220 protein-coding genes, 2 tRNA genes, 4 pseudogenes and 2 riboswitches (2 of these 228 cut by a window edge) are annotated in these 223,646 nt (G+C 70.8%); of the genes and pseudogenes, 114 read left to right on the top strand and 112 right to left on the bottom strand.

The features are described from left to right. The 5 genes from AB8O64_RS21655 to tgmA all read right to left on the bottom strand — a co-directional run. On the bottom strand, positions 1-162 hold the beginning of the coding sequence (locus AB8O64_RS21655; protein WP_370420767.1) for a GNAT family N-acetyltransferase. The gene continues 606 nt to the left of window position 1, outside the view; 162 of the gene's 768 nt are visible here — the first part of the coding sequence; its start codon is at positions 160-162; its stop codon lies off the left edge, out of view. Continuing rightward, positions 131-376: a hypothetical protein gene (locus AB8O64_RS21650; RefSeq protein WP_370420765.1), complete on the bottom strand. Its 246-nt coding sequence runs from the start codon at positions 374-376 to the stop codon at positions 131-133. The genes AB8O64_RS21655 and AB8O64_RS21650 overlap by 32 nt, the downstream gene beginning before the upstream one ends. A gap of 103 nt (positions 377-479) precedes the next feature. Further along, complete coding sequence (gene tgmC, locus AB8O64_RS21645; RefSeq protein WP_370420763.1) at positions 480-1,649, bottom strand: ATP-grasp peptide maturase system methyltransferase; 1,170 nt, start codon at positions 1,647-1,649, stop codon at positions 480-482. After that, entirely contained in the window at positions 1,646-2,611 is a 966-nt protein-coding gene (tgmB, locus tag AB8O64_RS21640; protein ID WP_370420762.1) for an ATP-grasp ribosomal peptide maturase, read from the bottom strand. The genes tgmC and tgmB overlap by 4 nt, the downstream gene beginning before the upstream one ends. After that, positions 2,611-2,871, bottom strand: coding sequence for a putative ATP-grasp-modified RiPP (gene tgmA, locus AB8O64_RS21635; protein ID WP_370423921.1), 261 nt, complete (start codon positions 2,869-2,871; stop codon positions 2,611-2,613). The genes tgmB and tgmA overlap by 1 nt, the downstream gene beginning before the upstream one ends. Positions 2,872-3,208: 337 nt before the next feature. Here tgmA and AB8O64_RS21630 point away from each other — a divergent pair, with 337 nt between their 5' ends. The 3 genes from AB8O64_RS21630 to AB8O64_RS21620 all read left to right on the top strand — a co-directional run bounded on the left by AB8O64_RS21630 (position 3,209) and on the right by AB8O64_RS21620 (position 5,820). After that, positions 3,209-3,988: an aminotransferase class IV family protein gene (locus tag AB8O64_RS21630; protein WP_370420760.1), complete on the top strand. Its 780-nt coding sequence runs from the start codon at positions 3,209-3,211 to the stop codon at positions 3,986-3,988. 10 nt (positions 3,989-3,998) lie between these two features. Further along, positions 3,999-4,937: an SUMF1/EgtB/PvdO family nonheme iron enzyme gene (locus tag AB8O64_RS21625; RefSeq protein WP_370420758.1), complete on the top strand. Its 939-nt coding sequence runs from the start codon at positions 3,999-4,001 to the stop codon at positions 4,935-4,937. Between the two features lie 91 nt (positions 4,938-5,028). Further along, a complete protein-coding gene (locus tag AB8O64_RS21620) occupies positions 5,029-5,820 on the top strand; it encodes a GntR family transcriptional regulator (protein WP_370420757.1) in 792 nt (263 codons plus the stop codon). 30 nt (positions 5,821-5,850) lie between these two features. On the opposite strand, the gene AB8O64_RS21615 is transcribed toward AB8O64_RS21620, so the two are convergent. After that, positions 5,851-6,093 (bottom strand): GntR family transcriptional regulator, encoded by a 243-nt coding sequence (locus AB8O64_RS21615; RefSeq protein ID WP_370423920.1) that lies wholly within the window; start codon positions 6,091-6,093, stop codon positions 5,851-5,853. A gap of 168 nt (positions 6,094-6,261) precedes the next feature. Here AB8O64_RS21615 and AB8O64_RS21610 point away from each other — a divergent pair, with 168 nt between their 5' ends. From AB8O64_RS21610 to AB8O64_RS21575, 8 genes and pseudogenes are all read left to right on the top strand, one after another. Then, positions 6,262-6,717: a hypothetical protein gene (locus AB8O64_RS21610; protein WP_370420755.1), complete on the top strand. Its 456-nt coding sequence runs from the start codon at positions 6,262-6,264 to the stop codon at positions 6,715-6,717. 127 nt (positions 6,718-6,844) lie between these two features. Then, positions 6,845-7,055 (top strand): annotated as a pseudogene (locus tag AB8O64_RS21605) (hypothetical protein). Next, positions 7,039-7,554, top strand: a complete 516-nt coding sequence (locus AB8O64_RS21600; RefSeq protein ID WP_370420754.1) for a DUF6879 family protein — start codon at positions 7,039-7,041, stop codon at positions 7,552-7,554. The pseudogene AB8O64_RS21605 and the gene AB8O64_RS21600 overlap by 17 nt, the downstream one beginning before the upstream one ends. After that, positions 7,551-8,384 (top strand): helix-turn-helix domain-containing protein, encoded by an 834-nt coding sequence (locus AB8O64_RS21595; protein WP_370420752.1) that lies wholly within the window; start codon positions 7,551-7,553, stop codon positions 8,382-8,384. Before AB8O64_RS21600 ends, AB8O64_RS21595 begins: the two co-directional genes overlap by 4 nt. Before the next feature lie 61 nt (positions 8,385-8,445). After that, a complete protein-coding gene (locus AB8O64_RS21590; protein WP_370420751.1) occupies positions 8,446-8,688 on the top strand; it encodes a hypothetical protein in 243 nt (80 codons plus the stop codon). Next, complete coding sequence (locus AB8O64_RS21585; RefSeq protein WP_370420750.1) at positions 8,685-8,969, top strand: hypothetical protein; 285 nt, start codon at positions 8,685-8,687, stop codon at positions 8,967-8,969. Before AB8O64_RS21590 ends, AB8O64_RS21585 begins: the two co-directional genes overlap by 4 nt. 151 nt (positions 8,970-9,120) lie before the next feature. Further along, entirely contained in the window at positions 9,121-9,492 is a 372-nt protein-coding gene (locus tag AB8O64_RS21580; protein ID WP_370420749.1) for a VOC family protein, read from the top strand. A gap of 71 nt (positions 9,493-9,563) precedes the next feature. Continuing rightward, the gene (locus AB8O64_RS21575) at positions 9,564-10,544 is read left to right on the top strand and encodes an aldo/keto reductase (protein ID WP_370420748.1); all 981 of its coding nucleotides are present in this window, start codon (positions 9,564-9,566) and stop codon (positions 10,542-10,544) included. A gap of 157 nt (positions 10,545-10,701) precedes the next feature. Here AB8O64_RS21575 and thpR read toward each other — a convergent pair whose 3' ends face one another. Continuing rightward, positions 10,702-11,265, bottom strand: a complete 564-nt coding sequence (gene thpR / locus AB8O64_RS21570) for an RNA 2',3'-cyclic phosphodiesterase (RefSeq protein WP_370420747.1) — start codon at positions 11,263-11,265, stop codon at positions 10,702-10,704. Positions 11,266-11,283: 18 nt separating this feature from the next. On the opposite strand from thpR, the gene AB8O64_RS21565 reads away from it, so the two are divergent. Further along, complete coding sequence (locus AB8O64_RS21565; RefSeq protein WP_370420746.1) at positions 11,284-11,808, top strand: N-acetyltransferase family protein; 525 nt, start codon at positions 11,284-11,286, stop codon at positions 11,806-11,808. Between the two features lie 256 nt (positions 11,809-12,064). Here the strand turns inward: AB8O64_RS21565 and AB8O64_RS21560 are convergent, their stop codons facing one another. Further along, the gene (locus AB8O64_RS21560; protein WP_370420745.1) at positions 12,065-13,435 is read right to left on the bottom strand and encodes an MFS transporter; all 1,371 of its coding nucleotides are present in this window, start codon (positions 13,433-13,435) and stop codon (positions 12,065-12,067) included. 76 nt (positions 13,436-13,511) lie between these two features. After that, on the bottom strand, positions 13,512-13,943 hold the full coding sequence (locus AB8O64_RS21555) for a MarR family transcriptional regulator (protein ID WP_356459244.1): 432 nt from the start codon (positions 13,941-13,943) through the stop codon (positions 13,512-13,514). 185 nt (positions 13,944-14,128) lie between these two features. On the opposite strand from AB8O64_RS21555, the gene AB8O64_RS21550 reads away from it, so the two are divergent. Then, positions 14,129-14,863, top strand: coding sequence for a VC0807 family protein (locus tag AB8O64_RS21550; protein WP_370420744.1), 735 nt, complete (start codon positions 14,129-14,131; stop codon positions 14,861-14,863). A 32-nt stretch (positions 14,864-14,895) separates the two neighbouring features. Here the strand turns inward: AB8O64_RS21550 and AB8O64_RS21545 are convergent, their stop codons facing one another. Further along, on the bottom strand, positions 14,896-16,365 hold the full coding sequence (locus AB8O64_RS21545; RefSeq protein ID WP_370420743.1) for an NCS2 family permease: 1,470 nt from the start codon (positions 16,363-16,365) through the stop codon (positions 14,896-14,898). 328 nt (positions 16,366-16,693) lie between these two features. Between AB8O64_RS21545 and AB8O64_RS21540 the strand changes: the two genes are divergently transcribed. Together AB8O64_RS21540 and AB8O64_RS21535 are read left to right on the top strand one after the other, a co-directional pair. Next, complete coding sequence (locus tag AB8O64_RS21540) at positions 16,694-16,954, top strand: DUF2530 domain-containing protein (RefSeq protein WP_370420742.1); 261 nt, start codon at positions 16,694-16,696, stop codon at positions 16,952-16,954. A 50-nt stretch (positions 16,955-17,004) separates the two neighbouring features. Continuing rightward, the gene (locus AB8O64_RS21535) at positions 17,005-19,392 is read left to right on the top strand and encodes a cation-translocating P-type ATPase (protein WP_370420741.1); all 2,388 of its coding nucleotides are present in this window, start codon (positions 17,005-17,007) and stop codon (positions 19,390-19,392) included. Between the two features lie 17 nt (positions 19,393-19,409). Here the strand turns inward: AB8O64_RS21535 and AB8O64_RS21530 are convergent, their stop codons facing one another. The 3 genes from AB8O64_RS21530 to AB8O64_RS21520 all read right to left on the bottom strand — a co-directional run bounded on the left by AB8O64_RS21530 (position 19,410) and on the right by AB8O64_RS21520 (position 24,228). Next, complete coding sequence (locus AB8O64_RS21530) at positions 19,410-19,601, bottom strand: DUF1059 domain-containing protein (RefSeq protein ID WP_356449479.1); 192 nt, start codon at positions 19,599-19,601, stop codon at positions 19,410-19,412. Between the two features lie 77 nt (positions 19,602-19,678). Beyond that, positions 19,679-22,993 (bottom strand): sacsin N-terminal ATP-binding-like domain-containing protein, encoded by a 3,315-nt coding sequence (locus tag AB8O64_RS21525; RefSeq protein ID WP_370423919.1) that lies wholly within the window; start codon positions 22,991-22,993, stop codon positions 19,679-19,681. 338 nt (positions 22,994-23,331) lie between these two features. Next, a complete protein-coding gene (locus AB8O64_RS21520; protein WP_370420740.1) occupies positions 23,332-24,228 on the bottom strand; it encodes a DUF3027 domain-containing protein in 897 nt (298 codons plus the stop codon). 351 nt (positions 24,229-24,579) lie between these two features. Here AB8O64_RS21520 and AB8O64_RS21515 point away from each other — a divergent pair, with 351 nt between their 5' ends. The 4 genes from AB8O64_RS21515 to AB8O64_RS21500 are packed head-to-tail and all read left to right on the top strand — an operon-like array spanning position 24,580 to position 28,105. Continuing rightward, positions 24,580-26,028, top strand: coding sequence for an MFS transporter (locus AB8O64_RS21515; RefSeq protein WP_370420739.1), 1,449 nt, complete (start codon positions 24,580-24,582; stop codon positions 26,026-26,028). A gap of 26 nt (positions 26,029-26,054) precedes the next feature. Continuing rightward, the gene (locus AB8O64_RS21510; protein ID WP_370420738.1) at positions 26,055-26,522 is read left to right on the top strand and encodes a DUF2771 family protein; all 468 of its coding nucleotides are present in this window, start codon (positions 26,055-26,057) and stop codon (positions 26,520-26,522) included. Positions 26,523-26,540: 18 nt separating this feature from the next. After that, positions 26,541-27,257 carry a futalosine hydrolase gene (locus tag AB8O64_RS21505; protein ID WP_370420737.1) on the top strand — a complete coding sequence of 239 codons (717 nt, stop codon included), beginning with the start codon at positions 26,541-26,543 and terminating at the stop codon, positions 27,255-27,257. Beyond that, positions 27,254-28,105: a 1,4-dihydroxy-6-naphthoate synthase gene (locus AB8O64_RS21500; protein ID WP_370420736.1), complete on the top strand. Its 852-nt coding sequence runs from the start codon at positions 27,254-27,256 to the stop codon at positions 28,103-28,105. Before AB8O64_RS21505 ends, AB8O64_RS21500 begins: the two co-directional genes overlap by 4 nt. Positions 28,106-28,129: 24 nt before the next feature. Here AB8O64_RS21500 and AB8O64_RS21495 read toward each other — a convergent pair whose 3' ends face one another. Next, positions 28,130-28,513 (bottom strand): cold-shock protein, encoded by a 384-nt coding sequence (locus AB8O64_RS21495; RefSeq protein WP_130879373.1) that lies wholly within the window; start codon positions 28,511-28,513, stop codon positions 28,130-28,132. A gap of 230 nt (positions 28,514-28,743) precedes the next feature. Between AB8O64_RS21495 and AB8O64_RS21490 the strand changes: the two genes are divergently transcribed. After that, positions 28,744-28,998, top strand: a complete 255-nt coding sequence (locus AB8O64_RS21490) for a hypothetical protein (protein ID WP_356449491.1) — start codon at positions 28,744-28,746, stop codon at positions 28,996-28,998. Here AB8O64_RS21490 and AB8O64_RS21485 read toward each other — a convergent pair. Continuing rightward, positions 28,959-29,612: an HAD family hydrolase gene (locus AB8O64_RS21485; RefSeq protein ID WP_356449493.1), complete on the bottom strand. Its 654-nt coding sequence runs from the start codon at positions 29,610-29,612 to the stop codon at positions 28,959-28,961. The two genes, AB8O64_RS21490 and AB8O64_RS21485, sit on opposite strands and share 40 nt — an antisense overlap. 125 nt (positions 29,613-29,737) lie before the next feature. Here AB8O64_RS21485 and AB8O64_RS21480 point away from each other — a divergent pair, with 125 nt between their 5' ends. The 3 genes from AB8O64_RS21480 to AB8O64_RS21470 are packed head-to-tail and all read left to right on the top strand — an operon-like array spanning position 29,738 to position 32,723. Continuing rightward, entirely contained in the window at positions 29,738-30,769 is a 1,032-nt protein-coding gene (locus tag AB8O64_RS21480) for a FecCD family ABC transporter permease (protein ID WP_370420734.1), read from the top strand. Next, positions 30,766-31,848: a FecCD family ABC transporter permease gene (locus tag AB8O64_RS21475; protein ID WP_370420733.1), complete on the top strand. Its 1,083-nt coding sequence runs from the start codon at positions 30,766-30,768 to the stop codon at positions 31,846-31,848. The genes AB8O64_RS21480 and AB8O64_RS21475 overlap by 4 nt, the downstream gene beginning before the upstream one ends. Next, positions 31,845-32,723 carry an ABC transporter ATP-binding protein gene (locus AB8O64_RS21470; protein ID WP_370420732.1) on the top strand — a complete coding sequence of 293 codons (879 nt, stop codon included), beginning with the start codon at positions 31,845-31,847 and terminating at the stop codon, positions 32,721-32,723. The genes AB8O64_RS21475 and AB8O64_RS21470 overlap by 4 nt, the downstream gene beginning before the upstream one ends. A gap of 334 nt (positions 32,724-33,057) precedes the next feature. Here AB8O64_RS21470 and AB8O64_RS21465 read toward each other — a convergent pair whose 3' ends face one another. Beyond that, positions 33,058-34,008 carry a hypothetical protein gene (locus tag AB8O64_RS21465; RefSeq protein WP_370420731.1) on the bottom strand — a complete coding sequence of 317 codons (951 nt, stop codon included), beginning with the start codon at positions 34,006-34,008 and terminating at the stop codon, positions 33,058-33,060. 162 nt (positions 34,009-34,170) lie between these two features. Between AB8O64_RS21465 and AB8O64_RS21460 the strand changes: the two genes are divergently transcribed. Continuing rightward, complete coding sequence (locus tag AB8O64_RS21460) at positions 34,171-36,690, top strand: helicase-associated domain-containing protein (protein ID WP_370420730.1); 2,520 nt, start codon at positions 34,171-34,173, stop codon at positions 36,688-36,690. Positions 36,691-37,042: 352 nt separating this feature from the next. Then, positions 37,043-38,692, top strand: a complete 1,650-nt coding sequence (locus tag AB8O64_RS21455; protein ID WP_356449503.1) for a DNA repair helicase XPB — start codon at positions 37,043-37,045, stop codon at positions 38,690-38,692. Positions 38,693-38,719: 27 nt separating this feature from the next. Here the strand turns inward: AB8O64_RS21455 and AB8O64_RS21450 are convergent, their stop codons facing one another. Continuing rightward, positions 38,720-38,896 carry a hypothetical protein gene (locus AB8O64_RS21450; RefSeq protein WP_370420729.1) on the bottom strand — a complete coding sequence of 59 codons (177 nt, stop codon included), beginning with the start codon at positions 38,894-38,896 and terminating at the stop codon, positions 38,720-38,722. Between the two features lie 289 nt (positions 38,897-39,185). On the opposite strand from AB8O64_RS21450, the gene AB8O64_RS21445 reads away from it, so the two are divergent. Beyond that, entirely contained in the window at positions 39,186-41,246 is a 2,061-nt protein-coding gene (locus AB8O64_RS21445) for an ATP-binding domain-containing protein (protein ID WP_370420727.1), read from the top strand. Positions 41,247-41,369: 123 nt separating this feature from the next. On the opposite strand, the gene AB8O64_RS21440 is transcribed toward AB8O64_RS21445, so the two are convergent. After that, entirely contained in the window at positions 41,370-41,729 is a 360-nt protein-coding gene (locus AB8O64_RS21440) for an ArsR/SmtB family transcription factor (protein ID WP_370420725.1), read from the bottom strand. Between the two features lie 44 nt (positions 41,730-41,773). Here AB8O64_RS21440 and AB8O64_RS21435 point away from each other — a divergent pair, with 44 nt between their 5' ends. Further along, positions 41,774-43,006 (top strand): MFS transporter, encoded by a 1,233-nt coding sequence (locus AB8O64_RS21435; RefSeq protein WP_370420724.1) that lies wholly within the window; start codon positions 41,774-41,776, stop codon positions 43,004-43,006. 46 nt (positions 43,007-43,052) lie between these two features. Here the strand turns inward: AB8O64_RS21435 and AB8O64_RS21430 are convergent, their stop codons facing one another. After that, positions 43,053-43,751 (bottom strand): copper homeostasis protein CutC, encoded by a 699-nt coding sequence (locus AB8O64_RS21430; protein ID WP_370420722.1) that lies wholly within the window; start codon positions 43,749-43,751, stop codon positions 43,053-43,055. A 58-nt stretch (positions 43,752-43,809) separates the two neighbouring features. On the opposite strand from AB8O64_RS21430, the gene AB8O64_RS21425 reads away from it, so the two are divergent. Further along, the gene (locus tag AB8O64_RS21425; protein WP_370420721.1) at positions 43,810-44,514 is read left to right on the top strand and encodes a hypothetical protein; all 705 of its coding nucleotides are present in this window, start codon (positions 43,810-43,812) and stop codon (positions 44,512-44,514) included. On the opposite strand, the gene AB8O64_RS21420 is transcribed toward AB8O64_RS21425, so the two are convergent. Further along, on the bottom strand, positions 44,511-44,690 hold the full coding sequence (locus AB8O64_RS21420; protein WP_356449514.1) for a hypothetical protein: 180 nt from the start codon (positions 44,688-44,690) through the stop codon (positions 44,511-44,513). The two genes, AB8O64_RS21425 and AB8O64_RS21420, sit on opposite strands and share 4 nt — an antisense overlap. Positions 44,691-44,837: 147 nt before the next feature. Then, positions 44,838-45,653 (bottom strand): hypothetical protein, encoded by an 816-nt coding sequence (locus tag AB8O64_RS21415; protein WP_370420720.1) that lies wholly within the window; start codon positions 45,651-45,653, stop codon positions 44,838-44,840. A gap of 326 nt (positions 45,654-45,979) precedes the next feature. Here AB8O64_RS21415 and AB8O64_RS21410 point away from each other — a divergent pair, with 326 nt between their 5' ends. Further along, positions 45,980-47,224: a Cmx/CmrA family chloramphenicol efflux MFS transporter gene (locus AB8O64_RS21410; protein WP_370420718.1), complete on the top strand. Its 1,245-nt coding sequence runs from the start codon at positions 45,980-45,982 to the stop codon at positions 47,222-47,224. Positions 47,225-47,456: 232 nt separating this feature from the next. On the opposite strand, the gene AB8O64_RS21405 is transcribed toward AB8O64_RS21410, so the two are convergent. Together AB8O64_RS21405 and AB8O64_RS21400 are read right to left on the bottom strand one after the other, a co-directional pair. Continuing rightward, complete coding sequence (locus tag AB8O64_RS21405; protein WP_365214791.1) at positions 47,457-47,732, bottom strand: DUF4031 domain-containing protein; 276 nt, start codon at positions 47,730-47,732, stop codon at positions 47,457-47,459. Next, positions 47,729-48,097, bottom strand: a complete 369-nt coding sequence (locus tag AB8O64_RS21400; protein WP_370420717.1) for a hypothetical protein — start codon at positions 48,095-48,097, stop codon at positions 47,729-47,731. The genes AB8O64_RS21405 and AB8O64_RS21400 overlap by 4 nt, the downstream gene beginning before the upstream one ends. A gap of 54 nt (positions 48,098-48,151) precedes the next feature. Between AB8O64_RS21400 and AB8O64_RS21395 the strand changes: the two genes are divergently transcribed. Together AB8O64_RS21395 and murQ are read left to right on the top strand one after the other, a co-directional pair. Further along, the gene (locus AB8O64_RS21395; RefSeq protein WP_366687271.1) at positions 48,152-49,090 is read left to right on the top strand and encodes a MurR/RpiR family transcriptional regulator; all 939 of its coding nucleotides are present in this window, start codon (positions 48,152-48,154) and stop codon (positions 49,088-49,090) included. A gap of 31 nt (positions 49,091-49,121) precedes the next feature. Further along, positions 49,122-50,057 carry an N-acetylmuramic acid 6-phosphate etherase gene (murQ, locus tag AB8O64_RS21390; protein WP_370420714.1) on the top strand — a complete coding sequence of 312 codons (936 nt, stop codon included), beginning with the start codon at positions 49,122-49,124 and terminating at the stop codon, positions 50,055-50,057. 96 nt (positions 50,058-50,153) lie between these two features. Here murQ and groL read toward each other — a convergent pair whose 3' ends face one another. From groL to thrC, 4 genes are all read right to left on the bottom strand, one after another. Next, on the bottom strand, positions 50,154-51,776 hold the full coding sequence (groL, locus tag AB8O64_RS21385; protein WP_130879354.1) for a chaperonin GroEL: 1,623 nt from the start codon (positions 51,774-51,776) through the stop codon (positions 50,154-50,156). A 349-nt stretch (positions 51,777-52,125) separates the two neighbouring features. Beyond that, entirely contained in the window at positions 52,126-52,332 is a 207-nt protein-coding gene (locus AB8O64_RS21380; protein WP_003967346.1) for a cold-shock protein, read from the bottom strand. Positions 52,333-52,770: 438 nt separating this feature from the next. Then, positions 52,771-53,046 (bottom strand): MoaD/ThiS family protein, encoded by a 276-nt coding sequence (locus AB8O64_RS21375; RefSeq protein WP_370420712.1) that lies wholly within the window; start codon positions 53,044-53,046, stop codon positions 52,771-52,773. A 78-nt stretch (positions 53,047-53,124) separates the two neighbouring features. Continuing rightward, positions 53,125-54,402: a threonine synthase gene (thrC, locus tag AB8O64_RS21370; protein ID WP_370420711.1), complete on the bottom strand. Its 1,278-nt coding sequence runs from the start codon at positions 54,400-54,402 to the stop codon at positions 53,125-53,127. A gap of 16 nt (positions 54,403-54,418) precedes the next feature. After that, positions 54,419-54,559: riboswitch (SAM riboswitch) on the bottom strand. Between the two features lie 164 nt (positions 54,560-54,723). On the opposite strand from thrC, the gene AB8O64_RS21365 reads away from it, so the two are divergent. Next, the gene (locus AB8O64_RS21365) at positions 54,724-55,671 is read left to right on the top strand and encodes a glucosyl-3-phosphoglycerate synthase (protein WP_370420710.1); all 948 of its coding nucleotides are present in this window, start codon (positions 54,724-54,726) and stop codon (positions 55,669-55,671) included. 52 nt (positions 55,672-55,723) lie between these two features. Beyond that, on the top strand, positions 55,724-57,181 hold the full coding sequence (locus AB8O64_RS21360) for a trehalose-6-phosphate synthase (protein WP_370420709.1): 1,458 nt from the start codon (positions 55,724-55,726) through the stop codon (positions 57,179-57,181). Between the two features lie 313 nt (positions 57,182-57,494). On the opposite strand, the gene otsB is transcribed toward AB8O64_RS21360, so the two are convergent. The 3 genes from otsB to AB8O64_RS21345 are packed head-to-tail and all read right to left on the bottom strand — an operon-like array spanning position 57,495 to position 59,987. Beyond that, a complete protein-coding gene (otsB, locus tag AB8O64_RS21355) occupies positions 57,495-58,358 on the bottom strand; it encodes a trehalose-phosphatase (RefSeq protein ID WP_370420707.1) in 864 nt (287 codons plus the stop codon). 59 nt (positions 58,359-58,417) lie between these two features. Continuing rightward, positions 58,418-58,699: a DUF3263 domain-containing protein gene (locus AB8O64_RS21350; protein ID WP_370420706.1), complete on the bottom strand. Its 282-nt coding sequence runs from the start codon at positions 58,697-58,699 to the stop codon at positions 58,418-58,420. Between the two features lie 10 nt (positions 58,700-58,709). After that, positions 58,710-59,987: an extracellular solute-binding protein gene (locus AB8O64_RS21345; protein WP_370420705.1), complete on the bottom strand. Its 1,278-nt coding sequence runs from the start codon at positions 59,985-59,987 to the stop codon at positions 58,710-58,712. A 184-nt stretch (positions 59,988-60,171) separates the two neighbouring features. Here AB8O64_RS21345 and AB8O64_RS21340 point away from each other — a divergent pair, with 184 nt between their 5' ends. The 5 genes from AB8O64_RS21340 (at position 60,172) to AB8O64_RS21320 (ending at position 65,732) form a co-directional block, all read left to right on the top strand. Continuing rightward, the gene (locus AB8O64_RS21340; RefSeq protein ID WP_370420704.1) at positions 60,172-61,107 is read left to right on the top strand and encodes an SIS domain-containing protein; all 936 of its coding nucleotides are present in this window, start codon (positions 60,172-60,174) and stop codon (positions 61,105-61,107) included. A gap of 364 nt (positions 61,108-61,471) precedes the next feature. Further along, complete coding sequence (locus AB8O64_RS21335) at positions 61,472-62,473, top strand: ROK family protein (protein WP_370420703.1); 1,002 nt, start codon at positions 61,472-61,474, stop codon at positions 62,471-62,473. Further along, complete coding sequence (gene nagA / locus AB8O64_RS21330; protein WP_370420701.1) at positions 62,473-63,627, top strand: N-acetylglucosamine-6-phosphate deacetylase; 1,155 nt, start codon at positions 62,473-62,475, stop codon at positions 63,625-63,627. Before AB8O64_RS21335 ends, nagA begins: the two co-directional genes overlap by 1 nt. Positions 63,628-63,809: 182 nt before the next feature. Continuing rightward, positions 63,810-64,730 (top strand): 1-phosphofructokinase family hexose kinase, encoded by a 921-nt coding sequence (locus AB8O64_RS21325; RefSeq protein ID WP_370420699.1) that lies wholly within the window; start codon positions 63,810-63,812, stop codon positions 64,728-64,730. Positions 64,731-64,880: 150 nt separating this feature from the next. Then, positions 64,881-65,732, top strand: a complete 852-nt coding sequence (locus tag AB8O64_RS21320; protein ID WP_370420698.1) for a class II fructose-bisphosphate aldolase — start codon at positions 64,881-64,883, stop codon at positions 65,730-65,732. Positions 65,733-65,750: 18 nt separating this feature from the next. Here the strand turns inward: AB8O64_RS21320 and AB8O64_RS21315 are convergent, their stop codons facing one another. Both AB8O64_RS21315 and cdgB read right to left on the bottom strand, forming a co-directional pair. Beyond that, positions 65,751-66,695: a carbohydrate-binding protein gene (locus AB8O64_RS21315; RefSeq protein ID WP_370420696.1), complete on the bottom strand. Its 945-nt coding sequence runs from the start codon at positions 66,693-66,695 to the stop codon at positions 65,751-65,753. 200 nt (positions 66,696-66,895) lie between these two features. Beyond that, positions 66,896-68,611: a diguanylate cyclase CdgB gene (gene cdgB, locus AB8O64_RS21310; RefSeq protein WP_370420695.1), complete on the bottom strand. Its 1,716-nt coding sequence runs from the start codon at positions 68,609-68,611 to the stop codon at positions 66,896-66,898. 288 nt (positions 68,612-68,899) lie between these two features. Between cdgB and AB8O64_RS21305 the strand changes: the two genes are divergently transcribed. Beyond that, entirely contained in the window at positions 68,900-69,454 is a 555-nt protein-coding gene (locus AB8O64_RS21305; RefSeq protein ID WP_356449552.1) for a flavin reductase family protein, read from the top strand. Positions 69,455-69,562: 108 nt separating this feature from the next. Here AB8O64_RS21305 and arfB read toward each other — a convergent pair whose 3' ends face one another. Further along, a complete protein-coding gene (arfB, locus tag AB8O64_RS21300) occupies positions 69,563-69,991 on the bottom strand; it encodes an alternative ribosome rescue aminoacyl-tRNA hydrolase ArfB (RefSeq protein WP_356449554.1) in 429 nt (142 codons plus the stop codon). Positions 69,992-70,201: 210 nt separating this feature from the next. Between arfB and AB8O64_RS21295 the strand changes: the two genes are divergently transcribed. Further along, on the top strand, positions 70,202-70,777 hold the full coding sequence (locus tag AB8O64_RS21295; RefSeq protein WP_356449555.1) for a TerD family protein: 576 nt from the start codon (positions 70,202-70,204) through the stop codon (positions 70,775-70,777). Between the two features lie 494 nt (positions 70,778-71,271). After that, the gene (locus AB8O64_RS21290; RefSeq protein WP_356449557.1) at positions 71,272-71,478 is read left to right on the top strand and encodes a hypothetical protein; all 207 of its coding nucleotides are present in this window, start codon (positions 71,272-71,274) and stop codon (positions 71,476-71,478) included. Positions 71,479-71,490: 12 nt separating this feature from the next. Here the strand turns inward: AB8O64_RS21290 and AB8O64_RS21285 are convergent, their stop codons facing one another. Next, a complete protein-coding gene (locus tag AB8O64_RS21285) occupies positions 71,491-71,799 on the bottom strand; it encodes a hypothetical protein (RefSeq protein ID WP_130879335.1) in 309 nt (102 codons plus the stop codon). Between the two features lie 142 nt (positions 71,800-71,941). Next, the gene (locus AB8O64_RS21280; protein ID WP_370420691.1) at positions 71,942-72,217 is read right to left on the bottom strand and encodes a type II toxin-antitoxin system Phd/YefM family antitoxin; all 276 of its coding nucleotides are present in this window, start codon (positions 72,215-72,217) and stop codon (positions 71,942-71,944) included. A 197-nt stretch (positions 72,218-72,414) separates the two neighbouring features. On the opposite strand from AB8O64_RS21280, the gene AB8O64_RS21275 reads away from it, so the two are divergent. Further along, a complete protein-coding gene (locus AB8O64_RS21275) occupies positions 72,415-73,320 on the top strand; it encodes a hypothetical protein (RefSeq protein WP_370420690.1) in 906 nt (301 codons plus the stop codon). A 114-nt stretch (positions 73,321-73,434) separates the two neighbouring features. Further along, the gene (locus tag AB8O64_RS21270) at positions 73,435-73,620 is read left to right on the top strand and encodes an antitoxin (protein ID WP_365215668.1); all 186 of its coding nucleotides are present in this window, start codon (positions 73,435-73,437) and stop codon (positions 73,618-73,620) included. A 110-nt stretch (positions 73,621-73,730) separates the two neighbouring features. On the opposite strand, the gene AB8O64_RS21265 is transcribed toward AB8O64_RS21270, so the two are convergent. Then, a complete protein-coding gene (locus tag AB8O64_RS21265) occupies positions 73,731-74,279 on the bottom strand; it encodes a heme-binding protein (protein WP_370423918.1) in 549 nt (182 codons plus the stop codon). 503 nt (positions 74,280-74,782) lie between these two features. On the opposite strand from AB8O64_RS21265, the gene AB8O64_RS21260 reads away from it, so the two are divergent. The 4 genes from AB8O64_RS21260 (at position 74,783) to AB8O64_RS21245 (ending at position 79,185) form a co-directional block, all read left to right on the top strand. After that, positions 74,783-75,931 (top strand): sensor histidine kinase, encoded by a 1,149-nt coding sequence (locus tag AB8O64_RS21260; RefSeq protein WP_370423917.1) that lies wholly within the window; start codon positions 74,783-74,785, stop codon positions 75,929-75,931. Next, positions 75,928-76,626, top strand: coding sequence for a response regulator (locus AB8O64_RS21255; RefSeq protein ID WP_370420688.1), 699 nt, complete (start codon positions 75,928-75,930; stop codon positions 76,624-76,626). The genes AB8O64_RS21260 and AB8O64_RS21255 overlap by 4 nt, the downstream gene beginning before the upstream one ends. A 315-nt stretch (positions 76,627-76,941) precedes the next feature. Beyond that, positions 76,942-78,489, top strand: a complete 1,548-nt coding sequence (locus AB8O64_RS21250) for a M4 family metallopeptidase (protein WP_370423916.1) — start codon at positions 76,942-76,944, stop codon at positions 78,487-78,489. Positions 78,490-78,687: 198 nt separating this feature from the next. Then, complete coding sequence (locus AB8O64_RS21245) at positions 78,688-79,185, top strand: hypothetical protein (RefSeq protein WP_362217145.1); 498 nt, start codon at positions 78,688-78,690, stop codon at positions 79,183-79,185. Positions 79,186-79,407: 222 nt separating this feature from the next. Here AB8O64_RS21245 and AB8O64_RS21240 read toward each other — a convergent pair whose 3' ends face one another. Continuing rightward, on the bottom strand, positions 79,408-80,100 hold the full coding sequence (locus tag AB8O64_RS21240; protein WP_370420686.1) for a pentapeptide repeat-containing protein: 693 nt from the start codon (positions 80,098-80,100) through the stop codon (positions 79,408-79,410). Positions 80,101-80,223: 123 nt separating this feature from the next. On the opposite strand from AB8O64_RS21240, the gene AB8O64_RS21235 reads away from it, so the two are divergent. Together AB8O64_RS21235 and AB8O64_RS21230 are read left to right on the top strand one after the other, a co-directional pair. After that, complete coding sequence (locus AB8O64_RS21235; RefSeq protein WP_370420685.1) at positions 80,224-81,216, top strand: zinc-binding dehydrogenase; 993 nt, start codon at positions 80,224-80,226, stop codon at positions 81,214-81,216. A 116-nt stretch (positions 81,217-81,332) separates the two neighbouring features. Beyond that, the gene (locus AB8O64_RS21230; RefSeq protein ID WP_370420683.1) at positions 81,333-82,916 is read left to right on the top strand and encodes an MFS transporter; all 1,584 of its coding nucleotides are present in this window, start codon (positions 81,333-81,335) and stop codon (positions 82,914-82,916) included. Between the two features lie 78 nt (positions 82,917-82,994). Here AB8O64_RS21230 and AB8O64_RS21225 read toward each other — a convergent pair whose 3' ends face one another. Continuing rightward, positions 82,995-83,888 carry a sigma-70 family RNA polymerase sigma factor gene (locus tag AB8O64_RS21225; protein WP_370420681.1) on the bottom strand — a complete coding sequence of 298 codons (894 nt, stop codon included), beginning with the start codon at positions 83,886-83,888 and terminating at the stop codon, positions 82,995-82,997. Between the two features lie 180 nt (positions 83,889-84,068). Between AB8O64_RS21225 and AB8O64_RS21220 the strand changes: the two genes are divergently transcribed. Next, entirely contained in the window at positions 84,069-84,557 is a 489-nt protein-coding gene (locus tag AB8O64_RS21220; protein WP_370420680.1) for an N-acetyltransferase family protein, read from the top strand. A gap of 28 nt (positions 84,558-84,585) precedes the next feature. Here AB8O64_RS21220 and AB8O64_RS21215 read toward each other — a convergent pair whose 3' ends face one another. Further along, positions 84,586-85,731 (bottom strand): aminopeptidase P family protein, encoded by a 1,146-nt coding sequence (locus AB8O64_RS21215; protein WP_370420679.1) that lies wholly within the window; start codon positions 85,729-85,731, stop codon positions 84,586-84,588. Positions 85,732-85,965: 234 nt separating this feature from the next. Between AB8O64_RS21215 and AB8O64_RS21210 the strand changes: the two genes are divergently transcribed. Further along, on the top strand, positions 85,966-88,137 hold the full coding sequence (locus AB8O64_RS21210; RefSeq protein WP_370420678.1) for an MMPL family transporter: 2,172 nt from the start codon (positions 85,966-85,968) through the stop codon (positions 88,135-88,137). A gap of 89 nt (positions 88,138-88,226) precedes the next feature. Here the strand turns inward: AB8O64_RS21210 and AB8O64_RS21205 are convergent. Next, positions 88,227-88,300: transfer RNA gene (locus AB8O64_RS21205), tRNA-Thr, on the bottom strand. A 194-nt stretch (positions 88,301-88,494) separates the two neighbouring features. Here AB8O64_RS21205 and AB8O64_RS21200 point away from each other — a divergent pair. The 3 genes from AB8O64_RS21200 to AB8O64_RS21190 all read left to right on the top strand — a co-directional run bounded on the left by AB8O64_RS21200 (position 88,495) and on the right by AB8O64_RS21190 (position 91,105). After that, positions 88,495-89,631 (top strand): ABC transporter ATP-binding protein, encoded by a 1,137-nt coding sequence (locus tag AB8O64_RS21200; protein ID WP_370420677.1) that lies wholly within the window; start codon positions 88,495-88,497, stop codon positions 89,629-89,631. Positions 89,632-89,881: 250 nt separating this feature from the next. Then, entirely contained in the window at positions 89,882-90,301 is a 420-nt protein-coding gene (locus tag AB8O64_RS21195; RefSeq protein WP_370420676.1) for a hypothetical protein, read from the top strand. A gap of 69 nt (positions 90,302-90,370) precedes the next feature. Further along, a complete protein-coding gene (locus AB8O64_RS21190; protein ID WP_356449588.1) occupies positions 90,371-91,105 on the top strand; it encodes a nucleotidyltransferase family protein in 735 nt (244 codons plus the stop codon). A gap of 123 nt (positions 91,106-91,228) precedes the next feature. On the opposite strand, the gene AB8O64_RS21185 is transcribed toward AB8O64_RS21190, so the two are convergent. The 3 genes from AB8O64_RS21185 to cysS form a co-directional block, all read right to left on the bottom strand. Continuing rightward, complete coding sequence (locus tag AB8O64_RS21185; protein WP_370420675.1) at positions 91,229-92,878, bottom strand: DoxX family membrane protein; 1,650 nt, start codon at positions 92,876-92,878, stop codon at positions 91,229-91,231. Between the two features lie 226 nt (positions 92,879-93,104). Then, the gene (rlmB, locus tag AB8O64_RS21180; protein ID WP_184736345.1) at positions 93,105-94,055 is read right to left on the bottom strand and encodes a 23S rRNA (guanosine(2251)-2'-O)-methyltransferase RlmB; all 951 of its coding nucleotides are present in this window, start codon (positions 94,053-94,055) and stop codon (positions 93,105-93,107) included. Positions 94,056-94,160: 105 nt separating this feature from the next. Next, positions 94,161-95,555 carry a cysteine--tRNA ligase gene (cysS, locus tag AB8O64_RS21175; RefSeq protein WP_356449592.1) on the bottom strand — a complete coding sequence of 465 codons (1,395 nt, stop codon included), beginning with the start codon at positions 95,553-95,555 and terminating at the stop codon, positions 94,161-94,163. A gap of 265 nt (positions 95,556-95,820) precedes the next feature. On the opposite strand from cysS, the gene AB8O64_RS21170 reads away from it, so the two are divergent. Together AB8O64_RS21170 and AB8O64_RS21165 are read left to right on the top strand one after the other, a co-directional pair. Further along, a complete protein-coding gene (locus AB8O64_RS21170; protein ID WP_370420672.1) occupies positions 95,821-96,987 on the top strand; it encodes an acyltransferase family protein in 1,167 nt (388 codons plus the stop codon). A 121-nt stretch (positions 96,988-97,108) separates the two neighbouring features. Then, positions 97,109-98,356 carry an acyltransferase family protein gene (locus tag AB8O64_RS21165; protein WP_370420671.1) on the top strand — a complete coding sequence of 416 codons (1,248 nt, stop codon included), beginning with the start codon at positions 97,109-97,111 and terminating at the stop codon, positions 98,354-98,356. Positions 98,357-98,403: 47 nt separating this feature from the next. Here the strand turns inward: AB8O64_RS21165 and AB8O64_RS21160 are convergent, their stop codons facing one another. The 4 genes from AB8O64_RS21160 to AB8O64_RS21145 form a co-directional block, all read right to left on the bottom strand. Further along, positions 98,404-98,811 (bottom strand): PPOX class F420-dependent oxidoreductase, encoded by a 408-nt coding sequence (locus tag AB8O64_RS21160; protein ID WP_362219692.1) that lies wholly within the window; start codon positions 98,809-98,811, stop codon positions 98,404-98,406. Between the two features lie 178 nt (positions 98,812-98,989). Continuing rightward, complete coding sequence (ispF, locus tag AB8O64_RS21155) at positions 98,990-99,496, bottom strand: 2-C-methyl-D-erythritol 2,4-cyclodiphosphate synthase (protein WP_365216374.1); 507 nt, start codon at positions 99,494-99,496, stop codon at positions 98,990-98,992. Next, positions 99,486-100,265, bottom strand: a complete 780-nt coding sequence (gene ispD, locus AB8O64_RS21150) for a 2-C-methyl-D-erythritol 4-phosphate cytidylyltransferase (RefSeq protein ID WP_356449599.1) — start codon at positions 100,263-100,265, stop codon at positions 99,486-99,488. Before ispD ends, ispF begins: the two co-directional genes overlap by 11 nt. A gap of 291 nt (positions 100,266-100,556) precedes the next feature. Then, entirely contained in the window at positions 100,557-101,039 is a 483-nt protein-coding gene (locus tag AB8O64_RS21145; protein ID WP_003953493.1) for a CarD family transcriptional regulator, read from the bottom strand. 636 nt (positions 101,040-101,675) lie between these two features. Here AB8O64_RS21145 and AB8O64_RS21140 point away from each other — a divergent pair. Next, positions 101,676-102,371, top strand: coding sequence for a DUF461 domain-containing protein (locus AB8O64_RS21140; RefSeq protein ID WP_370420669.1), 696 nt, complete (start codon positions 101,676-101,678; stop codon positions 102,369-102,371). Positions 102,372-102,645: 274 nt separating this feature from the next. Here AB8O64_RS21140 and AB8O64_RS21135 read toward each other — a convergent pair whose 3' ends face one another. Then, positions 102,646-103,326 carry a response regulator transcription factor gene (locus tag AB8O64_RS21135; RefSeq protein ID WP_030009598.1) on the bottom strand — a complete coding sequence of 227 codons (681 nt, stop codon included), beginning with the start codon at positions 103,324-103,326 and terminating at the stop codon, positions 102,646-102,648. A 61-nt stretch (positions 103,327-103,387) separates the two neighbouring features. Continuing rightward, positions 103,388-104,662 (bottom strand): sensor histidine kinase, encoded by a 1,275-nt coding sequence (locus AB8O64_RS21130; RefSeq protein WP_370420668.1) that lies wholly within the window; start codon positions 104,660-104,662, stop codon positions 103,388-103,390. Positions 104,663-104,865: 203 nt separating this feature from the next. On the opposite strand from AB8O64_RS21130, the gene phoU reads away from it, so the two are divergent. Then, entirely contained in the window at positions 104,866-105,555 is a 690-nt protein-coding gene (phoU, locus tag AB8O64_RS21125; RefSeq protein ID WP_370420667.1) for a phosphate signaling complex protein PhoU, read from the top strand. 368 nt (positions 105,556-105,923) lie between these two features. Here phoU and AB8O64_RS21120 read toward each other — a convergent pair whose 3' ends face one another. The 3 genes from AB8O64_RS21120 to AB8O64_RS21110 all read right to left on the bottom strand — a co-directional run bounded on the left by AB8O64_RS21120 (position 105,924) and on the right by AB8O64_RS21110 (position 108,361). Next, complete coding sequence (locus AB8O64_RS21120; protein WP_356449607.1) at positions 105,924-106,577, bottom strand: class F sortase; 654 nt, start codon at positions 106,575-106,577, stop codon at positions 105,924-105,926. A gap of 19 nt (positions 106,578-106,596) precedes the next feature. Then, positions 106,597-107,418 carry a hypothetical protein gene (locus AB8O64_RS21115; protein WP_370420665.1) on the bottom strand — a complete coding sequence of 274 codons (822 nt, stop codon included), beginning with the start codon at positions 107,416-107,418 and terminating at the stop codon, positions 106,597-106,599. Positions 107,419-107,599: 181 nt separating this feature from the next. Further along, a complete protein-coding gene (locus AB8O64_RS21110) occupies positions 107,600-108,361 on the bottom strand; it encodes a phosphoglyceromutase (RefSeq protein ID WP_130879307.1) in 762 nt (253 codons plus the stop codon). Between the two features lie 176 nt (positions 108,362-108,537). Between AB8O64_RS21110 and AB8O64_RS21105 the strand changes: the two genes are divergently transcribed. Next, the gene (locus AB8O64_RS21105) at positions 108,538-109,812 is read left to right on the top strand and encodes an MDR family MFS transporter (RefSeq protein ID WP_370420664.1); all 1,275 of its coding nucleotides are present in this window, start codon (positions 108,538-108,540) and stop codon (positions 109,810-109,812) included. Between the two features lie 38 nt (positions 109,813-109,850). Here AB8O64_RS21105 and AB8O64_RS21100 read toward each other — a convergent pair whose 3' ends face one another. The 4 genes from AB8O64_RS21100 to AB8O64_RS21085 all read right to left on the bottom strand — a co-directional run bounded on the left by AB8O64_RS21100 (position 109,851) and on the right by AB8O64_RS21085 (position 113,306). Beyond that, complete coding sequence (locus AB8O64_RS21100) at positions 109,851-110,363, bottom strand: YbjN domain-containing protein (protein ID WP_370420662.1); 513 nt, start codon at positions 110,361-110,363, stop codon at positions 109,851-109,853. Continuing rightward, positions 110,356-111,717 carry a D-inositol-3-phosphate glycosyltransferase gene (gene mshA / locus AB8O64_RS21095; RefSeq protein WP_370420661.1) on the bottom strand — a complete coding sequence of 454 codons (1,362 nt, stop codon included), beginning with the start codon at positions 111,715-111,717 and terminating at the stop codon, positions 110,356-110,358. Before mshA ends, AB8O64_RS21100 begins: the two co-directional genes overlap by 8 nt. A gap of 288 nt (positions 111,718-112,005) precedes the next feature. Next, complete coding sequence (locus tag AB8O64_RS21090) at positions 112,006-112,191, bottom strand: hypothetical protein (RefSeq protein WP_130879298.1); 186 nt, start codon at positions 112,189-112,191, stop codon at positions 112,006-112,008. Between the two features lie 14 nt (positions 112,192-112,205). Then, positions 112,206-113,306, bottom strand: a complete 1,101-nt coding sequence (locus AB8O64_RS21085) for a glycosyltransferase family 2 protein (protein ID WP_370420659.1) — start codon at positions 113,304-113,306, stop codon at positions 112,206-112,208. 332 nt (positions 113,307-113,638) lie between these two features. Between AB8O64_RS21085 and AB8O64_RS21080 the strand changes: the two genes are divergently transcribed. Further along, positions 113,639-114,445 (top strand): class I SAM-dependent methyltransferase, encoded by an 807-nt coding sequence (locus AB8O64_RS21080; protein ID WP_370420658.1) that lies wholly within the window; start codon positions 113,639-113,641, stop codon positions 114,443-114,445. Positions 114,446-114,566: 121 nt separating this feature from the next. Here AB8O64_RS21080 and AB8O64_RS21075 read toward each other — a convergent pair whose 3' ends face one another. From AB8O64_RS21075 to mshD, 9 genes are all read right to left on the bottom strand, one after another. Then, positions 114,567-114,989, bottom strand: a complete 423-nt coding sequence (locus AB8O64_RS21075; protein ID WP_370420657.1) for an Hsp20/alpha crystallin family protein — start codon at positions 114,987-114,989, stop codon at positions 114,567-114,569. Between the two features lie 87 nt (positions 114,990-115,076). After that, on the bottom strand, positions 115,077-115,529 hold the full coding sequence (locus tag AB8O64_RS21070) for an NUDIX hydrolase (protein WP_370420656.1): 453 nt from the start codon (positions 115,527-115,529) through the stop codon (positions 115,077-115,079). Further along, positions 115,526-116,686 (bottom strand): CHAD domain-containing protein, encoded by a 1,161-nt coding sequence (locus AB8O64_RS21065; RefSeq protein WP_370420655.1) that lies wholly within the window; start codon positions 116,684-116,686, stop codon positions 115,526-115,528. The genes AB8O64_RS21070 and AB8O64_RS21065 overlap by 4 nt, the downstream gene beginning before the upstream one ends. A gap of 40 nt (positions 116,687-116,726) precedes the next feature. Then, on the bottom strand, positions 116,727-119,063 hold the full coding sequence (locus AB8O64_RS21060) for an RNA degradosome polyphosphate kinase (RefSeq protein ID WP_370420654.1): 2,337 nt from the start codon (positions 119,061-119,063) through the stop codon (positions 116,727-116,729). 273 nt (positions 119,064-119,336) lie between these two features. After that, the gene (locus AB8O64_RS21055) at positions 119,337-120,365 is read right to left on the bottom strand and encodes a hypothetical protein (protein WP_370420652.1); all 1,029 of its coding nucleotides are present in this window, start codon (positions 120,363-120,365) and stop codon (positions 119,337-119,339) included. Positions 120,366-120,367: 2 nt separating this feature from the next. Next, a complete protein-coding gene (locus tag AB8O64_RS21050; protein WP_370420650.1) occupies positions 120,368-121,396 on the bottom strand; it encodes a hypothetical protein in 1,029 nt (342 codons plus the stop codon). Beyond that, the gene (locus AB8O64_RS21045) at positions 121,393-122,331 is read right to left on the bottom strand and encodes an ABC transporter ATP-binding protein (protein WP_370420649.1); all 939 of its coding nucleotides are present in this window, start codon (positions 122,329-122,331) and stop codon (positions 121,393-121,395) included. Before AB8O64_RS21045 ends, AB8O64_RS21050 begins: the two co-directional genes overlap by 4 nt. After that, positions 122,328-122,768, bottom strand: coding sequence for a GntR family transcriptional regulator (locus tag AB8O64_RS21040; protein WP_365214919.1), 441 nt, complete (start codon positions 122,766-122,768; stop codon positions 122,328-122,330). The genes AB8O64_RS21045 and AB8O64_RS21040 overlap by 4 nt, the downstream gene beginning before the upstream one ends. 142 nt (positions 122,769-122,910) lie before the next feature. Then, entirely contained in the window at positions 122,911-123,837 is a 927-nt protein-coding gene (gene mshD / locus AB8O64_RS21035; protein WP_370420648.1) for a mycothiol synthase, read from the bottom strand. A 205-nt stretch (positions 123,838-124,042) separates the two neighbouring features. On the opposite strand from mshD, the gene AB8O64_RS21030 reads away from it, so the two are divergent. Continuing rightward, positions 124,043-125,890, top strand: coding sequence for a bifunctional UDP-sugar hydrolase/5'-nucleotidase (locus tag AB8O64_RS21030; RefSeq protein ID WP_370420647.1), 1,848 nt, complete (start codon positions 124,043-124,045; stop codon positions 125,888-125,890). A gap of 161 nt (positions 125,891-126,051) precedes the next feature. On the opposite strand, the gene AB8O64_RS21025 is transcribed toward AB8O64_RS21030, so the two are convergent. Beyond that, positions 126,052-126,396, bottom strand: coding sequence for a DUF1876 domain-containing protein (locus AB8O64_RS21025; protein WP_370420645.1), 345 nt, complete (start codon positions 126,394-126,396; stop codon positions 126,052-126,054). Positions 126,397-126,537: 141 nt separating this feature from the next. Here AB8O64_RS21025 and AB8O64_RS21020 point away from each other — a divergent pair, with 141 nt between their 5' ends. Both AB8O64_RS21020 and cspE read left to right on the top strand, forming a co-directional pair. Further along, positions 126,538-126,834, top strand: coding sequence for an RNA recognition motif domain-containing protein (locus AB8O64_RS21020; RefSeq protein ID WP_370420644.1), 297 nt, complete (start codon positions 126,538-126,540; stop codon positions 126,832-126,834). Positions 126,835-126,948: 114 nt separating this feature from the next. Next, the gene (gene cspE, locus AB8O64_RS21015; protein WP_370420643.1) at positions 126,949-127,158 is read left to right on the top strand and encodes a transcription antiterminator/RNA stability regulator CspE; all 210 of its coding nucleotides are present in this window, start codon (positions 126,949-126,951) and stop codon (positions 127,156-127,158) included. Between the two features lie 48 nt (positions 127,159-127,206). On the opposite strand, the gene AB8O64_RS21010 is transcribed toward cspE, so the two are convergent. Further along, positions 127,207-128,061, bottom strand: coding sequence for an NAD(P)H-binding protein (locus AB8O64_RS21010; RefSeq protein WP_370420642.1), 855 nt, complete (start codon positions 128,059-128,061; stop codon positions 127,207-127,209). A gap of 196 nt (positions 128,062-128,257) precedes the next feature. Between AB8O64_RS21010 and AB8O64_RS21005 the strand changes: the two genes are divergently transcribed. Continuing rightward, positions 128,258-129,583: a DUF2993 domain-containing protein gene (locus tag AB8O64_RS21005; RefSeq protein WP_370420641.1), complete on the top strand. Its 1,326-nt coding sequence runs from the start codon at positions 128,258-128,260 to the stop codon at positions 129,581-129,583. Positions 129,584-129,649: 66 nt separating this feature from the next. Further along, positions 129,650-129,723 (top strand) — tRNA-Lys (locus AB8O64_RS21000). A gap of 65 nt (positions 129,724-129,788) precedes the next feature. Here the strand turns inward: AB8O64_RS21000 and AB8O64_RS20995 are convergent. The 3 genes from AB8O64_RS20995 to AB8O64_RS20985 all read right to left on the bottom strand — a co-directional run bounded on the left by AB8O64_RS20995 (position 129,789) and on the right by AB8O64_RS20985 (position 133,187). After that, positions 129,789-131,180: a sensor histidine kinase gene (locus AB8O64_RS20995; protein ID WP_370420639.1), complete on the bottom strand. Its 1,392-nt coding sequence runs from the start codon at positions 131,178-131,180 to the stop codon at positions 129,789-129,791. Then, on the bottom strand, positions 131,177-131,914 hold the full coding sequence (locus tag AB8O64_RS20990) for a response regulator transcription factor (RefSeq protein WP_365379959.1): 738 nt from the start codon (positions 131,912-131,914) through the stop codon (positions 131,177-131,179). Before AB8O64_RS20990 ends, AB8O64_RS20995 begins: the two co-directional genes overlap by 4 nt. 109 nt (positions 131,915-132,023) lie before the next feature. Then, positions 132,024-133,187, bottom strand: coding sequence for a S1C family serine protease (locus tag AB8O64_RS20985; RefSeq protein WP_370420637.1), 1,164 nt, complete (start codon positions 133,185-133,187; stop codon positions 132,024-132,026). A 196-nt stretch (positions 133,188-133,383) separates the two neighbouring features. On the opposite strand from AB8O64_RS20985, the gene AB8O64_RS20980 reads away from it, so the two are divergent. The 3 genes from AB8O64_RS20980 (at position 133,384) to AB8O64_RS20970 (ending at position 135,633) form a co-directional block, all read left to right on the top strand. Beyond that, entirely contained in the window at positions 133,384-133,818 is a 435-nt protein-coding gene (locus tag AB8O64_RS20980; RefSeq protein ID WP_370420636.1) for an XRE family transcriptional regulator, read from the top strand. A gap of 85 nt (positions 133,819-133,903) precedes the next feature. Beyond that, positions 133,904-134,455, top strand: a complete 552-nt coding sequence (locus tag AB8O64_RS20975; protein ID WP_370420634.1) for a hypothetical protein — start codon at positions 133,904-133,906, stop codon at positions 134,453-134,455. Continuing rightward, complete coding sequence (locus AB8O64_RS20970) at positions 134,452-135,633, top strand: MAB_1171c family putative transporter (protein WP_370420633.1); 1,182 nt, start codon at positions 134,452-134,454, stop codon at positions 135,631-135,633. The genes AB8O64_RS20975 and AB8O64_RS20970 overlap by 4 nt, the downstream gene beginning before the upstream one ends. Here the strand turns inward: AB8O64_RS20970 and AB8O64_RS20965 are convergent. The 14 genes from AB8O64_RS20965 to AB8O64_RS20900 form a co-directional block, all read right to left on the bottom strand. Beyond that, a complete protein-coding gene (locus tag AB8O64_RS20965) occupies positions 135,630-136,094 on the bottom strand; it encodes a hypothetical protein (protein ID WP_370420631.1) in 465 nt (154 codons plus the stop codon). The two genes, AB8O64_RS20970 and AB8O64_RS20965, sit on opposite strands and share 4 nt — an antisense overlap. A gap of 40 nt (positions 136,095-136,134) precedes the next feature. Further along, complete coding sequence (locus AB8O64_RS20960; protein WP_370420630.1) at positions 136,135-137,610, bottom strand: phytoene desaturase family protein; 1,476 nt, start codon at positions 137,608-137,610, stop codon at positions 136,135-136,137. Beyond that, entirely contained in the window at positions 137,607-138,782 is a 1,176-nt protein-coding gene (locus tag AB8O64_RS20955) for an ABC transporter permease (RefSeq protein WP_370420629.1), read from the bottom strand. Before AB8O64_RS20955 ends, AB8O64_RS20960 begins: the two co-directional genes overlap by 4 nt. Further along, entirely contained in the window at positions 138,779-139,702 is a 924-nt protein-coding gene (locus tag AB8O64_RS20950; RefSeq protein ID WP_370420627.1) for an ABC transporter ATP-binding protein, read from the bottom strand. Before AB8O64_RS20950 ends, AB8O64_RS20955 begins: the two co-directional genes overlap by 4 nt. 13 nt (positions 139,703-139,715) lie before the next feature. Then, positions 139,716-139,895 carry a hypothetical protein gene (locus tag AB8O64_RS20945; protein WP_370420626.1) on the bottom strand — a complete coding sequence of 60 codons (180 nt, stop codon included), beginning with the start codon at positions 139,893-139,895 and terminating at the stop codon, positions 139,716-139,718. A gap of 37 nt (positions 139,896-139,932) precedes the next feature. Beyond that, positions 139,933-140,784, bottom strand: a complete 852-nt coding sequence (locus AB8O64_RS20940) for a hypothetical protein (RefSeq protein ID WP_370420624.1) — start codon at positions 140,782-140,784, stop codon at positions 139,933-139,935. A gap of 138 nt (positions 140,785-140,922) precedes the next feature. Then, positions 140,923-141,117 carry a linaridin family RiPP gene (locus AB8O64_RS20935; protein ID WP_370420622.1) on the bottom strand — a complete coding sequence of 65 codons (195 nt, stop codon included), beginning with the start codon at positions 141,115-141,117 and terminating at the stop codon, positions 140,923-140,925. A 116-nt stretch (positions 141,118-141,233) separates the two neighbouring features. Continuing rightward, positions 141,234-141,782, bottom strand: a complete 549-nt coding sequence (locus AB8O64_RS20930) for a hypothetical protein (RefSeq protein WP_370420621.1) — start codon at positions 141,780-141,782, stop codon at positions 141,234-141,236. Beyond that, a complete protein-coding gene (locus tag AB8O64_RS20925) occupies positions 141,779-142,762 on the bottom strand; it encodes an alpha/beta hydrolase (protein ID WP_370420620.1) in 984 nt (327 codons plus the stop codon). The genes AB8O64_RS20930 and AB8O64_RS20925 overlap by 4 nt, the downstream gene beginning before the upstream one ends. A gap of 115 nt (positions 142,763-142,877) precedes the next feature. Further along, complete coding sequence (locus AB8O64_RS20920) at positions 142,878-143,645, bottom strand: trans-aconitate 2-methyltransferase (RefSeq protein ID WP_370420618.1); 768 nt, start codon at positions 143,643-143,645, stop codon at positions 142,878-142,880. Positions 143,646-143,759: 114 nt separating this feature from the next. Next, positions 143,760-144,101, bottom strand: coding sequence for a transposase (locus tag AB8O64_RS20915; RefSeq protein ID WP_370420616.1), 342 nt, complete (start codon positions 144,099-144,101; stop codon positions 143,760-143,762). A 285-nt stretch (positions 144,102-144,386) separates the two neighbouring features. Next, positions 144,387-146,048 carry an ABC transporter ATP-binding protein gene (locus AB8O64_RS20910; RefSeq protein ID WP_370420614.1) on the bottom strand — a complete coding sequence of 554 codons (1,662 nt, stop codon included), beginning with the start codon at positions 146,046-146,048 and terminating at the stop codon, positions 144,387-144,389. A 218-nt stretch (positions 146,049-146,266) separates the two neighbouring features. Further along, entirely contained in the window at positions 146,267-147,292 is a 1,026-nt protein-coding gene (locus tag AB8O64_RS20905) for a LacI family DNA-binding transcriptional regulator (RefSeq protein WP_130879279.1), read from the bottom strand. A 24-nt stretch (positions 147,293-147,316) separates the two neighbouring features. Beyond that, the gene (locus AB8O64_RS20900) at positions 147,317-148,105 is read right to left on the bottom strand and encodes a response regulator transcription factor (protein WP_356454317.1); all 789 of its coding nucleotides are present in this window, start codon (positions 148,103-148,105) and stop codon (positions 147,317-147,319) included. A gap of 239 nt (positions 148,106-148,344) precedes the next feature. Here AB8O64_RS20900 and AB8O64_RS20895 point away from each other — a divergent pair, with 239 nt between their 5' ends. Beyond that, a complete protein-coding gene (locus AB8O64_RS20895) occupies positions 148,345-149,199 on the top strand; it encodes an alpha/beta hydrolase family protein (RefSeq protein WP_370420611.1) in 855 nt (284 codons plus the stop codon). A gap of 105 nt (positions 149,200-149,304) precedes the next feature. Here the strand turns inward: AB8O64_RS20895 and AB8O64_RS20890 are convergent, their stop codons facing one another. After that, positions 149,305-151,197, bottom strand: coding sequence for an ABC transporter ATP-binding protein (locus AB8O64_RS20890; RefSeq protein WP_370423915.1), 1,893 nt, complete (start codon positions 151,195-151,197; stop codon positions 149,305-149,307). A 98-nt stretch (positions 151,198-151,295) separates the two neighbouring features. Further along, positions 151,296-153,029, bottom strand: coding sequence for an ABC transporter ATP-binding protein (locus tag AB8O64_RS20885; RefSeq protein WP_370420609.1), 1,734 nt, complete (start codon positions 153,027-153,029; stop codon positions 151,296-151,298). A gap of 145 nt (positions 153,030-153,174) precedes the next feature. On the opposite strand from AB8O64_RS20885, the gene AB8O64_RS20880 reads away from it, so the two are divergent. The 7 genes from AB8O64_RS20880 (at position 153,175) to AB8O64_RS20850 (ending at position 157,645) form a co-directional block, all read left to right on the top strand. Further along, positions 153,175-153,459: a MoaD/ThiS family protein gene (locus tag AB8O64_RS20880; protein ID WP_370423914.1), complete on the top strand. Its 285-nt coding sequence runs from the start codon at positions 153,175-153,177 to the stop codon at positions 153,457-153,459. Positions 153,460-153,469: 10 nt separating this feature from the next. Beyond that, positions 153,470-154,858: a hypothetical protein gene (locus AB8O64_RS20875; protein WP_370420607.1), complete on the top strand. Its 1,389-nt coding sequence runs from the start codon at positions 153,470-153,472 to the stop codon at positions 154,856-154,858. A gap of 124 nt (positions 154,859-154,982) precedes the next feature. Further along, the gene (locus AB8O64_RS20870) at positions 154,983-155,681 is read left to right on the top strand and encodes a DUF2993 domain-containing protein (RefSeq protein ID WP_365214592.1); all 699 of its coding nucleotides are present in this window, start codon (positions 154,983-154,985) and stop codon (positions 155,679-155,681) included. 227 nt (positions 155,682-155,908) lie between these two features. Beyond that, positions 155,909-155,989: a putative leader peptide gene (locus tag AB8O64_RS20865; RefSeq protein WP_356454418.1), complete on the top strand. Its 81-nt coding sequence runs from the start codon at positions 155,909-155,911 to the stop codon at positions 155,987-155,989. Positions 155,990-156,134: 145 nt separating this feature from the next. Next, a complete protein-coding gene (locus AB8O64_RS20860; RefSeq protein WP_130879273.1) occupies positions 156,135-156,974 on the top strand; it encodes a sulfurtransferase in 840 nt (279 codons plus the stop codon). A 31-nt stretch (positions 156,975-157,005) separates the two neighbouring features. Continuing rightward, a complete protein-coding gene (locus AB8O64_RS20855; RefSeq protein WP_184736277.1) occupies positions 157,006-157,293 on the top strand; it encodes a DUF1416 domain-containing protein in 288 nt (95 codons plus the stop codon). 100 nt (positions 157,294-157,393) lie between these two features. After that, entirely contained in the window at positions 157,394-157,645 is a 252-nt protein-coding gene (locus tag AB8O64_RS20850) for a DUF3099 domain-containing protein (protein WP_370420604.1), read from the top strand. A 78-nt stretch (positions 157,646-157,723) separates the two neighbouring features. On the opposite strand, the gene AB8O64_RS20845 is transcribed toward AB8O64_RS20850, so the two are convergent. Beyond that, the gene (locus tag AB8O64_RS20845; RefSeq protein ID WP_356454328.1) at positions 157,724-158,089 is read right to left on the bottom strand and encodes a DsrE family protein; all 366 of its coding nucleotides are present in this window, start codon (positions 158,087-158,089) and stop codon (positions 157,724-157,726) included. Positions 158,090-158,352: 263 nt separating this feature from the next. On the opposite strand from AB8O64_RS20845, the gene AB8O64_RS20840 reads away from it, so the two are divergent. From AB8O64_RS20840 to AB8O64_RS20815, 6 genes are all read left to right on the top strand, one after another. Continuing rightward, the gene (locus tag AB8O64_RS20840; RefSeq protein ID WP_130879268.1) at positions 158,353-158,940 is read left to right on the top strand and encodes an FABP family protein; all 588 of its coding nucleotides are present in this window, start codon (positions 158,353-158,355) and stop codon (positions 158,938-158,940) included. A 39-nt stretch (positions 158,941-158,979) separates the two neighbouring features. After that, a riboswitch (cobalamin riboswitch) is annotated at positions 158,980-159,062 on the top strand. A 123-nt stretch (positions 159,063-159,185) separates the two neighbouring features. Beyond that, on the top strand, positions 159,186-160,280 hold the full coding sequence (locus tag AB8O64_RS20835; protein WP_370423913.1) for a FecCD family ABC transporter permease: 1,095 nt from the start codon (positions 159,186-159,188) through the stop codon (positions 160,278-160,280). Between the two features lie 3 nt (positions 160,281-160,283). Then, the gene (locus AB8O64_RS20830; protein ID WP_365214597.1) at positions 160,284-161,057 is read left to right on the top strand and encodes an ABC transporter ATP-binding protein; all 774 of its coding nucleotides are present in this window, start codon (positions 160,284-160,286) and stop codon (positions 161,055-161,057) included. A 44-nt stretch (positions 161,058-161,101) separates the two neighbouring features. Then, the gene (locus AB8O64_RS20825; RefSeq protein ID WP_370420601.1) at positions 161,102-162,169 is read left to right on the top strand and encodes an ABC transporter substrate-binding protein; all 1,068 of its coding nucleotides are present in this window, start codon (positions 161,102-161,104) and stop codon (positions 162,167-162,169) included. A gap of 180 nt (positions 162,170-162,349) precedes the next feature. Continuing rightward, positions 162,350-162,787, top strand: a complete 438-nt coding sequence (locus AB8O64_RS20820; protein ID WP_356454334.1) for a transcriptional repressor — start codon at positions 162,350-162,352, stop codon at positions 162,785-162,787. Between the two features lie 10 nt (positions 162,788-162,797). Next, complete coding sequence (locus AB8O64_RS20815; protein WP_356454336.1) at positions 162,798-163,781, top strand: folate-binding protein; 984 nt, start codon at positions 162,798-162,800, stop codon at positions 163,779-163,781. A 263-nt stretch (positions 163,782-164,044) separates the two neighbouring features. Here AB8O64_RS20815 and dtd read toward each other — a convergent pair whose 3' ends face one another. Continuing rightward, positions 164,045-164,470, bottom strand: coding sequence for a D-aminoacyl-tRNA deacylase (gene dtd, locus AB8O64_RS20810; protein WP_184736266.1), 426 nt, complete (start codon positions 164,468-164,470; stop codon positions 164,045-164,047). Between the two features lie 146 nt (positions 164,471-164,616). Here dtd and AB8O64_RS20805 point away from each other — a divergent pair, with 146 nt between their 5' ends. From AB8O64_RS20805 to AB8O64_RS20790, 4 genes are all read left to right on the top strand, one after another. Further along, complete coding sequence (locus AB8O64_RS20805) at positions 164,617-165,207, top strand: AmfC protein (protein WP_365215930.1); 591 nt, start codon at positions 164,617-164,619, stop codon at positions 165,205-165,207. Positions 165,208-165,253: 46 nt separating this feature from the next. Beyond that, positions 165,254-166,237, top strand: coding sequence for an asparaginase (locus AB8O64_RS20800; protein WP_370420599.1), 984 nt, complete (start codon positions 165,254-165,256; stop codon positions 166,235-166,237). Positions 166,238-166,327: 90 nt separating this feature from the next. Continuing rightward, entirely contained in the window at positions 166,328-167,584 is a 1,257-nt protein-coding gene (locus tag AB8O64_RS20795; protein ID WP_370420597.1) for a GNAT family N-acetyltransferase, read from the top strand. 195 nt (positions 167,585-167,779) lie between these two features. Further along, the gene (locus AB8O64_RS20790; protein WP_370420596.1) at positions 167,780-168,373 is read left to right on the top strand and encodes an NADPH-dependent FMN reductase; all 594 of its coding nucleotides are present in this window, start codon (positions 167,780-167,782) and stop codon (positions 168,371-168,373) included. 139 nt (positions 168,374-168,512) lie between these two features. Here the strand turns inward: AB8O64_RS20790 and AB8O64_RS20785 are convergent, their stop codons facing one another. Further along, on the bottom strand, positions 168,513-169,277 hold the full coding sequence (locus tag AB8O64_RS20785) for an SDR family oxidoreductase (RefSeq protein WP_370420594.1): 765 nt from the start codon (positions 169,275-169,277) through the stop codon (positions 168,513-168,515). A gap of 127 nt (positions 169,278-169,404) precedes the next feature. Between AB8O64_RS20785 and AB8O64_RS20780 the strand changes: the two genes are divergently transcribed. Continuing rightward, on the top strand, positions 169,405-172,578 hold the full coding sequence (locus AB8O64_RS20780; protein WP_370420593.1) for a BTAD domain-containing putative transcriptional regulator: 3,174 nt from the start codon (positions 169,405-169,407) through the stop codon (positions 172,576-172,578). Between the two features lie 35 nt (positions 172,579-172,613). Here AB8O64_RS20780 and AB8O64_RS20775 read toward each other — a convergent pair whose 3' ends face one another. The 3 genes from AB8O64_RS20775 to AB8O64_RS20765 all read right to left on the bottom strand — a co-directional run bounded on the left by AB8O64_RS20775 (position 172,614) and on the right by AB8O64_RS20765 (position 175,217). After that, on the bottom strand, positions 172,614-173,567 hold the full coding sequence (locus AB8O64_RS20775) for an endonuclease/exonuclease/phosphatase family protein (RefSeq protein WP_370423912.1): 954 nt from the start codon (positions 173,565-173,567) through the stop codon (positions 172,614-172,616). A 61-nt stretch (positions 173,568-173,628) separates the two neighbouring features. After that, a complete protein-coding gene (locus AB8O64_RS20770) occupies positions 173,629-174,267 on the bottom strand; it encodes an NAD(P)-dependent oxidoreductase (RefSeq protein WP_370420591.1) in 639 nt (212 codons plus the stop codon). Between the two features lie 32 nt (positions 174,268-174,299). Then, entirely contained in the window at positions 174,300-175,217 is a 918-nt protein-coding gene (locus AB8O64_RS20765; protein ID WP_370420590.1) for an EamA family transporter, read from the bottom strand. 46 nt (positions 175,218-175,263) lie between these two features. Between AB8O64_RS20765 and AB8O64_RS20760 the strand changes: the two genes are divergently transcribed. Beyond that, on the top strand, positions 175,264-175,761 hold the full coding sequence (locus AB8O64_RS20760) for a MarR family transcriptional regulator (protein WP_361934730.1): 498 nt from the start codon (positions 175,264-175,266) through the stop codon (positions 175,759-175,761). On the opposite strand, the gene AB8O64_RS20755 is transcribed toward AB8O64_RS20760, so the two are convergent. The 4 genes from AB8O64_RS20755 to AB8O64_RS20740 all read right to left on the bottom strand — a co-directional run bounded on the left by AB8O64_RS20755 (position 175,762) and on the right by AB8O64_RS20740 (position 180,196). Then, positions 175,762-177,243 carry an MFS transporter gene (locus tag AB8O64_RS20755; RefSeq protein WP_370420588.1) on the bottom strand — a complete coding sequence of 494 codons (1,482 nt, stop codon included), beginning with the start codon at positions 177,241-177,243 and terminating at the stop codon, positions 175,762-175,764. It lies immediately after the preceding gene. A 123-nt stretch (positions 177,244-177,366) separates the two neighbouring features. Further along, positions 177,367-177,855, bottom strand: a complete 489-nt coding sequence (locus tag AB8O64_RS20750) for a MarR family winged helix-turn-helix transcriptional regulator (RefSeq protein ID WP_370420586.1) — start codon at positions 177,853-177,855, stop codon at positions 177,367-177,369. A gap of 177 nt (positions 177,856-178,032) precedes the next feature. After that, on the bottom strand, positions 178,033-178,800 hold the full coding sequence (locus AB8O64_RS20745; RefSeq protein ID WP_370420584.1) for a hypothetical protein: 768 nt from the start codon (positions 178,798-178,800) through the stop codon (positions 178,033-178,035). 268 nt (positions 178,801-179,068) lie between these two features. Continuing rightward, positions 179,069-180,196 (bottom strand): alkene reductase, encoded by a 1,128-nt coding sequence (locus AB8O64_RS20740; RefSeq protein WP_370420582.1) that lies wholly within the window; start codon positions 180,194-180,196, stop codon positions 179,069-179,071. Positions 180,197-180,262: 66 nt separating this feature from the next. On the opposite strand from AB8O64_RS20740, the gene AB8O64_RS20735 reads away from it, so the two are divergent. Continuing rightward, complete coding sequence (locus AB8O64_RS20735) at positions 180,263-180,646, top strand: MerR family transcriptional regulator (protein ID WP_370420580.1); 384 nt, start codon at positions 180,263-180,265, stop codon at positions 180,644-180,646. A gap of 31 nt (positions 180,647-180,677) precedes the next feature. Here the strand turns inward: AB8O64_RS20735 and AB8O64_RS20730 are convergent, their stop codons facing one another. The 3 genes from AB8O64_RS20730 to AB8O64_RS20720 all read right to left on the bottom strand — a co-directional run bounded on the left by AB8O64_RS20730 (position 180,678) and on the right by AB8O64_RS20720 (position 183,218). Continuing rightward, positions 180,678-181,772 (bottom strand): MerR family transcriptional regulator, encoded by a 1,095-nt coding sequence (locus tag AB8O64_RS20730; protein ID WP_370420578.1) that lies wholly within the window; start codon positions 181,770-181,772, stop codon positions 180,678-180,680. A gap of 109 nt (positions 181,773-181,881) precedes the next feature. Next, a complete protein-coding gene (locus tag AB8O64_RS20725; RefSeq protein WP_370420576.1) occupies positions 181,882-182,331 on the bottom strand; it encodes an SRPBCC family protein in 450 nt (149 codons plus the stop codon). After that, on the bottom strand, positions 182,319-183,218 hold the full coding sequence (locus tag AB8O64_RS20720) for an RNA polymerase sigma-70 factor (protein WP_370423911.1): 900 nt from the start codon (positions 183,216-183,218) through the stop codon (positions 182,319-182,321). Before AB8O64_RS20720 ends, AB8O64_RS20725 begins: the two co-directional genes overlap by 13 nt. 147 nt (positions 183,219-183,365) lie before the next feature. Between AB8O64_RS20720 and AB8O64_RS20715 the strand changes: the two genes are divergently transcribed. The 5 genes and pseudogenes from AB8O64_RS20715 to AB8O64_RS20695 all read left to right on the top strand — a co-directional run. Continuing rightward, entirely contained in the window at positions 183,366-184,265 is a 900-nt protein-coding gene (locus tag AB8O64_RS20715; RefSeq protein ID WP_370420574.1) for an alpha/beta fold hydrolase, read from the top strand. A gap of 268 nt (positions 184,266-184,533) precedes the next feature. Beyond that, entirely contained in the window at positions 184,534-184,833 is a 300-nt protein-coding gene (locus AB8O64_RS20710) for a hypothetical protein (RefSeq protein ID WP_370420572.1), read from the top strand. Between the two features lie 127 nt (positions 184,834-184,960). After that, a pseudogene (locus tag AB8O64_RS20705) lies at positions 184,961-185,401 on the top strand (helix-turn-helix domain-containing protein); the annotation flags it as partial. Between the two features lie 232 nt (positions 185,402-185,633). Next, complete coding sequence (locus tag AB8O64_RS20700) at positions 185,634-187,415, top strand: serine/threonine-protein kinase (RefSeq protein WP_370420570.1); 1,782 nt, start codon at positions 185,634-185,636, stop codon at positions 187,413-187,415. Positions 187,416-187,668: 253 nt separating this feature from the next. Beyond that, positions 187,669-187,897, top strand: a pseudogene (locus AB8O64_RS20695) (IS630 family transposase); the annotation flags it as partial. A 334-nt stretch (positions 187,898-188,231) separates the two neighbouring features. Here AB8O64_RS20695 and AB8O64_RS20690 read toward each other — a convergent pair. Beyond that, complete coding sequence (locus AB8O64_RS20690; RefSeq protein ID WP_370420569.1) at positions 188,232-189,032, bottom strand: hypothetical protein; 801 nt, start codon at positions 189,030-189,032, stop codon at positions 188,232-188,234. Between the two features lie 184 nt (positions 189,033-189,216). Between AB8O64_RS20690 and AB8O64_RS20685 the strand changes: the two genes are divergently transcribed. From AB8O64_RS20685 to AB8O64_RS20675, 3 genes are all read left to right on the top strand, one after another. Continuing rightward, positions 189,217-189,606 carry a helix-turn-helix domain-containing protein gene (locus tag AB8O64_RS20685; protein ID WP_370420567.1) on the top strand — a complete coding sequence of 130 codons (390 nt, stop codon included), beginning with the start codon at positions 189,217-189,219 and terminating at the stop codon, positions 189,604-189,606. Between the two features lie 17 nt (positions 189,607-189,623). After that, the gene (locus AB8O64_RS20680) at positions 189,624-190,208 is read left to right on the top strand and encodes a hypothetical protein (RefSeq protein ID WP_370420565.1); all 585 of its coding nucleotides are present in this window, start codon (positions 189,624-189,626) and stop codon (positions 190,206-190,208) included. Between the two features lie 103 nt (positions 190,209-190,311). Then, positions 190,312-190,677 carry a DUF2516 family protein gene (locus AB8O64_RS20675; protein WP_209516076.1) on the top strand — a complete coding sequence of 122 codons (366 nt, stop codon included), beginning with the start codon at positions 190,312-190,314 and terminating at the stop codon, positions 190,675-190,677. 31 nt (positions 190,678-190,708) lie between these two features. Here the strand turns inward: AB8O64_RS20675 and AB8O64_RS20670 are convergent, their stop codons facing one another. Together AB8O64_RS20670 and AB8O64_RS20665 are read right to left on the bottom strand one after the other, a co-directional pair. Then, positions 190,709-191,932, bottom strand: a complete 1,224-nt coding sequence (locus AB8O64_RS20670) for a PP2C family protein-serine/threonine phosphatase (RefSeq protein ID WP_370420563.1) — start codon at positions 191,930-191,932, stop codon at positions 190,709-190,711. Positions 191,933-192,210: 278 nt separating this feature from the next. Then, a complete protein-coding gene (locus AB8O64_RS20665; RefSeq protein ID WP_370420561.1) occupies positions 192,211-193,260 on the bottom strand; it encodes an NlpC/P60 family protein in 1,050 nt (349 codons plus the stop codon). Positions 193,261-193,740: 480 nt separating this feature from the next. On the opposite strand from AB8O64_RS20665, the gene pstS reads away from it, so the two are divergent. The 4 genes from pstS (at position 193,741) to pstB (ending at position 197,849) form a co-directional block, all read left to right on the top strand. Continuing rightward, positions 193,741-194,871 carry a phosphate ABC transporter substrate-binding protein PstS gene (gene pstS / locus AB8O64_RS20660; RefSeq protein ID WP_370420559.1) on the top strand — a complete coding sequence of 377 codons (1,131 nt, stop codon included), beginning with the start codon at positions 193,741-193,743 and terminating at the stop codon, positions 194,869-194,871. Positions 194,872-194,977: 106 nt separating this feature from the next. Next, positions 194,978-195,970: a phosphate ABC transporter permease subunit PstC gene (gene pstC, locus AB8O64_RS20655; protein WP_370420557.1), complete on the top strand. Its 993-nt coding sequence runs from the start codon at positions 194,978-194,980 to the stop codon at positions 195,968-195,970. Further along, entirely contained in the window at positions 195,967-197,043 is a 1,077-nt protein-coding gene (gene pstA / locus AB8O64_RS20650) for a phosphate ABC transporter permease PstA (RefSeq protein WP_370420554.1), read from the top strand. Before pstC ends, pstA begins: the two co-directional genes overlap by 4 nt. Before the next feature lie 26 nt (positions 197,044-197,069). Then, a complete protein-coding gene (gene pstB, locus AB8O64_RS20645) occupies positions 197,070-197,849 on the top strand; it encodes a phosphate ABC transporter ATP-binding protein PstB (RefSeq protein WP_130879236.1) in 780 nt (259 codons plus the stop codon). A 128-nt stretch (positions 197,850-197,977) separates the two neighbouring features. Here the strand turns inward: pstB and AB8O64_RS20640 are convergent, their stop codons facing one another. Then, positions 197,978-198,976, bottom strand: coding sequence for an inorganic phosphate transporter (locus AB8O64_RS20640; protein ID WP_361934757.1), 999 nt, complete (start codon positions 198,974-198,976; stop codon positions 197,978-197,980). Between the two features lie 6 nt (positions 198,977-198,982). Next, positions 198,983-199,603 (bottom strand): DUF47 domain-containing protein, encoded by a 621-nt coding sequence (locus AB8O64_RS20635; protein WP_030367109.1) that lies wholly within the window; start codon positions 199,601-199,603, stop codon positions 198,983-198,985. 350 nt (positions 199,604-199,953) lie between these two features. Between AB8O64_RS20635 and AB8O64_RS20630 the strand changes: the two genes are divergently transcribed. Then, the gene (locus AB8O64_RS20630) at positions 199,954-200,325 is read left to right on the top strand and encodes a metal-sensitive transcriptional regulator (protein WP_370420551.1); all 372 of its coding nucleotides are present in this window, start codon (positions 199,954-199,956) and stop codon (positions 200,323-200,325) included. Positions 200,326-200,439: 114 nt separating this feature from the next. Here the strand turns inward: AB8O64_RS20630 and AB8O64_RS20625 are convergent, their stop codons facing one another. Both AB8O64_RS20625 and AB8O64_RS20620 read right to left on the bottom strand, forming a co-directional pair. Further along, positions 200,440-200,622, bottom strand: a complete 183-nt coding sequence (locus tag AB8O64_RS20625) for a hypothetical protein (protein WP_370420549.1) — start codon at positions 200,620-200,622, stop codon at positions 200,440-200,442. Between the two features lie 164 nt (positions 200,623-200,786). Beyond that, positions 200,787-201,830, bottom strand: coding sequence for a hypothetical protein (locus tag AB8O64_RS20620; protein WP_370420547.1), 1,044 nt, complete (start codon positions 201,828-201,830; stop codon positions 200,787-200,789). Between the two features lie 89 nt (positions 201,831-201,919). Between AB8O64_RS20620 and AB8O64_RS20615 the strand changes: the two genes are divergently transcribed. Together AB8O64_RS20615 and AB8O64_RS20610 are read left to right on the top strand one after the other, a co-directional pair. Then, a complete protein-coding gene (locus tag AB8O64_RS20615; protein WP_356454389.1) occupies positions 201,920-202,129 on the top strand; it encodes a hypothetical protein in 210 nt (69 codons plus the stop codon). Between the two features lie 140 nt (positions 202,130-202,269). Beyond that, on the top strand, positions 202,270-203,844 hold the full coding sequence (locus tag AB8O64_RS20610; protein WP_370423910.1) for an FAD-binding oxidoreductase: 1,575 nt from the start codon (positions 202,270-202,272) through the stop codon (positions 203,842-203,844). 20 nt (positions 203,845-203,864) lie between these two features. Here AB8O64_RS20610 and AB8O64_RS20605 read toward each other — a convergent pair whose 3' ends face one another. From AB8O64_RS20605 to AB8O64_RS20590, 4 genes are all read right to left on the bottom strand, one after another. Then, complete coding sequence (locus AB8O64_RS20605) at positions 203,865-204,575, bottom strand: phosphatase PAP2 family protein (RefSeq protein ID WP_370420544.1); 711 nt, start codon at positions 204,573-204,575, stop codon at positions 203,865-203,867. Between the two features lie 219 nt (positions 204,576-204,794). Further along, complete coding sequence (locus tag AB8O64_RS20600) at positions 204,795-205,799, bottom strand: NlpC/P60 family protein (RefSeq protein ID WP_370420542.1); 1,005 nt, start codon at positions 205,797-205,799, stop codon at positions 204,795-204,797. Between the two features lie 57 nt (positions 205,800-205,856). Then, positions 205,857-207,512 carry a serine/threonine-protein kinase gene (locus tag AB8O64_RS20595; RefSeq protein ID WP_370420540.1) on the bottom strand — a complete coding sequence of 552 codons (1,656 nt, stop codon included), beginning with the start codon at positions 207,510-207,512 and terminating at the stop codon, positions 205,857-205,859. Positions 207,513-208,095: 583 nt separating this feature from the next. Then, positions 208,096-208,737, bottom strand: a complete 642-nt coding sequence (locus AB8O64_RS20590) for a hypothetical protein (protein ID WP_370420538.1) — start codon at positions 208,735-208,737, stop codon at positions 208,096-208,098. Between the two features lie 917 nt (positions 208,738-209,654). Here AB8O64_RS20590 and AB8O64_RS20585 point away from each other — a divergent pair. From AB8O64_RS20585 to AB8O64_RS20570, 4 genes and pseudogenes are all read left to right on the top strand, one after another. After that, positions 209,655-209,845 (top strand): annotated as a pseudogene (locus AB8O64_RS20585) (hypothetical protein); the annotation flags it as partial. Positions 209,846-209,978: 133 nt separating this feature from the next. Beyond that, positions 209,979-210,368, top strand: coding sequence for a DUF6507 family protein (locus AB8O64_RS20580; RefSeq protein WP_370420536.1), 390 nt, complete (start codon positions 209,979-209,981; stop codon positions 210,366-210,368). After that, positions 210,365-212,437 carry a hypothetical protein gene (locus AB8O64_RS20575; protein ID WP_370420534.1) on the top strand — a complete coding sequence of 691 codons (2,073 nt, stop codon included), beginning with the start codon at positions 210,365-210,367 and terminating at the stop codon, positions 212,435-212,437. The genes AB8O64_RS20580 and AB8O64_RS20575 overlap by 4 nt, the downstream gene beginning before the upstream one ends. Next, positions 212,434-213,324, top strand: a complete 891-nt coding sequence (locus AB8O64_RS20570) for a hypothetical protein (RefSeq protein WP_370420532.1) — start codon at positions 212,434-212,436, stop codon at positions 213,322-213,324. The genes AB8O64_RS20575 and AB8O64_RS20570 overlap by 4 nt, the downstream gene beginning before the upstream one ends. A gap of 439 nt (positions 213,325-213,763) precedes the next feature. Here AB8O64_RS20570 and AB8O64_RS20565 read toward each other — a convergent pair whose 3' ends face one another. Continuing rightward, positions 213,764-215,167: a protein kinase gene (locus AB8O64_RS20565; RefSeq protein WP_370420530.1), complete on the bottom strand. Its 1,404-nt coding sequence runs from the start codon at positions 215,165-215,167 to the stop codon at positions 213,764-213,766. A 410-nt stretch (positions 215,168-215,577) separates the two neighbouring features. On the opposite strand from AB8O64_RS20565, the gene AB8O64_RS20560 reads away from it, so the two are divergent. The 6 genes from AB8O64_RS20560 to AB8O64_RS20535 all read left to right on the top strand — a co-directional run bounded on the left by AB8O64_RS20560 (position 215,578) and on the right by AB8O64_RS20535 (position 222,871). Then, a complete protein-coding gene (locus AB8O64_RS20560; RefSeq protein ID WP_130878234.1) occupies positions 215,578-215,889 on the top strand; it encodes a hypothetical protein in 312 nt (103 codons plus the stop codon). 239 nt (positions 215,890-216,128) lie between these two features. Continuing rightward, positions 216,129-217,031, top strand: coding sequence for a hypothetical protein (locus AB8O64_RS20555; RefSeq protein WP_370420528.1), 903 nt, complete (start codon positions 216,129-216,131; stop codon positions 217,029-217,031). Next, complete coding sequence (locus AB8O64_RS20550) at positions 217,021-218,403, top strand: hypothetical protein (protein WP_370420526.1); 1,383 nt, start codon at positions 217,021-217,023, stop codon at positions 218,401-218,403. The genes AB8O64_RS20555 and AB8O64_RS20550 overlap by 11 nt, the downstream gene beginning before the upstream one ends. A gap of 2 nt (positions 218,404-218,405) precedes the next feature. Beyond that, a complete protein-coding gene (locus tag AB8O64_RS20545; protein WP_370423909.1) occupies positions 218,406-219,959 on the top strand; it encodes an SCO6880 family protein in 1,554 nt (517 codons plus the stop codon). A gap of 10 nt (positions 219,960-219,969) precedes the next feature. Next, positions 219,970-221,385, top strand: coding sequence for an ATP-binding protein (locus AB8O64_RS20540; protein ID WP_130878237.1), 1,416 nt, complete (start codon positions 219,970-219,972; stop codon positions 221,383-221,385). A 22-nt stretch (positions 221,386-221,407) separates the two neighbouring features. Next, complete coding sequence (locus AB8O64_RS20535) at positions 221,408-222,871, top strand: type VI secretion protein (protein WP_370420523.1); 1,464 nt, start codon at positions 221,408-221,410, stop codon at positions 222,869-222,871. 16 nt (positions 222,872-222,887) lie between these two features. On the opposite strand, the gene AB8O64_RS20530 is transcribed toward AB8O64_RS20535, so the two are convergent. Continuing rightward, positions 222,888-223,646, bottom strand: the 3' portion of a protein-coding gene (locus AB8O64_RS20530; protein ID WP_370420521.1) for a serine hydrolase domain-containing protein. 435 nt of this gene lie beyond the right edge of the window; only the last 759 of its 1,194 coding nucleotides appear in the window; its start codon lies off the right edge, out of view — the gene reads right to left on this strand; it ends in the stop codon at positions 222,888-222,890.

Below are 223,646 nucleotides of genomic sequence, written 5' to 3'. Positions count from 1 at the left end.
GTGATGGTAGAGCCGCGAGGCAACGCCCTTGCGGGCAGCGTTCCGCGAGACACAGACCTGCTTGATCACCAGGAACGAACCGAGGGCCGTCTTGATGCGGTGATTCAGCCACTCCTCCGGCTCCAGCCGCTCATCGCTGTACGCGAGGAGGAAACCGAGCACCTCGCTGCCCTTGATCGCGACCCCAGAAGTGCTCGGCACTGATGAGCCGCCCCCGGTAGTCGTCCAGCGTGTAGTCCGAGACGAGAAAACCGTCACGGCCTGCCGCGACGGGGTTGGACGCGTCCAACCGCCGGGACTCGGCGAGCGCCACGACATCCGCCAGGTGTGTCTCGTCCGCCCGGACGATCTCTATCTTCTCCGTGTCCACCCCCACTTCCATCTCCCTCGCCCTCGGGCCGCTACCGGTCGACAACCGGCCCAACCCTCCCTCGGACCAGCGGAGTTGGGCTGAAATCGCGGACGAATGTCTGTAGGTATCAGATGACATGGTGCTGCCAACGCAGCTCCGGCTTGTCGCCGATCCAGTACGTGTGAGCCTTCTCGGTGATGTGGAGCTGTACAGCGGTGATATCGGGGCTTCCCTCGTCCTGCCACGCGATGACGGCAGGCTCGATGCTGTCCCACAGGTCCGCCGGGCCGCCCTGCCGGACGGTCCAGTCGTCGCCGCTGGCGATGAACTCGGCGAAGGACTCGCGCTCAGGATCGAAGAGGTACAGGAGCTGGGCACCGTCGCTCGTAGCAGCGCGGACGAACTGTGCGCCGGGGGCGGCAAGCTGGGCGAGGAAGGCCGGCATCCACTCCTCCAGGAGAAGGGGCGGCACCTTCGACTCCCGCTCACTGTCGGCGTATGCGGTGCGCGCGGACAGGTCACCGGTCACCGGCACCACAGCCTGGGAACGCGCCTGCATGAACGAGGACCGGTCGATGATCCGGCCTTCGGCCCTGCCACCCTCGCCCACGGTGACCTTCGCGAGGCCGGTGCCGTAGGACCACGCACCGCCGACTGTGGCCAGGATGGTCCCGCCGGGCTTGGTCTGCCTGATCCAGGTGTAGGGGATACGGCGGACGGCGCAAGTGGCGATCACTCGGTCATACGGAGCGCGGCGCGGGTGTCCAAGCAGTCCGTCCCCGGTGACGGTCCATGTCGAGAACCCAGCAGCTTCCAGCGCGGCATCCGCGCGGGCTGCCACCTCCGGGTCCACCTCGACGGTCGTCACGTTGTCTTCGCCGAGGCGATGGCACATCAACGCCGAGGAGTAGCCGGTGCCCGTGGCGATCTCCAGAACGCGGTGCCCGTCCTCCACGTCGAGGTGCTCGATCATGTCCACGACGGTGACCGGCGTGGTGGACGAAGACGTGGGCGCACCCGTCACGGGATCGCTGACCTGGTCGGCGGTCAGGTGTCCGTCGAGCTGAGTGGTCAGAGACTGGTCGCTGTAGGCGATCCGAGCCCACTCAGCCGGGTCGGCGCCTACTGCGGTGACCGGCCGCCATCGGCCGCCGTCCACGGGCAGGAAGACACCGGGGTTCAGGAACAGCTCACGCGGCACAGCCTCCACCGCGGCCCGCCACTGGGGAGTTTTGAGGACACCGGCTTCCTCCAGCCGGTCAGCGAGGGCACGCCTCTCGGGCGCGGTATCGGTCATGGGCCATCTCCTCGTGTCAGCAGGTCAGCGAATGCGACGGACATCTTCAGCCCGGTGTTCTCCTCCAGCCACCCCCATTGGCCGTTCGGATTCAGCTCCAGCCACCAGTAGTCCCCCGCCCGGTCCACGGCGAGGTCGAAGCTCCCGGACGCCAGACCGAAGTGGTCCAGGTAGGCAAGGAGCGTCTTGCCCAGCCGGTCGGGCAGATCTACCACGGTGTAGGAGAGGGCGGAGTAGTCCTTGCGCCAGTCCAGCAGGCCGGAGTCGATCCGTACGGCGAACACCTGCCGACCGACCACCAGAACCCGTAAGTCGGCGACCTTGTCCACACGCCCCTGGAACAGGTGCGGCGCAACGCGCACGCCGTCATCGATCTCAGCTGCCGTGACCGGCTCCGCCCACCCGGTCACCGGAACTCCGTCTCGCTCGTATGGGGTCCACCGCAGCGTCTTGTAAATCACCTGACCGTGAGCGGCGATGAACCCCCGCGCTTCGTCCGGATCATTGGTCACGAGCGTTGGCGGCACGGTGAGTCCGAACTTCTGGGCGACAGCGAGTTGAGCAGGCTTGTAATCGGCGGCAGCGTTGCGTAGCGGGTGGTTGACCCACAGCGCGCTGTCGAGGGCGTAGAGCGTTCCTCCGAGCCCATAGCGGACCTGCGCAGCCGCGAACCGCGCATCGTCGTCGCCCAGGTGCTGGAAGGTGGGCCAGACAGGGCGGCGCCAGTACACCGCCCGCAATTGAGCCAAATCGGTGGTCCTCGACAGGGTACGAACCTGCCCGGTCACGGGGACCGGGCAGGTGCCGAACCGAGCCGAGACCGTCAGGTCCGCGCCGATGTCGGCGGGGTTGAGCCTGACCACCGGCACACTTCGCCGGTTGAGTTCCGTGATCACCATGTCGGCGGTGATGTCGTCCACCTCGGTGGCCACCAGGACCGGCCTCTTCTCGGCTGCGGTCATCAGTCCTGCTGGCTGTCCTGGTCATGGCCCTGGTCGGGTGCGGAGTCAGAGTTCGTCGTCGTTTTGGTCTCGGTGCCGGAGCTGGTGCCGTGCTTGCCCATTTCGAGCACCTGACCGAGACGGTCGCGGTACACGCCGGTCTGCGTGACGGGGTCGATGGCGACCGTGGCGTGCGGGCGGCGAATGGTGGTGGGGTACGGCGCGAGTCGATCAGCACCCCACGGGCGTGCAGGAATGGGCTGTGCGGCGGAGGTTGTCACGGCAACTCCTCTGGGTGAGATTCGGGTGGACAGGTGGCGCTCGGTGATAGCGGGCATCGTGCGCCCCCCTTTCCTTTCGTCGATCCCGGCCCGGCTATCGATCTCAGTCATGTCGATGGGCTCGGCCTTCGCCGTCGGATCGCCCGATTCGGCAACGTCGGCGGCCTGCGCGGATGAGTGGGCGGCCACGGGGCGCCTCTCGACAGCGGCCGGTAGCGGCATGGCTCATAAATAACGGCTGGAGGGAGCCGATGGGAAGGAACTTTTGCTGAACTTACTAGCGATCTAGCGGTAGTTCGCGAGCTCACAAGGTGACACCTGCGAGAGACTGTGGAGCATGATGGAACTCAACGGGCACCCCATAGGGGCCGACGCCCTGAAAAGCCTCGCCCTCACCGGATACGGGCACTTCACCTCGATGCGGGTCGATGACCAGCGCATTCGTGGGCTCTCTCTCCATATGGAGCGCCTCGCACGCGACAGTCGAACACTGTTCGGTGCGGAGCTCGACCTCGACGAGGTGCGCGCCCTCGCTCGGCGTGCCGTCGAGGGGACAAGCGGTGCACTCATCGTGCGGATCACCGTCTTCGACCCCGAGTTCGACATGGGGCATCCAGCCACCTCAGGGACACCCCAAATCCTCGTGAGCAGCAGGTCGGCCGGGCCTCAACCGATGCCGCCACTGCGTGCGAAAATGACCCCTTATACGCGTGATGTTCCAGCGGTCAAGCACGTCGGCCTGCTGGGCACGCTGCACGCCCGCCGTTCCGCGCAGCTCGCCGGGTTCGACGACGCGCTCTTCAGCGGCCCTGACGGCCTCATCTCCGAGGGCGGGACATGGAACGTGGGCTTTATCGACCACGACGGCAAGGTTGTGTGGCCGAAGGCCGAGGTTCTCGCCGGCGTGACAATGGCACTGCTCCAGGCAGGCCACGAGCACGCCGTCATGCCGGTCACCGTGGACGCCGCACACAGGATGCAAGCGGCATTCGCCACCAACACCACCATCGGTGTTCGGGCGATCAGTGCTATCGATGGCACCCAGTTCCCCACGGAGCACCCGACGCTCACCGGGTTGCGCGACGTGTATCTCAGCCGGCCCGGTGAAACCCTCTGATGGAGCGACCATGAGCGTGAAGCGCTGGACGGGCAAGGAGTCGCAACTCCTTCGCCTGGCCGTGCGTAAGACCATTCGTCAATTTGCTTCTGATATCGGGGTGAGCGGTCGAATGGTCTCAAAGTGGGAGGCGGGTGGCATCAAGGTCGTACCGCGACCATCAAACCAACTGGCTTTGGACACCGTGCTCAGCTGCGCCGGCCCTGAAGTGCAGGAGCGGTTCGCGACCTCACTCACCGAACAGGCCGCGATCGATGCAGACCCGCGCACGGAAACCCTTCTCGCACAGAAGGCCGCGTACCACCGACACCCGGTCGACGGCAGGTTGATGGCGCTCGTAGGAGAGGGGATGTACCTATCGGGCGAGACGGGCGAGGCGCAATGGCTAGACGCGTTCTACATCGACGTATTCCCGACCACCAATGCTGACTACGGCCGTTTCGTGGCAGCCACAGGCCGGTCGGCACCGAAGCATTGGGGTGTCACCGGTCGATGCCCAGATGACCTATTCGATCACCCAGTCGTCTGGGTCACCTGGCACGATGCTCAAGCGTATGCGGGGTGGGCCGGCAAGGCCCTTCCCACCAGCCATCAGTGGGAGAAGGCGGCCCGAGGCGCCAAGGGAAACATCTACCCCTGGGGCGACAGAGCGACCGCAGCCAAGTGCAACGTGCGTGACTCCGGAATCGGCCACACCACACCCGTGGGTCGATATCGGAGCGGAGCCAGCCCGTACAACGTCTACGACCTGTGCGGGAACACCTGGGAGTGGTGCGCTACCCGATCCGTACCTGGGCGGTACGAACTCAAGGGGAGCGCGTACACGAGTCCGTTCGAGCGGGCCGCACCTTCGTCATTCAATGACGCCAATTCGGATATGTGCGATGACGATACGAGCTTTCGCTGTGTGGCTGAACATCCGTGGAGCCGCATGGACGTGAAGCCGTAGGTCGGATCGCCACCTCGACTCCGTGGGCGCCGGCGTCCTGTCCGGAACGGCGCTCTGGCCTCCCCCTGCCTGTTCCCTCATAACTGAAGGCATGTCGACGACATACGAGCAGATCACCGACCGACGCCCCCTGCACGAGCGCGTCGCCGCCGACCTGCGGGACGAGATCCTGTCAGGAGCCGTGCTGCCGGGCGCCGTCCTGTCACCAGCGGAACTTCAACAGCGGTTCGCCACGTCGAGCGCGACCATGGAACAGGCGCTGGACATCCTGCGCGAGGAACGTCTGATCACCAGGCGCACCGACACGGCGAACTCGACGCCGGCCACCGTCGTCCTGGAGCACCGACAGCGGACCATGCGGCCCGCGCGGAGCCTGGCTCCGGCCGATCCGGGGCAACCCTTCCGCTGGGTGATCGAGGCACGCAAGCGCGGGGTACGCGCCAACTGCGCCTTGCTGGAGGTCAAGCACGTGCCCGAGGCTCCGACCCACGTGGCTCAGGCGCTCGGGCTGAGCGCGGGTACCCCGGTCCTCCTGCGCTCCCAGGTCCTGACGTTCGACGACGAGCCGGCCGGACTGGTCAAGGCCTATTTCCCACTGGAGATCGTCCGCGGCACCGCGATGACGGAACACCGCAAGATCCGCGGAGGCACCTCGACACTCCTGGCCCAGCTGGGCTACCCACCCCTCCGGTGCGTGGACTCCGTGTCCGCCCGCATCCCCACCCAGGAGCAGCAGGCCCTCCTGAAACTGCCGCACAACGTGCCGGTCCTGCGCACCTTCCGCGTGGTCTACAGCGACCACGACCGCCCCGTTGAGGCCCATGACACGGTCGAGTCCGGGCACCTCTACGAGTTGCAGTACGAGTTCTCGCAGGCGCGGTAGGGGCACCCGGCCCCGGCCGCAGGCGGGTTCTCAGTCCTCGGAGGAAGCCGTCCGCGCGGCGACGAACGACCCCATGCCGTGCGTAGTGACGATCAGGCCCTCTTCGCGCAGCTTGGCTGTCACCTTGCGCACGGTTACTCGTGCGACGCCGAACTCCTGCTCCAGCTTCGTCTCCGAGATCAGGTGGTTCACCGGGTACTCGCCGCTGGCGATGCGCCGCCGAATCACGTCGGCGATCTGTGTCCACTTGGGGAGCGTCGGGTCGAAATCCATCACGGCCGGGACTGTAGGTATTGACACCTACTCGAACATAGTAGCTGGCATCCCTATACGCCTATAGACATCTGCATCTGACCCGCTCTAATGTGGCGCTCAGCACAAGACCCCCGCGACCGTGCGACCGGTCCGGGGGCATGGCCACCAGCCTCAGGAGCTGACGACATGAGGAACCCTATCGCCCGCCTCTACGCATGGACGAGGGCCCGTTTCTCGCCCAGCCGCCCCACACCACAAATCCCCACCGGCCCCGCCCCGACGCCCCCGGAACCAAGAAACCCGCACCCCCTCGACGGCTCCCTCACCGGTGGTGACACCGCCGCCCTGTGGGTCACCCCGCACGGCATCGACATCAGGCCCCGGTCGACGAGCCGCCCCCAAGTGGCCGAAGCATTCGACATCACGCCCGGGACCATGGTGGTCGACACCGTCACCGGCGGCATGGGCAGAGTCCGAACCGTCGACGCCAACGGAATGATCAGCGTCGAGCATCCCAACGGCCACGCCTGGAGGACGTGCGCGGTCCGGGCCGCCAGCTCCGTCGAGCGGCTGAACCTCCTGGCGGCGGATGCCGCCCAGGCCAGCCGAGCCCACCGACGTGCAGACTCGCCGACGCCGTAGGCCCCACCCAACGCACGGGTTTATGCGACAACGCGCATAGTCGCGAGAACGCATGGACGCGAAGCCGGGCCCCTCCGTACCGTCATGGCCTGCGGCTCAAGCCGAGGCCGCAGAGGAGGGGTTCCGCATGACCGAGCGTGCACAACTCACCCGTTTGACCGGCAGTGGCAATGGCGAGTGCGGCGAAGACGACTGTCCTCATGTCTACCGCACCGACAAGGGATCGTTCATCGTCCCAGGGAGACCTGTTCGACGGCTTCACGCCCCCCGAAGGAGAGGGGCTCGTAGAGATCCCCGAGAGCGTGCTGCGGGAGGCTGTTCGTGTTCTTGGATGGTGACGAGTGGCGGGGGATGCTCCAGGATTTCCAGTCCGAGGCATGGCGTTTGGAGACCCTGCCCCAGTACCTCGTTCCACAAGAGTCCGAAGAGCTGGAAGCGTTCCGGGCCGGCAAACGGGTCGACCCGCACACGTACTCGTCCAAGTACACGGAAAGCCTCCGGCTTCTGCGAGAGGCGGGCAAGCACAAGGGCCGTGTTCACGTGGTCTCACGACCACTGTCCGAGTACTTGCAGTTCGAGTTCTCCCGCTACTACGCCCCCCACGTACTGGCGGGCGAGGACGTGCGAATCCTCGACGTGACCGACCGGCCGAATCCGCTGCCGGGTGTCCAGGACTTCTGGATGTTCGACCGGTCAACAATCGTGCTCATGCACTACGAGGCAGACGGCAAGCAGATCAGCCGTGAACTGTACGAGGGCGATCCCGCACCGTTCGTGGAGTATCAGCGAATCGCCGTGGCAGAGTCCGTTCCCTTCCTGGAGTACGTGAAGGGGTGACATTCGAGCCGGAGCAGCTGGGCCAGTCGCAGCAGGACCTGGCAGCCATGCTGAAGGCATTGCGCAAGCGGGCCGGTCTCTCCGGGGATCGGCTCGCCGGGCGTTGCAACATGTCTCAGTCCAAGGTCAGCCGGATCGAAAACGGCAAGGTGCGCCCCTCTCTCGTGGACGTGGAGCAGATACTCAAAGCCCTGGATGCCTCGCCTGAGGTGGTGGCAGAAGTTGCGGCGCTTGCAAGGATCGCCAACACCGAGTGGCGCAACCTCCGCGACCTGAGACGGAAAGGCCTGGGCACCAGGCAAGCGGAGTTGAAGGCACTCGAAGCCTCCTCCACCGACCTCCGGTACTTCTTGCTGTCCATGGTCACTGGCCTTCTGGCGACTCCCGAATACGTGCGCGCCAGCCTCGCCCACTCCCCCGCCGATACCAGTAAGGCAGTGGCCGGCAAGCTGGAACGACAGACCGTCCTGTACGACACTTCCAAGAAGTTTTCGTTCCTCCTCACCGAGCAGGCGGTCAGATGGCCGGTAGTGGGGGCGCTCGCGTTGGCCGAACAGATGGACCGGTTGTCCTCCCTCACCTATCTACCCAATGTTCGGATCGGCGTGATTCCTATCGGAACCTCCACACCCACCACACCACTCAACACCTTCACGATCTATGACACGTCGCTGATCACGGTCGAGACCACGACAGGAAGCCTTGTGCTGCGCGACAGCCGTGATATCCGCAGCTATCTGACCTCATTCGCCGGATTCGAACGATGTGCTCTGTTCGGAGAGCAGGCAAGACAGAAGCTGGCCGAGTGGGCAGCAGCCTGCCGTTCGTGATCTTTAGTCCTCAACGTGAATTTTTCCGGGGACAGCCCTCGCGCCGGGAGAGCATCGACGCATGGCGGTCAGGAACAGCGAAGAAGAGTGGGTCTATTTCCCGCACTACGGATACAACGCGGGTGTGGTGACCGAAAGCCTCGGGTTCGACTTGGTGCGTGTGGTGTTCGCCAAGGGTGGGGCCACGGTCCGGCGGTCGAACCTGCGCCCCGCGACGGAGACGGAACAGGAGAAGGCGCGCCTCGCCGTGAACCGGTGGATGGAGTACCGGCAGGCCTTCAGCCTGAGGAAGAAGGGCCGATGACTACTTGGGAAGCAGCACCGAGCATCGTACGGTCCGGCACCGGAGCCGAGGCGCTGGGCATCACCCCCGGCATGGTGGTGGTCGACACCGTCACCGGCGGCATGGGCAGAGTCCGAACCGTCGACGCCAACGGGATGATCAGCGTCGAGCATCCCAACGGCCACGCCTGGAGGACGTGCGCGGTCCGGGCCGCCAGCTCCGTCGAGCGGCTGAACCTCCTGGCGGCGGATGCCGCCCAGGCCAGCCGGTCCTACCGGCAGGCGGACGCACCCGCTCCCTGATCGAGGCACCCGGGGGTGGGGGCCGATCGGCGCCCCCGCCCACCCGGTCGGACGAACCAACCGGTTCGCAGCCCGGTTTTCCCGCCCCGAGGAAGAAAACTCGTACCGCGAGCGACCGACCGACAGCGGCACGAGCGACGGGAATCCGAACATGTTCACGAACACCAGGGCGTTCAGCAGCTTCGCGGTGGACGACATGCAGAAGGCCAAGGGCTTCTACGGGCAGACACTCGGGCTGCGTCTCTCCGAGGAGTACGGGATGCTGACGCTCCACATCGAGGGGGGCGGGGAGATCCTCATCTACCCCAAGGCCGACCATGTTCCGGCGTCCTTCACCGTGCTCAACTTTCCCGTGACGGACATCGACAAGGCCGTGGACGAGCTCGCCCAGCGCGGGATCACCTTCGAGCGGTACCCCGAATTCACCCAGGACGAGAAGGGCATCATGCGTCAGGAGGGCCCGTACATCGCCTGGTTCACGGACCCGGCCGGCAACACCCTGTCCGTGCTCCAGGAGCGATGACCCAGCACCCGACGCGCCGCTCAACGTCGGGACCCTTGCTTCGAGCGCGCTCCAGGGCCTTTGCTACGGGCATGGAGTACACGCAGCTCGGACGCACGGGACTCAAGGTCAGCCGGATCGTTCTCGGGACGATGAACTTCGGGCCTCAGACGGACGAGGCCGACGGTCACACCATCATGGACGTCGCGCTCGGCGCGGGCGTCAACTTCTTCGACACCGCCAATGTCTACGGCTGGGGCGAGAACAAGGGCCGTACCGAGGAGATCATCGGGACCTGGTTCGCCAAGGGCGGCGACCGGCGCGACAAGGTCGTTCTCGCCACCAAGGTCTTCGGCAACATGGGCAGCGACGGCGCCGACTGGCCCAACCAGGACCGGCTGTCCGCCCTCAACATCCGCCGCGCCGTCGACGCCAGCCTCCGGCGGCTCCAGACGGACCACATCGACCTGTACCAGTTCCACCACGTCGACCGGACGACACCGTGGGACGAGATCTGGCAGGCAGTCGACGTCCTCGTCCAGCAGGGCAAGATCCTCTACGCGGGCTCGTCCAACCACGCCGGCTGGCACATCGCCCAGGCCAACGAGACCGCGCGCCGCCGGGGCTCGTACGGGCTCGTCAGCGAGCAGTGTCTGTACAACCTCGCCGAGCGGCGTGCCGAGATGGAGGTCATCCCGGCGGCCGAGGCGTACGGGCTCGGGGTCATCCCCTGGTCGCCGTTGCAGGGCGGGCTGCTCAGCGGGGCGATCCGCAAGGAGCGGGCAGGTGGGGCCGGGCGGTCGGTGGAGTCGCTCGCGAACACGAAGGTCCGCGAGCAGGTCCAGGCGTACGAGGACCTGCTCGACAAGCACGGTCTCGCACCCGGCGAGGTCGCGCTGGCCTGGCTGCTGACCCGGCCGGGGGTGACCGGGCCGATCGTCGGGCCGCGCACCGCCGATCAGCTCGGGTCCGCGCTCCGTGCCGTCGAGCTGAAGCTCTCCGACGAGGTGCTGGCCGGGCTTGAAGGGATCTTCCCCGGGCCGGGGCCGTCCCCCGAGGCGTTCGCCTGGTAGGCCGGGTAGGGCAGACGCGTCAGGGGGTCACTTCACCGCCGCGACGACAGCGATGACGACGAGCATGACGGCGAGCACACCGGACACGATCCGGTTTCTGGTCTTGGGGTCCACCCTTCGAGCGTAACCGGCGCCGAGGAGTGCGGACGCGACCGGATCAGTGGCCCAGGCCCCAGGACCGGAGCACCTCGTACCGTGGACGCTCCCCGGGGACGCCGGAGACCGGCGGGTGGCTGCGCATGAGCGCCAGCCGGTCCACCGTCCATGCCGTGCCGGTGAAGTCCGCGAGGGCCGCCGCGTACGGCTTGAGGTCCACCCGGCCCGCGGCCCTGGCCACGGTGAGGTGGGCGTGGAAGGAGTGCGTACCGTCCACCTCCACCCCGGCCCTGCGGGCCCCGGCCGCCGTCGAGCGGGCGAGGTCGCGCAGCGTCGTACGGTCGCCGTCGGCGCCCACCCACAGGATGCGGTCCCCGAAGCGTCCGCCGCCCGCGAGCCGCAGTTCGTGCGGCGGGTGGCGGCGCGCGGCCCGCTCCAGCCGTTCGGACAGCTCGGGGAGCAGGTTCTCGTCCACCTCGCCGAGGAAGGCGAGCGTGAAATGCCACCCGGCGTGTTCGGTCCAGCGGAGCCGGTCTGCGTCCGGCAGGTGCCGTAGGGCGCCGACCACGGCCGTGAGTTCGGCGAGGGCGGATTCCGGCGGAATGATCGCGGCGAACAGTCGCATGTGGCTAGTCTCACCCGGATGGAGACCAGCCGGTTGGAGATCAGGAAGGGCGGGGAGGACGACGTCCCCGCGATACTCACCATGCTCGACGGCGCCGTCGAGTGGCTCGTCGCGCACGGGCGCACCGGGCAGTGGGGCACCGAGCCGTGGTCGGCCCGGCCCAAGGCCGTCGAGCGGGTCGGGGAGATCGTCCGCTCGGGCACCCCGTGGCTCGCGATGATCGACGGCGTCGTGGCGGGCGCGGTGACGCTGACGCCGGACCCCGCGCCGTATGTCGCGCGGGCCGACGAACCCGAGGTGTACGTCCATCTACTGGTCACCGACCGCCGCTTCGCGGGCCGGGGCGTGGGCGCGGCCCTGCTGGCCCACGCGGTCGAGGAGACCCGGCGGCAGGGCATCTCCCTGCTGCGCGTCGACTGCTACGCGGGCAGCGAGGGACGGCTGGTGGACTACTACCGCCGCAACGGCTTCACGCCCACGGAAACGTTTCTGGCGGGCCCGGACGGCGACTGGCCGGGGCAGGTCCTGGCCCAGCGGGTGTGACACCCGCCGGCTCCCCGGACCCGACGACGGCGGAGGGCGACGGGGTCGCAGGGGGCGTCCCGGAATGCTGCCGGATATTTGTGGGCGGAAGTGCCGGGCGCCGATGCGCTTGAGGGCTCCCCGCCCGTAAATATCCGATTCCGGGATGCCCCCGGAGGCCCCGGCGCCCGGCCCGGCCCCACCGAGCCGCACCACCGCGCCGGAACCCCGGCACCCGAGCCGCACCCACCGGCCCGCATCACCACGCCGGAACACCTCAGGCCGTCGCCGCCAGCTCTTCCTTCCGCGTCGCAGACTCACGCGGAACGAACTCCACACGCCGATGCCCCCGCCGCAGGTCTATCCGCAGGCGCAAGCCACCCACCCGGGCCAGCGTGAAGCCGATCGCCGACGCGGCGAGCAGCGACACCACACCACCGGCCAGGAAACCGACTCTCGCGCCGTAGGCATCGGTGACCCAGCCCACCAGCGGAGCGCCCAGCGGCGTGCCGCCCATGAAGACCATCATGAACAGGCTCATGACCCGGCCACGCATCGCCTGGTCCGTCGCCAGCTGCACACTCGAGTTGGCGGTCACATTGATCGTCAGGCCGAACATACCGATCGGCACCAGCAGCGCCGCGAACACCCAGAACGTCGGTGCCAGCGCCGCCGTGATCTCCAGCAGCCCGAACAGCGCGGCCGCGCCGACCAGCAGCCGCAGCCGGGACGTGCCCCGGCGGGCGGCAAGCAGGGCGCCGATCAGGGAACCGGCCGCCATCAGGGTGTTGAGCAGGCCGTACGTACCGGCGCCCGCGTGGAAGACGTCATTGACGAACGCCGTCAGCCAGATGGGGAAGTTGAAGCCGAACGTGCCGATGAAGCCGACCAGCACGATCGGCCAGATCAGATCCGGCCGCCCGGCCACATAGCGCAGGCCCTCACGCAACTGGCCCTTGCCGCGCGGCGCCTGGTCGACCTTGTGCAGTTCGCTCGTGCGCATCATCAGCAGCCCCGCGAGCGGGGCCGCGTAGGAGAGGCCGTTGAGCAGGAACGCCCAGCCGCTGCCCACGGCAGTGATCAGCACGCCCGCGATGGCGGGGCCGACGAGCCGGGCCGACTGGAAGTTGGCGGAGTTGAGGCTGACGGCGTTGCGCAGGTCGGCCGGGCCGACCATCTCGACGACGAACGCCTGGCGGACGGGGTTGTCCACGACCGTGACGAGGCCGAGGGCGAAGGCGGTGAGGTAGACGTGCCAGACCTGGACGTGACCGGAGAGGGTGAGGACCGCGAGCGCCAGGCCGGTGAGGCCCATGGCGAGCTGGGTGATCAGGAGCAGCCGCCGCTTGGGGTAGCGGTCGGCGATGACACCGCCGTACAGCCCGAAGAGCAGCATGGGCAGGAACTGCAACGCCGTGGTGATGCCGACGGCGGCGGAGGAGCCGGTCAGGCTGAGCACCAGCCAGTCCTGGGCGATGCGCTGCATCCAGGTGCCGGTGTTGGACACCACCTGTCCGGTGGCGAAGAGCCGGTAATTACGGACCTTCAGTGAGCTGAAGGTGCCTCCCTTGGGCTTCAGGGAGGTGGTGCGTGCGTCGTCGTGGGTGTTCGGTGCGGGTGCGGAGTCTGCTCCGGGTCCCGAACTCAAAGTGCGTTCGCCTCCTTCTGGGCGGGCCTCAGGCCGTCCTTTTGGCACCCACGGGCGACTGCGTATCCGCGTACGCCTACAGGTGCGCGAGTTTCTCCAGTACGGGCGCGGCGGCGCGGAGCGTCGCCCACTCGTCCTCGTCGAGCTGTCCGACCAGCTCGGCGAGCCAGACATTGCGCTTGCGCCGGCTCTCTTCGAGCATGGTCTCGGCCCGCTCGGTCTGGGTGACCACCTTCTGGCGGCGGTCCTCCGGATGCGGTTCCAGCCGGACGAGGCCCTTGGCCTCCAACAGCGCGACGATGCGGGTCATCGACGGCGGCTGCACATGCTCCTTGCGAGCCAGCTCACCGGGGGTGGCGGAGCCGCAGCGGGCGAGGGTGCCGAGCACCGACATCTCGGTCGGGCTGAGCGACTCGTCGACCCGCTGGTGCTTGAGCCGCCGTGACAGACGCATCACGCCGGACCGCAGGGAGTTCACGGCGGCTGTGTTGTCCGGGGTTTCCAGCATGTTAGTTAGTTTATCTTATTACCCGCGCTAATTAAAGTGGACGGTGAGGACGCCCGCACCACCCCACCGCTATGCCCGTTGCCTGACAAAAGTCATGGTCAGCCGCTGATCCTCGACCCTGCCGCCCACCCCGCCCCGACCGCGAGGCTGGACCCACCGAGCACGGACACGGGAGGGACCCGATCATGAGCAGCAGCACCACCACCGGCACACCGACGGCGGAGGCCGCCGCCACCGACAACCGCAGGGCGCTGCTGCGGAGCCTGGCGCCGCTGATCGTGGACGCCCTCGTCCCGATGGCCCTGTACTACGTGCTCAGCAAGGGTTTCGGCATGGGCACCGTGGCCGCGCTGGCGTGGAGCAGCGTGGTGCCCGCCCTCCGCACCGTCTGGAGCCTGGTCAAGGACCGCCGGCTCAACGGTCTCGCCGCGCTGATCCTCGTGGTCAACCTCGCGGCGCTGGCGTTCAGCACGGTGTCGGGGGACGCCCGGCTGATGCTGGCCAAGGACAGCGGCGTGAGCAGCGTGATCGGCATCGTGGTGCTGATCTCCGCCTGCACCGGACGGCCGCTGATGACGACGGCCCTCAAGCCGTGGGTGACCAAGGGGCAGCCGGCGCGAGTCGCCGCCTGGGAGCGGCTGTCTGCGGGCTCCGAGCCGTTCCGCCGGGCCGAGCGCACGTTCTGCGTCGTGTGGGGTGGGGCGCTGCTGGCCGAGTGCGTGGCCCGGGTCGTCGGGGCGTACGTCCTGCCGGTCGACACGATGGTGTGGCTGGGCAACGTGATCCTGGGGTTCGCGCTCGTCTTCGCGATGCTGGTGGCGGGCGCCCTGGCCGCCGGTCCGATGGAGAACATGGTCGACACGGAGGTCCACAACCTCGCTTCCCGGAACGACGAAGCCGCCCACGCCGGGAAGGCGTGAGCGGCTCGTCGAGGCCAGGGGCCGGGGTCGTGCTACTTCACACCCAGCGCCTGCTCGATCGGGTCGAGCAGGAAGTAGACGAGGAAGCACAGCCCGACGACGTTGAGCAGCCAGGGGATCTCCCGGCCCCGCTTGTCCGCGACGCGCAGCAGGATGAACGCGAGCACGCCGATGCCGATGCCGTTGGTGATGCTGTACGTGAACGGCATCGAGATGATCGTCAGGAACGCCGGGATCGCGATCGTGAAGTCGCTCCAGTCGATCTCCTTGACGTTGGCCGCCATGATCAGGAAGCCGACGACGAGCAGCGCGGGGGTGGCCGCCTGCGAGGGGACGATCTTGGCGAGCGGGGTGAAGACGAGGGCGAGCAGGAAGAGCCCGCCGGTCATCAGGTTGGCGAGGCCCGTACGGGCGCCCTCGCCGACACCGGCCGTGGATTCGACGAAGCAGGTGTTCGCGGAGGCAGAGCCGACGCCGCCCGCCGCGACGGCCACGCCGTCGACCATCAGGATCCGGCCCATGTTGGGCAGCTGGCCCTTGTCGTCGGTCAGCCCGGCCTCCTCGCCGACGCCGATGATCGTGCCCATCGCGTCGAAGAAGCCGGAGAGCAGCACGGTGAAGACGAAGAGGCAGCCGGTCAGCAGGCCGACCTCGTGGAAGCCGCCGAAGAGGCTGATGTCGCCGACGAGACCGAAGTCGGGCGAACCGACGACGCTGTCCGGCACCTGCGGGACGCTGAGGCCCCAGTTCGCGTCGGGGATGTCGGCGAGCGTGTTGATGACGATCGCGACGAAGGTCATCACGACGATGCCGATGAGGATCGCGCCCCGCGTCTTGCGGACGAGCAGGATGAAGGTGAGCGCGAGGCCGACCACGAAGATCAGCACCGGCCAGCCCTGGAGCTGACCGCCCTGGCCGAGGCCGAGCGGGACGGTGGTGTGCGCGGCGTCGGGGTTGCGGGTGACGAAGCCGGAGTCGACCAGGCCGATCAGCGAGATGAACATGCCGATGCCGATCGCGATGGCGCGGCGCAGTCCGCTCGGGATCGCGTCCATCACGCGCTGCCGCAGACCGGAGGCGACCAGCAGCATCAGCACCAGACCGGCGAGGACGACCATGCCCATCGCGTCCGGCCAGCTCATCTTGGGGGCGAGCTGGAGCGAGACGACGGCGTTGATGCCGAGGCCGGCGGCGCAGGCGATCGGCACATTGCCGATGACGCCCATGAGGACGGTGCTGAGGCCCGCCATCAGGGCGGTGGCCGTGACCAGCTGACCGTTGTCCAGCTGGTGACCGAACTTGTCCTGGCCTGCGCCGAGGATGATCGGGTTCAGCACGATGATGTAGGCCATCGCAAAGAAAGTGGCCAGACCACCGCGCATCTCGCGGGAGACGGACGAGCCCCGCTCGGAGATCCGGAAGAACCGGTCGAGGGCGTTGCCGGGGGGCGGCGTGGGGGACGGCTGCTGGGCGTCGACCGGGGAGGTGGCCGAGGAGGGCATGCGGAACCTCAGTCGTACGGGCCTGCGGGAGGCGAGCGGGGGATGCGGGGCAATACGGGGGGCAACTGTCCGCGAGGGGCCGTGCGGGTGATCGACGGTGATCGACAGGCCCGGACGCAGACGAACGGATCATGAACGCTGGATCATGAATGCGATCATGAATGGTAGATCGCATTTGGATGATCAGACGAAACATCGCAGTCAGATCCGGTCGGTTTCAGTATGAATAAACAAGACGTGAATTGCTATCTCCGCGCGTAGACCCTTATGGGACAAGGGCCCCGACCGGGAACGCGGCGCCGAGGGCGCACGGACTAGGCTTACGGCCATGACGAAGTGGACACCCAGACACGAGGCACCGGAGCCCCTGGAAGGCCCCGTCGTCGCCACCATCACCGGCGGCACGATCCTCTGGTTCGTCCTCTTCCTCGCACAGCTGCCCTTCTACGGCTGGTTCGAGGACCACGGCCACGCGTGGTGGGTGTGGACCTGCCTGGCCGGGGCCGGTCTCGGTCTGATCGGCATCTGGTACGTCCGTGGGCGCGAAGCGGCCATCCGACGCCACGCGGCGAACGCGAGCGAGCGCTAAAGCGTCATTTCGGAAGGTGAACCGGGCTGACCGCCCGTACCGTCGGAGGCATGAGCGATCCGGCGCACACCGCAGTCGAGGAGCCCGTACCGCCGGCCGCGCACTGTGGCCTCACCGCCCGCGAGGTCGCCGAGCGCGTGGCCCGCGGCGATGTCAACGATGTGCCCGTACGGTCCTCGCGCTCCATGACGGAAATCGTCCGGGCCAACGTCTTCACCCGCTTCAACGCCATCATCGGCGTGCTGTTCCTCATCATCCTGATCGTCGGCCCCATCCAGGACGGCCTCTTCGGCTTCGTCATCGTCGCCAACACGGCGATCGGCATCATCCAGGAACTGCGCGCCAAGAAGACCCTCGACTCCCTCGCCGTCATCGGCGAGGCCAAGCCGACCGTCCGGCGCGACGGCGTCCCCACCGCCATCGCCACCGGCGAGATCGTCCTCGACGACGTCATCGAACTCGGCCCCGGCGACAAGTGCGTCGTCGACGGCGAGGTCCTGGAGGTCGACGGGCTGGAGATCGACGAGTCGCTGCTCACCGGCGAGGCCGACCCCGTCCTCAAGCAGCCCGGCGACCCCGTCATGTCCGGCTCCTTCGTCGTCGCCGGCGGCGGCGCCTTCACCGCGACGAAGGTGGGCCGGGAGGCCTACGCCGCCCAGCTCGCCGAGGAGGCGTCCCGCTTCACCCTCGTCCACTCCGAGCTGCGCAGCGGCATCAGCCAGATCCTCAAGTACGTGACGTGGATGATGATCCCCACCGCCATCGGTCTGATCATCAGCCAGCTCGTCGTCGAGAAGGACGACTGGAAGGAAGCGGTCCGGCGGATGGTGGCCGGCATCGTCCCGATGGTGCCCGAAGGCCTGGTGCTGCTCACCTCCGTCGCCTTCGCCATCGGCGTCATCCGGCTCGGCCGCAAGCAGTGCCTCGTCCAGGAACTGCCCGCGATCGAGGGCCTGGCCCGCGTCGACGTGGTCTGTCTCGACAAGACCGGCACCCTCACCGAGGGCGGCATGGACGTCAAGGAACTGCGGCTGCTGAACAGCGCGGACGAGAGCTACGTGCGCCAGGTGCTCGGCGCCCTCGGCGAATCCGACCCCCGGCCCAACGCCAGCCTCCAGGCCATCATCGCCGCCTACCCCGACAGCGCCGACTGGCGCTGCACGGAATCGCTGCCCTTCTCCTCCGCCCGCAAATACAGCGGCGCCGCCCTCAACGGCCCCGACTCCGAGAGCAGCCGCTGGCTGCTGGGTGCCCCCGACGTGCTGCTGGCGGAGGGCGACGCGGCACTCGCCGAGGTCGAGGACCTCAACGCCCAGGGCCTGCGCGTCCTGCTCCTCGCCGGCGCCGACCGCGAGCTGGACGACCCGCGCGTCACGGACGGCGTCCGGCCCACGGCCCTCGTCGTCCTGGAACAGCGCCTGCGGTCCGACGCCGGTGACACCCTGCGCTACTTCGCCGAGCAGAACGTCGCCGCGAAGGTCATCTCCGGCGACAACGCCGTCTCCGTCGGCGCGGTCGCCGGGAAGCTCGGGCTGCCCGGCGCGGACGCCCCCGTCGACTCCCGTCGGCTGCCCGCCGAGCGGGACGCGATGGCCGAGGCCCTCGACCGCGGCGCGGTCTTCGGGCGGGTCACCCCGCAGCAGAAGCGGGACATGGTCGGCGCGCTCCAGTCCCGCGGCCACACCGTCGCGATGACCGGCGACGGCGTCAACGACGTGCTGGCCCTGAAGGACGCCGACATCGGCGTCTCCATGGGCTCCGGCTCCGAGGCCACCCGGGCCGTCGCCCAGATCGTGCTCCTGAACAACAGCTTCGCGTCCCTGCCGTCGGTGGTCGCCGAGGGCCGCCGCGTCATCGGCAACATCACGCGCGTCGCCACCCTGTTCCTGACGAAGACCGTCTACTCCGTCCTGCTCGCCGTCCTCGTCGTCTGCTCCCAGGTGCCGTATCCGTTCCTGCCCCGCCATCTGACGCTGCTGTCGACCCTGACCATCGGCGTCCCCGCCTTCTTCCTCGCCCTGGCCCCCAACAAGGAGCGCGCCCGGCCGCACTTCGTGCGCCGCGTCATGCGGTACGCCGTCCCGGCGGGGATCCTCGCGGGTCTCGCCACGTTCGCCGCGTATCTGCTGGCCCGGCAGCACTACGGCGGGACGGGCGCGCTGGCGGCGGAGACGAGCGCGGCGACGCTGACCCTGTTCCTGATCTCCATGTGGGTGCTCGCGATCATCGCCCGCCCGTACACGTGGTGGCGGATCGCCCTGGTGCTCGCGATGGCGCTGGGCTTTGTGGTCGTGCTGGTCACGCCCTGGCTCCAGCACTTCTTCGCCCTGAAATTGGTCGGCACCACGATGCCGTGGGCCGCCGTCGGCATCGCGGTGGTGGCCTCGGCCGCGCTGGAGCTGATGTGGCGCTGGGTGGGCCGCCGGTTCCCTGTCTGACGGCTGGGGTCAGGACGTCAGGCGTTGGACTTCTCGTCCTCCAGCGTCTCGCGGATCTGCTCCCGCAGCGCCGGGCTGTCCTGGTGCTGGTGGACGGAGACGGCGTGCTCGGCGGCGGCGCGGATGACTTCGTCCTCTTCACCGGTGATGGTGAGGGAGCAGTCGGTTTCGCTGGGGAACCTGCGGCAGTCGGCGACTTTCCTGGTCATGACGGCCTCCTCACTCCCAGAATAAATCCGGCCCGGTCCCTCGCCGGGCGGGATCGACGACCCCGCCCGGCGAGGGGCTAATCGAACCAGCGGGCTCGCGCCAGCTCACCCGTGCGGGAGGTGTCCTCCAGGAGGGCCGCCGCCTCGAAGCGGCGGGACCAGTGGCCCGCCGCCCAGGCGAGGCCCGCCGCCACGCCCTCCAGCGTCGTCGCGTGCAGCACGCCGTCCGGCCCGTAACGCCAGTCCAGCTCGATGCCGCCGACGACGAGCTCGCCGTGTTCGACGTACGACGACGGCGCCCCCGGCAGCAGCACCCGCACACCGTCCGGGACCTGCCGGACCTCGCCGTCACCGGCGGGCACGACCACCGGGAAGACCTCGCTGACCCGGCGGACCTGCAACAGCTCCGCCAGCTCCGCCGCCCGCGCCGGCCGTACGGGCAGCACCGGGTGGCCCTCGGCCAGCGGCATCAGGTCCGGCGCGTCGGCGACGAGCGCCTCCGCCGCGTCCACGACCGTCACCTCGCCGTCGACGACGGCCCGCAGCTCGTCGGGCAGGGTGACCTGTTCCGGATCGAGGTCGGCCAGGGCGCCGTACAGGGCGTGCAGTTGCGCCTCGCCCACCGGCAGCCGGTCGTCGGCCAGCCGCGCGAGCAGCTCCGCCGCGCCGCCCGGCTCGTCCAGCAGGGCGGCCACGGACGTGCGTACGCCCAGCGCCCGCAGCACCTGCTCGTCCGCGAGCCCGGCCGCGTCGGCCGCCTCGTACAGGCCCGCCAGCAGCGGGTCCCCGCCCGCGGCACGCAGTCCGGCGGGGCGGCGGCCGCCCAGGACGGGGTGGCCGCGCAGCCACCAGGCGGTGTACGGGCGCACCGACTCCGTCGTGCCGTCCGGCAGCAGGATCCGTACGGGCGCGGTCAGCGCGTCGCGCAGCGGCGGGCGGGACAGCAGGGCGAGCGCCTGCGGCCAGGCGTCGTCGTCGACGAGGTCCAGGTCCCGTACGGCCACGATCTCGGTCGCGACCGGCGGCACGGGGGTGTCGGGCAGCTGGTCCAGCACGTCCTCGCACCACACGTCGACGGCGTCGAGCAGGCCGACGTCGTCCGGCTCGGCGTAGTCGCCCTCGCGCGGGTCGAGCTCCTCGGGGTCGAGGACGACGTCCGTGGCGCGGACGAGGGCGAAGTCGGCGAGCACGCCGCACGCGGTGAGGGGCTGCTCGCCCCAGTGGTCGGCGAGCGCGGCGTCGCAGGCGGCGAGTTCGCCGGGGCGGATGACGCGCTCGAAGGGGCTGCCGGGCAGCACGAGTTCACCGGCGGGGGCGAGCTCGCCGTCCTCGTCGGGCAGGGCGAGCGCGCCGAGCCAGGGCTCGTCACCGGGCACCAGACCGGCGTCCCTCACGAGCGTGAGGACGGTCTCCGCCAGGGCGTCGGCGTCGAGGGCGTCCTCGTCCCAGACGTCCTCGGCGTCGAGGGAATTCGCGACGGCGGCCCGCACCTGGGGGGTCGTCAGAATGGCGCGGGGCGAGGCCGGGGTGGCGCCGAGCTTCTCCAGCAGGGGGTGGGCGGCGTCGGGGTGGGCCACCTTCAGCCCGAGGCGGGAGAGCCGCTCGGTCTGCTCGGGATCCGTGCCGTCCGGCGGCGGCAGCAGCACCTGCCGGGGGCCGATGGCCGTGCGCCCGTCCGCGAGCGGCACGGGCAGTCCGCTCAGCCGGTCCGGGTCGACGCCGGCGAGGCTGTCGTAGAGGCGGTGCCACCACGCGGCGGCCCGCTCGACGCCCGCCAGGCGGTCGATGGCCTCGCCCAGCGACACACGGGCCACGCCGAGCGCGCGCAGCTCCTGGCGGCGCTCCAGCCCGGCCGGCAGCAGGCTCGGGAACAGCTCGCCCAGCACGGCGACGGTCTCCGCGCCCGCGCCCTCCACGATCTCGGCCTCGACGGGCCGCAGGGCGTACGCCTCGCCGCCCGGGGCGGTCGCGAAGGCGTCGTCCCAGGTGTCGGCGGGGGTGCGGCCGGTGGCCGGGGCGGGCTGCGGGGTCTGGGTGGAGGCGTCGGGGCCCTGGGTCCAGGGGATGCCCTCGATGCCACCGGACGGGGCGGGCTCTTCGGCGCCGCCGTTGGAAGCCGCGCTCGAGAGGAAGGGGACGCGGGGCAGCCGGTCGAGGACCAGCCGTCGGAGCTCCGCGTCCAGGGCGCCCTGCGCCAGCGGGGCCGGGACCAGATCGAGGGTGCCGGTGCCGACGGGGTGCCAGTCGCGCAGCAGCGCGGTGTACGCCTCGGCCGCGCGCTCGACGAGGAAGTCCGTGAGGGGGCCGGGCGCGGCGTGCCGGCGGGTGGGTTCGAGCGGGAACGTGGCGATGAGCAGGGCCGGCAGGCCCAGCGGCTCGTCGGTGGGGGTCGGGGCGTGCACGACGGGCGCGGTCCGGGGCCGCTCGGGCGCGCCGTCCGTGCCCACCGGCACCGCCCACGTCACCGCCCACGCCGGGCGCAGCCGCTCCTCCACGGGCCGGTCGGCGAGCAGCGCGGCGTCCAGCCGGCCGCCCGCGCGCTCGACGCGCCAGCGGGTGGCCGCCCCGCGCGCGGAGTCGTCGATGAGGACGTACGGGCCTTCCTGGCGGCGCGTCAGGGTCCGTACGGTGCCGTCCGCCGTCTCGATGACGACCTCCGTCAGACCCGGCAGGGTCAGCAGCAACGCGTCGTCGACCCCGGCCAGCAGACGGGCGGTCAGGTCCTCGGCCGCGCCGTCGCGCAGCGGCAGCACGACGACGGTGTCGTAGCCGTCGGGTGCGCTGCCCTCGGCGGGCAGCGGGAGCCGCAGCAGCGGCACATGGCCCTCGCGGCGGCGGATCTCCTCGCCGAGGGCGGGGGCGCCTGCCGCCGCCTCTTCCGCGAGCGTCCGCGCCTCGGCGAGCGACCACCGGACGCCGCCGGTACGGGCGATGACGGCGGGCTCGTCGCTCACGGCCAGCACGGCCGAGAAACCGACGCCGAACCGGCCGACGGCACCATCCTCGCCGCCCCCGCCGTCCCCTGCGTCCGGGCCCGGTCGCGGCTCGTCGTCGCGCTTGGCGGAGGCGCGCAGGGTGGCCAGGGACTCGACGCCCGCGGCGTCGAGGGGGGCGCCGGTGTTGGCGGCGGCCAGCACGGCGGGCTCACCGGCCCGGGCGGGGTGCAGGGTCAGCCGCAGCCGGCCGGGGACACCGGCGCGCGCGGCGGCGTCGGCGGCGTTCTGGGCGAGCTCGACGACGAGACGGTCGCGGTAGCCGCCGAGCGCGAGGTCCTCCTCGGCGTTGGCGTCCTCCCGGAACCGGGCGGGCGACGCCGCCCAGGCGTCGAGCACGCCACGCCGCAGTCGCGCGGTCCCGAACGGATCCGTGCCGTCGGCCGTGCCCCGCACCATTGCCGTGCCGCTCACGTGTGTCTCCCTGCGCTTTCGCTGACCGCGGTGGCCCCGGCCGAACCGCTGCCGTTGCCTTTGCGGCGAACGTACCCCCCTGCGGGGGCGCTCCGCGCCAGGGGGTGTTCCGCCGCCTTCCGCCGTGGGGGGGGTGCCGCTACCGCGGCGGGTTTCCACCCTCCCGCCCACCCGTTACACCGCACCGCCGGGCGAACCCTCCCGTAGGGGCTTGCCACCGTCGGCGGCCGACGGCCCAAACCCCATCAGCCCGCCGCAGGCGAAACCGCGCCGCACCCCGGCATCGAACGCGCAACCCCCGACACGCAGGGGCAGCAGCCTGCTCAGGCGTGCCCGAGATCCTCCGCCGACGACTCGTCCTCCGAGTCCGCCGCCTGGCGGAGCGGCAGCGGGTCCACCAGCGTCTCGTCGATCACCGGCTCGGACGGCCGGGGCGGCTTCGGCATGACCGCGGCTTCGGAGTGGCCGCCGCAGCCGTAGGCGAGGGAGACGACGTGGCCGTCCGCCGGGCCGAATTCGTTGGCGCAGACGCCGAACGCCTGGCCCAGGGAGCCGCCGATACGGGCCAGGAAGCCGCAGCTCTCGCAGGACGCGGGGGCCGCCTGGGCCATGGGGGTCTTGGCGCCGTGCGTCTCGTCCCAGCGGTCGGCCGCGGTGTGCAGGCCGTAGCGGGAGAGGACGCGGGCGCGGCGCAGGCCGAGTTCCTCGGCGACCGACGCGATCGTGCCGCGCAGGGGCGTGGTGGGCTGCGCGGAGGGCGGGCCGGCCGTGACGTCGGCGTCCTCCGCCTCGGCGAGCTCGGCCATTTCCTCGGAGACGGCGGAGTTCGGCGGCGGGACGTCCTCACCGGTCCAGCCCGGCTCCAGGCGCAGATCGTCGGCCTCGGTGGGCAGCAGGTCGCCGGGGCCCATGTCGCCGGGGCGCAGCCGCTCGCTCCAGGGCACCCATTCGGGTGCCAGGAGGGCGTCGGGGCCCGGCAGCAGCACCGTCTCGTCGAGGGTGACGACCTTGGCGCGGGAGGCCCGGGTGACGGTGACGGCCCAGCGCCAGCCGCGGTACCCGGGGTCCTTGCAGGCGAAGAAGTGGGTGACGACGCGGTCCCCGTCGGCGACGGCCTCGACGTGCTCGCCGACCATCCCGGGCAGCGCGGCCTCCTCGGCCGCCGTACGGGCGAGTTCGACCGCCTCGGCGCACAGGCGGTCCGGGGTACGGCTTCGCATCGCAGCACTCACAAGAATCTTGTCTCTCTTCCACGCCGTCTCACGAGTGCGCCAGCCGAACGGCCGGGTCGGCGGACGGAGCGGACCGCAGGACCGCGTCGACGTCCGCGCCCGAACGGCCTCGGGCGCACCTAGTCACTCCCATTCTGCGGGATCGAGACTCGGAGCGCGGCCAAGAACGACCGCCGGTGGCGCGCTACGCACGCTACCCCGCGCGGCCGTGCGGGGGATAGCCGGGCTGCGGCGAGCCTCGTCCCGGTCTGCCCCGAGGCCGGGCCGTCGCGGCCCGGAGCCGAGCCGCAGATGCGCCGAAAGTGCCATCGTCGGTGTGAGTTGGGGCAGTATGGCGTGGTGGGAGCCATCCGGTCAGCCGAAGGCGGTCCGCTCCGCCGTGCCGGCCGGGGCGTCGGCCGGGTCCTGCGCAGCCCTTTCACGGGGGCGGCCCGCGGGGTCCGAAAAGCGACGCACGCGCACGGCGCGGGCGAGTCCGGGCTCGGCAAACTGATCGAGCTGCACGCGGTGAATTCCGCCGGCGACATGATGATCACGATCGCGCTGGCGTCCACGGTCTTCTTCTCCGTCCCCACCGACCAGGCGCGCGGGCGGGTGGCGCTGTACCTGGCGGTCACCATGGCACCGTTCGCGCTGCTCGCCCCGGTGATCGGGCCGCTGCTGGACCGCATCCCGCACGGCCGCCGGGCGGCGATGGCGGGCGCGATGCTCACCCGGGCGCTGCTCGCGCTGACCATGTCGGGCGCGGTGGCGACGGGCGGCCTGGAGCTGTATCCGGCGGCGCTCGGGGTGCTGGTGGCCTCGAAGGCGTACGGGGTGGTTCGGTCCGCCGTGGTGCCCCGGCTGCTGCCACCGCGCATCTCGCTGGTCAAAGCCAATTCCCGGGTGACGCTCGGGGGCCTGCTGGCCACGGGACTGGCGGCCCCGCTGGGTGCGGGGCTGCATCAGCTGGGGCCGGAGTATCCGCTGTACGGGGCGTGCGCGGTGTTCGCGCTCGGCACCTTCCTGTCCTTCTCGCTACCGCACAAGGTCGACTCGGCGAAGGGCGAGGCCCGGGCGCGCCTGGTCTCGGGCGAGCACCGGCCGATCTCGATCCGCCACCCGCGGGCCGGGAAACAGGAGAGGAACGGGAAGCCGGAGAAGAACGGGAAGTGGGGAAAGAACGGACGGCTGGGGAAGAAGGACAGGAAGCCCGGGCTGCGCACGGTGGGCAGCTCGGTGCTGCACGGTCTCCAGGCGAACAGCGCGATGCGCATGCTGTCGGGCTTCCTCACCTTCTTCCTGGCCTTCATGCTCCGGGTTCACCCGCTCGGGGGGCTGAGCCCGGCCATGTCGCTGGGTGTCGTCGCGGTCGCGGCGGGCGGGGGGAACGCGCTGGGCACGGCCATCGGCGCGCTGCTGCGCTCGCGCGGGCCGGAGGCGATGATCGCGCTGGTGCTGTCGGTGTCCCTGGCGATGGCGGTCACCGCGGCCGTTCTCTACAGCCCGGTCGCGATCGGTGCCGTGGCGGCCGTCGCGGGCATCTCGCAGGCGCTCGGCAAGCAGTCGCTGGACTCGCTGATCCAGCGGGACGTGCCGGAGGAGGTGCGGACGTCGGCGTTCGCCCGTTCCGAGACGCTGCTGCAGATGTCCTGGGTGGTCGGCGGGGCGATCGGCATCCTGCTGCCGCTCAATGGCGTACTGGGCATGTCGGTCGCGGCGGGGTTCCTCGCGCTCGGCGTGGCGACCGCCGTGCGGGGCCTGCTGACGGCCGCCCGGCGCGGCTCGCCGCACCCGCGCGTGGCGTGAGCGGGCGGGCCCGATAGCCTGCCCGTATGACCGCTGCGTTTATCCGAGGCAAGCGCCGCCGTGCCGCTGCCGCCGTCGGTGCCGTGACCTTCGGGCTCGTCGCCCTCTCCGCCTGCGACAAGCCGACGCCGCTGGCGACCGTGACCGTGGGTACGAACACGGTGACCACCGAGGCCGTCTGCCTCGACGAGGGCACCAAGCTCGACGAGGCCGCGCTGACCAAGTGCCTGTCGAGCAAGGCACCCAAGACCATCAAGGTGAAGCCGGGCGAAAAGGTGCGCATCGGCGTCGAGCCGAAGATCGCCGAAGAGGGCTGGATCGTGGCCACGCGCGGCCAGCAGAAGACCGCCCAGACGAAGCAGACCTACACGTCCCTGGACGGCCAGTCGCTCTTCGTCAACCAGCAGGCCCAGCGTATGGAGGAGACCACCGTCCTCTCCGTGGTCACGAGCGACGGCGTGTGGAACGTCAAGCTCGAACTCGACAACGACTGAAGCCGCCGGGGCCCGCTGATGCGCGTACTCGTGGTGACGGCCGTACCCGCCGAGCGTGACGCGGTGACGGCCGCTTCGCCACGCCACACCGAGGTCCCGCTGCCGGGCGGTGCGACCCTGCACCGCACGGCGCGCTTCGACGTGCTGGCCGCCGGTGTCGGCCCCGCCGCCGCGGCGGCGGGGACCGCGACCGCGCTGACCGCCGCCGAGCTGGCCGGGGACCGCTACGACCTGGTGGTCTCCGCGGGCATCGCGGGCGGTTTCCAGCCCCGCGCGCCCCTGGCCTCCCTCGTCGTGTCCGACGCGATCGTCGCCGCCGATCTGGGGGCGCAGACGGCCGACGGCTTCCGCTCGGTCACCGAGCTGGGTTTCGGGTCGACCGGTCACCGGTCCCCCGAGGCGCTCGTACGGGCCGTGGCCGAGGCGACCGGGGCGGCGACCGGTGAGGTGCTGACCGTCTCCACGGCGACCGGGACCGCCGAGCGGGCCGCGGAGCTGACGGCACGCCACCCGCAGGCGCTCGCCGAGGCCATGGAGGGGTTCGGGGTCGCCGAGGCCGCCGCCGCGCACGGGGTGCCGGCGCTGGAGCTGCGGGCCGTCTCCAACGCGGTCGGCCCGCGCGACCGGGCCGCCTGGCGGATCGGTGACGCACTGGCCGCGCTCACGGACGCGTTCCGGCGGATCCCGTCCGCACCGGTCGTGCCACCCGCCGAGAAAGCCGAGGTCACCCGATGAGCGAGCCGCTGAAGATCGCGTATTCGCCCTGCCCGAACGACACCTTCGTCTTCGACGCCTGGGCGCACGGCCGGGTGCCGGGCGCGCCCGCCCTGGACGTCACGTTCGCGGACATCGACATCACCAACGGCATGGCCGAGCGCGGCGAGTTCGACGTGCTGAAGGTGTCGTACGCGGTGCTGCCGTGGGTGCTGGAGGAGTACGCGCTGCTGCCGTGCGGCGGTGCGCTCGGCCGGGGCTGCGGGCCGCTGGTGCTGACCACCGGCGGCGGGAGCGCCGCCGATCTGGCCGGGAAGACCGTCGCCGTGCCGAGCGAGCGCTCGACCGCGTATCTGCTCTTCCGGCTGTGGGCCGCCACCGAGGTGCCGGGCGGCGTCGGCGAGGTCGTGGTGCTGCCGTTCCACGAGATCATGCCCGCGGTCCGGGACGGCAAGGTGGACGCGGGTCTCGTGATCCACGAGGCGCGGTTCACGTATCAGGACTACGGGCTGGTCTGCCTCGCCGACATGGGCGAGCACTGGGAGTCCACCACCGGGCTGCCCATCCCGCTCGGCGCGATCATCGCCAAGCGCTCGCTGGGTGCCGCGCGGCTGCGCGAACTGGCCGAGGCGGCGCGGACGTCGGTGCGCATGGCCTGGGACGACCCGCTGGTCTCACGGCCGTATGTGCTGGAGCACGCCCAGGAGATGGATCCGGCGGTCGCGGACCAGCACATCGGGCTGTACGTCAATGAATTCACGGCCGGCCTCGGCGAGGCCGGCTACGCGGCGGTGCGCGGACTGCTCACGCGTGCCGCGGCCGAGGGGCTCGTACCTCCCCTCGGCCGTGACGCGCTCGCTTTTCCGTAAGCCGCGGAACCCCGCTCGGACGTCTCAGACGTCCATCTGGTCGGCGACCGCGCGCAGCATGCCCGCGATCTTGGCGCCGTGCGCCTTGTCCGGGTAACGGCCGCGCTCCAGCTGCTGGGTGACGTTCTCCAGGAGAGTGGTGAGGTCCTGGACGATCGAGGCCAGTTCGTCGGGCTTGCGGCGCTGCGCGGCCGCTACCGAGGGGGCGGGGTCGAGGAGCGTCACGGTGAGCGCCTGGTCGCCGCGCTGGCCGGCCACGACACCGAACTCCACCCGCTGGCCGGGCTTGAGGGTGTCGACCCCGGCCGGAAGCACCGAGGAGTGGACGAAGACGTCCTCGCCGTCGTCACGGGAGAGAAAGCCGAAGCCCTTCTCACTGTTGAACCACTTGACCTTGCCGGTAGGCACGTCTGTCCTCGTCCTCGTATCTCGTCGGGAAACGCCGGAAACTGCAAAAAACAACCGCAAAACAGCTCTGGATAGCACGACAGCGGGTCGCAAGACCCGCTACCCCCAAGGCTAATGGTCCCGGGCCCGGTGACAAGACGTCCCCGGGTGGTACCTCTGCGCATCTGGCGTCTGTCCGGTCCGTACGGCGATGGAGTCCACGCCGACCGCTAGGGATCTACCCTGGTCGGGTGAGCAACGAAACGCCCCGGGCCGGGGATCTGCTGGTACGCGTCGGCGCCATCGTCTTCCTCGTGGGCGCGGTCGCCACGCTGGCGACGGTCGCGCCGCTCTTCCTGGGCGTCGATCCGCTGCCCCCGGCCGCGTACTTCGTGTGCATGCTGATGGGCGTCGGCTTCCTCGTCGCCGGGGCCGGGGTGCTGCGGTCCATCGCGGAGCAGCGCCGTCAGGCGCGGGAGGCCGCCGGGTCCGTCGCCGCCCGGTAGTCGCGCAGCCAGGCCGGGAAGGCCGTGAGATCGGCGAGCAGCACATCGGCGCCCGCCGCGCGCAGTTCCTCCACGTCGCACGGCCCGGTCGCGACCGCCACGGACAGCGCACCGGCCGTACGCGCGCCGCGCACATCACCGACGTGGTCGCCGACGTAGACGCTCGCGCCGTGCTCGCGCAGCGCCAGCGCCTTGTCCTCGGCCCACAGGTCGCCTATGAGGACGTCGGGCGCGAGGCCCAGGTGGTCGAGGTGGAGACGGGCGTTGACCGGGTACTTGGCGGTGACGACGATCGCCCGCCCGCCCAGCTCCTGGACCGCGGCGATGGCCTCGCGGGCGCCGGGCATGGCGGGTGACGGGGCGATCCCGAGCTTCGGGTACGCGGCCCGGTAGATGTCGGCGGCCCAGTCGACCTTCTCCGCGGGGAACCAGTTGAGCAGCTCGTGCTCGAGCGGCGGGCCGAGCCGGCCGCAGACGAGGTCGATGTCGATGGGCGTCCCGGTGGTGGCGACCAGGGATTCGTACGCGGCTCTGATGCCGGGCTTGGAGTCGACCAGCGTGAGGTCGAGGTCGAAGCCGACCGTGAAGCGGTGCGTGCGCGGGAGCGAGGTCATGCCCCACATTCTGCCGCCGGCCCCACCCGTACACTGAGCCTCGCCTAAGTTGGGGCCTCGGTCCGCCCGCCCTCAGCGTTGTCGGCATTTACGACCGCGAAGTTTTCGAGCGCGAAGTGGAAGCGATGTCAGCCGCCGTCCCGATCAGCAGCCCCGGGTCCCCCATGATCCGCCGCCGCGTCGGCTGGACGGCGGCCGCGGTCGTCGCCCTGCTGACCGCGGTGGCGCTCAGTCTCGCCGTGGGTGCCCGCCCGACCCCGCCGTCCGAGCTCCTCGACGTGCTGCTGCACGGCGGCACGGACACCACGGCCACCGTCGTCCGGGAGATGCGGCTGCCCCGCACCCTGATCGGCCTGATGGTCGGCGCCGCGCTGGCCGTGGCGGGCACGGCCATGCAGGGCCTGACCCGCAACCCGATCGCCGACCCCGGCATCCTCGGCATCAGCCAGGGCGCCTCGGTGGGCGTCGTCCTGGCCCTCTCCGTCGCCGGGGTGCACTCCCTGACGGGCTTCGTGTGGTGGGCCTTCGCGGGCGCGGGGATCGCGGGCGTCGCCGTGTACGCCATCGCCTCCCGCGGCCGGGGCGGCGCGGCGCCGGTGAAGCTCGCGCTCGCGGGCGCCGCGATCAACGCGCTGCTGGTCTCGGTCATCCACGCGATCCTCACCACCCACGCGCGCGTGCTGGACGATTTCCGCTTCTGGCAGGTCGGCTCGCTGGCCGGCCGTAAACCCGAGATCGTCGAGCAGATCTGGCCGTTTCTGCTGGTGGGCCTGGTGATGGTGGTGTCCGTGGCGCGTGGGCTCGACGCCCTGGCGCTCGGTGAGGACGTCGCCAAGGGCCTCGGGCAGAACGTCGCGACCGTACGGATCGTCGGCGGTCTCGGCGCCACCGTCCTCACCGGCGTGGGCGTCGCCGCCGCCGGACCGATCGCCTTCATCGGCCTCGCCGTGCCGCACATCGCCCGCGCGATCGTCGGCTCCGACCACCGCTGGGTACTGCCCATGGCCGCGCTCATCGGCCCCGTCATGCTGCTCGTCGCCGACGTCGTCGGCCGGGTCCTCTTCCCGCCGAGCGAGGTCCCCTCGGGGGTCATGACGGCCCTGATCGGCGTGCCCTTCCTCGTCACGCTGGTGCGCCGCAAGGCGGTGGCGGCATGACGTACGCCGTGTCCCCGGCAGCGGCTCCGGCGAAGGCGCGGCAGCGGCCCGCCGGCTATCTGCTCGTACGGGCCGGTCGTGGCTCGTTCCTCGTCCACCGGCGGGGCGCGGCCGTCGCTCTCGGTCTCGCGGCGCTGCTCGCCGCCGTGTGCGTCGCCTACCTCTGCGTCGGCAAGACCTTCGTCACGCCCGTCGAGGCCGTGAAGGTCGTCCTCGGGCAGCCGTCGTCCGAGGAGCTGGTCGTGGGCACGCTGCGGCTGCCCCGGATGACCGTCGGGCTGCTGATCGGCGCGGCCTTCGGCGTCGCGGGGGCGCTGATCCAGACTGTCTCCCGCAACCCCCTGGCCAGCCCCGACATCATCGGTGTCACCCAGGGCGCGAGCGCCCTGACGGTCGGCGCGATGACCTTCGGCGTCACCTCGTACGCCTTCCTGCCGTATCTGTCCGTCATCGGCGGGCTGCTCGCCGCGGCCCTCGTCTACGCCTTCGCGTGGCGGCGCGGGCTGCACGCCGCGCGCTTCGTGCTCATCGGCATCGGCTTCGCGGTCGCGCTGCGCTCGGTCACCCATCTGTTCATGACCAAGGGCGACTACCTCGTCGCCCAGCAGGCCCAGGTGTGGATGACCGGTTCGCTCAACGGGCGCGGCTGGGACGAGGCGGGCCCGGTGTTCTGGGCGCTGCTCGCGCTCGCCCCCTTCGTCCTCTGGGCGGCGCGGGCGCAGCGCACGGTGGCCATGGACGACGACACGGCCACCGCGCTGGGCGTGCGGCTGGGCCGGGTGCGGTTCGGGCTGGTCCTGCTGGGTGTCGTGCTCGCCTCGATCGCGACGGGCGCGGCGGGTCCGGTCGACTTCGTGGCGCTGCTCGCCCCGCAGATCGCCCGCCGGATGACCCGTACCGCGCAGATCCCGCTGCTGTGCTCGGCGCTGCTGGGCGCGGTCATCGTCGTCCTCGCGGACCTGCTGGCCCGCAAGCTCTTCGAGCCCACCGAACTGCCCGTGGGCGTGCTGACCGCCGCCGTCGGTGCCCCGTATCTGATCTGGCTGATCATTCGCAGCCGCACCGGAGGCAAAGCATGACCGAGAGCAGGAGCGTGCCCGGGAGCCGGCTCACCGCCCGTGCCCTGACCCTCGCCTACGAGGAGCGCACGGTCGTGGAGGCACTCGACCTCGACGTCCCCGACGGCGAGGTGACGGTGGTCGTCGGCCCGAACGCGTGCGGGAAGTCGACGCTCCTGCGGGCGCTCGGCCGGCTGCTGAAGCCGAAGGGCGGGGCGGTGCTGCTGGACGGCGAGGAGCTGGCCCGCATCCCCACCCGGCGGATCGCCCAGTCGCTCGGGCTGCTGCCGCAGACGCCCGTGGCCCCCGAGGCCATCACCGTCGCGGACCTCGTCGCACGCGGCCGGCAGCCGCACCAGCGCTGGTGGCAGCAGTGGTCGGAGACGGACGAGCGCGCGGTCACGGACGCCATGGCCCGCACGGACGTGTCGGCCCTCGCCGAGCGGTCCGTCGACGAGCTGTCGGGCGGCCAGCGGCAGCGGGTGTGGATCGCGATGGCCCTGGCGCAGGAGACGGATCTGCTGCTGCTGGACGAGCCGACGACGTACCTCGACATCGCCCACCAGGTGGAGGTGCTGGACCTGGTCCGCCAGCTCAACCACGAACGCGGCCGCACGGTCGTCGCGGTGCTGCACGACCTGAACCAGGCGGCGCGCTACGCCGACCACCTGGTGGCGATGAAGGCGGGCCGCGTGATCGCGCGGGGCCGCCCGTCGGAGATCGTCACGGCGGAGCTGGTACGCGAGGTCTTCGGCCTGGACTCGGTGGTCGTACCGGATCCGGTGACGGGCAGCCCGCTGGTGATACCGGGCACTCCGTGGGCTCCTGGGGACGCCGAAGCCGCCTCCGGCGGCGAGCGCCCTGCGGGCGCGTCCTCAAACGCCGGACGGGCTTGATATGGCTGGGCCCAGCCGATGACAGCCCGGGCAGTTTGATGCCGGGCTCAGCCCAACCAGCCCGTCCGGCGATTGAGGACACCGCCGCGCAGCGGAGGTGCAGGCGACACAGCCCGCGCCCGGGCTGCCCGGCGAATCCTCGGCCGACAGGCCATCCGGCGGCGAGCGCCCTGCGGGCGCGTCCTCAAACGCCGGACGGGCTTGACTTGGCTGAGCTCAGCCGCCAAGCCCGTCCGGCGCTTGAGGACACAGCACAGCAGCCCGTCCGGCGATTGAGGACACCGCCGCGCAGCGGAGGTGCAGCCGACACCACGGACCGGCGCCCGGACAAAGCTCACGCAGACCGTCTGGCCCGCCACACCACGAACAGCGCCGAGGCGATGGCCGCGACGCGGACGACCACGGGCCAGGTGGCGGAGAGGGCCGTGCCCAGCTCGCCCGCCGGTATCGGGTCGCCCCAGCGGCCGTGGGCGCGGCCCCACAGCCAGGCGATGCCGCCGGCGACGGTGAGGCCGGGGACGACCATGACGGCCATCTGTGACTCGGTGTGCGAGAGCCGGCGGGTGACGTAGGCGAGCGCCCAGCCCGCGGCGAGCATGAGCCAGTTGCCGAGCACGGCGCCGACGAGCAGCAGCGCGGCGACGAGGATCAGCAACGGACTCATGGCGGTGCCGTCCCCGGAGCGCCACAGCCCGGGACGGCCCACGCCCGGCCCCTCGCTGCCGTCCCCGTCCCGCCCGACGCCTTCCGTGTCCTGTTCCGCCCGCTCGACCGCCGGCCGGGCGGCGGCCTCGCGCCGCTCCAGTTCGGCCGGGGTGGGCGGCGGCTTCAGCATCTCGGGGATCTCGATACCGCCGACGAAGCCGTGCACCCGGTCCCCCGCCGTGAACGGCCCGGGTCCGGCCTGCTGCCACCCGTGCACCCCGTCGCCACCGGCACCACGGCCCAGTTCCTCCTCGGTCGCCAGGTGCGGGGGCGCCGCGGCGGGGAACCGGACGGGCTCGCCCTCGCGGCGCGGCATCGGCACCCGGCCTTTGTCACCGGCTCCGCCGCCGCCCGGGGCCTCCGCGTCGGCGACGGCCTCGTCCGGCGAGCCCAGGTCGTCGAGGATCCGGCGCACCGCGGCCGGGGAGTCGGCCCCCTCGGCGGATCTGCGCCGCTCGATCTCCGTACGCAGCCGGGAGACCAGCCGCATGCGCTCGCCGGAGGTGAGCGGTCTGCGCTGAGCGAGATCCCCGACCTGGCTCAAGTAGTCGTAAACAAGCTGATCACTCTCGATCCCCACCGAATCCCCTAAAACACCCAGCCAAGACCCACCAGCCGTTACCCCCCGAAGGTACCGGTTCCGCACCGGGCCGACGGAGGGAACGCGACGAGGCACCCGAGCGCGCCACGACCGTCGGCGGAGCCCGGGGCCCACCCCCCGGGACCCGGTACCGTAAACAGAATGACCACTGCGCGGCGGGAGACAGGGAAGACGGGCAAAGCGTCCCGCGGAGGCGGCGCGCCCCGCACGGGCGAAGCCGGCCGCGGAGCCCCCCGCACGCTCGCCGACGAGCTGCGCACCCGGCCCGACAGCGACCTCGCCGCGCTGCTGCGCGCCCGCCCCGACCTGCTGAACCCGGTGCCCGGCGACCTCACCCAGCTCGCCACCCGGGCCGGCACCCGCGCCTCCGTGGTGCGGACGCTGGAGCGGCTGGACCGCTTCGCCCTCCAGGTCGCCGAGGCGCTCGCCGTGGCGCCCGACCCGTGCCCGTACGACACGCTCCGCGCCCTGATGACCGGCGACGCGGACGACGACCCCCGCATCGGGCGCGAGCTGCCGCGCGCGGTGGCGACGCTGCGCGAGCAGGCCCTCGTCTGGGGCGGCGAGGACCGGCTGCGGCTGGTGCGTACCGTCCGCGAGGTGCTGGCGCCCAGCGCCGCCCACCCCTCCCCCACCGGCCTCGGGCCGACGGTCGCCGAGGCCACCGCCGGGATGTCGCCGGGCCGCATCCAGCAGATCGTCGCCGCCGCGGGGCTGCCCGCCACCCACGACCCGGTGACGGCCGTCAGCGCGCTCAGCGCGCTGTTCAACGACCGGAAGAGGATGGCCGCACTGCTCGCCCAGGCGCCCGCCGAGGCCACCGCCGTGCTCGGCAAGCTGCTCTGGGGCCCGCCGCACGGCACCGTGACCGCCGACCCCGCCGCCCACCTGCGCTGGCTGCTCGACCGCGGGCTGCTGCTGTCCACCGGCCCCGGCGGTGTGGTGCTGCCCCGCGAGGTGGCCCTGCATCTGCGCGGCGGGCGCGCCCACCGCACGCCGGAGCCCGTCGCCCCGGAGCTGGCGCCCGTCACCGAGCACTCCCCGCGGGTGGTGGACGCGACGGCCGCCGGGCAGGCGTACACGGCACTGACGGTCGTCGAGGACCTCCTCAAGGAGTGGGAGAGCGGCAGCCCGCTGGTCCTGCGGGCGGGCGGGCTGAGCGTCCGCGACCTCAAGCGCACCGCGACCGCCCTGGACACCACCGAGTCCGCCACCGCGTTCTGGGTCGAGCTGGCCTACGCGGCGGGACTGCTGGCCTCCGACGGCGAGGTGGACGAGCGCTACGCCCCGACCCCCGCCTACGACGACTGGCTCCGGCTGCCCGCCGAGGAGCGCTGGACGCGGCTGGCCACGGCCTGGCTCGCGGCCACCCGCACCCCGGGCCTCGTCGGGGAGCGGGACGCCAAGGCCCGTACCCTCGCGGCCCTCGGCCCCGACCTGGACCGCAGCCCGGCCCCCGAGGTGCGCCGCCGGGTGCTCGCCCTGCTCGCCACCCTGCCCCCGGGCGCCTCCGTCACCCCGGGGACGCTCCTGGACCGGCTGCACTGGGAACGCCCCCCGCGCACCTCCGCCGACCCGGGCACCGAGGACCTCCGCACCCGGCTCGCCCGCTGGGCCCTGGCCGAGGCGGATCTGCTGGGCGTCACCAGCCGCGGCGCCCTCGCCGCCCACGGCCGCGCCCTGGCCGGCGCGGTGCCGGACGCCGCCACGCCCGTCGAGACGGCCGCGGCCGCGCTCCTCGCGCCGCTGCTGCCCGAGCCGCTCGACCACGTGCTGCTCCAGGCCGACCTGACCGCCGTCGCGCCCGGCCCGCTGGAGCGGCCCCTGGCGCAGACGCTGGGCGTGCTCGCCGACATCGAGTCCAAGGGCGGGGCGACCGTCTACCGCTTCACGCCCGGTTCGGTGCGCCGCGCGCTGGACGCCGGACAGACGGCGACGGACCTCAAGGCGTTCCTCACCACCCACTCGCGCACGCCCGTGCCGCAGCCGCTGGCGTATCTGATCGACGACGTGGCCCGCCGCCACGGCCATCTGCGGGTCGGCGCGGCCTCCTCCTACCTGCGCTGCGACGACGAGGCGGTCCTCGCGGAGATCCTCGCCGACCGCCGCTCCGCCCCCTTGCGGCTGCGCCGCCTCGCCCCGACGGTCCTGGCGGCGCAGATCGCCCCGGACGCCCTCCTCGACGGCCTGCGCGGCATGGGGTACGCGCCTGCCGCGGAGTCCGCCGAGGGCGACGTCGTCGTCACCCGCGCCGACGCCCGTCGCACCCCGCCCCGCACGGCCCCGGCCCCCGCCCACGACGGCCCGCCCGCCCCGGGCCCCACGCTGCTGGACGCCGCGGTACGGGCGATCCGCGCGGGTGACATGGCCGCCACCGCCGAACGCAAGCCCACCGCCGCCGCCCCGGCCCCCGCCGACGGCGGTCTGCCGCGCACCTCCTCCGCCGACACCCTCGCCACCGTCCAGGCCGCCGTCATGACCGGCGCCGCCGTCTGGATCGGCTACGTCAACGCCGAAGGCGCCGCGAGCCAGCGGGTCATCGCCCCGATCCGGGTGGAGGGCGGCTTCGTCACGGCGTACGACCACACCGCCGACGAGGTCCGCACCTATCCCCTGCACCGCATTACCGGCGTGGCCGAACTCGTGGACGACTCCGTCTGATTCCTCACCCCTGCGGGTGATAAAGCGCATTGTCACGGTGCGACAGGGGCAGCCATCCGACGCCGCGTCACGGCATGTCATCGGACGACAGCAGAAAGTAGGACCTATGGGTCGCGTCGCCACCGTCCTCTCCACCACCGCCCCGGCGGCCCCCGCCGCCGCCCTCGGCATCACCTTCTAGCCGCCCTCGGGCGGTCGGGGGCGGGCCGGTTCCAGCCGCACCGGCCCGCCCCCGACCGCCGACCCGCCCGGCCCCCGCCCACATTTGCCCGTATGCGGCACACTGGAGGTTTGGCCGTGCGGTTCCGACCGGACCCGCACCGGCCCACCGCTAGCGGAAAGGGCCCAGCGCGTGACCGGACCTCTGATCGTCCAGAGCGACAAGACACTCCTGCTCGAGGTGGACCACGAGCAGGCGGACGCGTGCCGTCGCGCCATCGCGCCCTTCGCGGAGCTGGAGCGCGCTCCCGAGCACATCCACACCTACCGCGTCACCCCCCTCGGTCTGTGGAACGCCCGTGCCGCGGGCCATGACGCCGAGCAGGTCGTCGACGCCCTCGTCGCCCACTCCCGCTACCCCGTGCCGCACGCCCTGCTCGTCGACATCGCCGAGACGATGGCCCGCTACGGGCGGCTGAAGCTCGTCAAACACCCCATCCACGGCCTCGTCCTGGAGAGCACCGACCGGCCGGTGCTGGAGGAGATCCTGCGGTCGAAGAAGGTGCAGCCGCTGGTGGGCGCCCGGATCGACCCCGACACCGTCGCCGTGCACCCCTCCGAGCGCGGTCAGATCAAGCAGACCCTCCTCAAGCTCGGCTGGCCCGCCGAGGACCTCGCGGGCTATGTCGACGGCGAGGCGCACCCCATCGAGCTGGACGAGAGCGGTTGGTCGCTGCGCCCGTACCAGCGGCAGGCCGTCGAGGGCTTCTGGCACGGCGGCTCCGGTGTCGTCGTGCTGCCCTGCGGCGCGGGCAAGACCCTCGTCGGCGCGGGCGCCATGGCCGAGGCGAAGGCCACCACGCTGATCCTGGTGACCAACACCGTCTCGGCCCGCCAGTGGAAGCACGAGCTGGTCAAGCGCACCTCGCTGACCGAGGACGAGATCGGCGAGTACTCCGGCACCCGCAAGGAGATCCGGCCGGTCACCATCGCCACGTACCAGGTCCTGACGACGAAGCGGAAGGGCATCTACCCGCACCTGGAGCTGTTCGACTCCCGCGACTGGGGCCTGGTCGTCTACGACGAGGTGCACCTGCTGCCCGCGCCCGTCTTCAAGTTCACCGCCGACCTCCAGGCCCGCCGCCGCCTCGGTCTGACCGCGACGCTCGTCCGCGAGGACGGCCGCGAGTCCGATGTCTTCTCCCTGATCGGGCCGAAGCGGTTCGACGCGCCGTGGAAGGAGATCGAGGCACAGGGCTATATCGCGCCCGCCGACTGTGTCGAGGTCCGCGTCAATCTGACCGACTCGGAGCGGCTCGCCTACGCGACGGCCGAGACCGAGGAGAAGTACCGCTACTGCGCGACGACCGCCACCAAGCGGAAGGTCACGGAGGCGCTGGTCGCCAAGCACCAGGGCGAGCAGACCCTGGTCATCGGCCAGTACATCGACCAGCTCGACGAGCTGGGCGAGCACCTGAACGCACCCGTCATCAAGGGCGAGACGACCAACGCGCAGCGCGAGAAGCTCTTCGACGCGTTCCGCCAGGGCGAGATCTCGGTGCTGGTCGTCTCGAAGGTGGCGAACTTCTCCATCGACCTCCCCGAGGCCACGGTCGCCATCCAGGTCTCGGGCACGTTCGGCTCCCGCCAGGAGGAGGCCCAGCGCCTCGGCCGGGTCCTGCGCCCGAAGGCCGACGGCCACGAGGCGCGTTTCTACTCCGTCGTCGCGCGCGACACGGTCGACCAGGACTTCGCGGCGCACCGCCAGCGGTTCCTGGCGGAGCAGGGGTACGCGTACCGGATCGTCGACGCGGATTCGCTGCTCACGGGCGAGGACGCGTAGGGGAAACCCACGGCCCCGGCGGGGGCGTCACCGCTTGCCGTTGTGCTCCCCGAGGAGGACGACGCTGACGGCCGTCCCCGCGAAGACCTTGATCGCGCGGATGGTGCTGCCCAGCAGATGACGCTGGTGGCCGGGGGACGGGTGGAGGGCGGTGGCGCCCGGTCGGGCGCCCTCGGCAGTGGGGGTGAAGGTCGCGGTGGTCATGTGTCCATGATGGTTTTCCCGACCGGCCCGGACATCGTTCCACCGGCGTAAACGCCCCTGCCCGCCCGTAGGACTCCAGGCCCATGCCGTCCCCTACGGGAGGAGGACGGCGACCCTGAGACGGCACGGAGAAGGCGCGGGAAAGGCACGGAAAATCATTCGCGCCCCGATTGCGTGCTGACTACAATCGCCCGTCCTGCCGCCTCCCGAGTCCTGGGAGCGCCGCCGGCCGGACGGAAACCGGCCGGCCTCCCGCTCGCCCCTCAGCACCCACCCCGGAGGCACCGTCGTGTCCGCGCCCGTCCCGCACACCGCCCATGACCCTCTCGAGCGCGAGCGCGCCCACCTCTCCTCCTCCCGGTCCGCGCTGCGCGCCATGCGCGCCGACGTGGAGTCCCTCGACATCAAGGACGTGACCGCGAACTGGGTCAACGCCGCCGTACTGCAAAGCCAGATCGAGGACCGCATCACCGCCCTCGCCGACCTGGCGCACACCCCGCTGTTCTTCGGGCGCCTGGACTATCTGCACGCGCCCGGCGCCGAACAGGCGGAGGGCGCGGAAGGCGAGCAGTTCTATATCGGCCGCCGCCATGTGCACGACGCGGACGGTGACCCGATGGTCATCGACTGGCGCGCGCCCGTCTCCCAGCCGTTCTACCGGGCGTCCAAGAAGCAGCCGATGGACGTGCGGCTGCGCCGCCGCTTCGGCTACACGGGCGGCGAGTTGACGGCGTACGAGGACGAGGACCTGACCGACGCCGCCGGTGACGAGCAGGCCAGCCGGCTCCTGCAGAGCGAGATCGAGCGGCCGCGCGTCGGCCCCATGCGGGACATCGTGGCCACCATCCAGCCGGAGCAGGACGAGATCGTCCGCGCCGGGATCGGCGGCTCGGTGTGCGTCCAGGGTGCCCCCGGCACCGGCAAGACCGCCGTCGGCCTGCACCGTGTCGCCTATCTGCTGTACGCCCACCGCGAGCGGCTCGCCCGCACCGGCACGCTCGTCATCGGCCCGAACCGCTCCTTCCTCCAGTACATCGAGCAAGTCCTGCCCGCCCTCGGCGAGTTGAATGTCGCCCAGGCCACCGTCGACGACCTCGTCGCCCACGTCGAGGTGCGCGGCACGGACACCGCCGCCGCGGCCCGCATCAAGGGCGACGCCCGCATGGCGGAGGTGCTGCGGCGCGCGGTGCGGTCGGGGGTGACGATGCCGGTGGACCCGGTGGTCGTCGTGCGCGGCTCGCGGCGCTGGCGGGTCCCGGCGTACGAGGTCGAGGAGATGGTCCGCGAGCTGCTGGCCCGCGACATCCGCTACGGCGCGGCCCGCGACGCGCTTCCGCAGCGCATCGCGCACGCCGTGCTGGTACGGATGGAGGAGGCCGGCGAGGCCCCCGACGACCGGGTGCAGGACGCGGTGGCGCGCAACGCCGCCGTGAAGTCGGCGGTCAAGTCGCTCTGGCCGCAGGTGGATCCGGCGAAGCTGGTCCTGCGACTGCTGTCCGATGCGGAGTTCCTGGCGGAGCACGCGGAGGGGATCCTGGACGCCGAGGAGCAGGCGGAGATCCTCTGGCCCAGGCCGGCCCGCGGTGTGAAGTCCGCCAAGTGGTCGGCGGCCGACGCGGTGCTCGTCGACGAGGCGGCGGACCTCGTCGCCCGCACGCCCTCGCTCGGCCACGTGGTCCTGGACGAGGCGCAGGACCTCTCCCCCATGCAGTACCGCGCGGTGGGCCGCCGCTGCACGACCGGCTCGGCGACGATCCTCGGCGACCTGGCCCAGGGCACCACCCCCTGGGCGACGAGCAGTTGGCCGGAGGCCCTGGCCCACCTCGGCAAGCCGGAGGCCACGGTGGAGGAGCTGACGATGGGGTTCCGTGTGCCGCGCGAGGTCATCGCGTACGCGTCCCGGCTGCTGCCCACCATCGCTCCCGGCCTGGCCGAGGCGACCTCGGTCCGTGAGGCGGCGGGCGACTTCACGGTACGGGCGGTGGAGCCGGCGGACCTCGACGCGGCGGTGCTGGCCGCCTGCGTGTCGGCTCTCACCAAGGAGGGCTCGATCGGACTGATCGCGGCCGACGCGCGGATCGCCGCGCTGGCGGACGCGCTGACGGCGGCGGGCCTGCCGTTCCTCTCCCCCGGCGAGGAGACCTCCGCCGACGCCCGCCTCACCCTCGTCCCGGCCACGCTGGCCAAGGGCCTGGAGTACGACTACGTGGTCCTGGACGAGCCGAGCGCCGTCGTGTCCGGCGAACCGGACGAGCGGACGGGGCTGCGCCGACTGTACGTGGCCCTGACACGGGCGGTGTCGGGGCTGACGGTGGTGCACGCGGCGCCGCTGCCGGAGCAGTTGGGATAGCGGGTCCGCTGCGCGGGGCTATCCGGATCTTCCGGCTGCCCCGCCGTTCCCGCTGCGCGGAGCGTCCTCAATCGCCGGACAGGCTTGAAATGGTGCGGTGCCGGGTGGGGAAAACCCCCTGACCTACCGCCCCATCGCCGTCAGCAGCGCGTCCGTGAGGCCGGGGAACCTTGCGTCGAGGTCGGCCTTGCGGAGCTGTACGAGGCGGTTGCGGCCGACCGTGCGCGTGACGGTCACACCCGCTTCGCGCAGCACCCGCATGTGGTGCGAGACGGTCGACTTGTGCAAGTGATCGAGCCCGAGTCCGCTCAGGTCGCAGCCGTGCTCCTTGCCGTCCAGAAAAACCGACAACAGCTGCATCCGCACCGGGTCGCCCAGCGCGTGCATGACCTTGACCAGCTCGATCTCGTCGGTCGCAGGCTGCGGAAGCCACCCGTCCACCACGTTCTCCTCCTTCGCACCCCACTCACGATTGTTTGACAATCATCCACCCTTCCCTATTGTTTGACGAGCATCAAACTGTGATCATGGGAAGGGAACCCGTGCGCCTCCGCCTGCTCCTGCTCGCCCTCGGCACGTTCGCCGTCGGCACCGACACGATGGTCATGGCCGGCATCCTCGGCCGGGTCGCCGACGACCTCGACGTCTCCGTGGCGGCCGCCGGCCAGATGGTGTCCGTCTTCGCGCTCGCCTACGCCCTGCTCGCGCCCGTGCTGGCCACGCTGACCGCCCGCTGGCGCCGCCGCCGGCTGCTGCTCACCGCACTCGCGGTCTTCACCGCGGCCAACGCGCTCAGCGCGCTCGCCCCCGACTACCCGACCCTGCTGGCCACCCGGGTGCTGGCCGCGGCCGGTGCCGCGCTCTACACCCCCACCGCGAACGCCGTCGCCACCGCGCTCGTACCGCCGGAGCGACGCGGCCGGGCGATCGCGACCGTCCTCGGCGGGATGACCGTCGCCACAGCCCTGGGCGTGCCGCTCGGCACGTACGTCGGCCGCGCCGACTGGCGGCTCACGATGTGGCTGGTCGTCGCGCTCGGTGCCGTGGCCCTGCTGGGCCTGGCCGTCTTCCTGCGCGAACTCCCCCCTCCCGCCCAGGCCCTGGGGCTGCGCGAGCGGCTGGCGCCGCTGCGTGAGGGGCGGATCGTGGCCGCGGTGGCGACGACCTTCCTCTTCTTCGTCGCCTTCCAGGCCGTCTATATCTACCTGGCCATCGCGATGCGCCCGGCGACCGACGGCGAGGCGGGCCGGCTCAGCCTGATCCTGCTGGTCACGGGCGTCGCCTCGGTCGCGGGCAGTTGGCTCGGCGGTCGCGCGGTGGACCGCTGGGGCGTACGAGCGGTCCTGCTCGTCGCCGGGTCGGTGGCGGCGCTCGCCTTCACCGCGCTGCCCTGGCTCGGCCTGACCATGACGGGCGCCCTGCTCTACGCCGCGGTCTCCCCGCTCGCCGGCTGGGCCATCTCCGTCGCCCAGCCCCACCGACTGGCCTCCCTCAGCCCGGCCCACGCGCCGCTGTTGATCTCCCTCAACAGCAGCGCCCTCTACCTGGGCATGGCCGCGGGCGGCGGCACGGGCAGCCTGGCGATGACCCTGCTGGGCGAGCGCTGGTTCCCCCTGGTCTCCACAGCCCTGGCCCTGGCCGTACTGACCCTGGCCGCCACCACGACGACCCGGCCCGCTCCAGTTCAAGCCCGTCCGGCGATTGAGGACGCCCCGCGCAGCGGGACACGGCGGTGCAGTTCAAGCCCGTCCGGCGATTGAGGACGCTCCGCGCAGCGGGAAACGGCCGGGCAGCCGACAAACGGCCTCAGCCCCCGAGGGCCTCCCGCCAAACCGCAACCGCAGCCGCGGAAACCGGCGCGGCCCAGCCCGTAGGGCGAGCCGCCCCACCGATGTGGAACGCCGAAATACCCGCGTCGAGCAGCACCGGCACGTGCTTCAACTGGAGCCCGCCGCCGACGAGGATCCGCGGCTCGTACCCCGGCTCGTCCCCGCGTGCCGCTTCCGTGACGAGCGTCGCGAGGCCGTCGTCGACGCCCGAGGGGGAGCCCGCGGTGAGGTAGGTGTCCAGACCGGGCTGGTCGGCGAGCTGCTTGCGCACGGCGTCGCGGTCGGCGGCCCGGTCGATGGCGCGGTGGAACGTCCACCGGGCGCGGGGGCCGACGGCCTCGGCGAGGCGGGCGACGGCCGGCAGATCCGCCCGGCCGTCGTCGGTCAGGAAGCCGAGCACGAACTCGTCCGCGCCTTCGGCGGCCAGCGCCCTGGCGGCTGCGCACAGCGCGTCGAGCGCCGCGGCGCCGCCCGCCGAGAAACCGTCGGTGGCCCGCAGCATGACGCGCAGGGGGATGTCGACGGCGGCCCGTACCGCCGCGAAGGTCTCGAGGGCGGGAGTGAGGCCGTCGGCGGCCATGTCACTGACCAGTTCGAGGCGGTCCGCCCCTCCGGCCTGCGCCGCCACCGCGTCCTCGACGTCGAGCGCGATCACCTCAAGAATTGGTCTAGACATGTAGGACAGCCTGCCATATCCGCCGTGCACGTCGAAAGCCGTGCTCCACAATTGGCCTATGTCAGCTACGCCCGTACACCCGTCCGGCCCCGCCCTGCGTGTCCGCTGGCGACAGACGGTGGCGAGAGCCCGCGCCACGCCGGGCCCGCACACAGCGGCCCCGCACGTGGCACACCCCGATCCCGATCCCTACGCCGACGACCTCCTCGCACGCTGGTCCGAGCCGCAGCGCCGCTATCACACGGTCGACCACCTGCTGGCGGTCCTCGACCGCGTCGACGAGCTGGCCGGGCACGCCGACGACGCCGAAGCCGTCCGCTTCGCCGCCTGGTTCCACGACGCGGTCTACCGCCCCGACCGCTCCGAGAACGAGGAGCGCAGCGCCCATCTCGCCGAGCGCGCGCTGCCCGAGCTGGGCATCGACCCGGCCCGCACGGCGGAGGTCGCCCGGCTCGTGCGGCTCACCGTCGGCCACGATCCGGCTCACGGCGACTGGAACGGCGAGGTGCTGTGCGACGCGGACCTCGCCGTCCTGGCGGGATCGCCGGAGGACTACGCGGCCTACGCGGCGGCCGTCCGCGAGGAGTACGGATTCGTGCCCGACGACGCCTTCCGCGAGGGCCGCGCCGCGGTGCTGCGACAGCTGCTGGAGCTGCCGCGGCTGTTCCGCACCCCGTACGGGCACGACCACTGGGAGCCGGTCGCGCGACGGAATCTCACCACCGAGCTCGGATTGCTGGGCACCGCATCCGAGGGGCGTTAGGACGTGCGCCGGGAGCGCAGGACCGCGAGCATCCAGGCACGGATGCTGCGGACCAGCTCCCGGCCCGGGGCTATGGGTGCCGATTGCAGCACCTTGGAGAAATACTCGTCACTGGATGCCTCGCCGGCCATCCAGCGCCGGCCCGACTCGATGATCTCGCCTTCGCGCACGATCATGCTGACCCCCACCTATGCGTAGCCGTACGTCGACGATAGGGACGCCGCCCTCCGCGGCGTCCGTTTCGCCCACAACTTCACTGCTTCTACCCTGTACTTGCGGTAGTTTCACCTGGACGAATGCCGTAAGCCCCCGGCGGGCACCCGTCAGGACTCCATCGCCCGACGCGCCAGGGCGTGCGCGGTGCCGAGCATTCCGGTAATGACCAGCACATAAGGCTTGCGCACTTTCACCTCGGGCAGATCCCCTGCCTTGGGTGCGTCGATGATCAGCACGCCCTGAGGTTCACTCCCGGCGCACACCGGAGCGACGATGGCGGACTGGTAGTCGTCTCCCAGGTTGATTTTCAGATTTCCGTTCGTATGCCGATTGTCGTGGATATAGATGATCTGCCCCTGGTTCAGGACGTTGAGCAGGGCCTGCTCCGTCCTCGTGTCGAATTGCACCGGAGGCGTCGCCTGTCCATGGCTCACCTCCAGCCTGAAGTGCCCGCCCTCCAGCCCGTAAAAGGCAGACCGCGCCTTGGAGCTCGCACCGTTGGCCACCACGGTGATGAGCCGGTCGTGAATCTGCCCCGAGATCTTGAGCACCTGGGTGGGCGTGGCACCCACCAAAGTGCCCATGTGGTCGACGATCGCCGACATGGCCGCCTCGAATTTAATGCCCGCAATACGTCGATAGCGCTTCCGCAACAGGGACGAGAGGAAGGGAGCCGACATCGCCGAGAGGGCCGCCGCGACAAAGAGGTAAATTTTGGCGGAACCGGCAGACGCATTGGCCCAGGCACCGAAACCGATGGTCAATCCGGGAGAAAGGACGGGCATCACATAAAAGGCGAAATCCTGCAATTTCTTTTTCAAAGACATGGCACCTGCTTTCGACGGACCGAAACGCACCGTGACAGCAGCGATTATCCCGGCGTTCACCCCGGCGTCGACCCACTCGGACCCCACGTTCCCCACGAACCCCGAGCGCATCGGAGCGGCCTGCGGGAGCTTTCCCAGGCATGGCGCCGCCCCGCGATTCAATACGCCCCTCGACGGACGTATCCGCCCTCTTATCCGGGCGGCCAGCAAGGCCGGGAATCGGCAATATAGCCGACGTTGTCCCGACCCCGGGCGCTAATCGGCGGACCCGCCGAAAGCATGCGGAACAACGCCGCAAACCCGTATATCGCGGACCCGGCGGCAGCACCGCCTTCCACTCCCTGAGACGGGCCCCGCCCGCGGGAATACCGTGGCCGGAATACGCGCTGGCACCGGACATGCCCTCCGCCAGCCCGAACCGCATGCCAGTCGCCGTCTACGTCCTCGGTTTGTCAGTATTCGCCCTCGGAACATCCGAATTCATGCTGTCGGGGCTGTTGCAGCCCCTCGCCCGCGACATGGGCGTCTCCATACCCAAGGCCGGGCTGCTGGTGTCCGCCTTCGCGATCGGCATGGTGGTCGGCGCTCCCCTGCTCGCCGCCGCGACGCTGAAGCTGCCGCGCCGTACGACCCTCGTCGCCCTGCTCGCCGTCTTCGGGCTCGGACAGGTGGCGGGGGCGCTCGCCCCCTCGTACGGGGTGCTGTTCGCCTCCCGGGTGGTGAGCGCGCTGGCGTGCGCCGGGTTCTGGGCGGTCGGCGCGGCGGTGGCCGTGTCGCTGGTGCCGGTGACCGCGCGGGCGCGGGCCATGGCGGTGATGGTCGGCGGGCTGTCCATCGCCAATATCGCGGGCGTGCCCGCCGGGGCGTTCCTCGGGCAGCACGCGGGCTGGCGGGCGGCCTTCTGGGCGGTGGCCGCGCTGTCGGCGCTGGGCCTGGTCGGCGTGCTCGCGCTCGTCCCCGGCACCAAGCCGCCGACCGGGGCCGACGCGCCCCGGCTCCGTACCGAGCTGGGCATCTACCGCGACCGGCAGGTCTGGCTCGCGCTCGTGACCACCGCGCTGAACGGCGCCGCCGTCTTCTGCCTGTTCTCCTACCTCGCCCCGCTGCTCACCGACACCGCCGGGATCGACGAGGGCTGGGTGCCGACCGTGCTGGGGCTGTTCGGTGTGGGAGCGCTGATCGGCACGGCCATCGGCGGCCGGATCGCGGACGCCCATCTCTTCCCCACGATGTACGGCGGCATCGCCGCCTCGGCCGCCGTGCTCGCCGTGCTGGCACTGACCGCGCACACCCCGGCCGCCGCCGTGGGCATGGCGCTGCTTCTGGGCGTCACGGCCTTCGCCACGGCACCGGCGCTGAACGCCCGGATGTTCAACGTCGCGAACGCCGCACCGACACTGGCGGGCGCCACGACGACGGCCGCGTTCAACATCGGCAACACGGTCGGCCCGTGGCTCGGCGGCCTGGTCATCGGAGCCGGCTGGGGCTATCCGGGGGTCGCCTGGACGAGTGCGGGCCTGGCGGCCCTGGCCGTGGGCACCACGGCGGTCGCGTCCCGGCTGCACCACGCGACGACCGGCTCGCGCGTGGTCGCGGGATCCAGCGGGACCGTGCCGGCTTCGCCGGCTGAGGCACCGGAATCCGCACCGGCGCGCGCCGAGAACTGAGCGCCCCGGCGCCCGGTCTTTCCACACGCTGGTGGGCGCACCGATCCGCCCCGGCGCGCCGACCATCGGCAAGCGCCGCCTGCGGCGCCGAGCGCCCTACGGGCGCGTCCTCAAGCGCCGGACGGGCTTGATGCCGACCTCAGCCAAAATCAGCCCGTCCGGCGATTGAGGACACCGCCGCGCAGCGGAGGTGCACCGCCACGGCCCGCAGGGCAAAGCGAACACCAACCTCCTAGACCCCGCGAGGCCGCTCATGCTTCGGCCGGCGCAGGCCCGCCGACGTCAGCAGGCGCACCAGCTCCTTGGTGCCCACCTCCACCGCACCCAGCCGGACGGCCTCGCCGTACGACGACGACGGCACGTCGTAGTGGTCCCGGTCGAAAGCGCGTGCCGGAGCGCCGAGCCGCGCCGCGAAGGCGTGCAGCTCCTGGTAGCTGACGTCGCTGACCAGGTGCGACCACATCCGTCCGTGTCCCGGCCAGGTGGGCGGGTCGATATAGAGGGTCATCGCAGCGCCGTCGCCAGTGATCCCACCGGCGCCAGCAGCACCGCCTGCTTCGCGCACGCCCAGTGCGGGTCCGGGCCCAGCTCCGGCTCGACCTCCAGTGCGTGCGGGTCGCCCTCACCCGTGCACAGCGGGCACAGCGGCCAGCGGCCGTGCCGCTCCAGCAGCGCGTCCTGGACGTCCTGGGCGACGAGTCCGGGCAGGTAGGCGGCGCCCTGCGGCCACTGCTCGACCCACCACCGCCGGTGGGTGACCGCGTCCTCGACCAGCGAGACGACCTCCGCCTCCGCCACGTCCCCCGCCGCCAGATCGGCGAGGACGAGCGCGCGTGCGATGTGCAGTGCCTGTTCGAGCTCCATACGGTCCATTGTCGGGGACCGCGAGGGTTGACGGTTCACCGGACCGAAAATACCTTTCAAAAGGTGAGCAGCAAACTGAAGGAAACTTTCGACGCCGCGTCATCGCCCGTCACCCCGGTTCCTCCCGCTCCCGCGGCCCTCGCAGCCAAGGTCCGCACCCTCGCCCCCTCCATGACCCGTTCGATGCAGCGCGTCGCCGAGGCCGTGGCGGGCGACCCGGCCGGTTCCGCCGCGCTCACCGTCACCGGACTCGCGGAGCGCACGGGCACGAGCGAGGCCACCGTCGTGCGCACCGCCCGCATCCTCGGCTACCCCGGATACCGCGATCTGCGGATCGCGCTGGCCACCCTGGCCGCGCAGCAGGCGGCGGGCGCCGCCCCCGCCGTCACCGCCGACATCGCCGTGGACGACCCGCTGCCGAGCGTCGTCGCCAAGCTCGCCCAGGAGGAGGCGCAGTGCCTGGCGGACACGGCCGCCGCCCTCGACACCGCTCAATTGGAGGCCGCCGTCGCCGCGCTGGCCGCGGCCCGGCGCATCGATGTGTACGGCATCGGCGCCTCCCACCTCGTCGGCCAGGACCTCGTCCAGAAGCTGCTGCGCATCGGCCTGATCGCCCACGCCCCCGGCGACCCGCACCTGGCCGTCACCAACGCCGTCCAGCTGCGCGCCGGCGATGTGGCGATCGCCATCAGTCATTCGGGGCGGACCACCGATGTCATCGAGCCGCTGCGGGTCGCCTTCGAGCACGGCGCGACGACGCTCGCGATCACCGGCCGCCCCGACGGCGAGCTCGTCCAGTACGCCGACCACGTCCTGACCACCTCCTCCGCCCGGGAGAGCGAGCTGCGCCCGGCGGCCATGTCCAGCCGCACCAGCCAACTGCTCGTCGTGGACTGCCTCTTCATCGGCGTCGCGCAGCGCACGTACGACAGGGCCGCCCCCGCGCTGTCCGCCTCCTACGAGGCGCTCGCCCACCGGCACGCCCCGCGGAGCCGGCGCTGACCGCCCCTCGCCCGGAAGGAGCCGCCCGCCCATGACCTCCTACGCCGCCTACGCCGCACTCCGCGCCCAGCTCGCGACCCTGACCACCGAGGCCTTCCGCCCCGAACTCGCGGACATAGACCGGCTGCCCACCCTGGACCTCGCCCGGCTCATGAACGACGAGGACGCCACCGTCCCCGCCGCCGTCGCCACCCGGCTCCCGGAGATCGCCGCCGCCATCGACGCGGCCGCCGCCCGGATGGCGGGCGGGGGACGCCTGGTCTACGCCGGCGCGGGCACGGCCGGCCGGCTCGGGGTGCTCGACGCCAGCGAGTGCCCGCCGACGTTCAACACCGACCCCGCCGAGGTCGTCGGGCTGATCGCGGGCGGCCCGTCCGCCCTGGTCCGGGCCGTCGAAGGGGCCGAGGACAGCGCGGAGCTGGCCGCCGCGGACCTCGCCGCGCTCGGCATCGGGCCCGCCGACACGGTCGTCGGCGTCTCCGCCTCCGGCCGCACGCCGTACGCGATCGGGGCCGTCGAGTACGCGCGGCGGGCCGGGGCGCTCACCGTCGGCCTGGCCTGCAACGCGGATTCGGCGCTCGGCGCCGCCGCCGAGCACGCCGTCGAGATCGTCGTCGGGCCGGAGCTGCTCACCGGCTCGACCCGGCTGAAGGCCGGCACCGCCCAGAAGCTGGTGCTCAATATGTTCTCGACCATCACGATGATCCGGCTCGGCAAGACGTACGGGAATCTGATGGTCGACGTCCGCGCCTCGAACGAGAAGCTGCGGGCCCGTTCCCGGCACATCGTCGCGCTCGCCACGGGGGCGTCCGACGAGGAGATCGAGGCGGCGCTCGGCGCGACCGACGGCGAGGTGAAGAACGCGATCCTCGTCCTCCTCGGCCGCGTCGACGGCCCCACGGCCGCACACCTGCTGGCGGAGTCCAAGGGCCACTTGCGCGCCGCGCTCGACACGACGCGGGGCTGACAGCGCCTGTTGTCGGAAAACGCCCGAGGGCGGCACCCCCGCGACGGGAGTGCCGCCCTCGGCACGTACTGCTGGAACAGCTGATCCTCGAAAGGGTCAGAAGTCCATGTCACCGCCCGGCATGCCGCCCGGAGCGGCCGCGGCGGCCTTCTCCGGCTTGTCGGCGATGACGGCCTCGGTGGTGAGGAACAGCGCGGCGATGGACGCGGCGTTCTGCAGGGCGGAACGCGTGACCTTCGCCGGGTCGATGATGCCCTCGGCGATCATGTCCACGTACTCACCGGTCGCGGCGTTCAGACCGTGGCCGACGGGCAGGTTGCGGACCTTCTCGACGATGACGCCACCCTCGAGACCACCGTTGACGGCGATCTGCTTGAGCGGGGCCTCCAGGGCCAGCTTCACGGCGTTGGCGCCGGTCGCCTCGTCGCCCTCGAGCTCGAGCTTCTCGAAGACCGCGGAGGCCTGGAGCAGGGCCACGCCACCACCGGCGACGATGCCCTCCTCGACGGCCGCCTTCGCGTTGCGAACGGCGTCCTCGATGCGGTGCTTGCGCTCCTTGAGCTCGACCTCGGTCGCGGCACCGGCCTTGATGACGGCCACGCCGCCGGCCAGCTTCGCGAGGCGCTCCTGGAGCTTCTCGCGGTCGTAGTCCGAGTCGCTGTTGTCGATCTCGGCGCGGATCTGGTTGACGCGGCCCTGGACCTGGTCGCTGTCACCGGCACCGTCGACGATGGTCGTCTCGTCCTTGGTGATGACGACCTTGCGGGCGCGGCCGAGCAGGTCGAGACCGGCGTTCTCCAGCTTGAGGCCGACCTCCTCGGAGATGACGGTGCCACCGGTGAGGATGGCGATGTCGCCGAGCATGGCCTTGCGGCGGTCACCGAAGCCCGGGGCCTTGACGGCGACGGACTTGAAGGTGCCACGGATCTTGTTGACGACCAGGGTCGACAGGGCCTCGCCCTCGACGTCCTCGGCGATGATCAGCAGCGGCTTGCCGGACTGCATGACCTTCTCGAGGAGCGGCAGCAGGTCCTTGACCGAGCCGATCTTCGAGTTGACGATCAGGATGTACGGGTCGTCGAGCGACGCCTCCATACGCTCCATGTCGGTGGCGAAGTACGCCGAGATGTAGCCCTTGTCGAAGCGCATGCCCTCGGTGAGCTCGAGCTCGAGCCCGAAGGTCTGCGACTCCTCGACGGTGATGACGCCTTCCTTGCCGACCTTGTCCATCGCCTCGGCGATGAGCTCGCCGATCTGGGTGTCAGCGGCGGAGATGGAGGCGGTGGAGGCGATCTGCTCCTTGGTCTCCACGTCCTTGGCCTGCTCGAGCAGCGCGGCGGAGACGGCCTCGACGGCCTTCTCGATGCCACGCTTCAGCGCCATCGGGTTGGCACCGGCGGCCACGTTGCGCAGACCCTCACGGACCAGCGCCTGGGCGAGGACGGTCGCGGTCGTCGTGCCGTCACCGGCGACGTCGTCCGTCTTCTTCGCGACCTCCTTGACCAGCTCGGCGCCGATCTTCTCGTACGGGTCCTCGAGCTCGATCTCCTTGGCGATGGAAACACCATCGTTGGTGATCGTGGGGGCGCCCCACTTCTTCTCGAGGACGACGTTACGGCCCTTGGGGCCGAGGGTGACCTTGACGGCGTCGGCGAGCTGGTTCATCCCGCGCTCGAGACCGCGCCGTGCCTCCTCGTCGAACGCGATGATCTTGGCCATGTGAAGTGGTCCTCCCAGGACGGGGTGGATTGCTCCGGACCGCGCTGGCGCCCGCGACGGACGGCCTGCACACCTGGCGGTTCCTTGCCCCGCCTGGCCTGCGGACCTCACCGACGGTCCAAATCTGTCACTCTCACTCGGAGAGTGCTAAGCCCAATGATTAGCACTCGACCCCTCCGAGTGCAAGCGCCTAGGGCCAAGAGCTACCCGCATGAGGGGGCTCCACACACGGGGCCCGGCCACGCTCCCGAGGCAGGCGTGTCCGGGGAGCACGAAGGGCCCGTACCTCCCCCTGGAGGTACGGGCCCTTCGGCGAGCCGATTGAGCCTAGGTGGTCGATGCGCCGAGATCAGCCGACCGCCAGCTTGACCATGTCCGCCTGCGGACCCTTCTGACCCTGCGAGATCTCGAACTCGACTCGCTGCCCCTCCTCGAGGGTGCGGTAGCCGTCCATCTGAATCGCGCTGTAGTGGACGAAAACATCCGCACCACCGTCGACCGCGATGAAGCCGTACCCCTTCTCCGCGTTGAACCACTTGACGGTGCCCTGAGCCATGCCTAACTCCCCTATTACTGGCCCTTGCGCAGGACCGCACTTCGCGGACCCGGGTCAGACCTCACCCCCCGGCAGTCCCCTGATCTTCGACATGGGGAACCCCGGAAGATGTGCGCCGGAACGCGTCGACCGCGGCTGAATGTATCTGCACGGATGCCGTCTGCAACAGGTCACTCGGACGAGAATTCCGGGCGCGGCCGATTGGCGATAAGCGGTGGATTCCGAGGATTCCCGGGCAAGTCGGGCCGGACATAACGCAACCAACCCGACAATTCGTGCACACGCTCGGCACACAACTTGACGGGTTCTCATATGCGTACGGCACTGACGCAGGAGGGGGAACGCCCCAACTGTATCGCGCTTCAACAGACGGAATCGCCCCGTCCGTTTTTCGGCCGGGGCGATTCACGGGACTTCCGCAGGAAACCTTCGAAAGGGTCAGCCGCCGGCGACTGCCGGAATGATCGAGACTCCGGCGCCGTCGGGGGTCGCCGCATTCAGGCCGCCTTCGAAGCGCACGTCGTCGTCATTGACGTACACATTCACGAAGCGGCGCAGCTTGCCGCTGTCGTCCAGGACGCGGGCGGCGATCCCGGGGTGGTTCTTCTCCAGGTCGGCGATCACCTCGGCGAGGGTCGCGCCCTCGGCGGAGACCTCGGCCCGACCGCCGGTGTAGGTGCGCAGGATGGTGGGGATGCGGACGTTGATGCTCATGCGAATGCGCCTTCCGGCTAGAGAGACGTGAGGGGCCGGCACCGGCCGTCGAGGTGCCGGGGGAGGTGGCGGGCAGGCTCAGCCGGCCAGGCCCGCCGCGCGGAACGCGTCGAGGCTCGGGCGGATGGTCGCGGAGGGCCCGGTGGTCGGGGCGACGGCGTCGAGCGTCTTCAGCCCGTCGCCCGTGTTGAGCACGACCGTCGTCAGGGACGGGTCCAGCACCCCCGCCTCGATCAGCTTCTTCGTGACGCCGACCGTCACCCCGCCCGCCGTCTCCGCGAAGATCCCCTCCGTACGGGCCAGCAGCTTGATCGCGTCGACGATCTGGGCGTCGGTGACGTCCTCCACCGCACCGCCCGTCCGCCGCGCGATGTCGAGCACGTACGGCCCGTCGGCCGGGTTGCCGATGGCGAGGGACTTCGCGATCGTGTCCGGCTTCACCGGCCGCACCACGTCGTGGCCGTCCTTGAAGGCGCGCGAGACCGGCGAGCAGCCCTCGGCCTGGGCGCCGAAGATCTTGTACGGCCGGTCCTCGACCAGACCGAGCGCGATCAGTTCCTTGAGCCCCTTGTCGATCTTCGTGAGCTGCGAGCCCGACGCGATGGGGACGACGATCTGGTCCGGCAGCCGCCAGCCGAGCTGCTCACAGATCTCGTACGCGAGGGTCTTGGAGCCCTCCCCGTAGTACGGGCGCAGATTGACGTTGACGAAGCCCCAGCCCTCGCCGAGCGGATCGCCGATCAGCTCGGAGCAGAAGCGGTTCACGTCGTCGTAGGTGCCCTCGATGCCGACGAGGTCGCCGCCGTAGACGGCGGCCATGACGACCTTGCCCGCCTCCAGGTCGTGCGGGATGAACACGCAGGACTTCAGGCCGGCGCGGGCGGCGGCGGCACCGACGGCGCCCGCCAGGTTGCCGGTGGAGGAGCAGGAGAGGGTGGTGAAGCCGAAGGCACGGGCGGCCTCGACGGCGATGGCGACGACGCGGTCCTTGAAGGAGTGCGTGGGGTTGCCGGAGTCGTCCTTGACGTACAGCCCGCCGCTCACGCCCAGCTCGCGGGCGAGGTTGTCGGCCTTGACCAGCTTGGTGAAGCCGGGGTTGAGGCTCGGCTTGTCCGCGACGTCGGCGGGGACGGGCAGCAGCGGGGCGTAGCGCCAGATGTTCTCCGGTCCGGCCTCGATCCGGCGGCGCAGGGCCTCGGGGTCACCGGTGGGCAGGTCGTAAGCGACTTCGAGCGGTCCGAAGCAGACGGCGCAGGCGAAGATCGGTCCGAGGTCGAAGCGCTCTCCGCACTCCCGGCACGAGAGGCCGGCGGCGGGTCCGAGAGCGACAGTGGTGGCGACGGTGTGCACAGCCATGAGGCGAGGCCCTTTCTCCTCATCTTCCCCGCGGCGGACGTCGCCACGGGACGGAATTGGCACCTTCCCCACCGGGAGCCTCGCGGAGTACGCAAGACCGGCGGGAGGGTTGCCGGGGCTTCAACGGGCCGTATCCCTCTGCCCCTCTGGATGAGCGGTATGGCACTGGGCACAGCCCAGGCGTTTGTTCGCGCGACGACCCCGACATGCGATGGCCGTCCGCGTTGTTCAAGACTGTAACGGAAGGCATGGACGCTCGAACCAGGCGTCCGTACCGCGAGATGGGTCACATCCCCCGAGCCCGCTGAAGGAGTCGTACACGTGCTGGAAGAGGTGGAGCGCTGGCTGGCCCGGCGGTCCTGGTCCGCCGCAGACCGTCCGCTCGACCGGATTCTCGCCGCCAAGCGCGGCGCCGGCACCACCGTCAGCGTCGTTCTGCCGGCGCTGAACGAGGAGGCGACGGTCGGTGCGATCGTGGCGACGATCCGCCGTGAGCTGATGACCGAGGCGGTGCCGCTGGTGGATGAACTGGTGGTGCTGGACTCCGGTTCGACCGACCGTACGGCGGTGGTCGCGGCCGCGGCCGGGGCGCGGGTCGTGCACCGGGACGAGGTGCTGCCGCGGCTGCCCGCGCTGCCCGGCAAGGGCGAGGTGCTGTGGCGGTCGCTGCTGGTGACCGAGGGCGATGTCGTCTGCTTCGTCGACGCCGATCTGCGGGACTTCTCGGCCGACTTCGTCTCCGGCATCGTCGGGCCGCTGCTGACCGAGCCGGATGTGCACTTCGTCAAGGCGATGTACGACCGCCCGCTCGGCGAGGCCGTCGGCCAGGGCGGCCGGGTGACCGAGCTGGTGGCCCGTCCGCTGCTGAATCTGCACTGGCCGCAGCTGGCCGGTTTCGTCCAGCCGCTGGGCGGTGAGTACGCGGCCCGCCGCTCGCTGCTGGAGCGGCTGCCCTTCCCCGTCGGTTACGGCGTCGAGCTCGGGCTGCTGGTGGACGCGCTGCACACGGTGGGCCTGGACGCGCTGGCGCAGGTCGACGTGGGGGTGCGCAAGCACCGGCACCAGGACGGCCGGGCGCTGGGCCGGATGGCAGCCGCGATCTACCGGACCGCGCAGCTCCGACTGGCCCGCGGCCATCTGGTGCGTCCGTCCCTGACCCAGTTCGAGCGCACCCCGGAGGGCTTTGTTCCACGGACGTACGCGGTGGACACCGAGGAGCGGCCGCCGATGGCCGGGATAGCCGAGTACGCACAGAGGCACGCCGCGTAACCGTCCCTCGTGCGTACGTTTGACTGCTTCCCGCACTGGCAAGGCTGGCCACATGGTCGCTGAGCACGTCGCCCCGATTCTCGTCGCCTCCAACCGCGGACCCGTCTCCTACAAGCGACGCGAGGACGGCTCGCTCGCGGCGGGCCGGGGCGGGGGCGGGCTGGTGTCGGGGCTGAGCGCGATCGGTACCGGCGCCGGGGCCCTGTGGGTGTGCTCCGCCCTCGGCGACGGCGACCGCGAGGCCGTCCGGCGTACCGGCGGCAGGCTGGATCCGGCCGACACCGGCGGGATGAGCGTGCGGATGCTCGACATCGCACCCGAGGTCTTCACCGCGGCGTACAACGGCATCGCCAATTCCGTGCTGTGGTTCGTCCACCACCTGCTGTACCAGACCCCCCTGGAGCCGGATTTCGACGCGGACTTCCGCGCCCAGTGGGCGGCCTACGAGGCGTACAACGCCGCCTTCGCGGACGCGCTCGCCGAGGAGGCCGCGCCGGGCGCCGTGGTCCTCGTCCAGGACTACCACCTGACCCTGGTGCCGGGTCTGCTCCGCGAGCGGCGCCCGGACCTGCGCGTCGGCCACTTCTCGCACACCCCCTGGGCCCCGCCGGACTACTTCCGGATGCTGCCGGACGATGTGGCCGAGCAGGTGCTGCGCGGCGTGCTGGGCAGCGACCGCGCCGCCTTCCTCACCCGCCGCTGGGCCGAGGCGTTCGCCGCGTGCTGCGCGGACGTGCTGGGCGCGGAGGTCGTACGCGAGGGCGACGACGGCACGCTGTCGGTGATCTTCGAGGGCCGGACGACCCGGCTCGGTGTGCACGGGCTGGGCGCCGACGCCGACTTCCTGCGCGAGCGGGCGCACCGCGCGGACGTCGAGGAGCGGATGGCCGCGCTGCGCGAGCAGATCGGCCCGGGCCGCAAGGCGATCGTCCGCGTCGACCGCACCGAGCTGTCCAAGAACATCGTGCGCGGCCTGCGCGCCTACCGCAGGCTGCTGGAGGACCGGCCGCAGTGGCGGGGCAAGGTGGTGCACATCGCCTTCGCGTACCCCTCCCGGCAGGACCTGGCGGTCTACCGCGACTACACGGCCGAGGTGGAGCGGGTCGCCCAGGAGATCAACGCGGCGTTCGGCACGGAGGATTGGCTGCCGGTCGTCCTGCACGTCAAGGACGACTTCGCCCGCTCGCTCGCCGCGTACCGCCTCGCCGACGTGGCCCTGGTCAACCCCATCCGCGACGGCATGAACCTCGTCGCCAAGGAGGTGCCCGTCGTCTCCGACCACGGCTGCGCGCTGGTGCTGTCCCGGGAGGCCGGGGCGTTCGCGGAGCTGGGCGAGGACGCGATCACGGTCAATCCGTTCGACGTGGAGGCCACGGCCCGGGCACTGCACGAGGCCCTGCTCATGGAGCCCACCGAGCGCGCGGAGCGCACCAAGCGACTGGCCTCGGCGGCGACGGCCCTGCCGCCCGCGCGCTGGTTCCTGGACCAGCTGCGGGCCCTGGAGGGGTAGCGGCGTACGCCGGAGCACACGCCCCGCGCGGGGGCCCGGCCGGGCGACGCGGCGCGCTTCCGCGCCCGGGCGGGAAGGAGGGCTGAAGCGGGTAGGGCTCCCGCATGCCGATCGCCCACCGCTGGGCCGCACTTGTGCTGACCGCCGCTCTCGCCGCCGCGGGCAACGGCCCCGCGCACGCCCTCTCGTCGGCTATACGCCGCTCACCCGCCCGGCTCCCCCGCGGCCTGTCCCTGCGCGTCCGACGACCCGAGGCATCTGCGGCACACGCTCGCCCACAAGCGGCACCGGCGGTGAGCCGGCCCCGGTGGGCTCAGGAAGCCCGGCCGCCCAGGCGGTCCGCGAGGGCGCCGAGCAGCTCCACGACACCGCTCGGGCCGTCGACGACGAGGTCGGCGCGCTCGGCGAGCTCGGCGACCTCCGAGCTGCCGCTGCACACGAGCGTCCCCGGCAGCCCCTCGGTGCGGAGCTTCTCGACCGCCGCGAAGGCCGCGAGGTCACCGAGGTCGTCACCCGCGTAGAGCACGGCGGACGCGTCGACCTCCCGGAGGTACTCGGCGAGGGCGACGCCCTTGTCCATGCCGGGCGGGCGCAGTTCCAGGACCATCCGGCCCGGTTCAAGGATCAGCCCGTTCCGCTCGGCGAGCTCTTCGAGCGGCCCGCGCAGCGCGTCGAAGGCGGCCTGCGGGTCGGGGGCACGGCGGGTGTGGACGGCGATCGCGCGGCCGCCCTTGTTCTCGATGTGCGCGGTCTCGACCCAGGTGCCCCGCCAGCCACCGGAGCGGTCCAGCACCCCGGGCAGCTCCGCCTGCACGGCCGCGACGCCCGGGTGCGGCGCGGGGGCGTGCACGCTGCCGGTGACCGCGTCCCAGCGCTCGGCGCCGTAGTGCCCCAGTACGACGAGGTGCTCCAGGCCGGGCACCCCGGCGAAGCCGCCGTAGCGGACCGCGACCCCGGCCGGGCGGCCGGTGACCACGGCGATGGAGCCGAGGTGGGGGGCGAGCCGGGCGAGGGCGGGCACGGCGCCGGGGTGGGCGCGGGCCTGCTCGGGGTCCGGCACGATGTCGGCGAGCGTGCCGTCGAAGTCGAGCGCGACGACCGCGCGCCCGGGCCGCGCCAGCAGCCCGGCCAGTCCGTCGCGGCCGGCGGGCGTCACGGGATCGGGAAGGGGACCCATAGGACCGACCCTATCGGTGCGACCGCCGCCGGGGTGGTCACTTGTACGGTCCGGGCGCCTTACCGGCGCTCGCGGCGGGCGTCCCGGACGCGGCGCAGCCGGTTGACGGTGACGGGGTCGTGGGCGAGGGCGCGCGGGTCGTCGAGGAGGGCGTTGAGGAGCTGGTAGTAGCGGGTCGGGGTGATCCCCAGCTGCTCCCGCACGGCCCGCTCCTTCGCTCCGGGGCCGGGCCACGTCCGGCGTTCCAGAGCGAGCACGGCACGGTCGCGGTCGGAGAGCCCGCCGCTGTGCGACGCGGGCTCCGCGCCGTCGTCCGGGGCCGGCTCCTCCGGCGGGCTCACGTGCTCCAACCTAACGACCCGCGTTCTCCGTCGCCATGGCCTCGCGCTGGATCTCGCCGAGCACCGCGGCCGGGTCGCCGCCCTTCTGCACGGTCGCGCCGATCTTCTCCTTGATCGACTTGCTGACCTTCGCCCAGGACGTCTTGTCCGCCGGGTAGAACTCGGCGTTCGGCAGCTCCTTCAGGAACGGCCTCAGCTGCTTGTGCTCCTCGTCCTTTGCCATCGCCGCGGACGCGGGCGTGGTCACCGGCAGCAGGTCGTACTGGCTGGTGAAGTCCAGCACGTTCTCCTTGCTGTAGACGAAGTCGAGGAAGGCACCGATCTGATCGCGGTTGCCGTTCTGCTTGAAGCCCATCATCCAGTCGGCGACGCCCATGGTCGCCCTGGCCTTGCCGCTCGACCCGGGCAGCGGGACCATCGTGTACTTGATGCCCTTGGCGTCGGCCTGCTGCATCAGCGTCGGGTGACCGTTGAGCATGCCCACCTCGCCGCGCGTGAACGCGTCGAAGACTTCCTGCCGGTTGGTGCGGGCGGGGTCACCGCCGCCGGTGAGGCCCTTGCCGACGAGCTCGTCGCGCAGCCACTCGAAGGTCTTGATGTTCTCGGGCGAATCGATGGTGTAGGTACCGATGTTGTTGGTGTAGCTGCCGCCGCCGCTGAGCATCCACATCATGGTCTCGGCCGGCGCCTCCTCCGGGCCGAGCGGCAGCCCGTAGGGGATCTTCACCCCCGAGGCCTGGAGCTTCTTCGCGGCGGCCTGGAGCTCGGACCACGTCTCGGGGGCCTTGGCGATGCCGGCCTTGTCGAAGAGCTTCTGGTTGCAGAAGAGCAGGCGCGTGCTGGAGACGAACGGCAGGCCGTACTGCACCCGGTGCACCTCGCCCGCCTTGGCGATCGAGGATATGAAGTCGGCCTGGGTGGGGATGGAGAGCAGCTGCTCGGCGCTGTAGAGCTTGCCGACCGCGGCGAAGTCGGCGTACGCGCCGATCTGGGCCAGGTCGGGGGCCTTGCCGGCCGCGACCAGGTCGGCGACCTTCTTGTCGACCTCGGTCCAGCTGTAGACGCTGACGTCGACCTTGATGCCCTTGTTCTTGGACTCGAACTCGCGGGCCAGGGAATCCCAGTACTTCTTGGAGCTGTTGGTCGGCTTGTCGCCGTAGTCCGCCGCGATCAGCCGGATCTTCTTGTCACCGCCGGTCGCTTCGCTACCGCATGCCGTCAGTGCGGGCGCCAACGCCGCCGTGGCGGCACCTGCCGCCGTCAGACCCAAGAAACGCCGCCGCTGCACTGCTGCTTCCCACCCTTGAGGTTGGTGATTTGTCCGCTGGAGACCGTGAGTCTCTCCCGCTCGCCACCTTACGGTCTACCCGACCGGCGTCTCGCTTCGGTATCACCCTTCCCCCCATGTCACAGGGGGTGCTATCCACGGTGCTGACCGTTACCCGCACGCACCTCGCAAGGAGCACCCGCGCATGGAACAGTCCGCTCGCAGTACCTCCCGCACCGCCGTGGAGATCGCCACCCAGCCCGACTGCTGGCGCCGCGCGGCCGAGGCCGCGGCCGGGGCGCCGGGGCTGCCGCTGCCCGGCGAGCGGGTGGCCGTCACGGGCTGCGGCACGTCCTGGTTCATGGCCCAGGCCTATGCGGCGCTGCGCGAGGCCGCCGGGCAGGGCGAGACGGACGCCTTCGCGTCGTCGGAGTTCCCCGCGGCCCGCGCCTACGACCGCCTCGTGGCGATCACCCGCTCCGGCACCACGACCGAGGTACTGGCCCTGCTGACCGCGCTGCGCGGCCGGACGCCGACGCTGGCGCTGACCGCCGACCCGAAAACGCCCGTGATGGAGGCGGCGGACACGGTGGCGGTGCTGGACTGGGCGGACGAGGAGTCCGTCGTCCAGACCCGCTTCGCGACGACGGCGCTGACCTACCTGCGGGCCGGCCTCGAAGCACACGGCCCGCTGCCGGCCGGGGTGCGCACCGTCGCCGAGGCGACGGCGGACGCGGAGACGGCCGTCGCCGAGCCGCTGCCGCCGGCGGTGCTCGCAGCGGAGCAGTGGACGTTCCTGGGGCGCGGCTGGGCGTACGGGCTGGCGCAGGAGGCGGCCCTGAAGATGCGGGAGGCGGCGTGCGCCTGGACGGAGGCGTACCCGGCGATGGAGTACCGCCACGGCCCGGTCGCGATCACGGCCCCGGGCCGGGTGGCCTGGATCTTCGGCCCCCGCCCGGAGGGCCTGGCGGCCGACATCACCGCGACCGGCGGCACGCTGATAGCGGACGGCTCCCGCCTGGACCCGATGGCGGACCTGATCCGCGCGCAACGCCTGGCGGTAGCGGTGGCCGAGTCCAGCAACCACAACCCCGACCACCCCCGCCACCTCACGCGAAGCGTGATCCTGCCGACGGACTGACGTCTACGGACCGGGTGCCCATCCCTACCCACCCAGGGGCGGAGGCGCCGCAGGCCCACCGGCATGAGGGCCCGGGACGCGCAGGAGGGTCGCGGGGCGTCAAGCGAAGCAGCCCCGCGACCCACCGGAGCGGCACGGGCCCGACCCACACCCAACGCCCGGCGGCGCCGACGGCCCGAACCCCACCACCCGCCGCAGGCGGGAAACGACGCCGCACCGGGGCCGAGGCCCAAACCCCACCAGCCCGCCGCAGGCGAAACGGCGCCGCACCCGGCCACGAACGCGCACCCCGCGACACGCAGGGGCAGCAGCCTGCCGACGAGTGGACTAGACCTTTCACACGCAATCGCGCGAGACTGTTCCCGTGAGACACGTCATCGCGCTCGATGTAGGCGGCACCGGCATGAAGGCCGCCTTGGTCGGACCGGACCACGAGCTTCTGTACGAGGCCAGGCGCCCCACCGGCCGGGACCGGGGGCCGGACGCCGTCGTCGCCGGGATCCTCGACTTCGCCGCCGAGCTGCGCGCCCTCGGGCGGGAGCGGTACGGGCGGCAGGCCGAGGCGGCGGGCGTCGCCGTGCCCGGGATCGTCGACGACGCGAACGGCATCGCCGTCTACGCCGCGAACCTCGGCTGGCGCGACGTCCCCCTGCGCGACCTCTTGAGCGATCGCCTCGGCCACGTCCCGGTCGCCCTCGGCCACGACGTACGGACCGGCGGGCTCGCCGAGGGCCGGATCGGGGCGGGGCGGGGCGCCGACCGGTTCCTGTTCGTGCCGCTCGGCACGGGCATCGCCGGGGCGATCGGCATGGACGGTCGGATCGAGGCCGGGGCCCACGGCTACGCGGGCGAGATCGGGCATATCGTCGTCCGGCCCGGCGGCCCGGTCTGCGGGTGCGGCGGGCGCGGGTGTCTGGAGACCATCGCCTCCGCCTCCGCCGTCAGCCGCGCCTGGGCACAGGCGTCCGGCGACGCGAACGCCGACGCCGCGGACTGCGCGCGGGCCGTCGCTGCCGGGGACGCCACCGCCCGCGCGGTGTGGCAGGAGGCGGTCGACGCGCTCGCCGACGGCCTCGTCACGGGCCTCACCCTGCTGGATCCCCGTACGTTGATCATCGGTGGCGGGCTCGCGGAAGCGGGGGAAACCCTTTTCGCACCGCTGCGCGCGGCCGTCGCCGAGCGGATCACCTTCCAGAGGCTGCCCGGCATCGTCCCCGCGGCGCTCGGGGACACCGCCGGATGCCTGGGCGCCGGCCTGCTCGCCTGGGACCTGCTCACCACCGGAACGGCCGCGAAGCCCCCCGCGCCCCGCCCCACCCCGTCGCCCGAAACCCCGTCCCCCGAATCCACGGAGGTATCCGCCTGATGGTCGAACGAACGGTTCTCACCGGCGCCCGCGTGGTGCTGCCGACCGGCGTGGTCGACAACGGCCGCGTCACGGTCGAGGGTCGGCGCATCGTGGACGACACGGCGCGGGAGGAGCCGTCCGTCGATCTCACCGGTCACTGCATCATCCCCGGCTTCGTGGACGTCCATGTGCACGGCGGCGGTGGCGCGTCGTTCTCGGCCGGGAGCGCCGAGGAGGCGCTCACCGCCATCGCGACGCACCGCGCGCACGGCACGACGACCATGCTCGCCTCGACCGTCACCGGGGACCTGGACGACCTCGCCCGGCAGGCGGCCGTCCTGGCCGAGCTGACCGAGCAGGGCGATCTGGCGGGCATCCACTTCGAGGGCCCGTTCATCTCCCCGCACCGCTGCGGCGCGCACCAGCCGGGGCTGCTGCGCGACCCCGACCCGGCGGACGTGCGCAAGCTGGTCGACGCCGCGCACGGCGCGGCCCGCATGATGACGCTGGCGCCGGAGCTGCCCGGCGGTCTGGACTCCGTGCGGATGCTCGCCGACAGCGGCGTCATCGCGGCGGTGGGGCACACCGACTCCACGTACGGGGCCACGCTGGAGGCCATCGACGCGGGTGCGACGGTCGCCACCCACCTCTTCAACGCGATGCCGGGGCTGCTGCACCGCGAACCCGGCCCGATCGCCGCGCTGCTGGAGGACGAGCGGGTCACCGTCGAGCTGATCAACGACGGCACGCATCTGCACCCCGCCGTGCTGGAGCTGGCCTTCGCCCGGGCGGGCGCGGACCGGGTCGCGTTCATCACCGACGCGATGGGCGCCGCCGGCATGACCGACGGCATGTTCCCGCTCGGCCCGATGCGGGTCGAGGTCAAGGACGGCGTCGCGCGGATCGCCGACGGCCCGACGGCGGGCTCGATCGCGGGGTCGACGCTCACGCTGGACACGGCGTTCAAGCGCGCGGTGACCGTCGACGGGCTGCCCGTCGAGGACGTCGTGCGGGCGCTGTCGGTGAACCCGGCCCGGCTGCTGGGGCTCGCCGACCGGGTCGGCTCGCTGGAGCCCGGCAAGGACGCGGACCTGGTCGTGCTGAACGCTTCGTACGACCTGGTGGGCGTCATGCGCAAGGGCGAATGGCTGATCGATCCCGAAGTGAAGTGATTTGCACCGCCCTTGAAAGGTGGCGGAACAGCGGCGGCGGGTCCCCAGGTCTGGGCCTGCCGCCGCTGTTTTGGCATGATCGCTCGCGCCGGGCGCCCACGAACCCCCGGTACGGACAGCAGGGTTGCCGTCGCACGGTCCGCACGACGTTCCCGCACGACGGCCCCGGGAGGGAGACGCCGGTGATCCTCACCGTCACGCTCAACGCCGCGCTCGATCTGACCTACCGCGTCCCACGGCTGCGTCCGCACACCTCGCACCGCGTCACCCACGCCGCGGAACGCCCGGGCGGCAAGGGGATCAACGTCGCCCGGGTGCTGGCCGCGCTGGGCCACGACACCGTCGTGACGGGCTTCGCGGGCGGCGCGACGGGCGACGCCCTGCGGCGGCACCTCGCGAATGGCTCGGCGAGGATCACCGACGCCCTCGTCACCCTCACCGGCGACACCCGCCGCACCGTCGGCATCGTCGACGAGTCCACCGGCGACTCGACACAGCTCAACGAGCCCGGACCGGACGTCGCCCCCGAGGAGTGGGCCGCGTTCGGTGACGCCTACGGCCGGCTGCTGCGCGACGCCAAGGCCGTCGCGCTGTGCGGGAGCCTGCCGCCGGGCGTGCCGGTGGGGGCGTACGCGCAGCTCGTACGGGCAGCGCGGGCGGCCGGGGTGCCCGTGCTGCTGGACACCGGCGGGGAGCCGCTGCGCCGCGGCATCGCCGCCCGGCCGGACGTGGTCAAGCCCAACGCGGCGGAACTCGCCGCGCTCACCGGCTCCACCGAGCCGCTGCGCGCGGCGCACGACGCCCGCCGCCGCGGCGCCCACGCCGTCGCCGCGTCCCTCGGCCCGGACGGGCTGCTGGCGCTCACCCCGGACGGGGCCTGGCGTGCCGCGCCGCCCCGGCGGCTGACGGGCAATCCGACGGGCGCCGGCGACTCCGCCGTCGCGGGCCTGCTGTCCGGCTGGGCCGAGGGCCTGTCCTGGCCGGACCGTGTCGCCCGCGCGGTGGCCCTGTCGGCCGCGACCGTACGGGCCACGGCTGCGGGCGAGTTCGACCGCGCGACGTACGAGGGTCTGCTGCCACAGGTGAAGGTCACTCCGGCGTGACGGCACGGCGAGCCGGGGCCGGGCGGGCGCGGCCGCCCGTCACCATGGGCCCACGGCGCGGCATCACCCGGCGGATGCCGCCGGCACCGGACCGGCCCCGCCGCCACGCGGGGTCACGAGGGCCGTTACGGCCGGAGGGTTGAGGCAGCCATGCCACTCGTCAGCACCGCCGAACTCGTCACCGGGGCCCGCGCCGCCGCCCGCGCGGTCGCCGCCTTCAACGTCATCACCGTGGAGCACGCGGAAGCCATCGCGGCGGGCGCCGAGGCCGCGGGCACGGGCGCGGTGCTGCAAGTCTCCGAGAACGCGGTGAAGTTCCACGGTGGCGCCCTCGCGCCCATCGCCGCCGCCACGGCCGCCGTCGCCCGTGCCTCGACCGCGCGGCTCTCGCTCCACCTCGACCACGTCGAGGACGTGGCCCTGTTGCACGCCGCGCACGCGCACGGCTTCGGCTCGGTGATGTTCGACGCGTCCAGGCGCGGCTACGGAGAGAACGTCAAGGCGACGGCGGAGGCGGTGCGTTGGGGCCACGAACGCGGCATGTGGGTGGAGGCGGAGCTGGGCCGGGTGGGCGGCAAGGCGGGCGAGCCACCACTGGACGCGCACGCCCCGGGCGTGCGCACCGACCCTGCCGAGGCGGCCGCCTACGTCGGTGACACCGGCGTCGACGCCCTCGCCGTGGCCGTCGGCAGCTCCCACGCGATGACCGAACGCACGGCGACCCTCGACCACGCCCTGATCACCCGGCTCCGGGACGCCGTGCCCGTGCCCCTGGTCCTGCACGGCTCGTCGGGCGTCCCGGATACGGAACTGCGCCGCGCGGTCGCCGCCGGCATGGTGAAGATCAACGTCGGCACGGCCCTGAACACGGCGTTCACGGGCGCGGTCCGGGCCTTCCTCGAAACCCATCCTTCGGCCGTCGACCCGCGCAAGTACCTGGCACCGGCGCGGGAGGCGATGGCCCGGACGGTCGCGGACTTCCTACGGACCGTCAGCGGCTGAGAGCCGCCGACCGTGCCGTCAGCCGTTCTTGGGCGAGATCCACAGCTGGTCGAGGTGCACGTCGCACGAATTGCCGGCCTCGCAGGAGAGCCGGAGAATGTTCGTGCCCTTGTTCAGCTTGACCAGGGACCAGGTGGTCTTCCACCCGTTCTCCCAGTCCTTCGTGCCACCGAAGTTCTTCATGTTGATGGCCCGGGTGTCGGCCTTGCCGTTGGCGGAGATCGTGAGGGCGGCGTCCGTGCCGGGCACGCCGTAGCGCGCGTTCAGCCGGTAGTCGCCCTCCTTCTCGACGTCGACCTTCCACTCGACGCCGGCACCCTGCTTGTTCATCCCGGCGATGTAGAGACCACCGTCGCCCTGCGCACCCGGCACGGTCTTCTCCGTGACGGCGCCGCCGCTGAGCCGCAGGCTCGCCGCGTCCTCCTTGGGCAGCTTGGCGGGCTTGCGCTTCTCCGGCTCGTTCTTCTTCGGCTCGGTGGGCTTGTCGTCCTCTTCCGCCGGGGTCGGCTTGTCCTCGCCGCCGCCGCCGTTCGCGGCGGTGTTCTGCTCTTCCTTCTTCTCGCCCGAGCTGTTGGTGAAGATCGCCACGCCGATGCCGGCCACGACGACCGCGACGACGGCCACGGCGGCGATGAGCGGCCCGCGCCGCTTGGGCCGGGTGCCGCCGCGCCCGCCCGGGGCGGGGTGCTGGGGGGCGCCGCCGGGGAGGGTCTCGGGGGCGGCGTAGTGCGGGGCGGGGCCGGTGCCCGGGGCCTGCTGGCCGTAGGTGACCTGCTGCTGGGGCTGCTGGCCGTACTGGCGCGAGCCGACCGGGCGGACCTGGTTGTACGACGTACGGGGGACGCCGGGCTGGTGCGCCGGCTGACCGCCGTCGGTGCTCCCGTCGCCGCCTTCCGAGCGGTACAGGTAGCCGAACGGGTCGTCGCCCTCCGGCGTGCCCTGGCCGTTATTACCCGCCGTCATCCCCTGTCACTCCCAACATGGTGTTGCCCATCGGCGCCCACCTGCGTACGCGCCTGAACCCGCGGCCGTGGAGGCCGGGGCGGCCCGGCCGGCTACCGCGGGTTCGGATGGCCAAAATTCATGATCGATTCACGGTCGGCGTCGGTGCCGCATCGGCGCAGCCTACCCCGATCGGGGGACAGCACGCCGTGGTCTGGACCTCAGCAGGCGCGCCGCCCGGCCTTCGACCGGGACCGCTTCTCGACGTACATCCGCTGGTCGGCGGAGGCGAGGACTTCCTCGGCGGACATTCCGCACGCGGCCCAGCCGATGCCGAAACTGGCCCCGACCCGAACCGCCCGGCCTTCCACCCTTATGGGCGGAATGATGGCATTACGCAGCCGGACGGCCAGATCCTCCGCGTCCGCCAGCCCCAGCCCGTCGGCGAGGACGACGAACTCGTCGCCGCCGAGACGGGCCACCGTGTCACCGTCGCGCACGCCGTTGCTCAGCCGGCGGGCGACCTCGATCAGCACGGCGTCGCCGGTGTGGTGGCCGAACCGGTCGTTGATCGACTTGAAGCCGTCGAGGTCGCAGAAGAGGACGGCCAGGCCCTTGATGCCGTCGTCGGTCTCCTCGTCGGGCGCGATGGTGTGCACGTGGTGGTCGTAGCCCGTCTCCGGCCCGCCGCGGTACTCGTCGGGGGCGGGCTCGGCGCCGCGCTCCGGCGCGTAGTCCGGGCCGACGTCGGTACCGAAGCCGTGCCCGTAGGCGGCGCTCTCGACCTCGGCGAAGCCGTCGAGACACCCGTACGGCCCGACGGCCGCCGCCGCGTGGGTCTCGCTGCCCGCCGGGCGGTCGCAGAGCCGGCTGCCGAGGCGGGCTCTCAGCTCGGCGCTGTTGGGCAGCCCGGTCAGCGAGTCGTGGCTGGCGCGGTGGGCGAGCTGCAGCTCGTGGCGCTTGCGCTCCTCGATGTCCTCGACGTGGGTGAGCAGGAAGCGCGGCCCGTCGGCGGCGTCGGCCACCACGGAATTGCGCAGCGAGACCCAGACGTAGGTGCCGTCGCGGCGGCCGAGGCGCAGCTCGGCCCGGCCGCCCTCGGCGGAGGTGCGCAGCAGGGTGCCGACGTCCTCGGGGTGCACGAGGTCGGAGAAGGAGTAGCGGCGCATCTGCGAGGCGGACCGGCCGAGCAGCCGGCACAGGGCGTCGTTGGTGCGGTGCAGCCGGCCGTGCTGGTCGCCGCCCATCTCGGCGATGGCCATGCCGCTGGGGGCGTACTCGAAGGCCTGGCGGAAGCTTTCCTCACTGGCGCGGAGCGCCTGCTGTTCGCGTTCCAGTCTGACCAGGGCGCGCTGCATGTTTGCGCGTAGACGAGCGTTACTGATCGCAATCGCGGCTTGGAAGGCATACATCTGGAGCGCTTCGCGCCCCCATGCGCCGGGGCGGCGACCGTTGCGCGGTTTGTCGACCGAGATGACCCCAAGCAGCTCGCCGCCCGAGGCCCCCGCGGTGTACATCGGGGCGAAGAGGCGGTCCATGGGGTGCCACTCGTCGGCGAAGCGCGGGGCGGGTCCGGTGGTGTGCCACTGCGGGACGTCGTCGTCGTCGAGGACCCAGCCCTCGGTGTACGGGATGAAGCGCAGATCGCCCCACTGGTCGCCCATCGCGAGCCGGCGCTCCCAGGACACCCGCGAGCCGACCCGGCCCGCCATCAGGGCCTCCGCTCCGGCGCTGCCCGCGACGGCGGCCACCACGAGGTCCCCGTCGGGGCGTACGAGATTGACGGCCGAGAGCTCGTAGCCGAGCCCGGCGATGATGCCGTCCGCCACGGTCTGCAACGTGTCCGCGAGGCTGCGCGCGGTGTTCAGATCAGCGACCACTTGATGCAACTGCCTCAAGGTCGCCAGGCGGACATACGGCTCCGACTCGGTCTCCATAGCTCGCTCTCCCCCGAGACCCCGACAGCAACTCCAGGCTTCTTGTCGTCCGCTTACCCCGGCCACTGAATCACAGCGAGCTGACCACTCGGTACACAGGGTCAACAATAACCGCCCTCTGTGACCCATGTCACAGAGGGCGATGAAGTCCTACTACTGGCGTTCGAAGGCGTTCTTATGCTTCCTGAACGCAAATACGGAACCCTCACGACCTAGGACCCCCGATCGGCGCGGACTGGTTCCCCGGTCCGATGCGGCACGGCCGAGAGGACGACTAGCGTGCGGAGCGTGTTGCAGACGACTACGGCCCTCGAGACCGCCATAGCCCATCCTGATGGGGTGAGCGCCGACGAATTCCGTGCCGCCCTCGCCCGCCTCGCCGCCGGCGTGGTGCTGGTGACCGCGCACGACCCGGAGGACGGCCCACGCGGCGAGGACGTCGGCATGACGGCGACGGCCTTCCTGTCCGTCTCCCTCGACCCGCCGCTGGTCATGGTGAGCGTCCGCAACGGCTCCCGGATGGACGACCTGCTGGCGGAGCAGCCGCTGTGGGCGGTGTCCGTACTCGCCGAGAGCCAGCGGCACGTCGCGGGACGTTTCGCCATGAAGGGGCGCATCAGCGACCGGCTGCTCTTCGAGGACATCGCGTACACGCGCGGGGAAGCCTCGGGCGCGCCGCTGGTCGGGGGCGCGCTGGCGGTGCTGGAGTGCCGGACCGAGCAGCGGGTCGTGGCCGGGGACCACACGCTGGTCATCGGCCGGGTGCTGACGGCCGCGGCCCCGACCTCGGCGGAGGCCGGGCCGCTGACGTACTTCCGGGGCCGGTACCGGACGCTGGCCTGAACTGGACGCCGGCCTGAACGGACGCCGGCCCGGACCGGGCCGTGGCCTGAACCGGACACCGACCGGGACCGGACACCGGCCCGGACCGGCCCCCGCCCGGCGCGGCGCTCAGGACCAGTCGCGTCCGGAGCGGCCGCGCTTGGTGTCGCCCCGCTGCTTCTTGTTCCGCAGTCGGCGCTCGTTGATGCCGCGCGGGATCTTCGTCGCGCGCCGGGGCCGGGGCGGCGGCGCGGTCGCCTCGGCCAGCAGCGCGGCGAGCCGCACGGCGGCCGTCTCACGGTTGCGCCACTGCGAGCGGTGCTCCGAGGCCCGCACCGTGACGACCCCGCCGACCAGCCGACTCTCCAGCCGGGCCAGCGCCCGCTCCTTCCACACCGGCGGCAGCGCCTCGGTGCGGGCGAGGTCGAACCTCAGCTCGACCTGGCTGTCGCTGGTGTTGACGTGCTGGCCCCCCGGGCCGGAGGAGCGCGAGAAACGCCACATCAGCTCGGCCTCCGGCAGGGAGACCGAACCGCGGATGACGTGTGGACCGGACATGACACCCATGATCCCGTGCCGGGGCCGGGTGCGTCACCTCGTTTTGCGCCCGCCCTCACGACACCCGCATCAGGAATTGGCAAAGAAAGTAAAGAGGGCTGGAACCCTTCGGTCCCCTCCTCGCGTTATCCGGGGTGACGGTAGCTTCGTGCGCGGACCTTCGTTCGTACCTCACGAGGCCCGACGAATCGATAGAAAGGGACCTTTCCCATGGCTGTAAGCCTGTCCAAGGGCGGCAACGTCTCCCTCACCAAGGAGGCCCCGGGCCTGACGGCCGTCACGGTCGGCCTCGGCTGGGACGTCCGCACCACCACCGGCACGGACTTCGACCTCGACGCGAGCGCCATCGCGGTGAACCCGACGGGCAAGGTCTACTCCGACGCCCACTTCGTGTTCTTCAACAACAAGTCCACCCCGGACCAGTCCATCGTGCACACCGGTGACAACACCACCGGCGTGGGCGAGGGCGACGACGAGCAGATCAACGTCAACCTGGCGGCCCTGCCGGCCGACGTCGAGAAGATCGTCTTCCCGGTCTCCATCTACGACGCCGAGTCCCGCAGCCAGAACTTCGGCCAGGTGCGCAACGCCTACATCCGCATCCTCAACCAGGCCGGCGGCGCCGAGGTGGCCCGCTACGACCTGAGCGAGGACGCGGCCACCGAGACCGCCATGGTCTTCGGCGAGCTCTACCGCAACGGCGCGGAGTGGAAGTTCCGCGCGGTCGGCCAGGGCTACGCCTCGGGCCTCGCGGGCATCGCCTCGGACTTCGGCGTCAACGTCTGACATCGCCCTAGCGCGCGGCCGCCGAGCGGCTGAACCCAGGGCCTGACCGGCGGATCTTCGTGGATCAGCGAGCGGCGCGCACCTCCCAGCGCTAGCCGGTGGGGCGTGCGCCCGCAAGACCGAGGATCGCCCTCGTACCGGTCGCACTCGGGTCACTTTCGGCAACGCGGCGAGCGTCGTGCCGGGTGTCGGGAGTCCTCGAAGGTCCGCCGGACAGGCCCGGGAGAGGGTCACCCACCGTGGGTGACCCTCTCTTCATACCCCTTCGCGGCCGTGTCCCCACCGCGCCCCCGGGTGCGTCCATCCGGCGCATTTCCTCTATTGCCGTGCGCCGCCCGGCCCGTACCATCGAGAGCCGCCGGGGGGGCGCGGAACGCCCGACTGTTCATGGGTGAACGGCCACTACCGGTGTCGGCAACCGGCTGACATCATCGCTCGGGAGACGCACATGACCTGTCCCGCATGTGAATCTGCAGACATGAGGCAACTCAACAATGGAAACTGGCAGTGCGGAAACTGCGGCGCAGTCACGTCTGGATAGAGCGGCGTGGGATGCGCTGGACCCCGAGACACGGGAACGGCTGGCGGCGTTCATGTCGCCCGAGGAGTTCACGGTGACGGCCGGCAGCGCGGAGTCCGCCGAGAGCTTCCAGCGCTTCATGGACACCCTGGACCGGGCCGAGCGGCACACGATCCTCTAGCGCCGGGGGCGGCTACTGCCGCAGGACGAGCGACAGCACCTCGGAACCGATGCGCGCGCTGTCCAGAAAACGTTCCACCACGACGGGCTCGTCCTTGAGCCGCATACGGCCGGTGATGCACTCCGCGGCCGTCGCCTTGCGGAAGACGATGACGTAGTTCCACGCCTGCTCGTCGCCGTACGAGGGCTCTTCGTCCTGACCGGACCTCAGCGCCTCGGTGAGCTTCGCCCGGTGCTCCTTCAGCAACCCACGGCGCCAGTAGTAGCAGGGCGGCGGCTTGCCGCCCTCGTCCTCGTCCTCCGGATCCGGTGGGATCGTCAACCCGTGCTGAATGACGTCAAACAGGCTTTCTACGAGCACTCGGCCGCAACCATAGAGATCCTCGCAGGCATTGATGCTGAGTAAGTAGGGTCGCTGCACCGCTCTTTTATAGCGCAGCGCCCCGCACGCCTCAGGCGTACTCTCAAGGCGTCAATCCCAGGTGACGGCGGGCGGTATCCGGATCCAGCAAGGTCTGATTGCCGTCGTCATCGGGCAACGGCGCACGTCCGGCGATGCTTTGGATCGCCGCGTCGATGGTGACGTCCTCCAGTGGGGCGATCGCGGCGAGGAACTTGCCGTGCCGAGTGATGAGCGCAGGCTGACCCGATTGGCAGATCTCCTGGACCACCTGGGACGTCCGCTGCGACAGCTCACGCATCGTGACGATCCGAGCCTCACTCAAGCTGACCTTGGTCATATGTCTCTCCTCATGCCTCGGGTGCGCCCGCCCCAGTGTGCCGCAACTTGTCCATCAAGATGTAGTACATCTGTGGAGCGAAGATGCTGCAAGTTGGATACCCGCCAAAGGGTGGGCACATCCTCGAACTGCGCCAGAACACCTTCCCCGTACGGTAATTGAGCCTGTTGAACACTGCGCTGGAGAGAAGAGGCCAGGTGTCGCTGCCCCAGGGCACACCCCCTGTCACAGAGACCACGCCCGACCGCGGTACCTCGATCCGCGAGGCCGCCCGCTGGCTGACCACGGCGTTCGCCGCCGTCGGTACGGTGCTCGTGGCCGGGCTGCAGCTGGGGTCGCTGGGCGGGCTGGGCACCGAGGAACCCTGGCGGCTGCCGCTGGCACTGGGAGCCGTGTTCGTCGCCCTCCTCGGCACCGGCTGGATGATCGTGCGAGCCGCTCATGTGCTGATCACACCCGACCTGACCTGGACCGACATCTTCGTCAACCACGAGATACCCGCGATCAGACGCCGCGGCAGCACACAGCCGCTGCTGGCCGCCGGCCGCAGCCACCTCTCCTACGACGCGCTGCTGCAACTGCTCAAGGAGGCCAGCTCCACCGAGGCCGTGCCCTTCGAGGGCACCGCCGACATCCGCCGGAAGCTGGAGAGCGCCCGCGCGCGGGCGGCGCACACCCCGACGGACACCGAGGCCCAGGAGCAGGTCGCCGCCCTGGAACACGCCGTCACTCTCTGTCTCACTCGGGCCAACGCCTGGCAGTCCCAGCAGCTCTACCGCGCCCTGATCCGCACACTGCTGCGCACCGGCGTCCTCACCGCGGCCTGCCTCGTCGTCTACGCCTGGGCGGCCAACCCGCCGCCGGAGAAGTCGCCGCAGGTCAAGCAGCCCGTACCGGTGGAGATCCATCTGCGAGCCACCGCGGACAAGCTGCCCGGCACGGAACTGGGCAAGCAGTGCCACCGCCGCACGATCACCGGTGTCGCCGTCGGCGGGCGGCTCGACGAGCCCGTGGTCGCCGTCCCCGCCACCGAGGACTGCGCGGCCGCCCGGTTCACGGTCACCCCCGAGCTGGGCGTGGCGGTGCCCGTCAGGAAACCCTGAGCCGGGGCTTCCGCACGCCGCCCGAGGGCCTCCGCGCGCCCTCCCCCGCGGATGCGGGCCGGGCCGAATGCGGAGATGCTGAGGTACGTCAGACATCCCACGAGGAGGACCACCATGTCCATGCTCGACAAGCTCAAAGGTCTGATCAAGGGGCACCCGGACCAGGCACGCCAAGGCGTCGAGAAGGCCGGTGACGCGTTCGACGCCAGGACGCAGAACAAGTACCAGAGCCAGACGGACACGGCCCAGCAGAAGCTCAATGATCAGCTGGGCAACCGGCCGACCGACGAACCGAAGTAGCCGGCGTCACCGGAGCCGGTCGATCTCACCGAACAGCCCGAGGTCCGCGCCGCTCTCCGCGATCAGCGCACGGGCGGCGGCGACCGGCTGCCGCCCGTAGCCGCGGCGGATCAGCCCAGTGCGGCGACGCCCGCCTGGGCGAACTTCTCGTCCAGGTCACCGCTCGGTGCCCCCGCGACTCCGATGCCCGCGACCGGCGCGCCCTGTGCCTGCACCGGGGCGCCGCCCGGCAGGAACAGCGTGCCGGGGATGTCCTTGAGGTTCGGCGCGCTCTGGAGCCGCTTGACCAGCTCCGAGGTGGGCGCGTTCCACGACACCGCGGTGAAGCCCTTGCGCACGGCGGACTCGTACGACTGCGGGCCCGCGCCGTCGCCCCGCAGCGTGACGAGCGTATTGCCGTTGCGGTCGATGACGGCGACCGAGACCTTCTGCCCCTCCTTCTGCGCGGCGGCGAGCGCGCCCTGCGCGGCCTCGGTGGCGGCGGCCAGTGACAGGTGCGTCGACTGGTTGAGGCTCTTGCCGGCGACAGCGCGCACCGGGGTCTGCTGCCCGGCGGCGGGCGAAGCGGTCGCGGAAACGGCACCGAACGCACCGGCCGCGACGGCGGCGGCAGCCGCGGCGCCGGTGAGTACGCGGGCCCGCTTGGACAGGGTGGGGATCTGCATCATGCGCTCCTCGTGAGATGAACCGTGCCTTCATCCTTGAGCCGCCATGCCCTCCGCACATCGCCGTCCCGGCTGCCCCCGGTGTCAACCGATCGGCCGATGCGGGGTGCGCTCCGCGCGGGTTAGAAGTGTTTCTGGCCATCAGGCCGCTGAGGCTGACGCCGTCCCGCGGGCCGGGTGTTCCGAGTGCCTGACTCTTCCCCACCCAGGGGCGGAGGCGCCGCGGGCCCACGGACGCAAGGGCCCGGGACGCGCAGGTGGGTCGCGGGGCGTAAAGCGAAGCAGCCCCGCGACCCACCGGAGCGGCACGGGCCCGCCCCACAACCAACGCCCGGCGACGCCGACGGCCCGAACCCCCACCACCCGCCGAAGGCGGGAAACGACGCCGCACCGGGGCAAACTGAGGCCTGCCCACAGGCGAAAACCCGACGGCAAGGAGAAGCGTGCAGCACCAGCCCACCGCGCCCGATCCGGACGCCCCCTGGCTGGAAGCCGTCATGCACGCGGCCTTCTTCCTTCTCCTCGGCGCGTCCCTCGTCCGCTTCCTCATCCGCCACCCCGGCGAACCCCGCACCCCCTGGATCATCGCGTTCAGCGTGGCCCTCGCCCTCCTCTATGTACTCGGGCCCGTGCTCGGGCCCGTACAGGGGGCACCCGGCACCGGCCGGCGGTTCACCTGGCTGGGCGCCGTCGTCGCCTCCTGGGTCGTGCTGGTCGTCCTCGCGCCGAGCTTCGCGTGGTGCGCGGTTCCCCTCTTCTATACGGGCCTGCGCACCCTCCCCGCCCGCGCCTCGCTCGTGCTGGTCGCCCTGCTCACCACCCTGGTGGTCGCCGCGCAGCTGCGCCTCGCCGAGGGCTTCGACCCCAATCTCGTGATCGCCCCGCCCGCCGTCGCCGCGATCGCCACCGCCGTCTTCGTCCACACGCAGCGCCAGGCGGCTCGGCAGCGCGCGCTGATCGACGATCTGCTCCGTACGCGGCGCGAACTCGCCGCCACCGAACGGCGCGAGGGCACGCTCGCCGAGCGGCAGCGGCTCTCCATGGAGATCCACGACACCTTGGCCCAGGGCCTGTCCAGCCAGCAGATGCTGCTCCAAGCAGCGGACCGCACCTGGGATTCGGATGCGGAGGCGGCGCGTCGGCATGTTCGTACGGCGGCGGACATCGCCGCCCGCGGGCTGGCCGAAGCGCGGCGGTTCGTACACGATCTGGCGCCGCCGCAGTTCGACGGGGGCGCGGGGCTGGAGGACGCGCTGCGGGCGCTCGCCGCGCCGGAGTCGGCCACCGTCTCCGTGCGCTTCCACGTCGAGGGCGTCCCCGTTCCGCTGCCCGACCGGGTGCGGTCGGCCCTGCTGCGCATCGCCCAGGGCGCGCTGGCGAACGTGACCGAACACGCCGCCGCGACGACGGTCGCGCTGACCCTCAGCTATCTCGGCGACCAGGTGGTCCTGGACGTCGCCGACGACGGGCGCGGCTTCGACCCCGGCGCCGCCACGGCGTCCGGCGGGGCGCCCGGCGGGGCGCGCGGCCACGGGCTGCCCGCGATGCGCGCCCGTGTCCGACAGCTCGGCGGCACCCTGACGATCGAATCGGTGCCCGGCGAGGGCACCGTGCTGTCCGCGTCCGTCCCCCTGGAGAACCCGTGACCCCGACCGATCCCTCCGGACCGGCCCCCGTCCGCATCCTGCTCTGTGACGACCACGCCGTGGTACGGGCCGGGCTGCTCGCACTGCTGGGCAGCGCACCCGGCATCGAGGTCGTCGGGGAGGCGGGCGGCGGTGAGGAGGCGGTCGCGCTGGCGGCACGGCTGCGGCCCGACGTGGTGCTGATGGATCTTCAACTCGGCCCCGGCATGGACGGGATCGAGGCGACCCGCCGCATCGTCGCGGACGCCAAGGCGGCCACGGAGGCAGCGGCCGGCACCGGCGCAAAGGGCATGCAGGGCCCGTACGTTCTCGTCCTCACCACCTACGACACCGACGCCGACATCACCCGCGCCATCGACGCCGGGGCGACCGGCTATCTGCTGAAGGCCGAGCGGCCGGAGGAGTTGTTCTCCGCGATCCGGGCAGCCGCCGAAGGACGCACCGCGCTGTCGCCGCCCGTCGCGGGCCGCGTCATGGCCCGGATGCGCGGTGCGGGGCGGCCCGCGCTCACCGAGCGGGAGCGCGACATCCTCGGTCAACTCGCCCGCGGGCTGGGCAATCGCGAGATCGCGCGGGCGCTGTTCATCAGCGAGGCCACGGTGAAGACGCATTTGGGTCGGATCTACGACAAGCTCGGCGTCGACACGCGCGCGGGCGCCGTGGCGGTGGCGAAGGAACAGCGGTTGCTCAGTTGAACGCTCCGGTAGGCCGTCAAGTGCAGACCAATCGGGCGCAGTTCACCGCATAGCGGATCCAATCAACCGCTGTTAAGAAAACGCTAGATCAAATCCTTGTTGCGCCCCTGTCAATGACAGGGAAGTGATGGCACTCTCTCCTCAATTCGCTCTTGCACCACTCCTGCACCAAACGGGCGGTCCCCACCGGCTGCCCGAACCCCCCTCATTCGGCCGCGCGTTCGCGGCCATGCATTAGGAGCAGAGTTGAGACTCATCACCTCCACCTCCCGCAAGCACACCCTGCGCGCCGCAGCGCTGGTCGCCTCCGCCGCCATGGTCGCCGTCGGCGTCCAGACCGGCTCCGCGACCGCCGCGGCCGACCGCGAGAACGGCGCCACGGCGCTGGCGCTCTCCGCCGGTCAGCGGGTGTCCGCGCTCAAGGACGCGCAGGCGGGAGCCTCCTCCACCGCTGCCAAGCTGGGCCTCGGTGGCAAGGAGAAGCTGGTCGTCCGGGACGTCGTCAAGGACGCGAACGGCACGGTGCATACGCGCTACGAGCGCACCTACGACGGCCTGCCGGTGCTCGGCGGCGACCTGGTCGTGCACCAGGCGAAGGGCGGCTCGCGCAGCGTCACCAAGGCGACCGAGGCCGACATATCCGTGCCCACGACGTCCGCTTCCCTCGCGCCCGCCGCGGCGAAGCAGAAGGCGCTCGGTGTGGCCGCCGCGGAGAAGACCGCCAAGGCCGACGGCCAGGCCCCGCGCAAGGTCGTCTGGGCGGCGGGCGGCAAGGCCGTCCTCGCCTACGAGACCGTCGTCAAGGGCGTCCAGAAGGACGGCACCCCCAGCAAGCTGCACGTGGTGACCGACGCGGCCAGCGGCAAGACGCTGTTCCAGCGCGAGGCCATCGAGACCGGCAGCGGCACCAGCACCTACAGCGGCACGGTCCCGGTGACCACCACCAAGACGTCCTCCGGCTACTCCCTCACCGACGGTGAGCGCGGCGGCCACAAGACGTACGACCTGAAGCAGGGCACGTCCGGCACGGGCACGCTCTTCACCAACTCCAGCGACGTCTGGGGCGCCGCCCGCCAGGCCGCCGCCGTCGACGCGCACTACGGCGCGGCGGTCACCTGGGACTTCTACAAGAACGTCCTGGGCCGCAGCGGCATCAAGGGCGACGGTGTCGGCGCCTACTCCCGCGTCCACTACGGCAACGGCTACGTCAACGCCTTCTGGGACGACGACTGCTTCTGCATGACCTACGGCGACGGCGAGAACAACGCCAACCCGCTGACCTCCCTCGACGTGGCCGCCCACGAGATGACGCACGGCGTCACCTCGGCCACCGCCGGGCTGAACTACAGCGGCGAGTCCGGTGGTCTCAACGAGGCGACCAGCGACATCTTCGGCGCCGCCTCGGAGTTCTATGCCAAGAACTCCTCGGACCCGGGTGACTACCTCATCGGCGAGAAGATCGACATCAACGGCGACGGCACCCCGCTGCGCTACATGGACAAGCCGAGCAAGGACGGCGCCTCGAAGGACTACTGGTCCTCGAGCCTCGGCAACTCCGACGTCCACTACTCGTCGGGCCCGGCCAACCACTTCTTCTACCTGCTGTCCGAGGGCAGCGGCGCGAAGACCATCAACGGTGTGAGCTACAACAGCCCCACCTACAACAACTCCAAGGTCACCGGCATCGGCCGGGACAAGGCCACCAAGATCTGGTACAAGGCCCTGACCACGTACTTCACCTCCACCACCAACTACAAGGCGGCCCGCGCCGGCACCCTGAAGGCCACCGCGGACCTCTACGGCTCCACCAGCACGGAGTACAAGACGGTCGCCGCCGCCTGGACCGCCATCAACGTGAAGTGACCCCCTCGTGACGTGACCGGGCCCCGGCCCGGGACACGGCACGGCGGACGTCCCGGAAGTGATCACCGCACCCGCAGTGCTCACACCCACGCGGTGATCAGCCTCCGGTGACCGGCCCGTGTCCTCGCCACTGACAGTGGCGGGGGCACGGGCAGGCGCGTTTACGCACCCGGCCGACGCCCGTGACACCATCGAGGCGTGATCGACCTCGGCTATTCGCTTTCGAACCGCTTCCCCGACCCGCCGCAGACGGACTACCGCACGGCGGATGTGCGGGCGCTGCGGCACGACCTCTTCTGCGGTGACGTCTATCTCGCCGACGTGAAGACGGACCGGGAGCTGTCCACAGGCTGGGGATGGGTTCCCGTGCTGGACTTCGCGTGGGCGCTCTGCGACGTCCTGGAGCAGGTCGACCGCGACCCCCGGGGCAACCGCGCGTCGATCCCGCAGTACGCGGAGCTGGACTTCACGGAGTCGACCGACCGGCTGATGTTCGAGCGCCGCTTCGGCTGGGTGGAGGTCACCGCCGACTGGCAGCCGGCGGACGAGCCCCCGCTCAGCTTCAACCACCGGGCACTGCGCCGCGAGGCGCGGGACTTCCTCCACGATCTGATCGCGGACCTCTCCGACATGCACGAGGGTCTTGCCGACAACCCGGTCGTATGGAACCTGCAGAGCCGGTTCCCGCGGGTCTGACATCGCGGGGCGCGTTGCGCCTGCGGCGGGCGGGCGCCCTGCGGGCCGTCTTTGCCGCCTGCGGCGGCGAGCGCCCTGCGGGCGCGTCCTCAAACGCCGGACGGGCTTGATGTGGCTGAGCTCAGTCGCATCCGAGCCCACACGGGCTGATGTCGGCCGGGCTCAGCCACAACCAGCCCGTCCGGCGATTGAGGACACCGCCGCGCAGCGGAGGTGCGTACGTCACAGCTCGCGGCCGGCGACCCGTACGCCGATCTGGGCGGCGAACGCGGGGGCCAGGTCCAGGAGTTGGGACGGGCTGATCACCGCGCCCGCCAGCTGTTCGATCCCCCGGGCGATGTCCAGCTCGGCGACCGTCCGTAGATCCACGTCCTTCATCCGCACGGCGGTGAAGTCGACGCGGCGCAGCACGCAGTCCCGGAAGACGACCCGCTCCAGCCGTGCCCCGCCGAAGTCGGCCTCGGAGAGCACACAGCCCTCGAAGGTGACGTCCTTGAGCCGGGCCGTGCGCAGATTCAGGTAGTCGATCTTGCCGCCGCGCACCAGGACCCGCTCCAGCACCGCACCGTGCAGCTGGGTGCCGCCGAGGCGCGCGTCCCGTACCTCCACGTCGCGCAGCGTCGCCTCCGCCAGATCCGTGCCCACCCCGCGTACCCCGTCGAGCACGCAGTCCAGGAGCCGGGCCCGGACCAGCCGCGTCTCGTCCAGCGCGCAGCGCGAGATCCCGCAGTCCATGAATCGGGCACCGGAGCCGGTCTGACCGGCGAGATCGACCTCGGTGAAATCGACGCCCTCGTAATCGCCCTCCCGCTCCAGCTCCGCCTCCGCCCACGGCCGCAGCGGCGGCAGCCGTACCTCCGGGAGCCGGGCCGTCGGCTGTGCCTTGCCTGCCTGCTGCCTGCCGCGCGTCGTCATGACGCCACCGTGGCACACCGCACTGACAACGCCTTTCGGCACGCACCGCCACACCCCTTGACCTCAACCATGGTCGAGATTGAAGACTCAAGGAGTCCACGGAACACCGTTCGAGGAGACCCCATGCACGCCGTCCGGTTGCACGCCTTCGGCCCCGCCGAGAACCTCACCTACGAGAGGACCGACGACCCCGAGCCCGGCCCCGGTCAGGTCCGGATCGCCGTCGCCGCCGCCGGTGTGCACCTCGTCGACACCACCCTGCGCGCCGGCGACCCGAACGGCCCGTACCCGCTCCCCGAGCTGCCCACCGTCCCCGGCCGTGAGATCGCGGGCACCGTCGACGCCCTCGGTGCGGGCACCGACCCCCGCTGGCTCGGCCGCCGTGTCGTCGGGCACCTCGGCACCGACCCCGGCGGCTACGCCGAGCTGGCCGTCATCGACGCGGAGAAGCTGCACGAGATACCGGCAGGGCTGCGCGAGGACCAGGCCATCGCCATGATCGGCACCGGCCGCACCGCCCTCGGTGCCCTCGGCTTCACGGAGCTGACCGGCGAGGACGTCGTGATCGTGACGGCGGCGGCCGGGGGCGTCGGCTCGCTGCTCACGCAGTACGCCAAGAACGCGGGCGCGACGGTCGTCGGCCTCGCGGGCGGCCCGGCCAAGGTCCGGCGGGTGCGCGAACTGGGCGCGGACCTCGCCTTCGACTACACCGCCGACGACTGGGCCGCGGCGGCCCGGACCGCCCTCGGCGGGCGCGCCGCCACGGTCGTCCTCGACTCCGTGGGCGGCCCCGCCGCCCGTGCCGCCGTCGATCTGCTCGGCCCCGGCGGCACACACCTCGTCCTCGGCTGGTCCTCCGGCGCCCCGCTCACCCTCGACCCCGAGGAGCTCGCCGAGCGGTCCCTCACCTCGCGGACGGTCCTCGGTCCGCCGATGCTGGCCCGGTTCGGGGGCGGGCAGGTGGGGCTGCGCAGGCTGGAGGAGGAGTCGCTGGCCCAGGCCGCGGCGGGCAATGTCGTCCCCACCGTGCACCGCTTCCCGCTCGCCGACGCCGCCGCCGCGCACGTGGCACTGACCTCGCGCGCCACGATGGGCAAGGTCGTCCTCGTCCCCTAGGGCCCGCACAGCCCGCCTGCCCCGAGAAGCGGCCCCACGCCATCGCACCTAGGCTGGACGGGCGCATCAGACGCCGTCGTCGGCCGTCGGAAACCGGCCGCGAAAGGCAGGTTCCGATGAGTTCGAGTCCGACGAGCCCGACGAGTCCGGGGGCCCCGGGCGGTCCGGGCGGCGCGCCGGCGGCGGCCGAGCGGCCCGATTCCCGCCGCCGCTGGTGGGGCCTGGTCGTCATCGCGCTCGCCCAGCTGATGGTGGTCCTCGACGCGACGGTCGTGAACATCGCCCTCCCCTCCGCCCAGCGCGACCTCCACATGTCCGACGGCGACCGCCAATGGGTGATCACCGCCTACACCCTCGCCTTCGGCGGTCTGCTGCTCCTCGGCGGCAAGGTCGCGGACCTGGTCGGCCGGAAACGCACCTTCACGGTCGGGCTGGTCGGCTTCGCGGCGGCGTCCGCGCTGGGCGGCGCCGCCCACACCTCAACGCTGCTGTTCGCCGCCCGCGCCCTGCAGGGCGTCTTCGCCGCGCTGCTGGCACCCTCCGCACTCTCCCTCCTGACCACGACCTTCACGGACGTGCGGGAGCGCAGCAAGGCCTTCGGCATCTACGGCGCCATCGCGGGCGGCGGCTCCGCGATCGGACTGATCGCGGGTGGCCTGCTGACGGAGTACCTGGACTGGCGCTGGTGCCTCTACGTGAACATCCCGATCGCGCTGGGCGCCCTGGCCGGGGCCCTGTGGCTGCTGTACGACCACCGGCCCACCCACCGCCCGCGCCTGGACATCCCCGGCGTGCTGCTCGGCTGCGGGGGGCTCGTCGCCGTGGTCTACGGCTGCAGCGAGGCCGAGCCGCGCGGCTGGGGCGATCCGCTCGTCCTCGCCCTGCTGGCCGGCGGAGTGGTGCTGCTGGCGGTCTTCACCTGGTGGCAGACCCGGGCCCGCAGCCCGCTGCTGCCCCCGCACATCATTCGCGACCGCAATCGTGGCGGTGCGTTCCTGACGATGGGACTCGCCGTCGTGGCCATGTTCGGGATGTTCCTGTTCATGACGTACTACCTCCAGGTCGTGCTCGGCTACTCCCCCGTCCGGACCGGCATGGCGTTCCTGCCGCTGACCGCCACGATCATCCTCACCTCGACCCAGATCTCGGCCCGGCTCATGACCCATGTGCCGCCGCGCACCCTGATGGTGCCCGGGGCGCTGCTGGCCGCCGTCGGGCTGTTCCTGCTGACCTTCCTGACCGTCGAGCCCGCCTATGTCTCGCACGTCCTGCCCGCCGAGCTCCTCGTCGGGGTCGGCATGGGCCTGATCTTCATGCCCGTCATGGCCACCGCCACCGCGGGGGTCGCGCCGACCGAGTCCGGTGTCACCTCCGCCACGGTCAACACGGCCCAGCAGGTCGGCGGCTCCGTCGGGACCGCGCTCCTCAACACCATCGCCACCACCACCAGCGCCGGCTACATCGCCGCGCACCTGGAGTCCGCCGCCGACGACGGCCCGCTGACGCCCGCCGTCCGGGATGCCGTCACCAAGGAAGGCGTCGTCCACGGCTTCCACGTCGCGATCGGCTGGGGCTCGGGCATCATGCTGCTCGCCGCCGTCTCCAGCGGTCTCCTCGTCACCGCGCGGGCACCCAAGCACGGCACACCGGCGGGCGCCCCCACCCGGGCCGCCGACGCCGTCGCCCGACGCCGGGCCTGACGCCCGGGCACGGCGGCGGGAGGGCCCGTTATCGCCGGGGCCCTCCCCCACCGCCGTGCCGTCGGCAGGTCGGCCGGATCAGCCGCCGAGCACGCTCAGATCGATACGCGCGAGCCGCTCGGGGTCGGTGAGGATGTCGAGCGTGGTGATCCTGTCGCCCTGGACGGTGAACGCCATGACCGAGATCGCCCGGCCCTCCGCCACCGCGACCACACCGGGGGTGCCGTTGACGAGCGCCGGGTGGGCGGCTTCCGCGAAGCGGGCGAAGGTGATCGCCTGGGAGGCGACCTCGGCCGCGCCGCGGCGGATCACGCCCGGACGCAGCGTCCCGCCGTCGGAGCGTGCCACGATCTCCGGATCGAGGACGGAGACGAGGGCGTCGAAGTCCCCGCCGCGCGCGGCGGCGAGGAAGGCGTCCACGATCCGGCGCCGGTGGGCCAGACCGGTGTCGGGAGCGGGCGCCGCGCCCTGGACCCGGCGGCGGGCGCGGCTGGCGAGCTGCCTGGTCGAGGCGGCCGTGCGGCCCAGTACGGGGGCGATCTCGTCGAAGGGCACGGCGAACATGTCGTGCAGGACGAAGGCGAGCCGCTCGGCGGGAGCGAGGGTCTCCAGGACCACCAGCAGGGCGATGCCGACCGAGTCGGCCAGGAGTATCTCCTGTTCGGGGTCGAGGCCGTCCGGACCGCTGACGACCGGGTCGGGTAGACGGATCTGCCCGTCGTCGTCGTGCAGCGGGCTCTCGCGCCGTGTGGTGCGCGAGCGCAGCATGTCCAGGCACACCCGGCCGGTCACCGTGGTCAGCCAACCGCCCAGGTTCTCCACCCCGGTGACATCGGAACGGCTCAGCTTGAGCCAGGTCTCCTGGACGGCGTCGTCCACGTCACCGAGCGAGCCCAGCATCCGGTAGGCCACCGCCCGCAGATGGGGCCGGTGCTCCTCGAACCGTCGCGCCAGCAAATCCTTCTCGCTCACCCGTCACATCCCCCTCTTCTGAACCGCCTGTGCAGGGAAGGACGATAACCGGCCGGTGCAACGGGCCACGGCAGCCCGCGAGATGGGGACGAGGACCATGAGCGCACCGGACCGACCGGGCCCTCCGGGCGCGCGGAAAACCGGTCGCGCGCGCCCGCCCGAGCGGTCATGCTGGGCCGCATGGAGATCAGAGTCGCCGAGGCTGCCGATTGGCCCGCCATGTGGCCCATCGTCCGCACCGTGGCCTCGGCGGGCGAGAGCTTCACGTTTCCGCGCGACATCGGCGAGGACTTCGCCCGCGAGTGCTGGATGCTGCCCGCGCCGGGCCGGACGGTCGTGGCGGTCGACGACGCGGGGACCGTCCTCGGCACCGCCAAGATGAACCCCAACCACATGGGCCCGGCCGCCCACATCGCCAGCGCCAGCTACATGGTCGCCCCCGAGCACACGGGCCACGGCATCGGCCGCGCGCTCGGTGAGTACACCATCGAATGGGCCCGCGCCGAGGGCTACCGCGCCATGCAGTTCAACGCCGTCGTCCAGACCAACGTCCGCGCCGTCGCCCTCTGGCGCTCACTCGGCTTCACCGTCATCGGCACGCTCCCCGAGGGCTACCGGCTGCCCGACGGCACGTACACCGGGCTGCACATCATGCACCGCCCGCTGTAGCGGCGGGCCCCCGGCCGGAGGGGAGCCGTCAGGACACCACGCGCAGCTCGCGCGCCGTGTTGTTCAGCCGCCGGCCGCCCGTATCCGTGCAGGTCACGATGTCCTCGATCCGGACGCCGAACCGGCCCGGCAGATAGATCCCCGGCTCGATCGAGAAACACATCCCCGGCACCAGCGGCAGGTGCTCCCCTTCGACCAGATACGGCGGCTCGTGCGTGGTCACCCCGATACCGTGCCCGGTGCGGTGGATGAAGTACTCGCCGTACCCGGCCCGCCGGATGACCTGCCGCGCCACGCGGTCGATCTCCTGGCACGCCACCCCCGGCCGCACCGCCTCGAAGGCCGCCTGCTGCGCCTCGCGCACCAGGTCGTGCACCGCGCGCTCCTCACGCGTCGGCTCCCCCACATGGACCGTGCGGGTGGTGTCCGAGCCGTATCCGTCCTTCAGCCCGCCGAAGTCCAGGACGACCATGTCGCCGTCCTCGATCATCCGCTCCCCCGCCTCGTGATGCGGGTTGGCGCCGTTCGGCCCGGAGCCGACGATCGTGAAATCGACCTGACTGTGGCCGTGTTCACGCAGCAACCGCGCCAGGTCCGCCGCCACCTCGTGCTCCCGGCGGCCGGCGAAGCGCACGCCCACGATCTGCTCGTACGTGGCGTCCGCGGCGGCTCCCGCCGCGGCGAGCCGCTCCACCTCGTAGGCGTCCTTGACCGCCCGCAGCATCGGCAGCACCTCCGTGAGGGCGCCGTACGCCACCTCCGGGCGGTTGCGCTGCAAAGCCAGCAGATGCAACGCCCAGGCGTTGTCGGAGACGCCGTAACGGCCCTTCGCCTCCAGGAGCTTGGCCATCAGCGCGTACGGGTCCTCGCCGTCCGTCCAGCCGCTGACCGCCAACGCGCGGGCACCCGGGGCGCGTTCGGCGTCGGGTCGCTCCAGGGCGGGCACCAGCAGCTGCGGCCGGCGTCCCGGGGCCAGCAGCAGCACCGTCAGCCGCTCGGTGGTGGGCGGTCGATAGCCGGTCAGCCACACCAGATCCGGGCCTGGTGTGACGATCAGTCCGGCCAGTCCGGCGTCGGCGGCCGACAGCGCGGCACGCTCCATCCGGGCGGCGTAATCCTTCGGGTCCACCGGGTCATCGGACGACCCCGGGGCGACAGCGGCGGCATCGGTCATGGGGGCAGCGTAATCCGGACGAAGGCGGTCGGCGGGAACTTCTCTACCTCACGGGGGAGAGCCCCTCCTACCGGCGGATGAGGTGTACCCCGACCCAGGACCGATTTCCCCCTGAATCCGTTGTGCGCAAGCAACCCCCCTGCCTAGCGTGTTCATGCCCGTACAAACACTCGGCCACACAAACACGCGACAGGTCGGCGGGCCGCGCAAGATTAAATCTTTTAAAGGAGCACCATGTTCCGACGAGTAGGTCGGTTCGCCGTCCACCGCCCCTGGCTCACCATCGGGGGCTGGATCATAGCCGCCGTCCTTCTGGCCGTGTTCGCGCCCGGGCTGAAGTCCACCACCGATGAAACGGAGTTCCTCCCTTCGCACTATGAGTCGGTCCGGGTCGGCAAACTCCAGGAGGAGGCCTTCCCCAAGACCGAGCAGCCCGCCGCCATCGTGGTCTTCCAGCGCAAGGACGGCGGCAAACTCACCGCCGCCGACCGCAGCGACGTGATCAAGGTGTCGGCCGGTCTCGAGGGCAAGCACCGCGAGAAGATCGCCAAGGTGGTCACCGGCCCCCAGGCCGTCTCCCCCAACGGTGAGGTGGCCCTGGCCAACATCATCGCCACCACCAAGAACGCCTTCGACGAGAAGCTGCCCCAGTCCGTCAAGGACCTGCGCAACGACGGCAAGTCGCTGCTGAACGGCACCCAGCTGAAGATGGGCATCACCGGTCAGGCGGCCAGCGCGCTGGACTCCCAGGAGTCCTCCGGCGACACCGACGCGATGATCATGATGGCGACCCTGGTCCTCATCATCGTGCTGCTGCTCGTCATCTTCCGCAGCCCGCTCATCGCGATCCTGCCGGTCCTGATCATCCTCGTGGTCGCCGCGGTCGCCAACGGCCTCATCGGCACCGCCGCCGAGCTCGGCGGGCTGAAGGCGGACGCCTCCATCTCCGCGATCCTCATCGTCGTCCTCTTCGGCGTCGGGACCGACTACATCCTCTTCCTGCTCTTCCGCTACCGCGAGCACCTGCGGCAGGGCCAGGAGCCGAAGGAGGCGCTGTCCGACGCCGTCGCCAAGGTCGGCGAGACCATCGCCTCCGCCGCCGGCGCCGTCATCGTCGCCTTCCTCGCCCTGCTGCTCTCCACCATGGGCATGATGCGGGCGATGGGCCCCTCGCTCGCGATCTCCGTCGCCGTGACGCTGGTGGCCGCGCTCACCCTCGTCCCCGCCGTGTTCTCGCTGCTGGGCACCAAGGCCTTCTGGCCGTCCAAGGCGTGGAAGAAGACCCCGAAGAACCGGTTCGCCAACGGCGTCGGCAACCTTGTCGCCCGTCGCCCCGGCATCGTCGCGTGCCTGTCGACCGTGGTCCTCGCCGTCCTCGCCGTCGGCGCGTTCAGCTTCAAGGCCGAGTTCGACACCTCCAGCCAGATGCCGCAGAAGCTCGAGTCGGTCCAGGCGATGAAGGACATGCAGCGCGGCTTCTCCGCCGGCCAGTCCGACCCCGCCATGGTGTACCTGAAGTCCAAGGACGGCGCCAAGCTGAACCAGGCCGACCTCGCCGCCTTCCGCACCAAGCTGGCCGGCATCGAGGGCGTCGGCCAGGTGGCCCCCGCCGTCGGCAACCCGGACGGGACCGTCGCCCAGTACGCGGTCGTGCTCAAGTACCGGCCCACCGAGGACAAGTCCATCGAGCTGGCCGGCGGCACCCTGCGCGACACCGCGCACGCCTCCGCGCCGCAAGGCACCGAGGCCCTCGTCGGCGGCACCTCCGCGGTGCTCTCCGACATCCAGAAGGCCGTCAGCCACGACTACAAGCTGGTCTTCCCGGTCGCCGGTCTCGCCATCATGGTCATCCTGGGTCTGCTGCTGCGCAGCCTCGTCGCCCCGGTGTATCTGATGATCGCGGTCGCGCTCGGCTTCAGCGCCACGCTCGGCGCGACGGTCTGGCTCTTCCAGGACATCAAGGGCGAGACCGGGCTGCTGTTCATGCTGCCGGTGATCGTCTACCTCTTCGTGGTCGCCATCGGCACCGACTACAACATCCTCATGGTCGCCCGGCTCCGCGAGGAGGTCCGCCGCGGCGTGCCGCCGAAGGAGGCGATCCGCACCGCGGTCGCCCAGTCCACCCCGACCATCACCTCGGCGGCGATCATCCTCGCGGGCACGTTCGGCGTCCTGATGCTCGCCGAGAACTCCATGCTCCAGCAGATGGGCTTCGCGGTCGCCTTCGGCATCCTCCTCACGGCCTTCGTGATGGCCATGCTGCTCGTCCCGACCGTGACCTCCCTGCTGGGCCACAAGGCCTGGTGGCCGGGCCACCAGGACTCCCCCGTGGAACCCGTCCAGGCCCACCACGACGACGCGGGCACGGCCCCGCAGTGGTCGGCGGGTGAGGGTGCCCGCCGGTAAGTAACCGACCGACGGCTCCACTCATGGACAAGGCCCTCCGGGAAGCTTCCCGGAGGGCCTTGTCGCTGCGCTGATCAGCGCTTTTCTTGAGCCGCCTGTCGGATTCGAACCGACGACCCTCGCTTTACAAGAGCGACGCTCTGGCCAACTGAGCTAAGGCGGCAGCCGTTGCGGGACCTCGCCCGCGAACGCGGCACCACTCTACACAGCGCCCTGTTCCGTCAGCCACAAACGCCGGGGGCTGACAACCGCCCCCCGCCCGGGTACCGTCACCCGCAACCCCGTCCAATTGGACTGGACCACTCCTTTTACTCGGATCGTCCGGCACGTTCCTGCCGGTGAAGGGACCGCATCACCATGGCCACGGTCACGTACGACAAGGCGACCCGCATCTACCCGGGGTCCGACAAGCCCGCCGTCGATCAGCTCGACATCGCCATCGAGGACGGTGAATTCCTCGTTCTCGTCGGCCCCTCCGGCTGCGGGAAGTCCACCTCGCTGCGGATGCTCGCGGGGCTGGAGGACGTCAACGGCGGCTCCATCAGGATCGGCGACCGCGACGTCACGCACCTGCCGCCCAAGGACCGGGACATCGCGATGGTGTTCCAGAACTACGCGCTGTACCCGCACATGACCGTCGCCGACAACATGGGCTTCGCCCTGAAGATCGCCGGGGTCAACAAGACGGAGATCCGGCAGAAGGTCGAGGACGCGGCGCGGATCCTGGACCTCACCGAGTACCTGGGGCGCAAGCCCAAGGCCCTGTCCGGCGGACAGCGGCAGCGGGTGGCGATGGGGCGCGCGATCGTGCGCGAGCCGCAGGTGTTCCTCATGGACGAGCCGCTGTCGAACCTCGACGCCAAGCTCCGGGTGCAGACCCGCACCCAGATCGCGGGCCTCCAGCGCCGCCTCGGCATCACCACCGTCTACGTCACGCACGACCAGGTCGAGGCCATGACCATGGGCGACCGGGTCGCGGTGCTCAAGGACGGGCTGCTCCAGCAGGTCGACTCGCCGCGCAACATGTACGACCGCCCCGCCAACCTCTTCGTCGCCGGCTTCATCGGCTCGCCGGCCATGAACCTCGTCGAGGTGCCGATCACCGACGGCGGCGTGAAGTTCGGCAACAGCGTCGTGCCCGTCTCGCGCCAGGCGCTGACCGCCGCCGCCGACCGCGGCGACCGCACGGTCACCGTCGGCGTGCGGCCGGAGCACTTCGACGTGGTCGAGCAGAACGGCGCCACCGCCAAGACGCTCTCCAAGGCCGCCGACGACGCCCCGGCCGGCCTCGCCGTCACGGTCAACGTGGTCGAGGAGCTCGGCGCGGACGGCTACGTCTACGGCACTGCCGAGGTCGGCTCCGAGCAGAAGGACCTCGTGGTGCGCGTCAACGGCCGCCGGGTGCCGGAGAAGGGCTCGATCCTGCACGTGGTGCCGCGCCCCGGCGAGCTGCACGTCTTCTCCACCTCCTCGGGCGAGCGCCTCAGCGACTGAAGCCCCGCCCGCACACGACGACGGCCCCGCACCGAACGCCACCGGTGCGGGGCCCGGTCGTCCCCGGGCCCTCGCGGAGCGCATTGCACAAGTGGACATCCGCATCGCACCCGCTGCCGATAAATACCCACGCACAACGCGCTTTTCGATCCCCGTGCGTCAACATCAGTACCGCACTCACGCGCTGTCGCGTCGCTCAACCGGGTGACTAAATGTCGCCATATCATTACCCCTCGCTACCATCTGCGACATGAACCAGGCCGCCCGCCACATCGGCAGAACTCTCGCCTTCGTCCTCCCCGTCGTTCTCGTGCTCTCCGGGACCCTCGCGGTCACCCGCGTCCCGTGGGCGGCGCCGAGCGACCGGACGCAGGTGCTCACCGCTTCCTCCCATACCGCCTCCACTCAGGCCAAGGCCGCGCGCGCCCCGCACGAGGTGCTCCGCGACCGGCTGCTCACCGAGCTCCAGGAGAAGAACCCGGGCGTCGCGCTCACGCACCTCCAGCAGGCCAGCGAGGGACGCCCCTCGCTGGCCCGCCACTGCGCCGACATCGCGCGTGCGCTCGGGCGGGCCGCGGTCGCCAAGTACGGCTCCGTGAAGCAGGCCCAGGTCTTCTCCCGGCCCGTCTGTGACACGTCCTTCGCCACCGGCGTCGCCCAGAACCACTGACCGCCCCCCGCGGGCGTTGCCGTGGCACCGGTCGCCGGGCGACCGGTGCCACGGCATATCGTCGTACGCATGACCGGCATCCACGCCCATCCGCACCCCACGCAGGCCGTCGTCCTGGCCGGCGGCCAGGGGTCGCGGCTGCGCCCGTACACCGACGACCGTCCCAAGCCGATGGTCGAGATCCCCGGCACGGGGACCCCGATCATCGGCCATCAACTCGCCTGGCTGGCCGCCGAGGGCGTCACCGATGCCGTGGTCTCCTGCGGCCATCTGGCCGAGGTGCTCCAGGACTGGCTCGTGTCGGCCGACCTGCCGCTCCGGGTGACCACCGTGGTCGAGAAGGAGCCCCTCGGACGAGGCGGCGGCCTCAAGCACGCCGCGGCGTCGCTCCCCCACCCGGACCAGCCCTGGTACGCCACCAACGGCGACATCTGGACCCGCTTCTCGCTCCGCGAGATGGCCGCCTTCCACCATGAGCGCGACGCCACGGCCACCCTGGCGCTGGCCCGCCCGCGCATTCCGTGGGGCGCGGTGGAGACCGACGAGTTCGGGCACGTCCTCGACTTCATCGAGTCGCCGCCCTCGCCCTATCTGATCAACGCCGGTGTGTATGTCTTCTCCGCCGGCTTCGCGGATCTGCTGCCGGAGCGCGGCGACCACGAGCGCACCACCTTCCCGCGGCTGGCCCGTGAGCGCCGGCTGGCCGGCTTCCCGCTCCCGCACGGTGCGTACTGGCGCGCCATCGACACGGCCAAGGACCTGACCGAGGCGGCCAAGGAGCTTGCCGCTCAGCGCGGTTCCTAGACCCTGCGGCCCGTCTTTGCCGCCCGCGGCGGCGGGCGCCCTGCGGGCGCGCCCTCAAACGCCGGACGGGCTTGTTGTGGCTGAGTTCAGCCACAACAAGCCCGTCCACCGCCGATGACGGTGTCAGCCCAGCAGACCGCCCAGGGCGCCTCCGCCGCGGGAGCTGCCGCCGGTCGAACCGCCGGTCGAACCGCCCGTGCCGCCCGTCGTGCCACCGGTGGAGCCACCCGTGGCCGAGGAGGGGCTGCGCGGGGCGGCGGGGGCCGCCGGCTGGCGCGGGCTCTGCGGTGCGGGACGGACGCCACCCGGGGTGTTGCCGGGGTGCCCCGCGGTGCCCGCCGAACTCGTCGGCGTACGGGCGGCGCCCGGCGCGGCCGGGCCGGTGGGGGTGGGGGTCGCCGTCTTCCGCCCGGGGGCGGTGGGCTTGGGGGTGCCGGGGGGCACCGCGCTCTGGGAGCCGCGCGGGCTGGCCGGGGATCCGGGCTTCCGCGGGAGCGGCGAGCCGGGGAGGTGGTTGGTGGGCGGGTCGGCCGGGCCAGGCATCCGGGCGACCTCGGAGGAGCGGACGGCCCCGCCGAGCGTCGAGCCGATCAGCAGCGAGAGACCGATCAGGACGGTCGCCATGATCGTGCCGCGACGCAGTACCCGCCGTCGCAGCTCCCACAGTTCGGCGCGCGGGCCGAGCCGCCGCCAGGCCTCGCTCGCGAGCCGGCCGTCGATGGAGTAGAAGGGGGCGCCGGCGATGACCAGGGGGCTCCATGCGGCGAGGTAGATGATGTCGGGGGCGTCGTACGCCGGAACGCTCCGCCAGCTCACCGTGACCAGCAGGGTCGCGGACAGCAGGACGCCGATGGAGGCGGCGACGCGCTGCCAGAGGCCGAAGATGGTGAGCACGCCGACGACGACCTGGAGGAAGGCGACGGTCAGACCGGCGCCGACCGGGTGGCTGAGCGCCAGGTCCCGCAGCGGCGAGGCGACGGGCCAGGGGTGCAGGGAGGTCAGCCAGGTGACCATGGAGCCGCGGCGGCCGCCGTCGAAGTAGACGGGGTCGCAGAGCTTGCCCATGCCGGCGTAGATGGAGATGAAGCCCAGGAAGACGCGCAGGGGGAGCAGGACGACGCCGAGATTCATCCGGCGGCCGGGGTAGTAGGCGTGCCGGACGGAGTCGCCGGGGCGGCGCGGTGTGCCGTCCTCGTCGTACCCCTCGTCGCGGCCGTCCCGGCCGTCGAACTCGGAGTGGTCGTACGCCTCTTCGTCGTACGCACTGTGGGTCGGGCGTACGCCCTGCAGCAGTTGGGTCCCGGGGCCGGTGGGACTGCGGGTGCCGGTGGTGTCCGTGGGCTCGGCGGGTCCACGGGGGCCGATGACGGTGGTCGGGGCGTCGTCGACGCGGATGCGCGGCAGCACCTGGGTGGAGCCCGCGTCATGGCCCCCGGCGGTCACCGGATCCGGGCCGGCCGCGCCGGAGTCTCTTATGGCTTGGAGGAGTTGGGTGGGCGCGGACTCGCCGGGCTCGGTCCGCCCGCTCCACACCACCGGGGCGCGCCGCTTGGCCGCGCTCCTGACGGTCGGCAGCTGCGCCGTGTCGGCGATCCCGGCGAACTGCCGGGCGGCGCGCGGGGGCCGGGCGAGCTGCACGCGGAAACTCACGTGGTTGACGACGACCTGCGCGGGGTCGGACGGAACCTTCACCGTACTCAGCGCGGGCTGGTCGTCGTACCCCGAAGAGCTTCCCCCCGTAGGTGTGCGGGGTGTTCTGGTGTCCACACTCATCTAACCGAGTGACTTGAGATTAGGACACTGCCTTGACCGACCCGAACTGTCCGAGACCCGTCAAGATCACCAACTGCCCTTCGGGGGCACGCCCGAATGATCCGCGACCGCCCCGAAAAGTCCGGGCGGTGACGGGTTCGTCCGGCCCGGCGGGGAGATTCCGGCGGGCCGGGACGGGTGCGGCGGCGGCTGCCCCCGCGGCCCGTCCCGGTCCGCCGGTCACGGCTTACGCGCGGCGGCGGGAGGCCTCGTAGAGCACGACACCGGCCGCGACACCGGCGTTCAGCGACTCGGCGCCACCGGGCATCGGGATGCGGACGCGGAAGTCGCAGGTCTCGCCGACGAGGCGGGAGAGGCCCTTGCCCTCGCTGCCGACGACGATGACGACGGGACCGGCGAGGGCCTCCAGCTCGTGCAGCTCGACATCGCCGTCCGCGGCGAGGCCGACGACCGTCAGACCGGCCTTCTGGTACGACTCCAGCAGCCGGGTCATGTTGGTCGCGCGGGCCACCGGGGTGCGGGCGGCGGTACCGGCGGAGGTCTTCCAGGCGCTGGCGGTCATACCGGCCGCGCGGCGCTCGGGGACGACGACGCCGTGGCCGCCGAAGGCGGAGGCCGAACGGACGACGGCGCCGAGGTTGCGCGGGTCGGTGATGCCGTCGAGCGCGACGATCAGCGGGTCCTCGCCGGCGTCGAAGGCGGCGGCGGTGAGGTCGTCCGGGTGGGCGTAGTCGTACGGCGGCACCTGGAGCACGAGGCCCTGGTGGTTGAGGCCGTTCGTCATCCGGTCCAGCTCCGGGCGGGGCGCCTCCATGAGGTTCAGGCCCTTTTCGGAGGCGAGCTGGATGGCCTCGCGGACGCGCTCGTCGTTGTCCAGGTACTGCTGGACGTAGAGCGTGTTCGCGGGAACGCCCTCGCGCAGCGCCTCGACGACCGAGTTACGGCCGACGACCAGCTCATTGGTGCCCTTGGGGCCGCCGCGGCGCGGGGCCGGACGCTTGGTCTCGTGCCGCGCCTTGGCATTGGCGAGGCGGTTCTTCTTGTGTCCCTTGCGCTCGGACGCGGGCGGGGTCGGGCCCTTACCCTCCAGGGCCTTACGTCGCTGGCCTCCGCTGCCGACCTGCATGCCCTTCTTGTTGGACGTGCGGCGGTTCCTGCGCTGAGTGTTGCCGGCCATGGGTCACCTTGTTTCTTCTACTGCTCAGGGCCGATGGGGACGGCTCAGAAAACGTACGTACGAAAAGTGTCTCTCAGGACGCCCGGCGGTGCCGGGCGTCACTGATCAGGACAGCGACCAGCGGGGGCCGGACGGGGTGTCCTCGATGGCGAGACCGGACTGCTGGAGCTGGTCGCGGATGGCGTCGGCGGTGGCGTAGTCCTTGCGCCCCCGGGCCGCCTGCCGCTGCTCGAGCACCAGCCTGACCAGCGCGTCCACCACGCCGTGCAGATCATCGCCGCGGTCCGCGCCGGAGCCGGCCCACTGCTCGTCCAGCGGGTCGAGGCCCAGCACGCCGAGCATGGCGCGCACCTCGGCCAGCCGGGCGACGACGGAGTCCTTGTCGTCGGCGGTCAGCGCGGAATTGCCCTGCCGGACCGTGGTGTGGACGATGGCGAGCGCCTGCGGGACGCCCAGGTCGTCGTCCATCGCCTCGGCGAAGGCGGGCGGCACCTCGGCGGCGGGCTCGACCTGCTGGCCGGCCAGCTCGCAGGCGCGCTGGATGAAGCCCTCGATCCGCGCGAACGCGGACTCGGCCTCGCGCAGCGCTTCCTCGCTGTACTCGATCATCGAGCGGTAGTGCGGGGTGCCGAGGTAGTAGCGCAGGACGATCGGGCGCCAGTGCTTGACCATCTCGGAGACGAGCACCGAATTGCCGAGCGACTTGCTCATCTTCTCGCCGCTCATGGTGACCCAGGCGTTGTGCGCCCAGAACGCGGCGAAGTCGTCGCCGAAGGCCTTGGCCTGGGCGATCTCGTTCTCGTGGTGCGGGAAGATCAGGTCGAGGCCGCCGCCGTGGATGTCGAAGGACTCGCCCAGGTACTTGTGCGCCATGGCGGAGCACTCCAGGTGCCAGCCCGGGCGGCCGCGGCCCCAGGGCGTCTCCCAGCTGGGCTCGCCCGGCTTGGACGCCTTCCACATGGCGAAGTCGCGCGGGTCGCGCTTGCCGGCCTCGACGTCGCCCGCCGCGCGGAGGTCGTCCAGCTGCTGGTTGGAGAGGGCGAGATAGCCGGGGTAGGAGCGCACGTCGAAGTAGACGTTGCCCTCGGCGGCGTAGGCGTGGCCGCGCTCGATCAGGCCGCGCATCATCTCGATCATCTCGGGCACATGGCCGGTGGCGCGCGGCTCGTAGGTCGGGCGCAGGCAGCCGAGCGCGTCGTACGCCGCGTTGAAGGCGCACTCGTTCTCGTAGCCGATCGACCACCAGGGGCGGCCCTGCTCGGCGGCCTTGGCGATGATCTTGTCGTCGATGTCCGTGACGTTGCGGATGAAGGTCACGTCGTAGCCGCGGTAGGTGAACCAGCGGCGCATGATGTCGAAGTTCAGGCCCGAGCGGATGTGGCCGATGTGCGGTGCGGCCTGCACGGTGGCACCGCAGAGGTAGATCGAGACACAGCCCGGTGTGAGCGGGGAGAAATCACGGATCTGCCGGGCGCTGGTGTCGTACAGGCGAATGGTCACGGAACCAGGGTAGTGGGCGTAAGGGAGTGCCCCGGGCAGTAGGGGCTTTCCGGCCGGGGGGAAGACCAGGTCCGGACAGGGATTGCGCCTGTCGGCGGGGTTGTGGAGGCTTCCGTACCGGTTCCGCCGGGCGCCGGATCCGGACCCTCGCGGCACGTTTTGCCCGTTATTTGCCTTTTGCGTCAAAAATACAAATACCCGTGGTAGCTTCCCCGGCACGCCTCATCATCTTCTCGGTGAGGTGCCGCGGAACCCAGGAGGGGCGTTGCACTCCACTCTGCCGGTACAGCAGGAGCACCCGGAACCGCCGGCCCCCATCCGGCCCCTGCCGGAGCCGGACCGGGCGCCCGGCAGGCTGGCCGCGCTGGACGGGCTGCGGCTGCTGGCGGCGCTGATGGTGGTGGCGTACCACTACATCGCGTTCGGCAGCGGCGCGTGGGAGGGGCCGTCGCGGTCGCTCTTCCCGACGGCCTATCTGCCGGCTTCGTACGGCTGGCTGGGTGTTCAGCTGTTTTTTCTGATCAGCGGCTTCGTGATCTGCATGAGCTGCTGGGGCAAGAGTGTCGGACGGTTCGCCGCCTCGCGGGTGACCCGGCTCTACCCCGCGTACTGGTTCGCGGTGCTGGCCGTCTCGTTCGTCCTCTATCTCTGGCCGGTGGTCAATGAGACGCCCACGCCGCAGGACGTCGCCGTCAACCTCACGATGCTCCAGGACCCCCTGGGGGTGGCTCCCGTCGACGGCGTCTACTGGACGCTGTGGATCGAGATGCGCTTCTACCTGCTCTTCGCGCTCGTCGCCTGGAAGGGGCTGACGTACCGGCGGGCGGTGGGCTTCTGCGTCCTGTGGGCCGTCGCGGCGGTGATCGCCAGGGGCGTGGACGACCGGACGCTCAGCGAGATCCTGCTGCCGCAGGACTGCTGGTACTTCATCGCCGGTATCGCCTTCTATCTGATGTACCGATTCCGACCGAATCTGGTGCTCTGGCTGATCGTCACGGGCAGCTTCCTGATCGTGCAGCACGATCTGCTCGCCGCCCACGCACGAGCGGAGAGCCATATGGGGCACAGCGTCCCGCGGTGGCCGACCCTGCTGCTGATGGCCGTGTTCTTCGCCGCGGTCATGGCGGTCGCGCTCGGCTGGACACGCCGCCTCGACTGGCGCTGGCTGGCCACGGCCGGGGTGCTGACCTACCCCCTCTATCTGCTCCACGAGCGCATCGGCTGGGTGGTCATCAAGCACGCCGACGGACACGTGCCGCGCTATGTCCTGCTGCCCGCACTGGTGCTCGGGATGCTGCAGGCCGCCTGGCTGACGCACCGCTATGTGGAACGCCCGCTGGCACGGGCGATCAAGCGTGGTCTCGAACGCGCGATGGCGGACATTCGAGGAGGTCAAGCGACCATCTCGGGGAATTCAAGTGTGCAGAAGTGAAGGAAGTGAAGAGAGTGATCACGAGAGAACCGTCACGGCGACGCAGACAGGTTCCTATGTCAACATGCCTGCGAATAGCCCCTGCATACTATGAACCGACTGCACAACGGGAGAGGACGACATGCGTTTCGCCAGCCGAGGTGATCTCGATGGCGGCCGGGTAGCCGTCCGGCGCTCCGCACCCAGGCTCTACGTCCTGGACGGGCTCCGTCTGATAGCCGCCCTCATGGTCGTGCTGTTCCATCTCGTCTCGCTGCGCGGCGGCTGGGACCGGCCCGCGGCCGAGATATTTCCCGCCGCGGAGCCCATCGCCCGCTACGGCTGGCTCGGCGTCGAGGTCTTCTTCCTGATCAGCGGCTTCGTGATCTGCATGAGCACCTGGGGGCGCTCCCTGGGCGATTTCGTGGTCTCCCGGGTTTCGCGGATCTACCCCGCCTACTGGGTCGCGATATTCCTGACCGCCGGCGTCATCACCATGTGGCCCCAGGTCCGCGATGTGAAGAACTGGGACGTCGTCCTCACCAACCTGACGATGCTCCAGCAAGGCCTGGGGGTCTGGGATGTCGACGGCGTCTACTGGACGCTGTTCATCGAGCTGAAGTTCTACGTCCTCTTCGCGATCGTCGTCGCCACGGGCGTCACCTACCGCAAATGCGTGCTTTTCTGCGGAATCTGGACGGTGGTCTCGATCACCGCCCCCACGGTCGACAACAAACTCCTCGACATGTGGGCGATGCCGATCTATTCGCCCTATTTCATCGCGGGCATCGCGTTCTATCTCATGCACCGCTTCAAGCCCACGGCGGTGCTCTGGGGCATCGTGATCATGTCCCTGCTGCTCGCGCTGCACCAGGTGCCGCGCCGGGTCTCGGACAACGCCAGCGAGGTCATTCCGACCTGGCCGGCCACGCTGATCGTCTTCATCGCCTTCGTCCTGATGGCGCTCATCTCGCTGGGGTACTGCGACCGGTTGCAGTGGCGCTGGCTCGCGACGGCGGGCGCGCTGACCTACCCGCTCTATCTGATCCACCAGTACATCGGCATGACGCTGACCTACTGGCTGCGCCACACGGTCCCCGCGCCGCTGCTCGTCGGCGGGATCATCGTGCTCATGCTGGGCGCCGCCTGGGTCCTGCACCGCTGTGTCGAACGCCCGCTGGGCAAGTGGCTGCGCCGGGTGCTGCAGAAGGGCATGGAGGAGATGCGCCAGCAGTCGGCGGCCGACGACGACCGGCGCGGCCCGGCACCGGAGGCACCACTGCGCAGCACGGTGGACGTCCCGCCGGCGGCACGAGCGCAGCGCCCGTACGAGCCCAAGGAGCCCGACCGCGTGGGCGTGGGGGCCCCGGGCGCGTCCGACGGCTCCTGACGGCCCCGTCCAGCCGCTCCCGTCCGGAGCGGCGGGACGGCCCCGGCTCAGAGCGAGCCCACGACCTTGCGCGGGGTCACGCGGACGACGACGCGCTCGGCGTCGTCCTTCGCGGCCGGGTTGAACTCCGCGTAGGCCTTCCCGGTGTACTTCCGCGACAGCTCATTGATCAGCTCCTGGCCGCCCTCGGTCGTGAGGGTGGCGCTCCCGCGGACCTCGGCGTAGGTGTAGGGCGCGTTGGACGGGTTGATCATGACGGTCACCCGGGGGTCGCGGCGGAGGTTCTTCTCCTTGCGGCGGCCGACGGTCGTCGAGATCAGCAGGTCGTCACCGTCGCGCTTGACCCAGGTGACCGTCAGCTGAGGGCTGCCGTCGGGCTGCACGGTCGCCACGGTCGCGAAGACGGGGCTGTCGTCGATGAGCTTCTTCAGGTCGTCGGAGAGTGCGGCTGACACGGTGGGGTCCTTCCCTCGGTGACGGCGTCGCTTTCACCGTATTCGCAGCGCGCGCTCGGCCGAGGGACCTTTGCCCGGCGCCCTGCGGGCGCGTCCTCAATCGCCGGACGGACTGCATGTGCAGCCCGTCCGGCGATTGAGGACACCGCCGCGCAGCGGTGGTGCGGACGGGACGTCCTCAGGCCGCGCCGGCGGCGGAACGCACCACCAAGGCCGTGGCGATCGCCGCCAGACCCTCCGCTCGGCCCGTGAGGCCCAGACCGTCCGTGGTGGTGCCGGAGACGGACACCGGGGCGCCGATCGCCGCCGAGAGGGCCTTCTGTGCCTCCTCGCGCCGCTTGCCGATCTTCGGCCGGACGCCGATCACCTGGATGGCGACGTTGCCGATCTCGAAACCGGCCGCCCGTACGATCCGGGCGGCCTCCGCCAGCAGGGTGACGCCGGCCGCGCCGGACCACTCGGGGCGGTCGGTGCCGAAGTGGGCGCCGAGGTCGCCGACGCCGGCCGCGGAGAACAGCGCGTCGCAGGCGGCGTGGGCGGCGACGTCACCGTCGGAGTGCCCGGCGAGGCCGTGGGTGGCGTCCTCCCAGAGCAGGCCCGCGCACCACAGCTCGCGGCCCTCCTCGAAGGCGTGCACGTCGGTGCCGATGCCCACCAGGGGCAGCACCAGGGGCTCAGAAGCCATCGTTGGCCCTCCTGCGGGCGAGTACGGCCTCGGCCAGGACCAGGTCCAGCGGCCGGGTCACCTTGAAGGCCTCTTCATGGCCGGGCACGACGACGACCTCGGTGCCGAGCCGCTCGACCAGACCGGCGTCGTCCGTGGCGCCCTCGCCCTCGCGGGCGGCGGCGGCGAACTTCTCGTGGGCGGCCACCAGGGTGGCGCGGTCGAAACCCTGCGGGGTCTGCACGGCCCGCAGCAGTGCCCGCTCGGGCGTGCCGACGACCGGCTCGGGCTCGCCCGCGGCGTCGCCGGTGCGCGGCTCGACCTGCTTGACGGTGTCCGCGAGGGGCAGCGCGGGGACGACGGCGGGCGCGCCGTCGTGGACGGCCGCGACGACGGCGTCGACCGTGTCGACGGGCACCAGGGGGCGCGCGGCGTCGTGGACGAGGACGGTGGTGATGTCGTCGGTGAGGGCCCGCAGGCCCAGCCGCACGGACTCCTGACGGGTCCCGCCACCGGGGACGACCAGCACCTCGGTGGGGTCGTGGTCCGCGAGGGGGTGCTCGTCGAGAAGGGTGCGGACCTCGGCGGCGCCGTCCGGCGGGGCGACCACGACGACGAGCGAGACGGCACGGGAGGCCGCCATCGCGCGGACCGCGTGGATCAGCATGGGCGTGCCGTTGAGGGCGCGCAGCGCCTTGGGCGTACCGGGGCCGAGCCGCACTCCGCGACCGGCCGCGGGAATGACGGCGGCGGTGCGTCCGGATGCGTCGACGGTGACTCGATCGGACATTGCGTTGGCGTTCAGGTTTGCTTCCTCGGCCGAATTGGGTATGGCCTCAGCGTGCCGGGCACGATGCCCCGACCAGCCCCTTCCGTGACGACTGGTCGGGCCGGCTGCCCGGGCCCGGCACACCAAGTACGGCGTGAACGTACGGCGCGAACGACCTCGGCGTCGTAAAAACGCCGCCGGAGCAGAGATGCCGCAGCGCCCGGCGGATGACTTTCGCCATCACGCGGGCACCGCGGCACTTCTTTACGTCCAGCACCTGCTGTGGATCCAGCGCGCGGATCCCGCACTACGTCAGGACGCGAGAACCTCGTCGAGCAGGGCCTCGGCCTTGTCTTCGTTGGTGTTCTCCGCGAGGGCGAGCTCGCTCACCAGGATCTGCCGCGCCTTGGCGAGCATGCGCTTCTCTCCGGCGGAGAGCCCGCGCTCGCGCTCGCGACGCCACAGGTCGCGCACAACCTCGGCGACCTTGATCACGTCACCCGACGCGAGCTTCTCGAGATTTGCCTTGTAGCGACGGGACCAGTTCGTCGGCTCTTCCGCATACGGTGCGCGGAGCACCTCGAAGACCCGGTCCAGCCCGTCCTGGCCGACCACATCGCGCACGCCGACGAACTCCGCATTGTCCGCTGGCACGCGAACCGTCAGGTCACCCTGGGCAACCTTCAGCACCAAGTAGGTCTTGTCCACGCCTTTGATCTGGCGAGTTTCGATGGCCTCGATCAGCGCGGCCCCGTGATGGGGATAGACCACGGTGTCGCCAACCTTGAACGTCATGTGACAGGTACCCCTTCCGTGACTATCCAGTCTAACACGAGAAGAGGGCGTTCTGAATGGCGTTTTCGCAGGTCAGGGCATATCTCGGGGCTTGACAACAGCAACCGGAACGTGCTGCGGGAGGCTTCCGGAAGCGGGTATTCGCAGGTCGGAGCGGTTGTCCGGGCGGGGTGAAACGGGCACGTTACACCCGTCCGACAGGCCCCGCGAGCGACTGAACGTCCCGGTTTGCCGGGGTCCGGTCGGCGGACTTCCCCTACTCCGTTCGGGGTGCACCCACCTTCCGTGCGCGTAATCCCGAATTGATCACTTGGAACTTGATCAATTGGGGAACGCCTTCCGCGACCCCTCGCATTCCTTAACCGATAATCCTCCGTACCGCTCCGAAGCCGGTTCCGGACGCGCACACGGGCGATATTCGGCCGGTCGCACAGAGAGTGTGTGATCGACTACGGCGACCGGGTGAGTGACGGCGAGTAACGACGAGTAACAGGGCCCGTTGGCCCGGTCGAGTGGACCAGCCGAGTGGCACCGAGTTGACCATGGGGGCGGGTCGGGTGCGGAGGCTCTCCGACGGCTCGGTAACCTAAGGCCCGCTGACACATCCTTTACTTCGTCCAAGGAGATGCCGCCGCCGTGAGCAGCAGCCTTCGACGCGGCGCTCTCGCCGCTACCGCCCTCGTGCTCTCGATCGCCTCGCTCTCCGCCTGCGCGGCGGGCAACGATGCCCAGACGCTCGAGGTGAAGCCGGACAACGCCGCCACCTCGGTGGGTGACATCAAGCTTCAGAACATCAACGTCATCACCCAGCCGAAGCAGGAGGCCACCGGCCCCGCCGTCATCACCGGCAAGGTCTTCAACAACGGCCGCAAGGACCAGACGCTGACCGCGATCTCGCTGCCCGGCAAGGGCGCGACCGTGAAGCTCTCCCCGGCCAAGGGCACGGGCCCGCTCGTCATCCCGGCCGGCGGCTCCGTGACGCTCGGCGGCCAGGGCAACCCCTCCGCCGTTCTGCCGAACGGCCGCGAGGCGCTGAAGGACGGCGACTCGCAGCCGCTCACGTTCGACTTCAGCTCCACCGGTGACGTGAAGGTCTCCGCGTTCGTCTTCCCGGCGAAGAGCTACTTCAAGGAGTGGGGCCCCGCCGAGCCCGCCCCGGCGAAGCCCGGCAAGCCGGCGCCGGGGAAGCCCAGCGGCACCCCGAGCGGTACGCCGTCCGGTACGCCGGGCACGCCCGGCACGGACGCCGGCCGGCAGTCCGGCGGCAACACCCCGCCCGCGGGCCAGCCGACGCGCCCCGACGGCCAGCAGCAGCACGGCCCGGGTCACTGAGACGTGTGACATACGCCGAGGGGCCCGGAAGCGGAAGCTTCCGGGCCCCTCGGCATATGCGAGCGCCCTGCGGGCGGCCTCGGGCCGCCGGTCCGTGCCGCCTGCGACGGCGAGCGCCCCGCGGGCGCGTCCTCAAACGCCGGACAGGCTGGTTATGGCTGAGCTCAGCCCAATCAAGCCCGTCCGGCGATTGAGGACACCGCCGCGCAGCGGAGGTGCACACGCCACGGCCCGCAGGGGCCGACGCATGGCCGTGATGATCCGCCCGACGGGCCTACGGCTCGAACTTGTAGCCGAGCCCCCGGACCGTCACCAGGTAGCGCGGAGCGCCCGGGTCCGGTTCGATCTTGGCGCGCAGGCGCTTGACGTGGACGTCGAGCGTCTTGGTGTCGCCGACGTAGTCCGCGCCCCAGACGCGGTCGATGAGCTGCATACGGGTCAGGACCCGGCCCGCGTTGCGCAGCAGCATCTCCAGGAGGTCGAACTCCTTCAGCGGCAGGTCGACCTTGCCGCCGGAGACGGTGACGACGTGCCGGTCGACGTCCATCCGGACCGGTCCGGCCTCCAGCGCCGCCGGGGTGACCTCCTCCGGCTCGCCCCGGCGCCGCAGCACGGCCCGGATGCGGGCCACCAGCTCGCGCGAGGAGAAGGGCTTGGTGACGTAGTCGTCGGCTCCTATTTCCAGACCGACGACCTTGTCGATCTCGCTGTCCTTGGCCGTCACCATGATGACGGGCACGTTGGAGCGCCCCCGCAGCTGCCGGCAGACCTCCGTGCCGGGCAGGCCCGGCAGCATCAGGTCGAGCAGGACCAGGTCGGCGCCATTGCGCTCGAACTCGTCCAGCCCGTCGGGCCCGGTGGCGGCGATGGCCACCTCGAAGCCTTCCTTGCGGAGCATGTAGGACAACGCGTCGCTGAACGATTCTTCGTCCTCGACGACGAGCACACGGGTCACGGATGGACCTCCGGTCGGGTCTCTGGGTCGCTCGGGGCGGAGTGGCAGGGGCTGGTGGGGGTCACGGAAGGACCTCCGGGGTGGTGAGGCGGTCGTCGGTGTAGGAGTCCTCGGCGCGGACGTCGTCGGGCGCTGCCGTGCCGCCGGTGCGCTCGATCAGTGTGCGCCCCCGGTCGCGGTCGCGGACCGCGCCCGCCTCGGGGAGCCGCAGGGTGAACGTCGAGCCCTGGCCCTCGGCGCTCCAGACCGTGACCTCGCCGCCGTGCGACGCGGCCACGTGCTTGACGATCGCGAGGCCCAGGCCCGTACCGCCGGTGGCGCGGGAGCGCGCGGGGTCGACGCGGTAGAAGCGTTCGAAGACCCGCTCGCGGTCCTTCTCGGAGATGCCGATGCCCTGGTCGGTGACGGCGATCTCGATGAGGTCGCCGCCGGGGGCGGTGATGTGGCGGGCGGCGATGCCGACACGGGTGCGGGCCGGGCTGTAGTTGACGGCGTTCTCCACGAGGTTGCCGAGGGCCGCGGCGAGCTGGCCGCGGTTTCCCCAGACGTGCAGGTCGGCGGTGCCGCCCGCGGCCATCGTGATCTGCTTCGTGCCGGCCTGGTGGCGGCAGCGGTCGATCGCCTCGGCGACCAGTTCGTCGACCCGGACGGGCTCGGAGTCCTCCAGCGGGTCGTCGTTCTGCACCCGGGAGAGATCGATGAGCTCCTGGACGAGGTTGGTGAGCCGGGTCGCCTCGATCTGCATGCGGCCCGCGAAGCGGGTGACGGCCTCGGGGTCCTCGGAGGCGTCCATGACGGCCTCGGAGAGCAGGGAGAGCGCGCCGACCGGGGTCTTGAGCTCATGGCTGACGTTGGCGACGAAGTCACGGCGCACGGCCTCGATGCGGCGGGCCTCGGTGAGGTCCTCCACCAGGAGCAGCACCAGCCGGGAGCCGAGCGGCGCCACCCGGGCGGAGACCGCGAGGGCGTCGCCGCGGCCGGTGCCCCGCCGCGGCAGATCGAGCTCGACCTGGCGTATCTCGCCGTCGCGGCGGGTGTCGCGGGCCATCTGGAGCATGGGTTCGACGGCGAGCTTGCCGCCCCGGACCAGCCCGAGGGCGTACGCGGCGGAGCTGGCCTTGACGACGGCGTCGCCCTCGTCGAGGACGACGGCGGAGGACCGCAGCACCGACAGCACGGTGTCCACACCGGGTGGGAGCACGGCGTCGGTGTGCAGGGAGCTGCGGCTCGGGCGGGCCTGGTCGCGCTCGCTCCAGCGGAACGCCAGCATGGCGATCACGCCGGTACAGACCCCGGCGATGGCTGCCGCTGCGGCGACGGCCGCGTCCACGTTCATGAGTCAAGGTTATGCGCGTCCCCCGGCCGCTCCACAGCCAAATGGGGGGCGCCTCGAACACACGTTGCCGAGAGTTCACCTTCATGTCGGTGCCGGTTCACTCCGGAGGCCGTTCGCCGTCGCGTTCCGGCCCGAACGTGGGACCGTGGGCGGGCGGAGAATCCCCCCGGCCAGCGTTACTCGGAGTGAGAGAAGGTCAGGCAATGCGGGACGCGTACCACGAGGAGCTGGATTCGATCGGCGAAGGACTCGTCGAGATGGCCCGGCTTGTCGGCTCCGCGGTCGGGCGCGCCACCACGGCGATCCTGGACGCGGACCTCAAGCTCGCGGAGTCCGTCATCGCGGCGGACGCCAAGGTGGACGACCTCCAGCGGGACCTGGAGGCGCGGGCCATCGCCCTGCTCGCCCGTCAGCAGCCGGTCGCCACCGATCTGCGGATCGTCGTCACCTCCCTGCGCATGAGCGCGGACCTGGAGCGCTCGGGCGATCTCGCCCAGCACGTGGCGAAGCTGGCCCGGCTGCGTTTCCCGGAGACGGCGGTCCCGCGCGACCTGCACTCCACGGTCCTGGAGATGGGCCAGCTGGCACAGCGGCTGATGGCCAAGGCGGCCGAGGTGATCATCACCAAGGACGTCGACCTGGCGCTCCAGCTGGAGCACGACGACGACGCGATGGACCTGCTGCACCGCGCCCTCTTCCAGCACCTGATGGACGACCGCTGGAAGCACGGCATCGAGACGGCCGTCGACGTGACCCTGCTGGGCCGCTACTACGAGCGCTTCGCGGACCACGCCGTGTCCGTCGCCAAGCGCGTGGTCTATCTGGTGACCGGTGAGCACGCCGACGAGCTGACCCAGGCCAACGCGCAGTCCGGGCCGGGCGAGGGCGCGTAGGCCCCGGCGCGTGCGGCCGTGCGTGCTTCCGCGCGCCCTCGATGCGCCCGTACACCTGTGCGCCCCGGCATTGACGGCCGGTGCGCCCGGTCCTTGACTGGTGGCAGGTAGACCAACCTTCGAGGAGGTACCGCGTGGCAGATGCATTTGAGTCCTCTCCTGCGAACCTCGCCGACCGCGCGTCCGCGCCCGCGCTGAGCGGTTGTCAGTGCGGGCCCGGATGCTCGTGCGGTTGCCAAAGCGGCGGATCGTGCCAGTGCGGCGGCGGTTGCGGCTGATTCACCGCGGCTGATTCACACACGCGCGTCACTCACGGGAAGGGCCCCCGACCGGTCACCGGTCGGGGGCCCTTTCACGGGTGGGGATGCTTACGTCGCCTTGCCGGTCAGATAGGCGGAGACGACGACGTTGGCGGTGTACGTGCGCTTCTCGCGGTCGTAGGTGCCGCCGCAGGTGATCAGGCGGAGCTCGGCGCGGTCCTTCTCGCGGGGCTCGTAGACCTTCGCGGCGTCGAAGCGGTCGTTCTCGACGACGGCGACGTCCTCGACGGTGAACTCGGCGGTCGAACCGTCCGTGCGGGAGACCTGCACCGTCTCACCCCGCTTGAGGGTGCTGAGGTCGAAGAACACGGCCCGGGTCTGCGGGGTGTCCACGTGTCCCACGAGGACGGCGGCGCCGGCGCTGCCGGGCTGCGGGCCGTCCATGTACCAGGCGACGGCGTTGGGCCGCTCGTACGGGGGCGGTTCGACGCCGCCCGCCTGGTCGAGCCCGTGGCCCTCGATCGGGGCCTTCAGGCCCCGGTTCTTGATGACCAGTTCCTTGGGGCCTGCCCCCGGCAGTGGTTCATGTGCCGGGGGCAGGCCGTGCGCAGGGGGGCGACCCGCGGCGACGCCCTTCTTCGGAGCCTTGGCTGCCGGCTCCTCGATGGTGTCGCTGCCGCACAGGCACAGGGCGAGCAGCAACGCCACCCAGGCCACCCCTGTCAGCAGACGGCCGAGGCCACCTCTGCGCTGTTCTGACATGACGCCCGTTCTCTTCCCGTCACTGCTTCACGGTGCGGCGGCGGTACCAGAACATTCCACCGGCCAGGCCGGCCGTGGCACCGGCGGCGAGGAGAATGATCGGGACGTCGGACGAGGACTCCGTCGAGGACGAGGCCAGCTGCGCGGTGGCGCCACCGCCCGCGTGCGCGGGAGCGTGCGGCTTGCCGTGCCCGTCGTGACGGCCGTCGTGGTCCTTCTTGTGGCCGTCGTGACGCCCGTCGTGGTCGTGACGGCCGTGGTCCTTCTTGTGACCGTCGTGGTCGTGGCGGCCCTCGTGGTCGTCGCGACCGTCGTGGTCGTGGCGGCCGTCGTGGTCGTGACGCCCGTCGTGGTCCTTCTTGTGACCGTCGTGACGCCCGTCGTGGTCGCCGCGGCCGTCGTGGTCGTCACGCCAGTCGTCGTCGCGCCAGTCGTCGTCGTGGTCACCACGGCCGTCGTGGTCCTTCTTGTCGTGGTCCTTCTTGTGACCGTCGTGGTCCTTGCGACCATCGTGGTCACCACGGCCGTCGTGGTCCTTCTTGTCGTGGTCCTTCTTGTAGCCGTCGTGATCCTTCTTGTGACCGTCGTGGTCCTTGCGACCATCGTGGTCCTTGCGCCCGTCGTGGTCGTGGCGGCCGTCGTGGTCGCAGTCGTCACGGCCGTCGTGATGCTTGCCATGCTCGTCGTGGTCGTCGTCGTGGTCGGTGGCGGGGCTGTTCTCGCCGGTGGCCACGACGGGGGCCGTGACGGGGCTGTCGACGGCGTAGGCGGGGACTGCGGAGACGCCGCAGACGGCGACTACGGTGGCTGCGCCGCATATGACGGAGCGGATTGAGTGCATGGTGTTACCTCCTTGCTTCGAGGCTCACCCGCACATCCGTTCCTCGCATCCGGAGCGTATTCGCACTACTCCATTCGGTGACCGATCCATGGTGACGGCAGGCCCTCCCGGGGCAGCACAAAGCCCCCTTTCCGCGGTAAAACCGCAGGCAGGGGGCTTGGTGGTGCGCGCGAGGGGCGGGTTACTTCTTCTTGCCCTGGTTCTTCACGGCCTCGATGGCGGCCTTGGCGGCCTCCGGGTCGAGGTAGGTGCCACCGGGCTTGACCGGGTTGAAGTCGGCGTCGAGCTCGTAGAAGAGCGGGATGCCGGTCGGGATGTTCAGGCCCGTGATGTCCGCGTCGGAGATGCCGTCGAGGTGCTTGACCAGTCCGCGCAGGCTGTTGCCGTGGGCGGCGACCAGGACGGTGCGGCCGGCCAGCAGGTCCGGGACGATGCCGTCGTACCAGTACGGCAGCATCCGCTCGACGACGTCCTTGAGGCACTCGGTGCGCGGACGCAGCTCGCTCGGGATCGTCGCGTAGCGCGGGTCCTCGCTCTGCGAGAACTCCGTGCCGTCCTCGAGGACCGGCGGCGGGGTGTCGTACGAACGGCGCCAGAGCATGAACTGCTCCTCGCCGAACTCGGCGAGGGTCTGCGCCTTGTCCTTGCCCTGCAGAGCGCCGTAGTGACGCTCGTTCAGCCGCCAGGAGCGGTGGACCGGGATCCAGTGGCGGTCCGCGGACTCCAGCGCGAGCTGCGCCGTGCGGATGGCGCGCTTCTGGAGCGAGGTGTGCAGTACGTCGGGGAGCAGGCCGGCGTCCTTCAGCAGCTCACCGCCGCGGACTGCCTCCTTCTCGCCCTTCTCCGTCAGGTTCACGTCCACCCAGCCGGTGAACAGGTTCTTCGCGTTCCAGTCGCTCTCGCCGTGGCGGAGGAGGATCAGCTTGTACGGTGCGTCGGCCATGCCCAAGAGCGTAATCGACGCCCGGGACCGGCCGAACCCCCGCCGCGCCTGGCCGCGCGGACGCCCCCGAGGCGGTGGACGGTTGACGTTGATCGTCAATTCAATGGCGCGGACACGCCAACCATGTGTAAGTTGCGATGACGGATTGAGACACTTACACATCGGGGGTAGCGGGGATGTCGGTAGCGAGCATGAGGCGGGCGGCGAGAGAGAGCGTCTCGGGGCTGCCCCGGGAGTTCTGGTGGCTGTGGACGTCCACCCTCGTCAATCGGCTCGGCGCGTTCGTCGCGACCTTCCTGGCCCTCTATCTGACCCTCGAACGCGGCTACTCGGCCTCGTACGCCGGTCTCGTCGCCGCCCTGCACGGGCTCGGCGGGGTGGTCTCCTCGATCGGGGCGGGCGTGATGACCGACCGGCTCGGCCGCCGGCCCACGCTCCTCATCGCACAGACCTCGACCGCCGCCTCGGTGGCGGTGCTCGGCTTCATGCAGCACCCGGTGGCCATCGCGGGCGTCGCCTTCGTGGTCGGCATGGCGAGCAACGCCTCCCGGCCCGCGGTGCAGGCGATGATGGCGGACATCGTGGCGCCCGAGGACCGGGTGCGGGCGTTCGCGCTCAACTACTGGGCCATCAACCTCGGCTTCGCCTTCTCCTCGCTCGCCGCCGGGCTCATCGCCGAGCACAGCTATCTGATCGGCTTCCTCGGCGAAGCGGCCATGACGCTGGCGTGCGCGATCCTCGTCTTCCGCAAGATCCCCGAGTCCCGGCCCACGGTGGCGCCGGGCGCGGCCGACGCGGCCGAGGCCGAAATCGGCATGGGGACGGTACTGCGCGACCGGCGCTTCATGGGCGTCGTCGGGCTGTCCTTCCTGATCGCCCTGCTCTTCATGCAGAGTTCGGTGTCCCTGCCGGTGGCCATGGGCGCGGACGGCTTCTCCAGCAGTGACTTCGGCATGGCCATCGCCGTCAACGGCGTACTGATCGTGGCCCTGCAGATCCCCGTGACCCGCTTCATCGAGCACCGCGACCCGCAGCGACTGCTGGTGATCTCCGCGCTGCTGGCCGGCTACGGCTTCGGGCTCACCGCCTTCGCCGGGTCGATCGCCGTCTACATGCTGACGGTCTGCGTCTGGACCCTGGCGGAGATCATCAATTCCCCCACCCAGATGGGCCTCGTCGTCCGCCTCTCCCCCACCCACGGCCGCGGCCGCTACCAGGGCGTCTACACCCTGTCGTGGTCGGCGGCGGCCCTGGTCGCCCCGCTGGCGGGCGGCGCGGTGATCGACCGCTACGGGGCGGACACGCTGTGGGCCGGGTGCGCGGTGATCGGCACGGTCGCTGCGGCGGGGTACTGGCTGCTCATGCGGAACCTGCCGGCGGCGGAGCGGGTGGAGACGGCGGGCGCGTCCCCGGCGACGACGCCGGACGTCGAACCCACGGCAGCCGCCTGACCGGACGTCAGGCCGGGGTCCGCCCCGGACCCCGGCCCTCAGTCGCCGGACGGGCTCGGACTTCCCGACTCCTCGCGCGTCAGGTTCGCGAACGCGTCCAGGTTGCGCGTCGACTCGCCCCGCGAGGTGCGCCACGCGTACTCCTTGCGGATCGCGCTCGCGAAGCCCATCTCCAGCAGCGTGTTGAAGCTGCCGTCGGCGTTCTCCAGCACCGTGCCGAGGATCCGGTCGATCTCCTCGGGGGTCACGGCGGCCAGCGGCAGCCGGCCGACGAGATAGATGTCGCCGAGATGGTCGATCGCGTAACTCAGCCCGTACAGGCGGGTGTTCCGCTCCAGCAGCCAGCGGTGCACCGCCTCGTGGTTCTCGTCGGGGCGGCGCACGACGAAGGCGTTGACCGAGAGGGAGTGCTTGCCGACGATCAGCGAGACGGTCGTCGACAGCTTGCGGGTGCCGGGGAGCTTCACGACGTACGTACCGTCGCTCGGGCTCTCCCATTCGAGGTCGGCGTCGCTGAGCGTCCGCTCGAGGGTGGAGTTCGCGTCAGACATGCGTCGAGCGTAGGCGACGGCGCCGCTCGTGGATCGCCGCGGCGTAGACGTCGGCCGTGGCGGCGGCCGCGGTGTCCCAGCCGAAGGACCGCGCGTGCGTGGCCGCGGCGGCGCCCATCCGGTCCGCGAGCGTGGCGTCGTCGGCGAAGCGGTTCAGCGTCCGGGCGTAGTCGACCGGGTCGTGGCCGTCGACGAGGAAGCCGCTGACGCCGTCCCGCACCGCCACCGGCAGTCCGCCCACGGCGGCCGCGACGACCGGTGTGCCGCAGGCCTGGGCCTCGGCGGCCACCAGGCCGAAGGACTCGCTGTAGGAGGGCATGACCAGCACGGACGCGGCCCGGTACCAGTCCGCGAGCTGCTCCTGGCCGACCGGCGGGCGGAAGCGGACGACATCGGCGATGCCGAGCCGGGCGGCGAGCTTCTGCAGGCCCTCGGGCTTGGCGAGACCGCTGCCGCTGGGGCCGCCGACGACGGGGACGACGACGCGCGAGCGCAGCTCGGGACGCTGGTCGAGGAGATGGCCGACGGCGCGCAGCAGGATGTCGGGGGCCTTGAGCGGCTGGATCCGCCCGGCGAAGAGGGGGACGAGCGCGTCGGCGGGCAGTCCCAGCCGGGCGCGGGCGGCGGCGCGTCCGTCGGCGGGGGTGAAGCGGTCGAGGTTCACGCCGGGGTGCACGACGGCGACCTGGGCGGGGTCGGCCTCGTAGTGCCGCACCAGCTCCTCGGCCTCGCCGTCGGTGTTGGCGACGAGCCGGTCGGCGGCCCGGACGATCTGGGTCTCGCCGATCACCCGCGCGGCGGGCTCGGGGGTGTCGCCCTCGGCGAGGGCGGCGTTCTTGACCTTGGCCATGGTGTGCATGGCGTGCACCAGGGGGACGCCCCAGCGCTCGGCGGCGAGCCAGCCGACGTGGCCGGAGAGCCAGTAGTGCGAGTGGACGAGGTCGTAGTAGCCGGGCCGGTGGCCCGCCCAGGCCTGCATCACGCCATGGGTGAAGGCACAGAGCTGGGCGGGCAGCTCCTCCTTGGCGAGGCCTTCGTAGGGGCCCGCGTCGATGTGGCGGACGAGCACGCCGGGGGCCAGCTCGACGGCGGGCGGGAGGGCGCCGGTGGTGGCGCGGGTGAATATCTCGACCTCGATGTTGATCGCGGCGAGTCGCTTGGCCAGCTCCACGATGTAGACGTTCATGCCGCCCGCGTCGCCGGTGCCCGGCTGGTGGAGCGGGGAGGTGTGGACGCTGAGCATGGCGATGCGGCGGGGTCTGCGGGCTCCCCCGAGCCGTCTGCGGGGGGCGCCCGTGAACGGGCCGAGTGTGCGGCCGCGGCGGTTGCCGAGCCGGGCTACGTACTGGCTCACCGTGCGGGTCCTCCGTCCACCTTGTAGGGCGCCTCGGCAGCGCGCCTTTGAGGGCGTCCACCACCTGTCAACGGAGTGCAACGCTACGGAGGACGCCTCCCATTCCCTGTTCCTCCGCGTGAATTATCACCGGATGTATACCCGCATAAGGCCTTTTATGGTGGTGCACGAGCGGAGGAGCGCGGTCCGGGGGCTGTGATAGACGTGCGGTGTGTGCGGAGAGCCCGCTTGCACCGGGCTCTCCGCACACACCTGCTCTCATTCCTCGACGGTCACTTCCCCGGCGGGTTACTCCCCGGCGGCGCGGGCGTCGAGGCGGCGACGGCGGATCGAGGCGGCGTAGGTGGCCAGGCCACCGCAGACCAGGGCGACGCTCGCGGCCAGGATCAGCTGCGAGGTGGACGAGGACCCGGTGGCCGCGAGGGTGGCGCCACCCGTCACGACGCCCGCGGCGCCGCCGGCGGTGTAGTTCATTTCGTTCCCCTTCTCTATTTCCAGGCGCTGACGCGCGTGGAGTAGGACTTGATGACAGAGGTGATCAGCCAGTAGTTGCGCACGGTGGCGAACACCAGCCCCGGGAGCATCAGGACCTCGACCACCACGGCCTTCCAGCCGAGGTGGCGCACCCTGAGTCCCGCGAACACTGACCAGAACGCGATCAGTGAGAACCAGATCGGGTCGAAGAGGAACCCGTGCCGGGCCATCACGCCCAGCCAGACGGCGAGCCAGCCGACGGTGTAGAGGAACCCGGCGAAGCCCAGCACCATCGTGACGATCGAGAACCACGTGTACCGGGTCCAGCCCCGGCGGCGGAGGGTGTCCACGGTGCCCCGCCCCCAGCGCTCGCGCTGCTGGATCAGCTCGCGCAGGGTGGGCATCAGATCGGTGTAGGCGATGCAGAGCTGGTTGGCCGTGACCTTCCAGCCCGCCTCCTTCAGGGCGATCGTCGTCTCGTAGTCCTCGACGAGGTTGGCGTGGTCCTCCCAGAACACATCGCCCCGCCAGCGGACCACGCTGAGCAGCGCCTCGGTGCGGTAGAAGGAGCCGGCGCCCGACATGCTGTGGATGCTGCCGCGGTACCGGCTGCGCGCGTAGCGCCCGTACTCGATGATCTGCATCCCCGTCAGATACCGCTGCCAGGGGCTCTTCCAGAGGTCCGTGCGGCCCAGGCAGGTGGCACTGAGGCCGCCGATCTTCGGATCGGACTGCATGACGCGGCGCGCGCGGGCGAGGAACTGGTGGTGCAGGCTCGTGTCCGCGTCCATGACCAGCAGATGCCGGGCGGCGGCGGTCAGCCCGCCCTCGACCTGGCTCAGCCACTGGATGCCGTGGTTGAGGGCGCCCGCCTTCTTGTGCGGGTTGTCCGGCAGATTGAGCACGACCGTGTACGGCGCGTCCGGGCGGCTCGCGAACTCCCGGGCGATGGACTCGGTCCGGTCGGTGGAGTTGTTGACCACGACCACGACGAGATCGGGCCGGTAGGTCTGGGCCGCCAGCGAGTCCAGGGCCATCAGGACCCCGACTTCCTCATTGCGCGCCGGGACGACCACCACGGTGTCGAACATGACGGTGGACGGGGTCGTCAGCACCCGCCGTCTGCGATGCCCCTGCCCCCGCCTGCGCTTTCCCCCCGGACTTCGACGCGCTGAACTCTTCGCACGTCCTGCACGCCTTGATGCGCGCGTGTCTAACGCGTCCACAGGTGACCCCCCGCCCCCTTTGCGCACCGCCCGACGCCCTGCCCCCCATGGCGTTCATCGGACATATCAGTGCACATGTGTTCGAGGTGATCTTTACATTCCTTGGTCCGTACTTGCAAGCAAACAATGAGGTTTTTGTGAAGGCGACGTAAGTGCCCGCTCCGGCGTACCGCGCGTAACGCCGTCCGCCGACGTGCCCCGCACCGCTTAGGCTCTGTGACATGCCGCCCCGCTCCGCCCCGCACCGTCGTCCCGTCGGTTCGGCGACCCGTGGGACGACCAATCCGAACCGGCTCCGGCGCATGGACCGCTGGATCGCCGACGCGCACGGCGCCGCACTGCGCCGCAGCGCCGACCCCGTCGCGGTCGACCTCGGGTACGGGGCCGCCCCCTGGACCGCGGTGGAGCTGCTGGACCGGTTGCGGACCGTGTGCGGCACGGCGGAGGTCGTCGGGGTGGAGATCGATCCGGCGCGGGTCGCGGCGGCGAAGCCGTACGAGCGGGAGGGGCTGTCCTTCGCGCACGGCGGGTTCGAGGTGCCGCTCGGTGCCGGGCGGCGGCCCGCGCTGATCCGGGCCGCGAATGTGCTGCGGCAGTACGACGAGGACGAGGTGGCCGCCGTGTGGGCCCGGCTGTGCGCCCGGCTCGCGCCCGACGGGCTGCTCGTCGAGGGCACGTGCGATGAGATCGGCCGTCGTCACGTATGGGTCGCGCTCGGCCCGGAGGGCCCCCGCACGGTCACCTTCGCAACCCGGCTCGGCTCCCTGGCCACCCCCTCCGACCTGGCCGAACGGCTGCCGAAGGCGCTCATCCACCGCAATGTGCCGGGCGAGCCGGTGCACGCGTTCCTGCGCGACTTCGACCGCGCGTGGGCGGCCGCGGCGCCGTACGCCGCGCTGAGCTCGCGGCAGCGGTGGATCCGTACGGCGTCGGCCCTGAAGGCCGACTGGCCCCTCACGGACGGGCCCCGGCGCTGGCGCCAGGGCGAGGTGACGCTGCGCTGGGAGGCGCTGGCGCCTCGCGGCTAGGCGGTGAGTGGCGGCCTGCGGCCGCGGGCGCCCTGCGGGCGCGTCCTCAATCGCCGGACGGGCTTGATTTGGCTGAGCTCAGCCGAAAACCAGCCCGTCCGGCGATTGAGGACAAACAGGCTCAGCTCGCAAGCTGCTTGCGTCCGCTGCCGCCAGAGATCGTGATCTTGCGCGGCTTGGCCTCTTCCGCGACCGGGATGCGCAGCGTCAGCACTCCCAGGTCGTACGAGGCGTCGATGCGGTCGGTCTCCAGCGTGTCGCCCAGGAACAGCTGGCGGCTGAACGTGCCCGTGGGGCGCTCCTCGACGATCAGCTCGGCGCCCTCGGGGGCCGTCTTGCGGCGCTCGGCGTGGATCGAGAGGACGTTGCGCTCGATGTCCAGGTCGATCGATTCGGGGTCGACGCCGGGGAGGTCGAACTGGACCACGAATTCGTCGCCGACGCGGTAGGCGTCCATCGGCATGGCCGCAGGGCGGGCCTCGGTACCGAAAACCTGACGGGTGAGGCGGTCGAGGTCCCTGAACGGGTCGGTCCGCATGAGCATCACAGGTCACTCCTTTTCTCTGGCACTCGGTGGGATGCCCTCGCCCTTCTTATATAGCGCGCAAGAGAAAAGTTGACAAGCCTGGGCTCAAGCTTCGTGCGCCCCCGCCCGCAGGACGGCCAGGAGCGCGTCGACGAGCCGCCGGTCGCGGTCGTGGGTGAGGCGGTTGCGGGCGGCGGCCGGGGGCAGCCACAGGATGCGGTCCACCTCGCGGTTGGGCGCGAACGCGCCGCCCGTCGCCCGCGCCGCCCAGTACCGCACTTCCTTGGGCCGGCCTTCCGTCAGATAGTGCGCGGTGGGCAGGGCCGGCCCCGGCTCGCACGTCATGCCGGTCTCCTCCAGCACCTCCCGCAGCGCTCCGGCCAGGGCCTCCTCGCCGCGCTTGAGCTTGCCCTTCGGCCACGACCAGTCGTCGTACTTCGGGCGGTGGACGAGGCCGAGCTCCAGCCGCCCGTCGTAGGGGGACCGGCGCCACAGCGCGCAGCCCGCCGCCAGGACCGGCGGCCGCTCGTCCGCGTCGCCCGGGCCGGGGCCGCTCACGGCGTCGTCACCGCCAGCCGCTGCCAGAGCCGGCCGAAGGTGAAGCGGGCGGCCTCCACATCGTGGCGCTGATCGGCGTGCAGCACCCCCAGCGCGTACGCCGTGGCGGGGGCGATGCGGGGCGTGCGGGCCGCGGCCGCGGCGGCCGCCGCGGCCTCCGCCGCGTCCCGGTGCCGGTCCAGGGCCTGGCTCGCACCCAACAGCCGTACGGACAGCGTGGGTTCGGCCTCGGTCTGCTCCTGCTCGTCCAGCACCTCCTGGCCGTACCGCCGCAGCCGCACCAGCCGCCGCACCTGATGCCAGGGGGCGTCCTGCCGCCCCTCGGCGGGCGGGGCGTCGGCCGTCGGGGTCGCGGCGAGGCCGTGGGCCAGGGCCTCGGCGTTGTACGGGTGGCCCGCGACGGACAGCGGCAGGGTCTCGACGGCCTCGGCCAGCCGGCGGTGCGCCTGGTCGACGAAGTGCGACAGGGCCTCGCGGGCGAGCAGGTCGTGGGCCGCGGGGTCCAACGGGACCTCCGAGGCGAGCACCGCGACATTGTCGGCGACGGCGTGGAAGCGCGAGGAGCCCAGCGCCTGGAGGGCCGCCGAGTGCGCCCGTGTCCGCGCCAGGGTCAGCCGCCGCTCCAGCAGCGCCCCCGCCCGGGCCGCGCCCACGGTCAGCCCGCCACCGGCCCCCTCCTGCGTCCGCGCCCGGGCGGCGGACTCGCCGCGCGGCGCGACGACCGCCGTGCCCGGCTCGGCTTCTTCGGCGCCCGCGCCCGACAGCCGGTGCAGCGCCCCGCGCAGCCGGGCCAGCCTGGCCGCGTAGGCGTGCTCCCGGGCGAGGGTCTCCGACAACCACACCAGCTCCGAGCGGAGTTGGTCCGTCCACGCGGTGTCGGTCAGCGGGCGGTAGACGTGCAGGACACCGGAGAGACGCCGGGCCGAGCGGCGCAGCAGCCGCGCGGCCTCGGTCGCGTCCTCGGCGTCGGCACCGCTCTCGCCGTGCGACCGCAGACTGCGCAGGAATTCGGTGGCCTGGGTGTGCAGATAGCTCGCGAGTACCTCGCCCGCTGTCGCGTCCCCCACGCGGTGGGCAGCCGATCCGGAAGCAGGCAATCCGGAAGCAGGGGGCGGGGATCCGGGGGCCCGGGTTCCCGCAGGGGATTTCGTCGTCATCGTGTCCCGCCCGCAGGGAGCGCCGACCGTAATCGGCGGATCATGTCGCTGAACCACGCCGGCGCCTCCGGGCGTCTATGAGCATCTCCTGAACGTTCCGCAGCGGCTGCCCGTCGGCGTCCGTCGCGCGCCGGGTCCAGCCGCCGTCCCCGCCGAGGTGCCAGGACTCGGTGGTGTCCGACATCCCCAGTTCCAGCAGCCTGCCGAGGGAGGCCCGGTGCCCGGGGTCGGTGACCCGCACCAGCGCCTCTATGCGCCGGTCGAGGTTGCGGTGCATCATGTCGGCGCTGCCGAGCCACACCTCGGGTTCGCCGCCGTTGCCGAAGGCGAACACCCGGGAGTGCTCCAGGAAGCGGCCGAGCACGCTGCGCACGCGGATGTTCTCCGAGAGCCCGGGGACCCCCGGCCGCAGGGCGCAGATGCCGCGCACCCACACGTCCACCGGCACCCCGGCCCGCGACGCCCGGTACAGGGCGTCGATGACGGCCTCGTCGACCATCGAGTTGACCTTGATGCGGACGTACGCGGGCCGCCCGGCGCGGTGGTGCGCGGCTTCCTTCGCGATGCGTCCGACCAGCCCGTCGCGCAGCGATCTGGGGGCCACCAGCAGCCGTCGGTAGGTCTCGCGGCGCGAGTACCCGGACAGCCGGTTGAAGAGGTCGGAGAGGTCGGCCCCCACCTGCGGGTCCGCGGTGAGCAGGCCGAGGTCCTCGTACAGCCGGGCGGTCTTGGGGTGGTAGTTCCCCGTGCCCACGTGGGAGTAGCGGCGCAGCGTCTCGCCCTCCTGGCGGACCACCAGCGACAGCTTGCAGTGCGTCTTGAGCCCGACCAGGCCGTAGACGACGTGGCAGCCCGCCTCCTCCAGCTTCCGCGCCCATTTGATGTTGGCCTGCTCGTCGAAGCGGGCCTTGATCTCCACGAGGACGAGGACCTGCTTGCCCGACTCCGCGGCGTCTATCAACGCGTCCACGATGGGCGAGTCGCCCGACGTCCGGTACAGGGTCTGCTTGATGGCCAGCACGTCCGGGTCGGCCGCGGCCTGCTCCAGGAACGCCTGCACGGAGGTGGAGAAGGAGTCGTAGGGGTGGTGCAGCAGCACGTCCCGCTCGCGCAGCGCCGCGAAGATGTCGGGGGCGGACGCGGACTCGACCTCGGCGAGATCACGGTGGGTGCCCGCCACGAACTTGGGGAACTTCAGCTCGGGCCGGTCCAGGCCGGCGATCCGGAACAGCGCGGTCAGGTCGAGCGGGCCGGGCAGCGGATAGACCTCGGCGTCGGTGATCTTGAGCTCGCGGACCAGCAGATCGAGGACGTACGGGTCGATGGTCTCCTCGACCTCCAGCCGCACGGGCGGGCCGAAGCGCCGCCGCATCAGCTCCTTCTCCAGGGCCTGGAGCAGATTCTCCGCGTCGTCCTCCTCGACTTCGAGGTCCTCGTTGCGGGTCACCCGGAACATGTGGTGCGCGAGCACCTCCATGCCGGGGAACAGCTCCTCCAGGTGGGCCGCGATGACGTCCTCCAGGGGGACGTACCGCTGCGGCGACGCCTCCAGGAACCGCGACAGCAGCGGCGGCACCTTCACCCGGGCGAAGTGCTGGTGACCGCTGACGGGGTTGCGGACGACCACGGCGAGGTTGAGCGACAGCCCCGAGATGTACGGGAAGGGGTGCGCGGGGTCGACGGCGAGGGGGGTCAGCACGGGGAAGATCTGCTGCCGGAACAGCGTGAACAGTCGTCCCTGCTCCTTCTCCGACAGCTCCGGCCAGCGGATCAGATGGATGCCCCGCTCGGCCAGCTCGGGGGCGACGTCCTGCTGGTAGCAGGCCGCGTGCCGGGCCATGAGCTCGCGCGAGCGGGTCCAGATCAGGTCCAGCACCTCGCGGGGCTGTAGGCCGGACGCCGAGCGGGTCGCGACACCGGTCGCGATGCGCCGCTTGAGGCCGGCGACGCGGACCATGAAGAACTCGTCGAGGTTGCTGGCGAAGATCGCCAGGTAATTGGCCCGCTCCAGCAGCGGGGTCGCCGGGTCCTCCGCCAGTTCCAGCACCCGCTCGTTGAAGGCCAGCCAGCTGCGTTCCCGGTCCAGGAAGCGCCCCTGGGGCAGTTCCTCGGTGTCCTCGGCGTCGTCTCCGTACTCCCCCGCCGCCTGGCCGCGCTCGTAGCCGTCCCCCCGGCCCGCATCGGACTCAGGTCCGTACCCGTCGAGCCCGGCGTCCAGGTCGGGCTCCAGCCCGGGCCCGTCCGGGGAGGTGGCCGTCCGTGGCCGGTGCGCCGTGATGGACCCCACGGAGGGCTGCGGCCGGGGGGTTCCCCACGGGTCCAGGGAGCGGTCCGGATGCGGATCGTCGGCTGCCTGAGCGCTGGGAGGCCGGTTCATACGTCCATGGTGCCGCGCCGCGGGCACGGTGGGCTCGTCGGAGACGGGCGCCGGGGCTGCGCGTAGTCTCCGGCCGGGGGTTTGTGGCACGGCGGGCTGCATTCGGCAAGGTTCGCAACCGCGGTTGAATCATGGGTAACGCGCACATGGCGCGCAGGAAAGCGGGACCCTACCCCGAGGGGGCGTCCGGCCCCGCAGGGCGGCCGGACGGGCCGGGACAAGACCGTAACGCCCGCACCACGAGGTGTACGGGCGTACGGCAGGGGCGCCCGGTCAGCTGTGCGTGCGCCGCATCCGCCACAAGGCGCCGGCCGCGAGGAGCACCGCGAGCACGGTGACCCCGCCCGCCTGGACCCACTGCATGGGCCACAGGTGCGTGTACGGGTGGGAGTCGACGTACCAGCCGCTCGCGCCGCGGTCGACGAGGCACTGGGCGGGCGAGACACCGACACCGCAGTCGGGCTCCACGATGTGCCCGCCGCTGGGCCCGACCATGCCGCGCTCGAACCACCAGGTGCGGTTCCCGAGCAGGCCGGGCATGTCGGCGGACATCGTCGTCACCGGGGTGACCAGGTACTGCCGCAGGGCCGCGGTCAGCGCCGCCACCGCGCCGGTGGCGAGCAGGGCGACGATCATGGCCCGGAGCGTGCGCTTGAGCAGCAGACCGACGAGCGCGCCGACGGCCACCCCGGCCAGGGCGAGGACGACGGGCGCGGGCCCGAGCGCGTTGAACGACTGGTGCCAGGGCTGGCCGGGCAGCAGCACGTCACCGCCCTCGCGGTCACCCACGACCCGCCAGCACCAGGTGTAGAGCGCCGCGAGCACCGAGACCCCGGCGAGCGCCGCCACGGCGGGCAGCGCGAGCTTCGCCGCGAACCAGCGCATCGGCGAGACGGACTGCGACCACGCGACCTTGTACGTACCGCTCTCCAGCTCGCGCGCCACCATCGGGCCCGCGACGAACGCCGCGAGCAGCGCCGGCAGGAACTCCAGCAGGAGGCCCGCGTAGTGCAGGTAATCGCCGTACGAGGACCGGAAGTCGGCGACCTTCCCGGGCGAGGCCGCGCAGTCGACGGCGTCACAGGCGGCCAGCAGCCGGTGCGTGTCGATGAAGTCGCTCATGGCGCCGTGCAGCCACACCAGCGATCCGGCGAACGCGAGGAACAGCGCCAGCGCGATCCATGCCGTGGTGCGGTGCTGACGGACGACGAACCAGCCGAGGGCGCGCACGCCGGGCGCGCCGGTGGTCGCGGCAGGGGTCCCGCCACGGGTGGTCGTACGGGTCGGGGGTATCGACGTCATGGTCATGCCGCCGCCTTCCGGGAGTGCGAGGTGGCCGCCGGGGCCTGGGAACGGTGGCGCAGCAGCCAGACGGCAGCGGCGGCCAGGAGCACGGCGACGCCGACGAGGATGCCGGTCTCGGCCCACTGCATCGGCCACAGGTGCGAGCGCGGGTGGAGCTCCGCGTACCAGTCGGTCACGCCGTTCTTGGCCAGGCACTGCCGGTCGGAGATCTCCATGTCGCACCAGAGCGACTTGATGCGGCCGACGTCGGGGCCGATACCCCCGCGCTCGACGACCCAGGCGTTGTCGGGGGGCGTCGGACGTCCGGGGTAGAACGTCATCACCGGGCTGATCACATACGGCCGGAACACGTCCAGTGCCCAGAGCACCAGGGCGGTGAGGGCCACGGTGACGCCCATGGCCGCGATCGTGCGCCGGACCAGCAGTCCGACGAGCGTGCCGAGGGCGATCGCCAGCAGGGCGTGCGCGACGGGGACGGGGCCGATCATGTCGAACGAGTACTGCCATTCCTGGACCATCAGCACGTCGGCGGGAAAGGACTGCCAGACCCAGGTGTGAACCGCCGACAGCAGCGAGAACCCGGCGAGTGCCGCCACGGTGACCGTGACGAGCTTCGCCGCGAGCCAGCGCAGGGGCGAAGCCGACTGCGACCACGCGAGCTTGTACGTACCGCTCTCCAGCTCGCGCGCCACCATCGGGCCGGCCACGAACAGACCGGTCACCCAGGGCAGGTACTGCGTCAACCAGCCTATGCGGTAAAGGATTTCGCCGTACCGGGCGCGGAAGGCGCCGAGAGCCTGCCAGTCGGCCTCCCCGCAGGTGACGTCCCCGTCGCACCCGGCCCGTAGGCCGTGGTCGTCGAGGTAGGCGTGGCCCGCGAACTTCAGCCACACCAAGGCGCCGACGAGCACGACGAGCAGGCCCAGCGCGATCCAGCCGGTGGTCCGGTGCTGCCGCCGGACCAGCCAGGTCATGCCCCGCAGCCGGGGCCGCGGGACGGCCCCGACCGCTGCGGTGACGGTGCTCATTCCGCCGCCTTCGCCGTGGCGCGCGGCTCCGCGCTGGGCGTGAGCAGCGCCGGGGCGCCGGGCGAGCGCAGATGCGCGAGGAGCAGCTCCTCCAGGCTCGGCTCGGCGGCCTCCCAGCGGCCCGCGACCGGTCCGTCGGTGCGGACGAGGGCGCTGAACTGCCGCCCGGTGGTGCGTGACTCCACGACCGTGTGCCCCGCCAACTCCGGCGGCAGTGCCGGGCCTTCGTGGCGGCCGACGAGCAGGGTGTGGGCGGCGATCAGGTCCTCGACCTCACCCGCGAGCCGGACCCGGCCGTCGGATATGAGCAGCAGGTAGTCGCAGACGCCGTCGAGTTCGGCGAGGACGTGCGAGGCCATCACGACGGTGGTGGCGTGCTCGGCGGCCTCGGTCATGAGGGCGGCCATCATCTGGTGGCGGACGAGCGGGTCGAGGTCGCTCATCGGCTCGTCCAGCAGCAGCAGCTCGGGCTTCTTGCCGAAGGCGAGGGCGAGGGCGACCCGGGTGCGCTGACCGCCGGAGAGCGAGCCGACGCGGGCGCCGAGGGGCAGGTTCCCGTCCCGCACGAGCCGCTCGGCGGCGGCCTGGTCCCAGCCGCCGGGGTTCAGCTCGCGGCCCAGGCGCAGCGTGTCGGCGATGGTGAAGTGCGGGTACAGCGGCTTCTCCTGGGCGACGAACGCCACCCGGGGCCGGACCGCCGGGTCGGTGGGACCGGCGCCGAAGGCGGTGAGCGAGCCGGTGGTGGGCCGCCGCAGACCCGCCGCGAGGGAGAGCAGCGTGGACTTGCCCGCGCCGTTCGGCCCGACGAGGGCGCAGATCCGCCCGGCGGGCAGCCGGAAGGAGCAGTCGCGCAGCGCCCAGCCGCGCCGGTGCTTCACCCCGAGGCCGACCGCCTGCAGGGCGGTCCGGTCGGGCTGGAAGGTCAGGTCGGTCATGCGGTCCCCTTGTTCCCCTTGTTCACGTCGTGCGCTGCCGGTCGCGCGTGGTCGCCGAAGCTCTCCTCCAGCACGGACGCGACCAGCGCGGCCACGTCCTCACGGTCGAGCCCGGCCGCGCGGGCGCGGTCCGCCCAGTCGGCCAGTTCGGCGCGCAGCGGCGAGTCCGCGGCGGCTCCGGGCCGCGCCAGCGACCGCCGTACGAAGGTCCCGAGCCCTGGTCGCGGCTCGACCAGGCCCTCGCGGTCGAGCTCGCGGTAGGCCTTCAGGACGGTGTTCGGGTTGATGGCCGTGGCCGCGACGACTTCCTTGGCCGTCGGCAGCTTGTCGCCGGGAGCGAGCAGACCCAGCCGGAGCGCCTGCTTCACCTGCAGGACGATCTGCAGATAGGTGGCGACTCCGCTGCGCCGGTCGATGCGGAATTCGACCACGCGCATCACCCTTTCACTACTTGATTAGTGAAAGGGTGATGGAAGGGTGGACCGGCTGTCAACCAGCGCCGGCAGGCGCGGACACGCGAAACCGCCCCCCAGGGCGACCCTGGAGGGCGGTTCGTGTACCTGCCGCGGAGCCGTGCGGTCAGCTCTCCGACCGGTACATCAGGTCCGTCTCGTAGACCTGGAAGCCGAGCCGTTCGTAGACGGTGACGGCGGGCTTGTTGTCCGCGTCGACGTAGAGCATGGCCGTCGGCAGGCCCTGGCCCGCCAGGTGCCGCAGCCCGATCGTGGTCAGCGCCCTGCCGAGGCCGCCGCCCTGCGCACCGGGCCGCACGCCCACCACGTACACCTCGCCGATGCCCTGGTCGGCGTGCACCTTCGTCCAGTGGAAGCCGACGATCTCGCCGTCCTTCTCGGCGAGGAAGAAGCCCTCCGGGTCGAACCAGCTCTGCGCCTTGCGGTCGTCCAGGTCCCGCTGGGTGAGGGAGCCCTGCTCGGGGTGGTGCGCGAACGCCGCGGCGTTCACCGCCAGCCACCGCTCGTCGTCCTCACCGGGCCGGAAGGTCCGTACGCTCACGCCTTCGGGCAGCACGGGCTCCGCCAGGTCGAGTCCGGCCAGCGGCCTGCGCATCTGGCGCAGCTCACGGAAGAGGCTCAGCCCGAGCACCTGCGCGAGGTGCCGGGCGGCCGGATGCCCGCCGTGCGCCCAGACCCGCAGCCGCTTGCCCGACTCGGCCAGCAGTGCCGTCCCGAGCGCCCGCCCGTGCCCGCGGCCGCGCCGGCCGGGACGGACGACCAGCTCGCCCGCCGGGGCCTCCACGGGGTCGCTGTCCTCCAGCTGGGCGTAGCCGACGAGTTCGTCGTCGGCGTCCCGCAGCAGCAGGTGCCGCACCCCCGGCCGTGCCCCTTCGAGCTGGAGCCGGCCCTGCTCGGAGACGGCCGGCTGGCCGTCGGCGTCGGCGGCCTCGGCCACCAACGACAGCACGTCCCGGACCAGCTCGGGCGTCAGCTCGACAAGGACCTCGATCGACCGGGGCCCGCCCGCGTCGTACACCACCACGTCACTCATGGCCTTGAGCCTACGACCCGCACGGGGGCTACCGCGGGTACGCCGTGGCGTGCCCCCGGCCGGTGGAGAACCGACGGCCCGAAGCTACCAATTCGTCACCTCAACCCTCCTGACGTGCTACGCGCGTTGACCGTAAGCTGCCGCCGACCCACCTGACGCGACATCTGACGCGACACCAGCACCACATCATTACAAAGGGGAACAAATGCCCGCGACGCCTCACGCGACGCCGCCACGGAAGCGCCTCGCCAGACGGCTGACCGCCACCGCGGCCGCGCTCGCCGCCACCGCCGGAGTGCTCTCCGCCGCCGCCCCGGCGGGCGCGGACAGCGCGGCGGCGGCCGACAGCGCGCAGAGCGGCAAGCAGCGCCACGGCCGCACGGTCGATGTGCAGCTGCTCTCCTTCAACGACCTGCACGGCAACCTGGAGGCCCCGCAGGGCTCCTCCGGCACCGTCACCGAGACGCAGCCCGACGGCACGAAGAAGGTCATACCGGCGGGTGGCGTCGAGTACCTCGCCAACTCGCTGCGCACGGCCCGCAAGGGTCACGAGTACTCGATCACCGCGGCCGCCGGCGACATGATCGGCGCGAGCCCGCTGATGACCGGCCTCTTCCACGACGAGCCGACCATCGAGGCGCTCAACAAGATCAAGCTGGACGCGAGCTCGGTGGGCAACCACGAGTTCGACGAGGGCCGCGCCGAGCTGCTGCGCATGCAGCGCGGCGGCTGCCACCCCAAGGAGGGCTGCTTCGAGAAGGGCAAGAAGTTCCGCGGCGCGGACTTCCCCTACCTCGCGGCGAACGTCACCGACGAGAAGACCGGCAAGCCGATCCTCAAGCCCTACACGGTCTGGAAGCACAAGGGCGTGAAGATCGGCATCATCGGTCTCACCCTCGAGGGCACCCCCGACGTCGTGACGGCCGAGGGCGTCAAGGGCCTCAAGTTCCACGACGAGGTCGAGACGATCAACAAGTACGCCAAGGAGCTCGACCGCCAGGGCGTGAAGTCCATCGTCACCCTCATCCACGAGGGCGGCATGCCGGCGTCCGGCTCGTACAACTACGACTGCGACACCCCGGGCGCGGGCGCGGGCATCTCCGGCCCCATCGTCGAGATCGCCAAGAAGGTGACCCCGAAGGTCGACGCCCTCGTCACCGGCCACACCCACCAGGCGTACGCCTGCACCATCCCCGACCCCTCGGGCGCGCCGCGCACGGTCACCTCGGCCGCCTCCTTCGGCCGGGTCTACACCGACACGACGCTGACCTACGACCGGCGGACGAAGGACATCGTCCGTACGAGCGTCAAGGGCCCCCGCGCCACGAACCACGTCGTGAACCGCGAGCAGCCCAAGGCCGCGGACATGACCCGGCTCATCGACCGCTGGAAGACCCTGGCGGCGCCGGTCGCCAACAAGCCGGTCGGCTACATCTCCGGCGACATCAACGGCCGCGGCTCGGAGGCGTACGAGAAGCCGCTCGGTGACCTGCTCACGGACGCCCAGCTGGAGGCGCTCGCCCCGGCCGACAAGGGCGGCGCGCAGATCGCGTTCATGAACCCCGGCGGCATCCGCTCGGACCTCGCCTTCAAGGCGTCGGGCGCCGAGGGCGACGGCGTCGTGACCTACGGCGAGGCGTTCACGGTCCAGCCGTTCACCAACATGATGAACGTCGTCGACCTCACCGGCGCCCAGGTCATCGCCGCCCTCCAGCAGCAGGTCAGCGGCCCGAACGAGCCGCAGCCGAAGATCCTCCAGGTGAGCCGGGGCCTGACCTACACGCTCGACCTCACCAAGCAGGGCGCGGACCGCGTCGTCGCGTCGTCGGTGAAGCTGAACGGCACCGCGATCGACCCGGGCAAGACCTACCGCGTCGCGATGAACGAGTTCCTCGCGGGCGGCGGCGACGGCTTCCCCGCCTTCAAGGAGGGCAAGAACAAGCTGGTGGGCGCGTCCGACCTCGACGCCTTCACCTCGTACCTCACCGCGCGCTCCTCGGCGGCCTCGCCGCTGGCCCCGCCGAAGGCGGACCGCATCACGATCGTGAAGTGACCTGACGTAGGAGTCTGCCGCTGCGGGCCGTCTGTGCCGCCTGCGGCGGCGAGCGCCCTGCGGGCGCGTCCTCAAACGCCGGACGGGCTGCATGTGCGGCCCGTCCGGCGTTTGAGGACACCGCCGCGCAGCGGAGGTGCGCACGCCACGGCCGGCCAGGCCTAGCGCAGCGTCTGCGCCTCCGCGTTGCCCTTCGCCGTGAGCTGCTGGGCGATGTCCATCAACGCGCGGCCGCCCGCGAGTTCCTCACCGATCCGGCGCTCGTCGGGGTCCGCGGGATTGCGCGTGGCATGGCCCTTGCCCCGCAGTTCCGTGTCGTCCCGCAACCGCAGCAGCGCGGCCGCCCGGGTGTGCGTCTCGTCCTCGTCGAACTCGACCTCGACATGCCAGCCCGCAACCTGCATGACCACTACCTCCACGACGATGCCCGACCGGGCACAAATCAGCCCGTATCCCCTTCCTTCCTCGTCCGGACCGAACACCAGCGCGCCCGCATCGAAGATCACCCATCCGGGGTCTGTCGCTTTTGTGAGGATGTTGTGGCCATGGCCGGAAAGGGGCCGGGGGCTCTTGTCCGTGCCCGGTGCGGCTGCGACGGTTCGGGTCGGTTCGGCGCAGCCGGCCGTCACAGCGAGGGAGAGTCGACCGTGTCGAAGAGGCTTTACGTGGGCAACTTGAGCTATCAGACGACGGAGGGCGATCTGACCGCGCTCTTCCAGGAGGCGGGCTCGGTGCAGAGCGTCAGCATCGTCACCGACCGCGACACGGGTCGCTCCAAGGGCTTCGCCTTCGTCGAGATGAGCGATACCGACGCGGCCAGGGCCGTCGAGCAGTTCAACGGCACGGAACTCAACGGACGCAGCCTCAACGTCAATGAGGCCCGGCCCCGTGAGGAGCGCCCGGGTGGCCGCGGCGGGTACGGCGGTGGCGGCCGCCGGGGTTGATCCCTCGCCGTCCGGCGGCCGGTCCCGGTGCCTCCAAGTCGGCCGGAAATCGCGCCCCTTCGGCTTCGCGGCGTGAGACGGTGATCACCGATCGCACCAACTGGAGGAATCGCGATGGCGAAGATCAAGGGCCAGGTCAAGTGGTTCAACGAGTCGAAGGGGTTCGGCTTCATCACCCCCGCCGACGGGTCCAAGGACGTCTTCGTCCACTTCTCGGCGATCCAGGGCAATGGCTTCAAGACACTCGCCGAGGGTCAGAACGTCGAGTTCGAGATCGAGAGCGGCCAGAAGGGCCCCTCCGCCGTGAACGTCACCGCGATCTAGCACTCAACAGACGCCCCGGGCGGCCTCGCGAGGCCGCCCGGAGGGCCGTCACCGGAAGTCGGCCACGTGGTCCCGCGCCCACTGCTCGAAGGAACGGGCGGGGTGGCCCGTCACCCGCTGGACGGCGTCCGTGACCAGCGCCTCATGGCCGACCGAGGCCCCGAAGTACCGGATGATGTCCTCGGCGGCGACCCTCGGGGCTCCGGCCCGCTCCATGGCGGCGACGGCCTCCTCGAAGGAGACTTCCTCGAAACGCACCTCCGGGCGGCCGAGGGCGGCTCCGATGGCGTCGACCTGCTCCGCGATCGTCAACCCCGCCGGGCCGGTCACCACATAGGCCTGGCCGAGGTGCGCGCCCGTCGTGTCCAGCAGGGCCGCGGCGGCGATGTCCGCGAGATCCGCCTCGTGCACGGGGGACCCGACGGCTCCGGCGTAGGCACCGCGCACGACCCCCTCGCCGCGGATCTGCTCCGCCCACTGCAAGGCGTTCGTGGCGTACATGCCGCCGCGCACGAAGGTCCACTCCAGCCCCGAGTCGCGGATCGCGCGCTCGGCTGCCGCGTGGGCGCGTGCGATGAAGCCCTCCTCGTCGGCGGGGGTATCGGTCACGGACATCGACGAGTTGAAGACGATCCGCCGCACTCCGGCCTTCGCCGCCGCCTCGATCAGGCCGCCCGCCTCCAGGCCCGTGGCGGCGATGTTGAGGAACAGCGCCCGCGCTCCCGTGAAGAGCCCGTCCGGCTCGGCCCCACCGGCCAGATCGGCCCGCACCACCTCGACACCCGTCGGCAGCCCCGCCCGCTCGGGGTCACGGCTCACCGCCCGTACGCCGACGCCTGCCGCCACCAGCCGGTCCACCAGCTCGCGGCCGATGTTTCCGGTCGCTCCCGTCACCACGATCATGGGTAGGTTCTCCCGTCAGGTCGGTCATGAGATAAACGGAACTCGCCGGTCGGGCGCGTGCCATACGGCCACGCTAATCGGCCGGATCACCGTGGGCGAAAACACATCGGCTCAACGGCCGGAAATAGCGCAGGATTTACGCGTAACCGGCAGTAGGCCTTGCGTCCGAGGGCCTCACGCGTGGTGGGATGTGGTGATGCGAACCCCCACGCGCATACCTGACCGTCCCCCCAATCCCTATGACGAACTCGCTTCCCTGGCCGATCCGGAAGAGACGCTGGAAGAGATTCCGGTCCCCGTCGGTGTCCCCCACGACCCGGCTGCCGAGACCGACGACGACACCTGCACCACCCCCGGCCCGGTCGAGGACGACCCCCTCGGCCTGGGGCTGAAGTACGACGACCCGAATGACCGACTCGGCGAGGAATCCGCCGAGGAAGAGGCCTGGTCGCCGCCCGACCACCGCCGTGCCGGGCGCTCCCGCTCGCGCCGTCGCCGCCGTCGCTTCTCCGCCGTGCCCCGCACCGCCAAGCTGCTGTTCGGCGTCGTGGCCTGCGCCGCGTTCCTGGCGCTCGCCGACCGCTGCGCGGTGATGTACGCGGAGAAGAAGGCGCAGCAGACGCTCCAGCGCCAACTCCGTCTGGAAGCCGCTCCCCAGGTCGACATCCACGGCTTTCCCTTTCTCACCCAGGTCTTCGCCAAACGCCTCTCGCGGGTCGATGTGACCGTGCCGGACGTCGCGGCGGACCGGGTGTCGCTGGCGAAAGTGAAGGCGAGCGCCCAGGACGTCCGGCTGACCGGGAATCTCCCGGCCGATGTGCGCGGTGCCGTCATCGGAAATCTGGACGGCGAGGTGCTGCTGGCCTTCGACGATCTGAACCGGGAACTCGGCGCCTCGCAGGTCAGATTCAGTGACCACGGCGACAATTCGATTCGCGCGGTCGGTAAGTTGTCCGTCGCCGGTGAGGAGTTGCGCGTACGGGCGCAGGCGCGGCTGCGGCGGGACGGCGACCGCGGGATCTCCACCGACATCGACGGCATGAGCGTCGACATTCCCCGTGTCGCCACCTACCGCCCGGGCAAGGACAAGGGGCTCGTCCTGCACCGCGAGACGGCCGACCGCATCAGCCGGGACGCCGCGCGGGCGAAGGCACTGCTGTCGGTGCCCGCCGTGGCCGAGCGGCTCGGGGTGCCGAAGGAGGCCGCCGCCCTCGCGCTGCGCGACGAGGACCGGCTGCGCGAGATCACGGGCGCGCCCCGGTTCGTGGAGCGGCTGATGCGGGTGAACCTGGTCGACGTCGTGGTCGACCACCCCTGGCTGCTGAAGCGGATCGGCATCGACCCGAAGTTGGTCACGGCCCTGATGGGGCTGCGCCCGCCCGAGCTGTCCGACCGGCTCTCGCTCTCCTTCCAGCTGCCGAAGCAGGCGAAGGATCTGCATCTGCGGCATGTGACGGTCGAGCGGGACGGCATCCGGGCGGATCTGACCGGCGTGGAACTGCCCATCGGCAAGGGCCGGTAGCGGCCCGGCCGCTCTGGCCCGTCGGCCACTTTTTACCCCCGGGACCGATCATGTAATATTCATTCCGCGCCGCTAGCTCAGTTGGTTAGAGCGGCTGACTCTTAATCAGCAGGTCCGGGGTTCGAGTCCCTGGTGGCGCACGGAACGAGGAAGGCCCCCACCGATGGTGGGGGCCTTCCTCGCGTCGCCGTCCCGGACCCGACCGCTACGGGAACACCTGCGGGGGCGCCGTCGGCGCGCCCGGCAGCCGTACGGACGCCACCGTGCCGCCGCCCTCCGCCGCGCGCAGCGTCACCTCGCCGCCCGCCTGCCGCACCGTGCGGGCCACGATCGACAGGCCCAGGCCACTGCCCGGCAGGCTGCGGGCGGTGGGCGAGCGCCAGAAGCGGTCGAAGACGTGCGGCAATTCCTCGGCCGCGATGCCCGGGCCGTGGTCGCGCACGGTCAGTTCCCCGCCTGCCAGCCGGACCTCGATGCCGCCGCCCGGCGGGCTGAACTTGACCGCGTTGTCGAGCAGATTGACCAGCGCCCGCTCCAGCGCGGCGGGCTCCGCACGGACGAACCACGGATCCAGCTCCGCCGTGATCGTCAGCCCCACCCCGCGCAGCCGGGCCCGGCCGACCGCCCGCCCGGCGATGTCGTGCAGGGCCAGCACCTGCACCGGGCCGCCGGGGGCGCCGTCCGGGCGGGACAGCTCCTGGAGGTCGCCGATCAGTGCGGCCAGCTCCGTCATCTGCGCCTTCACGCTCGCCAGCAGCTCCTTGCGGTCCTCCGGCGGGATCGCCCGGCCCGTGTCCTCGCTGCGCGCGAGCAGATCGATATTGGTGCGCAGCGAGGTCAGCGGTGTGCGCAGCTCGTGCCCGGCGTCCGCGATCAGCTGCTGCTGGCGGTCGCGGGAGGAGGCGAGGGCGGCGGTCATGGAGTTGAAGGAGCGCGAGAGACGGGCGATCTCGTCCTCGCCCTCGACGGGGATGCGCACCGCCAGGTCCTCGGTGCGGGCGATGTGCTCGACCGCGCCCGTCAGCCGGTCCACGGGCCGCAGCCCGGCGCGGGCGATCCACAGACCGGCCGTCGCCGCGCCCAGCACCCCCACCCCGGCGGTGATCACCAGCAGCAGCGCGAGGGTGTTGAGCGGTTTCTCGGTCTCGCTCAGCGGCTGGGCGATGGACACGGCGGTGTTCGGCAGTGGGCCCGCGGAGGTCGCGACGCGCATGCGCGTGCCGTCCTTGGCGGTCGCGTTGTGCAGCGTGTCCGACAGCCGCCCCTGGGCGACGGCCAGATCGGCGTCGTCGACCTGGACCGGGGACTTGCCGAGCGTGGTGCAGACCAGCCCGCCGGCGGTGACGATCTGCACGGTGTACGAACCGGGCGGCGCCGGCACGCCGGTGGGGTTGGCGTCACAGGTGCGCAGCAGCCCGCTGAGGTAGTCCTTGTCAGCCCGGGCGCTGGTCAGCGTCTCGTCGCGCTGGTGCCCGAGCTGCTGCTTGGTGACGAGCCAGCACGCGCCCGCGGCGAGTGCCACGGCGACGGCGACGGCCACCGCCGTCAGCAGGGCGAGCCGGGAGCGCAGGGGCAGCCGGCCGAACCTTCGGATCACTCGGCGCCGCCGTCGGCCCGCAGGACGTACCCGACGCCCCGCACGGTGTGCACGAGACGCGGCTCGCCGCCTGCCTCGGTCTTGCGGCGCAGGTACATCACGTACACGTCCAGGGAGTTGGAGCTCGGTTCGAACTCGAAGCCCCACACCGACTTGAGGATCTGCTCACGGGTGAGCACCTGCCGGGGGTGGGTGAGGAACAGCTCCAGCAGCGTGAATTCCGTCCGGGTCAGCTCCACCGCCCGCCCGCCGCGGGTCACCTCGCGGGTCGCGAGGTCCATCCGCAGGTCGGCGAAGGTGAGGGCGTGCTCGTCGGCCGGCGCCGGGCCGCCGGCGGCCGCGTAGGAGCTGCGGCGCAGCAGGGCGCGGATGCGGGCCAGCAGCTCGTCCAGCTCGAAGGGTTTGACGAGGTAGTCGTCGGCGCCCGCGTCGAGGCCCGTGACGCGGTCGCCGATGGTGTCCCGGGCGGTGAGCATCAGGATCGGCACGGTGGTCCCGGCGGCACGCAGCCGCCGGGCGGCCGTCAGCCCGTCCATGCGGGGCATGAGGACGTCCAGCACGATCAGCTCGGGGTCGTACGCGTCGACCTTGTCGAGGGCGTCGAGGCCGTCGACGGCGAGCTCGGTGCCGTAGCCCTCGAAGGCGAGGCTGCGGCGCAGCGCCTCACGGACGGCGGGTTCGTCGTCCACGATCAGGATGCGGGCGGGCTGGTCGCCGTGCTCGGCGGGGCTCATCGCGGGTACCTCACGGGGTTCACGGGTCACTGAGGGGATGCGGAACGGGGGGCGTGCCGCACCCCCTCAGCGTGGCACGGCGGCGGGGCGCCGCCGTCACGCGACGCCATCACTCGCCGCTGCCGCCGGCGCGCAGCTTGGTGAGGTCCGCCTTGACGTCGTTGATGGGGATGGCGAAGCCGAGGCCGACGCTGCCGGCGGAGTCACCGCCGCCGGCGCCCGACCCGGAGGCGTACATCGCGGAGTTGATGCCGATGATCTGGCCGCTCATGTTGATGAGGGCGCCGCCGGAGTTACCGGGGTTGAGCGAGGCGTCCGTCTGGATGGCCTTGTACGTGGTCTTGGACGAGCCCGTGTCGCCGTTGTACTGGTTGCCGCCGAACTCGAAGGGCCACTGGGGGATGCCGCGGTCCTGCCGGTCCTGGCCGCCCTGCCCCTGGCCCTGCTCCTTCGAGACGGTGACGTCGCGGTTCAGGGCGGAGACGATGCCGCTGGTGACCGTACCGGTCAGGCCCTCGGGCGAACCGATGGCGACGACCTCGTCGCCGACCTGCACCTTGCCGGAGTCGCCGAGCTGGGCGGCCTTCAGAGAGCCGGCGCCCTCGACCTTGATGAGGGCGAGGTCCTTGCCGGGGTCGGTGCCGACGACCTTGGCGGTCCTGGTGGTGCCGTCGCTGAGGTTGACCTTCACGGTGTCGGAGCCGGCGACGACGTGGTTGTTGGTGACGATCTCGCCGTCACTCGTGATGATCACGCCGGATCCGGTGGACTGGCCGGAGGAGGTGGCGGCCTTGATCTCCACGATGCTGGGCTTCAGGGCCTTGGCGACGGCGGAGACGCCGCTGCTCTTGGAGGCCACGTTCCGCACGGGCGTCGACTGCCCGCCGCCGCCCGACCCGTCGGTCAGCTCCCCGACGAGCGCGGCCGAGCCGCCGCCGACGACCGCCGCGACGATGGCGCAGGCGGCCAGCAGTGCCACGGGCCGGCGGGCACGCGGGGCGGCATGCCCGGCGGGCGGGCCACCGGCGGGGGCGTGCGCCGCGAAGCCGGCGTAGCCGCCACCGCTGCCCCCGCCGTACGCGGCCCCTGCTTCCGGGCCGTGCGAGTCGTACGAGCCGTAGGGGTCACCGCCGCCCGGCCGGACGGTGACGCCGCTCGCGGTGACGACCGGCGGCTGCGGCGCGTACGCCGGAGGGGTCGGGTAGGCCCCGGGCTGCTGCTCGGTGCGGGGGTCAGGGTCCTGGTCGCCGCTGCGGCGGTGCGTCTCCGTCATGGGTACGACTCTCCTCCGCCTTCATGAGAACTGTCTGAGCGCGGCGTAAGAAGCCCGGCAGAAGTCGGTATGCCCGGTATAAGGACGGCAGGAAGGTGAGCCGCCCCACCCGGGAAGGACTCCCCATTTTAGAATTCTTTCGTTTCCGCAGGGAAATAGGGTGGGCGGGACGAGGCGAGCTGAAGGGAAGCGGGACATGACGGATGCCGACGGCGGCCGCTGGGCGGGGGGCGCGTCGCTGCCCGACAAGCTGGACCGGCTCGTCGCCATGGTCACCCCCGACGGCGAGACGCCGCACTACAAGGAGATCGCCCGGTCGATCAACGAGGCCGCGGGCGAGCGCGTCATCTCCTCCAGCTACATCTGGAAGCTGCACAAGGGTGAGGCGACCAACCCGCGACTGCGGCATCTGGAAGTCCTCGCCCAGTACTTCGACGTACCGACGGAGTACTTCCTCAACGACGACGTCGCCGACCGCGTGGACGAACAGCTCAAGCTGCTGAGCCTCCTGAAGACGGGAGCGGTCCGCAATCTCGCGCTGCGAGTGGGCGAGCTCTCGCCGGAAAGCCTCCGCACGATCAACGGAATGATCGATCGGCTACACGCCCTGGAACGGCCGGATCGGGACTGATCTTCCGCGCTCCCCCGCATAGACTGTCCGGGTCTGTCCGTCGTGGGGGCGAGGGCCGGCGACGTGGGAAATCGAGGGGGATTCGGTGCGCGTACCGCGGCGGTGTCCGACAGCCCGCAAGGAGCTACGTCGGGTCCGGCAGCGCTGCGAAAGCGTCCTGGACGCCCTGGATCTCCCGCGGCCCTTCACGATGAACGCCCTTCTGGACCACCTGTCCCGCCGACGTGACCGACCCGTCGTGGTGCAGCCGTTGCCGGGCGTAGGCGGGCCCGGCGCGCCCTGCGGACTGTGGCTCGCCACCGGGACCACCGACTACATCTGCTTCGAGCCGAGCACCTCGCCGCTGCACCGGGAGCAGATCATCTTCCACGAGTGCGCGCACGTGCTGTTCGGACACCGGCTGGGAGCCGATCTGCCCGGCATCGGGGAGCTGCTGCCCGACCTCGGCCCGTCATTGATCAGGCGCGCGCTGGGCCGCACCACGTACACGAACACACAGGAAGCGGAGGCGGAGATGCTCGCTTCGCTCCTGTCCCTGCACAGCACGGGGCACACCACGCGCGCACCCGACGCGGACGACGACATGGCCGCCCGCGTCGTCGACAGCGTCCGCCGGCTCCTGCGGGGCGGGCCGTGAACGGCGTCCTCCGGACAGCGGACGTGGTCCTGCTGTGGACCGTGGCACTCCTGCGGTCGCCGGGCGCGTGGAGATCCACCGCTCCCCGCTCGCTGTGGGGCTTCTTCTTCGCTCTGGCCGCCGCTTTCACCCTGCGCGTCACCCCGGCCCGGGGTCTGGTGGAGGACGCCACCGGGATCCATAACCTGACGCTCCTGCTGATGCACGTCATGGGCGTCGTCGCGGTCGGCTTCCTCTCCCACTGGGTGTTCCTGATGCTCTTCGGCGAGCGTGTCGGCGCCGCCGTCCACCGCGCCGTCGCCGGCCTCACCGTGCTCGTCGCGGCGGTCGTCCTCGGTATCTTCTGGCTGTCCTTCGACGACATCACCCAGGCGGACCCGCTCCTCCCCCACCGCCCCGGCAACGGCGGCATCGCCGCTTATCTGGCGGTTTGGTACGTATGTCTGGGCGTCGGCATGACCGCAGCCGCCTGGGTGTTCACCTCCGCCTGCCGGCGCTCCGCGGTGGCGGTCGTGCGCACCGGCCTGGCCATGAGCGGCGCGGGCTGCGCCCTGAGCGGCGCCTACTGCGCGGTGCGCCTGCTGGGCCTGACGGGCGACTGGGAGGTAGGAGACCTCGACGCCGAGCTGTCCGTGGAGGACAGCGTCGTGGCCATGCAGTTCCTGGCCGTCTTCCTGCTCCTCGTGGGCAGCTCGCTCCCGGTCATCGGCTCCCTGAAGCGGTACGCGGTGCAATACCGCCGACTGCATCAGCTGCGACCGCTGTGGCTGTCACTGACCGCCGCCGTCCCCGATGTCGTCCTCGGCCCACCGCCCCGGCTGCGCGACGACCTCCTCCCGGGTGGGAACCTGCCCCTGCGGCTGCACCGACGGGTGATCGAGATCCTCGACGCCGAGCTGGTGCTGCGTGCCCACGCGCCACGGGGCCTGCGGGACCGCGCCCTGGCCGCGGCGGCCGAGGCCGGGCTGCGGGAGCCGGAGCGACAGGCCGCGGCCGAGGCCTTCTGGCTTGGCTCGGCAGTCGAGGCCAAGCGGGCAGGGCGGCGCCCCGCCAGCGCCGACGGCCCCGGCCTCACGGTCGACCGGGGGGCGGTCGAGGCGGACTGGCTGGCGCGGGTCAGCGCTGCCTACCGCTCCCCCGCCATGTGCGCCGTCGGCGACCTGGCCAACCCTGACTAGCGGGCCTGCTTGACAGGCCACGCGGTCATGGACTCCCGGGGCCCGCAGTTCTTGGTGTCCTTGTCGCCCTTACAGACGAACAGGTCACCGGTGGTGGTGAAGCTGTAGTTCGGCCACGTGTAGTCGATCGACTTGATGCCGGCGCCACAGAGCGTGGCGTGCTTGAACGGGGGCCCGGGGACGAGGTCGAGGTTCCACTGGACCCACACCGAATAGCACTCTTTGCCGGTGTTCTTGAACTCACCCTTGATCTTGAGGTCGGGGAAAATGCCGGAGCCTTTCTCCGTCCACCGGGTGCCCGACGCGGTGGCCGTCCCGTGCTGCGCCGCCCACGGGACACCCTTGACGGCGGTGAGGGCGCCCGCTGCCTCGGCGGCCGTGGCGGTCTGCTGGGTGAGGCCGAGGAGTGAGACGGCGAAGGCCAGGGCCGCTGCACCGTAGGAGAGTCTGTGTATGCGCATCGTGCTGATTCCCTTGTCTCGTCAGTCGGCGGTCGGTCGTTCAGTGGTCTGCGGGTGCGGGCCGCGGCGCCAGCGACGGTGGGGTGCGGATGCCGAACTCGCGGCGCAGCGCCGATAGGGCCGCCAAGTAACCGGACATGCCGTGGACACCCGGCCCGGGCGGGGTGGCCGCCGAGCACAGGTACACGCCGGGCAGCGGCGTGCGGTACGGGTCGAGGCGCGGGACGGGCCGCAGGAGGCCCTGGGTGAGGTTCAGCGCGCCGGTGTTGATGTCCCCGCCCACGTAGTTGGGGTTGTAGGCCTCGTAGTCCCGCCCGCTGATGCCACGCTCGGCGATGATGGTGTCGGTAAAGCCCGGTGCGTAGCGTTCGATGCGGGACCGGACCAGCTCGACCGGGTCCCGGTCGTCGCCGTTGGGCACGTGGGCGTAGGCCCAGACGGGTCGCCTGCCGGGGCGGGCACGGCCGGGGTCGGCGGCCGTGGGGTCGACGACGAGTACGAACGGCTCATCGGTCGGGATGCCGCTCGCGGTCAGGGTCTCCTGGCGGAACATTTGTGCCTGGGTGCCGCCGAGGTGCACCGTCCCGGCCCTGGAGACGGCTGGGTTGGCCCAGGGGATCGGTTCGGAGACCAGGAAGTCGGCCTTGGCTGCGGCCGGCCCGTGGCGGTAGCGGGCCAAGGCGCGCGCGTAGCGGACGGGCAGTCGGCTGCCCGCGATACGCGCGAGGCCCTTGGGAGCGGTGTCAAGGAAGACCGTGCGCGCCCGACCCAGCTCCCGCAGGTCGTTGATGCGGGCCCCGGTGTGGATCACTCCGCCGTGGGAGGTGATGTCGGCGGCCAGCGCCTCGGCGATCCGGGCGCTGCCGCCGCGTGGGACGGGCCAGCCGGTGCCGTGCGCGAGGTGGCCCAGCAGCAGGGCTATCGCAGCGGAGGGCAGGGTCGGCAGTCTCCCGACGGCATGCGCGGCGACCCCCGTCAGCAGCGCCCTGGCCCGTTCCGTAGTGAACTGCTGGGAGGCGAGCGGGCCGCCGTGGGCGAGCACCCGGGGCGCGAGCAAGACCGGTGCGACGAGGTCGCCGGGCACGCCACGCTGTCCGGACAGGAGCAGGTCTACGACACCTTCGCTGTGGGCCAGCAGAGGGCTCATGAGCCGCCGCCAGCGGGCCCCGTCGGCGCCGAGGTGCGCGCAGGTAGCGGTCAGGTCGTGGTGGGCGAGGGCCGCGTCGCCCCCGTCGAGGGGGTGCGCGTAGCTGATCTCGGGGCGCAGAAAATCGACGCCCCGGGCAGCGAGGTCGAACTCGCGCAAGAACCGCGAGGCCGGGGCCATCGGGTGCACGGCCGAGCAGATGTCGTGCACCACATCGGCGTCGAAAAGGGCCTCCGTACGCAGCCCACCGCCGATGGTGTCGGCGCCCTCGTACAGCTCGACACGCAACCCGGCGCGGGCCAGGGTCACCGCGGCGGCCAGGCCGTTGGGCCCGGTGCCGACGATCGCGGCATCGGGTGCGGCGCTCATGAGGCCAGCGCCTGACGCCAGCGCAGGGTGGCCCCGACGTGCAGCACCGAACGGCGGTAGACCCGCCCGGCCACCCAGGCGGCGACCGCCGTGGCGAGAAGCATCAGGGCGGCGGCAAAGAGCTGCTGCCAGATGGTGACTTCGTGGACGCTCACTTCGAGCGGCATCAGCAGACCGGAGAAGGGCGGGATGTAGCGGATGACAGTGACCCAGGGAGCCGCGAGGTCCTGCGCCGCGGCGATCACCACGCCCAACGGGAGCATCGTGGTCATCATGACGGGCATGAGGACGGACTGGAGGTCCTCCGGCCGGGAGACCAGCGATCCGGCGGCGGCGTAGAAGAAGGCGAAGAGGAAGAAGCCGAGGACGAACCAGACCAGGGCCGCGACGATCGCCCCGGTGCCCGGGAAGGACACCGCGTCGACGTTGCCCAGCCGCCCGGCCAGCACGACGGCCAGCCCCAGCGCGGCGGTCTGCCCGATGGCGGAGATGCCGATGCCGACCACCTTCCCGACCATCAGCCGTAGCGGGGTGAGCGTGGAGAGCAGTACCTCGACGACGCGGGTGGCCTTCTCCTCGACGACGCCCTGCGCGACGACCATGCCGGCACTGAAGATCTGGAAGAACAGCACGGCGGTGACGATGATGGCGGCGCCCAGGGAATCGCTGTCGCTCGCGGTCCCGCTGACGGCGACCACCCTGGGCTCTGCCGCGGCCACCCGCCCGGCCAATCGGCGGGTGTCCACACCCTGTTCCTTCAGAGCGTGCTGCGTCGCCCAGCCGCGGACGAGCGTGAGAGCCTGCGTCCGTACGCTGTCGGGGGTGTTGCCGCGGACCATCATCTCGGTGGAACCGTCGGCGCGGACGACGATCGCCGCGTCGACGGTGTCGTCGTGGGTCTGACGACGGGCGGTGTCCGCGTCGGCCACCTGGTGGATTTCATATCCGTCGGGAGCCGTGCCGAAGGCGGCGACCGGGGCACCGGTGACGGCCAGGTCGTGACCGCCCGAGGAGCCTCCGCCCACCGAGAACATGATCCCCACCACCGCGATGACCGTGAAGAGAATCCCGGTGACATAGCCCTTGGAAGCCATGCGGGATTCCACTTCGCGGGCGATGACCAGGCCGACCGAGCGCCACGCGCCGGCACGTCGTGAGGTGTCGGGCTTCACTCGGTAGTCCTTTCGCCGTCGAGGTCCGGGTCGGCGACCAGGGAGCGGAACATCTGGGTGAGGGTGGGCTGTTGGCGCCGGAAGGCCCGCACTCTCCCGGCGGCCATGGCCGCTTCCAGCAAGAGGTGTTCGTGGACGCCGTCGGCGAGTTCGACCAGCAGCCCCTCATCCAGGGGATGAGCCGTCCGCACGCCGTCGACCTCCGCGAGCCACCCGGGCGGTGCGCCCTCGACCTCCACGTACAACGAGTTCCGCTCGTCCGAGCGCAGTTCCTCGACGGTCCCGGAGGCGACCAGGGTGCCGGCCCGGACGACGCCGACGCGGTGGCAGAGGCGTTCCACGAGGTCCAGTTGATGGCTGGAGAAGAGCACGGGTACGCCCGCGGCCGCCGTCTCCTTCAGTACCTCGCTCATGTCGTCCACCGCGAGGGGGTCCAGCCCGGAGAACGGCTCGTCCAGGATCAGCAGGCACGGGTCGTGGACGAGGGCGGCGGCCAGTTGGACGCGCTGCTGGTTGCCCAGGCTGAGCTCGTCGACGAGGCGGTCGCGGTGCTGCGCGATGTTGAGCCGCTCGGTCCAGCGTTCCATGACCGAAACGGCCGCGTCGCGGGAGTGGCCGTGCAGTCTGGCGAGATAGACCAATTGCTTGGCGACGGTCATCTTGGGATACAGGCCGCGTTCTTCCGGCATGTATCCGAATACGGACGCGATGGCTGGGGTGACTGGCTCACCTCCCCAGCTGACGGTACCTGAATCAGCAGAGAGCACACCGACCGCAATGCGCATCGTGGTCGACTTACCGGCGCCGTTGCTGCCGACGAAACCGAATATCTCCCCGGCCGGCACCGTGAAGGACATTTCGTTCAGCGCGAGGTGGTCGCCGTAACGCTTGGATATGGAATCGATGGCGAGTGCCGTCATGGCTGGGAGCGTTCTACTTTCCGCTGTTCTTGTCCTTGGACATCACCGCTATGGCAATCGCCACCGCACCGCCCACTACCACGACCTGCCCAAGGGCCGGGTTATCCGGATAGATCTTGGACGAGAACGTAATACCCAGGACAGTGGCCAGAGAAAGAAACGTGTATACGACAATTCGGCGCGCAGGCTGCATTCGCTAATCCTCTGCTATATGGGGGGAGTGGAGTGGCTCAGCCTAGGGCCTGCCGAATCCGAGAGGGTGCAGTTTCAGCCACTCTTGCTTTGCCTCGCTGGTCGATGACATAGAGCACGGCGGGATGCGTCGCGCCGAATGCCAGTACGAACCGATTCAGCCCCATGAACTGCCCGATACCGATATGGAACAGCGTCATCGATCCCAGATAAGCGCGCGCCAGCGGCTTGGGCAGCACGAAGACCAGCGGGAATCCGCACTCCACGGCGACGGTCGCCCAGGACACCAGCTTGCCGAGCAGGGGATAGCGCTCGACGAGCTCGAAGACTCGTTGGTCCCCGTAGTTGCGGGTGCGGATCACACCGGTGAACGCGTCCCCCTTGAGCCAGACCGGCGAGACGGCCTTGACCACGCCGGAGGCCAGGTAGGAGATCGTCGTCTCGATCGCGAGGGCTCGCATCGCGACGTCCCGGCCCTTGCCGGGATCCTGGAACGTCGCCGTCGAAGCGAGCACCACGTTGAGGACCTGCTGAAGCTGGTCCGCGCCGTCCCCACCGAACGGAGTGCGCAGCCGGTTGGCCGAGCCCGCCACCGCCAGGACCGCGCCGCCGGCCGCCTGCACGGAACGCTTCTGCGGCCAGATCATCGTGCAGGCCGAGGCACCGGCCTGCACCGAGTACAGGGCCAAGGCGGCCTGCTTGGAGTCCAGCGCCCGAGTCAGTCGCGGAAAGCGCTTGGCCAGTTTGGGGTACATGTTTTCGAACTGACCGCTGAGCAGCTCGCCCTTGTCGAACCTGCGGGGCTGGCTCAGCATCTCCAGGGACGCCACCAACGTCCCCAGGGACGCCAGGCGGCGGGAGGTGACCTCCGGCGGAACGCGGCGGAACATACGGGTACGGCTCCTTGGCATCTTCGGGCACGGCGGGCCCCCTTGCGGGGAACCACGCAGGGCGGGCACGGTTGAGGTAGCTTGCCCATTGACGGGGCACGGTGTGAGCGCAACGCACACCGTGCCCCGTCAGTCGACTCAGTGGCGGCCGTTGAGGTTGTTCGCGACGGCGGCGGTGGCGTTCACCGTCGCGGCGGTGAGGGCCGCGGCCTCCGGGGTAGCCAGGGTGGCGAACGGAGTGATGAGCGTCGGGACCGCGCTGTCCACCTCGAAGTGGCCGGGGGTGACGTCGGCCAGGTGGGCGTTGGCGAACTCTGCGACCGAAGCCTGCATGGTTCCTCCTTGTGTGATGTGGTTCTCCAGACCGTTCGGCTGGAGGACGCGTGCTCACGCACCTTGCTGGGAAGGTGGTTGAGCACGCGGCTTCCGGCCGAGCAGTTCGTGTCCGCCTAAGCGGCCACGGCACTGTGCAGCGGAATCTCCGGCGAGGCGAAGACCGGCTTCATCTCCCGTTCCGTGAGACTGGTGGGGTAGGACTCCATCAGCAGGAACTGGGCCGCGGAGGCGCCCTCGGTGTGCGTGAGGTGCTGGCGGATGTAGTCGGCCAGACACCGGTAGCCGGGGGTGCGGCCGACGACATCGAGGTTGTTGGCGTAGGCCCGCGCGACCAGGGAGATGTCCTGGCAGGCGTCGAACAGAGCCTTGGGAGCGCGATTGCGGGCGTTCCACGCCAGGGCGTACCAGGGGCGGTCCTGGGTGACAGGCACCTCCTGCCAGGCGCCGGGCTTCTCGTCGGCAAGGTTCCGATACAGCAGGTGGATGTCCTTCACGCCAGGATTCGGCCCGAAGAACCGCCAGTTGGGAACCGGAATACGCAGTCGGCCGCGGCGCAGCAGCGCGTCGAAGCGCTGGTCGGGGCATTGCGACACGGTCGTGGCCAGCAGCCAGCCGGTCAGCCCCGCCGTCACGGCGGCCACCTTGACGTGCTCGCGATTCACGGGCGCACCCCTTCCCAGCTCTCCTCGCTCTTCGGTTCCGGCTCCGCATCGCGGAACGGTTCGGCGATAACGCGGCCCACCAGCGCGGCGTGGTGCTCGAACGACAGCACCGACTCGTGGTCCGAGCCCTCGATCACGTGGTGACGGGAGCGTTCGGAGTAGGCGAGGAACTCCGCTTGTACGGACAGGTGGTCGGTGTTGCTGCCCTGGTTGTCCTGCGCGGTGATCACATCGAGCGGGACCTTGATCCCCGTGGGCTCCGGGTGCTCCATCGCGGCGCGGTACTCCCGGTAGGCGGTCGCCCATACCCGGCGGTGCGCCAGGAACGCACGGGTGCTGCGGTTGACCTCCGGCCGGAAGGTCTTCTGCCGGTTGAGCGAGGGGATCAGGGCCGAGAGCCCGGTGACCGCGTAGGCCTGCTCGGTCAGCAGGATCTGGCAGTACCAGAGGTCGGTCTCCTGGCCCCGGGAGGCGCCGAGTTGCCGGACGTTGGTGGCGTCGACCATCACCACCCGTTCCACCCCGGTGCCGGCTCCATGGAAGGCCGCGTACGCCGCCACCAGATAGCCGCCCAGGGAGTGGCCGACGAGGGTCACCGGCGCGTCGGAGGGCAGGAAGCGCGCGCGTAGTTCGTCGATGAGGGCGAAGTGCGCGGACAGGTCGTGGCCGGGCACCGGGGAACTCAGCCCGTAGCCGGGCCGGTTGAACCGCAGATATCCGATGTCCGCGGGAAGCGCGGAGACCACCCAGTCCCAGTACTCGTGCGGAGTCCCCAGACCGTTGTCGAACAGCACAATCCGCCGGGCGTTCGGGGGCAGGTGGACGTCCACCTCCACGACGCTGCCGTTCGGCCTGGTGTGGGCCAGGTAGCGGCGGGCACGGTCACGCCTGCCCCGCCGACGTGTCACCGCACCGGCGAGCACGCTCGCACCGGCGAGCGCGGTCAGCCCCACGGCAAACTGACGGTCGATGGACGGCACTTTCCCCCCTGCAAGTCGAATTGATGATTTTCTGCGGTTTTTTCGACAAGTAAATTTCTAGCACGCCCGGCAGCCACTAAAGAAAGGCGTTGCTTTATGCTCGCCGCGCTGCAGATCAGGCCGTTTCTTTCACATAGGTGGAAACAAACGTCGGGGCCTGCTCGTGATATGCGGTACCGTCCCAGTCCGCCCAGCGGCTTTCCGGCTTCAGCCCGGCGTCGCGCGCGTACGCGTCGACCTCGTCGGGGTGCGTCATACGGGTCGTCTCTGTGCCCACCCGGGTGGTGCCGTCAGCCTCGTACCAGATGTGCGAGCAGTGCCACAGCGCCCCTTCGGGCAGCAGAGTGGAGTGGGTCTGCACCCCCGTGCCCGGCTCGGGGTAGGGCACGAAGTAGCTGGTGCGGGTGCGGCCCTCGTGCAGCGCGACGACGGCCGGCTTGTTGTGGGTCTCGACGACCAGCCGGCCACCGGGGAGCAACAGGTCCGCCGCCCGCCGGACGGCCTGCCGCTGCTGGTCCGAGGTGAGCAGGATCGAGAGGGTGCCGCACACGCAGTACACGAGCCCGTACCGGCGCTTCTCGCTGTAGGTGCGGATATCGCCGTGCACCGGCTCCACATCTCCGCCGTCCGCCAGTTTGGCGCGCAGTCCGGCCAGCATCTCCGGGGAGGAGTCCACGCCCGTGACCCGCCCGACGTGACCGGACAGCGGGAGGGCGATGCGGCCGGTGCCCACACCGAACTCGAGTGTCCCGGTGCCGGGGCCGGGGTGGAGATCCGTCAGCCGCCGCGCCGTTCCCGCCGCGCGGCCGTCCCTCGGGAACAGCCGGTCGTACCAGCCGTCGAACTGACGGCCGTAGCCGATGTCCTCCACCAGGCCACTCATCGGGCACCTTCCTCACGCGGCGGTATCGGCGGCGGTACGGCGTGCCGCCATTTCCTCCCCCGCCGAATCGGTAATGCCATTTCTAACACCCGACCGAGCCGCTAAAGAAAGGCGTTAATTGACTACCCGGTGGTTCACCCGGAGTCCGTCCGGCGTGCCGATGCGGCGGCGCGACTGGTCCCGGTGACGGCGCAATTCCACATACAGCTCACCGATGGTGGTCTTCAATGTGGATATCTCCTTGGACATGTCATCCGCCCGGGCGGCGTCACGCGTCATGACCTCGCCCGTCAGCCCCAGCCGCCCGGCCTCGATGAATTGCCGCCTCCAGTTCCAGACCGATTGCTCGGAGACTCCTGCCCGCCGCGCGGCCTCGGCCGCGGTCTCCTCACCCGTGAGCACCCCGAGGACGAGAGTGAACTTCTCGTCCGCGGGAAGTGCCGGCGGACGCCCCATAACCGCTCCCCCTTCAGTCGCATGACAGCCGACCGCCCCGCGCGGCACCACCGTCTTCACGAAGGAGGGGTGCCGACCCGGAACGGCTGGTCCCGGCCGCCCCTACGCTTCCGTTTCCGCACGGAAACGGAAGCGTAGACAACCCAACGCCTCGAAGCGGAGTTCGTCAACCCGTGACCACTGGTCACCTGCCCTTGCCGACGCCCAAGGTGCCCCAAGAAGCCTTTCCCGCAGGGCTTCGAGCGGTGACGTGTGATCACTGTCACGTCGTTCACGCGCAGTTCGTCAGGCTACCCACGCCTGCGAGTGCACCAGCTCCCGGTACACGCCACAGCGCGCCATCAACTCGGCGTGCCGCCCCGCATCGACGACCCGGCCGTGGTCCATCACCACGACTTGGTCCGCGTGTTGAACGGTCGACAGCCGGTGCGCCACCACGACCACCGCCTGTTCGCGGGCCACCCGCGTCATGACATCGCGCAGCCGCTGCTCGTTGACACTGTCCAGCTGCGAGGTCGGCTCGTCGAGCAGCACCAGGGGGGCCGACGAGAGCACCACCCGGGCCAGGGCGAGGCGTTGGCGTTGGCCGCCGGACAGGTCCGTCGCCCGCCCGAGCTCGGTATCCAGCCCGTCGGCCAGGGCCGCCACGTCCTCGCGCAGCCCGACCGCCGCCAGCGCCGCCCACAGCTCGTCGTCCGGCGCGGTGTCGCTCCGGCCGAGCGTCAGGTTCTCCCGGACCGTGCCCTCCAGAAGAGTGAAGGCCTGGTCGGTGAAGGCGATCCGCTCGCGCAGCGCTCCGAGCGGCCAGTGCCGCACCTCCCGCCCGAGCACCGCGACACGTCCGCTGTCGGGCTCCAGGAAGCGCTCCACGAGGCTGAGGACGGTGGTCTTCCCGGCGCCCGAGTGGCCCACTACCGCGGTCAGCCCCGTCCTCTGCACGGTGAACGAGACGCCCCGGAGGACCGGGTCGCCGCCGTAGCCGAAGTGGACCCCGTTCAGCTCCAGGGCAGGCCCGGGCAGGATGGCGCGGCCCACCGAGGCCACCGCGTCCTCCTCGGCCGGCAAGGTGAGCAGGGAGGTGAACCGGTCCCGCGCGGCGAGACCGGACTGCAGCCGGTTGACGCCCGTCACCATGAGCATCACCGGGCCCACCAGCTGCATCAGATACAACAGGAAGCCCGCGAACTCCGCGATGCCAAGGTCGCCGGAGGTGATCCGCGCACCGCCCACGACGATCACACTGACCAGCGCGGCCTGCTGCCCCAGGCCGAGCACCGGGGACAGCAGCGACTGCAGTCGCGCCCCCTTGAGCGCCTTCTCCCGCAGGACGGCCGCGTCGCCGGAGAGCTGCTCGGCGGTGCGCTCCTCCGCCCGGTAGGCCTTGATGGTCGTGAGCGAGCCCAGCGCCGCGGTGAAGCGCTGGGACAGCACACCCAGGAAGGTCTGCTGCGCCATGAGATTGCGCCGCACCCGCACCACGACCCAGCCGACGGCCAGGCCCACGAGCGTGAAGACACCGACCGTCAGGGCTGCCAGCACCCAGTCCAGGTAGGCCATCACGCCAAGGGTCAGCAGTACGGTCGCGGCGGCCACCGGGAGCTGCACCACGCCGACGTCGACCACCGAGCGCAGCAGCACCGCGTCGGAGGTGATCCGCGCGACCAGCGTTCCGGAGCCCTCCGCGCGGATCGTGCGCAGCGGCAGTCGCAGCCCGTGGGCCATCGCCTCGGACCGCAGCCGGAAGATCATCCCCTCGCCGATCCGCTCCAGCAGATAGGCGGACACGGCCGAGGCCACGGCCCCGCCGAGGGCGAATCCGGCCATGATCGACACCGGCCCCACCAGGCTGCCACCGTCGCTGATCCGGGCGATGAGCTCCTTGACCGCCCAGGGCACGGCCAGCGTCCCCACCGTGGACGCCAAGGCCAGGACCAGGGCCGCCGTCAACGCGCACCCGTTTCCCCTCGCCATCCTCCGGACCAGCCCGAAACCCCGCTGAACCCCGTGCGTCGCCATGCGGCCTCCCGTCGTACACCGGATGCCCACTATCCGGGGACGACAGGCCGTCACAGAAACGGGTTACTTACCATGGAGACCCACCTGACCTGGCCTTTTGGCGAGTGGGGCCAAGAAATCACGCGGCGACGAGCAGGGGGCGGGGGGCGTCAGCCGCCGCAGCCGCACGAGCGTCGGACGACCAGCGCCGACGGGAACTGCTTGAGCCGCTCGCGCCGGGATCCGGCGACGCGCAGGGCGTCGTCCAGGACCAGGTCCACGGCCGAGCGGGCCATGGCGATGCGGTCGGAGGCGACGGTGGTCAGCGGCGGGTCCGTGAGGGCCGCTTCCTTCACGTCGTCGAAACCGGCGACGGCCAGCTCGCCGGGGACGTCGATGCGCAGCTCGCGCGCGGCCCGCAGGACGCCGATCGCCTGGTCGTCGGTGGCGCAGATGATGGCCGGCGGCCGGTCGGGGCCGGACAGCAGGCCGAGGGCGACCTTGTAGGCGTCGTAGCGGTTGTAGGGGGCCTGGAACAGCCGGCCCTCCAGCGACTTCCCGGCCTCGCGCATGGCCCGCCGCCAGCCCTCGACGTGGTCGGTGACCGGGTCGCCGATCACCGGCGTCTCCTCGGTCCCGCCGAGACAGGCCACGTAGGGGTGCCCGTGCTCCAGCAGATGACGGGTGGCGAGCTGGGCGCCGCCGACGTCGTCGGTCACGACGGCGACATCGTCGATCGCGTCCGGTCTGCGGTGCATCAGCACCACGCGGGCGTCCCACGCGTCGATCTCCGTCGCGGCGTGCTCGCTGGGTCCCTGGCTGATCAGGATGAGCCCGGAGACCCGCATGCCCAAGAAGGCCCGCAGATAGTGCACTTCGCGCTCGTCGAGATAGTCGGAGTTACCGACGAGCACCATCTTGCCCCGCTCGGCCGCGGCCTGCTCGACCGCGTGCGCCATCTCCGCGAAGAAGGGCTGGCGCGCGTCCGGGACGATCAGGCCTATGAGGTCCGTCCGTCGGGACGCCATCGCCTGGGCGACCCGGTCGGGCCGGTACCCCAGCTCCTTGATCGCGGCCAGCACCCGGTCCCGCGTGGCCGGGGCGACCGGCCTCGGCCCGTTGTTGATGACATAGCTGACCACCGCGGTCGACGTCCCCGCCAGTCTCGCCACATCGTCCCGCGTCACCTTGGCCACGGGCGGCAGTCTACGCGGGTCCACTCACCTCTTCGCCGGGCGTGCGGCCTGCGGTCGGGCGGCCTCCGGCTTCTCCGTTCGTGGGGTGTCCGCGGGGCCTTCTCGCTGGGGATCCTCGGCCTGGCGCTCGGTCTTCTCCGGCTTCTCCGGCACCACGAAGCGGTAGCCGACATTCCGAACCGTGCCGATCAAGGACTCGTGCTCGGGACCGAGCTTGGCGCGCAGCCGCCGCACATGCACGTCCACCGTGCGGGTACCGCCGAAGTAGTCGTAGCCCCAGACCTCCTGGAGCAGCTGGGCGCGGGTGAAGACCCGGCCCGGATGCTGGGCGAGGTACTTCAGCAGCTCGAATTCCTTGAAGGTCAGATCCAGTATCCGGCCCTTGAGCTTCGCGCTGTACGTCGCCTCGTCCACGGAGAGGTCGCCCGTACGGATCTCCATGGGGGAGTCGTCCATCGAGATCTGCCGGCGTCCCATGGACAGCCGCAGCCGTGCCTCCACCTCGGCGGGGCCCGCGGTGTCCAGGAGGACGTCGTCGATGCCCCAGTCCGCGGTGACCGCGGCCAGACCGCCCTCGGTGACCACGAGGATCAGCGGACAGCCAGGACCGGTGGACCGGAGCAACTGGCACAGACTGCGCACATGGGGCAGATCGCGGCGGCCGTCGATCAGTATGACGTCGGCCCCCGGGGTGTCCACGAGGGCCGGGCCCTCGGCGGGAGCCACCCGCACGCTGTGCAGCAGCAGACCCAGCGCGGGAAGCACCTCCGTCGACGGCTGGAGGGCATTGGTCAGGAGCAGCAGAGAACTCATCGGCTGCCACCCGCTTCGGTCGAACTACGGTCGTCCTTGCTGTCCTGCACGCTTCGCTCGCCCATAACGTCGGTTCCTCCTCGGTCCCTGCGAGGACGTTGCGGCACTCATTCGTACGGTTTGCGGTCTCCGCGCCCTAGGAGCACGCGCGCTCTCAGCCGCGGGTGACGCGTCTGAATGCACAAAAGGACCCGGGGGCGACTCTGCCCGGATCCTCTCTGCCCAGCAGAATAACCCACATGACTTTCGGAGGTACGGACGATTTTGCACGACCTTGTGTTTCGTCGCTCACTTCGAGTGGTCATCGCGCCGCGCTCTTGACAGCCGACGGAGTGCGCGTGGAGGCCCGTTACGAGCCCGGCCCGGACCCTTCGCGGCGGGCCGCCGATCACCCGGTCGTCGTGCTCGCGCACGGCTTCACCGGTGCGCTGGAGCGCCCCGGCCTGCAACGGGCCGCCCGGGTGTTCGCGCAGCACACCGCCGTGATCACGTTCTCGTTCCGGGGCCACGGCGGCTCGGGCGGCCGCTCCACGCTCGGCGACCGCGAGGTGCTGGATCTGGCGGCCGCGGTGGGCTGGGCCCGCTCGCTCGGCCACCGCCGGGTGGCGACCGTCGGCTTCTCCATGGGCGGCTCGGTGGTGCTGCGACACGGCGCCCTGTACCTGCCGCCGAACGGGGGAGGGCACGGGGGGCGCACCGACGCACACGCCGACACGATCGTCTCGGTGAGCGCGCCGGCGCGCTGGTACTACCGGGGCACGGCCCCCATGCGCCGGCTGCACTGGGCGATCTCCGGCCGCACGGGGCGCGCGATCGCGCGATGGGGGCTGGGCACGCGCATCCACCCGGAGGACTGGGATCCGATCCCGCTCTCCCCGACGGAATCGGTGCCCTTGATCGCACCGCGGCCGCTGCTGATCGTGCACGGGGACCGGGACACGTACTTTCCTCTGGACCACCCGCGGATGCTCGCCGCTGCCGCGGACCCGTCCTCCACGGAGCTGTGGATCGAACGGGGCTTCGGCCATGCGGAGAGCTCCGCGGGTTCGCTGCTGCTGAGCCGGGTGGCGGAATGGATCACAGATCAGCCGTAACGGCGCCCGGAACCGGGCCTCGGTTGTCCTCAATCGCCGGACGGGCTTGATTCGGCCGGCCCGGAGCCGCACCCGACGGCAGCACCGGGCCGAGGCCAAAACCCGCTACGCCTCAGCGGCAGCGAATTGCGCTGAGTACAGCCCCGCATACGCCCCCCGCGCCGCCAGCAGCGACTCGTGCGTGCCCTGTTCCACGATGCGGCCCGACTCCATCACCAGGATCACGTCCGCGTCGCGGATCGTGGAGAGCCGGTGGGCGATGACGAAGCTGGTGCGGCCCGTGCGGAGCTGGGCCATTGCGTGCTGGATCAGCACCTCCGTGCGGGTGTCGACCGAGCTGGTGGCCTCGTCCAGGACGAGGATCTCCGGCTCCGCCAGGAACGCCCGCGCGATCGTGATGAGCTGCTTCTCGCCGACGGAGACGTTGGCCCCCTCCTCGTCGATCACCGTGTCGTAGCCGTCGGGCAGCGTACGGACGAAGCGGTCGACGTGGGTGGCCTTCGCGGCCTCGACGATCTTGTCCATGGAGGTGCCGGCAGGCGCCCCGTAGGCGATGTTCTCCGCGATCGTGCCGCCGAAGAGCCAGGTGTCCTGGAGGACCATGCCGATGTGGCCGCGCAGCTCCTCGCGCGACATCTCGGCGACGTCCGTGCCGTCCAGGGTGATGCGGCCGCCACTGACCTCGTAGAACCGCATCAGCAGATTGACCAGCGTGGTCTTGCCCGCGCCGGTCGGGCCGACGATGGCGACGGTCTGGCCCGGGCGCACGGTCAGGGAGAGGCCCTCGATCAGCGGGGTGTCCGGCTCGTAGCGGAAGGAGACGTCCTCGAAGGCGACCTCGCCGCGCACGCGCTCGGGGCCCACCGCCGCCGTGGCGTCCGGCGACTGCTCCTCCGCGTCCAGCAGCTCGAAGACCCGCTCGGCGGAGGCGACCCCGGACTGGACGAGGTTGGCCATGGAGGCGACCTGGGTGAGCGGCTGGCTGAACTGCCGCGAGTACTGGACGAACGCCTGGACGTCACCGATGGACAGCCCGCCCGAGGCGACCCGCAGTCCGCCGACGACGGCGACGAGGACGTAGTTGAGGTTGCCGATGAACATCATCGCGGGCTGGATGACGCCGGAGATGAACTGCGCCTTGAAGCCCGCCTCGTAGAGGTCCTCGTTCTCCTTGCGGAAGGTCTCCGCGGACTCCTTCTGCCGCCCGAAGACCTTCACCAGGGAGTGCCCGGTGTACATCTCCTCGATATGGGCGTTGAGCGTGCCGGTGGTCTTCCACTGGGCGACGAACTGCGGCTGAGCCCGCTTGCCGATCTTCGTGGCGACGACGATGGAGACGGGCACGGTCACCAGCGCGACCAGGGCCAGCAGCCAGGAGATCCAGAACATCATCGCCAGCACGCCGACGATCGTCAGGGCCGAGGAGACGATCTGGCTCAGGGTCTGCTGGAGGGTCTGCTGGATGTTGTCGATGTCATTGGTGGCGCGGGAGAGGACCTCGCCGCGCTGCTGCTTGTCGAAGTAGCCGAGCGGCAGCCGGCCGAGCTTCTCCTCGACCTGTTCGCGCAGGCGGAAGACCGCCCGCTGGACGACGGCCGTGGCGATCCGCGCCTGGACAAGCATCAGGAGGGACATGCAGAGGTAGATCAGCGCCACCCACAGCAGCACCACCCCGATGGCGTCGAAGTCGATGCCCCGGCCGGGGGTGAAGTCCATCGCGCCCAGCATGTCGGCGAGCTTGCCGTCGCCGTCGCTCCGCAGCCGGGCGATGACCTCGGCCTTGGTCTGCCCGGCGGGGAACTGCCGGCCGACCACACCGGAGAAGATCAGGTCGGTGGCGTGGCCGAGGATCTTCGGCCCGATGACGGACAGCGCCACGGCGGCGACGCTGAAGAAGAGCGCGACGGCGATGATCGCCCGCTCCGGGCGGAGCGTGGCCAGCAGCCGGCGGCTGGAGCCGGCGAAGTCCATGGACCGCTCGGTGGGCTGGCCGCCCATGTGGCGGGCCATCCCGGTGGCCGGCGCCGGACCCCTGCGAAGGGCGGCGGGCGCGGCGCCCGGCTTCGGCGCGGTGGAGGACGGCTTCTCGGTGGACGTCACGCTGCCTCCTCCTCGGTGAGCTGGGAGAGGACGATCTCCCGGTAGGTGTCGTTGGACGCCATGAGCTCGGTGTGGGTACCGCTGCCGACGACCCGTCCCTCGTCGAGGACGAGGATCCGGTCGGCGTCACGGATGGTGGACACCCGCTGGGCGACGATGACGACCGTCGCGTCGCCCGTCTCCTGGGCCAGCGCGGCCCGCAGCCGGGCGTCGGTGGCGTAGTCGAGCGCGGAGAAGGAGTCGTCGAAGAGATAGATGCCCGGTCTGCGGACCAGGGCCCGCGCGATGGCCAGGCGCTGCCGCTGCCCGCCGGAGACGTTGGAGCCGCCCTGCGCGATGGGCGCGGCCAGCCCCAGCTCCATCCGTTCCACGAACTCCCGGGCCTGCGCGGTCTCCAGCGCCTGCCACAGCTCCTCGTCGCTCGCGTCCGGCCGTCCGTAGCGCAGGTTGGAGGCGATGGTGCCGGAGAAGAGGTAGGGCTTCTGCGGGACGAGGCCGACGCTCTCGGCCATCAGGGCCGGGTCCAGGTCCCGTACGTCCACGCCGTCGAGCAGCACCGCGCCGTCGGTCGCGTCGAACAGGCGCGGGATCAGGCCCAGCAGCGTGGACTTGCCGCTGCCCGTGGAGCCGATGACGGCCGTGGTCTCGCCGGGCCGGGCCGTCAGGGAGACGTCCTTGAGGACCGGCTCCTCGGCGCCCGGGAAGCGGAACTCCACTCCGCGCAGCTCCAGATGGCCGGCGCGGCGCAGCTCGGTGACCGGCTCGGCCGGGGGCACCACGCTGGAGTCGGTGGCCAGGACCTCCTGGATGCGCTCGGCGCACACCTCGGCGCGCGGCACCATCATGAACATGAAGGTCGCCATCATCACGGCCATCAGGATCTGCATGAGGTAGCTGAGGAACGCGGTGAGCGCACCGATCTCCATGTGCCCGTCGTCGATGCGGTGCCCGCCGAACCACAGGACGGCGACCGAGGACAGATTCACCACCAGCATCGTCGAGGGGAACATCAGCGACATCAGCCGCCCGGCGCGCACGGAGACGTCCATCAGGTCGGTGTTGGCGCGCGCGAAGCGCTTCCGCTCGTGGGTGTCGCGGACGAAGGCGCGGATGACGCGGATGCCGGTGATCTGCTCGCGCAGCACGCGGTTGACGGTGTCGATGCGGTCCTGCATGCCGCGGAAGAGCGGCCGCATCCGCCAGATGATCAGCGAGACCACGGCCCCGAGCACCGGCACGATGATCAGCAGCAGTGCGGACAGCGGCACGTCCTGGTGCAGGGCCATCGCGATACCGCCGACGCACATGATCGGCGCGGAGACCATGAGGGTGAAGGACATCAGGGCCAGCATCTGGACCTGCTGCACGTCATTGGTGGTGCGGGTGATGAGCGACGGTGCCCCGAAGTGGCCCAGCTCGCGGGCCGAGAAGGACTGCACCCGGTCGAAGACCGTGGCGCGCAGATCGCGGCCGACCGCCATGGCCGTGCGGGCGCCGTAATAGACGGCGCCGATCGCGCAGACGATCTGGCCGACCGTGACGGCCAGCATCCAGCCGCCGATTTCGAGGATGTACCCCGTGTCCCCCTTCACCACGCCGTTGTCGATGATGTCCGCGTTCAGCGTGGGGAGGTAGAGCGTGGCCAGCGTCTGTATGAGCTGGAGCAACACCACGAGCGCGATCGGTTTCGAATAGGGCCTCAAGTACGCCCGTAGAAGTCGTACCAACACATAGGCAGCGTAAGTGACCGCACTGACAGCGGGCCTCTCCTTTTGGCGGGTGGCGGACCGGGGAACCCGCGGCACCCGTCATCATGGAGGCGCAGGAAGAAGGAAAGGGGTCGCCGTGGCGACGACAGACTCGGCACGTCCGGCACTGCCGGAGCAGCCGGCCCGGCCGGAACCGGAAGGCACGATCCGGTACTGGGCCGCGGCGAAGGCCGCGGCCGGCACGGCCGAGGAGCCGTACGCGGCGCGGACGCTGAAGGACGCGCTCGACGCTGCCCGGCACCGCCACGCGACCCGTCCGGAGTTCGCGCGGGTCCTGCTGCGCTGCTCCTTCCTCGTGGACGGCGATCCCGTCGGCACACGCGACCACACGACGGTCCAACTGGCCGAGGGCGGCACTGTCGAGGTGCTCCCGCCCTTCGCAGGAGGGTGACCCCGACACCATGAGCAATCAGCACCGCAATCCGTATGAGCCGCATGAGGCTCATGAGACGTACGAGTCGTACGACGAGCGCTACGCGTCCCAGCCGTACGAGCAGCGCGAGGGCTACGGGCCGTACCACCCCCAGGCCGCCGCGCAGCCCGACCGGCCGCAGGCCGCCCCGGGCCCCTACGACGCCTACGAGCCGTACGCGCAGCAGCAACCGCAGCAGTCGCAGCAGCAGCCCCAGCCCACGGCGTGGCCCTCGCACACGGACCAGCAGGGCTATCAGCACCAGCAGGATCCGGCCACCCAGACCTGGGACACCCGGACCTGGGAGCAGCGCGGCTGGGAGCCGTCCCCGGCGGCGGAGCCCGCGTACCGCACGCCCTGGCCCGGCGAGGCCCTGCCGCAGCAGACACCGGGCCACGCCCAGGCCCCGGCCGACCACGCCACGCCGCGGCACACGGGCAACGGCGACACCGGCGCGGGCCCGTACGGTGACTCCTCGTACGGGAGCACCGTCGGACGGCACACCGCGGTCCCGGGCACGAGCCCGGCGCCCTGGCCCGCGGCGCTCGACGAGCCGGGACCGGACCTCGGCTCCGGCCGCGACGCCGCCGCCCCGGCCGGAGCGGCAGCCCCCGACCGGCCGATGACCGCGGCCGAGAAGGCGAAGGCCGAGGGACGGCCGCAGATCCTCTCGCCCGGCTTCAAGCCCGCCCTCGTCACCGCCGTCCTCGCGGCGATGCTGGCGCTCGCCGCGCCGCTGGGACAGTTCGCGCTGGTCGTGCCCGTGGTGCTCCTGCAGGCGGTCACGGCGGCCGGATGGTTCCGGCTGAACGGCATGTGGCCCGCCCGGCAGGGCATCGCGCTGGCGTTCCTCGGCGGCGTGGCCGCCGACATCGGGCTGCTGGCCACCGACGCCCTCGACGCGCCGACGGTCCTCATCGGCACCCTCGGCGTGTGGGTCCTGCTGACGCTCGTGCTCCAGCTGCGCAGCCACGCCGCCCCCGACGAGCGGCTGTACGGGCTCACGGCAGCCGTCGCCTCGGCCGGTGTCACGGTCCTCGCGGCCGGGCATCTGGCCGCGGCCGACGACGCCGTCGTGGTGGGCGGTGCCGCCGTCGCCGTGACGGTCCTGGCCCGTGCGCTGCCGCTGCCGTCCGTGGCCTCCCCGGTGATCGCTCTGATCGCGGCGGCCGGCTCCGGCGTCGCCACCGGCGGCCTGACCGGCATCGGCCCGTCCGCGGCCCTGCTGGGCCTGGCGGCGGGCGCCTGCGCCCTGATCGGGCTGCGGGTCGCGAGCTACGACTACCCCTCCCGGTTCGTGCACATGACGGCGGGCGTCGCGCTGCCGCTGGCGGCCGCCGGACCGGTGGTCTACGTGATCGGCCGGGCGCTCGTCTGACGTCCGTGCCCCCGCCGGACCGGCGCCGGACGGGCGTCGGCCCGGCATCCGGTCCGACCGGTCCGGTTAGGCTCCCCTGAAACCCGACAGGGAGCCCGATCGAAAGCTGGGGGAACGACAGCAGATGCGTGCCATACGAATACTCCTGATCGTCGCCGTGGTTCTGGGGGCCCTCTTCACGGCCGCCGACCGCGCGGCGGTCTGGTTCGCCGAGAACGAGGCCGCGGAGAAGATCCGCAGCAGCCAGGGCCTCTCCGGCACCCCCGAGGTCTCCATCAAGGGCTTCCCGTTCCTCACCCAGGTCGCGGGCTCCAGCCTCGACGAGGTCGAGATCAAGCTGGACGGCGTCACCGCCAACGCGGGCGACCGCTCGATCCGCGTGACGAACTTCAAGGCGAAGCTCAACGACGTCGAGATCGACAGCAGCTTCTCCTCCGCCGTCGCGCAGCGCGCGACCGGCACCGCGCACATCTCGTACGAGGACCTGACCAAGGCCGCCCAGGACCCCGGGGTGAGTGTCGGCCACGCCAATGCGGGCAGTAACAAGGTCAAGGTCACCGGGAAGGTCTCGGTGTTCGGCCAGATCGTGGAGCGCAGTGTGGTGTCCACGGTCACGGTGGTGGGCAAGGACACCATCCGGGTGCGCGCGGACCAGATCCCCGCCACCGGCTTCCCGGGGGCGGAGGAGATGATCCGTGCGAAGACCGACTTCGACCGGCAGCTCAGCGGGCTGCCCAAGGGCGTCAAGCTCGAAAAGGTCGTCGCGGGCGCCGACGGTGTGGACATCACGTTCAGCGGCGAGAAGGTCAACCTCGCGGGCTGAGCGGGCAATCGGCGGGCGGGCGGGCCTCGGCGCCCGCCTTCCGCGACACATCACGTCCACGCTGCGAGACGCCCCCGTCCGCAGAGCAGAATCCCCGGCCACGCAGGGACTTCGGGGTCTCCGGCGTGGCTGGATCACGTCGTTACCGTCCCACTCTCCGGACGATCCTGTCTCATCATTCGACATACCGGTGACACGCCCGCCTGTCCGTCCCTACGATCGGACGCATGAAGCGACAGGCGGATCTCACGAAGCGGCGGGCAGTCGACCTGTGCCGCGTCGCCGCCATGCTCTGTCGCCGTGTCTGACGGGGACCGCTCCCCCGGTTTCCCTCCCGGCCGTCTCAAGGCCGCATCGAACTCCCCGCATCACACGCTGCGCAGCGCCGCGCACCCATGCCGCCGCGCACCGCACAGCACGCGCACATCCGCAACTGCCCCGGAGGAGAACAGCATGAGCCGCCGCAGCGAGGTCCTGGTCGACGCCGACTGGGTCCAGGCCCGCATCGACGACCCCAAGACCGTCATCGTCGAGGTCGACGAGGACACGTCCGCGTACGACAAGAACCACATCAAGAACGCCGTCCGGATCGACTGGAAGCAGGACCTCCAGGACCCGGTCCGCCGCGACTTCGTCGACCAGGCCGGCTTCGAGAAGCTGCTGTCCGCCAAGGGCATCGCCAATGACGACACCGTCGTCCTCTACGGCGGCAACAACAACTGGTTCGCCGCGTACGCCTATTGGTACTTCAAGCTCTACGGCCACCAGGACGTCAAGCTCCTCGACGGCGGCCGCAAGAAGTGGGAGCTGGACTCCCGCGACCTGGTCGCCGAGGTGCCCCAGCGGGCCGCGACCACCTACAAGGCCAAGCCGCAGGACCTCTCGCTGCGCGCCTTCCGCGACGACGCCGTCAAGGCGATCGGCTCCCTGAACCTGGTCGACGTGCGCTCCCCCGACGAGTTCAGCGGCAAGCTGCTCGCCCCGGCGCACCTCCCGCAGGAGCAGTCGCAGCGCCCCGGCCACATCCCGAGCGCGCGCAACATCCCCTGGTCGAAGTCGGCCAACGACGACGGCACCTTCAAGTCCGACGACGAGCTCAAGGAGATCTACGAGAGCGCGGGCGTGGATCTGGCCAAGGACACCATCGCCTACTGCCGCATCGGCGAGCGCTCCGCGCACACGTGGTTCGTGCTGCACGAGCTGCTCGGCCAGCAGAACGTCAAGAACTACGACGGTTCCTGGACCGAGTACGGCTCGCTCGTCGGCGTGCCGATCGAGCTCGGCGCCAACTGACCCTCCCCCCTCGCGACCCGAAGGAAGAACCATGTGTGGAGCAAAGGCAGGCGGCCCCGACGCCTCGAGCGCCAAGCCCGGTGAGACCACGATCCAGGGCTCGGTGACCCAGAACGGCCACCCGGTCACCGGCTACGTGCGCCTCCTGGACAGCACCGGCGAGTTCACCGCCGAGGTGCCCACGTCCGCGACCGGACAGTTCCGCTTCTACGCGGCCGAGGGCACCTGGACCGTACGGGCCCTCGTCCCCGGCGCGACCGCCGACCGCACGGTCGTGGCGCAGAAGGGCGGCCTGGCGGAGGTCGCCATCGCCGTCTGACGGCGGACACGAACGGCCGGAGGGCCGCACCCAGGGGTTGGACGCCTTGATGGGGGTGCGGCCCTTCGCGCTGCGCGGAGGCCGGTCGTACGGTGGAGCTATGTACGCGCGGAGGCGCCATGTGTACTTCGCCATGATGGGCACCTGCATCGGCCTGTTCGTCCTGGCGTGGTCCGTGGTGCGGCTGTGGTCCGTTCCCGCCGCCGTGGGCATGTGCGTGGTCGCGATGCTGATCCCGCCGGTCGCGGCGATCATGGCCAACCGCCGGGGCCCGGACGACCGCTGGTGGGACGATCCGTCCGGCGACCCGAAGTCCGACGAGTGGTGGGACGAGCTGGACGGCAAGCGGTAAGAACCAGCCCGTCCGGCGATTGAGGACCGGGTCCGGGCGGAGCCCGGTTCGGGAAGGGGCGGGTAGGGGAAAAGAACGTCAGTACACGAGCGCCTGCACGCCGTCCCCCATCGCCTCCGACACGAACACCTGCGCCCCCGCGATCCGCGCGCCCTCGATCAGATCCTTCTCCTCGATGCCCCGCCGCGCCGCGCACTGCGTGCAGACCGTGATCGTCCCGCCGCCCGCCTTGATGCCGTCGATCAGATCCGGCAGCGGCGCCGCGTGCGGCAGCTCGAACTCCGCCGCCCGGCCCGGCAGCGCGAACCACGACGACTCGCCGGTCAGCCACAACGACACCTCGACGCCGCTCGCGACGGCGACCGCCGCCACCGTGAACGCCTGCGAGCACCGCTCGGGCGCGTCCGCGCCCGCCGTCACCTTGATCACGAGCTTCTTCGCCATGCGGCACAGCCTATGCGCGGGGCGGCCGACCTCACAGCGCCGCCCGCGAGGCGTCCGACTAGACTCGAAGCGGTCCGTACACCCTCACTCCGACCGAGGAGCGCGCTCGTGCTTGAGGCATTCTTCACCGCCCTGCTGGTTCTGGTCGCCGTCGGCATCACCGCATTCGCCGGGCTGACCTGGAAGAAGCTGTACCAGGGCCAGCGCTGACCGCAGGTCTCCCCGCGCCTCCTTCCTCGTTCTCCTACAGATCGCCTGAGCCCATGATCGAGATTCCGTCCGACCTTCACCCGAGCCTCGTGCCCCTCGTCTTCCTCCTCGGCAAGTGGGAGGGCGCGGGTGTCGCCGACTTCCCCGGTGCCGAGAAGTGCAACTTCGGGCAGGAAGTCACCTTCACCCACGACGGCCGTGACTTCCTCGAGTACACCTCGCACAGCTGGGTGCTCGACGAGGAGGGCAAGATGGTCCGCCCCCTGGAGACCGAGAGCGGCTACTGGCGGATCGACAAGGACCGCAAGCTCGAGGTCGTCATGATCCGCGACCAGGGTGTCGCCGAGGTCTGGTACGGCGAGCTGGCCGACAAGAAGCCGCAGATCGACCTGGCCACGGACGCCGTCGCCCGGACCGCGGCCTCCGGCCCGTACACCGGTGGCAAGCGCCTCTACGGCTACGTCAAGAGCGACCTGATGTGGGTCGGCGAGAAGGCCACCCCCGAGGTGCCGCTGCGCCCCTACATGTCGGCGCACCTGAAGAAGGTCGCCGACCTGGCGGAGTGGGCGAAGAACCTGCCCGACGACATGCCGGACGGCGTCGCCTTCTTCAACCAGGACGGCACGCCCTACACCGGCTGAGCACGACCTACGAGAGCTTCGCTCTCACCACGCCCCGCGGGGGAAGTCCGGTCGAAGTCCGGCGCTGACCCGCAACGGTAGGCGGGAGGACCTGCACGGTCCCCCCGCGAGCCCGATCACCCGCGGCGGCGTCAGCTCCTGACAACTCGCCGTGGACTGCGAGGGGACGCCCCCGCGGAACGCGCTCGGGGCCGCTCCTTGGGACGCAGGGACGCGGCCCGAGCCGAAGGCGTCACCCCGTGGGGATCCCCTCCCAGCTCATCTCTCCCAGCACGACGGGCCCGCCCGGCAGGCCGCCGGCTCCGCGGAGGCTGCCGCTGCCACCCCTGCTGGCCGGGCTCGGGGCCGCCCTGATCTGCTCGCTGCTGGCGTGCGTCGGCCTCGGCTCCTCCGGGGTGACCTGGGCGGCGACGCTGCGCTATCTGTGGGCGGGGCTGAGCGGCGGGACCATCGCGCCCGACGAGGTCTCCGCCTACACCATCATCTGGGAGCTGCGCTTCCCGCGCGCCCTGCTCGCCGCCGTCGTCGGCGCCGGGCTCTCCGCGATCGGCGTCGCCGTGCAGGCCATGGTCCGCAACGCCCTCGCCGACCCCTTCGTCCTCGGGATCTCCTCCGGTGCCGCCGTCGGGGCGAACGCGGTGCTGCTCTTCGGGGCGCTGGGCTCGCTCGGTGTGTGGGCGCTGTCCGGGGCGGCCTTCGCCTCCGCGCTCGCCGCCATGCTGCTCGTCTACGCGGCGGCCCGCACCCCCTACGGGCTGACCCCGCTGCGGCTGGTGCTCACCGGCACCGCCATGTACTACGGCTTCTCGGCCGTCACCACCTTGATGGTCTTCAGCGCCGACCGCGGCGAGTCCGCCCGCTCGGCCATGATGTGGCTGCTCGGCAGCCTGGGCGGGGCCACCTGGGCGTCCGTGCCCATCGCGGCGGCCGCCGTGGCGGGCGGGCTCGGCTATCTGCTCTGGTCGGCGCGGAACCTCAACGCCCTCGCCATGGGCGACGAGACCGCGACCGCGCTCGGTGTGGACCCCGACCGGCTGCGCCGGCGGCTCTTCGTCGTCGCGGCGGCCGTCACGGGCGCCGTCGTCGCCGTCAGCGGTGCGATCGGCTTCGTCGGCCTGATGGTCCCGCACGTCACCCGCATGCTCGTCGGCGCCGACCACCGCCGGGTCCTGGCCGTCGCGCCGCTGCTGGGCGCGGTGCTGCTGCTGTGGGTCGACATCGTCTCGCGGCTGCTGCTGGCGCCCGTGGAACTGCCGGTCGGTGCCATCACGGCCGTCATCGGCGTGCCCTGCTTCGTGCTGCTCATGCGGCGCCGCGGCTACACCTTCGGAGGGTCATAGAGCATGCGCGTCGACATCGAGGACCTGTCGGTCGAGATCGCGGGCGCCCGGCTCGTCACGGACATCGCGCTCCGGGCGGACAGCGGACAGTTCGTCGGCCTGGTCGGGCCCAACGGCAGCGGCAAGTCCACCCTGCTGCGCTGCGTCTACCGGGCCCTGCGGCCGGCCGCGGGCAGCGTCCGGCTCGGCGGTGACGACCTGCACGCGCTGAACCCCCGGGAGGGCGCCCGCAGGCTGGCGGCGCTGCCGCAGGAGTCGGCGAGCGAGTTCGACTTCACCGTCGGCGAGATCGTCGCCATGGGGCGGCTGCCGCACCAGAGTGCCGCCGGGCGCGTCACGGCGGCCGACACCGAGGTCTGCGCGGACGTCCTGGAGCGGGTCGGCGCGACCCACCTCGCCGAACGGGGCTTTCTGACCCTGTCGGGCGGCGAGAAGCAGCGGGTGCTGATCGCGCGGGCCCTGGCACAGCAGCCGAAGGTGCTGGTGCTGGACGAGCCGACGAACCATCTGGACATCGCCCAGCAGCTGGAGGTCCTGGCGCTGGTGCGCGGCTCCGGGCTGACGGTCCTGGCCGCGCTGCACGACCTCAATCTGGCCGCCACCCACTGCGACGCCCTGTACGTCATCGCCGACGGCCGCATCGTCGCCTCCGGGCCGCCGCACGACGTGCTGACCGCCGAGCTGCTCGCCGACGTCTTCGGCGTACGGGCGCACCGGGTGCCGCACCCCGAGTCCGGCGCCCCGCAACTGCTCTTCGACCGCCTTCCCGCCAGCTGAGGCCTCCCACCCCGTTGAGGCTTCCCCCCGATTAAGGACGCGCCATGGCCACCGCCGCCGCCCGTACCGCCCGTACCCTCACCGCCCTGGTCGCCGCCGTCGCCCTCGCGGGCTGCGGTGCCGAAGTCGACGACTCCAAGGGCGAGAAGAAGACCGAATCCAAGGGGGACGGGGTCAGGAGGGGCGCCTCGGCGCACTACCCCGTGACCATCGAGAACTGCGGGGTGAAGACGACGTACGACAAGGCCCCGCAGCGGGTGGTGACCAACGACATCGGCATCGCGGAGATCATGTTCGCGCTCGGCCTGGAGGACCACATGGCCGGGTATGTGGCCCCGGACTACAAGGGCGACCGGGACGACGAGGCGGCGGCCGCCTGGAAGGACGGCTACAAGAGAGTGAAGTGGCTGTCCAAGAAGGAGATCACCAAGGAGATCGTCCTCGACGCCAAGGCCGACCTGGTCTTCGCGGGCTGGAACTACGGCTTCGGCGAGGGCAACGGCTTCACCCCTGCGGCCCTGGAGAAGCTCGGCATCGGCTCGTACGTGCTGACCGAGTCCTGCCGCAACAACGGTGACGCCAAGTCCCGCGGCGTGATGCCGCCCTTGGAGGCGCTCTACACAGACCTGGAGACGCTGGGGAAGGTCTTCGATGTCGAGGACCGGGCGGCGAAGCTCATCGCCGGGTTCAAGAAGCAGGTCGCCGACGCCCAGGCGCAGGTCCCGAAGGGCGGCGAGCGGCCCAGTGTCTTCCTCTACGACGACGGCCGGGACAAGCCGCTGACCTCCGGGATGTACGCCGGACCGCACGACATCATCACCAAGGCCGGCGGCGACCACGTGATGAAGGACCTCAAGGACTCCTGGGTGTCGGTCAGCTGGGAGACGGTCGTCGAGCGCAACCCGGACGTCATCGTGATCAACAACTACGGCGATGTCACGGCGGAGCAGAAGAAGAAGTTCCTGAAGTCCTACGCCCCGCTCGCCAATGTGTCGGCCATCAAGAACGACCGCATTTTCGTCCTCGACTACGTCGATCTCGTCGAGAGCCCCCGCAACCCGGCGGCCATCGCCGCGCTGTCCCAGTACCTGAAGGGGGTCCGCAAGGGCTGAGCCTGCCCAGGGGTGTCTTGTGGATCTTGCCGGGCTCGCGTGCCCCGGCACGCACACTCGCCGCGTTGTCGTCAGTCGCCAATGCTCCGCAGTGGCTCCCTCCTCCGCCTTGCGATCGCACGCACCGGACCCCGCTCCCTGATCCGGCCTGATCCACAGGACACGCCCTAGACTGGGGACGTGGTGGACACCGACTGGCAGAGCGATCTCCGTAAGCGCGGCTACCGGCTGACCCCGCAGCGCCAGCTCGTGCTGGAGGCGGTGGACCGGCTGGAGCACGCGACGCCGGACGACATCCTCACCGAGGTCCGCAGGACCGCGGGCGGGGTCAACATCTCCACGGTCTACCGGACGCTGGAGCTGCTGGAGGAGCTGGGGCTGGTCAGCCACGCCCACCTCGGCCACGGCGCGCCCACGTACCACCTGGCCGACCGGCACCACCACATACACCTCGTCTGCCGGGACTGCACGGACGTGATCGAGGCCGATCTGTCGGTGGCGGAGCCCTTCACGGCGACGCTGCGCGAGACCTTCGGCTTCGAGACGGACATGAAGCACTTCGCGATCTTCGGGCAGTGCGCCAAGTGCTCCGCGAAAGCGCCGTCCGCCGGGTCGTAGGCTTGTCCGCATGCTGCGTCATACGAAAGCCAGCCCCTTGCTGTCGCTGCCCGGTGCCGTGCCCGCCGAGGGCCCGGACGAGGGCGTCGCCGCACACTACGGCGACCTGTTCCGCGAGCAGCGCGCGCTCGCCGGCGGGTCCGGTTTCGTGGACCTCTCGCACCGCGGAGTGGTCACCGTCACCGGCGCCGACCGGCTGAGCTGGCTGCACCTGCTGATCACCCAGCATGTGAGCGCCCTCCCGGCCGGGCAGGCCACGGAGGCACTCGTCCTCTCCGCCAACGGCCACATCGAGCACGCGCTGTATCTGGTCGACGACGGCGAGACGACCTGGGCCCATGTGGAGCCCGGCACCCAGGGCGATCTGATCGCCTACCTGGAGAGCATGAAGTTCTTCTACCGGGTCGAGGTCGCCGACCGTACGGACGACTTCGCCGTGGTCCACCTCCCGGCGGGCTCGATCGCCGAGTCCCCCGAGGGCGTCGTGGTGCGCGAGACGCCGCACGGCCGGGACCTGTTCCTGCCGCGCGCGGAGCTCACGGCCTTCGCGGACTCGCACGGCCCGGCGGCGGGCTCCCTCGCCCACGAGGCGCTGCGCGTCGAGGCGCACCGCCCGCGGCTGGGTCTGGAGACCGACCACCGCACCATCCCGCACGAGCTGGGCTGGCTCGGCACGGCGGTCCATCTGCAGAAGGGCTGCTACCGCGGCCAGGAGACGGTCGCCCGCGTCCACAACCTGGGGAAGCCGCCGCGCCGGCTGGTCTTCCTGCACCTGGACGGCAGCGATGTGAAGCTGCCGGGCCACGGTGCGCCCGTCCGCCTCGCGGCGGACGGCGCGGAGGGCCGCCAGCTGGGCTTCGTCACCACCTCGGCCCGCCACCACGAGCTGGGCCCGATCGCCCTGGCCCTGGTGAAGCGGAACGTTCCCGTGGACGCGGCGCTGGTGGTCGGCGAGGGGACGGCGGCGGCGCAGGAGGTCGTGGTCGAGCCGTAACGCCTGCCGCTGGGCTTGTCGGGATACGGCCTGGCCCCGGACGGGCCTTTCAGCCTTCGGCTGGTCTTCTGTGCGGCCGGTTCGGCACGGTTCGGCACCGCCGGGATGCGCCGTCGGGGCGGGGCGCCGTCGCGGCGGGGTGGAGGGGCTGGGCCCCTCCGGCCCGGCCGGCACGCCCCAGTGTGCGCTGTCGCGGCGGAAGGGAGGGGCTGGGCCCCTCCCGGCCAGCAGGCTCCGGGGGGACGGCGGGCCCCCGCCGCCCCTCACACCTCCAGCAGAACCGTGAACGGGCCGTTGTTCGTCAGGGAGACCTTCATGTCCGCGCCGAAGCGGCCCGTTGCCACTTCGGCGCCCAGGGCGCGGAGCTGGGTGACCACCTCGTCGACCAACGGTTCCGCCACGGGACCCGGCGCCGCGGCGTTCCACGTGGGGCGGCGGCCCTTGCGGGCGTCACCGTAGAGAGTGAACTGAGAGATCACCAGCAGGGGTGCGCCCACGTCCGAGCAGGACTTCTCCTCGTCGAGGATCCGCAGCGACCACAGCTTGCGCGCCAGCTGCGCGGCCTTCGCCTCAGTGTCCTCGTGTGTCACTCCGACAAGCACACACAACCCCTCGCCGAGGATCTCGCCGACCACCGCACCGTCCACGACGACACTCGCGCCGTCCACTCTCTGCACCACTGCACGCATACGGACCATGATGCCCTGCGTCCATCCAGGGCTGTTCGGGTGCGGAGGCCCTGCGGGCGGGGCGGACACAGTGGCACGATGCGTACAGGCGGTGCGCATGCGGGCAACGTGATGTGACCGCACACCGCCCGAGGGGACGGATACGCATGCCCACACCCACCGAGGACGGCCCCATGCTCAAGGCAGTGGACAGTCTGAACCCCCGCCCGCCGAGCCAGCGTTCCGGCAGGCTCGCGGACGTCCCCGTGCGGCGGCTGGGCGATCTGCGGCTCGCGGAGCTGCGCGAGGTACGCCGGGACGCCCAGCGCGACGAGGCGGACCTCAGCTATGTGCGGCGGCTGCTCCAGGGCCGCATCGACATCCTGCGGGCCGAGCTGGCGCGCCGCGCGGCCCCGGGCTCCCCCCTCATGGAACGGCTCGTCGTCGACCGGCTGTCGGAGATCCTCGCGGACGTGCCGTCCGCCCACCGCTCCTCCGCCCGCCATGTGACGCTCGGAACACCGCACAGCGAGGAGTTCCGGCGGCTGGCCGAGGACATGCTGTCCGAGGTGGAGCTGTCCGACCTGGCCGCCCGGACGGACCACGAGCTGCACGAGGGGATGGCCCGCCTCGTGGCCTACGAGCGGCAGGTCTCCGGCCGCCGCCAGCAGCTGCAGCGCACGACCGACGATTGCAGTGCCGAGATCGCCCGCAGGTACCGTGAAGGGGAAGCACAAGTAGACGACCTCCTCTCCTGAGACCTCCGGGGGGCGGTCCGCACCACCTCCCCCCGGAAAGCCGACGATGACCACCTCGCTCCTCGCGCCCCCGCCCGCCGCCACCCACGGCATACCCCCGGTCCTCGCCGAGGTCGTACGTTCCGGCTTCGTCGAAGGCCACCACCGAGGCTCGCTGGTGCTGCTGGCCGCCGACGGAAGCGTCGAGCTGGCGCTCGGCGACCCGGCGGCCCCGGTCTACCCGCGCTCGGCCAACAAGCCCATGCAGGCCGCCGCCATGCTGCGGGCCGGGCTGGAGCTGTCCGGCGAGCGCCTGGCCCTGGCGGCGGCCAGCCACTCCGGCGAGGGCTTCCACCTGGAGCTGGTGCGCACGATGCTCACCGAGTTCGGCCTCCGGGAGAGCGATCTGCAGACCCCGCCCGACCTGCCGCTCGACCCGGTCGAGGCGGAGTCCTACCTGGCGGCGGGCCAGGTCCGCGAGCGCGTCACGATGAACTGCTCCGGCAAGCACGCGGCCATGATCGCCACCAGTGCCGCCAACGGCTGGCCGCTGGACTCCTACCTCGACCCCGCGCACCCGCTCCAGCGCCTGGTGCTGGACGTCGTGCAGGAGGCGAGCGGCGAGAGCGTCGCCCACGTGGGTACGGACGGCTGCGGGGCCCCGCTGATGGCCCTGACCCTCACCGGGCTGGCCCGGGCCTACCGCGCCTTCGTCCTGGCCGCGCCGGGCACCCCCGAGCGCCGGGTGGCGGACGCGATGCGCGCACACCCGGAGTACGTGGCCGGCACCCGCCGCCCCGACACCTGGCTGATGCGCGAGGTGCCCGGCGTGCTGTCGAAGATGGGCGCCGAGTCCGTCCAGGCCGTGGCCCTCCCGGACGGCCGTGCCCTCGCCTTCAAGATCGACGACGGCGCCCCGCGCGCCATGGGCCCCGTCCTGGCCCGCGCCCTGGAGCTGCTCGGCGTCGACTCCCCCGTCGTGGCCCGCATCGGCGAGATGCCGCTGCTGGGCGGCGCGGAGCGGGTGGGCTCGATACGAGCGGCGTTCTGAGGGCCCTCGGGCACGCCGAACGTCGCACACTCCGGGCCGCACGGAGAAATTCACGTGCGGCCCGCGCCACCCGCTGCCTAGCGTGACGGCATGAGTCTCGAAGTCCGCGCGCTCGAAGTCCGCGCGATCGACGAATCCGACCTCACCGACTGGAGCCGCGCCCTGCGCACCGGCTTCCTCATGCCCCCGGCGGTGACCGAGAAGGAGCTCGAGTACACCCGCGCGGGCATCGACATCGAGCGCGCCCAGGGTGCCTTCGACGACGGGTGCTGCGTCGCCACCTTCCGCAGCTTCGCGCAGCGGATCACCGTGCCCGGCGGCGCCGCGGTGACCGCGTCCGCGGTCTCCAATGTCACCGTCTCCCCGACGCACCGCCGGCGCGGGCTGCTCAGCCGCATGATGGACCGCGATCTGCGGGCCGCCAAGGAGCGCGGCGAGGCCGCCTCGACGCTGATCTCCGCCGAGTACCCGATCTACGGCCGGTACGGCTACGGCCCGGCCGTCTGGACCACCGAGTGGGAGATCGACGTCCCCCGTGCCGGGCTCGACCGGCGCTACACGGGCCCGGCGGAGGGCGGGCGCGTCGACCTCGTCGACGGCGCCGACGTCCGGCGCCTCGGCCCCGCCCTGCACGAGCGGCTGCGGGCCGTACGGCACGGCGTCGTCGACCGCGACACGCGGTGGTGGCAGAGCCGCACGGGCGAGCCGCCGCACCCCAGCTACCCCTGGACGGAGCCCTTCTACGCCGTCCACCGCTCCGCCTCCGGCAGCGTCGACGGCCTCCTCGTCTACACCGCCGACGATGTGTGGGAGGCCAAGAGGTCGCAGACCACGGCCACCGTCCGCGACTGCTTCGCGGTCACCCCCGAGGCCGAACGCGCCCTGTGGCACTTCCTGTTGTCGGTCGACTGGGTCGTCAAGGTCCGCACCGGCCACCGCGCCCCCGACGACCTGCTGCCGCTGCTGCTGCCCGACCCCCGCGCGGCCCGGACGCTCACGCACGCCGACTTCCTGTGGCTGCGCCCCCTCGACGTGCCGGCGCTGCTCCAGGCCCGTACGTACGCCACCACGGGCTCCCTCGTCCTCGACATCGCCGACCCGGCCGGGCTCGCCGCCGGCCGCTATCTCCTGGAGGCCGGACCGGACGGCGCCTCCTGCACCACGACCACGCGTCCGGCGGATCTCTCGCTGCCCGTCGGCGAATTGGGCACCCTGTACCTCGGCGACGAGTCCGCCACCCGGCTCGCCGCCCTGGGCCGGGTCACCGAGGAACGCCCCGGTGCGCTCACCCTCGCGGACGCAGCTCTGCGCACGGCGCGCCGGCCGTGGTGCCCGGACATCTTCTGATCCGGCCCTCAGGACCGCCACACCGGCCCCAAGTGCCCCGGGAAATAACGGACTTCCCGGGGCACTTGCCCTGAGTGGATGAACGGTCCACCAATAACGCTTGACCTCAACCATGCTTGAGGTTGGAAGCTTCTTCTCAGCGGCCCCACCGGCCGCCGCACGATCCAGAGATTTCCCGTAGCCAGGGGGGACCCCATGTCCGACAGCCCGTACCGCCTCGCCGTTGTCGTCGCCTCCACCCGCGAGGGCCGCTTCGGCCCGACGGTGGCCGGCTGGTTCGCCGAGCAGACCGCCCAGCGCGCCGACATCGAGGTGGACGTCATAGACCTCGCCGACCACCCGCTGCCGGTGAACCTGTCCAGCGACCCCGGCCCGGAGGCCGCCGCCCTGCTCGCCGAGGTGTCCCCGCGGCTCGCCGAGGCCGATGCCTTCGTCGTCATCACCCCCGAGTACAACCACAGCTACCCGGCCTCGGTGAAGAACCTCATCGACTGGCACTACACCCAGTGGCAGGCTAAGCCGGTCGGCTTCATCTCCTACGGCGGCCTCTCCGGCGGTCTGCGCGCCGTCGAGCACCTGCGCCCGGTCTTCGCCGAGCTGCATGCGGTGACCATCCGCGAGACGATCAGCTTCCACAGCCCGTGGGGCAAGTTCGACGACAACGGCCGCCACCTGGACGAGGAGGCCGGCACGGCCGCCGCCGGTGCCGCGAAGGTCATGCTCGACCAGCTGACCTGGTGGGCCCTGGCGCTGCGCGAGGCGCGCGCGACCCGCCCGTACGGCAACTGAGTCCCGTGCCCGCTTCGACGTTGTCCGCGCAGGTACGGGGGTCCCGCGCGGATTGTCCTGATGGCGGCGGGCCGTCCTGCCGCCTGCGGCGGCGGGCGCCCTGCGGGCGCGTCCTCAATCTCCGGACGGGCTGAATGGGTCAGTCCTGCGGAACGGCGACGTGCTGGCCGATGCCGCCGTCGACGTACAGCCTCTCGCCCGTGGTGAACGTCGCGTCCACGGCCAGGAACAGCGCGGCGCGGGCCACCTCGTCGGCCGTGCCGTGCCGCCGCATCGGGGTGGCGGTGTCACCCCACTGCTGCATGGCCTCGAACTCCTCGGGGGTCAGGCCCTGCACGCCACCACCAGGGGTGTCGATGAAGCCGGGCGACACCGCGTTGACGCGGATGCCCTGCCCCACCAGCTCCGAGGCGAGCGTCTGGGCGAAGGACCACAGGGCCGACTTCGTACCGGAGTAGACGCTCATTCCGGGCGGCGCCGTGATGTCGGCGACCGAGGTGGTGAAGACGATCGAGCCGCCCTCCGCGATCAGCGGCAGCAGGCGCTGCACGGTGAAGAACGCGCCCTTGGTGTTCACCGCGAACTGCTTGTCGTAGCTCTCCTCGGTGACCTGCGCGACCGGGGCCAGCTCCGATATGCCCGCGTTGACGAAGAGGTGGTCGATCCGGCCGAGCTTCTCCTCCACCGTGTCACCGAGCGCCGCGATGGCGGCCATGTCGGAGATGTCGGAGGCGACCACATGGGCCGACGAGCCGAGCTCGGTCCGCGCGTCCTTGAGGTTCCGGGGGTTGCGGCCGGTCAGCAGGACCTCCGCGCCGCCCTCGACGAGCCGCTTGGCGATGGCCAGTCCCATGCCCATCGTCCCACCGATGACGACGGCCTTCTTACCCGCATACGTGGTCATGTCCCGTTGCTCCCTGGGGTGTTCCGGCGGCTTCCGCGCACCGCCGGGTTCGTGGTGCCCACTGTGCCGAGGGGCGCTGTGGGTTTCCTGACGGTCCGCTGTCGGTGGGGCGGGTTACGGTTTCGGCATGGGGTTCGGGGGACGGTTCGGGGTGCTGGGCCCGCTGGTGGTCCGGGACGGCGCGGGAAAGCCGGTCAGGGTGCCGGAGGCCAAGGTCCGGGCGCTGCTGGCCGACCTGCTGGTGCACGAGGGACGGCCGGTCTCCGCCGACCGGCTGATCGACGATCTGTGGGCCGCGGATCTCCCGGCCCACCCCGCCAACGCCTTGCAGAACAAGGTCTCCCAGCTGCGCCGCGTACTCGGCCGTGACAGCGTGCTGCGCCAGCCCCCCGGATACCGGCTGCGGATCGACGACGGCGACGTGGACGCGGACCGCTTCCAGGCCCTGGTGGTCCGCGCCCGCGCCACGGACGACCCGCGGGCGCGGGCGGCCCTGCTGACCGAGGCGCTCGGACTCTGGCGCGGCCCGGCCTACGCCGACTTCGCCGACGAGGAGTTCGCCCGTACGGCGGCACTGCGTCTGGAGGAGCAGCGGCTGACCGTCCTGGAGGAGCAGGCCGAGGCACGGCTGGCGGCGGGTGAGCACGGCGCCCTCGTCGGGGAGCTCACCGCGCTCGTGGCCCGCCACCCGCTGCGCGAGCGGCTGCGCGCCGCCCAGCTGCGGGCGCTGTACCGCGCGGGGCGGCAGAGCGAGGCCCTCGCCTCGTACGACGAGCTGCGCGTCCGGCTGGCCGAGGAGCTGGGCCTGGACCCCGGCCCCGAACTGACCGCGCTCCACCGGTCGATCCTCGGCCAGGCCCCCGACCTGGCCGCCACGCCGGCCCCCGCCGCCGGCCCGCGCGCACAGCTGCCCACCCCGCTCACCCCCCTGGTCGGCCGGGAGCGGGCGGTGGCCGAGGCGAGCGCCCTGCTCACGGCCGGGCGCCTGGTGACGCTCACCGGCCCCGGCGGGGTCGGCAAGACCCGGCTCGCGATCGAGACCGCCGCCCGGCACGCCGACGCCTTCCCCGACGGGGTCCATCTCGTCGAGCTCGCCGGGCAGCGCGGTTCCGTCACCGAGCTCACCGAAGTGATCGCCACCGCGCTGGGCCTCCGCGACGACGGCGCCTCGGGCATGCCCATGCCCGCCGCGGCCACCCCGCCCGCCGACCGGCTGGCGGCGGCCCTCCGCGACCGCCGGGCCCTGCTCGTCCTGGACAACTGCGAGCACGTCGTCGAGCACGTCGCGCACCTCACGGCCCTGCTGCTGCGGGCCGCGCCCGGGCTGCGGGTCCTGGCCACCAGCCAGGAGCCGCTGGGGCTCGCGGGCGAGACCGTGCGGGCGGTGGAGCCACTGCCCGCCGCCGAAGCGGTACGCCTCTTCGCCGCCCGCGCGGCGGCCGCCGCCCCCGGCTTCGTCCTCGACGACACGACCACCGGGGCCGTCGAGGAGATCTGCCGGCGGCTCGACGGCCTCCCCCTCGCCCTGGAACTCGCGGCCACGCGCGTACGCGCGCTGGGCGTCCGCGAACTGGCCGACCGCCTCGACGACCGCTTCCGCGTCGTGACGGGCACCCACCGCGGCGCCCCACCGCGCCAGCAGACCCTCCGCGCGGTGATCGACTGGAGCTGGGAGCTGCTGACGGCCCCCGAGCGCATCGTGCTGCGCCGCCTCGCCGCGCACACCGACGGTTGCACGCTCCGGGCCGCGGAGGCGGTCTGCGCGGGCGACGGCGTACAGACCGAGGAGGTCCTCGATCTGCTGGCCCGTCTGGTCGACCGCTCCCTGGTGGTCATGACGGACGGCCCCCGGGGCCCGCGCTACCGCCTCCTCGAATCGGTCGCCGCGTACGGCACGGAACGCCTGCGGGAGATGGCGGACCTCGCGCCCGTACGCGCCCGCCACCTGCACCACTACACGGAACTGGCCGAGCGCGCCGCGCCCCGCCTCCGCGGCCCCGAGCAGGACCACTGGCTCGCCGTCCTCGACACCGAGACCGCGAACCTGCGCACGGCCCTCGACACCGCGCTCCGGCAGGGCCCGCCGGGATCGGCGCTGCGGCTGACCGCCGCCCTGTCGTGGTACTGGCTGCTGCGCGGCCGGCTGGGGGAGGCACGGCGGTCGCTGGAGAGCGCGCTGGCTTCTCCTGCCGGCGAGGCCGCGCTCCCCCTCCGGGCGGAAGTCCGTTCCCTGTGGGGCAGCTTCGCGTTGTTGTCGGGTGCCCGGCGGCCGCTGCCCCCGGCGGAGGAGACGGCGGACGCGGGGCCCTGTCCGCAGGCCCTGTGGTTCCGTTCGTACGCCCTGGGCAACGCGGGCGACCAGGCGGGCGCCGAGGCGCTCGTCGAACTCGCCCTGGCCGGCTTCCGCGAGCGGGGCGACCGGTGGGGCGTCGCGGCGGCACTCGGCCGGCGGGCGGTGGACGCCCTGATCCGCGGCGACATGGCGACGCTGAAGCACGACGGCGAGCGCAGCGCGGAGCTCTTCCGGGAACTGGGTGATCGTTGGGGCCAGTTGCAGAGCGTCTCCCCGCTGGCCGCGCTCGCCGAGATCGGCGGCGACTACGAGCGGGCCGGGGGCATCCAGCGCGACGGGCTGCGCCTGGCCGAGGAGCTCGGCCTGCGGGCCGAGGTCTCCTCGCGGCTGTCGGGCCTCGGCCGGCTCGCCCTGCTGGCCGGGGACCTGGACGGGGCGCGCGAGCTGCACGAGCGGGCCCGGCGGATCGCCGCCGAGCAGAGCTTCAAGTTCGGTGAGATATACGCCGAGATGGGCCTCGCCCTGGGGGCGCGCCGGGAGGGGGACCTGCCCACCGCCGAGACCTACCTCCGCCGGATCCGGGAGTGGTACGAGGAGGTGGCGCCGGAGCCCTCGGGCAACGCGCTGATCCTCGCCGAGCTGGGCTTCGTCGCCGAACAGCGCGGCGACGCGGACACCGCGCGGGCCCTGCACCTCCAGGGCCTGGAGACTGCCTGCCTGAACGGCGGTCCGCGTGCCATCGCCCTGGCCCTGGAGGGGCTTTCGGGGGTCGAGGTCCTGTCCGGGGACCCCGGGCGGGCCGCCTTCCTCCTCGGCGCGGCGGCGGCCACCCGCGAGTCGGCGGGCGCGCCCCTGCCGCCCGCCGAACGCGGCGACGTCGACCGGATCACCACGGCGGCCGAGGCCGCCATGGGAAAGGCGGCCTTCGCGGAGGCGTACGAGCGCGGCGGTTCCCTGTCGGGGACGGTGCCGCTTTCTGTCGGCTCGGGCCAGTGGCCGACGGCGTAGGCGTCGGGAGCCCGCGAAGGTCCGCCGGACAGGCCCTAGTCGACGAGTGCCAGTTCCGCGACGACCGCCCGGTGGTCGGATCCCCGCAGGGTGTGTTCGCTGACCGAGACCGCCGCCAGCCCACTGCCGTGCAGCACGTGGTCGAGCTGGAGCAGGGACGGCATGCCCGAGGCGTCGGCCGGCCAGGTCGGCGCCCAGCCGCGGCCGAGCTCCGCGTGGGAGTCGGTGAGTCCCGCGGACAGCAGCTTCCGCATGGGCGCGTGGTCGAGGGTCGCGTTGAAGTCCCCGAGGAACACCGTGTCCCGCCCCGAGTCCACCGCCTCGTCCCGCAGCTCCCGCATGTCCCGCGCCCAGCGCCGGGCATCGCCCAGCGGGTAGAGCGTGTGGACCGCCACCAGCCGCACCGTGCGCCCGCCGACCCTGACCGCGGCCGTCGTCTGCGGCCACACCGTGGCCCGGCCGCGCAGCAGACCGCCGCCCGTCAACGGCAGCCGGGAGTAGAGCGAGGAATCCGACTCCGGGTGCAGCTCGCGGTGCGGCATCAACTCGGCCATGCCCGCCTTGTCGAGCGCCGCGATCGCCTTCGGCGTCATCTCCTCCATGGCCAGCACGTCCAGCCGCTCGGCACGGACGAGCCGGACGATCGCCTCGGGATCGACCGCGCCCACATGCGCGTTGCTCGTGGCCACCCGCAACCGCGGCGCGCCCGCCGGCACGGTGTCCCTGTCGGGAACGAACCGGGGCACCGTCCAGGCAAGCTCCGTCACGACCAGCACAGCCGCCACCGCCGCGACCCACCACGACCGCAGCGCCAGCAACACCACCAGAACGACCACGGTGCCGACCACGGCGTACGGGAACCCGGCCATCGGCATGGCGAGCCAGGTCCCGTCGTCCAGCGATGTGGCTCGCGCCGCGATGAGGACGGCTGCGCCGGCCAGGGCTGTCGCGCAGGCGATCTGTAGGGCTGTCCGCACGGGACGTGGCATTCTCACGGCTGCCATTTTGCGGGGTCCCCTGCGCGGGGCCGTTGCCGCACCCGGCAACGGGTCAGTACCCAGCCGTGAACCTCGTCCGCACGTGACGCGGTCGTTCCACCTCGTCCAGGAGGACAACCGCCAGGTCCTCCATGGAGATCGAAGAGTTCCCCTCCGCATCAACCAGCAGCTCATCGCCGCCCAAGCGATACGTACCGGTCCGCACACCCGGCTCCAGGACCGCCGCAGGGCTCAGGTAAGCCCAGTCCACCTCGGTCTCCGCGCGGCAAGCGGCAAGTTGCGCGTTGCAGGCCAGGGCGATGCCCCGCCAGTCCGCGGGGAAGTCGGGGCCGTCGATCACGGTGGTGCCTCCCGTGCCGGGGATGATCAGGCTGCCCGCGCCACCGACGACCAGCAGCCGCACGCCGGTGTGGGAGAGTCCGGCGAGCAACCCCTCCGTGGCTTTGACGAGTTCGCCCTCGCTGCCCGGTGCCGGGCGGGTCGCGCCGATCACGACGTCCTGGCCGGTGCTCAGCCGGGCCACGTCGTCAGGGTTCGAGGCGTCGCCGACGCGGGCCTCGGCCCCGGCGGGCAGTTGGGGGAAGCGGGCGGAGTTCCGTACGACGGCGGTGACCTCGTGGCCCCGGGACAACCCTTCGGTCACCACTCGGCTGCCGACGTTGCCCGCTGCTCCGAAGACGGTGATGCGCATGATTTTCGAGCTCCTTGTGAAGAGGGGGCGGATCAGCGGGAAGAGGAAACCGTCGGGGCCGGTTCAGGGGTCGCCACCGGGGTCTTTGGTCGCGCCGCCCGGGGGGCCATCTGCGCCACGACGAGGGCGCCGAGGACGACGATTCCGCCCAGTGACTGGCCGACGGTGAGTTCCTGGTCGAGCACGAGCCAGCCGAGCGTGGTGGCGACGAGGGGGCTGAGCAGTCCGAGGAAGGTCACGTTCGTCGGGGACAGGGCACGGATGCCCCGGAACCACAGGACGTAGGCGAGGGCCGCGCCGATGATCGCGAGGTAGCCGTAACCGGCCAGGTTCGCGGTGCTGAGCGTCGTCGGCGGGGGGCCTTCCACGGCGAGGGCGACCGGGAGCAGCAGCAGACCGCCCGCGACGAGCTGCCAGCCGGTGGTCGCCAGCAGGGGTGCGGGGGAGGTCCACCGCTTGCTGAGGACGATTCCGGTGGCCATGACCACCGCACTGGCGGCGGCGGCCGCGACGCCTATGACGTCCAGCCCGGCGTCGGCCCGCAGGACGAGCAGGCTGACACCGCCGACCCCCGCGACGCCGGCGAGCGCGGTACGCGTGGACACCCGCTCGCCGAGCAGTCCGGCGGACAGGCCGACGACCAGCAGGGGTTGCAGGGAGCCGATGGTGGCGGCGACCCCGCCGGGCAGCCGGTAGGCGGCGACGAACAGCAGGGCGAAGAACGCCCCGATGTTGAGGGCGCCGAGCACCAGCGCGCGCCACCACCACACGCCCCGCGGCAGCCGCCGGGTGATCGCCACGAGCAGGAGGCCTGCCGGGAGGGCGCGCGCCACGGCCGCCAGCAGGGGGCGGTCCGGCGGCAGCAGTTCGGTGGTGACGAGGTAGGTGGTGCCCCAGATGACGGGCGCCAGCGCGGTCACGAGGATGATGCCGATCCGATTGCTTAGCACTAAGACAACATATCTCACCGCTAAGAGAATTGGCTAGAGTGGAGTCATGGCAGACCATGTGGACCGAGTGCTGGAACAGTGGGCCGAGCGCCGCCCCGACCTGGACGTATCGCCGATGGCGGTGATCGGGCGGCTGTCCCGGCTGCACCGGCTGATCGACACCGAGCTGGGCCGCACCTTCGCCGCGCACGGCCTCGACAAGGCGTCCTTCGACGTCCTGGCCACCCTGCGCCGCAGCGGACCGCCGCCGTATTCGCTGACCCCGGCCGGGCTGATGCGTTCGTCGATGGTCACTTCGGGTGCCATCACCCAGCGCCTCGACCGGCTGGAGGCCCGGGGCCTGGTGACCCGCACGCCGAGCGCCTCGGACGGCCGCGTCGTGCACGTCACCCTCACCGAGGAGGGTCTCGCCCTGATCGACCGGGCCCTGCCCGACCACGTCGCCACCGAGGAGCGCATCCTCGCCGCGCTCTCGCGCCCCCAGCGGGACGCACTCGCCGAGGGACTCCGCGATCTCCTGGAGTCCCTCGACGGCACCGTGTGATCAGGCGGCGATGACGTGCTCGTCGACCTTCCGCTCCGCGGGGACCCCCCGGGGGCGGCGCAGCACGGTGAAGGCGACCGCGAAGGCGACGACGAGCAGCCCGGCGCCCACGGCGAAGGCCAGGTGGTAGCCGCCGGTCAGCGCCTCGGCCCGGCTCCGCCCGTCCGCGAGGAGGGCGTCGGTGCGGGAGGCCGCGAGCGTGGAGAGCACCGCGACGCCCAGGGCCATGCCGATCTGCTGGGTGGTGTTGAAGAGCCCGGAGGCGAGCCCGGCGTCCTCGCCTCCCGCGTCCGACATGCCGAGGGTGGTCAGCGCCGGGAGGGCGAGCCCGAAGCCGGCGGCGAGCAGCATCACCGGGAGCAGGTCGACGAGGTAGTTCGCGTGGACCGGGAGGCGGGTGAGCCACCCGAGGACCCCGATCAGGAGGGCGAGCCCGGCCAGCAGGACGTTGCGCTCGCCGAAGCGGGCGTTCAGACGGGCGGAGACGCCCAGTGACACCGCGCCGATGACCACCGCCGCGGGAAGCATCGCCAGACCGGTTCCGGCGGCGCCGTATCCGAGCACCTGCTGCATGTAGAGGGCGACGAGGATCTGGAAGGAGAAGAGGGCGGCCACCATGAGGACCTGGACCAGGTTGGCGCCCGCGACGCTCCGCGAGCGGAGGATCCGCAGCGGCATGAGCGGCGCCGCGGCGGTGGCCTGACGGGCGACGAACGCGGCGAGCAGCACGCCGGCGAGGGCGCCGAGGCCGAGCGTGTGCGCCGACGTCCAGCCGTACTCCGCCACCTTGACGACGGTGTAGATCCCGAGCATCAGCCCCGCGGTGACGAGGACGGCGCCGAGGACGTCGGCCCCGGCCCCGCGCCCGGCCCCGCGGTCGGCGGGCAGCGCGGGCACGGCGAGGGCGAGGGCCGCGAGCCCGATCGGCAGGTTGATGAAGAAGATCCAGTGCCAGTCGAGCGCGTCGGTCAGGACACCGCCGAGCACCTGGCCCAGCGAGGCACCGGCCGCGCCGGTGAAGCTGAACACGGCGATCGCCTTGGCGCGTTCGGCGGGCCGGGTGAACAGCGTGACGAGGATGCCCAGGCTGACCGCGGAGGACATCGCGCTTCCGACCCCTTGCAGGAACCGGGCGGCTATCAGCGTCGCGGGGGACGCGGCCACGCCCGCCAGCAGCGAGGCGGCGGTGAACACGGCGGTGCCGGCCAGGAACATGCGCTTGCGGCCGATCAGATCGCCGAGCCGCCCGGCGAGCAGCAGCAGACCGCCGAAAGCGATCAGGTAGGCGTTGACGGTCCAGCTGAGGCCGGCGGGCGAGAAGCCCAGATCGCTCTGGATGGCCGGCATCGCCACCGTCACGATGCTGCCGTCGAGGACCGTCATCAGCATCCCCGCGGCGAGGACACCGAGGGCCGGCCAACGCGACTGCCCTCGCTCTCGCGGGAGGGGAGCGGCGGAGGGAAGAGCGGGTGCGGCAGGCATGGCGGTCTCTCCTGTCAGTCGTGGCGACAGGAGAGACCGTAGCAGATAGTTTTGTTGTAGACGATCTATTTCGGAGCGGTTCCTGACCTCCGGACCCCTTACCGACCCGGGGCTACCGCGCCCTCACTTCTCGCGCTGACGCGCGCGGCGAGCCGGCCGGGGCCCCTCGACGGGAACGGCGAGATGCCCGGTGACCAGGAGTTTCAGGGCCTGCAGCAGGGCCTTGCGGTCACCCTCGGGGAGCGCCGACAACGCCTCCTCGTGCACCCGGTCGACGATCTCCTGACTGCGCGTGGCAACCCGGGCCCCCTCCTCGGTGACCGCGATGATCCGGGCCCGCCGGTCCCGGGCCGACGGCCGCCGCTCGGCGAGCCCGGCCTTCTCCAGGGCGTCCACGGTCACCACCATCGTGGTCTTGTCCATGTCCCCGATCTCGGCGAGCTGGGCCTGGGTGCGCTCCTCCTCCAGGGCATGGACCAGCACGCAGTGCATGCGCGCGGTCAGCCCGATCTCCCCCAGCGCCGCCGCCATCCGCGTGCGCAGCACGTGACTGGTGTGGTCGAGCAGGAAGGAGAGGTCGGGTTCGGTGCGGGCGGGCGCCATGGCAGTCATGCGCGTCAGCGTAACAATTCGATCCGTGACGGATGATCCGGAAATTGACCTTCTCGGGGTCGGGGCCCTGCCGCGCGCGGCGCGCGACCGGCGAAAACACGAAACCCCGCCCCGGCGAAGGCGCCGGGGCGGGGTCGTGGTGTCGGTCCGGGAGCTGCGGTGTCAGCCCGGGAAGGTTCAGCCGAGCTTGCCCAGCTGCGCGTCGGCGACAGCCTTCGGCTGCTCGGCCTTGCCGGCGAGGCTCATGGCGAAGAGGGTCGCGAGCGTGCTGCCCTTGCGCGACGCCACCACGTGGGTCGCGTTGGTGGCGCCCTCCGCGTCGAGCGTCAGCGTGAAGGCGACCGCCTCGTCGCCACCGCTGAAGGTGGCGGGCTCGACCTTGGAGATCTTGGTCTTGTCCGAGCCGACGATCATGGTGAAGCCGCCGGTGCAGGCCTTGCCCGCCGCGGTCAGCTTGGCGAGGGCCTCCTGGGCGCCCTTGCCCTCGTAGGAGCCGAGGACATCGGAGGTGATCGTCGCGCCGAGGGCGTTCAGACCGGCCTTCGCCTTCTCCTCGGGGGAAGCGTTCTCGGCGGGCTTCGCCGGCATCGCCATGATCTTGCGCACCGCGGTCGCGGCGGGCTTGCCACCGGACTGGAGCGTCATGGCGTCGAGGAGCGGCTTGCACTCGGCCTTGTCGGTGGTGGCGGCCTTCACCGAGGCGAGGTCCGCCTCGCTCGCGTTGGTGACCTTGTGGTCCTTCAGGTCGCCGTCGACGAGCATGAGCTTGTCCAGCTCGGCCTTGGTGAGGACCTTGCCGGCGGACGCGCTCTCCTTGCCCTTCTCCTTGCCCTCGGAGGAGGCATCGGCGGCGGGCTTGTCGGACGAACCGCAGGCGCCGACGAGCAGCGCGAGCGAAACGGCCGAGGCGGCGACGGCGGTACGGCGAACGATGGTGCGGCGCATGAAACGGCTTTCCTTCTGTCTCGGTGAACAACGCTCCCCACGCGAAGTTCACTCGACCGGTGACACGCGGAATTTGTTGTGGACACTGAAAATAAGGCCTGTTCCCGCCTTGCGATCAGGGGAATGCCCCTGTCCACGTCAATCGTGACGCCCACGCAATCCCAGGGCCATCCAATCGAGACGCATTCACGTACAACCTTTACCGGCGTGACCGACGCCACTCCGGGCGGACCGCCGGCTCGACCCGGCGGTCCCGGGCCGCTGACCGTCAGGAGGCGACCGGGACGGCGGCCGGGGCGGCGGCCATGACGGGGTAGTCGGTGTACCCGGCCTCTCCGCCCACGTACATCAGGCCCTTGTCCCCCACCGGATTGAGCGGCGCGCCGACGCGCAGCCGTTCGACGAGGTCGGGGTTGGCCAGAAACGCGCGGCCGAGGGAGATCAGGTCGGCTCCCGCGGTCAGCAGCCGCTCGCCCGCCTCCCGGCCGCCGTCGGCGGGCAGCGGCACACCCCAGCCCAGCACGGGGTTGGCCATCAGGGTGCCCGGCCAGGCCTTCCGGATCTCCTGGAAGAGGGGCTGCTCCGGGTCGGCGAAGACGATGTGCAGATAGGCCAGGCCGAGGTCCGCCAGCGCCTCGACGAGGGCCGGGTAGATGCTCTCGGTGTCGCCCTCGTCGACGCCGTTGAAGGTCACACCCGGGGAGATCCGCAAGCCCACCCGGTCGGGACCGATCGCGTCGGCGACGGCCCGGACCACCTCGACGGCGAAACGGATACGCCCGGCGACCGAGCCGCCGTAGGCGTCGGTGCGGTGGTTGCTGCCCTGCGCCATGAACTGGTGCAGGAGGTGACCGTTGGCGCCGTGCACCTCCACTCCGGCGAAGCCGGCGGCCACGGCGTTACGGGCGGCGGCGGCGAAATCGGCCACCGTGGAACGGATGTCCTGAAGGGACATCTCCCGGGGCACCACGGCCTCCTGGCGGCCGCTGGGGGTGTGGATCGTCTCCGGGAGCGGTATCGGCGAAGGCGCGACCGGCGTCAGCCCGCTGTTGTCGGGGTGGCCGGCCCGGCCGCCGTGCTGCAGTTGCAGGAACATCCGGCCACCCGAGGCCCGCACCGCGTCGGTGACGTTCCGCCATCCGGCCACATGCGCGTCGTTGTAGATCGCGGGGATGTTGGGATAGGTCTGCCCCACGGCGTTCGGCGTGGCGGCCTCGGCGATGATCAGGCCGGCGGAGGCGCGCTGCGCGTAGTACGTGGCCATGATCGGCGTGGGGACGCCGTCGGCACCGGCACGATTGCGGGTCAGCGGCGCCATCACCAGACGGTTCGGCAGCGCCAGAGGGCCGAGGCGGGTGGGCTCGAAGAGGCGGGAGTCAACGCGGGCGTTCGTCATGCCCGTACGGTAAAAGTTGACACTGGTGTCAGGTTCAAATGAGCACGGCGGCGGACGGGGTGGGGCATGCGGATCGGTGAACTGGCTGAACGCACCGGCGTGAGCGAGCGTTCGTTGCGCTATTACGAGGCGCAGGGCCTGCTGAGGGCCGAGCGCACCCCCAGCGGCCACCGCGTCTACGGCGACTGGGCCGTCGACCGGGTCATCCGCATCCAGGCGCTCTACGCCGCAGGGCTGAACAGCAAGAAGATCGCGCTGCTGCTCCCGTGTATGCGGGACACCGACGGCGGCCCGTCCGAGATCGCCACTCCTCAGCTGGTCACCGAACTCGCCACGGAACGGGACCGCATCAATCGAATGATCACCGATCTGATCCGCTCCCGCGACGTCCTGGACGAAGTGATCGACACGGCGTCGGACCGCCTCCGGCCCGCCCGGGCCGAACCGTAGCGGCGGGCACGGGGAGGAGGCGGCCCGGCGGTCACGGCTTCCCCGGCCCGACGCATTCGGCCAGCACGTCGGCGATCACGCAGCTGACGTTGTCGGGACCGCCGGACTCATTGGCCAGGGCGACGAGCCGGCGTACGGCCTCCTCCGGATCGTCGACCGTGGTGAGGACCCGGCACACGTCCTCCGTCGGCACCACGGCGGACAGCCCGTCGGAGCACAGCAGATAGCGGTCCCCGGGCCGGGCGTCATGCAGCCGCAGGTCCGGGCTTGCGCCACCGCCCCCGGCCAGGGCTCGTATCAACAGCGACCGCTGCGGATGGGACGCGGCTTCCTCCGGGCTGATGCGTCCCTCGTCGACCAGTGACTGCACCATGGTGTGGTCGTGGGTGATCTGGAACAGCTCTCCGTCACGCAGCAGGTAGGCGCGGGAGTCGCCGATGTGGACGAGGGCCAGCTGCGATCCGGTCCAGAGCATCGCGGTGAGCGTGGTGCCGATCTCTTGCGGGGAAGGGTCGGTCCCGGCGACGCCGCGCACGGCCCGGCCGGCGTGTTCGACGGCGTCCTCGAGGGCGTTCAGGAGATTGCCTGCCGGAATGCCGTCGGATTCCAGGCACTTGAGGGCCTCGATGGCCGCGGCGCCGGCGGGCGCGCCGCCGCGGCCGAACCCGTCGGCGACGGCGAGCAGTCGGGAACCGGCGTAGACGGTGTCCTGATTGCTCTCGCGAACCAGGCCGGCGTCGGACAGCGCGGCGTAACGGATGCCCAGGGGCTGGGTGTTCGGGGACATGGCAGGGTCCTTCCAGGACAGATGGCCGATGAGGAAGGTGGCCAGATCCCGCCGTGCGGCGGTGTCGGCCTCGACCTCGGCCCAGAAGGCGCGGACCTCCCGCGCCGCCGCGTCCGCCTCCAACCCGCAGACATGCTGGATGCGGGCCAGGGGCATCCCCAGACGGCGGAGCCAGGCGACCAGGCGGGCCTGGTCCAGCTGCTCCGGGGCGTAGAGGCGGTAGCCGGTCACCGGGTCGACGCGGGCGGGGGTCAGCAGGCCCAGTTCGTCGTAGAGACGCAGTGCCTTCGGTGACAGCCGGGACGCCTTCGCGAACGCCCCGATGGTCAGCAACCCCATGCTCGCTCCTCATCGTGCCGGGCTCTTCGCCCGGCTCCTGTGATGCTGTGGCCTCCCCCAAGGTGAAGGTCAACCGGCGGCTTCCCGAGCCGCCGACCCGGTGTGCCGACTAGGGACGTCGGGCCAGTGCGGCATCGGCGGCGGCGAGGATGTTGCCGAAGGTGCGGGTGATGATCGGCCGCGCGACGCGCCGGGTGAGGAAGGGGCCCAGCAACGGGACGGGGATCTCGGCGCGGGTGGTCCAGCACACCCGGGTGCCGCCGTCGGTCTCGGTGAACGTCATACGGCCGACTTCGTGCCTGGCCGGCGGCAGGCTGCGCTCGACGACGTACTCGGTGGCGTACGGCGGGTCGTAGTGGCTGATGCGCTCCCGGAACCAGCCGATCATCCACAGGTGACTGCGCACCGCGCCGAGACCGTACGGCGCGGTCTCACCGCGCCGGGTCAGACGGCAGCGCAACACCAGAGGTGAGGCGGTGTAGTTGGTGGTCGTGGTGAGCCAGGCGAAGACGTCGTCGATCGGGGCGTCGATGGTGCGCTCGACGATCATGGTTTCCATGGCTGGCGTTCTCCCCTGTTGAGTGGGCGCACCGCATCGGCGCGGTGCAGCTTGTCCGGGTTGCGCATGACGTAGAGGCCGGTGATCTGTCCGTCGTGGATCTCGAAGGCGAGCAGCCAGTCGAGTTCGCCGTCGGTGAGGGAGCGTGCCGCGGGCATGCCGTTGTAGGTGGCGTGCTCGATGCGGGTCGTCGCGGTGACGCTGGTGCGGGCCACCCCGAGGACGAACCGCGCCACGTCGGCGCGGCCCGTGATGGGGTAGCGGGCGGCGGACACCTTCCCGCCGCCGTCGGAGACCTGCACGACGTCGGGTGCCAGCAGGTCCATCAGCGCCTGGACCTCGCCGGTCGTCGTCGCGTGCAGGAACCGGTGGACGATCTCCCGGGTGGCCGCGGAGTCGGGCTCGAAGCGGCGGCGCCGCGCGTGGACGTGCCGGCGTGCGCGGTGGGCGATCTGCCGGACGGTGACCTCGGTCTTCCCGATCGAGGCGGCGATCTCGCCGTGGGTGTAGCCGAACACGTCGTGCAGCACGAACACCGCGCGCTCGGCCGGGTTCAGCGTCTCCAGCACGAGCATCATGGCCATCGACACCGACTCGCTGAGGATCACGTCCTCGCTCACCTCGGGTGCGGTGCGGATCGGCTCGGGCAGCCAAGTGCCGACGTATTCCTCGCGCCGCGCCTTGACCGCGCGCAGGTGGTTGAGGGCCTGTCGGGTCACCACACGGACCAGGTAGGCACGCGGGTGCTCGACCGCGGCCTGATCGACCGCGCTCCACCGCAGATAGCTCTCCTGCAGCACGTCCTCGGCGTCGGTTGCACTGCCCAGCATCTCGTAGGCAATGGTGAACAACAGCGAACGGTGCTCGGTGAAAGCGTCCCCCACCATCGGCTCCTCTCTTCGGCCACCCATGAGACACACCATGCCCGCGAACCGTGACAGCCCGCCGCTGTGATCCGCTTCACACGGGCGCGGCGGGGGCTGCGGACGCGGCCCTGTGTCGGTGAACAACCCGACGCGGCTACCGTTTTGGCCATGCCCGAACTGAAAGCGCGGAATGTCGGCCCGTTCGGAATCGAGATCGCCTACGAACGTCTCGGTGCACCCGACGCACCGCCGGTCCTTCTGATCACGGGGGCCGGGGCACAGATGATCAATTGGCCGGAGGGCTTCTGTCAGGCACTGGTGGACCGTGGCCTGCAAGTGATCCGGTTCGACACCCGCGACAGCGGCCGGTCGACACACTTCCCCGACGCGCCCGTGCCGGACTTCCCGGCGGCCCTGACCGGTGACCTCTCGACGGCGTCCTACTCGCTCTCCGACCTGGCGGCCGACACCGACGGTCTGCTCGACGCGCTCGGCCTGGACGGCGTGCACCTCGTCGGCACCTCGATGGGCGCGATGATCGCCCAGATGGTCGCGATCGAGCACCCGGACCGGGCCCGCTCGCTGACGTCGATGATGTCCACGACCGGTGAACCCGGCGTGGGCGAGGCCGACTTCTCGGTATTCGCCGAGCTGGGAGCACCGCCGCAGGACCGGGAGGCGTTCGTCGAGTGGCAGGTGCGCGCCCTGCGCCTCGCCGCGTCACCGGGATTCACGTTCGACGCGGCCGCCGCGGCCGAACGGTCCGGCCGGGTCTTCGACCGCGGCTACGACGCCCTCGGCATGCGACGCCAGGCCCTCGCGGTCATGGCAACGGGCGACCGCACCGCACGGCTGCGCACCCTGCGGCTGCCCACCCTGGTGATGCACGGCGCCTCGGACGTCGTCTGCGATGCCAGTGGCGGCCGGGCCACGGCTGCCGCGGTCCCCGGTGCCGAACTGGTGATCCTGGAGGGAATGGGCCACCACCTCCCCCAAGAGCTATGGCCCGAGCTCGCCACGCGCATCGCCACGCTCGTCCACCGCGCCGAGGGCTATCCGTCTCGCTGAAGCTGCGGCGGCACGGATCGATCTCGACCCCACGTCACCCATTCGTACCGACCGTGCGGGGCAGGGACGTCCCCTTTCGGCGTTCCAGGCGGCGCGTATCGTCGCTGGTCAAGGTGGGTGTCACCGTTCTACCGTCCCGAAGTGGGGGGAGGGTTCTGGTGATGGGGACGCTCTCGTCCTTACGTTCGGGACGTCAAGGCGCCGCCCCGCCGGTTCCGACCGAACCAGCGGGTGAGCGGGCCGAAGTCTCAGAACCAGGGAGGTCGCCTTGCGTCGTCTCGTGCGCACACTCGGCATACTCGGCGGGAGCACTCTGCTCACGCTCGGTCTCACTCAGTCGGCCAATGCCGCAGTCGGGAAATTGCACCTCGGGCAACGCGTCATCACCGATCCCGCCCGGCAGTCGTGCCATACCGCACCCGCGTTGAACTTGATGGTGACCAACTACACCAACTCCCCGGTGGCGGTCTTCGACCAGCCGGGATGCGGAGGCAACGTCATCGGCATGGTGTGGCCGGTCAACAACGGCTTCTTCCCCAGGGGATGGAGCGTCCGCGTCATGCAGTGAACAGGAAGCTCAACTGATCCCGGTGGCGATGCGACCGAGCCCGGACCGCCGGTCCGGGCTCGCGGTCCGGGGGCAGCCCGCCAAGGCCGACGGCCGCTGAGCCTGAGTCCTCGTTCCATCGCTCCTCGTGATCGATTCACCGCGCAAGGCATTTGGCACCAACGCCTCCGACCGGCAACGCGCAGCCGAGATCTACAGTCGATTCAGGACGCTGGCTGACGCATATGGCGAGCGCTTGCAACTGATCATCGCCGACAATGCCCCCCGCCCATCACCAGCGACTCCTTCGGCAAGGTGGAATTCGACTACGAGAACCCCATGGTGCCCGGCGTGGATCACCCCGGTCCTGATCAGGTCACTCGCATCGAGAGCCAGTCAGATAGCTGACGATCTGGGTGTCTCGCGAGAGACGGTACGCAAGTGGCGGTCCCGGTACGCCGCGAACCGGCTGGAGAGCCTGGCGGACCGACCGTGTTCGGGGCCACCGCGAAGGATCACCGACGAGCAGGTCGAAGCCCTAGTCGCCAGGACGCTCGGCCAGGCGCCACCGACGGGTGATTCGCCCTGGTCGACACGTTCAACGGCCGAGGCGGAGGGCATGTCGCAGTCAGCCGTCTCGCGGATCTGGCGGGCGTTCGGCCTCAAGCCGCACATCGTGGAGACCTGGAAGCTGTACCGACCCTCAGTTCGTGACCAAGGTCCGCGACGTGGTGGGCATCTACCTCGCCCCGCTGGAGAACGCTTTGGTCCTGGCGGCAATTGGCCGACGTCACCGCCCCGAGGGTCAGTAGGGTGGATTCATGCCGAAGAATGAACCGTTCATCATCGACGGAGTCACTTACGACCGCGATTCAGCTCCGGGAGAGGGCGGATCAGCCGTGGTGTGGAAGGTTCGCCGTAAGCCCGACGGTCAGGTGTTCGCAGTCAAACGGATTAAGAAGAACCGCGACGCGGACTCCGCTCGCAACAAGCGTTTCAAGCAGGAGATCGAGTACGGGCAGACATCGAGCCACCCGAACGTCGTGAGTATCCACGCGCGCTCAGAGGACGCGAACTTCTTCTACTACGTCATGGACTTCTACCCTATGACGCTGCGAAACGTGATCAACGCCGAAACCGATGCTGACGTGCTTCTCGACTACGCGCGCCAGCTCTGCGATGCGCTCGCGTACGTGCACGGCGACGGCATAGTGCATCGCGACATCAAACCTGAGAATGTCCTCGTCGACCCTGATGCGCGTCGGCTCGTCCTGGCCGACTTCGGCATCGCGCATTTCAAGGACTCCTTGCTCACGAATCGCGGGGACCTCTTGGTGAACCGGAACTACCTCGCTCCCGAGCAGATGGTGAGGAACAACGCCCTCGGTATCGGCAAGCCGGCGGATATCTTTGCGCTCGGCCTCGTCATAACCGAGATGTTCACGAAGCAGAACGCCCGAGGGCGCCGACACGTGCTTGTGCGCGACCGCTACCCCTTCCTGGCCGACCTCGACCTGATCATTGAACAGATGCTGCTCCAAGACGAGGCGCAGCGGCTCCGAATCGACACCGTACGCGGCATGCTTCGGGTAACCCTTCAGCGGCTCGACTCGGCAATCGAGGAGATCTCCGATGATCTGCGCCCCAACGAAGCGCCCGCCGACAGCTCGTCCGGCGAGGTCGAGCGGATCCTCGGCCGTGCCGCGAGAGACGTGCTGTCGGCGAAGCATGTCTTCGAGCGGGTGGCCGACGGAGAGCTCGACCGATTCAACCTCAACTATCACTGCGAGGTTGCGTACCGGGTGAGCACGGAGCTGTTCAATACGTGTGCTCAAGCCGTTGTGTATGCCTCGTGCAAGGCGAAGTTCGACTATGAGGGCGCCGGGCGGTGGGACGAGAACGACGACGCTCTCGTGGTGTCGGCCGCCAAGCCGGGACTCCAACGCGAGCTGGAGACGATTCTGGCTGATTTCCCCCTCCCTCGGTCTTCGCGCTGGGGCGGTCTGCCACGGCGGTCGGCTCACTTGTTCCGGTTCTGCAAGGACTACCACTGCGAAGAGCTGCTGACGAGCATCCGTGAATCTGTCTATGGTGAAGGCAATCGCTCGTTGCGGGCGAATCTGATCAACGCCCCGATCCTCTGGATCACCCGCTGGATGCGTACGAATCTGGACACCGACTACCTGGAGTTCGACAAAACAGTTCGCGAGGACATCGGTTTCGAGCGCCACCTCTCGGTGCTCTGGGACGAGACGCTTCCGTTGAATTCGGCCCGAGAGGCGGTGGGAGCGGATCTGTTGACCGGGCCGCTCAACGCCGACCGCGTCGCCGGCACACTGCAGGCGCTTGAAGCGAAGTGGGATGTCTCGGTGGGAGAGCTCGTAGACGGTGGGTACTCGGTCATGTTCCGGTCACGCAACACCTACCGCTGCTTCCGCGACGAGGCGCTCGACCTCGCTGAACCGGGCTCAGTATTCGAAGCCGACGTCCTCGATCTGCTCCGTCCTGAGGCGGAGTTCGACGACCTCGTCGCGCTCACATGGGATCGGGACTTCGACGTGGCCGTCACGCTCGGGAAGGTCCTCGGCACCCTGACGCGCTAGTGTCCTGAGTCCAGAGTTCAAGGGCGGTCATAGGACGGGGTGGTGCCTGGTCCGAAGCCGTTGTCGCTGGAGTTGCCTGATCACGAACGTCAGGTGCTGCGTGGCTGGTTGCGTAAGCGGACGGCGTATCAGGCGTTGGTGTTGCGGTCGAGGATCGTGCTGGCGCCCGCGCCGGGCGGGACGACCGCACGGCTCTCGATCTGGGTGTCTCGCGGGAGACGGTGCGCAAGTGGTGGGCCCGATTCCTGGCGAATCGGCTGGAGGGTGGCTCAACCTCGTCGAGCGCTGGTTCGCCGAACTGGCCTGCCGCAAACTCCGCCGCTCGGCCCAGCACAGCGTCGCCGAACTCGAACGGGACATCCGCGGCTGGATCAACGAGTGGAACAAGAACCCCAAGCCGTTCGTCTGGGCGAAGACCGCCGGCCACACCCCTCGACACCCTAGCTGCATACTGCACACGAATTAACGACTCAGGAGACTAGAGATCTCTAAGGGCTGGGGGTAGGGGGATTGGAGGTCGAATCCGATCAGGCCGGTCCGGCCGGGTTTGGCTGGCTCGATCAGTGCTGGACACTGGCCGGATCGCCGGGATTGTGCGCCGCCGTTTCGGCGTCGACGGCACCCGGGCCGGGCTGCACTTGCTGCCACGTTCGAAGCTCCAGCCGGACAGGGCGATGCGGCCGCTGGGTCGGGTTGCGACTGCGACCTGGAGGATCGGCTGGTGAGGCGGCGTCGATAGGCGTGCCCTGAGATGGCGCTATCACGCCGTGGCGACGGGATCGGCATCTTGCTCGCCGAAGCTGGGCGTCGCCCACGTCAGTTGGCGGCGTCCCGGCGAAGACGACGCCGAGGGACGATGTCCCCAGAGATACCGAGGTGCGCGGTGGCCTGGTCAAGCTCCTCGGCCAGCAACTGCTCGCTGAGGATGGAGTCAAGGATCCGGCCGGCCTGGATCAGGCAGACGACCGTCCAAATGACGTCGTTCAGGCCACTCTCCCTGGGCCTGTTGCGCAGTTCCCAGCCGCCGGCCCGTGTGCGATGGAGATACAGCTGCGCTGTCTCTCGTGTGGTGTGGGAGTAGGAACTGAGGTGCCGGTAGGGCAGATAGCCTTCCTGCTCTCCGAATGCCGCCATCAGGTCGGCGGTGTTGCGGATCTCGTTCGTCAGCCGGACAACCTCAGGGGCCGGGTGGGCGGTGCGTTCGTCGACAGCGGCACGGACCTTTGCCTCGACCTCGTCTCCCTCGACATCCCACCCAGCTCGCTTCGCGTTAGTGATCAGCTTGAGGAGCTGGTCGTCGCTGTAGGCGTCAACGGCCTGCACCGCGGCGTCGCCGCCGTCGACGAGCCAGGCCATCGCCACCGCGTGCGTCATCAGGTTCCGCATCACCGGTGCGACGACGAACCCGTTACCGTTCTTGGCCGTCTCCGCCACCACGCGGGCGGAGTCCGAAATGAGCATCCACCAGCTCCACGCCACTGGTGCCACTGCCTCGTGTTCGCGGAGGAAGCCGATGCCGCCCACTCCGGAGGCCATCCTGTCGCGGGTGGCCAGCAACTGGTCGATGACGTCGAGAGCGCGTCGGGCCGTGGCCTCGTCATGCGCAAAATCGGGCATAGCGCCAATCTATGGCGCCGTAGCCCGAAACCGCCCCACAATTTCCGACTGGACCTGGACGGCGACAGTTGTCGCGCAAATACGACACCTACCGTGCTCGGTCACACTCAGTCACCCTGGGGGCGGGCGCACTTTTGCAAGCAGGTGCTTGCAAAAGTTAGCAAGGTGCGGCAGCATCGACTCCATGGCATCACTCAACGTCGGCAACCTCGGTGAGTACCTGCGGGAACAGCGCCGCAGCGCGCAGTTGACCCTGCGCCAGCTCGCCGACGCCGCGGGAGTGTCCAACCCGTATCTCAGCCAGATCGAGCGCGGCCTGCGCAAGCCGAGCGCCGAGATCCTGCAGCAGCTGGCCAAGGCGCTGCGGATCTCCGCCGAGACCTTGTACGTGCAGGCCGGGATCCTCGACGAACGGGACAGGGGAGAGGCGGAGGTCCGCAGTGTGATCCTCGCCGACCCCTCGATCAACGAGCGGCAGAAGCAGGTGCTGCTCCAGATCTACGAGTCCTTCCGCAAGGAGAACGGGCTCGCGACGGACGACGACGGCAAAGACGCCGGCACACCTTCGAGCTGATCCGGGAGACCATCGTTATGGCCATCGCCCAAGACATCCGCAAGGCCGCCACCGACACCGCCTACGCCGCGGCCGGCGCGGCCGATCTGACCGCCGAGAAGATCGGGCAGCTCGTCAACGAGGCGCCCGAGCGCATCGAGAAGCTGCGCAAGACCGACCCCAAGGCCGTCCAGGAGAAGGTGACGCAGCAGGCCAAGGAGGTGCAGACCACGGTGAGCACCAAGTTCACCGAGATCATCGGGACCTTGGACACCGATGTGAAGAAGCTGAGCCAGACCGCGCAGGACCTGGCGCTCCAGGGCGTCGGGCAGGCCGTCGGCCTCGCGGCCGCCGCCGGTGAGAAGTTCGAGCAGCTGGCCGACCGCGGCCGCGGGGCCGTGAAGACCTGGCGCGGCGAGGCCGCCGAGGAGGTCGCGGAGATCGCCGTGGCCATCGAGCCGGACAGCGAGCCGCAGACGGACGGCCAGGCCGCCAAGGGCGAGCAGACCGAGGCCGCGCAGGCCTCCGACGCCACGGCCCAGGACGACACCAAGCCCGCTGCGAAGAAGCCCACCGCCCGCAAGCCCGCCGCGAAGAAGACCGACCCGAAGCCCGGCGAGTAGCACTCCACAGCGGTCCGGGGGCGCGTGCCGCGTGCCCGGACCGCTGTTGCGGGTACGGTGGCGCGCAAGCGTCCGCAAATGAATCGACCTTGAGGTGAGCCGCGTGTTGGTGGACGGGTTCGGCAGCGCACTGGACTGGCTCGGGGAATGGCTCCCCCGCGTGCTATGCCTGTTCGCCCTGGCCGCGGTCGTCGACGCCGCGACCACCCGCGAGGACGCCTTCCGGGCGATCGGCAAGCAGACCAAGCGGTTCTGGATCGTCGTCACGGCCCTCGCCGCCCTCGTCTCCGGGCTGCCCTCCGCCCGCTACCTGGGCGGCGGCTGGGCCTCGCTGGCGGGGATCTTCGGCGGGCTGGGATTCCTCCTCATCCTCGCCGCCCTCATCGCCACGATCGTCTACTACGTGGACGTCCGCGCGTCCCTCAAGCAGATCAACGGCCGTCGCAGCTGGCCCAAGCCGCGCCGCTAGCCACTGGGCGTGTCCGGCGGTCGGCCAGGGCCTAGCCCCAGTCGAGCAGCAGAACGGCCAGGTCGTCGGTCAACTCGCCGCCGTTCAGCGCCCGCACCTCCGTCACGGCCGCGTCCAGCAGTTCCTCGCCGCGCAGCCCCTCCTTGACCTGGCGGGTGATCAACTCCACCACGCCCTCCTGGCCGAGCCGCTGCGTGCCCTCGCCGACCCGGCCCTCGATCAGGCCGTCGGTGTACATCATCAGGCTCCAGGCAGCGCCGAGTTCGACCTGACGGCGCGGCCAGCGGGCGTGCGACAGCAGACCGAGCGCCGGGCCGCCGTCCTCCTGCGGAAGCAGATACGGGGCCTGCCCGGAGCGGACCACCAACGGGGCCGGGTGCCCGGCCAGGCACAGCCCCGCCCGCCGACCGTCCGGCGCTATGTCGACCGTGCACAGCGTCGCGAAGATCTCCTCGTCCGCGCGCTCGTACTCCAGCACCTGCTGGAGCGTGGACAGCAGTTCGTCGCCCGACAGTCCGGCCAGCGTCAACGCACGCCACGCGATACGGAGTTCCACACCGAGTGCCGCCTCGTCCGGGCCGTGGCCGCAGACATCGCCGATCATCGCGTGCACCGTGCCGTCGGGGGTACGGACCGTGTCGTAGAAGTCACCACCGAGCAGCGCCCTGCTGCGGCCCGGCCGGTAGCGGGCGGCGAACCGCAGATCGGAACCCGCCAGCAGCGGCGTCGGCAACAGACCGCGCTCGAGCCGGGCGTTCTCCTGCGCGGTCAGCCGTGACTGGGTGAGCTGCCACTGCGCGAGATCCGCGCGCTTGCGCTCCACGGCGTAGCGAATGGCCCGGCTGAGCACCCGCGCGTCGAGTTCGTCGCGGAAGAGATAGTCCTGCGCCCCGACCCGCACGGCCTCCGCCGCGCGCTCGGCGTCCCCCTCGGGGACCAGCGCGAGCACGGCCTGGCGCGGCGCGAGCCGCAGCACCGCGCGCAGCGTCTCGAACCCGTCGTCCGTCTCCCCCGGCAGGCACTCCACGCCCGCCAGGTCCAGATCGAGCAGGATGCACTGCACGTCATCGGTGAGCAGCCGCTCGCCCTCGGTGAGATTACGGGCCGTACGGACCCGGACCGGCTTGCCCGCCGTGCCCCGCAGCTCGGAGAACGACAGTGACCCACCGGGATCGTCCTCGATCACCAGCAGGGTCAGCCCGCCGTCGGGCAGCACGGCGGGCTGCTCCGCCGGGCTCGGCGCGGGTACGGGCATCGTTTCGGCTTCCTTCCCACCCCCCGAGGCACGGCCCCCACCGACCGGCGGGCGCCGAACGCGACACTAGCGGCAAGGCTTGGGCCAAAGGAATGGTGCGGAGCCACGGACCGCTGTCATATGCCCTTTGCCTGGCGGCATTTGGCGCGGGCGGGGCGAAATGACCAATGACAAACATCACGCTTTCCACTGCGCGGTGCTTTGACGTCTGCCGGGTGCGGGTCCGCTGCCGCCGACGTGGGGTGGTGTCCGCTGCGCGCAGCGGGTAGCCACCCCCACTACCCCGGCCGCACCACACCCAGAATCGGCATCGACCCCGCCCCGGCCAACGTCACCTGGCGGCCGGGCCGCGGCGCGTGGACCATCGTGCCGTCGCCCACGTACATGGCCACATGGCTGGCGTCCTTGAAGTAGATGACCAGGTCACCGGGGCGCATGTCCTTGACGTCGACCTTCGGGAGCAGGCGCCACTGCTCCTGGGACGTGCGGGGGATCGCGCGGCCGGCGGCTTCCCAGGCCCTGAGGGTCAGGCCGGAGCAGTCGAAGGTGTCGGGGCCCACCGCGCCCCAGACGTAGTTCTTGCCGATCTGCGCCGTCGCGAAGGCGACCGCCCGACCACCCTCCGTGGTCGACGCAGAGGACGCCCCAGAGGCATTCGTCCCCGCCTCCTTCAGCGTGACCGTCTTCACGGCCTCCGTGGCGAGCCACGCCCGCTGGGCCTCCCGGGCGCGTTCCTCCTCGATGCGGCGCAGCCGCTCCCGTTCCTTCGCCTCCAGCCGCTCCTCGAGCCGCTTGGCGTCCTTCAGCCGGGTCTCGATCTCCTTCTTGGCGTCCTCTTTCTTCTTCCGCTCGCCGTCGAGCTTCTTCCAGCGCTCGTCGGCGGCCTTCGCATAGCCGTCGAGCTTCTTCTGGGTGGCCGCGACCTGGGCGAGCAGCCCTCGGGTGGCCTGTTCGCCCTTGTGGGCGAGGGAGACGCCGTCGAGGAAGGAGTCGGGGGCGGCGTCGAAGAAGAGCCGCGCGCCGTCCGGCATGCCGCCGGCGCGGTACTGGGAGCGGGCGAGGGCTCCGGCCTGGTTCTTGAGGCGGGCCATGCGTGCCTGGGCCGCGGTCACCGAGCGGGCGATCTCCACGATCGACTTCTCCTGACGGGACTGCGCCTCGCTCGCCGCGTTGTAGGCATCCGTGGCGGATTCCGCCTTGCGGTAGAGGTCTTCCACTTCCCTGTGGACATCCTCCAGGCTCCGCTGCGGGGGACTGGGGTCCGCGTGGGCCACGCCCGGCGTGACGATCACACCCGTCACGACCGCACACACGAGCGCGGTCGCCACGGCCGTACGTCTGCCCCGGGTGCGGCCGAAACCCGTCACAGGCCCCACACGAACCGCCGTCGTACCCGCGATCCCGCCGCCGTTCCGCCTCACAGGACACCTCCGCGACTTCCGCCCCCACGCCTGACTTGCCGTCACACGAGGAACGGATGGTGCCACGGAGGATCGAAAACCGATAGAGATCTCTCACGGACTCGGCCGGAAACCGGCCTTTGGCCAGGGCCACCACACTGACGGCCGAGGTTCACCTCCCGTTCACTCTTCCCCATCGACCGCTTCACCTGTTCTGCCTAATTTCGACCGTGGAAGGTGCGAGCCGAACGGCCGAACAGGCCCCGCCCCCGTGCCGCCGAACACTATGAATCAGCAGGTCAGCCCGCAGGATCAAGTGCGGCGCAGGCTCGCTGGCCGCTCAGCGGAACAGCACCCCCGACCTCTCGCACGCCGCCTCGCGGCGGCTCCCGAAAGGAACACCCGAAAGTGAAGCTTCAGCGTAAGAACCGACTCCGCGCAGTCGCCCTCGGCGCCATCGCCGTTTCCGGTGCCCTGGTACTCACCGCGTGCGGCTCGGACGACAACAGCGGCGGCGGCTCCACCGGCGGGGGCACCACCCAGGGTGCGGGCAAGATCAAGTGCGAGGGCAAGGGCCAGCTGCTGGCCTCGGGCTCGTCCGCGCAGAAGAACGCCATGGACCTGTGGGTCAAGAACTACATGGCGGCCTGCAAGGACGTTCAGATCAACTACAAGCCCACCGGCTCCGGCGCGGGCATCCAGGAGTTCCTCCAGGGCAAGACCGCCTTCGCGGGCTCCGACTCGGCGCTCAAGCCGGAGGAGGTCGCGAAGTCCAAGCAGGTCGTCAAGGGCGGCCAGGGCATCAACCTCCCCCTGCTCGGCGGCCCGATCGCCATCGGCTACCACGTCCCGGGCGTGGACAACCTGGTCCTGGACGCGGACACCCTCGCCAAGATCTTCGACTCGAAGATCGAGAAGTGGAACGACGAGGCGATCAAGAAGCTCAACCCGGGCGCCAAGCTCCCCGACCTCAAGATCCAGGCGTTCCACCGCTCGGACGAGTCGGGCACCACGGACAACTTCACCAAGTACCTCAAGGCCGCCGCCGACAAGTCGTGGCCCTACGAGCCCGCCAAGGCGTGGAAGGCCAAGGGCGGCCAGTCCGCCGATGGCTCGGCCGGTGTGTCCTCGCAGGTCAAGCAGACCGCGGGCGCGATCTCGTACTTCGAGCTCTCCTACGCCGGCGCCAACTCGATCAAGACGGTGAAGCTCAACACCGGAGCCTCCGCCCCGGTCGAGGCCACCTCCGACAACGCGTCCAAGGCCATCGCCGAGGCGAAGATCGTCGGCACCGGCAAGGACCTCGCGCTCAAGCTCAACTACGCCACCAAGGCCGATGGTGCCTACCCGATCACCCTGGTGACGTACGAGGTCGTCGGTGACAAGGGCAACAAGGCCGAGACCCTGCCCGCCACCAAGTCCTTCCTGACCTACATCGCGAGCGAGGACGGCCAGTCCGTCCTCAAGGAGATGGGCTACGCCCCGCTGCCCGCCGAGATCGCGACGAAGGTCCGCGAGAACATCGCGAGCCTCTCCTGACCGTGTGCGGCCGGCCCTCGCTCACGGGGCCGGCCGCACCATCCGGTGCACCGCCGCGCCAGGAGCCGAAGCCGGCTCCGCAGACCGGAGAACCCGTGGATACAAAATGGACATAACCCCCGCAACTTCAGCAGCCCCGCCGCCCTTGTCAGGCGCCCCGGCCCCGGCCGAGCAGGCGAAGTCGGCCACCCGCCCGGGCGACCGGATCTTCCTCGGACTCTCCCGTGGCTCCGGCATCCTGCTCCTGGTGATCATGGCCGCGATCGCGGTCTTCCTCGCCGTGCGGGCCGTGAACGCCCTCTCGCACAACGAGGGCAACTTCTTCACGACCTTCGAATGGAGCGCCAACTCCACCCCGCCGGCCTTCGGCATCGCGGTGCTGGCCTTCGGCACCGTCGTCAGCTCGCTGATCGCGATGCTGATCGCCGTGCCCGTCGCCATCGGGGTCGCGCTCTTCGTCTCGCACTACGCACCGCGCAAGCTCGCGACACCGCTGAGCTACGTGATCGACCTGCTGGCCGCCGTCCCGTCCATCGTCTACGGCCTGTGGGGCGCCCTGTTCCTGGTGCCGCACCTCGGCGGCCTGTACAGCTGGCTGAACGACTACCTCGGCTGGACCGGCATCTTCGCGTACCACGACGGTGCCGCCCGCTCGCTCTTCACCATCGGCATCCTGCTGGCGATCATGATCCTGCCGATCGTCACCAGCGTCAGCCGCGAGGTCTTCCTGCAGACCCCGAAGATGAACGAGGAGGCAGCGCTCGCGCTCGGCGCGACCCGCTGGGAAGTGATCCGGATGTCGGTCCTGCCGTTCGGCCGCTCGGGTGTCATCAGCGCCTCGATGCTCGGCCTCGGCCGCGCCCTCGGCGAGACCATGGCCGTGGCGACGGTGCTCTCCCCGAGCTTCCTGATCGGCAAGAGCCTGCTCGACCCGGGTGGCGGAACGTTCGCTCAGAACATCGCGAGCAGTTTCAAGGAGTCCGGTGAGATCGGCAAGGACGCCCTGATCGCCTCGGGTCTGGTGCTGTTCGTGCTGACCCTGCTGGTCAACGGTGCCGCCCGGATGATCATCGCGCGCCGCAAGGAGTACACGGCATGAGCGTGACCATGGACAAGCCGCCCGTCGCCGACGGCGCCCCGCGCCCGTACACCCTGCACCAGCCCCGGCTGCCGCGCTGGACCCCGCCGGCCCTCGCGCTCGGCGCGGTGGCCGTGGCCGTCGGCATCGGCCTCGGCGCCGGGCTCGGCAGCCGGATCCAGTGGGGCCTGATCGCCGGACTGCTCTTCGTCATCGGGATGTACGCCCTCGCCACCCGCGTCGAAGGCCGCCGGCAGGCCAAGGACCGCCTCGCCACCAGCCTGGTGTGGGTCTGCTTCCTGTGTGCCGTCGTCCCGCTGATCTCCCTGGTCTGGGAGACCGTCGCCCGGGGCATCAAGGTCCTCGACGGCGACTTCCTCACCCACTCGATGTCCGGTGTCCTGACCATCCAGCCCGGTGGCGGCGTCTACCACGCGATCATCGGCACCCTGGAGCAGGTCGGCATCGCCACCGCCATCTCGGCCCCGATCGGCCTGCTGACCGCCATCTACCTGGTGGAGTACGGGCGCGGCCGGCTCGCGAAGGCCGTCACGTTCTTCGTGGACGTCATGACGGGCATCCCGTCGATCGTCGCGGGTCTGTTCATCCTCAGCTTCTGGATCATCATGCTCGACTTCGGCTACTCCGGCTTCGCCGGTTCGATGGCCCTGTCGATCCTGATGATGCCCGTGGTGGTCCGCTCCACCGAGGAGATGCTCAAGCTCGTCCCCAACGAGCTGCGCGAGGCCTCCCTCGCCCTGGGCGTACCCAAGTGGCGCACGATCCTCAAGGTGGTCCTGCCCACCGCCATCGGCGGCATCGCCACCGGTGTGATGCTGGCGGTCGCCCGCATCGCCGGTGAGACCGCCCCGATCGTGCTCCTGGTGTTCGGCTCCCAGGTCATCAACAACAACCCCTTCGACGGAGCCCAGTCCTCCCTGCCGTACTACATCTACGAGCAGTGGGCGGCCGGCAACGAGGCCAGCTACGACCGCGCCTGGGCAGCGGCCCTGGTCCTCATCGCCTTCGTCATGATCCTGAACCTGGTGGCCCGCGGCATCGCCCGCTGGAAGGCCCCGAAGACCAGCCGCTGACGCGGTCACGAAAGAAGTTGATTCACATGGCCAAGCGCATCGACGTCGGCGGCCTGAACGCCTACTACGGCAGCCACAAGGCCATCGAGGACATCTCGATGACCGTCGAACCCCGCTCCGTGACCGCCTTCATCGGCCCCTCCGGCTGCGGCAAGTCCACCTTCCTGCGCACCCTGAACCGCATGCACGAGGTCACCCCCGGCGGCCGTGTCGAGGGCAAGGTGATGCTGGACGACGAGAACCTCTACGGCCCCGGCGTGGACCCGGTCTCCGTGCGCCGCACGGTCGGCATGGTCTTCCAGCGGCCGAACCCCTTCCCGACCATGTCGATCTACGACAACGTCGCCGCGGGCGTCCGGCTCAACGGCGGCCGCGTCCGCAAGGCCGAGCTGGACGGCATCGTCGAGAAGTCCCTCCAGGGCGCCAACCTCTGGAAGGAGGTCAAGGACCGGCTGAACAAACCGGGAGCGGGCCTCTCCGGCGGTCAGCAGCAGCGTCTGTGCATCGCCCGCGCGATCGCCGTCGAGCCGCAGGTCCTGCTCATGGACGAGCCCTGCTCGGCGCTGGACCCGATCTCCACCCTCGCCATCGAGGATCTGATCGGGGAGCTGAAGGAGCGCTTCACGATCGTCATCGTGACGCACAACATGCAGCAGGCGGCCCGCGTCTCGGACCGTACGGCGTTCTTCAACCTCGCGGGCGTCGGCCAGCCGGGCAAGCTCGTCGAGATCGACGACACCGAGCGGATCTTCTCCAACCCGTCGGTGCAGGCCACGGAGGACTACATCTCGGGCCGCTTCGGATAGACCGGTCCCCTCCCCAGCCGCCTTGCGGCGCTGCATGGCGGTGCCGCCGCAAGGCAACGGGCCCGCCCCCTGTGACTACCAGGGGGCGGGCCCGTGTCCTTCACGCGCCGCTCAGGCGCGGGATCGGCTCACCCGAAGGCGAGGTACACGATCCAGTAGCTGAACGCGGCGACCGCCGCGGCAGCCGGCATGGTGATGAACCAGCCGAGCACGATGTTCTTCGCGACACCCCAGCGCACCGCGCGCGAGCCCTTGGTCGAGCCCACGCCCATGATCGCGGAGGTGATGACATGCGTGGTCGAGATCGGCGCGTGGAACATGAACGACGCCGTGTACATGACCGACGCCGCCGTCGTCTCGGCCGCGAAGCCCTGCGGCGGGTCCAGCTCGATGATCCGGCGGCCCAGCGTCCGCATGATCCGCCAGCCACCCGCGTAGGTGCCGAGCGACAGCGTCAGCGCACAGGCCACCTTGACCCAGACCGGGATCGCGGCGCCCGCGTCCTGCACATCGGCGATGACCAGGGCCATCACCACGATGCCCATGGTCTTCTGCGCGTCCTGGAGACCGTGGCCGAGCGCCATGCCCGCCGCCGAGACCGTCTGCGCGATCCGGAAGCCGCGCTTGGCCTTGTGCGGGTTGGCCTTCCGGAACATCCACATGATCACGACCATCACCAGATAGCCGAGGAACAGCCCGACGAAGGGCGACAGGAACATCGGGATGACGACCTTCTCGAGGACGCCCGACCAGATGACGGTCGTGCCTCCCGCGAGAGCCGCGCCGACCATGCCGCCGAACAGCGCGTGCGAGGACGACGAGGGCAGCCCGAAGTACCAGGTGATGAGGTTCCAGGCGATCGCGCCGATCAGCGCGGCGAAGAGGATGCCCATCCCCTTGTCGCCCACCGGCGTCTCGATCAGGCCCTTACTGACGGTCTTGGCGACCCCGCTGCCCAGGAAGGCACCGGCGAGGTTCATCACCGCCGCCATCGCGAGGGCCGCGCGCGGGGTCAGCGCCCGCGTGGAGACCGAGGTCGCGATGGCGTTCGCGGAGTCGTGAAAGCCGTTGGTATACGTGAAGCCGAGCGCGACCGCGATGGTCACGACGAGTGCGAACGTGTCCACCGGGGGTCAGGACTCCTTGACCGCGATGGTCTCGACGGTGTTGGCGACGTGCTCGAACGCGTCGGCCGCCTCCTCCAGCACATCGACGATCTGCTTGAGCTTCAGCACCTCGATGGCGTCGTACTTGCCGTTGAAGAGCTGGGCGAGGAGCTTGCGGTGGATCTGGTCCGCCTGGTTCTCCAGGCGGTTCACCTCGATCCAGTACTCCGTGAGGTTGGTCATGGTCCGCAGGTTCGGCATCGCCTCGGCGGTCAGCTCCGCGGCCCGCGCGAGGACCTCGATCTGCTGCTCGACGCCCTTCGGCAATTCCTCGACCTGGTAGAGGACGACCAGGTCGACCGCCTCTTCCATGAAGTCCATGATGTCGTCGAGCGAGCCGGCGAGGGTGTAGATGTCCTCGCGGTCGAACGGCGTGATGAAGGAGGAGTTCAGCTGGTGGAAGATCGCGTGCGTCGCGTCGTCACCCGCGTGCTCCGCTGCCCGCATCCGCTCGGCGATCTCGGCCCGGGCGGAGGTGTCCGCTCCGAGCAGTTCCATGAGGAGCTTGGAGCCCGTGACGATGTTGTCCGCGGACGCGGCGAACATGTCGTAGAAGCTCGTCTCCCTGGGGGTCAGACGAAAGCGCACGTGGGATCCTCGGGGTGCAGCGGATTCGGTCTCGTTGATGCTAGGCGCATCATCCGGCCACAGCTAACTGGCATTCCCTCAGTGTCGCCCATCGGGCAGAGTGCTTGCCCAGGCGGTACCGCCTCCTGGCCGTCTTCCGGCCGTCTTCGTCGATAAATTTCGGTACCATATACCCGTCGGGGGTATACACCGGGGTATGCGAACCGTTATACGCACCGCATAGTCGTCGTATACAGAGTGCGTGCACCGTGGGTAAGCGCCGCACAGCGCTCCGCGACACCTTTGTCCGCGACGCGGGGATACATCCGCGACGGGACGCATCCGCGACGGGCAGAACGACGGAGGACGCCATGACGACCACGGAAGCCGCAGTGACCGGCACCACCGAACCGTCGGACACGGTGCCCTGCCACGGCGCTCCCGCCGAGCAACCCGTGGGCCCCCACGGCTACAGCAAGCAGAAGGACCAGCACCTCAAGCGCCTGCGCCGGATCGAGGGCCAGATCCGCGGCCTCCAGCGCATGGTCGAGGAGGACGTCTACTGCATCGACATACTCACGCAGGTCTCGGCCGGCACCAAGGCCCTGCAGTCGTTCGCCCTCCAGCTGCTGGAGGAGCACCTGCGCCACTGCGTCGCCGACGCGGCCCTCAAGGGCGGCGCGGAGATCGACGCCAAGGTCGCCGAGGCCAGCGCGGCCATCGCCCGCCTGCTGCGCACGTAGCACCTGGGGAGGGCGAGCCGATCAAGCCCGTCCGGCGCTTGAGGACCGGGGTCCGGGGCGGAGCCCCGGGGAGCTCCCGCCGGGGGTCAGCCCGAGGGGCCACTTGCCGGGGGCTCAGCCCCCGTCCGCATCCCCGCGAGTCCGCCGGGGGACGACGCGGAGCACTTCATCGATACGGTCCGGGCTGAGCCGCTCCTCGTCCACGCTCGATGCGGCGATCATCAGCTCACCGTAGAGATCGATCTCGATGAGGGCCACGGGATCCTGCCCGCCGGACGAACCGGGTTGCGAAACCACGTGTTCACCTCCTCGGGTCGTCGGTCTTCCGCTCTGCTCTTCATTGGTCTCTTTACATATTCTTTGCTTGCGGCCCAGCACTCGGTTTACCAGCGTAGTGATCGGTACACACTCCGCGCATGGCACAGATGGACCATTTCCATGGCCAACTACGCCCTGCCGCACTATTTCTGCGGCGAACCGACCTTCCCCGCATAGATATCGCCGGGCGCCGGCAGAACGACCCTGACCCCCGTACCGAAGGCGGAGAGCCGGACGGTGGAGACGACGACCATCGGGGTCGCGGCGGGCGAAGGGCGCACCGCCGTGGCCGTGGCGGCAGCGATCGCCGTGGCCGTCGTGGCCCCGCCATCGGCCTCGCTCCTGGCCCCGCTCCCGTCGGCCGCCGGATCGCCGCCCGCGCCGCCGTCCCCGGTATCGCCCCTTCCGCTCTCGACGCTGAACCGGTAGCGCAGCTCGCGCGGTCTGCCCTGCGCGTCGATGAGAACGTCGAACGCCACTGTGCCGCTGGAGAACCCTTTCGCCGCCGCGGCGAGCGGCCCCCGGTCGCGAACCGGCGCCGCGCGCGCGGCGCGGCCGAGATCGATCGTCCCCCAGTAGTGACCCACACGCACCCCGCCTACCCGCTCGTCCCGCATGTACGTCACCTCGCGCGCGCCTCCGAGCAGTCCGGCCGCGGCGAGCGGATCGGTGGCCCCGCTCGTGAGGAGATTCCCGTCGGGGAGCGCGGCCGTGTCCAGCCGTACCCACTTGTCGGCGGGCACCCCCGCGCCGCGGTTCTTCATGTACAGCCCGCCGGGGGTGAAGACCTCGGTGATCGGCCGGTGTTCGGCGGCCCCGGTCGCGTCCTCGGGCAGCAGCACGGTCAACTCGCCGACGGGCCGGGCGAAGTCGTAGACACCCGAGCCCTGAATCGTCAGCCGGGTGCCGCCGCTGACGGTCTCCATGGACGTGACGACCTTCGCGCCGCCCTCCCGGGCGAGGGCGGCGGCGGCCCCGCGCACGGTGGCGAGCGCCCGGCCCGGGTCGATCACGGCACCGGTCCCGTGGACCGGCCGGGCGGAGTGGGGCCGCCCGGCCCGGCCGGCCTGCGGCTCGTAGGCCGCGGTCATCGGGGAGCAGCCGGACACCAGCAGAGCGACGGCGACACCGCCCGCGACCGCGGTGGCGACGACCGCGCCCCTGCGTCTTTGCCCTCGCACCACCATGACCGCCAGCCCCCTACCGAAAACGCTGTGGACCCCGATCGTTCAACGACTGCGTGGGTGTCACCGTCACGGCCGGGTAGCGTGGTCACGTGTCCGACGCAGCCCCCGCGAACCAGTCCGCGCTCCCGCCCGCCCGACGAGCGGCGCGGCACCCCGCCGAGCACCACATCAGCACGACCGAGAGAGGGTCGTTCTGCACGGCCCGCTGCAGCTGCGGCTGGTCCGGACCCGCCCGCCGCGCCCGCTCCCTCGCCCGCGAGGACGGCGCCGGCCACCTCGCAGCCACGGACGACCGATAGCAGGCCGATAGCCGGCCGATAGCTGCCGTCTACAGGGAACCGCCCGCCCATGTGCGTCATCTGTCCAGGCAGGTACAGCACGCATCACGTACCGCGCGAAGCACGTACAGGGCGACAAGGGGCGGGCAGGCGACATGGCCATGGACAGGCGCAAGCTGTTGGCGACGGGGACGGGACTGGCGGCGGCCGGCGTATGGGCGGCGTCGTGCGCCGACGACACCTCCCAGGCGACCCCGGCCCGGATGACGAACGCGAGCCGGTCCACGTCGGTGACCGCCGCCTCCAAGGCCAAGCCGGCCGACTGGACCGCCCTCGGCAAGGGCCTGTCCGGCGGCATCGTCCGCCCCGGCGACGCCGATTACGCGGCCGCCCGCCAGCTCTACAACACCCGCTTCGACAGCCAGCGCCCCGCCGGTGTCGCCTATGTCGCCGGCACCGGCGACATAGCGCAGTGCCTCGCCTTCGCCCGCCGCCACTCCATACCCGTCTCCATACGCAACGGCGGCCACAGCTACGCGGGTTGGTCCAGCGGCACCGACCGCCTCGTCATCGACGTCTCCCGGCTGAAGTCGGTCCGCACCCCCACCGCCTCCACCGCCGTGATCGGCGCGGGCGCCAAGCTCATCGACGTCTACACCGGCCTCGCCAAGCACGGCGCCACCATCCCGGCCGGCTCCTGCCCCACTGTCGGTGTCTCCGGCCTCACCCTCGGCGGCGGCCACGGTGTGCTCTCCCGGGCCTACGGCCTGACGTGCGACAGTCTCACCGGCGCCACCCTCGTCACGGCCGACGGCAAGACCGTCGAGTGCGACTCCTCCCGCAATACGGACCTCTTCTGGGCGCTGCGCGGTGCGGGCAACGGCAACTTCGGCGTCGTGACCGAGCTCCGCTTCCGCACCCGCAAGGCATCGGACTGCGTGACGGGCTATCTCTCCTGGCCCTGGGCGAAGGCCGCCGACGTGATCCGCGCCTGGCAGGAGTGGGGCCCGACCCGGCCGGACGAGATCTGGTCCGCGTGCGACCTGGCCGTGGCGGCGGGCGGCACCCCCCGCGTCTCCGTCGTCGCGTACTCCCTGGGCACGTACGGCGATCTGGAGAACGCCCTGGACGAGCTGGTGCGCAAGGTGGGCAGCGCCCCGAAGAAGGGCCTCGGGCTGCGCCGCCGGGGCTACCTCGACTCGATGCGCGCCTACGCGGGCTGCGGCGACAAGACCCAGACCCAGTGCCATCTGCCGGGCAAGACCCCCGGACGGGAGTCCTCCGGTGCGCTGCAGCGGGAGACGTACGCGGCCCGCTCCGACTTCTACGACCGTTCGCTCCCGGCGGCCGGCATCCGCGCGCTGCTCGACCAGGTGGAACGATTCGGCAAGAGCGGTGGCAGCGGCGGCGGCTCGATCCAGCTGACGGCGCTGGGCGGCGCCGTCAACCGTGTGCAGCCCCTGTCGACGGCCTTCGTGCACCGCCGGTCGCGCTTCCTCGCGCAGTACCTGACCTCGTGGGCGGCGGGCGGCTCGGGGACGAAGCAGACCACGTGGCTGGACGGCACCCACACGGCGATGCGCCGCTTCGCCTCGGGTGCCGCGTACCAGAACTACGCGGACGCGAGCCTGAAGGACTGGCGCAAGGCGTACTACGGGGACGCTGCGGACCGGCTGACGAAGATCAAGGGGAAGTACGACGCGGGAAGGCTGTTCACCTTCCCGCAGGCACTGTGACGGCGTTTCGTCAAAGGGGCTCAGGCCGCGAGGTCGTTGTCCCGGTGCCGGGGGTGCTCGGGGAATCCCGCGTCGGCCCCGGCACCGCTCCCGGTCCGTGCCATCACGGGCCGGGGCGCCTTGGCCGACCGTACGAGCCAACCGGCCCGCGAACCGCCGACCGTCCTGGCCAGCGGCGTGAGCAGCATCATCGCGAGCGGTGCGAGCAGCAGGGCGACGGCCGTGCCGAGGGCGAGGCCGCCCACGACGTCGGTCGGGTAGTGCACGCCCATGTAGACGCGGCAGAAGCCTTCGAGCAGCGCGAGGCCGATCCCGACGAGCCCGTACTTGCGGTGGGCGACGAAGAGGCCGACGCCCAGCGCCATGGTGAGCGTGGCGTGGTCGCTGACGAAGGAGAAGTCGGTCTTGCCCTTGACCAGTACGTCGAGCCCGCCGTGATCCACGAACGGGCGTGGTCTTTTGACGAACCCTCGGATCGGGATGTTCACGAGCAGCGCGATCCCGGCGGCGAGCGGCGCCCACACCAGCGCGGCGACCCCGGCGGGCGCGTCCTCGCTCTTACGGACGCTCCACCAGGCGAAGAGCATGAGCACACCGAGGCCGAGGACGATGCCGAACTCGCCGACGAACTCCATGGTCCGGTCGAGCCAGTTGGGCGCGTCCTTGGCGATGCCGTTGATCTCGTAGAGCAGGCTGACGTCGGGGTTCGATCCACCCCTGGCCTCTGGCATGGGGTGCCCCATCACGAGTCCAGCCATGTCCCACGGCCCCTATCTGTCGCCTGTTTCCACGTCCAGCTGCCGACCCCCGTGGTCCGTGCGCCCAGCCCCGGCGCTGCTTCCCCACTCCCCATGGAACGCCCTGATCCAGCCAGGCGTTCCACCCTCAACCCAAAGATCACCAGGACGTTATCTAAGGGTGACCCATCGTCGCAGCTCAGGGTGCGGCGTTCATGCGTTGTTCGTACGAGGCAACGCTTTGGCGCCGTCTTCGGTCACTCTCGTCGCACCGATGTAATCCGGTGTGTCGATTTTGTCGAACCGGATCACCGCCCCCGTATACGGCGCGTTGATCATGTACCCGCCGCCCACGTACAGCCCCACGTGGTGGATGCTGCGCGGATCCTGCAGGTTGTGCGCGAAGAACACCAGATCACCGGGGAGCAGCTCGTCCCGCTTGGGGTGGGCTCCCGCGTTCCACTGGTCGTTCGCCACGCGCGGCAGCTCGATCCCCACCGACTCGTAGGCGGCCTTCGTCAGCCCTGAGCAGTCGAAGCGCCCGTTGTCCTCCTTCGTGCCGTTGCCGCCCCACAGATAGGGCGTCCCGAGCTTCTCCTGCGCGAAGTAGATCGCCCCGGCCGCCCGCTGCGAGGGCGCCACCCGCCCGACGGGACGCGCGAAGCTCTTCTCAAGGTTGCGGATGGATTTCACATAGCCTTGGGTCTCTCTGATGGGCGGCACACCGCCCGCCTTGATGACGCGGTACGGGCCCGCGTTGTAGGCGGCGAGCATGTTGTCCGTGAGGTTCCCCGGAACGCCCTTCACGTCGCCTGACAGCGTGCAGTCGTACTTGGCGGCGGAAGGGATCGCATCGGCTGGATCCCATACGCTCCGCTTACCGTCCCCGTTACCGTCGATACCCTGCGTCGCCCATGTCTCCGGGATAAATTGCGCAATGCCCTGAGCCGCGGCGTGGCTCTCCGCGGTGGGGTCCCAGTTGCTCTCGGTGTAGAGCTGGGCAGCGAGGATCGCGGGGTTGAGCGCGGGGCACAAGTTGCCCCATTTCTGAACAATTGACTGATAAGCGGCCGGAACGGAGCCTTCGGCGAGCCCAATCGCACCCGAACCCGGGCTGCCGAGCTTCCAGGCAGCCGAATACACCCCGAGAACGAGCAGCCCGATGAAGCTCAGGCACATCCCGATTCCAACACCCACGCCCACCCAGAGCTTGCGCACCCGTCAACCTTGCCCCATCCAGCCGTGATTCACCCCCGGTTCCGGATTCGCGCCCGGCTACTTTGCGACAAACCCATGGCACGCGATGCTCGTGTACTCCTTCGCGCTCTTGACGTGCTGAAAGAGCACCGTCCAGTTGCCGGGGTCGTTCGAGAGGGGGATGGCTGCCGAGTACGGCTTGCCCCGGAACATCTGCTGAAAGTCGTCGGGGTAGGTGAGCTCCACAAAATCCGAGCCGTAGCCGCCCGGGTCCTTCGGGATGATGTCCACCGGCTTGCTGGTGTAGCCCAGGCTGAGGTTGCCTTGGCGCAACCCCTCGAACGGCTTCCCCGTCTCGCGATCGATCTCATGCGGCGGCTTGACGGCCACCGAAAGGTAGTACGGCTTCCGCTCGGCGACCTTTGCGTACTTGAAGCGGAATGAGATCTTCACTTTGCCGGACATCTCTGTGGCAGCCGGATCCGCCGGGTCCGCGATCGCGAACTGAAATTGTTCGGCTCGTTCCTCGGCCGGCAGGGCGCATGAACCCTCGCCATGACTGGCCCCCTCCTGGGGTGTCCAGAAATCACGGACAGGAGCAGTGGCTTCGATGTAGCCGGGCTCCTTGTCGCTGCCACTGGGAGTCGCAGCGGCAGTGGATGCGGACGTCGGTCTGGTCTCCCTCGTGCCCTTGTGCGAGGAGTCGCTCCCCCGCCCTCGGTCGCCCACCACTTGGGTCGCGATCCCGGCCCCTGCCGCAACAGCCGCCACGGCGACTGCAACCGTGATCCACACGGTTCGCCGGGATCGGTGCCCCTGTGGCTCAGGCTGTGGCGCGCTGGGCGCCAGCGTAGGTACGTACCCCCGCACCGGAGGCACGCCCTTCGCCCCCAACCCCGTGAGGAGCCGATAGACGGGGTCGTCAGCCAACGAAGAGGTCACGGCGCACCGGTTAATGATGCCGACGGGATCGGGCCGCCGCCCCGGATCGCCGTCCACGCACTGCCGAATAAGCGCCGCCAGCCCGGGCTCGACTCCCTCCACATCGATTTCTCCGTGGACCACCCGGTAAGTGACGGACTCCATCGCGCCCTCGCCGTACGGCGGGCGCCCCGTCGCCGCCGCCGCCATAGTCGCGCCCAGCGCGAACACGTCAGCGGCGGTGCTGACATCATTCCGCGTGATGACCTCGGGTGCTGCGAACCCTGGCGTACCAGGTGCCGTTCCGACCTGGGTGAAGGCGGCCTGCCCGGCCACGCGTGCGATCCCGAAGTCGATGAGCTTGGGCCCCACTGAGGAGAGAATGACGTTATGGGGCTTCAGGTCACGGTGCGTCACCCCGTGTGCATGCACGTTAGCCAAGGCCTCGGCGAGCGCCGCGAACAGCCGGAAGCACGTATCGGACGGGAGCGGGCCCCGCTCGGCTATCGCCTGGACCAGGGTGGGCCCGGGCACATACTCGGTCGCGAGCCAGTATGGAGTCGTCTCCAGCGAGGCGTCGATGAGATTGGCGGTGTACGCGCTCCGTACCGCCCGTACCGTCTCGACCTCACGTCGGAACCGCGACAGGGCCTCGGCGGACTCGGCGAAATCCTCCCGGATCAACTTGATCGCGAGCTGCCGTCCACCGGGTGACCTCCCGAGGTAAACCTGTCCCATGCCACCGGCGCCGAGCCGGGCAAGTACGGTGTGCGCACCGATGCGCGTGGGGTCTTGGGGGCGTAATGTCTCCACGGAGCGGAACTTTAGCCCCGGGTCCGGACAGCTCAGCGCAAGAGCCGGTACCAGAACGCCTTACCTGATCCCAGCCGTCCCCGGTACACACCCAGACGGCGACGCAGGCTTCGATACGGAGAAGCCTGCGACCGGATCCGGCGCCGCCCGCGTGACCCGCCCGCCGAGTAGAGGGTCTGGGCACTCCGCCATGGGCGAGCACCCGCCAGAAGTCAAGCCGCAGCCGAATCAGCGCAGTAGCGAACGCGTAGGAGCTGCAGACACAGCCGGACCGGGTCCATCAGCTTGCAGAGCATCCTCGTGCCCGACCTAGCGTATGGCGCTCGCTGCTCTCCCATGCTCGAAACGGCGCACTGGGCAAGCCGGCGACGCGGTCATCATGAGCGACCTGGACGAGCAGGCCCCGGGGCACCGGCTACCAGGCCGCTCCATGCCTACGGACACTGATCGCGTCGCCCACCCGTCCGTTCACCGGATCGCTCCGCCTCCATTCGGGCAATCGGCCACCTACGGCCGAGCCCTTCGATGAAGTAGAAGTGCTCGGGAAAGTGGTCGAATTAGAAGCAACTTCCGTTGCTGCTGGTCACCGTGACGTCCAGCTATCCGTGACGCGACGCCGGTGGATGAGGACGTCGCCGACGCGGAGACCGATCGTCACGGCCAGGCCGATGCCGCAAACCCACCGGGCCGTACCACCGTCGGAGACGTCACCACCCGGGACCGGCCCCACCCGCCCGTCGGGGTCGTAGGCGACGGTGAGCCGATCCCCTTTGTCCGCGATGCGCCGGCTCGTGGTCATGGCCCGGGTCCGGCCTCCGACACAGTCCAGCCGGTGATCGTAGGACGTCGTGGTCGTGGTGTTCGAAAACCCCTGGGCGTCGGTCGTCGTGTGTCTCTCCACGCGCTTGTCGACGTCGAGAACCGCGCACTGGGCCCGCACCCCCCGCGAGTGCAACACCCATTTGTCGACGCCTGTGTACGCGCCGCCGAGGGCGATGGCGAGCGTGACCGCAGACACGAAGAACACCACCCCGCTCTCGGACAGCGACGGCGAGAACACCCAGATGGCCATCGCGGCGAGCACCATCACCACGCCCAGCACACCCGCGATCACGCCCCCGGCCCCATAGGCGTTGAGCCATCGGGCCCCGATCACCAGCCCGACCGCCGATACCGGCAGCCCCACAGCCGCGGCCAGTCGCAGAGAGGAGATATGTCCTGCCACCACTCCCCCGTCCCCCTTCACGGGCGGCGGATCATGGGCCGCCCGAAATCCATCGCACACGGGAGCATTCACCCACCCATGGCTTGGGTATCGCTCGGGCGTTTCGCGAGCATTCGCTCGGGCGGGCTACATTTCGTTGAGGAACTCGTATACCCGTTCGTTGTCGACCTCCGCCAGGTAAGCGCCGAACCACCGCTCCTGTGGGCCCCGGCACGAAATGCGATGGAGACAACGTGCACCATGACCTGTCCGAAGGACGCGAGGTCCAGCACACTCATCGCGAAGGCGACGGGGCGCGGCCCGTCGATCAGCGCCACCGCGACGGCCAGGTGGCCAGTTGCAGGTCCTGAAGACTTCGTCCGCAGAGTAAGAATCCCCCCTTCGTTCGCCACGGGGTCGTTCATTAACGCAACGAGCCCGGGGGCCGTTCCCGGTGTCGGAGCGGCTCATCGAAGCCCCCAGACCACATCGTCGACGTCCAAGGTCGGCCTGCCGTCGAGGTCCGTACGGAGCGACTCACAGGGAAGCAACTTGAGGGCGTCCAGGACCTAAGGAGACAGCGCGAGACGATCGACTCCGCCTCGATATCGGCCACAACGAGCCGCAGGAGCTTGCCTTACTCGCCCACGAATAGGGCCCGCTCGACCGCCGGGCCCCCGCCCTGGGCGGGAGGTGTCGATGGCTCCTCCTCGTGAGGCGGTCACGCTGTTCCGCCGACGGAAAATCACCACCAGAGCTCGTCGCCCGCGCAGCAGCGAGACTTCGGAGCGGGTACCCACCCGGGATCCCTACGCGCCATTGATCACCAACCGGTGCGTATGAGTACTGATACTCATGCAGTCGCACCGTCTGGCTTGTAGAACCAATCTGGTAGCTGTGTAACGCACGAGTGTGGTGGGGTGAGTTCATGGGGTTCGAAGGCGGCGATGGCCGACTCCAGGCCGACGGCGTCTCGGACGAGTACCACGGCAAGGAGCAGCGCTGGGACAAGGCGCCCGCCGAGGTTCGCTCCATCATCAAGCTGCTGCGCTCGACGTTGGACAAGAACGACGGCACGGTGCACCAGACGCTGGCCGGGGCCAAGGCCGCCGTCGGCAACGTCGGCTAGAAACCGGGCGCCTTGCGGCGAGCCGGCAGCGCACGGGGGGCGTGGCGCGAGTGGCAGCGGACCGGCCCACAGGCCGGCGAGGTGAGCGCTGCCGCATATCCAAGGAGAGGTTCGGAGAAGGGTGGGGCGTGTCATGTCCGGGTGGGATATCCAGCCTGACGGAGTACGAAGTGTTCTGGCCAGCATCGACGATCCGATGCGTGACCTTGTGGAAGGATCGACGGCCTACCTCGGCTTCTTGACCAGCGCGTGCACGTCGACGGGAACGCTCACGTTCGGCGACCATGTGCCACCGATGGGGCTGGTGGGTGTAGCTCTCACCCAGTACGCCCAGGCAACACAGCAGACACTGCCGTACCTGGTAGGGCGGACACGTAACTCAGTGATGGGCGCGAGGACAGCGACCACGGAGTACCTCAATGGAGCCACGGAGATGGCGGCCAACGCTCAGCGGGAAGCACTGAAAGCTCCAGATGTTTCGCAGTTACTCGCAAACGGCAAGGAAAAGGGCCATCACAAGTGATCAAGCCCGAAGGGATACCTCGTTACACCGGGAACCCGGAACAGCTGGAAAAGGATGCGTCAGGGATCCGGGCAATGGCCGGGAAGATCCGCACAGCAGGCGCGGCGATTGATACAAACTTCCAGGGCCTTTCAGCTTTCTACCACGCTCCGGAGGCCGAACAACTCTTCGCTACGACCAGGCCGATACGGGACAAGTCCAATAAATTCGCGGGCGATCTGGAGAAGATCCAATCCGCACTGAGCGACTACTGGGAGGAAATCCACCCCCTCGTCTTGAGACTCAACAACCTTAGGGAGGAAGCGAAGCGTTTTGTAGAATCCGTCAAAGGTGACGATAACTGGCAGGAAGACTCCAAGAACACTGACAAGGACAAAGCCCTGCGGATCGCGGTCGACGCGACGGTGGCCGCCTTTGCCGCTGCGGAAATCCGCGCCGCAAACCGTATCGTGGCACTGTCCTGCGGCATTCCCTTCGAGGTGGGGGACGGGTCCAAGGATCCGCATAAGTATGGATATAAAGCCTCCGATCTCGACAGGGTGAAGGATCTCCCCTGGGGTCATCCGGAGCAACAAAAACACTCCCTACTGGACGGTGAGTACTGGTTCCGGAGCTTCGTCCAGGGCTTCGTTATAGACGGAACATGGGGCAGCATCAAGGGGCTTCTCACCCTGGTCGGTTTTCAGGGAACAGACCAGATGCAAGAGGCATGGAAGGGCCTCGCCAAATTGGGTGTCGGCCTCACGATCGGCGGCGTTCCCGACGAGAAACTGCCGCCTTGGATGCGGGAGAGGAAGCAGCAGGGCCAGGAGGCGGTAAGGGAAGCCGGTAAATCTCTCGTGGCCTTGGACCAATGGAAGGAGAACCCAGCCCGGGCGGCGGGAGCTGTCAGCTTCAACGGGCTGACGTTATTGACCGGCGCGGGTAATGCCGGCAAGGCCGGAGCGATCGCCAAGAGCATCAGCGTGGCGGGTAAGGCCGGCACCTACGTGGACCCCATGGCGTACGTCCTGAAGGGCGCCGGCCTGGGCAAGGTCAAGGCCGCCGAGCTGATGGCCAAGATGCGAAGCCGCTACGGGACCCAGTTCGCCGAAGCCTTCAACGATGCCTCGCGAGGGCGGCACCTGCAGTTCCAGCCCAACGGCGAGCTGGAGTTCACCAGGCCCGACGGCAAATCCGCCACGATGGACCGCAACGGTGTAATCCGCGACGAGCACGGCAACCCGCTCTCCACACCGGCCCGCGAACCGTCAGGCCATGACCTGGCCACCCACGAGACGCTTCCCGCCAAGGACCGGGTACTCGTCCACGCGGGAGCGGCAGGAGACACCGGCCCTACCGGCGGACACCATAGTTCTCACACCGGCCACGACGCGACCAACCATTCCCCCGGGCGAGAGAGCGAACGCCACCCCGATAGGAACTCAACGGGCGGCGGTCACGCGACGGCGGACCACGGAACCGGCAGGGGCACGCACGCAGACGACGGACATACCGCTGGACGGGATCACGGAGCTGTTGACGGGAACGGGCAGCACCAGGGGAGTGATACCCATGGTGCCGATCACACGCCGGGGCGTTCCGGTGGCGCGTCTGAGGCTGGCGCGCCGCCCGCTTCCCAAAGGGGAGTGTGGCCAGCCAGAAACGACATCCCGGGCCCTGCCGCTGGGGAAGAGCTCAAACGGCCACACCCCCGGCACACCCCTGGCGGAGCCGCACATAACAAGCAAGTCGCAGCCAAGAACAGTATTATCCTGCGCGACTACAGTAGCGCCATCGATGATGATATCGCCGCCATCGCGGATGGCCGCGCCAAATTGGTGGACAGCGGCAATCGATACGAGATCAACGGGCGCACCTACGGCGTGGAACTCGGCGGAAGGATTTATCCGGACTCCGGCCCGGGTATCGTCAATCTGGACCGAAACGAATACGCCGCCCTTCAGCAGATAGCGCGAGCGAAGGGAGACATCAGCGGGGCACCCCAGTTGACCAAAAATCCTCGATTCGTCAACAACCCCCAAGCAGTCCAAAAGGCTCTGGAAATCTATAACGGGACGTATCTGTGAGCTACAATCTGTTCACCCTTAACCCTCTGTCGGCGATTGCGATCTCTGAGGCCCTGGCAGCCTGCCTGTCCGTCGACCCTAAGGAGGTCGACGCCGCCGATGAAGACGGTGACCAGGAAGGTCGCAACTGGGACGCCCTCGTACTATGTGGATTTTCACACGTATCTGGTGATACCTCACTTGCTCTGGACATTTACGTCCAGGATGAAATGGCCACGCCACCGACCGAATCAGACTTGGCGCAGAGGTTTGCCGCGGTCACACAGACCGTAGTTCTCTATCCGGCAGAAGAGGAGATCCCAAGTGCGTACTGGCTCGTCACACCTGCTGGCATGACAACGCGCGCACGACTAACAGCCTCCGGTGACGAGTATCCCGTCTACTCAATTGATGCTGTCGAGGCCCCAGTACCCCAGCTGCCCCACGTTCAAGTGATCCAGATTCCGGAAATCATTCGCGAACAAAGAGTTTCTACACCGATCGCAGATAACTTTTCGCGTGCGGTAGATTCCCTTCGGGAGTCGCAACAACTGCCTCCCGACCCAGAACTGAGCGACGAATCGAGAACCGCTCTCTACAATGCTCGCATCCATCTAGCCGCGTGGGAGAGGCTGGTGCGGCGCATGGAGTCGGGATGGCAGCCAACGGGGCGCTATCCAGTAGACATGTATCGGAGTGATCTAAAATCCCGTGACCAGCTGGAGCGATGGGCACAAGAATTGCCCCGGCTGGTGACACCCATCCTGCGTGAGTCGATCAGTCAACTCGACGAGGCGTTCACGGCATCCACTGAGCAACACCACCCCGCATCACCCCGAGTGGGAAACCAAGGATGGTGGTGGATTCGGCAACCCCAACATGTGCCCTGGAGTGAAGGCGAACAGTGAGGCGCTCATTCTGCCTTCCCACGCCTTCGCCCTGGCCCTCAGGACACGCGAGTCTGATACACGCACAGCCACTCGTTTGAGCAAGCTGAGTCGGCGGATACGACACAGAGCCCCGTGCGTGCACTGACGAACGCCCAGCACCTCCTCATCACCGGCACCCACTCCCTATCGTGGACGCCCAGCGCGCAGATGACACGCCTCCCCCGAGGGGGCACCGTGACGGAACTCAACTGAATTCCGGCGACCGACGACGCCCCCTGTTCGTAGCACTCGGAAGTCGTCTTCGGGGACGACGGCAGCGCCTATATCCGGGAGAGCCACAAGCTCAATGAGATCGTCGTGACCGTCAGCCCGGGTGGGGCGGGATCGCGCAGTTCGTCGAGGGGGTCGGCCGGCAGGCTGTGGCAGGCGCGGAGCCCGCCACAGCCCGGAGGGCGGTTCAGTCGTCGTCGCCCTCGTCGCCGACCTCGGCGATGTCGTGGTCGTCGTGCCCCGACTGATGCTTCGGCTTCTCCGACTTGGGTTGCTCCTTGGGCGTCCCTGCCGACGCATTCGGCTTCGGGTCCTCGGACTTCTTGGACTTGGCCTGCTTCGACGGTGCCTTCGGCCGCACCGGTGAGGGTGCCGCCGGGGTCGCCTCCGCCGGGACCACGTTCGGCGCGTTGCGCGTGGGGCCGGGGCCCGGGCCACCCGGCTGCTGCTGTGCCGACTCCGAGGGCTGCGCCTCGGGCTTCTGCGAGTCCCGGCCACCGTCCGGCGGGCCGCCGAACACCGACGAACCGATCAAGGCGGCCACCACGAAGACCGCCGCCCCGGCGACCACACCGATCAGCACCTTCGGGCTGCGTCCGCCCCTGCCGCCGCCACCGCTCCGCCGTCTGCCGGCAGCCGCCGCGGGCGGTACCGACGAGTGCACCGGCGCGTACGCCGCAGTCGGCGCGGCCCCGGGAGCAGCCGCCGGGGCGCGCATCGGCTCCGGAGCACGCATCTGCGCTGTCGGCGGCGCGGGCATCGGCATCGGCATCGGCTGCGCGATGTCCCGCCAGGAGTCGCCGGCGAACCAGTCCGCCGCCTCCTCCGCCGAAGGCCGGTCCTCCGGCTCCTTGGCCAGCATGCGGAGCAGGTACGCCTCGAAGGCGTACGGCATGTCGACGCCGTGCTGCCGCGGTGGCACCGGCTCCGCGTCCACGTGCAGATAGAGGAGCGCGGTCGGGCTGTCCGCCCAGAACGGCGGCTGGCCGACGAGCAGCTGGTAGAGAACGCACCCCAGCGCGTAGACGTCCGAACCCGGGCCCGCCATCCGGCCCAGGGCCCGCTCCGGCGCGAGGTACGTGCTGGTGCCGACGATCTGGCCGGCCCGGGTCAGGGCGGCCGAGGTCTCGTCCACGAAACGGGCGATGCCGAAGTCGCCGATCTTCAGGGTGCCGTCGGCGTCCAGCATCAGGTTTCCGGGCTTGACGTCCCGGTGGACCACTCCCTGCCGGTGGGCGGCGGCCAGCCCGGAGGCCGCCTGCGCCGCGATGTCCGCGACGCGCTCCGGGGCGAACGCGCCCCGCGCGGAGAGGTCCGCCAGGCTCGGCCCCTGGACCAGCTCCATGACCAGATAGAAGCGCCCCTCCCAGGCGCCGAAGTCGTACACCGCGACGACCTGAGGGTGATTCAGGCGCGCCGCGGTCTGGGCCTCCATCCGGAACCGGGCCGCCGACGACTCGTCGGCGTCGTCGCCCAGCAACAGCTTCACCGCGACCTGACGCCCCAGCACCTCGTCGTGTGCACGCCAGACTTCGCCCATCCCGCCACGGCCGAGCAGATCCCCCAGCCGGTACCGATCGGCAACCAGCACCCGTACCACCCTTGTTTTCGGCGCACCCGAAGCAGGTGACGAGTGCGATGCGTGCAATGAACGCGATGAAAGCGATGAACCGGCCCGGCGGCCACGAAGTGCGGCGAACGCGAGGACGGCCGCCCCAGCGTACCGACCGAACACATTGTCGTTTGAGCATCCTCGGGCCCCCCGCCCTCGCCAATCATTGCTCGGCGTCCACACGCGTGATACACAGAGTCACCATAGGTCCCCCCACTGACAACGGTCCGCGCCGCAGGTCAGGGCAGTACCGCCGACGGCGCATACGGGTTCCGGCAAAAAATGCCGCCAAGTCGACATGCTGAGCGGCAACGTCAGCGAAGATAGGTCCTGACCTTTGCCATGCGGCGGAGGAGACGCAACTACCCATAAGGGGCGGTGAGTTACAAATGTTTTTGGCAGCCGGCGACAAGGGTGACATCAACACCATCATTGGCGGAATCGCCCCGAAATGGGGGCCGTTCGGTAGCCTGGGCACGGAAGCTCGAGTGATGGTCGAGGTCATCATGGCCGTGGCCATTCTCCTGTGCCTCGCCATCGCGATCTGGGGCGCGGCGAAGCAGCGGATCGGCGCCACGGCCCTGCGGGACACCTTCAGCGCGGAGCAGGGCAAGGGATTGATCGTCGCCGGCCTCACCGGCGTGTTCATCATCGGCTCGCTGGGCACCCTCTTCACGATCGTCTACGGCATGGCCGTCTGAGCCGTTCGGCCACGCCCGACGCCCACGCGCCCCCCAGCCGCCCCCCTCCCGTCACCCGTTCCACCGCGCATCGACCCGCGCAGACCCTCTCGTCCCCGAGTCCCCCCGCACCGAGGCTGCCACCTGATGCCCCCTCACACCCCCTTGTCCTCCCCCCTGAAACCGTTCACACCGCTACCGTCATATACGGGCGGCAAGCCAGCGACGACGCATGTAACGGATGAGGGGACGGACGCGCGATGAGCCTCGGCGACGACGGCTACGGCGGCGGGCACGACTCGGGCCGCGCGACCGGTGACCCCGGCGGCTACGACGACCGCCACCTGACCCGCACCCGCCTGCCGGAGGGCGAGGGCGACGCGTACGGCCCCTACGGCCAGCCCCGCCGCGGCGGCCGCCCGGGCGGCGGCAGACCGGGGATGTCCAGCCGGAACCTGATGACGGTCGTCGGTGTCGTGGTGCTCCTCCTCGCCGCGATCGCCTTCGCCAACAGGGGCGGTGACGATTCGTCGTCCGTCGGCTCCGACGCGAGCACCGACAAGGCGGCGAGCAGCGGGCCTACGGCGGCGTCCGGAACGAGGCCCGTGACCGGGAAGACCGGTGGTATCGCTTCGGGGTTCGCACATTCGGAGCAGGGGGCGCAGTCGGCTGCGGCGAATTTCGCGGTGGCGCTGGGTGGTGACGGGATGTTCAAGACGGACAGCCGTCACGCGATCGTCGCGTCCGTCTATACCGCTGAAGCCGCAGCCAAGCTCACAGGGCCGCAGGACCAGGCCTACTCAGGGGACTTCCTCAAGAAGCTCGGCCTCGACGCGTCCGGTAACCCGCCGAAGGGCAAGACGTTCGTCTCTCGCACTATCCCCGTGGGCACCAAGGTAGAGGCCTACGGATCCGACAGCGCCAAGGTCTCTGTCTGGTACACCGGTCTCATCGGGATGGCGGGAACCGGCTCCACTGATCCGGTTCGTACAGCCTGGAAGACCTGGACGTTCGATCTGAAGTGGGTCGACAACGATTGGAAGGCCGAAGCCGACTCCCAGAAGGACGGACCTGCACCAGTCTCAGGGGACGTTCCCGTCTCCGGTTCCGACGAGATCACTAAGGCTGTCCAGGAGTTCGGAGGCTTCACTTATGCCAGGTAGCCGTCGGCGCTGCGCAGCCTCGATCACCACTGCCGTGGTCGGGTTGCAGGCCCTTGCTCTGACGTTCGCAACGCGTGCTGCTTCCGCCCCCTCCCCCACTCCGACACCGACACCCACGCCGACACCCACGCCGACGCCGACGCTTACCCCGACTGCTACGCCATCACCTGGTCAGAGCAACAACCCATGCGACCTTCTGATTGGTCCGGCGAAGCAGTACTGCAAGTCGCCAGGCGAAAAGGGCGCTGCGCCGTCCCCCAACGACCCCCAAACCGCCCTCGACCCCCTGGCCTCCCTCTCCAAAGGTTGTGCCGACGCCGCCGCCTGGATCGTCGGGAAGCTCTCCGAAGCCGTCAAAGCCACCGGGACCGTCGACTTCACCAATTCCACCTTCCTCCACCAGTACGCCGTCGTCTTCGCCGCCTCGACCGTCCTGACCCTCGTCCTGTGGCTGCTGGCCGTCGCCAAGCGGGCCGTGCGGGGGGTGCCGTTCACGGAGGCGTTCACCGAGGCCGTGGGGTTCCTGTGGCTGACCGTGCTGGCGTCCGCGTTCACGCCGTTGATCCTCTATACGGTCGTCTCGGCCACCGACGCCGTCACCGAAGCCATCGCCTCCGGTACGAATTCGAACAACGATGCCTTCTTCGGCGGATTCGCGGACGCCCTCAAGAAGGGGGACGGCATCGGCGGCGGCCCGATCATGCTGATCGTCGTGTCGCTCGTCTCCGTGCTCGCCGCAGGCGTGCTGTGGCTGGAGCTGGTGATCCGGGCCGCCCTGCTGTACGTGGGGGCCCTGCTCGGCACCGCCGTCTACGCGGGGCTGGTCGACAAGAACATGTGGGGGCACGTCCGGCGCTGGGCGGGGATCATGATCGCGGTGATCCTGATCAAGCCGATCATCGTGGTCGTCCTCGGGCTCGCCGGGGCGCTGTCGGCCGACAAGGGGCCGAACGCGTTCTCGGCGGTCGTGTCCGGCCTCGCCATCATCATTCTTGCCATTTTCGCCAGTGCGATGATCTACCGGTTCGTTCCCGGCTTCGGCGACGAGATCGTCAACACCCGCAGTGCCAGCAAGGACGCGGCGTCCCGCCAGGCCGCCGCCGTGATCTCCTCGCCCGCCGCGCTCGTCAAGCAGGGCATCAACACGCACAGCGCCCGCGGTTCCGACGGTGGTGGGGGGCAGCAGGCCAGGCCCGCCAGTGCCGTGTCGGGCGGGGTCGCCGCCCACAGTTCCCGGCCCGCCGACCGCAACGGCGGCGGCAAGGGCGGCGGCGGAGGCTTCTCCGGGCACTCCGGCCCGGGCGGCTCCCCCGGCTCCTCGGCGTCCCGCGCACAGAACCGCAGCAATACCCGAGGAGGTGAGCGGAGTTGACGATCCAGGCCCAGTCCCAGCCGATCGCGGCCCGCCGTACGTATCTGATCGGCCGTGCGCGTCCCAACGCGGTCGTCGGCAAGAACCGGGAGACCGGCGAGATCGCGCTGATCATCGCGGGCGCGTTCCTCGGCATGATGTGCGGCCTCCTGGTGCCGAACCTGCCGCTGCGGATCCTCACCCTCGCCGGGTTCCCCGTGCTCGCGCTGGCCGCCGTGTACGTGCCGTACAAGCACCGCACGTTCTACAAGTGGTTCGAAATCAATCGCTCGTACAAGAGGACGCTCCGGCGCGGCACCACCTACCGGTCCTCCGTCGTCGAGGCCGGCACCCGGCTGGACGGGCGGGAGGTCGAGGTCGGACCGCCGCCGGGCATCGGGCGGATCAACTGGCTGGCCGCGCCCTTCGGGCCCGACGAGATCGCCGTCCTGCTGCACGCCGACCGCCGTACCGTCACCGCCGCGATCGAGATCGAGGGGCCGGGCGTCGGCCTGCGTGACTCGGAGGACCAGGAGGCGCTGGTCGACCGGTTCGGGACGCTGCTCAAGCACGTCGCCAACGGCGACGGGTACGTCACCCGCATCCAGATGCTGGCCCGTACGCTCCCCGCCGACCCCGACGCGCACGCCAAGGACGTCGAGCGGCGTGGTGACGAGAAGGCGCCCGCCTGGCTCAAGGAGTCCTACGAGCAGCTCCAGTCGATGGTGTCGACCTCGTCCGAGCAGCACCGGGCCTATCTCGTCGCCTGTATGCACTACACCCGCGAGCTGGCCGCCGAGGCGCAGGCCATCGCCCGTGCCTCGCGTCACGAGGCCGGCAAGCGGAGGCTCGACCGGGACGCCGGGCTGGCCGTCGTCATGGCGCGTGAGCTGACCGACATCTGCGCGCGGCTCGCCGAGGCCGACATCCGGGTCCGGCAGCCGCTCGGGCAGGGCCGGCTGGCCTCGCTCGTGCACTCCATGTACGACCCGGACCACCCCATCGACCACCTCCAGGCGATGACGAAGCGGAACGCCTGGCCGGCCGAGCTGGACGCGATGGAGCCGACGTACCTCCAGGCCAAGACCCGCGAGTCGAGCACCCGTGAGCCCTGGTGCCACGCCACCGCGTGGGTGAAGGAGTGGCCGATGACGCCCGTCGGCGTCAACTTCCTCGCCCCGCTGCTCGTCCACACCCCCGATGTGATCCGCACCGTCGCGGTCTGCATGGATCTCGAGCCCACCGACGTGGCCATCGAGCGCATGCTGACCGAGAAGACCAACGACGACGCGGACGCCTCCCGCGCCGCCAAGATGAACCGGGTCGTCGACCCGCGCGACGTCGCCCACCACTCCCGCGTCGACCAGCGCGGCGAGGACCTGGCCAGTGGCGCGGCGGGGGTGAACCTCGTCGGGTACATCACCGTGTCCTCGCGCTCCCCCGAGGCGCTGGCACGCGACAAGCGGACCATAAGAGCCTCGGCCGGCAAGAGCTACCTGAAACTGGAGTGGTGCGACCGCGAGCACCACCGGGCCTTCGTCAACACACTGCCGTTCGCGACCGGCATTCGACGATAGGGGCAGTGCCGTGCTCGACCCGCTCGCCGCAGTGACCGATGCCTTCACCAGCTTCGTCTTCGGGAAGGTGGAGACCACCCGGCTGCCCGTACGGACCTCCACCGGCCAGGCGCAGGCCGTCTACCTCCCCACCGCCGCGCCCGGCCTCGGTGACTCGGGCGTGATCATCGGGCGCGAGGTGTACTCCGGCAAGGGCTACATCTACGACCCCTTCCAGCTCTACGGGCAGCAGCTGCCGGCCCCGCACTGGCTCGTCCTCGGCGAGTCGGGCAACGGCAAGTCGGCGCTGGAGAAGACCTACGTCCTGCGCCAGCTGCGCTTCCGCGACCGTCAGGTCGTCGTCCTGGACGCCCAGGGCGAGGACGGGGTCGGCGAGTGGAACCTCATCGCGCAGCAGCTGGGGATAACCCCCATCCGGCTCGACCCGACCGCCGCCATGAACGGCGGCATCCGGCTCAATCCGCTCGACCCGTCGATCACGACGACCGGGCAGCTCGCCCTGCTGCGCACGATCATCGAGGTCGCGATGGGGCGCGGCCTGGACGAGCGGGCGGGCTTCGCGCTCAAGGTCGCGCACGCGTACGTCAACGAGACGATTCTCGACCGGCAGCCGGTGCTGACCGACATCGTCGAGCAGCTGCGCCACCCGGAGGCCGAGTCCGCGGAGTCGATGAACGTCGACATAGACGATGTACGGGCCTGGGGCCTGGACGTCGCGCTGGTGCTGGACCGGCTGGTCGACGGTGACCTGCGGGGCATGTTCGACGGGCCGACGTCGGCCGGGATCGACCTCGATTCCCCCCTGATCGTCTTCGACCTCTCGCACATCGACCGCAACTCCATCGCCATGCCCATCCTGATGGCCATCGTCGGAGTCTGGCTCGAACACACCTGGATCCGCCCGGACCGCAAGAAGCGGATCTTCCTGGTGGAAGAGGCCTGGCACATCATCAATTCGCCGTTCGTGGCCCAGCTCTTCCAGCGACTGCTGAAGTTCGGCCGCCGGCTCGGCCTGTCGTTCGTGGCGGTGGTCCACCATCTGTCCGACGTGGTCGACGGCGCGGCCGCCCGGGAGGCCGCCGCGATCCTCAAGATGGCCTCCACCCGGACGATCTACGCGCAGAAGTCCGACGAGGCGCGGGCCACGGGGCTGGTCCTCGGCCTGCCCCGGTGGGCCGTCGAGATCATCCCGACCCTCACCCCCGGCATCGCCGTCTGGGACGTCAACGGCAACGTCCAAGTCGTCAAGCACCTCATCACGGAGGCCGAGCGACCTCTGGTCTACACCGACCGTGCCATGACCGAGGACGGGGACGTGGCCCGCGAGCTGGCGGCGGAGGCGGCGGCCGCGAAGCGGGCCGCCGCGGCGATGGAGGCGCATCTCGCCGACGAGGCCTACGGCTCCTCCGAGCCGACGGTGGCCTGACGTGACGGGCGGGGCGAGACCCATGCGGGGCGAACGACCGGACGGCAGACTTCCGGAACGAGGAGTTCCGGATGGCCTGCTGGTCGGCGTTCTCGCGTTTCTGCTGGGGCTGGCCGGGCTGGTGTGGTCGGCGACGGGTCTCGCGGCCTTCTTCACCCACGGCGCCTGGCCGGAAGGCGTGACGTTCCTGCGCACCCCTCTGGCCCTGCGGCACCTGCTCAGCCGGCCGCAGGACCTGCCCGCCGCCTGGCCCGACACCCCACCGGATGCCCTCTCGGGCTATGGGCTCTTCTGGGGCATCCTGGTCAGCCAGCTCCTGGTCCTCATCGTCCTCACCGTCTTCGTCCTCGGCACGCTCGCCCGCTGGCGCGCGGTGCGGGCGCAGCGCCGGGAGCAGGGCCGTACGGACACGGCTACGGACACCGCCCCGCCCGCGCCCCTTCCCGCGCCCGCCCCCTCAGCGATTCCCCCTGCCTCGACCGCTGCCCCTCCCGCTTCGGCTTCCCTCGCCCCGGCCCCGGCCGTGGAGCACAGCAGGGCGGAGATCCCCGCCCCGCGCTCCCCCGCCGCCCAGCGCGTCCGCTACGGCGCCGACCGGCGGGACAGCGCGGCCCGCGTCCTCCTGGAGGCCGCAGGCCCGGCGCTGGTCACCACCAGCGACCCCGGCCTGTGGGCGGACACCAAGGACTCCCGCGCCAAGCTCGGGCCCGTCCACGTCTTCGACCCGGGCCATCTCCTCGACACCCCCGCCCGCCTGCGCTGGAACCCCACCGCGGGCTGCGAGACCCGCGACACCGCCGCCGCCCGCGCCGCCGCGCTCCTCGCGCCCGTACGGCCCATGAGCGCGCTCGACTCGGCCACCGCCGACACGGCGGAAACGCTGCTGCGCTGTTGGCTGCACGCCGCCGCCGTGGACGGGCGGCCGTTCCGCCAGGTGCACCGCTGGGCCCAGGGCGCCTCGGCGCACGAGCCCGTGCGGATCCTGCGTACGAACACCAAAGCGGTCGGCGGCACGGCGGGCGAGCTGGAGTCGGCGCTGACCGGCCACCCCGAACGGCGCGACATGGCGCAGGAACTGACGACCCGTGCCCTGGAGGCGCTGTCCTCCATCCACATTCGCGACGCCTGTAACCCCAATCGAGCCGATTCGCTCGCGTTGGAATCATTCATCGCCGAGGGGGGAACGCTGTACGTGGTGGGTGAGGCGATTGAGGATCCCCGCACCCGCCCGGGTGCGATGCCGCTATTGACCGCACTCGTCGCAAACGTGGTCGAGCGCGGCCGGGGCATGGCCGAACGGTCATCTTCCGGTCGGCTCGACCCACCACTGACGCTGGTGCTGGACGACGTGGCCGCCGTCGCGCCCCTCCCGGCCCTGCCGGACCTTCTCGCGGACGGCGAGCGGTGCGGCCTGCCCACCCTCGCGCTCATGCGCTCCGAGGAGCAGGCACGCGCCCGCTGGCCCCACCGCACCCTCGTGGGCTAGCCCGCCCGCACCCGCCCTACCGGCCGAAACCCGCCTCGATGATCCTGCCGACGACGGGGCTCGGGGTCTCGCTCTTCGCGTCCGTGGAATTGACCGAGTAGACGACCGTGCGGGAACGGTCGGGGGTGGCGCCGAACCCGTTCACATAGCCGTACCGCCCGCCCGTCTTGCCGTAGACGACGGTCTTGCCGACCTCCACGCGCGTCAGACCGCTGGTGTACGTGGCCTTCCTGACCTCGGCTGCGTCCCCGCCGGGGTTGTAGGCGGGGACGTCGGGGACGGTGAACATCAGCTTCAGCTCGGGCTCCGGCACCACGCGGCCCCGGAAGAGGGCCGACGAAAACCTCTCCAGATCGGCCGTGGTGGTGATCAGATCACCGGAGGCCCAGGTGATGGACTGGTTCCACTCGGTCACATCGACCAGCCGCGACGAGCCGTCCTTCGCCTTCACCGCCTGGTACCCGCGCGTGTGCCGCCCCTGGATCCTGGGATCGTTACCGGCGCTGTACGTGTCCTTGAGACCCGCCGGGATGATCACCCGGTCCCGTACCTCACGCTCGTAGGACCGGCCGGTCACCTTCTCGACGATCAGGCCCAGCACGTTGTAGCCGATGTTGGAGTAGTGCTGCTTGGTGCCCGGCGCGAACTCCATGGGCCTGCTGACGGCCCTGCTGACCAGCTCCTTGTGGTCCCACGTCGTGAAGCGGTGCGCGTACTGCCAGGCGAAGTCGGCCGGGAAGTCGGCGCTCGGCAGTCCGCTGGTGTAGTTCAGCAA

The organism is Streptomyces sp. QH1-20, from assembly GCF_041283565.1.
Classification (GTDB): Bacteria; Actinomycetota; Actinomycetes; order Streptomycetales; family Streptomycetaceae; genus Streptomyces; species Streptomyces syringius.
Note: the sequence above shows the minus strand (reverse complement) of the source record. Positions and strands in the feature narration are given on the sequence as shown.

Excerpts from the sequence above, each read along its gene's own strand:
- tgmC (WP_370420763.1), bottom strand. The coding sequence starts at position 1,649 with ATGACCGATACCGCGCCCGAGAGGCGTGCCCTCGCTGACCGGCTGGAG.
- tgmB (WP_370420762.1), bottom strand. The coding sequence starts at position 2,611 with ATGACCGCAGCCGAGAAGAGGCCGGTCCTGGTGGCCACCGAGGTGGAC.
- AB8O64_RS21630 (WP_370420760.1), top strand. The coding sequence starts at position 3,209 with ATGATGGAACTCAACGGGCACCCCATAGGGGCCGACGCCCTGAAAAGC.
- AB8O64_RS21625 (WP_370420758.1), top strand. The coding sequence starts at position 3,999 with ATGAGCGTGAAGCGCTGGACGGGCAAGGAGTCGCAACTCCTTCGCCTG.
- AB8O64_RS21620 (WP_370420757.1), top strand. The coding sequence starts at position 5,029 with ATGTCGACGACATACGAGCAGATCACCGACCGACGCCCCCTGCACGAG.
- AB8O64_RS21615 (WP_370423920.1), bottom strand. The coding sequence starts at position 6,093 with ATGGATTTCGACCCGACGCTCCCCAAGTGGACACAGATCGCCGACGTG.
- AB8O64_RS21610 (WP_370420755.1), top strand. The coding sequence starts at position 6,262 with ATGAGGAACCCTATCGCCCGCCTCTACGCATGGACGAGGGCCCGTTTC.
- AB8O64_RS21590 (WP_370420751.1), top strand. The coding sequence starts at position 8,446 with ATGGCGGTCAGGAACAGCGAAGAAGAGTGGGTCTATTTCCCGCACTAC.
- AB8O64_RS21585 (WP_370420750.1), top strand. The coding sequence starts at position 8,685 with ATGACTACTTGGGAAGCAGCACCGAGCATCGTACGGTCCGGCACCGGA.
- AB8O64_RS21580 (WP_370420749.1), top strand. The coding sequence starts at position 9,121 with ATGTTCACGAACACCAGGGCGTTCAGCAGCTTCGCGGTGGACGACATG.
- AB8O64_RS21575 (WP_370420748.1), top strand. The coding sequence starts at position 9,564 with ATGGAGTACACGCAGCTCGGACGCACGGGACTCAAGGTCAGCCGGATC.
- thpR (WP_370420747.1), bottom strand. The coding sequence starts at position 11,265 with ATGCGACTGTTCGCCGCGATCATTCCGCCGGAATCCGCCCTCGCCGAA.
- AB8O64_RS21565 (WP_370420746.1), top strand. The coding sequence starts at position 11,284 with ATGGAGACCAGCCGGTTGGAGATCAGGAAGGGCGGGGAGGACGACGTC.
- AB8O64_RS21555 (WP_356459244.1), bottom strand. The coding sequence starts at position 13,943 with ATGCTGGAAACCCCGGACAACACAGCCGCCGTGAACTCCCTGCGGTCC.
- AB8O64_RS21550 (WP_370420744.1), top strand. The coding sequence starts at position 14,129 with ATGAGCAGCAGCACCACCACCGGCACACCGACGGCGGAGGCCGCCGCC.
- AB8O64_RS21545 (WP_370420743.1), bottom strand. The coding sequence starts at position 16,365 with ATGCCCTCCTCGGCCACCTCCCCGGTCGACGCCCAGCAGCCGTCCCCC.
- AB8O64_RS21540 (WP_370420742.1), top strand. The coding sequence starts at position 16,694 with ATGACGAAGTGGACACCCAGACACGAGGCACCGGAGCCCCTGGAAGGC.
- AB8O64_RS21535 (WP_370420741.1), top strand. The coding sequence starts at position 17,005 with ATGAGCGATCCGGCGCACACCGCAGTCGAGGAGCCCGTACCGCCGGCC.
- AB8O64_RS21530 (WP_356449479.1), bottom strand. The coding sequence starts at position 19,601 with ATGACCAGGAAAGTCGCCGACTGCCGCAGGTTCCCCAGCGAAACCGAC.
- AB8O64_RS21525 (WP_370423919.1), bottom strand. The coding sequence starts at position 22,993 with ATGGTGCGGGGCACGGCCGACGGCACGGATCCGTTCGGGACCGCGCGA.
- AB8O64_RS21520 (WP_370420740.1), bottom strand. The coding sequence starts at position 24,228 with ATGCGAAGCCGTACCCCGGACCGCCTGTGCGCCGAGGCGGTCGAACTC.
- AB8O64_RS21510 (WP_370420738.1), top strand. The coding sequence starts at position 26,055 with ATGACCGCTGCGTTTATCCGAGGCAAGCGCCGCCGTGCCGCTGCCGCC.
- AB8O64_RS21505 (WP_370420737.1), top strand. The coding sequence starts at position 26,541 with ATGCGCGTACTCGTGGTGACGGCCGTACCCGCCGAGCGTGACGCGGTG.
- AB8O64_RS21500 (WP_370420736.1), top strand. The coding sequence starts at position 27,254 with ATGAGCGAGCCGCTGAAGATCGCGTATTCGCCCTGCCCGAACGACACC.
- AB8O64_RS21485 (WP_356449493.1), bottom strand. The coding sequence starts at position 29,612 with ATGACCTCGCTCCCGCGCACGCACCGCTTCACGGTCGGCTTCGACCTC.
- AB8O64_RS21480 (WP_370420734.1), top strand. The coding sequence starts at position 29,738 with ATGTCAGCCGCCGTCCCGATCAGCAGCCCCGGGTCCCCCATGATCCGC.
- AB8O64_RS21475 (WP_370420733.1), top strand. The coding sequence starts at position 30,766 with ATGACGTACGCCGTGTCCCCGGCAGCGGCTCCGGCGAAGGCGCGGCAG.
- AB8O64_RS21470 (WP_370420732.1), top strand. The coding sequence starts at position 31,845 with ATGACCGAGAGCAGGAGCGTGCCCGGGAGCCGGCTCACCGCCCGTGCC.
- AB8O64_RS21460 (WP_370420730.1), top strand. The coding sequence starts at position 34,171 with ATGACCACTGCGCGGCGGGAGACAGGGAAGACGGGCAAAGCGTCCCGC.
- AB8O64_RS21450 (WP_370420729.1), bottom strand. The coding sequence starts at position 38,896 with ATGACCACCGCGACCTTCACCCCCACTGCCGAGGGCGCCCGACCGGGC.
- AB8O64_RS21435 (WP_370420724.1), top strand. The coding sequence starts at position 41,774 with ATGGGAAGGGAACCCGTGCGCCTCCGCCTGCTCCTGCTCGCCCTCGGC.
- AB8O64_RS21430 (WP_370420722.1), bottom strand. The coding sequence starts at position 43,751 with ATGTCTAGACCAATTCTTGAGGTGATCGCGCTCGACGTCGAGGACGCG.
- AB8O64_RS21425 (WP_370420721.1), top strand. The coding sequence starts at position 43,810 with ATGTCAGCTACGCCCGTACACCCGTCCGGCCCCGCCCTGCGTGTCCGC.
- AB8O64_RS21420 (WP_356449514.1), bottom strand. The coding sequence starts at position 44,690 with ATGATCGTGCGCGAAGGCGAGATCATCGAGTCGGGCCGGCGCTGGATG.
- AB8O64_RS21410 (WP_370420718.1), top strand. The coding sequence starts at position 45,980 with ATGCCAGTCGCCGTCTACGTCCTCGGTTTGTCAGTATTCGCCCTCGGA.
- AB8O64_RS21405 (WP_365214791.1), bottom strand. The coding sequence starts at position 47,732 with ATGACCCTCTATATCGACCCGCCCACCTGGCCGGGACACGGACGGATG.
- AB8O64_RS21400 (WP_370420717.1), bottom strand. The coding sequence starts at position 48,097 with ATGGACCGTATGGAGCTCGAACAGGCACTGCACATCGCACGCGCGCTC.
- murQ (WP_370420714.1), top strand. The coding sequence starts at position 49,122 with ATGACCTCCTACGCCGCCTACGCCGCACTCCGCGCCCAGCTCGCGACC.
- groL (WP_130879354.1), bottom strand. The coding sequence starts at position 51,776 with ATGGCCAAGATCATCGCGTTCGACGAGGAGGCACGGCGCGGTCTCGAG.
- AB8O64_RS21380 (WP_003967346.1), bottom strand. The coding sequence starts at position 52,332 with ATGGCTCAGGGCACCGTCAAGTGGTTCAACGCGGAGAAGGGGTACGGC.
- AB8O64_RS21375 (WP_370420712.1), bottom strand. The coding sequence starts at position 53,046 with ATGAGCATCAACGTCCGCATCCCCACCATCCTGCGCACCTACACCGGC.
- thrC (WP_370420711.1), bottom strand. The coding sequence starts at position 54,402 with ATGGCTGTGCACACCGTCGCCACCACTGTCGCTCTCGGACCCGCCGCC.
- AB8O64_RS21360 (WP_370420709.1), top strand. The coding sequence starts at position 55,724 with ATGGTCGCTGAGCACGTCGCCCCGATTCTCGTCGCCTCCAACCGCGGA.
- otsB (WP_370420707.1), bottom strand. The coding sequence starts at position 58,358 with ATGGGTCCCCTTCCCGATCCCGTGACGCCCGCCGGCCGCGACGGACTG.
- AB8O64_RS21340 (WP_370420704.1), top strand. The coding sequence starts at position 60,172 with ATGGAACAGTCCGCTCGCAGTACCTCCCGCACCGCCGTGGAGATCGCC.
- nagA (WP_370420701.1), top strand. The coding sequence starts at position 62,473 with ATGGTCGAACGAACGGTTCTCACCGGCGCCCGCGTGGTGCTGCCGACC.
- AB8O64_RS21320 (WP_370420698.1), top strand. The coding sequence starts at position 64,881 with ATGCCACTCGTCAGCACCGCCGAACTCGTCACCGGGGCCCGCGCCGCC.
- AB8O64_RS21315 (WP_370420696.1), bottom strand. The coding sequence starts at position 66,695 with ATGACGGCGGGTAATAACGGCCAGGGCACGCCGGAGGGCGACGACCCG.
- cdgB (WP_370420695.1), bottom strand. The coding sequence starts at position 68,611 with ATGGAGACCGAGTCGGAGCCGTATGTCCGCCTGGCGACCTTGAGGCAG.
- arfB (WP_356449554.1), bottom strand. The coding sequence starts at position 69,991 with ATGTCCGGTCCACACGTCATCCGCGGTTCGGTCTCCCTGCCGGAGGCC.
- AB8O64_RS21295 (WP_356449555.1), top strand. The coding sequence starts at position 70,202 with ATGGCTGTAAGCCTGTCCAAGGGCGGCAACGTCTCCCTCACCAAGGAG.
- AB8O64_RS21290 (WP_356449557.1), top strand. The coding sequence starts at position 71,272 with ATGGAAACTGGCAGTGCGGAAACTGCGGCGCAGTCACGTCTGGATAGA.
- AB8O64_RS21280 (WP_370420691.1), bottom strand. The coding sequence starts at position 72,217 with ATGACCAAGGTCAGCTTGAGTGAGGCTCGGATCGTCACGATGCGTGAG.
- AB8O64_RS21270 (WP_365215668.1), top strand. The coding sequence starts at position 73,435 with ATGTCCATGCTCGACAAGCTCAAAGGTCTGATCAAGGGGCACCCGGAC.
- AB8O64_RS21260 (WP_370423917.1), top strand. The coding sequence starts at position 74,783 with ATGCACGCGGCCTTCTTCCTTCTCCTCGGCGCGTCCCTCGTCCGCTTC.
- AB8O64_RS21250 (WP_370423916.1), top strand. The coding sequence starts at position 76,942 with ATGGTCGCCGTCGGCGTCCAGACCGGCTCCGCGACCGCCGCGGCCGAC.
- AB8O64_RS21240 (WP_370420686.1), bottom strand. The coding sequence starts at position 80,100 with ATGACGACGCGCGGCAGGCAGCAGGCAGGCAAGGCACAGCCGACGGCC.
- AB8O64_RS21235 (WP_370420685.1), top strand. The coding sequence starts at position 80,224 with ATGCACGCCGTCCGGTTGCACGCCTTCGGCCCCGCCGAGAACCTCACC.
- AB8O64_RS21230 (WP_370420683.1), top strand. The coding sequence starts at position 81,333 with ATGAGTTCGAGTCCGACGAGCCCGACGAGTCCGGGGGCCCCGGGCGGT.
- AB8O64_RS21220 (WP_370420680.1), top strand. The coding sequence starts at position 84,069 with ATGGAGATCAGAGTCGCCGAGGCTGCCGATTGGCCCGCCATGTGGCCC.
- AB8O64_RS21215 (WP_370420679.1), bottom strand. The coding sequence starts at position 85,731 with ATGACCGATGCCGCCGCTGTCGCCCCGGGGTCGTCCGATGACCCGGTG.
- AB8O64_RS21210 (WP_370420678.1), top strand. The coding sequence starts at position 85,966 with ATGTTCCGACGAGTAGGTCGGTTCGCCGTCCACCGCCCCTGGCTCACC.
- AB8O64_RS21200 (WP_370420677.1), top strand. The coding sequence starts at position 88,495 with ATGGCCACGGTCACGTACGACAAGGCGACCCGCATCTACCCGGGGTCC.
- AB8O64_RS21195 (WP_370420676.1), top strand. The coding sequence starts at position 89,882 with ATGAACCAGGCCGCCCGCCACATCGGCAGAACTCTCGCCTTCGTCCTC.
- AB8O64_RS21190 (WP_356449588.1), top strand. The coding sequence starts at position 90,371 with ATGACCGGCATCCACGCCCATCCGCACCCCACGCAGGCCGTCGTCCTG.
- AB8O64_RS21185 (WP_370420675.1), bottom strand. The coding sequence starts at position 92,878 with ATGAGTGTGGACACCAGAACACCCCGCACACCTACGGGGGGAAGCTCT.
- rlmB (WP_184736345.1), bottom strand. The coding sequence starts at position 94,055 with ATGGCCGGCAACACTCAGCGCAGGAACCGCCGCACGTCCAACAAGAAG.
- AB8O64_RS21165 (WP_370420671.1), top strand. The coding sequence starts at position 97,109 with ATGCGTTTCGCCAGCCGAGGTGATCTCGATGGCGGCCGGGTAGCCGTC.
- ispF (WP_365216374.1), bottom strand. The coding sequence starts at position 99,496 with ATGGCTTCTGAGCCCCTGGTGCTGCCCCTGGTGGGCATCGGCACCGAC.
- ispD (WP_356449599.1), bottom strand. The coding sequence starts at position 100,265 with ATGTCCGATCGAGTCACCGTCGACGCATCCGGACGCACCGCCGCCGTC.
- AB8O64_RS21145 (WP_003953493.1), bottom strand. The coding sequence starts at position 101,039 with ATGACGTTCAAGGTTGGCGACACCGTGGTCTATCCCCATCACGGGGCC.
- AB8O64_RS21130 (WP_370420668.1), bottom strand. The coding sequence starts at position 104,662 with ATGAACGTGGACGCGGCCGTCGCCGCAGCGGCAGCCATCGCCGGGGTC.
- phoU (WP_370420667.1), top strand. The coding sequence starts at position 104,866 with ATGCGGGACGCGTACCACGAGGAGCTGGATTCGATCGGCGAAGGACTC.
- AB8O64_RS21120 (WP_356449607.1), bottom strand. The coding sequence starts at position 106,577 with ATGTCAGAACAGCGCAGAGGTGGCCTCGGCCGTCTGCTGACAGGGGTG.
- AB8O64_RS21115 (WP_370420665.1), bottom strand. The coding sequence starts at position 107,418 with ATGCACTCAATCCGCTCCGTCATATGCGGCGCAGCCACCGTAGTCGCC.
- AB8O64_RS21110 (WP_130879307.1), bottom strand. The coding sequence starts at position 108,361 with ATGGCCGACGCACCGTACAAGCTGATCCTCCTCCGCCACGGCGAGAGC.
- AB8O64_RS21105 (WP_370420664.1), top strand. The coding sequence starts at position 108,538 with ATGTCGGTAGCGAGCATGAGGCGGGCGGCGAGAGAGAGCGTCTCGGGG.
- AB8O64_RS21100 (WP_370420662.1), bottom strand. The coding sequence starts at position 110,363 with ATGTCTGACGCGAACTCCACCCTCGAGCGGACGCTCAGCGACGCCGAC.
- AB8O64_RS21090 (WP_130879298.1), bottom strand. The coding sequence starts at position 112,191 with ATGAACTACACCGCCGGCGGCGCCGCGGGCGTCGTGACGGGTGGCGCC.
- AB8O64_RS21080 (WP_370420658.1), top strand. The coding sequence starts at position 113,639 with ATGCCGCCCCGCTCCGCCCCGCACCGTCGTCCCGTCGGTTCGGCGACC.
- AB8O64_RS21075 (WP_370420657.1), bottom strand. The coding sequence starts at position 114,989 with ATGCTCATGCGGACCGACCCGTTCAGGGACCTCGACCGCCTCACCCGT.
- AB8O64_RS21065 (WP_370420655.1), bottom strand. The coding sequence starts at position 116,686 with ATGACGACGAAATCCCCTGCGGGAACCCGGGCCCCCGGATCCCCGCCC.
- AB8O64_RS21060 (WP_370420654.1), bottom strand. The coding sequence starts at position 119,063 with ATGAACCGGCCTCCCAGCGCTCAGGCAGCCGACGATCCGCATCCGGAC.
- AB8O64_RS21055 (WP_370420652.1), bottom strand. The coding sequence starts at position 120,365 with ATGACGTCGATACCCCCGACCCGTACGACCACCCGTGGCGGGACCCCT.
- AB8O64_RS21050 (WP_370420650.1), bottom strand. The coding sequence starts at position 121,396 with ATGAGCACCGTCACCGCAGCGGTCGGGGCCGTCCCGCGGCCCCGGCTG.
- AB8O64_RS21045 (WP_370420649.1), bottom strand. The coding sequence starts at position 122,331 with ATGACCGACCTGACCTTCCAGCCCGACCGGACCGCCCTGCAGGCGGTC.
- AB8O64_RS21040 (WP_365214919.1), bottom strand. The coding sequence starts at position 122,768 with ATGCGCGTGGTCGAATTCCGCATCGACCGGCGCAGCGGAGTCGCCACC.
- mshD (WP_370420648.1), bottom strand. The coding sequence starts at position 123,837 with ATGAGTGACGTGGTGGTGTACGACGCGGGCGGGCCCCGGTCGATCGAG.
- AB8O64_RS21030 (WP_370420647.1), top strand. The coding sequence starts at position 124,043 with ATGCCCGCGACGCCTCACGCGACGCCGCCACGGAAGCGCCTCGCCAGA.
- cspE (WP_370420643.1), top strand. The coding sequence starts at position 126,949 with ATGGCGAAGATCAAGGGCCAGGTCAAGTGGTTCAACGAGTCGAAGGGG.
- AB8O64_RS21010 (WP_370420642.1), bottom strand. The coding sequence starts at position 128,061 with ATGATCGTGGTGACGGGAGCGACCGGAAACATCGGCCGCGAGCTGGTG.
- AB8O64_RS21005 (WP_370420641.1), top strand. The coding sequence starts at position 128,258 with ATGCGAACCCCCACGCGCATACCTGACCGTCCCCCCAATCCCTATGAC.
- AB8O64_RS20990 (WP_365379959.1), bottom strand. The coding sequence starts at position 131,914 with ATGAGCCCCGCCGAGCACGGCGACCAGCCCGCCCGCATCCTGATCGTG.
- AB8O64_RS20985 (WP_370420637.1), bottom strand. The coding sequence starts at position 133,187 with ATGACGGAGACGCACCGCCGCAGCGGCGACCAGGACCCTGACCCCCGC.
- AB8O64_RS20980 (WP_370420636.1), top strand. The coding sequence starts at position 133,384 with ATGACGGATGCCGACGGCGGCCGCTGGGCGGGGGGCGCGTCGCTGCCC.
- AB8O64_RS20965 (WP_370420631.1), bottom strand. The coding sequence starts at position 136,094 with ATGCGCATACACAGACTCTCCTACGGTGCAGCGGCCCTGGCCTTCGCC.
- AB8O64_RS20960 (WP_370420630.1), bottom strand. The coding sequence starts at position 137,610 with ATGAGCGCCGCACCCGATGCCGCGATCGTCGGCACCGGGCCCAACGGC.
- AB8O64_RS20950 (WP_370420627.1), bottom strand. The coding sequence starts at position 139,702 with ATGACGGCACTCGCCATCGATTCCATATCCAAGCGTTACGGCGACCAC.
- AB8O64_RS20945 (WP_370420626.1), bottom strand. The coding sequence starts at position 139,895 with ATGCAGCCTGCGCGCCGAATTGTCGTATACACGTTTCTTTCTCTGGCC.
- AB8O64_RS20940 (WP_370420624.1), bottom strand. The coding sequence starts at position 140,784 with ATGTTCCGCCGCGTTCCGCCGGAGGTCACCTCCCGCCGCCTGGCGTCC.
- AB8O64_RS20935 (WP_370420622.1), bottom strand. The coding sequence starts at position 141,117 with ATGCAGGCTTCGGTCGCAGAGTTCGCCAACGCCCACCTGGCCGACGTC.
- AB8O64_RS20920 (WP_370420618.1), bottom strand. The coding sequence starts at position 143,645 with ATGAGTGGCCTGGTGGAGGACATCGGCTACGGCCGTCAGTTCGACGGC.
- AB8O64_RS20915 (WP_370420616.1), bottom strand. The coding sequence starts at position 144,101 with ATGGGGCGTCCGCCGGCACTTCCCGCGGACGAGAAGTTCACTCTCGTC.
- AB8O64_RS20900 (WP_356454317.1), bottom strand. The coding sequence starts at position 148,105 with ATGAGTTCTCTGCTGCTCCTGACCAATGCCCTCCAGCCGTCGACGGAG.
- AB8O64_RS20895 (WP_370420611.1), top strand. The coding sequence starts at position 148,345 with ATGACTTTCGGAGGTACGGACGATTTTGCACGACCTTGTGTTTCGTCG.
- AB8O64_RS20890 (WP_370423915.1), bottom strand. The coding sequence starts at position 151,197 with ATGGGCGGCCAGCCCACCGAGCGGTCCATGGACTTCGCCGGCTCCAGC.
- AB8O64_RS20875 (WP_370420607.1), top strand. The coding sequence starts at position 153,470 with ATGAGCAATCAGCACCGCAATCCGTATGAGCCGCATGAGGCTCATGAG.
- AB8O64_RS20870 (WP_365214592.1), top strand. The coding sequence starts at position 154,983 with ATGCGTGCCATACGAATACTCCTGATCGTCGCCGTGGTTCTGGGGGCC.
- AB8O64_RS20865 (WP_356454418.1), top strand. The coding sequence starts at position 155,909 with ATGAAGCGACAGGCGGATCTCACGAAGCGGCGGGCAGTCGACCTGTGC.
- AB8O64_RS20860 (WP_130879273.1), top strand. The coding sequence starts at position 156,135 with ATGAGCCGCCGCAGCGAGGTCCTGGTCGACGCCGACTGGGTCCAGGCC.
- AB8O64_RS20855 (WP_184736277.1), top strand. The coding sequence starts at position 157,006 with ATGTGTGGAGCAAAGGCAGGCGGCCCCGACGCCTCGAGCGCCAAGCCC.
- AB8O64_RS20850 (WP_370420604.1), top strand. The coding sequence starts at position 157,394 with ATGTACGCGCGGAGGCGCCATGTGTACTTCGCCATGATGGGCACCTGC.
- AB8O64_RS20845 (WP_356454328.1), bottom strand. The coding sequence starts at position 158,089 with ATGGCGAAGAAGCTCGTGATCAAGGTGACGGCGGGCGCGGACGCGCCC.
- AB8O64_RS20840 (WP_130879268.1), top strand. The coding sequence starts at position 158,353 with ATGATCGAGATTCCGTCCGACCTTCACCCGAGCCTCGTGCCCCTCGTC.
- AB8O64_RS20830 (WP_365214597.1), top strand. The coding sequence starts at position 160,284 with ATGCGCGTCGACATCGAGGACCTGTCGGTCGAGATCGCGGGCGCCCGG.
- AB8O64_RS20825 (WP_370420601.1), top strand. The coding sequence starts at position 161,102 with ATGGCCACCGCCGCCGCCCGTACCGCCCGTACCCTCACCGCCCTGGTC.
- AB8O64_RS20815 (WP_356454336.1), top strand. The coding sequence starts at position 162,798 with ATGCTGCGTCATACGAAAGCCAGCCCCTTGCTGTCGCTGCCCGGTGCC.
- dtd (WP_184736266.1), bottom strand. The coding sequence starts at position 164,470 with ATGCGTGCAGTGGTGCAGAGAGTGGACGGCGCGAGTGTCGTCGTGGAC.
- AB8O64_RS20805 (WP_365215930.1), top strand. The coding sequence starts at position 164,617 with ATGCCCACACCCACCGAGGACGGCCCCATGCTCAAGGCAGTGGACAGT.
- AB8O64_RS20800 (WP_370420599.1), top strand. The coding sequence starts at position 165,254 with ATGACCACCTCGCTCCTCGCGCCCCCGCCCGCCGCCACCCACGGCATA.
- AB8O64_RS20795 (WP_370420597.1), top strand. The coding sequence starts at position 166,328 with ATGAGTCTCGAAGTCCGCGCGCTCGAAGTCCGCGCGATCGACGAATCC.
- AB8O64_RS20790 (WP_370420596.1), top strand. The coding sequence starts at position 167,780 with ATGTCCGACAGCCCGTACCGCCTCGCCGTTGTCGTCGCCTCCACCCGC.
- AB8O64_RS20785 (WP_370420594.1), bottom strand. The coding sequence starts at position 169,277 with ATGACCACGTATGCGGGTAAGAAGGCCGTCGTCATCGGTGGGACGATG.
- AB8O64_RS20780 (WP_370420593.1), top strand. The coding sequence starts at position 169,405 with ATGGGGTTCGGGGGACGGTTCGGGGTGCTGGGCCCGCTGGTGGTCCGG.
- AB8O64_RS20775 (WP_370423912.1), bottom strand. The coding sequence starts at position 173,567 with ATGCCACGTCCCGTGCGGACAGCCCTACAGATCGCCTGCGCGACAGCC.
- AB8O64_RS20770 (WP_370420591.1), bottom strand. The coding sequence starts at position 174,267 with ATGCGCATCACCGTCTTCGGAGCAGCGGGCAACGTCGGCAGCCGAGTG.
- AB8O64_RS20760 (WP_361934730.1), top strand. The coding sequence starts at position 175,264 with ATGGCAGACCATGTGGACCGAGTGCTGGAACAGTGGGCCGAGCGCCGC.
- AB8O64_RS20755 (WP_370420588.1), bottom strand. The coding sequence starts at position 177,243 with ATGCCTGCCGCACCCGCTCTTCCCTCCGCCGCTCCCCTCCCGCGAGAG.
- AB8O64_RS20750 (WP_370420586.1), bottom strand. The coding sequence starts at position 177,855 with ATGACTGCCATGGCGCCCGCCCGCACCGAACCCGACCTCTCCTTCCTG.
- AB8O64_RS20745 (WP_370420584.1), bottom strand. The coding sequence starts at position 178,800 with ATGCGCCGCACCATCGTTCGCCGTACCGCCGTCGCCGCCTCGGCCGTT.
- AB8O64_RS20740 (WP_370420582.1), bottom strand. The coding sequence starts at position 180,196 with ATGACGAACGCCCGCGTTGACTCCCGCCTCTTCGAGCCCACCCGCCTC.
- AB8O64_RS20735 (WP_370420580.1), top strand. The coding sequence starts at position 180,263 with ATGCGGATCGGTGAACTGGCTGAACGCACCGGCGTGAGCGAGCGTTCG.
- AB8O64_RS20730 (WP_370420578.1), bottom strand. The coding sequence starts at position 181,772 with ATGGGGTTGCTGACCATCGGGGCGTTCGCGAAGGCGTCCCGGCTGTCA.
- AB8O64_RS20725 (WP_370420576.1), bottom strand. The coding sequence starts at position 182,331 with ATGGAAACCATGATCGTCGAGCGCACCATCGACGCCCCGATCGACGAC.
- AB8O64_RS20720 (WP_370423911.1), bottom strand. The coding sequence starts at position 183,218 with ATGGTGGGGGACGCTTTCACCGAGCACCGTTCGCTGTTGTTCACCATT.
- AB8O64_RS20715 (WP_370420574.1), top strand. The coding sequence starts at position 183,366 with ATGCCCGAACTGAAAGCGCGGAATGTCGGCCCGTTCGGAATCGAGATC.
- AB8O64_RS20700 (WP_370420570.1), top strand. The coding sequence starts at position 185,634 with ATGCCGAAGAATGAACCGTTCATCATCGACGGAGTCACTTACGACCGC.
- AB8O64_RS20690 (WP_370420569.1), bottom strand. The coding sequence starts at position 189,032 with ATGCCCGATTTTGCGCATGACGAGGCCACGGCCCGACGCGCTCTCGAC.
- AB8O64_RS20685 (WP_370420567.1), top strand. The coding sequence starts at position 189,217 with ATGGCATCACTCAACGTCGGCAACCTCGGTGAGTACCTGCGGGAACAG.
- AB8O64_RS20680 (WP_370420565.1), top strand. The coding sequence starts at position 189,624 with ATGGCCATCGCCCAAGACATCCGCAAGGCCGCCACCGACACCGCCTAC.
- AB8O64_RS20670 (WP_370420563.1), bottom strand. The coding sequence starts at position 191,932 with ATGCCCGTACCCGCGCCGAGCCCGGCGGAGCAGCCCGCCGTGCTGCCC.
- pstC (WP_370420557.1), top strand. The coding sequence starts at position 194,978 with ATGGACATAACCCCCGCAACTTCAGCAGCCCCGCCGCCCTTGTCAGGC.
- pstA (WP_370420554.1), top strand. The coding sequence starts at position 195,967 with ATGAGCGTGACCATGGACAAGCCGCCCGTCGCCGACGGCGCCCCGCGC.
- pstB (WP_130879236.1), top strand. The coding sequence starts at position 197,070 with ATGGCCAAGCGCATCGACGTCGGCGGCCTGAACGCCTACTACGGCAGC.
- AB8O64_RS20630 (WP_370420551.1), top strand. The coding sequence starts at position 199,954 with ATGACGACCACGGAAGCCGCAGTGACCGGCACCACCGAACCGTCGGAC.
- AB8O64_RS20620 (WP_370420547.1), bottom strand. The coding sequence starts at position 201,830 with ATGGTGGTGCGAGGGCAAAGACGCAGGGGCGCGGTCGTCGCCACCGCG.
- AB8O64_RS20610 (WP_370423910.1), top strand. The coding sequence starts at position 202,270 with ATGGACAGGCGCAAGCTGTTGGCGACGGGGACGGGACTGGCGGCGGCC.
- AB8O64_RS20605 (WP_370420544.1), bottom strand. The coding sequence starts at position 204,575 with ATGCCAGAGGCCAGGGGTGGATCGAACCCCGACGTCAGCCTGCTCTAC.
- AB8O64_RS20580 (WP_370420536.1), top strand. The coding sequence starts at position 209,979 with ATGTCCGGGTGGGATATCCAGCCTGACGGAGTACGAAGTGTTCTGGCC.
- AB8O64_RS20560 (WP_130878234.1), top strand. The coding sequence starts at position 215,578 with ATGTTTTTGGCAGCCGGCGACAAGGGTGACATCAACACCATCATTGGC.
- AB8O64_RS20555 (WP_370420528.1), top strand. The coding sequence starts at position 216,129 with ATGAGCCTCGGCGACGACGGCTACGGCGGCGGGCACGACTCGGGCCGC.
- AB8O64_RS20550 (WP_370420526.1), top strand. The coding sequence starts at position 217,021 with ATGCCAGGTAGCCGTCGGCGCTGCGCAGCCTCGATCACCACTGCCGTG.
- AB8O64_RS20535 (WP_370420523.1), top strand. The coding sequence starts at position 221,408 with ATGCGGGGCGAACGACCGGACGGCAGACTTCCGGAACGAGGAGTTCCG.